The sequence below is a fragment of the Thermococcus sp. 2319x1 genome (assembly GCF_001484685.1).
GTDB lineage: Archaea > Methanobacteriota_B > Thermococci > Thermococcales > Thermococcaceae > Thermococcus_A.
Genome location: NZ_CP012200.1, coordinates 169,317 through 389,922 on the forward strand (window position 1 = coordinate 169,317; position 220,606 = coordinate 389,922).

General features: G+C 43.6%; 241 protein-coding genes, 14 tRNA genes, 6 pseudogenes and 1 CRISPR repeat array (2 of these 262 only partly in view). Of the genes and pseudogenes, 178 read left to right on the forward strand and 83 right to left on the reverse strand.

The genetic code is table 11. The features are described 5' to 3' along the window. On the forward strand, positions 1–440 hold the 3' portion of the coding sequence (gene speB / locus ADU37_RS00905; RefSeq protein ID WP_058945864.1) for an agmatinase. 418 nt of this gene lie to the left of the window's left edge; 440 of the gene's 858 nt are visible here — the last part of the coding sequence; the start codon falls outside the window, past its left edge; it ends in the stop codon at positions 438–440. Between the two features lies 1 nt (position 441). Here speB and ADU37_RS00910 read toward each other — a convergent pair whose 3' ends face one another. From ADU37_RS00910 to ADU37_RS00940, 7 genes are all read right to left on the reverse strand, one after another. Next, complete coding sequence (locus ADU37_RS00910) at positions 442–2,160, reverse strand: chloride channel protein (RefSeq protein WP_058945865.1); 1,719 nt, start codon at positions 2,158–2,160, stop codon at positions 442–444. Between the two features lie 72 nt (positions 2,161–2,232). Continuing rightward, positions 2,233–3,606, reverse strand: a complete 1,374-nt coding sequence (gene glmM, locus ADU37_RS00915) for a phosphoglucosamine mutase (protein WP_058945866.1) — start codon at positions 3,604–3,606, stop codon at positions 2,233–2,235. Between the two features lie 10 nt (positions 3,607–3,616). Continuing rightward, a complete protein-coding gene (locus ADU37_RS00920) occupies positions 3,617–4,009 on the reverse strand; it encodes a hypothetical protein (RefSeq protein WP_058945867.1) in 393 nt (130 codons plus the stop codon). 2 nt (positions 4,010–4,011) lie between these two features. Next, positions 4,012–5,394 (reverse strand): mannose-1-phosphate guanylyltransferase/mannose-6-phosphate isomerase, encoded by a 1,383-nt coding sequence (locus tag ADU37_RS00925; protein WP_058945868.1) that lies wholly within the window; start codon positions 5,392–5,394, stop codon positions 4,012–4,014. After that, positions 5,391–6,122, reverse strand: a complete 732-nt coding sequence (gene mpgP, locus ADU37_RS00930; protein WP_058945869.1) for a mannosyl-3-phosphoglycerate phosphatase — start codon at positions 6,120–6,122, stop codon at positions 5,391–5,393. The genes ADU37_RS00925 and mpgP overlap by 4 nt, the downstream gene beginning before the upstream one ends. After that, on the reverse strand, positions 6,119–7,303 hold the full coding sequence (mpgS, locus tag ADU37_RS00935) for a mannosyl-3-phosphoglycerate synthase (RefSeq protein WP_058945870.1): 1,185 nt from the start codon (positions 7,301–7,303) through the stop codon (positions 6,119–6,121). Before mpgS ends, mpgP begins: the two co-directional genes overlap by 4 nt. A 112-nt stretch (positions 7,304–7,415) precedes the next feature. Next, the gene (locus tag ADU37_RS00940; protein WP_203226272.1) at positions 7,416–8,795 is read right to left on the reverse strand and encodes an ADP-specific glucokinase; all 1,380 of its coding nucleotides are present in this window, start codon (positions 8,793–8,795) and stop codon (positions 7,416–7,418) included. Positions 8,796–8,910: 115 nt separating this feature from the next. Here ADU37_RS00940 and ADU37_RS00945 point away from each other — a divergent pair, with 115 nt between their 5' ends. Further along, positions 8,911–9,774 (forward strand): MBL fold metallo-hydrolase, encoded by an 864-nt coding sequence (locus ADU37_RS00945; protein WP_058945872.1) that lies wholly within the window; start codon positions 8,911–8,913, stop codon positions 9,772–9,774. A gap of 12 nt (positions 9,775–9,786) precedes the next feature. Here the strand turns inward: ADU37_RS00945 and gcvH are convergent, their stop codons facing one another. Next, on the reverse strand, positions 9,787–10,191 hold the full coding sequence (gene gcvH / locus ADU37_RS00950) for a glycine cleavage system protein GcvH (RefSeq protein ID WP_058945873.1): 405 nt from the start codon (positions 10,189–10,191) through the stop codon (positions 9,787–9,789). Positions 10,192–10,451: 260 nt separating this feature from the next. Here gcvH and leuS point away from each other — a divergent pair, with 260 nt between their 5' ends. Further along, complete coding sequence (gene leuS, locus ADU37_RS00955) at positions 10,452–13,328, forward strand: leucine--tRNA ligase (RefSeq protein ID WP_058945874.1); 2,877 nt, start codon at positions 10,452–10,454, stop codon at positions 13,326–13,328. Between the two features lie 71 nt (positions 13,329–13,399). Here the strand turns inward: leuS and ADU37_RS00960 are convergent, their stop codons facing one another. The 9 genes from ADU37_RS00960 to ADU37_RS00995 form a co-directional block, all read right to left on the reverse strand. After that, entirely contained in the window at positions 13,400–13,960 is a 561-nt protein-coding gene (locus tag ADU37_RS00960) for a DUF998 domain-containing protein (protein ID WP_058945875.1), read from the reverse strand. A gap of 62 nt (positions 13,961–14,022) precedes the next feature. Further along, a complete protein-coding gene (gene cdr, locus ADU37_RS00965) occupies positions 14,023–15,351 on the reverse strand; it encodes a CoA-disulfide reductase (RefSeq protein ID WP_203226273.1) in 1,329 nt (442 codons plus the stop codon). Positions 15,352–15,416: 65 nt separating this feature from the next. After that, positions 15,417–16,484 carry a DUF1464 family protein gene (locus ADU37_RS00970; RefSeq protein ID WP_058945876.1) on the reverse strand — a complete coding sequence of 356 codons (1,068 nt, stop codon included), beginning with the start codon at positions 16,482–16,484 and terminating at the stop codon, positions 15,417–15,419. A gap of 82 nt (positions 16,485–16,566) precedes the next feature. Further along, entirely contained in the window at positions 16,567–17,733 is a 1,167-nt protein-coding gene (locus tag ADU37_RS00975) for a 60S ribosomal export protein NMD3 (RefSeq protein ID WP_058945877.1), read from the reverse strand. Between the two features lie 118 nt (positions 17,734–17,851). Then, the gene (locus tag ADU37_RS00980) at positions 17,852–18,151 is read right to left on the reverse strand and encodes a DUF424 domain-containing protein (protein ID WP_058945878.1); all 300 of its coding nucleotides are present in this window, start codon (positions 18,149–18,151) and stop codon (positions 17,852–17,854) included. A gap of 272 nt (positions 18,152–18,423) precedes the next feature. Next, positions 18,424–18,549 (reverse strand): hypothetical protein, encoded by a 126-nt coding sequence (locus ADU37_RS11735; protein ID WP_255357519.1) that lies wholly within the window; start codon positions 18,547–18,549, stop codon positions 18,424–18,426. 159 nt (positions 18,550–18,708) lie between these two features. Continuing rightward, positions 18,709–22,968 carry a S8 family serine peptidase gene (locus ADU37_RS00985; RefSeq protein WP_058945879.1) on the reverse strand — a complete coding sequence of 1,420 codons (4,260 nt, stop codon included), beginning with the start codon at positions 22,966–22,968 and terminating at the stop codon, positions 18,709–18,711. A gap of 232 nt (positions 22,969–23,200) precedes the next feature. Beyond that, entirely contained in the window at positions 23,201–24,352 is a 1,152-nt protein-coding gene (locus ADU37_RS00990) for a M20 family metallopeptidase (protein ID WP_058945880.1), read from the reverse strand. Positions 24,353–24,388: 36 nt separating this feature from the next. After that, the gene (locus ADU37_RS00995) at positions 24,389–25,423 is read right to left on the reverse strand and encodes a hypothetical protein (protein WP_058945881.1); all 1,035 of its coding nucleotides are present in this window, start codon (positions 25,421–25,423) and stop codon (positions 24,389–24,391) included. 57 nt (positions 25,424–25,480) lie between these two features. Between ADU37_RS00995 and ADU37_RS01000 the strand changes: the two genes are divergently transcribed. The 7 genes from ADU37_RS01000 to ADU37_RS01030 all read left to right on the forward strand — a co-directional run bounded on the left by ADU37_RS01000 (position 25,481) and on the right by ADU37_RS01030 (position 36,048). Then, the gene (locus ADU37_RS01000) at positions 25,481–27,916 is read left to right on the forward strand and encodes a glycosyltransferase family 39 protein (protein ID WP_058945882.1); all 2,436 of its coding nucleotides are present in this window, start codon (positions 25,481–25,483) and stop codon (positions 27,914–27,916) included. Between the two features lie 124 nt (positions 27,917–28,040). After that, positions 28,041–30,416, forward strand: coding sequence for a phosphoenolpyruvate synthase (ppsA, locus tag ADU37_RS01005; protein ID WP_058945883.1), 2,376 nt, complete (start codon positions 28,041–28,043; stop codon positions 30,414–30,416). Positions 30,417–30,593: 177 nt separating this feature from the next. Continuing rightward, positions 30,594–31,967, forward strand: coding sequence for an MATE family efflux transporter (locus tag ADU37_RS01010; protein WP_058945884.1), 1,374 nt, complete (start codon positions 30,594–30,596; stop codon positions 31,965–31,967). A 51-nt stretch (positions 31,968–32,018) separates the two neighbouring features. Continuing rightward, positions 32,019–32,933, forward strand: coding sequence for a phosphate uptake regulator PhoU (locus ADU37_RS01015; protein ID WP_058945885.1), 915 nt, complete (start codon positions 32,019–32,021; stop codon positions 32,931–32,933). A 69-nt stretch (positions 32,934–33,002) separates the two neighbouring features. Continuing rightward, complete coding sequence (locus ADU37_RS01020) at positions 33,003–33,920, forward strand: isoaspartyl peptidase/L-asparaginase family protein (protein ID WP_058945886.1); 918 nt, start codon at positions 33,003–33,005, stop codon at positions 33,918–33,920. An 11-nt stretch (positions 33,921–33,931) separates the two neighbouring features. Then, complete coding sequence (locus ADU37_RS01025; RefSeq protein ID WP_058945887.1) at positions 33,932–35,101, forward strand: MFS transporter; 1,170 nt, start codon at positions 33,932–33,934, stop codon at positions 35,099–35,101. Beyond that, positions 35,098–36,048 carry a radical SAM protein gene (locus ADU37_RS01030; protein WP_058945888.1) on the forward strand — a complete coding sequence of 317 codons (951 nt, stop codon included), beginning with the start codon at positions 35,098–35,100 and terminating at the stop codon, positions 36,046–36,048. Before ADU37_RS01025 ends, ADU37_RS01030 begins: the two co-directional genes overlap by 4 nt. Here the strand turns inward: ADU37_RS01030 and ADU37_RS01035 are convergent. Further along, positions 36,034–36,522: a hypothetical protein gene (locus ADU37_RS01035; RefSeq protein WP_058945889.1), complete on the reverse strand. Its 489-nt coding sequence runs from the start codon at positions 36,520–36,522 to the stop codon at positions 36,034–36,036. The genes ADU37_RS01030 and ADU37_RS01035 overlap by 15 nt on opposite strands. A 3-nt stretch (positions 36,523–36,525) precedes the next feature. Further along, positions 36,526–37,449, reverse strand: a complete 924-nt coding sequence (locus ADU37_RS01040) for a serine/threonine-protein kinase RIO2 (protein ID WP_058945890.1) — start codon at positions 37,447–37,449, stop codon at positions 36,526–36,528. A gap of 84 nt (positions 37,450–37,533) precedes the next feature. On the opposite strand from ADU37_RS01040, the gene ADU37_RS01045 reads away from it, so the two are divergent. The 45 genes from ADU37_RS01045 to ADU37_RS01265 all read left to right on the forward strand — a co-directional run bounded on the left by ADU37_RS01045 (position 37,534) and on the right by ADU37_RS01265 (position 68,410). Continuing rightward, positions 37,534–38,640: an MFS transporter gene (locus ADU37_RS01045; RefSeq protein ID WP_058945891.1), complete on the forward strand. Its 1,107-nt coding sequence runs from the start codon at positions 37,534–37,536 to the stop codon at positions 38,638–38,640. A 268-nt stretch (positions 38,641–38,908) separates the two neighbouring features. Beyond that, entirely contained in the window at positions 38,909–40,012 is a 1,104-nt protein-coding gene (gene hydB / locus ADU37_RS01050; RefSeq protein ID WP_058945892.1) for an NADPH-dependent hydrogenase/sulfhydrogenase 1 subunit beta, read from the forward strand. After that, positions 40,009–40,899 carry an NADPH-dependent hydrogenase/sulfhydrogenase 1 subunit gamma gene (gene hydG, locus ADU37_RS01055; protein ID WP_058945893.1) on the forward strand — a complete coding sequence of 297 codons (891 nt, stop codon included), beginning with the start codon at positions 40,009–40,011 and terminating at the stop codon, positions 40,897–40,899. Before hydB ends, hydG begins: the two co-directional genes overlap by 4 nt. Positions 40,900–40,909: 10 nt before the next feature. Then, positions 40,910–41,698: an NADPH-dependent hydrogenase/sulfhydrogenase 1 subunit delta gene (gene hydD, locus ADU37_RS01060; protein ID WP_058945894.1), complete on the forward strand. Its 789-nt coding sequence runs from the start codon at positions 40,910–40,912 to the stop codon at positions 41,696–41,698. After that, positions 41,698–42,978: an NADPH-dependent hydrogenase/sulfhydrogenase 1 subunit alpha gene (gene hydA / locus ADU37_RS01065; RefSeq protein ID WP_082663068.1), complete on the forward strand. Its 1,281-nt coding sequence runs from the start codon at positions 41,698–41,700 to the stop codon at positions 42,976–42,978. The genes hydD and hydA overlap by 1 nt, the downstream gene beginning before the upstream one ends. 38 nt (positions 42,979–43,016) lie before the next feature. Then, the gene (locus tag ADU37_RS01070; RefSeq protein ID WP_058945896.1) at positions 43,017–43,463 is read left to right on the forward strand and encodes a hydrogenase maturation protease; all 447 of its coding nucleotides are present in this window, start codon (positions 43,017–43,019) and stop codon (positions 43,461–43,463) included. Between the two features lie 123 nt (positions 43,464–43,586). Next, positions 43,587–44,363 (forward strand): putative RNA uridine N3 methyltransferase, encoded by a 777-nt coding sequence (locus tag ADU37_RS01075; RefSeq protein WP_058945897.1) that lies wholly within the window; start codon positions 43,587–43,589, stop codon positions 44,361–44,363. A gap of 1 nt (position 44,364) precedes the next feature. Beyond that, a complete protein-coding gene (locus ADU37_RS01080) occupies positions 44,365–45,450 on the forward strand; it encodes a 50S ribosomal protein L3 (protein ID WP_058945898.1) in 1,086 nt (361 codons plus the stop codon). An 11-nt stretch (positions 45,451–45,461) separates the two neighbouring features. Beyond that, complete coding sequence (gene rpl4p / locus ADU37_RS01085) at positions 45,462–46,229, forward strand: 50S ribosomal protein L4 (RefSeq protein ID WP_058945899.1); 768 nt, start codon at positions 45,462–45,464, stop codon at positions 46,227–46,229. Positions 46,230–46,235: 6 nt separating this feature from the next. Beyond that, on the forward strand, positions 46,236–46,496 hold the full coding sequence (locus ADU37_RS01090) for a 50S ribosomal protein L23 (protein WP_058945900.1): 261 nt from the start codon (positions 46,236–46,238) through the stop codon (positions 46,494–46,496). A gap of 11 nt (positions 46,497–46,507) precedes the next feature. Continuing rightward, the gene (locus ADU37_RS01095; protein ID WP_058945901.1) at positions 46,508–47,227 is read left to right on the forward strand and encodes a 50S ribosomal protein L2; all 720 of its coding nucleotides are present in this window, start codon (positions 46,508–46,510) and stop codon (positions 47,225–47,227) included. 10 nt (positions 47,228–47,237) lie between these two features. Continuing rightward, the gene (gene rpsS / locus ADU37_RS01100; RefSeq protein WP_058945902.1) at positions 47,238–47,636 is read left to right on the forward strand and encodes a 30S ribosomal protein S19; all 399 of its coding nucleotides are present in this window, start codon (positions 47,238–47,240) and stop codon (positions 47,634–47,636) included. A gap of 8 nt (positions 47,637–47,644) precedes the next feature. Continuing rightward, positions 47,645–48,112, forward strand: coding sequence for a 50S ribosomal protein L22 (gene rplV, locus ADU37_RS01105; RefSeq protein WP_082663000.1), 468 nt, complete (start codon positions 47,645–47,647; stop codon positions 48,110–48,112). 4 nt (positions 48,113–48,116) lie between these two features. Beyond that, positions 48,117–48,740, forward strand: coding sequence for a 30S ribosomal protein S3 (locus ADU37_RS01110; RefSeq protein ID WP_058945904.1), 624 nt, complete (start codon positions 48,117–48,119; stop codon positions 48,738–48,740). Beyond that, entirely contained in the window at positions 48,737–48,937 is a 201-nt protein-coding gene (rpmC, locus tag ADU37_RS01115) for a 50S ribosomal protein L29 (protein ID WP_058945905.1), read from the forward strand. The genes ADU37_RS01110 and rpmC overlap by 4 nt, the downstream gene beginning before the upstream one ends. Before the next feature lie 36 nt (positions 48,938–48,973). Beyond that, entirely contained in the window at positions 48,974–49,240 is a 267-nt protein-coding gene (yciH, locus tag ADU37_RS01120; protein WP_232054821.1) for a stress response translation initiation inhibitor YciH, read from the forward strand. Continuing rightward, positions 49,126–49,494, forward strand: a complete 369-nt coding sequence (locus ADU37_RS01125; protein ID WP_144433161.1) for a ribonuclease P protein component 1 — start codon at positions 49,126–49,128, stop codon at positions 49,492–49,494. Before yciH ends, ADU37_RS01125 begins: the two co-directional genes overlap by 115 nt. A 5-nt stretch (positions 49,495–49,499) precedes the next feature. After that, a complete protein-coding gene (locus ADU37_RS01130) occupies positions 49,500–49,835 on the forward strand; it encodes a 30S ribosomal protein S17 (protein ID WP_058945908.1) in 336 nt (111 codons plus the stop codon). A 5-nt stretch (positions 49,836–49,840) separates the two neighbouring features. Then, positions 49,841–50,266, forward strand: a complete 426-nt coding sequence (locus ADU37_RS01135) for a 50S ribosomal protein L14 (protein ID WP_058945909.1) — start codon at positions 49,841–49,843, stop codon at positions 50,264–50,266. Positions 50,267–50,277: 11 nt separating this feature from the next. After that, positions 50,278–50,640, forward strand: a complete 363-nt coding sequence (gene rplX, locus ADU37_RS01140; protein ID WP_058945910.1) for a 50S ribosomal protein L24 — start codon at positions 50,278–50,280, stop codon at positions 50,638–50,640. A 2-nt stretch (positions 50,641–50,642) separates the two neighbouring features. After that, positions 50,643–51,389, forward strand: a complete 747-nt coding sequence (locus ADU37_RS01145) for a 30S ribosomal protein S4e (RefSeq protein ID WP_058945911.1) — start codon at positions 50,643–50,645, stop codon at positions 51,387–51,389. A gap of 11 nt (positions 51,390–51,400) precedes the next feature. Continuing rightward, positions 51,401–51,952: a 50S ribosomal protein L5 gene (locus tag ADU37_RS01150; RefSeq protein WP_004068320.1), complete on the forward strand. Its 552-nt coding sequence runs from the start codon at positions 51,401–51,403 to the stop codon at positions 51,950–51,952. Positions 51,953–51,954: 2 nt separating this feature from the next. Then, complete coding sequence (locus ADU37_RS01155; protein WP_004068318.1) at positions 51,955–52,125, forward strand: 30S ribosomal protein S14; 171 nt, start codon at positions 51,955–51,957, stop codon at positions 52,123–52,125. Positions 52,126–52,136: 11 nt separating this feature from the next. Then, positions 52,137–52,529 (forward strand): 30S ribosomal protein S8, encoded by a 393-nt coding sequence (locus ADU37_RS01160; protein ID WP_058945912.1) that lies wholly within the window; start codon positions 52,137–52,139, stop codon positions 52,527–52,529. Positions 52,530–52,539: 10 nt separating this feature from the next. Further along, complete coding sequence (locus ADU37_RS01165; protein WP_058945913.1) at positions 52,540–53,094, forward strand: 50S ribosomal protein L6; 555 nt, start codon at positions 52,540–52,542, stop codon at positions 53,092–53,094. Between the two features lie 10 nt (positions 53,095–53,104). After that, the gene (locus tag ADU37_RS01170; RefSeq protein WP_175058919.1) at positions 53,105–53,485 is read left to right on the forward strand and encodes a 50S ribosomal protein L32e; all 381 of its coding nucleotides are present in this window, start codon (positions 53,105–53,107) and stop codon (positions 53,483–53,485) included. A 5-nt stretch (positions 53,486–53,490) separates the two neighbouring features. Continuing rightward, positions 53,491–53,937: a 50S ribosomal protein L19e gene (locus tag ADU37_RS01175; RefSeq protein ID WP_058945914.1), complete on the forward strand. Its 447-nt coding sequence runs from the start codon at positions 53,491–53,493 to the stop codon at positions 53,935–53,937. Between the two features lie 5 nt (positions 53,938–53,942). Then, positions 53,943–54,548, forward strand: a complete 606-nt coding sequence (locus ADU37_RS01180) for a 50S ribosomal protein L18 (protein ID WP_058945915.1) — start codon at positions 53,943–53,945, stop codon at positions 54,546–54,548. Next, positions 54,545–55,252, forward strand: coding sequence for a 30S ribosomal protein S5 (rpsE, locus tag ADU37_RS01185; RefSeq protein WP_058945916.1), 708 nt, complete (start codon positions 54,545–54,547; stop codon positions 55,250–55,252). The genes ADU37_RS01180 and rpsE overlap by 4 nt, the downstream gene beginning before the upstream one ends. 11 nt (positions 55,253–55,263) lie before the next feature. Continuing rightward, positions 55,264–55,728 carry a 50S ribosomal protein L30 gene (locus ADU37_RS01190; RefSeq protein ID WP_058945917.1) on the forward strand — a complete coding sequence of 155 codons (465 nt, stop codon included), beginning with the start codon at positions 55,264–55,266 and terminating at the stop codon, positions 55,726–55,728. Positions 55,729–55,738: 10 nt separating this feature from the next. Next, complete coding sequence (locus tag ADU37_RS01195) at positions 55,739–56,182, forward strand: uL15m family ribosomal protein (protein ID WP_058945918.1); 444 nt, start codon at positions 55,739–55,741, stop codon at positions 56,180–56,182. A gap of 36 nt (positions 56,183–56,218) precedes the next feature. Next, entirely contained in the window at positions 56,219–57,604 is a 1,386-nt protein-coding gene (gene secY / locus ADU37_RS01200; RefSeq protein WP_058945919.1) for a preprotein translocase subunit SecY, read from the forward strand. A gap of 91 nt (positions 57,605–57,695) precedes the next feature. After that, the gene (locus tag ADU37_RS01205; protein ID WP_058945920.1) at positions 57,696–58,286 is read left to right on the forward strand and encodes an adenylate kinase; all 591 of its coding nucleotides are present in this window, start codon (positions 57,696–57,698) and stop codon (positions 58,284–58,286) included. After that, on the forward strand, positions 58,279–58,806 hold the full coding sequence (locus tag ADU37_RS01210; protein WP_058945921.1) for a DUF106 domain-containing protein: 528 nt from the start codon (positions 58,279–58,281) through the stop codon (positions 58,804–58,806). The genes ADU37_RS01205 and ADU37_RS01210 overlap by 8 nt, the downstream gene beginning before the upstream one ends. 46 nt (positions 58,807–58,852) lie before the next feature. After that, positions 58,853–59,119 carry a 50S ribosomal protein L34e gene (locus ADU37_RS01215; RefSeq protein WP_058945922.1) on the forward strand — a complete coding sequence of 89 codons (267 nt, stop codon included), beginning with the start codon at positions 58,853–58,855 and terminating at the stop codon, positions 59,117–59,119. Between the two features lie 21 nt (positions 59,120–59,140). Further along, positions 59,141–59,698 (forward strand): (d)CMP kinase, encoded by a 558-nt coding sequence (cmk, locus tag ADU37_RS01220; protein WP_058945923.1) that lies wholly within the window; start codon positions 59,141–59,143, stop codon positions 59,696–59,698. Positions 59,699–59,718: 20 nt separating this feature from the next. Beyond that, positions 59,719–59,970 (forward strand): 50S ribosomal protein L14e, encoded by a 252-nt coding sequence (locus tag ADU37_RS01225; protein WP_042700002.1) that lies wholly within the window; start codon positions 59,719–59,721, stop codon positions 59,968–59,970. A 397-nt stretch (positions 59,971–60,367) separates the two neighbouring features. Then, entirely contained in the window at positions 60,368–61,141 is a 774-nt protein-coding gene (locus ADU37_RS01230; RefSeq protein WP_042699994.1) for a lipopolysaccharide assembly protein LapB, read from the forward strand. 3 nt (positions 61,142–61,144) lie between these two features. Then, positions 61,145–62,488 carry a B12-binding domain-containing radical SAM protein gene (locus ADU37_RS01235; RefSeq protein ID WP_042699991.1) on the forward strand — a complete coding sequence of 448 codons (1,344 nt, stop codon included), beginning with the start codon at positions 61,145–61,147 and terminating at the stop codon, positions 62,486–62,488. A gap of 5 nt (positions 62,489–62,493) precedes the next feature. Next, entirely contained in the window at positions 62,494–63,852 is a 1,359-nt protein-coding gene (locus tag ADU37_RS01240; RefSeq protein WP_058945924.1) for a radical SAM/SPASM domain-containing protein, read from the forward strand. Next, positions 63,849–64,775, forward strand: a complete 927-nt coding sequence (locus ADU37_RS01245) for an ABC transporter ATP-binding protein (RefSeq protein ID WP_042699985.1) — start codon at positions 63,849–63,851, stop codon at positions 64,773–64,775. Before ADU37_RS01240 ends, ADU37_RS01245 begins: the two co-directional genes overlap by 4 nt. Beyond that, on the forward strand, positions 64,775–65,524 hold the full coding sequence (locus ADU37_RS01250; RefSeq protein WP_042699982.1) for an ABC transporter permease: 750 nt from the start codon (positions 64,775–64,777) through the stop codon (positions 65,522–65,524). The genes ADU37_RS01245 and ADU37_RS01250 overlap by 1 nt, the downstream gene beginning before the upstream one ends. A 265-nt stretch (positions 65,525–65,789) precedes the next feature. After that, positions 65,790–66,803, forward strand: a complete 1,014-nt coding sequence (locus tag ADU37_RS01255) for an RNA-guided pseudouridylation complex pseudouridine synthase subunit Cbf5 (RefSeq protein ID WP_058945925.1) — start codon at positions 65,790–65,792, stop codon at positions 66,801–66,803. Positions 66,804–67,280: 477 nt separating this feature from the next. Then, entirely contained in the window at positions 67,281–67,724 is a 444-nt protein-coding gene (locus tag ADU37_RS01260) for a hypothetical protein (RefSeq protein ID WP_058945926.1), read from the forward strand. A gap of 17 nt (positions 67,725–67,741) precedes the next feature. Further along, entirely contained in the window at positions 67,742–68,410 is a 669-nt protein-coding gene (locus tag ADU37_RS01265; RefSeq protein ID WP_058945927.1) for a hypothetical protein, read from the forward strand. Positions 68,411–68,421: 11 nt separating this feature from the next. Here ADU37_RS01265 and ADU37_RS11195 read toward each other — a convergent pair. Beyond that, positions 68,422–68,517 (reverse strand): annotated as a pseudogene (locus ADU37_RS11195) (IS982 family transposase); the annotation flags it as partial. A gap of 137 nt (positions 68,518–68,654) precedes the next feature. On the opposite strand from ADU37_RS11195, the gene ADU37_RS01270 reads away from it, so the two are divergent. The 24 genes from ADU37_RS01270 (at position 68,655) to ADU37_RS01380 (ending at position 81,630) form a co-directional block, all read left to right on the forward strand. Next, positions 68,655–69,629: a hypothetical protein gene (locus ADU37_RS01270; protein ID WP_058945928.1), complete on the forward strand. Its 975-nt coding sequence runs from the start codon at positions 68,655–68,657 to the stop codon at positions 69,627–69,629. Between the two features lie 543 nt (positions 69,630–70,172). Next, entirely contained in the window at positions 70,173–70,475 is a 303-nt protein-coding gene (locus ADU37_RS01275) for a hypothetical protein (RefSeq protein ID WP_058945929.1), read from the forward strand. Between the two features lie 97 nt (positions 70,476–70,572). Next, positions 70,573–70,851 (forward strand): hypothetical protein, encoded by a 279-nt coding sequence (locus tag ADU37_RS01280; RefSeq protein WP_058945930.1) that lies wholly within the window; start codon positions 70,573–70,575, stop codon positions 70,849–70,851. A gap of 59 nt (positions 70,852–70,910) precedes the next feature. Beyond that, on the forward strand, positions 70,911–71,498 hold the full coding sequence (locus tag ADU37_RS10880; protein ID WP_082663069.1) for a class I SAM-dependent methyltransferase: 588 nt from the start codon (positions 70,911–70,913) through the stop codon (positions 71,496–71,498). Next, a tRNA-Ser gene (locus tag ADU37_RS01285) sits at positions 71,484–71,570 on the forward strand. The genes ADU37_RS10880 and ADU37_RS01285 overlap by 15 nt, the downstream gene beginning before the upstream one ends. Before the next feature lie 41 nt (positions 71,571–71,611). After that, positions 71,612–72,058, forward strand: coding sequence for a 30S ribosomal protein S13 (locus ADU37_RS01290; RefSeq protein ID WP_058945931.1), 447 nt, complete (start codon positions 71,612–71,614; stop codon positions 72,056–72,058). Between the two features lie 10 nt (positions 72,059–72,068). Then, positions 72,069–72,611, forward strand: a complete 543-nt coding sequence (locus ADU37_RS01295; protein ID WP_058945932.1) for a 30S ribosomal protein S4 — start codon at positions 72,069–72,071, stop codon at positions 72,609–72,611. After that, on the forward strand, positions 72,608–73,018 hold the full coding sequence (locus tag ADU37_RS01300) for a 30S ribosomal protein S11 (RefSeq protein ID WP_058945933.1): 411 nt from the start codon (positions 72,608–72,610) through the stop codon (positions 73,016–73,018). The genes ADU37_RS01295 and ADU37_RS01300 overlap by 4 nt, the downstream gene beginning before the upstream one ends. A 24-nt stretch (positions 73,019–73,042) precedes the next feature. Then, entirely contained in the window at positions 73,043–73,828 is a 786-nt protein-coding gene (locus tag ADU37_RS01305; protein ID WP_203226256.1) for a DNA-directed RNA polymerase subunit D, read from the forward strand. Between the two features lies 1 nt (position 73,829). Next, positions 73,830–73,917, forward strand: a tRNA-Leu gene (locus ADU37_RS01310). A 48-nt stretch (positions 73,918–73,965) separates the two neighbouring features. Beyond that, entirely contained in the window at positions 73,966–74,328 is a 363-nt protein-coding gene (locus ADU37_RS01315; RefSeq protein WP_058945935.1) for a 50S ribosomal protein L18e, read from the forward strand. A gap of 6 nt (positions 74,329–74,334) precedes the next feature. Then, positions 74,335–74,763, forward strand: a complete 429-nt coding sequence (gene rplM / locus ADU37_RS01320) for a 50S ribosomal protein L13 (protein ID WP_058945936.1) — start codon at positions 74,335–74,337, stop codon at positions 74,761–74,763. Positions 74,764–74,773: 10 nt separating this feature from the next. Beyond that, positions 74,774–75,181 (forward strand): 30S ribosomal protein S9, encoded by a 408-nt coding sequence (locus ADU37_RS01325; protein ID WP_058945937.1) that lies wholly within the window; start codon positions 74,774–74,776, stop codon positions 75,179–75,181. Between the two features lie 47 nt (positions 75,182–75,228). Next, positions 75,229–75,426 carry a DNA-directed RNA polymerase subunit N gene (locus ADU37_RS01330; RefSeq protein WP_004068745.1) on the forward strand — a complete coding sequence of 66 codons (198 nt, stop codon included), beginning with the start codon at positions 75,229–75,231 and terminating at the stop codon, positions 75,424–75,426. 20 nt (positions 75,427–75,446) lie between these two features. Continuing rightward, positions 75,447–75,524 (forward strand) — tRNA-Pro (locus ADU37_RS01335). A 21-nt stretch (positions 75,525–75,545) separates the two neighbouring features. Then, complete coding sequence (locus ADU37_RS01340; RefSeq protein WP_004068743.1) at positions 75,546–75,719, forward strand: DNA-directed RNA polymerase subunit K; 174 nt, start codon at positions 75,546–75,548, stop codon at positions 75,717–75,719. A 6-nt stretch (positions 75,720–75,725) separates the two neighbouring features. Continuing rightward, on the forward strand, positions 75,726–76,751 hold the full coding sequence (locus tag ADU37_RS01345) for a hypothetical protein (protein ID WP_058945938.1): 1,026 nt from the start codon (positions 75,726–75,728) through the stop codon (positions 76,749–76,751). 5 nt (positions 76,752–76,756) lie between these two features. Then, positions 76,757–77,362, forward strand: coding sequence for a 30S ribosomal protein S2 (rpsB, locus tag ADU37_RS01350; protein ID WP_058945939.1), 606 nt, complete (start codon positions 76,757–76,759; stop codon positions 77,360–77,362). A 77-nt stretch (positions 77,363–77,439) separates the two neighbouring features. After that, positions 77,440–78,048: a nitroreductase family protein gene (locus ADU37_RS01355; protein WP_058945940.1), complete on the forward strand. Its 609-nt coding sequence runs from the start codon at positions 77,440–77,442 to the stop codon at positions 78,046–78,048. A gap of 15 nt (positions 78,049–78,063) precedes the next feature. Next, positions 78,064–79,212, forward strand: a complete 1,149-nt coding sequence (thiI, locus tag ADU37_RS01360; protein ID WP_058945941.1) for a tRNA uracil 4-sulfurtransferase ThiI — start codon at positions 78,064–78,066, stop codon at positions 79,210–79,212. Beyond that, on the forward strand, positions 79,209–79,739 hold the full coding sequence (locus ADU37_RS01365) for a DUF998 domain-containing protein (protein ID WP_058945942.1): 531 nt from the start codon (positions 79,209–79,211) through the stop codon (positions 79,737–79,739). The genes thiI and ADU37_RS01365 overlap by 4 nt, the downstream gene beginning before the upstream one ends. Beyond that, on the forward strand, positions 79,736–80,329 hold the full coding sequence (locus ADU37_RS01370; RefSeq protein WP_058945943.1) for a 7-cyano-7-deazaguanine synthase: 594 nt from the start codon (positions 79,736–79,738) through the stop codon (positions 80,327–80,329). The genes ADU37_RS01365 and ADU37_RS01370 overlap by 4 nt, the downstream gene beginning before the upstream one ends. Positions 80,330–80,494: 165 nt before the next feature. Next, on the forward strand, positions 80,495–81,316 hold the full coding sequence (locus ADU37_RS01375) for a cysteine synthase family protein (protein ID WP_058947597.1): 822 nt from the start codon (positions 80,495–80,497) through the stop codon (positions 81,314–81,316). Beyond that, positions 81,313–81,630, forward strand: coding sequence for a hypothetical protein (locus tag ADU37_RS01380; protein ID WP_058945944.1), 318 nt, complete (start codon positions 81,313–81,315; stop codon positions 81,628–81,630). The genes ADU37_RS01375 and ADU37_RS01380 overlap by 4 nt, the downstream gene beginning before the upstream one ends. On the opposite strand, the gene ADU37_RS01385 is transcribed toward ADU37_RS01380, so the two are convergent. Next, complete coding sequence (locus tag ADU37_RS01385; protein WP_058945945.1) at positions 81,614–82,552, reverse strand: carbohydrate kinase; 939 nt, start codon at positions 82,550–82,552, stop codon at positions 81,614–81,616. The two genes, ADU37_RS01380 and ADU37_RS01385, sit on opposite strands and share 17 nt — an antisense overlap. Before the next feature lie 302 nt (positions 82,553–82,854). Between ADU37_RS01385 and ADU37_RS11740 the strand changes: the two genes are divergently transcribed. The 9 genes and pseudogenes from ADU37_RS11740 (at position 82,855) to ADU37_RS01420 (ending at position 92,164) form a co-directional block, all read left to right on the forward strand. Beyond that, a complete protein-coding gene (locus ADU37_RS11740) occupies positions 82,855–83,175 on the forward strand; it encodes an extracellular solute-binding protein (RefSeq protein ID WP_255357520.1) in 321 nt (106 codons plus the stop codon). Beyond that, complete coding sequence (locus ADU37_RS01390; RefSeq protein WP_255357521.1) at positions 83,130–84,050, forward strand: ABC transporter substrate-binding protein; 921 nt, start codon at positions 83,130–83,132, stop codon at positions 84,048–84,050. Before ADU37_RS11740 ends, ADU37_RS01390 begins: the two co-directional genes overlap by 46 nt. Before the next feature lie 12 nt (positions 84,051–84,062). Further along, positions 84,063–84,437: a carbohydrate ABC transporter permease gene (locus tag ADU37_RS11200; protein WP_238981980.1), complete on the forward strand. Its 375-nt coding sequence runs from the start codon at positions 84,063–84,065 to the stop codon at positions 84,435–84,437. After that, positions 84,438–85,079 (forward strand): annotated as a pseudogene (locus ADU37_RS11205) (ABC transporter ATP-binding protein); the annotation flags it as partial. A 59-nt stretch (positions 85,080–85,138) separates the two neighbouring features. Next, a complete protein-coding gene (locus ADU37_RS01400) occupies positions 85,139–86,623 on the forward strand; it encodes an L-fucose/L-arabinose isomerase family protein (RefSeq protein WP_058945946.1) in 1,485 nt (494 codons plus the stop codon). Positions 86,624–86,648: 25 nt separating this feature from the next. Further along, a complete protein-coding gene (locus ADU37_RS01405; RefSeq protein ID WP_058945947.1) occupies positions 86,649–88,562 on the forward strand; it encodes an amylo-alpha-1,6-glucosidase in 1,914 nt (637 codons plus the stop codon). Continuing rightward, positions 88,543–89,502, forward strand: coding sequence for a glycoside hydrolase family 130 protein (locus ADU37_RS01410; RefSeq protein WP_058945948.1), 960 nt, complete (start codon positions 88,543–88,545; stop codon positions 89,500–89,502). The genes ADU37_RS01405 and ADU37_RS01410 overlap by 20 nt, the downstream gene beginning before the upstream one ends. Before the next feature lie 29 nt (positions 89,503–89,531). Beyond that, complete coding sequence (locus tag ADU37_RS01415) at positions 89,532–91,157, forward strand: iron ABC transporter permease (protein ID WP_058945949.1); 1,626 nt, start codon at positions 89,532–89,534, stop codon at positions 91,155–91,157. After that, positions 91,151–92,164 (forward strand): ABC transporter ATP-binding protein, encoded by a 1,014-nt coding sequence (locus ADU37_RS01420; protein ID WP_058945950.1) that lies wholly within the window; start codon positions 91,151–91,153, stop codon positions 92,162–92,164. Before ADU37_RS01415 ends, ADU37_RS01420 begins: the two co-directional genes overlap by 7 nt. Here the strand turns inward: ADU37_RS01420 and ADU37_RS01425 are convergent. Then, positions 92,153–93,226, reverse strand: a complete 1,074-nt coding sequence (locus ADU37_RS01425; RefSeq protein ID WP_058945951.1) for a thiamine ABC transporter substrate binding subunit — start codon at positions 93,224–93,226, stop codon at positions 92,153–92,155. The genes ADU37_RS01420 and ADU37_RS01425 overlap by 12 nt on opposite strands. Before the next feature lie 157 nt (positions 93,227–93,383). Here ADU37_RS01425 and ADU37_RS01430 point away from each other — a divergent pair, with 157 nt between their 5' ends. Genes ADU37_RS01430 through ADU37_RS01440 form a run of 3 tightly spaced genes read left to right on the forward strand, consistent with a single transcriptional unit; the run spans position 93,384 to position 96,961 of the window. Next, a complete protein-coding gene (locus tag ADU37_RS01430; protein ID WP_144433163.1) occupies positions 93,384–93,791 on the forward strand; it encodes a hypothetical protein in 408 nt (135 codons plus the stop codon). Next, entirely contained in the window at positions 93,788–94,924 is a 1,137-nt protein-coding gene (locus ADU37_RS01435) for a hypothetical protein (protein WP_058945953.1), read from the forward strand. Before ADU37_RS01430 ends, ADU37_RS01435 begins: the two co-directional genes overlap by 4 nt. Positions 94,925–94,927: 3 nt before the next feature. Further along, positions 94,928–96,961, forward strand: coding sequence for a DNA methyltransferase (locus tag ADU37_RS01440; protein WP_058945954.1), 2,034 nt, complete (start codon positions 94,928–94,930; stop codon positions 96,959–96,961). Here the strand turns inward: ADU37_RS01440 and ADU37_RS11395 are convergent. Then, positions 96,958–97,128 (reverse strand): hypothetical protein, encoded by a 171-nt coding sequence (locus ADU37_RS11395; RefSeq protein ID WP_158508479.1) that lies wholly within the window; start codon positions 97,126–97,128, stop codon positions 96,958–96,960. The genes ADU37_RS01440 and ADU37_RS11395 overlap by 4 nt on opposite strands. A gap of 6 nt (positions 97,129–97,134) precedes the next feature. Continuing rightward, the gene (locus tag ADU37_RS11210) at positions 97,135–97,287 is read right to left on the reverse strand and encodes a CopG family transcriptional regulator (RefSeq protein ID WP_144433165.1); all 153 of its coding nucleotides are present in this window, start codon (positions 97,285–97,287) and stop codon (positions 97,135–97,137) included. Positions 97,288–97,430: 143 nt separating this feature from the next. Between ADU37_RS11210 and ADU37_RS01445 the strand changes: the two genes are divergently transcribed. Together ADU37_RS01445 and ADU37_RS01450 are read left to right on the forward strand one after the other, a co-directional pair. Next, positions 97,431–98,315: an IS6 family transposase gene (locus ADU37_RS01445; protein WP_058945955.1), complete on the forward strand. Its 885-nt coding sequence runs from the start codon at positions 97,431–97,433 to the stop codon at positions 98,313–98,315. Positions 98,316–98,419: 104 nt separating this feature from the next. Continuing rightward, positions 98,420–98,497 (forward strand) — tRNA-Gly (locus ADU37_RS01450). A 410-nt stretch (positions 98,498–98,907) separates the two neighbouring features. On the opposite strand, the gene ADU37_RS11215 is transcribed toward ADU37_RS01450, so the two are convergent. From ADU37_RS11215 to ADU37_RS01460, 3 genes are all read right to left on the reverse strand, one after another. Continuing rightward, positions 98,908–99,105 carry a hypothetical protein gene (locus ADU37_RS11215; protein WP_144433167.1) on the reverse strand — a complete coding sequence of 66 codons (198 nt, stop codon included), beginning with the start codon at positions 99,103–99,105 and terminating at the stop codon, positions 98,908–98,910. A 91-nt stretch (positions 99,106–99,196) separates the two neighbouring features. Beyond that, the gene (locus ADU37_RS01455; RefSeq protein ID WP_058945956.1) at positions 99,197–99,985 is read right to left on the reverse strand and encodes a BtpA/SgcQ family protein; all 789 of its coding nucleotides are present in this window, start codon (positions 99,983–99,985) and stop codon (positions 99,197–99,199) included. A 259-nt stretch (positions 99,986–100,244) separates the two neighbouring features. After that, complete coding sequence (locus ADU37_RS01460) at positions 100,245–100,832, reverse strand: RNA ligase partner protein (protein WP_082663001.1); 588 nt, start codon at positions 100,830–100,832, stop codon at positions 100,245–100,247. Positions 100,833–100,918: 86 nt separating this feature from the next. Here ADU37_RS01460 and ADU37_RS01465 point away from each other — a divergent pair, with 86 nt between their 5' ends. Beyond that, entirely contained in the window at positions 100,919–102,115 is a 1,197-nt protein-coding gene (locus ADU37_RS01465; RefSeq protein ID WP_058945957.1) for a hypothetical protein, read from the forward strand. A 196-nt stretch (positions 102,116–102,311) separates the two neighbouring features. Here ADU37_RS01465 and ADU37_RS01470 read toward each other — a convergent pair whose 3' ends face one another. From ADU37_RS01470 to ADU37_RS01480, 3 genes are read right to left on the reverse strand one after another with little or no spacing between them, the layout of a single operon-like run. Next, complete coding sequence (locus ADU37_RS01470) at positions 102,312–104,612, reverse strand: TRAP transporter fused permease subunit (protein WP_058945958.1); 2,301 nt, start codon at positions 104,610–104,612, stop codon at positions 102,312–102,314. Between the two features lies 1 nt (position 104,613). Next, complete coding sequence (locus ADU37_RS01475; protein ID WP_238981981.1) at positions 104,614–105,063, reverse strand: DUF1850 domain-containing protein; 450 nt, start codon at positions 105,061–105,063, stop codon at positions 104,614–104,616. Continuing rightward, positions 105,060–106,052, reverse strand: a complete 993-nt coding sequence (locus ADU37_RS01480) for a TAXI family TRAP transporter solute-binding subunit (RefSeq protein WP_058945960.1) — start codon at positions 106,050–106,052, stop codon at positions 105,060–105,062. The genes ADU37_RS01475 and ADU37_RS01480 overlap by 4 nt, the downstream gene beginning before the upstream one ends. Before the next feature lie 288 nt (positions 106,053–106,340). Here ADU37_RS01480 and ADU37_RS01485 point away from each other — a divergent pair, with 288 nt between their 5' ends. From ADU37_RS01485 to rpl12p, 8 genes are all read left to right on the forward strand, one after another. Further along, positions 106,341–107,159: a D-aminoacyl-tRNA deacylase gene (locus tag ADU37_RS01485; protein WP_058945961.1), complete on the forward strand. Its 819-nt coding sequence runs from the start codon at positions 106,341–106,343 to the stop codon at positions 107,157–107,159. A gap of 133 nt (positions 107,160–107,292) precedes the next feature. Further along, complete coding sequence (gene ftsZ / locus ADU37_RS01490; protein ID WP_058945962.1) at positions 107,293–108,414, forward strand: cell division protein FtsZ; 1,122 nt, start codon at positions 107,293–107,295, stop codon at positions 108,412–108,414. Positions 108,415–108,539: 125 nt separating this feature from the next. Then, on the forward strand, positions 108,540–108,731 hold the full coding sequence (locus ADU37_RS01495; RefSeq protein ID WP_058945963.1) for a protein translocase SEC61 complex subunit gamma: 192 nt from the start codon (positions 108,540–108,542) through the stop codon (positions 108,729–108,731). A 17-nt stretch (positions 108,732–108,748) separates the two neighbouring features. Beyond that, positions 108,749–109,204 (forward strand): transcription elongation factor Spt5, encoded by a 456-nt coding sequence (locus ADU37_RS01500; protein WP_058945964.1) that lies wholly within the window; start codon positions 108,749–108,751, stop codon positions 109,202–109,204. 13 nt (positions 109,205–109,217) lie between these two features. Next, entirely contained in the window at positions 109,218–109,709 is a 492-nt protein-coding gene (locus ADU37_RS01505) for a 50S ribosomal protein L11 (RefSeq protein WP_058945965.1), read from the forward strand. Between the two features lie 81 nt (positions 109,710–109,790). After that, the gene (locus tag ADU37_RS01510) at positions 109,791–110,441 is read left to right on the forward strand and encodes a 50S ribosomal protein L1 (RefSeq protein WP_058945966.1); all 651 of its coding nucleotides are present in this window, start codon (positions 109,791–109,793) and stop codon (positions 110,439–110,441) included. A gap of 5 nt (positions 110,442–110,446) precedes the next feature. Further along, positions 110,447–111,463: a 50S ribosomal protein L10 gene (locus ADU37_RS01515; RefSeq protein WP_058945967.1), complete on the forward strand. Its 1,017-nt coding sequence runs from the start codon at positions 110,447–110,449 to the stop codon at positions 111,461–111,463. A gap of 47 nt (positions 111,464–111,510) precedes the next feature. Next, positions 111,511–111,825, forward strand: coding sequence for a 50S ribosomal protein P1 (gene rpl12p, locus ADU37_RS01520; RefSeq protein ID WP_058945968.1), 315 nt, complete (start codon positions 111,511–111,513; stop codon positions 111,823–111,825). Positions 111,826–111,840: 15 nt separating this feature from the next. Here rpl12p and dcd read toward each other — a convergent pair whose 3' ends face one another. Beyond that, positions 111,841–112,347, reverse strand: coding sequence for a dCTP deaminase (gene dcd / locus ADU37_RS01525; RefSeq protein WP_058945969.1), 507 nt, complete (start codon positions 112,345–112,347; stop codon positions 111,841–111,843). 46 nt (positions 112,348–112,393) lie between these two features. Here dcd and ADU37_RS01530 point away from each other — a divergent pair. Continuing rightward, positions 112,394–112,469: transfer RNA gene (locus ADU37_RS01530), tRNA-Arg, on the forward strand. Between the two features lie 185 nt (positions 112,470–112,654). Here the strand turns inward: ADU37_RS01530 and ADU37_RS01535 are convergent. Then, a tRNA-Ile gene (locus ADU37_RS01535) sits at positions 112,655–112,732 on the reverse strand. A gap of 8 nt (positions 112,733–112,740) precedes the next feature. After that, positions 112,741–112,816, reverse strand: a tRNA-Asn gene (locus ADU37_RS01540). 97 nt (positions 112,817–112,913) lie between these two features. On the opposite strand from ADU37_RS01540, the gene ADU37_RS01545 reads away from it, so the two are divergent. The 10 genes from ADU37_RS01545 to rpsG all read left to right on the forward strand — a co-directional run bounded on the left by ADU37_RS01545 (position 112,914) and on the right by rpsG (position 122,655). Next, positions 112,914–112,990 (forward strand) — tRNA-Thr (locus ADU37_RS01545). Between the two features lie 7 nt (positions 112,991–112,997). Next, positions 112,998–113,075 (forward strand) — tRNA-Pro (locus tag ADU37_RS01550). A gap of 182 nt (positions 113,076–113,257) precedes the next feature. Continuing rightward, a complete protein-coding gene (locus tag ADU37_RS01555; RefSeq protein ID WP_058945970.1) occupies positions 113,258–113,506 on the forward strand; it encodes a DNA-directed RNA polymerase subunit H in 249 nt (82 codons plus the stop codon). An 18-nt stretch (positions 113,507–113,524) separates the two neighbouring features. Beyond that, complete coding sequence (locus ADU37_RS01560; RefSeq protein WP_058945971.1) at positions 113,525–116,881, forward strand: DNA-directed RNA polymerase subunit B; 3,357 nt, start codon at positions 113,525–113,527, stop codon at positions 116,879–116,881. Between the two features lie 4 nt (positions 116,882–116,885). Next, positions 116,886–119,603: a DNA-directed RNA polymerase subunit A' gene (locus tag ADU37_RS01565; RefSeq protein WP_058945972.1), complete on the forward strand. Its 2,718-nt coding sequence runs from the start codon at positions 116,886–116,888 to the stop codon at positions 119,601–119,603. Positions 119,604–119,608: 5 nt separating this feature from the next. Continuing rightward, positions 119,609–120,784: a DNA-directed RNA polymerase subunit A'' gene (gene rpoA2 / locus ADU37_RS01570; RefSeq protein WP_058945973.1), complete on the forward strand. Its 1,176-nt coding sequence runs from the start codon at positions 119,609–119,611 to the stop codon at positions 120,782–120,784. Positions 120,785–120,805: 21 nt separating this feature from the next. Beyond that, entirely contained in the window at positions 120,806–121,108 is a 303-nt protein-coding gene (locus ADU37_RS01575; protein WP_004068065.1) for a 50S ribosomal protein L30e, read from the forward strand. 2 nt (positions 121,109–121,110) lie between these two features. Then, positions 121,111–121,548, forward strand: coding sequence for a NusA-like transcription termination signal-binding factor (locus ADU37_RS01580; RefSeq protein ID WP_058945974.1), 438 nt, complete (start codon positions 121,111–121,113; stop codon positions 121,546–121,548). A 10-nt stretch (positions 121,549–121,558) separates the two neighbouring features. Further along, on the forward strand, positions 121,559–122,002 hold the full coding sequence (locus ADU37_RS01585) for a 30S ribosomal protein S12 (protein ID WP_058945975.1): 444 nt from the start codon (positions 121,559–121,561) through the stop codon (positions 122,000–122,002). Positions 122,003–122,007: 5 nt separating this feature from the next. Beyond that, positions 122,008–122,655: a 30S ribosomal protein S7 gene (gene rpsG / locus ADU37_RS01590; protein WP_058945976.1), complete on the forward strand. Its 648-nt coding sequence runs from the start codon at positions 122,008–122,010 to the stop codon at positions 122,653–122,655. A gap of 83 nt (positions 122,656–122,738) precedes the next feature. On the opposite strand, the gene ADU37_RS01595 is transcribed toward rpsG, so the two are convergent. Both ADU37_RS01595 and ADU37_RS01600 read right to left on the reverse strand, forming a co-directional pair. Then, a complete protein-coding gene (locus ADU37_RS01595; protein ID WP_058945977.1) occupies positions 122,739–123,860 on the reverse strand; it encodes an alkaline phosphatase family protein in 1,122 nt (373 codons plus the stop codon). 62 nt (positions 123,861–123,922) lie between these two features. After that, on the reverse strand, positions 123,923–125,173 hold the full coding sequence (locus ADU37_RS01600; protein ID WP_058947599.1) for an Nre family DNA repair protein: 1,251 nt from the start codon (positions 125,171–125,173) through the stop codon (positions 123,923–123,925). A 97-nt stretch (positions 125,174–125,270) separates the two neighbouring features. Here ADU37_RS01600 and ADU37_RS01605 point away from each other — a divergent pair. Both ADU37_RS01605 and ADU37_RS01610 read left to right on the forward strand, forming a co-directional pair. Next, a tRNA-Ser gene (locus tag ADU37_RS01605) sits at positions 125,271–125,357 on the forward strand. A gap of 22 nt (positions 125,358–125,379) precedes the next feature. Then, positions 125,380–125,454, forward strand: a tRNA-Cys gene (locus ADU37_RS01610). On the opposite strand, the gene ADU37_RS01615 is transcribed toward ADU37_RS01610, so the two are convergent. Beyond that, positions 125,455–126,501 carry a pyridoxal-phosphate dependent enzyme gene (locus ADU37_RS01615; protein ID WP_058945978.1) on the reverse strand — a complete coding sequence of 349 codons (1,047 nt, stop codon included), beginning with the start codon at positions 126,499–126,501 and terminating at the stop codon, positions 125,455–125,457. It lies immediately after the preceding tRNA gene. A 70-nt stretch (positions 126,502–126,571) separates the two neighbouring features. Between ADU37_RS01615 and udp the strand changes: the two genes are divergently transcribed. Then, positions 126,572–127,405, forward strand: a complete 834-nt coding sequence (udp, locus tag ADU37_RS01620; RefSeq protein ID WP_058945979.1) for a uridine phosphorylase — start codon at positions 126,572–126,574, stop codon at positions 127,403–127,405. Here udp and ADU37_RS01625 read toward each other — a convergent pair. Further along, a complete protein-coding gene (locus ADU37_RS01625; RefSeq protein WP_058945980.1) occupies positions 127,402–128,103 on the reverse strand; it encodes a DUF257 family protein in 702 nt (233 codons plus the stop codon). The two genes, udp and ADU37_RS01625, sit on opposite strands and share 4 nt — an antisense overlap. 289 nt (positions 128,104–128,392) lie before the next feature. Next, a tRNA-Leu gene (locus ADU37_RS01630) sits at positions 128,393–128,480 on the reverse strand. Between the two features lie 112 nt (positions 128,481–128,592). On the opposite strand from ADU37_RS01630, the gene ADU37_RS01635 reads away from it, so the two are divergent. Then, positions 128,593–128,751: a 50S ribosomal protein L40e gene (locus ADU37_RS01635; RefSeq protein ID WP_058945981.1), complete on the forward strand. Its 159-nt coding sequence runs from the start codon at positions 128,593–128,595 to the stop codon at positions 128,749–128,751. Here ADU37_RS01635 and ADU37_RS01640 read toward each other — a convergent pair. Beyond that, positions 128,748–129,077 (reverse strand): PadR family transcriptional regulator, encoded by a 330-nt coding sequence (locus ADU37_RS01640; protein ID WP_058945982.1) that lies wholly within the window; start codon positions 129,075–129,077, stop codon positions 128,748–128,750. The genes ADU37_RS01635 and ADU37_RS01640 overlap by 4 nt on opposite strands. Before the next feature lie 152 nt (positions 129,078–129,229). Between ADU37_RS01640 and ADU37_RS01645 the strand changes: the two genes are divergently transcribed. Further along, positions 129,230–129,529: an FUN14 domain-containing protein gene (locus ADU37_RS01645; RefSeq protein WP_058945983.1), complete on the forward strand. Its 300-nt coding sequence runs from the start codon at positions 129,230–129,232 to the stop codon at positions 129,527–129,529. Between the two features lie 25 nt (positions 129,530–129,554). Beyond that, positions 129,555–130,877, forward strand: a complete 1,323-nt coding sequence (locus ADU37_RS01650; protein ID WP_058945984.1) for a hypothetical protein — start codon at positions 129,555–129,557, stop codon at positions 130,875–130,877. Here the strand turns inward: ADU37_RS01650 and ADU37_RS01655 are convergent. Next, positions 130,849–131,604, reverse strand: coding sequence for a metallophosphoesterase (locus tag ADU37_RS01655; RefSeq protein WP_058945985.1), 756 nt, complete (start codon positions 131,602–131,604; stop codon positions 130,849–130,851). The two genes, ADU37_RS01650 and ADU37_RS01655, sit on opposite strands and share 29 nt — an antisense overlap. 290 nt (positions 131,605–131,894) lie before the next feature. Next, positions 131,895–131,972, reverse strand: a tRNA-Arg gene (locus tag ADU37_RS01660). A gap of 53 nt (positions 131,973–132,025) precedes the next feature. Between ADU37_RS01660 and ADU37_RS01665 the strand changes: the two genes are divergently transcribed. Then, a complete protein-coding gene (locus tag ADU37_RS01665; protein ID WP_058945986.1) occupies positions 132,026–133,111 on the forward strand; it encodes an aminopeptidase P family protein in 1,086 nt (361 codons plus the stop codon). Here ADU37_RS01665 and ADU37_RS01670 read toward each other — a convergent pair. Then, complete coding sequence (locus tag ADU37_RS01670; protein ID WP_058945987.1) at positions 133,097–134,614, reverse strand: amidohydrolase; 1,518 nt, start codon at positions 134,612–134,614, stop codon at positions 133,097–133,099. The genes ADU37_RS01665 and ADU37_RS01670 overlap by 15 nt on opposite strands. A 197-nt stretch (positions 134,615–134,811) precedes the next feature. Between ADU37_RS01670 and ftsY the strand changes: the two genes are divergently transcribed. From ftsY to rnhB, 5 genes are read left to right on the forward strand one after another with little or no spacing between them, the layout of a single operon-like run. Then, positions 134,812–135,714 carry a signal recognition particle-docking protein FtsY gene (gene ftsY, locus ADU37_RS01675; protein WP_058945988.1) on the forward strand — a complete coding sequence of 301 codons (903 nt, stop codon included), beginning with the start codon at positions 134,812–134,814 and terminating at the stop codon, positions 135,712–135,714. A 2-nt stretch (positions 135,715–135,716) separates the two neighbouring features. Then, entirely contained in the window at positions 135,717–136,343 is a 627-nt protein-coding gene (snatA, locus tag ADU37_RS01680) for a neutral amino acid NAAT transporter SnatA (RefSeq protein WP_058945989.1), read from the forward strand. 47 nt (positions 136,344–136,390) lie between these two features. Then, on the forward strand, positions 136,391–137,173 hold the full coding sequence (locus tag ADU37_RS01685) for a metal ABC transporter ATP-binding protein (RefSeq protein WP_058945990.1): 783 nt from the start codon (positions 136,391–136,393) through the stop codon (positions 137,171–137,173). After that, positions 137,170–137,991 carry a metal ABC transporter permease gene (locus ADU37_RS01690; RefSeq protein WP_058945991.1) on the forward strand — a complete coding sequence of 274 codons (822 nt, stop codon included), beginning with the start codon at positions 137,170–137,172 and terminating at the stop codon, positions 137,989–137,991. The genes ADU37_RS01685 and ADU37_RS01690 overlap by 4 nt, the downstream gene beginning before the upstream one ends. 4 nt (positions 137,992–137,995) lie before the next feature. Next, entirely contained in the window at positions 137,996–138,670 is a 675-nt protein-coding gene (gene rnhB, locus ADU37_RS01695) for a ribonuclease HII (protein ID WP_058945992.1), read from the forward strand. On the opposite strand, the gene ADU37_RS01700 is transcribed toward rnhB, so the two are convergent. Beyond that, positions 138,642–140,189, reverse strand: coding sequence for a phospholipid carrier-dependent glycosyltransferase (locus ADU37_RS01700; RefSeq protein ID WP_058945993.1), 1,548 nt, complete (start codon positions 140,187–140,189; stop codon positions 138,642–138,644). The genes rnhB and ADU37_RS01700 overlap by 29 nt on opposite strands. An 88-nt stretch (positions 140,190–140,277) precedes the next feature. Here ADU37_RS01700 and ADU37_RS01705 point away from each other — a divergent pair, with 88 nt between their 5' ends. Further along, on the forward strand, positions 140,278–141,423 hold the full coding sequence (locus ADU37_RS01705; RefSeq protein WP_058945994.1) for a 50S ribosomal protein L11 methyltransferase: 1,146 nt from the start codon (positions 140,278–140,280) through the stop codon (positions 141,421–141,423). On the opposite strand, the gene ADU37_RS01710 is transcribed toward ADU37_RS01705, so the two are convergent. Then, positions 141,420–141,623, reverse strand: a complete 204-nt coding sequence (locus ADU37_RS01710) for a PCNA-inhibitor (RefSeq protein WP_058945995.1) — start codon at positions 141,621–141,623, stop codon at positions 141,420–141,422. The two genes, ADU37_RS01705 and ADU37_RS01710, sit on opposite strands and share 4 nt — an antisense overlap. 254 nt (positions 141,624–141,877) lie before the next feature. Here ADU37_RS01710 and glmS point away from each other — a divergent pair, with 254 nt between their 5' ends. From glmS to ADU37_RS01735, 5 genes are all read left to right on the forward strand, one after another. After that, positions 141,878–143,683, forward strand: coding sequence for a glutamine--fructose-6-phosphate transaminase (isomerizing) (glmS, locus tag ADU37_RS01715; RefSeq protein WP_058945996.1), 1,806 nt, complete (start codon positions 141,878–141,880; stop codon positions 143,681–143,683). A gap of 10 nt (positions 143,684–143,693) precedes the next feature. Beyond that, complete coding sequence (locus ADU37_RS01720) at positions 143,694–146,552, forward strand: glycosyltransferase family 39 protein (protein ID WP_058945997.1); 2,859 nt, start codon at positions 143,694–143,696, stop codon at positions 146,550–146,552. A 109-nt stretch (positions 146,553–146,661) separates the two neighbouring features. Then, positions 146,662–147,033: a 50S ribosomal protein L7Ae gene (gene rpl7ae / locus ADU37_RS01725; RefSeq protein WP_004067237.1), complete on the forward strand. Its 372-nt coding sequence runs from the start codon at positions 146,662–146,664 to the stop codon at positions 147,031–147,033. Positions 147,034–147,101: 68 nt separating this feature from the next. Then, a complete protein-coding gene (locus ADU37_RS01730) occupies positions 147,102–147,314 on the forward strand; it encodes a 30S ribosomal protein S28e (protein ID WP_058945998.1) in 213 nt (70 codons plus the stop codon). Positions 147,315–147,319: 5 nt separating this feature from the next. Then, a complete protein-coding gene (locus ADU37_RS01735; protein WP_004067239.1) occupies positions 147,320–147,520 on the forward strand; it encodes a 50S ribosomal protein L24e in 201 nt (66 codons plus the stop codon). 66 nt (positions 147,521–147,586) lie between these two features. Here ADU37_RS01735 and dnaG read toward each other — a convergent pair whose 3' ends face one another. Continuing rightward, positions 147,587–148,981, reverse strand: coding sequence for a DNA primase DnaG (gene dnaG / locus ADU37_RS01740; protein ID WP_058945999.1), 1,395 nt, complete (start codon positions 148,979–148,981; stop codon positions 147,587–147,589). Positions 148,982–148,987: 6 nt separating this feature from the next. Then, a pseudogene (locus ADU37_RS01745) lies at positions 148,988–149,384 on the reverse strand (toprim domain-containing protein); the annotation flags it as partial. Positions 149,385–149,668: 284 nt separating this feature from the next. Between ADU37_RS01745 and trmBL2 the strand changes: the two are divergent. Continuing rightward, on the forward strand, positions 149,669–150,463 hold the full coding sequence (gene trmBL2 / locus ADU37_RS01750) for an HTH-type transcriptional regulator TrmBL2 (protein ID WP_058946000.1): 795 nt from the start codon (positions 149,669–149,671) through the stop codon (positions 150,461–150,463). Here the strand turns inward: trmBL2 and ADU37_RS01755 are convergent. Genes ADU37_RS01755 through ADU37_RS01765 form a run of 3 tightly spaced genes read right to left on the reverse strand, consistent with a single transcriptional unit; the run spans position 150,460 to position 151,716 of the window. Then, the gene (locus tag ADU37_RS01755; protein WP_058946001.1) at positions 150,460–150,669 is read right to left on the reverse strand and encodes a helix-turn-helix domain-containing protein; all 210 of its coding nucleotides are present in this window, start codon (positions 150,667–150,669) and stop codon (positions 150,460–150,462) included. The genes trmBL2 and ADU37_RS01755 overlap by 4 nt on opposite strands. After that, positions 150,666–150,986: an Sjogren's syndrome/scleroderma autoantigen 1 family protein gene (locus tag ADU37_RS01760; RefSeq protein ID WP_058946002.1), complete on the reverse strand. Its 321-nt coding sequence runs from the start codon at positions 150,984–150,986 to the stop codon at positions 150,666–150,668. The genes ADU37_RS01755 and ADU37_RS01760 overlap by 4 nt, the downstream gene beginning before the upstream one ends. 1 nt (position 150,987) lies before the next feature. Then, positions 150,988–151,716, reverse strand: a complete 729-nt coding sequence (locus tag ADU37_RS01765) for an arginase family protein (protein ID WP_058946003.1) — start codon at positions 151,714–151,716, stop codon at positions 150,988–150,990. A gap of 128 nt (positions 151,717–151,844) precedes the next feature. Here ADU37_RS01765 and hxlAB point away from each other — a divergent pair, with 128 nt between their 5' ends. From hxlAB to ADU37_RS01825, 12 genes are all read left to right on the forward strand, one after another. Continuing rightward, positions 151,845–153,065, forward strand: a complete 1,221-nt coding sequence (hxlAB, locus tag ADU37_RS01770; protein WP_058946004.1) for a bifunctional 3-hexulose-6-phosphate synthase/6-phospho-3-hexuloisomerase — start codon at positions 151,845–151,847, stop codon at positions 153,063–153,065. 5 nt (positions 153,066–153,070) lie between these two features. Next, the gene (locus ADU37_RS01775; RefSeq protein ID WP_058946005.1) at positions 153,071–153,826 is read left to right on the forward strand and encodes a hypothetical protein; all 756 of its coding nucleotides are present in this window, start codon (positions 153,071–153,073) and stop codon (positions 153,824–153,826) included. Position 153,827: 1 nt separating this feature from the next. Further along, complete coding sequence (locus ADU37_RS01780) at positions 153,828–154,472, forward strand: TIGR02253 family HAD-type hydrolase (RefSeq protein WP_058946006.1); 645 nt, start codon at positions 153,828–153,830, stop codon at positions 154,470–154,472. Beyond that, entirely contained in the window at positions 154,469–154,648 is a 180-nt protein-coding gene (locus ADU37_RS01785; protein WP_058946007.1) for a hypothetical protein, read from the forward strand. The genes ADU37_RS01780 and ADU37_RS01785 overlap by 4 nt, the downstream gene beginning before the upstream one ends. 3 nt (positions 154,649–154,651) lie before the next feature. Continuing rightward, on the forward strand, positions 154,652–155,467 hold the full coding sequence (locus ADU37_RS01790; protein WP_058946008.1) for a DUF4392 domain-containing protein: 816 nt from the start codon (positions 154,652–154,654) through the stop codon (positions 155,465–155,467). 5 nt (positions 155,468–155,472) lie between these two features. Further along, positions 155,473–156,087, forward strand: coding sequence for an HD domain-containing protein (locus ADU37_RS01795; RefSeq protein WP_058946009.1), 615 nt, complete (start codon positions 155,473–155,475; stop codon positions 156,085–156,087). 125 nt (positions 156,088–156,212) lie between these two features. Further along, complete coding sequence (locus tag ADU37_RS01800; RefSeq protein WP_058946010.1) at positions 156,213–156,722, forward strand: KH domain-containing protein; 510 nt, start codon at positions 156,213–156,215, stop codon at positions 156,720–156,722. A 24-nt stretch (positions 156,723–156,746) separates the two neighbouring features. Continuing rightward, the gene (gene aspS, locus ADU37_RS01805) at positions 156,747–158,063 is read left to right on the forward strand and encodes an aspartate--tRNA(Asn) ligase (protein WP_058946011.1); all 1,317 of its coding nucleotides are present in this window, start codon (positions 156,747–156,749) and stop codon (positions 158,061–158,063) included. Positions 158,064–158,124: 61 nt separating this feature from the next. Beyond that, positions 158,125–160,194, forward strand: coding sequence for a hypothetical protein (locus tag ADU37_RS01810; RefSeq protein WP_058947601.1), 2,070 nt, complete (start codon positions 158,125–158,127; stop codon positions 160,192–160,194). Between the two features lie 57 nt (positions 160,195–160,251). Beyond that, positions 160,252–160,608, forward strand: coding sequence for a peptidyl-tRNA hydrolase Pth2 (gene pth2, locus ADU37_RS01815; RefSeq protein WP_058946012.1), 357 nt, complete (start codon positions 160,252–160,254; stop codon positions 160,606–160,608). A gap of 9 nt (positions 160,609–160,617) precedes the next feature. After that, positions 160,618–161,883: a tRNA pseudouridine(13) synthase TruD gene (gene truD / locus ADU37_RS01820; RefSeq protein ID WP_058946013.1), complete on the forward strand. Its 1,266-nt coding sequence runs from the start codon at positions 160,618–160,620 to the stop codon at positions 161,881–161,883. 10 nt (positions 161,884–161,893) lie between these two features. Beyond that, positions 161,894–162,595 carry a phosphoglycolate phosphatase gene (locus ADU37_RS01825; RefSeq protein ID WP_058946014.1) on the forward strand — a complete coding sequence of 234 codons (702 nt, stop codon included), beginning with the start codon at positions 161,894–161,896 and terminating at the stop codon, positions 162,593–162,595. Here the strand turns inward: ADU37_RS01825 and pyrF are convergent. The 6 genes from pyrF to pyrB are packed head-to-tail and all read right to left on the reverse strand — an operon-like array spanning position 162,592 to position 167,584. Next, the gene (pyrF, locus tag ADU37_RS01830) at positions 162,592–163,341 is read right to left on the reverse strand and encodes an orotidine-5'-phosphate decarboxylase (protein ID WP_058946015.1); all 750 of its coding nucleotides are present in this window, start codon (positions 163,339–163,341) and stop codon (positions 162,592–162,594) included. The two genes, ADU37_RS01825 and pyrF, sit on opposite strands and share 4 nt — an antisense overlap. Continuing rightward, positions 163,341–164,261 (reverse strand): dihydroorotate dehydrogenase, encoded by a 921-nt coding sequence (locus ADU37_RS01835; protein WP_058946016.1) that lies wholly within the window; start codon positions 164,259–164,261, stop codon positions 163,341–163,343. The genes pyrF and ADU37_RS01835 overlap by 1 nt, the downstream gene beginning before the upstream one ends. Further along, positions 164,246–164,950: a dihydroorotate dehydrogenase gene (locus tag ADU37_RS01840; RefSeq protein ID WP_058946017.1), complete on the reverse strand. Its 705-nt coding sequence runs from the start codon at positions 164,948–164,950 to the stop codon at positions 164,246–164,248. Before ADU37_RS01840 ends, ADU37_RS01835 begins: the two co-directional genes overlap by 16 nt. Beyond that, a complete protein-coding gene (locus tag ADU37_RS01845) occupies positions 164,947–166,206 on the reverse strand; it encodes a dihydroorotase (RefSeq protein WP_058946018.1) in 1,260 nt (419 codons plus the stop codon). The genes ADU37_RS01840 and ADU37_RS01845 overlap by 4 nt, the downstream gene beginning before the upstream one ends. An 8-nt stretch (positions 166,207–166,214) precedes the next feature. Further along, positions 166,215–166,667, reverse strand: coding sequence for an aspartate carbamoyltransferase regulatory subunit (gene pyrI, locus ADU37_RS01850; protein WP_058946019.1), 453 nt, complete (start codon positions 166,665–166,667; stop codon positions 166,215–166,217). Then, positions 166,664–167,584: an aspartate carbamoyltransferase gene (pyrB, locus tag ADU37_RS01855; RefSeq protein ID WP_058946020.1), complete on the reverse strand. Its 921-nt coding sequence runs from the start codon at positions 167,582–167,584 to the stop codon at positions 166,664–166,666. The genes pyrI and pyrB overlap by 4 nt, the downstream gene beginning before the upstream one ends. A gap of 78 nt (positions 167,585–167,662) precedes the next feature. On the opposite strand from pyrB, the gene pyrE reads away from it, so the two are divergent. Next, positions 167,663–168,235, forward strand: coding sequence for an orotate phosphoribosyltransferase (pyrE, locus tag ADU37_RS01860; RefSeq protein ID WP_082663002.1), 573 nt, complete (start codon positions 167,663–167,665; stop codon positions 168,233–168,235). Here pyrE and ADU37_RS01865 read toward each other — a convergent pair. Beyond that, positions 168,226–168,438, reverse strand: coding sequence for a hypothetical protein (locus tag ADU37_RS01865; protein ID WP_058946021.1), 213 nt, complete (start codon positions 168,436–168,438; stop codon positions 168,226–168,228). The two genes, pyrE and ADU37_RS01865, sit on opposite strands and share 10 nt — an antisense overlap. A gap of 139 nt (positions 168,439–168,577) precedes the next feature. Here ADU37_RS01865 and rlmD point away from each other — a divergent pair, with 139 nt between their 5' ends. The 3 genes from rlmD (at position 168,578) to ADU37_RS01880 (ending at position 170,430) form a co-directional block, all read left to right on the forward strand. Continuing rightward, positions 168,578–169,837: a 23S rRNA (uracil(1939)-C(5))-methyltransferase RlmD gene (gene rlmD / locus ADU37_RS01870; RefSeq protein WP_058946022.1), complete on the forward strand. Its 1,260-nt coding sequence runs from the start codon at positions 168,578–168,580 to the stop codon at positions 169,835–169,837. Positions 169,838–169,892: 55 nt separating this feature from the next. Next, positions 169,893–170,318, forward strand: coding sequence for an HTH-type transcriptional regulator LrpA (gene lrpA, locus ADU37_RS01875; RefSeq protein ID WP_058946023.1), 426 nt, complete (start codon positions 169,893–169,895; stop codon positions 170,316–170,318). Between the two features lie 34 nt (positions 170,319–170,352). Beyond that, a tRNA-Gly gene (locus ADU37_RS01880) sits at positions 170,353–170,430 on the forward strand. 4 nt (positions 170,431–170,434) lie between these two features. On the opposite strand, the gene ADU37_RS01885 is transcribed toward ADU37_RS01880, so the two are convergent. From ADU37_RS01885 to ADU37_RS01900, 4 genes are all read right to left on the reverse strand, one after another. Continuing rightward, positions 170,435–170,704 (reverse strand): hypothetical protein, encoded by a 270-nt coding sequence (locus ADU37_RS01885; RefSeq protein WP_058946024.1) that lies wholly within the window; start codon positions 170,702–170,704, stop codon positions 170,435–170,437. Between the two features lie 101 nt (positions 170,705–170,805). Further along, positions 170,806–171,207 carry a cation:proton antiporter gene (locus ADU37_RS01890; protein ID WP_394325714.1) on the reverse strand — a complete coding sequence of 134 codons (402 nt, stop codon included), beginning with the start codon at positions 171,205–171,207 and terminating at the stop codon, positions 170,806–170,808. Positions 171,208–171,290: 83 nt separating this feature from the next. After that, entirely contained in the window at positions 171,291–172,433 is a 1,143-nt protein-coding gene (locus ADU37_RS01895) for a cation:proton antiporter (RefSeq protein WP_058946026.1), read from the reverse strand. A 17-nt stretch (positions 172,434–172,450) separates the two neighbouring features. Further along, entirely contained in the window at positions 172,451–173,005 is a 555-nt protein-coding gene (locus ADU37_RS01900) for an HPP family protein (protein WP_203226257.1), read from the reverse strand. 185 nt (positions 173,006–173,190) lie between these two features. Between ADU37_RS01900 and ADU37_RS01905 the strand changes: the two genes are divergently transcribed. Both ADU37_RS01905 and ADU37_RS01910 read left to right on the forward strand, forming a co-directional pair. Further along, positions 173,191–174,645 carry an NAD(P)/FAD-dependent oxidoreductase gene (locus ADU37_RS01905; RefSeq protein ID WP_058946027.1) on the forward strand — a complete coding sequence of 485 codons (1,455 nt, stop codon included), beginning with the start codon at positions 173,191–173,193 and terminating at the stop codon, positions 174,643–174,645. A 46-nt stretch (positions 174,646–174,691) separates the two neighbouring features. Beyond that, on the forward strand, positions 174,692–175,624 hold the full coding sequence (locus tag ADU37_RS01910; RefSeq protein WP_058946028.1) for a TIGR00269 family protein: 933 nt from the start codon (positions 174,692–174,694) through the stop codon (positions 175,622–175,624). 51 nt (positions 175,625–175,675) lie between these two features. Here the strand turns inward: ADU37_RS01910 and jtg are convergent, their stop codons facing one another. Continuing rightward, the gene (gene jtg, locus ADU37_RS01915) at positions 175,676–177,655 is read right to left on the reverse strand and encodes a 4-alpha-glucanotransferase (protein WP_058946029.1); all 1,980 of its coding nucleotides are present in this window, start codon (positions 177,653–177,655) and stop codon (positions 175,676–175,678) included. A 113-nt stretch (positions 177,656–177,768) separates the two neighbouring features. On the opposite strand from jtg, the gene ADU37_RS01920 reads away from it, so the two are divergent. After that, positions 177,769–180,366: a CARDB domain-containing protein gene (locus tag ADU37_RS01920; protein ID WP_058946030.1), complete on the forward strand. Its 2,598-nt coding sequence runs from the start codon at positions 177,769–177,771 to the stop codon at positions 180,364–180,366. Between the two features lie 23 nt (positions 180,367–180,389). Here ADU37_RS01920 and ADU37_RS01925 read toward each other — a convergent pair whose 3' ends face one another. After that, the gene (locus tag ADU37_RS01925; RefSeq protein WP_058946031.1) at positions 180,390–181,010 is read right to left on the reverse strand and encodes a diacylglycerol/polyprenol kinase family protein; all 621 of its coding nucleotides are present in this window, start codon (positions 181,008–181,010) and stop codon (positions 180,390–180,392) included. Next, positions 180,988–181,680 carry an HAD family hydrolase gene (locus ADU37_RS01930; RefSeq protein ID WP_058946032.1) on the reverse strand — a complete coding sequence of 231 codons (693 nt, stop codon included), beginning with the start codon at positions 181,678–181,680 and terminating at the stop codon, positions 180,988–180,990. Before ADU37_RS01930 ends, ADU37_RS01925 begins: the two co-directional genes overlap by 23 nt. Before the next feature lie 72 nt (positions 181,681–181,752). Here ADU37_RS01930 and ADU37_RS01935 point away from each other — a divergent pair, with 72 nt between their 5' ends. Genes ADU37_RS01935 through mfnA form a run of 3 tightly spaced genes read left to right on the forward strand, consistent with a single transcriptional unit; the run spans position 181,753 to position 184,380 of the window. Beyond that, on the forward strand, positions 181,753–181,998 hold the full coding sequence (locus ADU37_RS01935) for a DUF131 domain-containing protein (RefSeq protein ID WP_058946033.1): 246 nt from the start codon (positions 181,753–181,755) through the stop codon (positions 181,996–181,998). A gap of 1 nt (position 181,999) precedes the next feature. Further along, positions 182,000–183,178 (forward strand): cation:proton antiporter, encoded by a 1,179-nt coding sequence (locus ADU37_RS01940; protein ID WP_058946034.1) that lies wholly within the window; start codon positions 182,000–182,002, stop codon positions 183,176–183,178. A 44-nt stretch (positions 183,179–183,222) separates the two neighbouring features. Beyond that, a complete protein-coding gene (mfnA, locus tag ADU37_RS01945) occupies positions 183,223–184,380 on the forward strand; it encodes a tyrosine decarboxylase MfnA (protein ID WP_058946035.1) in 1,158 nt (385 codons plus the stop codon). A gap of 31 nt (positions 184,381–184,411) precedes the next feature. Here mfnA and ADU37_RS11475 read toward each other — a convergent pair whose 3' ends face one another. The 9 genes from ADU37_RS11475 to ADU37_RS01985 all read right to left on the reverse strand — a co-directional run bounded on the left by ADU37_RS11475 (position 184,412) and on the right by ADU37_RS01985 (position 193,558). Next, positions 184,412–184,576 carry a hypothetical protein gene (locus tag ADU37_RS11475; RefSeq protein WP_175059003.1) on the reverse strand — a complete coding sequence of 55 codons (165 nt, stop codon included), beginning with the start codon at positions 184,574–184,576 and terminating at the stop codon, positions 184,412–184,414. Between the two features lie 137 nt (positions 184,577–184,713). Then, positions 184,714–185,437: direct repeats of the CRISPR family, unit length 30 nt; unit sequence CTTTCAATTCTTTTGAAGTCTTATTGGAAC. Between the two features lie 473 nt (positions 185,438–185,910). Continuing rightward, the gene (locus tag ADU37_RS01950; RefSeq protein ID WP_058946036.1) at positions 185,911–187,251 is read right to left on the reverse strand and encodes a bifunctional hydroxymethylpyrimidine kinase/phosphomethylpyrimidine kinase; all 1,341 of its coding nucleotides are present in this window, start codon (positions 187,249–187,251) and stop codon (positions 185,911–185,913) included. Then, positions 187,248–187,733 carry an energy coupling factor transporter S component ThiW gene (gene thiW / locus ADU37_RS01955; protein WP_058946037.1) on the reverse strand — a complete coding sequence of 162 codons (486 nt, stop codon included), beginning with the start codon at positions 187,731–187,733 and terminating at the stop codon, positions 187,248–187,250. Before thiW ends, ADU37_RS01950 begins: the two co-directional genes overlap by 4 nt. After that, on the reverse strand, positions 187,730–188,353 hold the full coding sequence (gene thiE / locus ADU37_RS01960; protein WP_058946038.1) for a thiamine phosphate synthase: 624 nt from the start codon (positions 188,351–188,353) through the stop codon (positions 187,730–187,732). The genes thiW and thiE overlap by 4 nt, the downstream gene beginning before the upstream one ends. After that, positions 188,343–189,143: a hydroxyethylthiazole kinase gene (gene thiM, locus ADU37_RS01965; RefSeq protein ID WP_058946039.1), complete on the reverse strand. Its 801-nt coding sequence runs from the start codon at positions 189,141–189,143 to the stop codon at positions 188,343–188,345. The genes thiE and thiM overlap by 11 nt, the downstream gene beginning before the upstream one ends. 5 nt (positions 189,144–189,148) lie before the next feature. Beyond that, positions 189,149–190,426 (reverse strand): putative hydroxymethylpyrimidine transporter CytX, encoded by a 1,278-nt coding sequence (gene cytX, locus ADU37_RS01970; RefSeq protein WP_058946040.1) that lies wholly within the window; start codon positions 190,424–190,426, stop codon positions 189,149–189,151. Positions 190,427–190,537: 111 nt separating this feature from the next. Further along, the gene (locus tag ADU37_RS01975) at positions 190,538–191,539 is read right to left on the reverse strand and encodes a TIGR01177 family methyltransferase (RefSeq protein WP_058946041.1); all 1,002 of its coding nucleotides are present in this window, start codon (positions 191,537–191,539) and stop codon (positions 190,538–190,540) included. Positions 191,540–191,563: 24 nt separating this feature from the next. After that, complete coding sequence (locus ADU37_RS01980; protein ID WP_058946042.1) at positions 191,564–192,805, reverse strand: MFS transporter; 1,242 nt, start codon at positions 192,803–192,805, stop codon at positions 191,564–191,566. Positions 192,806–192,817: 12 nt separating this feature from the next. Beyond that, positions 192,818–193,558 (reverse strand): ATPase, encoded by a 741-nt coding sequence (locus tag ADU37_RS01985; RefSeq protein WP_203226275.1) that lies wholly within the window; start codon positions 193,556–193,558, stop codon positions 192,818–192,820. Between the two features lie 159 nt (positions 193,559–193,717). Between ADU37_RS01985 and ADU37_RS01990 the strand changes: the two genes are divergently transcribed. Then, positions 193,718–194,473, forward strand: a complete 756-nt coding sequence (locus ADU37_RS01990; protein ID WP_058946044.1) for a molybdopterin-binding protein — start codon at positions 193,718–193,720, stop codon at positions 194,471–194,473. Here ADU37_RS01990 and pyk read toward each other — a convergent pair. Continuing rightward, on the reverse strand, positions 194,470–195,897 hold the full coding sequence (gene pyk / locus ADU37_RS01995) for a pyruvate kinase (protein ID WP_058946045.1): 1,428 nt from the start codon (positions 195,895–195,897) through the stop codon (positions 194,470–194,472). The two genes, ADU37_RS01990 and pyk, sit on opposite strands and share 4 nt — an antisense overlap. Before the next feature lie 91 nt (positions 195,898–195,988). Here pyk and ADU37_RS02000 point away from each other — a divergent pair, with 91 nt between their 5' ends. After that, the gene (locus ADU37_RS02000) at positions 195,989–196,189 is read left to right on the forward strand and encodes a TIGR04140 family protein (RefSeq protein ID WP_058946046.1); all 201 of its coding nucleotides are present in this window, start codon (positions 195,989–195,991) and stop codon (positions 196,187–196,189) included. 253 nt (positions 196,190–196,442) lie between these two features. Here ADU37_RS02000 and ADU37_RS02005 read toward each other — a convergent pair whose 3' ends face one another. Then, entirely contained in the window at positions 196,443–197,495 is a 1,053-nt protein-coding gene (locus tag ADU37_RS02005) for a radical SAM protein (RefSeq protein WP_144433169.1), read from the reverse strand. Positions 197,496–197,756: 261 nt separating this feature from the next. Between ADU37_RS02005 and for the strand changes: the two genes are divergently transcribed. The 5 genes from for to ADU37_RS02035 all read left to right on the forward strand — a co-directional run bounded on the left by for (position 197,757) and on the right by ADU37_RS02035 (position 202,758). After that, positions 197,757–199,622, forward strand: coding sequence for a tungsten-containing formaldehyde ferredoxin oxidoreductase (for, locus tag ADU37_RS02010; protein ID WP_058946048.1), 1,866 nt, complete (start codon positions 197,757–197,759; stop codon positions 199,620–199,622). A 502-nt stretch (positions 199,623–200,124) separates the two neighbouring features. Continuing rightward, positions 200,125–200,775 (forward strand): peptidase M54, encoded by a 651-nt coding sequence (locus ADU37_RS02020; protein WP_058946050.1) that lies wholly within the window; start codon positions 200,125–200,127, stop codon positions 200,773–200,775. Continuing rightward, on the forward strand, positions 200,753–201,403 hold the full coding sequence (locus ADU37_RS02025) for a glycosyltransferase family 2 protein (protein ID WP_058946051.1): 651 nt from the start codon (positions 200,753–200,755) through the stop codon (positions 201,401–201,403). Before ADU37_RS02020 ends, ADU37_RS02025 begins: the two co-directional genes overlap by 23 nt. Before the next feature lie 9 nt (positions 201,404–201,412). Further along, the gene (locus ADU37_RS02030; protein WP_058946052.1) at positions 201,413–202,249 is read left to right on the forward strand and encodes a fumarate hydratase; all 837 of its coding nucleotides are present in this window, start codon (positions 201,413–201,415) and stop codon (positions 202,247–202,249) included. Beyond that, positions 202,240–202,758 carry a FumA C-terminus/TtdB family hydratase beta subunit gene (locus tag ADU37_RS02035; RefSeq protein ID WP_058946053.1) on the forward strand — a complete coding sequence of 173 codons (519 nt, stop codon included), beginning with the start codon at positions 202,240–202,242 and terminating at the stop codon, positions 202,756–202,758. The genes ADU37_RS02030 and ADU37_RS02035 overlap by 10 nt, the downstream gene beginning before the upstream one ends. On the opposite strand, the gene ADU37_RS02040 is transcribed toward ADU37_RS02035, so the two are convergent. Next, on the reverse strand, positions 202,745–202,975 hold the full coding sequence (locus tag ADU37_RS02040; protein WP_058946054.1) for a MoaD/ThiS family protein: 231 nt from the start codon (positions 202,973–202,975) through the stop codon (positions 202,745–202,747). The genes ADU37_RS02035 and ADU37_RS02040 overlap by 14 nt on opposite strands. A 232-nt stretch (positions 202,976–203,207) precedes the next feature. Here ADU37_RS02040 and ADU37_RS02045 point away from each other — a divergent pair. The 5 genes and pseudogenes from ADU37_RS02045 to coaBC all read left to right on the forward strand — a co-directional run. Next, positions 203,208–203,769, forward strand: a pseudogene (locus ADU37_RS02045) (hypothetical protein); the annotation flags it as partial. Positions 203,770–203,790: 21 nt separating this feature from the next. Next, entirely contained in the window at positions 203,791–204,162 is a 372-nt protein-coding gene (crcB, locus tag ADU37_RS02050; RefSeq protein ID WP_058946056.1) for a fluoride efflux transporter CrcB, read from the forward strand. Positions 204,163–204,166: 4 nt separating this feature from the next. Further along, positions 204,167–204,546 (forward strand): annotated as a pseudogene (locus ADU37_RS02055) (DUF190 domain-containing protein). A 98-nt stretch (positions 204,547–204,644) separates the two neighbouring features. Further along, on the forward strand, positions 204,645–205,214 hold the full coding sequence (locus tag ADU37_RS02060; RefSeq protein ID WP_238981982.1) for a DUF835 domain-containing protein: 570 nt from the start codon (positions 204,645–204,647) through the stop codon (positions 205,212–205,214). Between the two features lie 48 nt (positions 205,215–205,262). After that, positions 205,263–206,480 (forward strand): bifunctional phosphopantothenoylcysteine decarboxylase/phosphopantothenate--cysteine ligase CoaBC, encoded by a 1,218-nt coding sequence (gene coaBC / locus ADU37_RS02065; protein WP_058946058.1) that lies wholly within the window; start codon positions 205,263–205,265, stop codon positions 206,478–206,480. A gap of 2 nt (positions 206,481–206,482) precedes the next feature. Here the strand turns inward: coaBC and ADU37_RS02070 are convergent, their stop codons facing one another. The 3 genes from ADU37_RS02070 to ADU37_RS02080 are packed head-to-tail and all read right to left on the reverse strand — an operon-like array spanning position 206,483 to position 207,987. After that, positions 206,483–207,163, reverse strand: coding sequence for a hypothetical protein (locus ADU37_RS02070; RefSeq protein ID WP_058946059.1), 681 nt, complete (start codon positions 207,161–207,163; stop codon positions 206,483–206,485). Between the two features lies 1 nt (position 207,164). Beyond that, on the reverse strand, positions 207,165–207,464 hold the full coding sequence (locus ADU37_RS02075; RefSeq protein WP_058946060.1) for a NitrOD5 domain-containing protein: 300 nt from the start codon (positions 207,462–207,464) through the stop codon (positions 207,165–207,167). Next, positions 207,457–207,987 (reverse strand): ATPase domain-containing protein, encoded by a 531-nt coding sequence (locus tag ADU37_RS02080; RefSeq protein ID WP_343203975.1) that lies wholly within the window; start codon positions 207,985–207,987, stop codon positions 207,457–207,459. Before ADU37_RS02080 ends, ADU37_RS02075 begins: the two co-directional genes overlap by 8 nt. A gap of 58 nt (positions 207,988–208,045) precedes the next feature. On the opposite strand from ADU37_RS02080, the pseudogene ADU37_RS02085 reads away from it, so the two are divergent. Then, a pseudogene (locus tag ADU37_RS02085) lies at positions 208,046–208,674 on the forward strand (DDE-type integrase/transposase/recombinase). Here ADU37_RS02085 and ADU37_RS02090 read toward each other — a convergent pair. Beyond that, positions 208,634–209,512 carry an ATPase domain-containing protein gene (locus ADU37_RS02090; protein ID WP_238981983.1) on the reverse strand — a complete coding sequence of 293 codons (879 nt, stop codon included), beginning with the start codon at positions 209,510–209,512 and terminating at the stop codon, positions 208,634–208,636. The pseudogene ADU37_RS02085 and the gene ADU37_RS02090 overlap by 41 nt on opposite strands. Before the next feature lie 113 nt (positions 209,513–209,625). Between ADU37_RS02090 and ADU37_RS02095 the strand changes: the two genes are divergently transcribed. Both ADU37_RS02095 and ADU37_RS02100 read left to right on the forward strand, forming a co-directional pair. Beyond that, a complete protein-coding gene (locus tag ADU37_RS02095; protein WP_058946061.1) occupies positions 209,626–210,381 on the forward strand; it encodes a hypothetical protein in 756 nt (251 codons plus the stop codon). A 65-nt stretch (positions 210,382–210,446) separates the two neighbouring features. Next, entirely contained in the window at positions 210,447–211,124 is a 678-nt protein-coding gene (locus ADU37_RS02100) for an aspartate/glutamate racemase family protein (protein WP_058946062.1), read from the forward strand. A 1-nt stretch (position 211,125) separates the two neighbouring features. Here the strand turns inward: ADU37_RS02100 and ADU37_RS02105 are convergent, their stop codons facing one another. Beyond that, entirely contained in the window at positions 211,126–211,953 is an 828-nt protein-coding gene (locus tag ADU37_RS02105) for a translation initiation factor IF-2B subunit alpha (RefSeq protein ID WP_058946063.1), read from the reverse strand. Between the two features lie 122 nt (positions 211,954–212,075). Here ADU37_RS02105 and ADU37_RS02110 point away from each other — a divergent pair, with 122 nt between their 5' ends. Further along, positions 212,076–212,759, forward strand: a complete 684-nt coding sequence (locus ADU37_RS02110) for a TBP-interacting protein (protein WP_058946064.1) — start codon at positions 212,076–212,078, stop codon at positions 212,757–212,759. 51 nt (positions 212,760–212,810) lie between these two features. Here the strand turns inward: ADU37_RS02110 and ADU37_RS02115 are convergent, their stop codons facing one another. Then, positions 212,811–214,685: a threonine--tRNA ligase gene (locus ADU37_RS02115; protein ID WP_058946065.1), complete on the reverse strand. Its 1,875-nt coding sequence runs from the start codon at positions 214,683–214,685 to the stop codon at positions 212,811–212,813. 122 nt (positions 214,686–214,807) lie between these two features. Here ADU37_RS02115 and ADU37_RS02120 point away from each other — a divergent pair, with 122 nt between their 5' ends. Genes ADU37_RS02120 through ADU37_RS02135 form a run of 4 tightly spaced genes read left to right on the forward strand, consistent with a single transcriptional unit; the run spans position 214,808 to position 216,740 of the window. Further along, positions 214,808–215,407, forward strand: a complete 600-nt coding sequence (locus tag ADU37_RS02120; protein ID WP_058946066.1) for an exosome complex RNA-binding protein Csl4 — start codon at positions 214,808–214,810, stop codon at positions 215,405–215,407. A gap of 10 nt (positions 215,408–215,417) precedes the next feature. Next, positions 215,418–216,047 carry a DUF2067 family protein gene (locus ADU37_RS02125; protein WP_058946067.1) on the forward strand — a complete coding sequence of 210 codons (630 nt, stop codon included), beginning with the start codon at positions 215,418–215,420 and terminating at the stop codon, positions 216,045–216,047. Then, positions 216,037–216,324 carry a DNA-directed RNA polymerase subunit L gene (locus tag ADU37_RS02130; protein ID WP_058946068.1) on the forward strand — a complete coding sequence of 96 codons (288 nt, stop codon included), beginning with the start codon at positions 216,037–216,039 and terminating at the stop codon, positions 216,322–216,324. Before ADU37_RS02125 ends, ADU37_RS02130 begins: the two co-directional genes overlap by 11 nt. Before the next feature lie 29 nt (positions 216,325–216,353). Then, on the forward strand, positions 216,354–216,740 hold the full coding sequence (locus ADU37_RS02135; RefSeq protein ID WP_058946069.1) for a ribonuclease III family protein: 387 nt from the start codon (positions 216,354–216,356) through the stop codon (positions 216,738–216,740). Here ADU37_RS02135 and ADU37_RS02140 read toward each other — a convergent pair. Next, positions 216,737–217,543 carry a sugar phosphate isomerase/epimerase gene (locus ADU37_RS02140; protein ID WP_058947604.1) on the reverse strand — a complete coding sequence of 269 codons (807 nt, stop codon included), beginning with the start codon at positions 217,541–217,543 and terminating at the stop codon, positions 216,737–216,739. The genes ADU37_RS02135 and ADU37_RS02140 overlap by 4 nt on opposite strands. An 85-nt stretch (positions 217,544–217,628) precedes the next feature. On the opposite strand from ADU37_RS02140, the gene sppA reads away from it, so the two are divergent. From sppA to ADU37_RS02155, 3 genes are read left to right on the forward strand one after another with little or no spacing between them, the layout of a single operon-like run. Next, positions 217,629–218,633 carry a signal peptide peptidase SppA gene (sppA, locus tag ADU37_RS02145; protein ID WP_058946070.1) on the forward strand — a complete coding sequence of 335 codons (1,005 nt, stop codon included), beginning with the start codon at positions 217,629–217,631 and terminating at the stop codon, positions 218,631–218,633. 5 nt (positions 218,634–218,638) lie between these two features. Then, on the forward strand, positions 218,639–219,109 hold the full coding sequence (locus ADU37_RS02150) for a PH1570 family protein (protein WP_058946071.1): 471 nt from the start codon (positions 218,639–218,641) through the stop codon (positions 219,107–219,109). 4 nt (positions 219,110–219,113) lie between these two features. Next, positions 219,114–220,103 carry an AI-2E family transporter gene (locus ADU37_RS02155; protein WP_058946072.1) on the forward strand — a complete coding sequence of 330 codons (990 nt, stop codon included), beginning with the start codon at positions 219,114–219,116 and terminating at the stop codon, positions 220,101–220,103. On the opposite strand, the gene ADU37_RS02160 is transcribed toward ADU37_RS02155, so the two are convergent. Next, the gene (locus ADU37_RS02160; protein ID WP_238981984.1) at positions 220,100–220,279 is read right to left on the reverse strand and encodes a DUF4870 domain-containing protein; all 180 of its coding nucleotides are present in this window, start codon (positions 220,277–220,279) and stop codon (positions 220,100–220,102) included. The two genes, ADU37_RS02155 and ADU37_RS02160, sit on opposite strands and share 4 nt — an antisense overlap. 147 nt (positions 220,280–220,426) lie before the next feature. On the opposite strand from ADU37_RS02160, the gene ADU37_RS02165 reads away from it, so the two are divergent. Beyond that, positions 220,427–220,606: the 5' portion of a FeoA domain-containing protein gene (locus tag ADU37_RS02165; RefSeq protein WP_238981985.1), read on the forward strand. The gene runs 63 nt beyond the window's last position; only the first 180 of its 243 coding nucleotides appear in the window; the start codon lies at positions 220,427–220,429; the stop codon falls past the right edge of the window.

Consider the following 220,606-nt stretch of genomic DNA (forward strand, 5'->3'; position numbering starts at 1 on the left):
AGAGTTATGAAGACAACCCCTGGAATCACGCATGTGTTGCCAGAAGGATTTCAGAACTTGGAATAAAAGTTGCCGAGTTTGGAATAAGAAGTGGTACAAAAGAGGAAGTGGAATATGCCAAAAAGGCTGACGTACCTTGGGTTCATGCAAGGGAGTACACCCTTGAAAGGTTCATAGAGGTCGTAAAAGACCTCCCAGAGCCGGTATATGTGTCTGTGGACATAGATGTCTTTGATCTTTCGATGGTTCCTTCAACTGGGACTCCAGAAGCCGGCGGATTGAGGTTTTGGGAGGTTGTGGAGGCACTGGAATGGCTGGTGGAGAATAAAAAAATCGTTGGTTTTGATATTATGGAAGTGGCGGGAATGGAGCTTGGAGATATTACAGCCTTAACTGCCGCAAAACTCCTCTTTTACATGATTGGAATGCTTTCAAAATGATTCACTCTTCTATGTACATTTCTCTTAATGCCCTATAATATGCCTTGTAGATGTCCCTCTTTGTTACAACACCGATAAGCCTTCTGTTTTCTGGACTTTCAACAATGGGAAGAAGGTTTTGGTCGTATTTCATCAGTTTTTCAAAGGCATCCTGAGCTGTTTCATTTAAATATCCAACACCGTATTCCTTGCGCAAAAACCTCTCTATTGGTAACGTTTTTATTCTCTGGAAGAGGTTTAGGAAGTCTTTTATGCTCACTGTTCCCAATACGTTCATTTTTTCATCAACAACCGGGAAACAATCATGGCCGGTCTTTGCAACGAGCTCCTCAACATCCCTTAGGGTATTCCATTTGTAAACAAACACGGGCTTTGCAGTCATTATCTCTCTAACTGGGATAGTCTCCAAAACAACGGGGCGGCCCGTTTTTATGCGAATTCCCCTCCGCTCAAGCTTTAGGGTATATACCGAAGAGCCCTTGAGAATAAACCTGGCTGTTAAAAAGCTTGTCGTTGCGGAAGTTATAACTCCGGGAAGGAGGGCATAACCTCTGGTGAGCTCTGCCACCATAAGTATCTGGTTTATTGGTGCTTGAGTTAGTCCACTGAAGAACGCTGCCATACCCGCTATGGCATAAACGGCTGGATTGATACCTATGGTGGGGAAAAGCGGTTTTAAAATTGTTCCATATGCGGCCCCAAGTAGAGCACCGATGTAAAGACTTGGAGCAAAGATGCCGCCGCTGTGGCCGGAGGATATCATTACAGACGTTGCCACCATCTTTCCAATTCCTAAAAGGATAAGGACTGCAAGGGGGAGCAATCCTGCAATGGCAAGCTCCATCCCCTCATAGCCGACCCCAAGTATTCCGTATTGGGGGAAGAACATCCCGATAAAACCCACACCTAGCCCTCCGATAAAAAGCTTTGTCCACAGTGGAGTTTTAATGCCCTCAAATTTATTTGTAAGCCAAAACAGAAACTTTGCCCAATATGCGGCTAAAACCCCAAACAGCAAGCCCATAAGGAACAGAAAGAAAAGTTCAATGTGTTCATGGGCAATCTGAAGGGGAATATTGACTTCAAAAGCCTCCCCCAGGAGCAGCAACGTCACGGTATTGCCGACCACGGCAGATAGGAATATCGGGACGAGGTTTATTGAAAATATCCCCATGTAAACGACTTCAAGGGCGAACATCGCTCCGGCAAATGGAGTATTAAAAGTCCCCGCTATTCCTGCGGCTAAACCGCATGTGGTTAGGAGCTTTTTCATTTCTGGAGAGAGTTTAAAAGTCTGCGTTAATGCCGATGCCAGTGAAGCTCCGATGAAACCTATAGGGCCTTCTCTACCAACGCTTCCCCCGCTTCCGATGGTAATTGAAGTTACCAGTGCCTTTAAGATTGCCAGTATCCCCTTTATTTCTCCCTTTTTGAATATAACCGCTTCTATAACTTCAGGTATGCCGTTTCCCTTTAATTCGGGATAATTTTTGATTACTGGCGCAATTATGAGGCTCCCTATTGCTGGAAGCAGGATATATCCGAAGTTGTAACCTCGGTAATAGAAGGAGATGTGGGGGAGTAGAATTTCAAAAAACAGCAATCTCGTGAGAAGTGTTAGCTTTCTGAAGATAACTGCCCCCAGTCCACCGACTACCCCCGTGAGTATAGAGAGGAAAAGAATAGTTGCCCACTTCTTTACATACTCTTCTCTTCTCATCGCCTTAGGAATAATCTTGGGAGTATTTAAAGATTGAAGAAACCAAAGGTGGGCACATTAAAGTTTAAAAAGTCAAGCCTTTAAGGCTTCCTCCAGCAGCTTTAGTCCTACGTTGAGGTATTCCTGCGCCTTTTCTTCGCTTCTTGCCTCTGCAAAGATTCTTATTATTGGCTCTGTTCCGCTTGCCCTTACGAGCACCCACCCCTCTTCGAAAAGAACCTTTGTCCCATCGGTTGTGTCGATTTTTAGCCCTTCTTTCTCTGCAATCTCCGCAACCTTTGCCACTATTGCCTTTCTATCCCCCTCAACGTGTCTTTTGGTTTTTACCTGGTAGAACTTTGGAAGCTCGTCTATCAGTTCGCTAAACTTTTTACCGCTTTTTGCAAAAATTTCAACTATCTTTGCGGCTGTCATGGCCCCATCTCTGCCCAAAACGTGGTCTGGAAAGATAACTCCCCCGTTTTCCTCTCCCCCAACTAAACCGTTGTGCTCAAGCAGTGCCCTCGAAACTATTAGGTCCCCAACTTTTGTCTTCAGAACTTTTCCTCCGTAGATTTTGGCAAGCTCGTCTATTATGTGAGAGGTTGCTACGGTTGTTACAACCAAACCTCCCTTGTTCTCTTCGAGCATTGCTTTCACAACTAAGGCGAAGGTTTTGTCTCCTTGTATGAAGTTTCCGTTCTCGTCTATGAAGACTGATCGGTCCGCATCGCCGTCTTGGGCGATTCCAAAGTCCGCTCCAAGTGCTTTCACGATCCTCATAAACCCTTGGAGATTCTCTTCATTGGGTTCTGGGTTTCTTGCGGGGAAGTGTCCGTCTGGATGGGCATTTACGCTAACGACTTTACAGCCGAGCTCTCTCAAGAGATAGGGGAGCACTAAGGATCCTGCGCCATTTGAAGTATCCACCACTACAAAGGGTCTTCTCTTTCTTATTGCCTCCACATCCACCCTCGCCTTTATTGCGTCTATGTAGGGTCTTATTATATCCCTCTCAACGAGCCGACCTATTTCGTCCCACTTAGCTCTGTAAAAGTCTTCTTTGAAGAATAACTCCTCCACAACTGCTTCCCTTTCTTTTTTGAGGCCTAAACCATTTGGCTCGAGGAGTTTTATCCCATTATATTCAGGTGGGTTGTGGCTTGCGGTTATCACAGCCCCTCCATCGACTTTGAAGTACTTGCATGCGAACTGAATCGCTGGAGTTGGTGCTATGCCCACATCTATGACGTTAACTCCAACGCTTAGAAGGCCGCTTATCAGGGCATTTTTGAGCATCTCTCCGCTAACTCTTGTGTCCCTTCCCACGACAACCCAGAGCTCCTTGTCAGGCTGTTCCCTTTTTAGGAGCGTTCCAAATGCCATTCCCATTTTGAGTGCAAATTCTGGAGTTATCTTTTCATTTGCGATTCCCCTAACTCCAAACGTTCCGAATATCTTGCCCATTTTCATCACCTCACGCAAGTGCTTCTATAAGCTCAAGGATGATTGCTATGAAGGAATAGAATGCATAGGTAAAGACTGCAACCTGAATTAGTGCAACTCCCCCCTTTAGTGCCTTCATGTTTTCAGGCAGGAGGGGTGTAGGGATTCCAATTAACACCGTACCAGAGAGGAGTATTATAACCCTATACAATGCGTCGAAGTCCATCGGAAGCTCCATCTCCGGGTAGGTTATTTCCACATTAACCCCTTGAATGGGGACGGTGATCTTAGCGTTCCCAAGTCCCTTTAGAGTAAAGTAGCTTATCACAAGTACGAAGAGTATAGTGCCGAGTAGGCTAATTGAAAGGGAAGAGAGCGTTTCGCTGAGTCTTTCCCATCTGTCTTTGCAGCTTTCTTTTCCCATTTTCACTCTCTCCCGAAGTCATCCTGGAACCTTTCAATGTCATCTTCCCCCAGATATTCCCCGATCTGAGTCTCTATGACCTCAAGGATCACTTTTCCCGGATTTTCGAGCCTGTGGACAACCCCTGCTGGAATGAATGTGCTCTCACCTGGCCTTAGCAGTAGTTCCTTCTCTCCGATTTTTACCTTTGCGGTGCCTCTGACAACAACCCAATGCTCCGAACGATGATAATGCCTTTGGAGGGATAGTCTTTTGCCAGGTAAGACCGTTAGGCGCTTTATTTTATACCTCTCTCCCTCTTCAAGAACTGTATAGGCTCCCCAGGGTCTGTAGGCAGTTCTGTGTACTAAGGCTCTCTCATCTCCTTTTTCTATTAGCTTTTTATAGACCTCTTTGACCTTTTGGGTTTCGCCCTTCTTAGCTACGAGCAGGGCATCTCCGGTGTCTATTATCACTAGGTCTTCTACTCCCACCGTTGCGGTTAGCCTCTCCGTTATTATTAAGTTGTCCTTTGAATCCACGTTTATATAGCCTCCCTTAAATCCGCTTATTCTGATGGCATTTCCGTTTTCATCTTTTTCAAAGGCCTCGTATATTGCATCAAAGCTTCCCAAGTCATTCCAGTAAGTGTTTAGCGGCACTACAGCTGCTTTGTCAGTCTTTTCCATGATGCCGTAGTCTACGGAAATTTCCGGAACCTTTTCATATGCTTCTTCTATGCTTTTCGCCTCTTTAAAGGCGTTGTAGACCTCTGGAGCGAGAGTCTTTACCTCTTCAATGAACAGTGAGCTATCGAAAAGGAACATACCGCTGTTCCAGTAGTAGCCCTCCTCAACATAGCGCTTTGCGGTTTCGTAGTCCGGCTTTTCTTTGAACTCCTCAACTTTGTACCCCCCTTCAAGTTTCTCTCCCGGTTTTATGTAGCCATAGCCGGTGTGGGGTTTTGTTGGCTTAATGCCGAATGTTATGAAATAACTATCCGCAAGTTTTTCGGCATTTTCAAACGCCCTTACATAGTCTTCGTTAACCCTTATTAGATGATCTGATGGCAGAACAGCAACTTTTGACTTCCCGTAGTTCTCTTCTATAACCCTCATTCCCCAGAAAATTGCGGGCAGAGTATTTTTTCCAACAGGTTCAAGAAGAATATTCTCCTCCGGAACTTCTATACCAAGCTCCTTTAAATCATCTAGAACCCTAAACTTGTACTCCCTGTTTGTAACGATGAATATCTCCTTGGGCTTTGAGAATTTTAACGCTCTTTCAACGGTCTTTTGGAAGAGGGATGCACTGTTGAAAATTCTTATAAACTGCTTTGGCATTAACTCTCTACTCAATGGCCACAATCTTGTCCCTTTTCCTCCAGCAAGGATAAGTGTTTTCACCCTATCACCTCCATAAGTTCTTTTATTGTCCTTATGTTCTTAGCTCTTTTGTGTGAAAGGTTTATAGCAAATGGGTGGCCAACAACTTCAAGCATTGGAATATCGTTTTCTCCATCCCCCACGGCGTAGCTTTCTACTTTTCCAGTCTTTGAGTATAAACCTATAAGCATTTTTGCGGCTTTCCCCTTATCAGTGTCTCCGGTAACAGTGTAAAATCTGCTGCCTTTTGTGATCCTAAGCTTTCTCTGCTCTATCTCTTTTTGGAATCCCTCTTTTGCCCATTTGAAAATTGTCTCTGAATATTCTCTCTTCACAGCGAGTTCTGCAAGTTCCTTTGGGAGACCAGTAAATTCGATAATCTCTTCAATTGTTGAATTCCCATAGTATTTTAGCCCAAAGCGGCTGCTTATTTCATCTAAAGCTTTTTTTATGATATCATACTTTGTGCCGAGTTCGATGACATAGTAACCCTCATCTTCCCGGCTGTATGGGAATTCAAAGTTGAAGTACCCTTCTGGAATGTAAATTGCACTCCCATTCTCAACTATGAAGGGATCCGAGACTTTGAGTGCTTTTCTGTAATACTCCTGCTCTGCCTTTGTTTTTGAAGAGTTAAAGACTATTTTGAACCCTTTTTCCTTCAGGAAACTCACTATCTCCTTTGCTGGTTCTGGAGAGTAGTCATTTCCAATTAGGGTTTTATCTAAATCCAGAAAGATTACCTTCATAAATCAAACCTCAAGAGAGTCTCTTGGTTCGATTCGAGAGTTTTCATCCACTTTTTGGTGTCTATGTCCTTTATTGGTCTCATAACCCTTGGTTTTGGCAATTCTTCGTCCTCTTTTATTATCCCATGCATTCTGAGGTCTTCCAAAATCTGCCTCTTCAACTGTTCTGATGCGAGTTTTGAGTGGTATATTGTGGTTAAAGACAGCAGCACCATCTCCTTTACATGTTCCTGCCCCTTATCCTCGTGGAAGTGGGGGTTTAACGTTTCTATCTGGAATATTTCTATTCCTTGGTCAAAAACATCTTGGAACTCTTCTACATTTTCCCAACTACCAAAGCGCTCAAGGAGATACACTATCTCATAGGGCTCTATGGAGTAACCTGTTGAAAATGGCATGATTTCTGCAAGCTTCATTGTCATTGCATGCTCTCCAGCATTGCCGGTTACCATTATCGTGGTTTCAAATGCAGTCTTCTCACTTATCAGCTGATTCAGATAGCGATTGGTTATCTCACTCACCCTTCCCCACTTCTTGAAATAAAGCGTTCCTCTGCTAACTTTGGGCTTGTGCCTCCAGTGGAGCCTTACCATCGTGTATTCGCTTTCACTCATCAAGAATCCAGCGGCATAGTCCTTGACATATTCATTAACCGCTCCGGGTATGTAGTTGTCCGCATCAACGAATCCCACGTATTTGGCTCCTATTGCTCTGGCAAGCATTATTCCTATGAGCATGCCCTCCCCTTTTCCACTTCTCACAAGTCCCTTTTCGTCTAAGATGTCCTCGTACCCTGTCTCTCTAAATGCCTCCGCTAACCCGGGGTCTCTCTGGTGAATCATGATAACTTTCGAGTGTGTCAAATTGTAGAAGTGTTTTACCAAGTCTACCTCCTGCTTGAATCTGTTGGGTCCCTTTCTTTTGCTGTTGGAGACTATTATGATTGGTGATTTGTGGGGTATTGCTTTGAGGACTCCATCAACTAAGTGTAGCTTTTCGTTTTTCATCGGCACGACTATTGCCATTTCCCCGATGGTTTTGTAGATATTCTCCCTGGGAATATTTTGAACAGTGAACATAGGAACGTCTTCAGTTTCCGTGTCCATCTTGATAACTTTTTGTAGTTCGTAAATCTTCACAGCTCCAAAGATTTCTTTATAAACCGGAGCTTCTAGAAGCATATTATCACCTCCCAAGTGATTAGAGCAAGCAGAATAATGAAAACACTCTGCCGGATACTTTTTATTTTTTCCCATATATAAATTTTACCCTAGGTTAAAAAAATAAAGAAGGTTACCTTTTCCTCATGCCAAATTCACTGACAAAAGCGGAGCTTGAAATGGTATCTCCAATTCCAACGGTGCTCTTGGGGGATGCTACAATCTTTGTTGGCACAAAAGCAAGTTGTCTGTCTACCATATCAATAAGACCGTTCTCAAATTCTGTAAACTCCTTTTCAAGTTCTTCTTCAAGCACTATCGCCCTTTCATTTGTTGGGACACTCAGGGCATCTCTAATCTGCTCTATTCTTTCAAGGTTCCCTTTCATGGCCTTAGCGGCTGCAGCTAGGGATGCAAAGAGCAGAGCATCTCTCACCTCCTCTCCTCTGTATTGAGTTAGGGCTAGGTAGTAGCCGTAGGTGTGGAAGTGAATTCTCTCAATTCCTGTCTCGTCCATTAAGACATTCATTGCATCTATGACCGAGAAGATATGTCCCTCCAGAACTTCTTTTGCCAGTTCTTCGTCTCCTATTATCTCCATTATTGAGGCAAGTTCTACCTCATTAAGGCCAACGCTTGTGAACTTAGGTAAAAGTTCTATAAGTGCCTCTCTAACCCTTCTGTTTGCAGTATATGCAAATTCAAAGTGGCTCTTCACGTTGTAGCGGTTGAGGATGTTTAGATGGCTTTCAACTTTATCCAGAACATCTCTGTATGTTGTCCCATCCGGATAGTATTCCTTTAGGACTTGTAATCCGCTTATTATTGCCAGCTCAACATTTTTGGTAATTATCTCCAAGCCTTCTCTGAATTCCCTTCTCATATAGACCCTCGCATTGTAATCATCGGCATTGGCTATGAATCTGTTTTCTCTTGGTGCTTGAACATCGAAAACCTGAAAACCTCTGGGAAATTCGTATATGTAGTGGATTAGCTCTTCTTCCTCTGCAACGGCCTCTTTTGGATGAACAAGCTTTAACTCATTTCCTTCAAAGACGGGGACATAAATAGGGCCATCTACAAACAACTCCGCCTGAAGCTTTGGATTCTGAGGAACGTGAACAATCGTCGGAATCCTATACACTCCCCCAAGAAGGTTCGCCATTATCCCTGCTTGCCCCCCTATTCTCAGCTCATCCCATCCCCATTCCCTCAAATACTTCCTTACTTCTTCGCTCTCTACAAACCACTCCATGGCCTTGCCAAGTTTTATACTCCTCAATATTCCACCAAGAAGCTCTTCAATGGAGGAGATCTTTTCAGGTGGATTTTCAATAATTTCAAAAACCTTGTCTTTTCCTATTTCGGTTATCCTCTTTTCCAAATCGTCCTTGTCTAAGTATTTTATGGCATCAATGTTGGTGTTATATGCCAGAAGAACACCCTTAACGTTTGGGATAGCGTTTAGAGCATTCTCAAAGGCCTCAACATATAGCCTTTTCCATAATCTTATCCTATCTTTGAGGCTCTCCTTCATAGCTTATCACCTCCAGTGTTGGTATGCATTCAAAATTAATAAAGGTTAGCCAAAGATAAACTTCAAAAACTTCCGGCATAAACTACGGATGATGATAATCAAAGGTATTGGGTTGGATTCTTCATCAAAAATTGCCTTTCAAAGTCATGCTCACACCGATCATTTTGTTAGTGGGGAGTTTATAGTATCCACAAAACCCACGAAGTTCCTCAGCCATCTCAAAAAAGGTGGATTCTACAAGACCTACCGGTTTGGAGAGAGTTTTTACATAGGTGATTATAAAGCAAAGCTCTATCCAGCAGGCCACATGCTGGGCTCTGCTCAAATCTACATCAAGTTCGATGAGTTTTCGCTCCTCTACACAGGGGATGTAAAGTGGTTCAAGCTTAGGACAGCAGAAAAGAGCAAATTCAGAAAGGCTGATGTCTTGGTTATTGAGGCCACTTATGGCATCCCAATGTATAATTTTCCAACTCCAAGAGAGGCAGAGAAAAAGCTCATTGCCTTTGTAGAGGAAGCATTGGACAGAAAAAAGGTTCCGACGCTCTACGCAAATCAAATGGGGAAGGCTCAGGAACTGCTTAAAATTCTGGACGTTCATGGCTATTCTGCGAGGGTCTCGAGTGATGTGAGAAAGGTTGCCAGAGTTTATGAAAAATTTGGAATTAGGTTTAGGAATATTTCAAATGACGGGGAGGTTGTTGTCAGGGGTTTTGGGAGTCAAAAGCCCATTAACGGCATCCATCCTTCTGAACTGTTTGTTTCTGGGTTTGGGAATCTAAAGCTCAGCAGTCATGCGGATTTCTGGGAGCTTATAAGGATAGTGGAGAGGGTTAAGCCCGAAAAAATTTACACACGATACGGCTATAATAGGGAATTTGCAAGGATTTTGAGAGGATTGGGATATGAAGCAAGGCCTGTAGAAGATGTTTTGCTTTCAGGAGAATTAATTTGAAAGAAGAAGAAATCAGAGTGATTCCAAGTATTCGGCATAAGCGTTAGCATCCATAAGCTCTTCCAATTCCTCTTCAAGATTGCTTGGCTTTATCTTAACAATCCAAGCTCCATACGGGTCTTCGTTGATTTTTTCTGGAGCGTCTTTAAGCTCTTCGTTAACTTCAATTACCTCGCCGCTAACTGGTGCGTAGACTTCGCTTACGGCTTTTACGCTTTCCACTTCGCAGAGTACATCCCCTTTTGCCACCTCCTTCCCAACCTCTGGAAGCTCTACATAAGCGAGGTCACCAAGTTCCTTTTGTGCATAGTCTGTTATTCCCACCAAAACCGTGCCATCTTCAAGCACTTGGACCCATTCGTGGTCCTTGGTGTAGTATAATCCCTCTTTAATCTTGTATTCTCCAACCTCAATCATAGCGATCACCATAGCCTTTTATGGCTAAAAAACATTTAAAGCTTTTCCTAATTGTAGCAGTTTCAGATTCCCATCCAAAAGATTTAAATACTCCAATGTCAAGATAAAGGGCGATGCTTATGAGGGGGGATCGAGTTCTCCATAACTTGGTATCCCTTTGCTAATCAACTCATTTATCCCCTTAGACGTAAATCCGAGTCTTTTTCCTCGGTGCAAACTCTTTTAAAAGACGTTTTTAACAACATCAGGGAGGTTGGAATATGGTAGATTTCAAGGCTATTGAAGAAAAATGGCAGCAGAAGTGGCTGGAAGAGAAGGTATTCGAGCCTCAGATAGACAAAGAGAAACCAAAGTTCTACATAACGGTTGCGTTCCCCTATTTGTCAGGCCACCTTCACGTGGGGCATGCAAGAACCTATACAATACCTGACGTTATTGCAAGGTTCAAGAGAATGCAGGGATACAACGTCTTGTTCCCAATGGCGTGGCATATAACCGGCTCTCCAATAGTCGGGATAGCGGAAAGGATAAAGCATAGAGACCCCCAGACAATCTACGTTTATAGGGACGTCTACAAAGTTCCAGAGGATATTCTATGGACATTTGAAGATCCAGTGAACATAGTTAAGTATTTCATGAAGGCTGCAAAGGAGACCTTCATAAGGGCTGGTTTCAGTGTTGATTGGAGCAGAGAGTTCCACACGACATCGCTCTTCCCACCTTTCAGCAAGTTCATTGAGTGGCAGTTCTTGAGATTAAAAGAAAAGGGGCTGATCGTCAAGGGAACCCATTATGTTAGGTGGGATCCTGTTGTTGGAACCCCCTTGGGAGACCATGACCTGATTGAGGGTGAAGACGTTCAAATACTGGACTACGTTTTGATAAAGTTCGTTCTTGAAGAGGAGGGTGAAGTTTACTACCTACCAGCGGCGACCCTAAGGCCCGAAACCGTTTATGGAGTAACCAACATGTGGTTAAATCCAGAGGCAACTTATGTGAAGGCTAAAGTAAAAAGCGGTGAAAAAGAGGAGAAGTGGATAATTAGCAAGGAAGCCGCTTACAAATTGAGCTTCCAAGATAAAGAGATTGAAGTTCTGGAAGAGTTTAAAGGAGAGAAACTAATTGGAAAGTGGGTCAGGAATCCAGTGACTGGAGATGAGATAATTATTCTGCCCGCTGACTTCGTTGATCCGGATAACGCTACCGGAGTAGTCATGAGCGTTCCGGCACATGCACCCTTTGACCATGCCGCCTTGGAAGATATAAAGAAGAATACCGAGATTCTGCTTAAGTATGATATCGACCCGAGGATTGTTGAGGGAATAAGCTATATCTCTCTGATTGAGCTCGAAGGTTACGGTGAGTTCCCAGCCGTCGAAGAAAGTAAAAAATTGGGTGTAAAGGACCAAAAAGATGTGGAGAAGCTTGAACAGGCCACGAAAAACATCTACAAGGCTGAATACCACAAGGGCATTTTCAAAATTGAGCCCTATAAAGGAAAACCCGTTAGTGAGGTAAAGGAACTGGTAGCTAGGGAGATGTTCGAGAAAGGAATAGCCGATAGGATGTATGAATTCTCGGACAAGAACGTCATCTCGAGGTTTGGAAACAGGGCGGTTATAAAAATTATCCACGATCAGTGGTTTATCGACTATGGAAACCCAGAATGGAAGGCAAAAGCAAGAGAGGCTTTGGCACAAATGAAAATCCTACCGGAATCAAGGAGGGCGCAGTTTGAGGCCATAATAGAGTGGTTGGATAAGAAGGCATGTGCAAGGAAGGTTGGCTTTGGAACTCCTTTGCCATGGGATCCGGAGTGGGTGATCGAGAGCCTGAGCGACTCAACAATCTACATGGCCTACTACACCATAAGCAGGGCCATAAATAAGTATGGCATTAAAGGCGAGCAATTGATCCCGGAGGTTTTCGACTACGTATTCCTTGAGAACTTCAGCGAGGAGAAAGAAAAGCAGCTAAGCGAAAAAACGGGCATTCCAAAGGAAGTTATAAGGGAAATGAAGGAGGAATTTGAGTACTGGTATCCGCTCGACTGGCGCTGTTCAGCCAAAGACCTCATCCCGAACCACCTGACGTTCTTTATCTTCAACCACGTTGCCATATTCAGAAAAGAGCACTGGCCGAAAGGAATAGCGGTCAACGGCTTTGGAACTCTCGAAGGACAGAAAATGAGCAAGAGCAAGGGGAACGTGCTCAACTTCATCGATGCCATTGAAGAGAACGGTGCAGATGTGGTTAGACTTTACATAATGAGCTTAGCGGAGCACGACAGCGACTTTGACTGGAGAAGAGCGGAAGTTGGAAAGCTAAGAAAGCAGGTGGAGAGATTCTATGAGCTTATAACTGAATTTGCAACTTATGAGGACAAAGACGTTGAGCTAATGGGCATTGATAAGTGGCTCCTTCACCGCTTAAACAAAGCCATAAAAGGTGCCACTGAGGCTTTGGAGGAATTCAGAACAAGAACCGCTGTCCAGTGGGCGTTTTACAGCATACTGAACGACCTAAGGTGGTACATGAGGAGAACCGAGGGAAGGGATGACGAGGCAAAGAGGGCAACCTTAAGGAGACTTGCGGATGTATGGGTTAGGCTAATGGCTCCGTTTACCCCCCATATAGCGGAAGAACTCTGGAAAAAGCTCGGCGGAGAGGGCTTTGTAAGCCTTGCCAAGTGGCCAGAGCCGGTTGAAGAATGGTGGAACGAAACAATAGAACTTGAAGAAGAGTACATCAAAGGACTAATCGATGATATAAAGGAAATTATCACCGTTGCAAAGCTTGAGGATGCAAAGAGAGCCTATATCTACACGGCTGAAGAGTGGAAATGGAAAGTGGCAGAAGTAGTTGCGGAGGAGAGGGATTTCAAGGCGGCGATGAGTGAAGTAATGAAAGACCCGGAGATGAGAAAGCGTGGCAAGGAAGTTTCGAAGCTTATTCAGAAGCTTGTCAGTGAGAGGGCTTTTGAACTCAAGCGCATCGATGAGGAGAAGGCTTTAAGGCAGGCGAAGGACTTCATAGAACGAGAAACGGGGCTGGAAATTATCATAAACCCAGCGGAAGACAAGGGCGGAAAGAAGAAGCAGGCAATGCCGATGAAGCCTGCAATATTTGTGGAGTGAGTTCTAGCTTTTTCTACCTCTTCTTCTCTTAGAATATCTTAAAAAGGAGAAAGGCACCTTAAAGACCGGGCTCAAAATTCGAAATCGGTTGCTTGGAGCCTTTTTATTGTATCTATGTAAAACGGAGCTGTTGCAAATACCGAGACGAGCTCTGGGATTGCTACCCCCTCTGGAATATTGTACGCAAAATGAATGAGCCACGCTAGTATCGTAACTGTTAGAGCTGGAATAGGCAAATAACTTCTAAAGTAGACCCCATAGGCAACAAGGAATACTGCAAGGGAGAGAAAGAACGCCACCGAGACTTTGAAGTGCAGCCCTCTGTAGATTTCATCAAAAACGGCCACCAGAATTAGGGTAAACCCTACTAGGAACCCTACAGCAGAGAAAGCTTTGCTGGTTTTGTATATGCACAGTGCTGAAACGTATATGATAAGAGCCCCTCCGAGACTCAAGCCAAAGTTAAATATCGGCGCAACTGAACTTCTCGTGGCATGTCCAAGATCGCTTAGGGCGTTGTTTGTGATGCTGAACCAATCCGAGAGAAGTATTGCTATTGCAATTGATATTAAGGGTATTGCTGTTGAGAGATACGCCAGATATAGGCAGGTAGCTTTGTTTATTGCTTTCATGGTTTTGAATATGCAATTACCCTAAAAAAGTTTTTTGGAGGAACTTAAAATTAAAGAGGGGATCAGAACTTCAAGACCCTTGCTAAAACAATCAGTGGATCCCAAACCGGGGCAAATGGCGGAGCGTAGGCTAAATCGGCAAAGAAGAGGTCTTTTGTTGTAAATCCTGCTTGTAAAGCTACTGCAAAAGCATCCACTCTTGGAAGTATCTCTGCTCCAACTGCCTGTAAGCCTAAGAGCCTTCCGTTCTCTTTGTCTGCTACAGCCTTGAGCCATATTTTCTTTCCGCCCGGATAATAGTGGGGTTTTGTTCCTGCCTCTATGAATGCCGTCTTAACATCATATCCTTCTTTTAGGGCTTCTGCTTCTGTTAACCCGGTTTTTCCGATTTCCAAATCCATGAATTTGGTTATGGCCGTTCCAAGAACTCCTAGAAAGGTTACGTCAACACCCGCTATGTTGCTTCCCGCTACGTAGCCCATTTTATTTCCCGGTGGAGCCAATGGCACCCATACTCTTCTGCCAGTGATCAAATGCTTTGTCTCGGCGACGTCTCCAGCAGCATAGACGTTTTCAATGCTCGTTTGCATTCTCTCGTTTGTCCATATGGCTCCAGTTTCTCCGATTCTAACCCCCAATTGGCGTGCAAGCTCTGTGTTTGGCTTGATTCCGGTGGCTATGATGACCAGATCGGCTTTGTATTCTCCTGCATCGGTGACTACCTTCTCTACCCTCTCATCCCCTTCAATCCTAAGGGTTACTTCCTCCAGACGGAGGTTTAGGTGTTCCCTGAGTTTTGCCTCTACTATGTCGGTGATCTCCTTGTCAAAGGTTTTTCTTAAGACCCTCTCACTTCTGCCGATTAGTGTTACATTCTTCCCCTGAACCACAAACGCTTCGGCCATCTCAAGTGCTATATAGCCGGTTCCAATCACCACAACGTTCCTTACATCGTTCTTTTCCATGTATTCTTTTATTGCAACCGCATCTGGAGGCAAATCTGCTGTAAAAACTCCCTTCAAATCTACGCCCTCTATTGGCGGTACTTGGGGGGAAGCGCCGTTTGCAAAAACCAGGTAATCCCACTCGTAGGCCCTCTCTCCATCTTCCTCCCTCACCCTAACTCTACCCTGCTCGACCTCTATTACCTCTGCATTCAAGTGCAGGTCTATGCCCCTCTTTTTGATGAAAAACTCGGGTGGATAGTGCATGAGCTTCTCCTTGGGTGAAATCCCTTCAACAACATAAGGCACTCCACAGGGAGCGTGGCTGACCCATTCAGTCGCTTCAAACACCTTGACGTCCCATTCGGGCTTCAGCTTCTTAACGCGTGAAGCGGTGCTCATTCCAGCGGCGCCACCACCTATGATAACGACCGTTTTTCTCTCCACAACCATCACCAAAAGTAGTTCAAAACCTTTGGTTAAAAATGTTGAGGATGAGGAAAGGGGAAGCCTCAGAGGGCCAGGGGAAGTTTCACCCACTCAAGAACGCTTCCGTAACTCTTCCTTATCTCAACGTGCTCAACAAGCTCTTTGAATTCTCCCCCAGCAAGTCCATCGCCGATTATTGCGCTTCCCTGAGCTGCTTCCTTGGCTTTTCCTTCCAGCCCTCTCTGCTTGACCACCGGAAGGTCAAAGCGCTCCTCAAAGAGGTCTTTAACGTCCTTTCTAAGCTCGTCTATGCGCATCAGCCTGCCGGAAAGGATTATCTCCTCAGCATCTCCTACAACTGCCAACTCGCTTGCAATCGCTTTTACAAAGCCGTCCTTCATGGCCTCCCAGGCCTTCTTGAAGGGCTCCTCGTCGAGCCTTCTGGCAAACTCCTCGGGCGGTAGTATTTTCTCGGCCGCTATTATGCTTGCTCCTCCCCAGAAGAGGTGCCACTTCTTGACCTCTTTCATAAGATAAGCAACCTCGCCGTCGAGGGCGCCGCTGTTCACATAAGCCGGCCCCGGGAAGATGGTCCCCCCAATTCCGTCCACTATTTTTCCGCCCTTCACGGCTCCGGCGTAGTTGTAGCCGAAGCCTACCTCAAGGAGAACGAATGAAACGTCAGAGTAATCAATGCCGAGCCTCTTTGCCTGATCGTAGATGCCGAGAACCGTTATAGCCATCTTATCCGCGGTTCCCATGTCGATCTTGTTGTACTTCCTCCACTCTGGAACCGTCGGGAGGTGTATAACGCCGGGAATGAACCAGACGTTCATGTTCTTTTCTGCCATCTCGCTTACCATCTTTTGCAATCCAATGAGAACCGGTATTTCCCTCATCTCCTCCTCTCTAACGAGCGTCATCTCGAAGCGATCTTTTTCAGTTAATTCGCTTATGTGCTTGAGCGGAACCCCGTAGCCGCTCGGTCCTATGATTATGTCCGCGTTGAACTCTTCTATCGCTTTGACGATTTTGCTTGGCTCTTCCGCAACTACTTCACTTGGAAAGCTGAGATCAAGTTTTATTTTTCCGTCTTCAAGGCCAATAATATCAAAACTCTTCGTGCCTGGATCGACACCTACAACCCTCATTTTATCACCGGAACAGAGAAAGGGGAATGAATTAAAAAATTATTCTTGCTAAGTGGGTTCAGGAGATGACACCAAAGTTGTCCTAACAGTGCGGCTTTTTCCCTTCAATGTAATATTTTCCTTTAACCCTAATAAGCCTGTAAATTTCCCCTTCCTTTACTTCAAATTCTGGTTTTTCGAGCTCAAAGGTCTCATAGCTGTTCATATCCATAAACTGGACTTCTCTTGGGGTTAAGCTAGTAGCCATTGCCTCTACTCTCTCGTGCTCTACCGTGTCTATTTCATCTCGCTTTACACTTTTCCAGTCTTTGTGTTCATTTTTGTGAGTGGAGAGGTTCCTTAAGAGCAGCCCTTTTCCATTCACATCCTCAACCCTGTATATGTTGCCTTTTTTGTCTTTAACTATGTCTCCTTTTCTAAACTTCGGGATTCTAACGCTAACACTCGTCCTGTAAACTTCCTTGCTCGTCATTCTGTCCTGCCCAATCAGCTGATAAGCCTCACTTATACTCCCTCCATATTTATCCCTTATCGCTTGGGCAAGCTTTCTTGCGGCACTTGTTGATCCCATGTAAAAGTCTATTCCTTCTTCTTTTTCTACGGTATCTTGGATGAAGCCCATTCTGTCGCGCTTCATTATTTCGTCAACTTTTTCCTCAACTAGTTTCGAGATTTCATCTTTCTCTTCTTTTGTTAAGACTCTATCTTCGGCTCTAACCTGCAAAATTGCCTCGAAATAACCTCCTAGGAATTTTTGACACCTTGGACACACTGTTTGCCTTACATAAACTGTTACCTCCTTCTTCTCATGGTGAGGCTCCCTTTGCATTTTGTGAACTCTCGCTTTAACTTCCACTTCATAGTTGATTATTGCCGGAAAGTACTCCGTGTGCCACTTAACTGGCTCAAAGCTCACATATGCAGTTCCCACGGGCACTTCTTCAATTTCCTCCAACTCCTCCTTTGGAATGATTTTTACCTCTTTAACTCTCTCATCAAGGATGAGGTTTTCAATGAGAGCATTATCGGCAACTTCAAAGATAAGCCCTTCAAGGTTGTAAGTTTTTGGATCAACCCATGTCCCTTTAACCTTATAGCTCCCACAGTTCTGGCAGAGTTCGGTATTTATTTCATCTTCTATGAGGAGCACGGGGTTTTCCTTTCTAAAGCATACCTGACAGAGGCCTCCTATTAGTGGTCCCCCTTCGTTCTCGCTAATCCCACACCTGTAGCAAAATCTCTCGCTCATTTTCTCACCACTACAAGCTGAGGTTTCATGATTAAAAACTTAACTTCCATTAGGAATTAAGCGGGAGAGGGAAGGCACTCTCAAGGCCAGCAGATTTCTTCTTGGGAGAAGAACGAAATTATAACAGCTTTGCCATCTGCGCATGAGGGACTCCTTGGATGTAAAGCACTCTCTTTTCATCTACATAGCCAAGCTCAATAGCCTTTTTTACACACCTCTCTCCGGTGAGGTTTGCTATTGTGGCCTCTTCCAGCAGGGACTCAAGCTCTTCAACCTCTCTGAGTTCACCTTTGTAGAATCTCTCTTTTACCTCTAATTTGAGCTCACCTTCCCTGAACGTTTTACCTAAAAGCTCCTCATCACATGCGGCAACAAGAACTTCCCCTTGAACACGATAGACCTTAACGTAGACTTTCATGTTATCACAAGATAGAGAGAGAAGAGAGAGTTTAAAAAGTTAATTCAAAAAGTATCAAACCACGAAAATTGAAAATCTCAGGAAGATTCAAGTTCTGCAATAGTTTTTTCTGGAAGTTCTAATGCTTCCATGAGGTACGAATAAGCCCGTCTCATATGAACGAAAGTCTGTATGTGTTCCTTTAATGGGTATCCAAGCTAGTTTAGGTGTTTTCCTTACTTACCCCAAGCTCTATGCTTTTGTTGTAGAGTTCACTAAATTTCTCCATTCCTTCATTGTATCTTAGGTAGTATGAAGTACTGGAGGGACCCTATGGATTTTTCCTCATTGGTTGAGGTCAATGGAACTGCCATAGAGACCAAAAATATAACCATGACTACTGCAACGTGCTTCCTCATTCTCTTACCCCTTAAGCTTTCTATTTGGTACTCCGGATGTTGGAAGTGACGCCACAGTTATCCTAACAGTATCTGTAGTGATGTCGTAAAATAGCTCATATTTAATCCATTATCTACCAAATACATTAGAAAAATTAAAAATGGCAAAAAAGAAGAATTCTAAGAGGATTCTAGTTTATTGATGGCCTCTTGTAGCAGTAATACTGCATCTCTTAGAGTAAGATATGCCTTTCTTAGAGGTGTTAGAAGTCTTGGGTCTCCAGTGTGTATTCCCGAGAGTATGTTTCCTCCAACTACTTCTTGAGCCTTTTTATAGTACTCCCCGGCAGTCTGGTTAAGGATAAGAGCCATTTGGAGACTCTTATTGTCAACTCCCAGCTCTAAGGCTTTGCTGTAGAGTTTTTCAAAGTTGGCCAACTCTTTTAGATAGTATCTGTAATACAAGTAATTCAGCATGGCTATTGACGCTCCAGTCTTACTCGTTATAGTGTAGGTAATGGACACATCTACTGGGGATGCAAATTTAACTGTTACAAACACGTATTTTGCCTTTTCTCCTTCTTCTACATAATATGACACTACATGGTCTCCGGTGACCACTACGTTTTCAGCCTCTTTTGGAATGACTACCATTACCATCGCGGTCTCATTTGTAGTACCATTTACCGTAATCGTTATTGTAGTCGTTGTGGTCTTTTGAGCCCCACTTGTGCTCGTACTTGTTGAAACCTTTCTTGAGACTAGGGTGGCATTTGCTTCTGGAGAGGATGCTACAATAGTTGCTTTGTGTTCTTTAATAAGCTCTTCAACTTTTGGAGGCTCTGAGACTGTTATTTGGAATGTTTTCGTCAGGGTGTTAAAGTTTTCTTTTATGATCATGATTGAGATTTCATCGACATTTAGTTTAGTTGGTTTAAATAAGAATGTTACAGTACCATTTTTGTCTGTTTTGTAACTTATATTTTCCATAAGTTCTATAATTACTGTAGCATTAGTTATTGGTTCTAAAGTTAGGGCGTGCTTCACTATGACTGTGTAGTTTTGGGCTTCTCCAAGCACGCCTGTTGTTGGGGTAAATCCAACTACCATCTCGGCCTTGTCAACTATGAGCGTTATTGGAACAACTGCCACAGGCACACCAGTGTTCTCGTAAACTTCGTTGTCCCTTATCTCTATTAAACCGGAGTATATACCCGCCGGGAGGTCGCTGTTGATTGATATATTAGCAGTTATGAGGGCGCTCTCGTTGCTTCCGAGGACAACAGCGTCCCTGTCGAGCTTTATGTTACCGTTGTCCACAACTATCTCAACCGATAGGTCAAAGGTTGTGGTTGTTGGATTTCCGTTTTCATCTTTAACATCATAGCCGTAAACGACTATTGAATAAGTTCCAGCTTCCGGATAGTTCACGACAATCTCTTCATACGCTGTGGGGCCCATATAGAGACCCGGATCAACGACCAAACTGCCGGTGCTGTCGTACAGGTATAGGTCAAGGTCGGCATCTGAAACACTCGGATTTCCAATCCTGATTTTTAACTGCCTGACTCCCTCTGGAACCTCAAGGGCCTTTATGAAGTACTCACCATCGGCAACGTTCTCAATGCTTGTACTGTAGGTTCCAAACCCAAAGGGCACGAGAGTGGCGTTGATTGGGGCGTAGATGTTGGTTATGTTAAAACTGACCGTGAAGTGGGTGTTGTTATCCAGGTAAGTCCTGTTTACATACCAGGTCGCTGGTGAAATATCAACACCATAGATCTTGGCAGTGTAGCTTGACTCGTACAGCGGTGCAAAGTTCCACCCGTTCCAAACGAGCTCCCAATTTCCGGGCATCGGATTGGCCACTGCCGCAGGGGAATCTGAGACTTGGAACACGTACATTCCATCTGGCCTATAGAGGCCGTAGTCCCATCTACTCGTTGTAGTGTAGAGAACATCGACGTTCTCGGGTATTATGAAGAAGTGGTGCCTTATCATTTTCGGACCGTTATAGTCTTCCCACCTAAGAGTATAGTTGTTTTCCAAAGCAAATTTTTCAGGGATAATAACAGTGTTCAAGATCTCATCGTCAATCACCGGCGTTGTAGGATCGTCGATGATTATCCTCCCAACGTGAAGGCCTGGCTCGAGACTATCGGTGTGGTATCCAACCTTAAGGACAAACTCAGTGTTGTTCTCAAGTGTTATGCTACCCTCCACGAAGGGCTTTATCCATTGATCCGTGGCGTAGATTTCAAACGTCCTATACTTGGTGTCTCCAACGTACTTGATATGCCACTCAACGGTCTCGGGTACTGAATTCCTCGCATAGAGACCCCTTATAACGTCGACACTGAGGTACTCAGCAAAGTCACTGTAAGACTTCTCAGCCCAGTGATCAACAATTGGGAGGGAAGTGCCGTTCATCTCCTTGAGAAGTTTCCAGGATTTGGTGACGTTAACGAGACCGTGTCCCTGATCAAGCTCCGTGTACTCCTGACCGGTGTAGGGATCACCCTCAAGCCAGGTGGCACCGCTTTCCAATGCCTTCTTTATTTTGTCAAAGTTGTAGTCAATGCCCTCCTTTTTTGCACCGCTGATGAGAAGTGCAACGACACCGCTAACATGGGGAGTTGCCATTGAAGTTCCCGACATGAAGTCCGCGGCCCCTGCCCACATTGGGATTGAGGAATATATTCCGTATCCCGGAGCCACTACGTTGGGCTTCATTTCTCCGTCAACCCTTGGTCCCCTGCTTGAGAAATATGCCATCCTTACGTTGGTGTACGCTGGGAAGTAATAATATCCATTACTCAAAATACTGAGTATTTGCGATACAAAAACTCCGACGTTGGTAGGTACTGCAGCAGCACCGACCGTTATTGCCTTGGTCGCAACTCCAGGGCTACCTATGATGTTAATACCTGGCCCCTCGTTTCCGGCGGCGATGACGAATATTACGCCATATTTCTCGGTGAGTTCATTAACGGCCACGCTCTCAGGATCTGAGCCGTCCAAGAAAGGATAGTTTCCACCGAGGCTCATACTAATAACATCCGCACCGTGGGTAGCGGCGTAGGTCATGCCGTTTATGATGTCCCACATCGAGCCACTACCAACACTTTTTAGAACTCTAACTGCCATTATCTGTGCACCGGGAGCCACGCCCTGGACAGTATCAGTTGTCAAGTTCCTACGATCCCAACCATACAGCCGCGAAAAGATATTCCATTCACCAGCATACATGCTGAGCCAGTCCCAAGCATCGTTATTGCTGTCATAGCCAGCAATCGTCCCAGCAACGTGAGTTCCGTGGCCGTGACCATCCCAGCCGAACGATGCGTATGTTCCATTGGGATCGATCTCAGCCAGCACGTAGTTGAGTGGACCATGGGCAGAATAACTGAAAACTGCGACATCGTAGGTCATGTTGTACTGCCTAAGTGGAACCTCATCTGTAAAGTCGTGGTCAAGATCAGTGTCGACGTAAGCTACATCGTAACCGTTTCCGCTGGAGTTTACCAGTAGAACGAGATAGAAGTCCTCCTGATCACCGTCAAAGTTGAGGTCAAAGTACCTCTCAGGAAGAAGACCAAAGTGGTAGATGCCGTTGGCAGACGTTATGTTTCCGATGGTGACGTTGTTAATGTAAATGGTTTCGGTAACGTATTCCATGAGCCCCGTTGACTCGTTGAGTTTAAGGCCCGAATAAATGGTGAACGTCTGGTTTATAATCAGAACATCACTTACCACGTTGCTAAACTGGTAGGAGGTATCCACGAACCCCTCGTCTGTAAAATCCTTCCACTCTATAATTTTCCTCTTTCCATCCGGGGTTATGTTCAAGAACGGGTGGTTGGGATCGACTCCAGTATCGAGAACAGCTACCAAAGTACCGTTTCCATCATACCCAATGTCCTGGATAAACTGAATTGCATTAATGACCCAAGTACTGTTATACATTTTGGGTTCATCCAAGACTCCTGGCGAAGAAGCAAGATCCTTCTCTATCACTGGAGGAAGGAGTTTCACCTCCTTGTTGAGCCAAGCTCTCTCAAGTGATGAGATGTGGTTGAGTTCCGTGACTTTTTCTGGCTTTATTCTGACAAGGAGCATGTTCAAAACCTTGTTCTCATCAAGAATCTTCGCCCCAAGCTTTTCAAGCTCTGCTTTTGCCTCTTCGAGTTTGCCATCTTCAACCTTGATTATGAGAACTATGGTGGGTTGTCCTTTCATAATGGCATTCAATGCAGCTTGTGAGACTTCTTTTGTGATTACTGCTTTAACTACCATGTTTCTTGTTTCAGTAGTATTCTTTGTTGCATTCTCTGAACTATACAACTTGGTATCTTCCGCTTCAGCTGATACAGACGCCGCTGGAACCACTGCAAGTAGCATCAAGAGTGTTACAAAAACACTCAGCGCCTTTTTATTCATTGTATACACCTCCGTACTAGGTTGGTCATCTAACTACTACTTTCTTCGTGAATATAAGCGTTTCGCTGGTAATGTTAAGGAAACAGCACAGGAGTAGCTCGCCGCACATACAACGGTGTTGTTAAGCCCTTAGCTAGTAACCAACAGGACTCACAAATTATGGCTTATCCACCAATAAAGTCCCAAAACGCTCCAAAAGAGTAACGAAAAATTCGGAAGAATCGTGAAAAAATCATGTTGACCTCAAAAACTCCCTAGCCAGGGCCACTTCGAGAGCCGTTCCGAGATAAAGCACTTCCTCGTCCACGTCAAACTTTGGGTGGTGGTGTGGATAAATTATTCCCTTTTCCTCGTTTCTTGTACCCAGGGCTATAAATACTCCCGGTACCTTTTGGAGGTAGAATGCAAAGTCTTCAGCTCCCATGGTCTTTGGAACTTCTTCTACTTTCAGCCCGAGATTTTGAGCAACCTTTCTGGCAAGAGATGCCATCTTTGGATCATTTATTGTTGGGGGGCCTACTTCTTCTATCTTGAGCTTATACGAGGCATTGTTAGCTAATGTTATGCCCTTTAAAATCTCTTCAATTCTTTTTTCAATAAGGCTTTTTGTTTCTGGCGTGAAGAATCTGTAAGTACCGCTCATGTACACCCTTTCGGGAATCACGTTAAATGCTTCTCCGGCTTTTATTGAACCAACGGTAACAACTCCGCTTTCCAGAGGATTGAGATTTCTGCTTATGATTGTCTGAAATGCCAAGATGGCTTGAGCCGCTATTGGAATTGGGTCGATGGTTTCGTGTGGCGAAGCCCCGTGGCCTCCTTTTCCCAATATTTCAACATCAAACCTCCCAACTCCTGCCATGAAGGGGCCTTCTCTTATACCAACAACACCGCTCGGCAGTTCCATCCATACGTGGAGGCCGAAAATAGCATCTACGCCCTCTAAGGCTCCACCTTCTATCATCTTCAATGCTCCGTTTCCTCCCTCCTCCGCTGGCTGGAAGAGTAGTCTTACCTTGTTGGGGAGCTCGTTTTCATGCTCTGCTATTATCTTCGCCGCCCCGAGGAGCATTGCAGTGTGAGCGTCATGGCCACAGGCATGCATTTTTCCCGGGATTCTGGACTTATAGGGGACATCGTTCTCTTCCTGAACCGGCAAAGCATCCATATCAGCCCTCAGGGCGATAGTTTTCTCTCCTTTACCAATATCAGCTATTATTCCCGTTCCAACGCGCTTAATCCTATACCCCCACTCTCTCAAGCGATTCTCAACAATTTTTGAGGTTCTTTCTTCCTCGTAGCCAAGTTCAGGATGCATGTGAAAATCCCTGCGCCAGGCAATTATCTGGTCTTTAATTTTGATGGCTTCTTCGAGAGGATTCATTGGAGTTCACCGATTTGAGTAGTTCAAATTCATATTTTAGCCTTTCGATGCATACTTTGAATAGACTCCACCAAAAATCAACAACACGGAAAGAATAAAGGCATCCACCCCGCTCTCAAGGGCATAAATTAGCGTCGCCAAAACAATACTTGCGGTTTTTTTGTTTTTTTCTGATAATCTAAGCAAACTTCCAAATAGATACGCCTCAACTACCCCAAGGATTCCAAAATCCGCTATTGGCTGGCCGAAGAGGAAGTAAGTGTACCTACCATTAAGGGTAAACATAAATGCTATCCTCCACCTGGGGTCACTGTGGAGTAACAATTTGCCATGGAAAAAGCCAAATGGAAGGGAGACTGAAACTATGTTATGGAAAATCAAAAATGTAAATCCTATTCTGACCAAAAGGGCTTCAAGATTCCCACTTAAGAAGACAACAAATAAGAAAACTGGTAGTCCGATTAAGGCTTGTCTGAAAGTCAATTTGTTTTTGTGATAATATGGAAGCGAGTAAAACAGAAATATCAAAAGCATCAGAGATCTAAAAGTGCCTAAAAAGAAAAGAACCTCCAATGCTAAGAAAAGGGCAGTTTTGATTTTCCAGTTTAGTTCGCAATACGTAAGAGAGATTCCAGACAAAAACGCAAAAAACACTAAGGGTTTAACAAGCCTAAACCTGAGCTCCCACTGGAAAAGGGGGACACCTTCAAATAGATAGAGAGCAAGTATGGAAAAGATAGAGCCCGCAAGGACAAATTTTGCGTATCTTTCAAAAACATTGTACTCTCGTGAGAGGAGGAACAGAACTAAAACAGCCAACTGGCCATAAATTGGGAGTGCAAAGGAGAGAATGAATACGATAAACCAGTAAACCCATTCCGGGAATCTTATCGGCTTTAAATAGCCGAGAACCAAACCCCCCCAAAATAGCATGGCAATAGCGAGAGCAATTGTGATTCTACCGGAGGGAAGAACCGTAGCATACAGTTTATCCCTGAGAAAGATATTTGCACAAACCATTAAAAATAGGTATGTAAAAAATGCAAGGGTGAAGAGCTTTAGGCCTTTCATTGAACCACCAACTTTAATAAAGTCAAAAGAATATTAAAAGGCTTAGGGGTGTAAAAGATGAAGAGAACTAAGTTTGCACTGTTTATTGTTGTCTCATTCCTTGTAAGGCTAATACCTCACAGAACTCTGCTGCTTGCGGTCTATGACGAATATCTCCATAGGGATTTGACGTTGAGAATCGCTAACAGTGGGATAGGAGTTCTTTCTAGAGATTTAGGGTCGTTATTGGGTCTTAAAGCCTACAGCTATCCTCCTCTCTTTCATGTAATAGGGGCCCTCTTTTATGGGATTTTCAAGAGTGATTTTGTGTTCTTTGTACTGCCAGCCGTTTATGGCGTGCTCTCCCTGATAGCCTTCTACTATCTCTCAAAGGAAATTCTAGGAGAGGAAAATAAAGCATTCTTGGCAACCCTTTTGGTGGGCTTTGCTCCGAATTTTCTTTATAGAACTAGCCTTTACATCCCCGAAAATCTCGGCGTTTTTCTGTTTATTTCTGGGCTATGGTTAATAGTGAGATTCCTCAAAACTGGAAAAACGAAGTATTTAATTTACTCGATGGTCTTGCTCCCAGTTTATATGGTCACACACAGAGGATGGGTGTTTTTTGTTGGAGTTGGACTATTAATGTTCTTTGTGCATTTCATTCCATGGGTGAAGAGGCATCTCCACTATCTGGCAGTTTTAGCCCTTGCAGCTCTTGCCCTTTACTATGCCCCCGTAACCGGGGAGTTCATAAGGGGCCTCATATCCAGAATGCCAAGGGAAGAGGTTACAGCTTTGGGATATTTGAAGTGGATTGGAGTTGTTCAACTGATTTTTGGAGTTTTGGCGACTAAGAAGTATTTAGAAGGAGACCCAGTTAGGCAGGGTTTGGCCTTGTGGGCTTGGGCGTTCATGATCTTAGGCAGCATAGCGTTTAGGTTTAGGGATCCTTATGCATCCCTACCCCTTTCAATAATGGCGGCAGAGTACTTGGTGGATGAGGTATTTCCAAAGCTTCGCCTAATTCTTGAAAAAATCACTGCAGATATGAGTGGAATAGGTGCGAACGTATTTAGGAAGGCTTTGCTGAATAAAAAAGCCGTTTCCATTTTGATAGCATTGTTTATTGTTACTCCCATTGTGCAGGGGGCTTACTCTTCGTATGCCTACATAACTCCCCCGACGGTAAAGGACAAAGAGGCGTTTGAATGGATAAAAGAGAACACTCCAGAAGATGCCGTATTTTTGGTGTGGTGGGATTTGGGATATCTGTTAATAGGCAACACCCATAGAAAAGACGTCGTGATGTGGAAGAAAGTCTACCAAGGATTTTTTGAGGAGGCTCCTGATTCTCAGGAGGCGATTAAGGCGTATTCAGATCACGTGGTCATGTTCAGTTCAACCCAAAAGGAGAGGGTTTATCATTTGATGGAGCTCTACAATGTCAGCTACATCTATGTAGATAATTACCGCAGGGCCTATGGTCTCATAAAGTACGGCCTTATGGAGTATGCCCCTTATGATACTCATTTCAAAACGCTCTTCGTAAATGGAAACTCTGAGCTCTATCAATTCATACCAAACCCCTCCCTCCTTCCACCGGATCGGGATAGGATAGAGTATTCCGGAAGCTATGAAGTGTTGGTGAACTTTTTGGAAAACTTCTGGACTGGCTACAACTATGCGGACTTTGATGACGGATATAAGGGGGATTACTTTTTGAATTCCAGGATTGCGGAAATATACTCTTACCTCTATCAAAAGACAGGGAACGAAAAATTCAAAGAGCGCTATGAATGGTTATTAAGGTGGCTTGCATATAAACAACTCGATAATGGGGGCTTTCCGGAAGGAATTCCTCCGAATGACTTTACTCTGTATACCGCCTTTACATTGGAGCCCCTAATGAAAATGCCTTTTGAGGGAAGTGCTAAGGGGAGGAAGTACCTCCAAGAGAGGATCAAAGAAAATTACATTATGACAACTCCAAAAGACAAAAAGGGAGACCTCTTTGCTGAGGCCCAAATGCTCCCAATACTCTATGAATACAGCCTGCTTAATGGGACGGTGCTAAATAATTTAATAACCAAAATCCTTGAGGAACAGAGGAAGGATGGGAGCTGGAGGGAGAGCTTAGGAGGAACCATTGTTACGGCCTTTGGTCTGGCCAGATACTACCAGATAAGTGGGGATGAAAGGGTCTTACCTGCAATCAAAAAGGCAGCAGAATGGATCAAGGAGCAGCAAGAAGAAAACGGACATTTCAAAGGGGAAAAGGGGTACGGTTATTCCAGGGCAACCTATGCCAATGTTTTGTTCGTGTACCATATTGTCGGAATGACGAAAGAGGAGGAACAGATGCTGAACATTATAAAGAACACCTATGACCTCAACAAGGAACCACGGCCTCTTCAAGCTACATTGGATATCTTCAGGGCTTTGAAGTATGCTTATGGTATGGAAAATGCCATAGAAATTCTCAGTGAAATTCTGGCGTTGCAAAACTTTTAATTTTTAATCCTATTGTGGATGTGGGCGAGATTATTTTACAGGCTCAAAAGCCACTTTTGAACAGTTAATTTTAAATAGGCTCTCTCTATATCACCCACGGTTATTCTAAAAAGGAGGGGTCGAGATGGCGTACAGATTCATAAGATGGTTTGAGGAATTGAGAAAAGAAGACGTCCCCCTTGTGGGTGGAAAGGGTGCAAACCTTGGAGAAATGACAAACGCCGGGATTCCAGTTCCACCGGGGTTCTGTGTTACAGCTGAAGCGTACAAATACTTTGTTGAAAACGTTAGGGTTGAAGACGGAAGAACTCTCCAAGAGTGGATTATGGACATTATAAGCAGAACCAATGTTGATGACAGCAAGCAGCTCCAGGAGAACACCGCCAAGATTAGGGAAAAGATAATCTCACTTGAAATGCCTGAAGAGATTGCCAAGGAGATTGAGCAGGCTTATAAGGAGCTCAGCCAGAGATTTGGCAAAGATGAGGTTTATGTTGCCGTTAGGAGCTCTGCTACAGCAGAAGATCTCCCGGAGGCCTCATTCGCCGGGCAGCAGGAGACTTTCTTGGATGTTCTTGGTGCGGATGACGTTAAGGATAAGGTAAAGAGATGCTGGGCTTCACTTTGGACCGCAAGAGCTACATTCTACAGGGCAAAGCAAGGATTTGATCACTCAAAGGTTTACCTGAGTGCCGTTGTTCAAAAGATGGTTAACAGCAAGACAAGCGGTGTTATGTTTACCGCAAATCCCGTCACAAACGATAGAAATGAGATAATGATCAACGCAAGCTGGGGACTTGGTGAGGCTGTTGTCAGCGGTACCGTAACTCCAGATGAGTACATCGTTGAGAAAGGCACATGGAAGATTAAGGAGAAGTTCATTGCCAAGAAAGAGGTAATGATTGTTAGAAACCCTGAGACAGGTAAGGGAACCGTTAAGGTTCCAGTTGCCGAGTATCTCGGCCCAGAATACGTTGAAAAGCAGGTTCTCACAGATGAGCAGATAATTGAAGTTGCAAAGATGGGTGCCAAGATTGAGGAGCACTACGGATGGCCACAAGACATTGAGTGGGCTTACGATAAGGACGACGGCAAGCTCTACATCGTCCAGAGCAGGCCTATTACCACACTCAAAGAGGCCGAGAGTGCCGTTACCGAAGCCGCTGAGAGTGAGGAAGCTGAGATTGTTCTCAAGGGTCTTGGTGCTTCACCGGGTATCGGTGCCGGTAGAGTGGTTGTTATCTTTGATGCTAGCGAGATCGACAAGGTTAAGGAAGGAGACGTCCTTGTAACAACAATGACAAACCCAGATATGGTTCCTGCAATGAAGAGAGCTTCCGCTATTGTTACCGACGAAGGTGGAAGAACCAGCCACGCTGCTATCGTTTCAAGAGAACTTGGTATCCCGGCTGTTGTTGGTACCAAAGAGGCCACCAAGAAGCTTAAGACCGGCGACTACGTCACGGTTGATGGTACTAGAGGTGTCGTCTACAAGGGAATCGTAAAGAGTCTCGTCGAGAAGAAGGAGGAAGCAGCTGCAGCAGCCGGTGGTCAAGTAGTAGTTGCAGGCGCTCCACTTATCACCGCAACCAAGGTCAAGGTCAACGTTTCAATGCCAGAGGTAGCCGAGAGAGCCGCAGCGACTGGAGCTGATGGTGTTGGTTTGCTTAGAGCGGAGCACATGATCCTTAGCATTGGACAGCACCCAGTTAAGTTCATCAAAGAAGGAAAGGAAGAAGAACTCGTTGAAAAGCTTGCCGAAGGTATTAGAACTGTCGCAGCTGCCTTCTATCCAAGGCCAGTGTGGTACAGAACACTTGACGCTCCAACCAACGAGTTCAGGGAGATGCCAGGTGGAGAAGACGAGCCAGAGGAGAGAAACCCAATGCTTGGATGGAGAGGAATTAGGAGAAGCCTTGACCAGCCAGAACTGCTCAAGGCCGAGTTCAAGGCTATCAAGAAGGTCGTCGAGGAAGGTTACAACAACATCGGCGTAATGCTCCCACTTGTGGGCCACCCGGAGCAGATCAGGAAGGCTAAGGAAATTGCCCTTGAGGTTGGTCTCGTTCCACACAAGGACGTCGAATGGGGTGTTATGATAGAGGTTCCAGCAGCGGCTCTCATCATAGAAGATCTCATTAAGGAGGGCATCGACTTCATAAGCTTCGGTACAAACGACCTTACCCAGTACACCCTTGCCATCGATAGGGACAACGACAGAATAGCTTACCTCTACGATGAGACCCACCCGGCGGTGCTCAAACTCATCGAGCATGTCATTAAGGTCTGTAAGAAGCACGGAGTTGAGACCAGCATCTGTGGACAGGCCGGAAGCGATCCAAAGATGGCTAAGATACTCGTAAGGCTTGGCATCGACAGCATATCAGCCAACCCAGATGCAGTAGAGCTCATCAGAAAGGTCGTTGCTCAAGAAGAGCAGAAGATTATCTTCGAGGCAGCCAGAAAAAAGCTCTTTGAAGAGGACGAGCTCGAGTTCTGAGCTCTTTAACTTCTTTTCTTTTGTTAGGTTTTTGTTTCTAAGTTTTTGCATAGGGATAATTTATCCATAATAAGCTTTTTATAATAACGTTTCGATTTCCATTTGACCATAAAGCGATCGCCTTTGAGCAGAATTAAGATATGCGATGATCAGTGATATCTCACTAAGGTGGCCTGTATGGACGGAGAGAAGATTCAGGCGATGAGGCAGGAGATAGTAGAGGGCAACATAGAGAAAACAATGCTGAAGCTGGCCTATCCTTTAATAATCAACAACATGGTTCAAGTTCTTTATAACCTCACAGATACTTTCTGGCTTGGAAGATTGGGTACGGAAGAGCTCTCCGCCCCAGGGACGGCTTGGCCTCTCGTATGGTTTTTTATGAGCATTGGAATGGGCTTTGCGACTGCGGGCTTTGCCTTTGTGAGCCAGTATATTGGGGCTAAGGATTATGAGAAGGCTGGTAGAGCCGCTGGAGCGCTGTATTCCTTGATGATGTTCTTTGCCATATTTGTAGCCATTTTTGGACTTCTAATAGCACCTTTAGCCCTTAAGTTCATGAAGGTCACGCCTGAGGTTTATCCTTTTGCTTTAAGTTATATTAGGATAATTTTCATAGGCATACCCTTCTCCTTCACTTTGTTTGCATTTAACTTCCTCCTCAGGGCAGTTGGGGATACAAAAACTCCTGTGAAAATCAACATGTTCACTGTTTTCCTTAACGTTATTTTAGACCCCCTCTTGATTTTTGGCTGGTTGGGGTTTCCGAGGCTTGGAGTTATAGGGGCTGCAGTGGCAACAATGTTTTCGAACAGTGTTGGTTCTTTGATTGGAGGGTATCTGCTGTTCAAAGGTAGGGTAGGAATTCATCTTACCTTGGAGAACCTCAAGCCAGAGTGGGATTTCTATGCCAGGATTTTCAGAGTGGGACTGCCCTCGAGTGTGGGCTTTTCTACGGATGCCTTTGGCTTTGTTGTGCTTACGAGAATAATCTACATCTATGGAACCGTCGCCTTCGCTACCTATACCATAGGAAACCGTCTTACAAATTTTATGTTCGCTATAGCTGACGGAATAAGCCAAGCAATGGGGACCATGGTGGGCCAGAACGTTGGTGCCGAGAAATACGAGAGGGCAAAGAAAATAGCGGAGAGGGCCATGCTGACCAATTTAATTGTGCTAACTGTTGGAACTGCTATAGTGGTAGCTTTCAGAGCCCAGATATTCGGATTTTTCGTGAAGGATGAAAGGGTTTTAGCGGAAAGTGCTAAGTTCGTTAGGTATTTTGCCTTTTCCTTGCCGTTTTTTGGCATTTTTTCCGCTGTAAGCAACGTATTTCAGAGCTCTGGACATACCAAAAAGAGCATGATACTTGGGATGGTAAGGTTGTGGGTGCTTAGAATCCCCCTTGCATACAGCCTTGGAAAGTTTATGGCAGATACAACTGGAGTATGGCTTGGAATGGGTTTAAGTAACTTTCTGGCGGCATTAATTGGCTTTGCTTGGTTCCTTAAAGGTAGCTGGATGAAAAGGATTATAGATGAGGGTTGAGGCGCCAAAATATTTATATGGTGAGAATTCTATATAGATTGGGTGTTTGGTATGGAGTTCAGGAAGATACAGTTTACTGGGAGGAGCTCATACATAATTTCACTTCCAAAAAAGTGGGTTAAGGAAAATAACCTGAGGCAGGGAGACGTCGTCCCGATAGTTGTCAATCCCGATGGATCCTTGCTGATACTTCCTAAAGAACCCAAAGAAGTTAGTGAGAGTAAAGAACTCATAATCTCTAAAGATATTTCGCCGGATATGGCGGTTAGACTGCTGATTTCTGCCTACATACAGGGGTATGACGTTATTGATGTAAAATTCACAGAGGACATGCCACTCTACAAGGTAAAAATACGGAACACAATTCAAAATCTCCCTGGGTTGGAGATAATTTTGGAGGAACCCCTTAGGATTATGAGCAAAAGCCTATTGGCTGATGAGGATGTAAACCTGAGGGAAATAATAGAAAGGCTGACTTCTATCTTACTTTCGATGATAGAGGATTTAATGCTTATAAGCGAATTTGAAAAGAAAGAAGTTCTCAGAGATATCAACGGACTGGAAAAAGAACTGGATCGCTTTTATTTCCTAACGCTAAGAGCGGTAAACAAAATACTCTCTGGAGGTAACATAATAAAGGATGGAGGCCTAATCAAGAGGAATTTTGATCTTTTGGGGGTCCTCTTCATAGTACGCAATATTGAGAGAATAGGCGATCACGTGGTTAGAATAGCTGAAAACTTCGATCCGAATTTGAATATTGCATACTTAAAGGAGACACTCCAAAAAATCATGGCCCAGATAGTCCAAAAAGATCTAAAAAAGATCGATGAGATAATGATTGAGCTAAAGGCCCATATAAAGTCAATAGACTACAGAAAGTCTGTTGCTATGGACAGCTACCGTAGAATACTGGAATACCTTGAGAACATAGGGGAGACCATAATAAACATGAGCCTGAGTTAATGAAACTTCTCTCTTTTCGTTTCCATAATGCTTTTAACCTTTCGAAGACATTGTGTAATGGTGATTCTGATGGTTGCGATTATTGTTCATGGTGGTGCCGGCACAATAAGTAACGAGGACAGGATTCCCAAAGTCCTTGAAGGGGTTAGGGAGGCTGTTTTAGCAGGTTGGAAAGAATTAAAACGAGGTTCTGCTCTGGATGCCGTTGAAGAAGCTATTAAGGTATTAGAGGACAACCCAGTATTCAACGCTGGGACGGGGAGTGTTTTAACCTTAGATGGGAAAGTGGAGATGGATGCCGCTATTATGCGTTCCAATCTTGAAGCTGGTGCAGTTGCGGGCATATGGGGAGTTAAAAACCCCATAAGCGTGGCAAGAAAGGTTATGGAAAAGACTGATCACGTTCTCCTTGCTGGAGAAGGGGCGGTTAAGTTTGCCCGTTTGATGGGATTTGAGGAGTATAACCCCATAACCGAGGAGAGAATTGAACAGTGGAAGAAGCTTAGACAAAAGCTCCTGGAAGAGGGGAACATCCCACACTGGAGAAAGATCAGCGAACTGATACGGGAATATCCCGAAGTTTTAAGGAGTACTGTTGGAGCGGTTGCCTTTGATGGGCAAGAGATAGTGGCCGGCACCTCTACAGGGGGAGTTTTCTTGAAAATGTTTGGAAGGGTCGGGGACACTCCAATAATAGGAGCCGGAACCTATGCTAATGAATTTGCCGGAGCTTCATGCACTGGGCTTGGGGAAGTAGCAATAAAGCTTTCTCTCGCAAAAACCGCTACAGACTTTGTTAGGTTTGGTTTAAATGCTCAAAAAGCCAGTGAAGCTGCAATAGAACTTGCAACGAAGTATTTTGGGAAGGACAACATGGGAATAATCATGGTTGATAGATGGGGGAACATAGGCTTTGCTAAGAATACCAAGCACATGAGTGTTGCATATGTGAAAGAGGGCATGGAAAGTCCAAGAGTGGAGATTTAGAGGGGTAAAGAATGAAAAGAAAAGACTTATGGCTTCTTCATTTTTCTACACTTTTCTTCTTCTTAGGCTATATCCTTGTAGCACCCCTAATTTCCCCTCTTGCTATAACATTTGACGCCAGCCCATTCTTGGTTGGCTTCGTAGCTTCAGTGTCTTCAATATTCGCCTTTGTACTGAAGCCCGTGGGGGGTATCCTGGGGGACAAGGGGAAAAGTTTCGAGGTAATGATGATAGGGACGGTTCTTGGTGCTGTTGCAGGAGGATTCTACCTCCTCTCATTCTTCATGCGAAGTTTGACCATCTTTGCCATAGGGAGGGCGGTTCATGGTGCTGCATCGGCGTTTTTCTTTCCATCCTCTCTCTCAACCGCCATAAACCTGGCCCCTAAAGGAAGAGTCGGAGAGACTTTGGGGTGGAGAGGCACCATGTTTTCTCTAAGCCAGCTCATTGGTCCGGCTGTAGGAGGGCTAGTGGCAGATTACTTCGGATTTCATTCCGCCTTTATTCTTGCAATTTTGTTTTCTCTGGTGGGCTTTCTATTTGTTTTAAATGCATATAGGGAAGTTAAGGCCAAGATACAGATTAAAGAAAGCGAAGAAAGGAAGGGTTCTTACAAGGGTCTGATCAATCTATCTTTTGTTGGTGCCTCTATTTCGTTGTTCTTTATGGTCTTCGCCTATAGTGGCATGTACACATTTCTTCCAGCATACTATAAGATCCTTGGATTGGGCACTGGTATCTTTGGAATATACGCGAGTATCATGGGTGGGTTTAGCCTTCTCACGAGGGTTTTTGGTGGGAGGGAAGCGGATAAACGGGGACCGATTCCAGTGGCTTCCTCTGGATTGCTTCTAATAACATCCGCTTATGTTATCTTGTTCTTCCACCTCTTGCCTCCCGAAGCGTATCTAAGCGCTGTTATTCTGGGAATGGGATTCGGGTTGACTGTTCCCTCTCTTCAAATGCTGGCTTTGGCTAATCTTCCAAAGAATATAAGGGGGATGGGTTCGAGTGTCTATACAATGTTTTTTGATTTGGGATACCTTTCTGGACCGTTGGCCCTCGGCTATCTGGCGGAAATTGAGGGCTATGGGAGGGTATTCCTTTTCCTTCCCGTGCTAACATTTTTATCTCTACTTAACCTCATATTGATTAGAGCGTTTGGGAGGAAAAGACCATGAAAATAAGGGTTTCATACGGAACTGCAGTTGTCTTGGGACTTAAGAAGGGAAAAATGTTTGCAAAGCCCACGACGGCGTATTTTATGACCTATTACGAGGGGAGATGCCTGAACAGTTGTGCCTTTTGTGTTCAGGCTAGAGGGAGCAGGGCAGATGTAGAAAAGCTTTCGAGAATAACTTGGCCTGCATTTGAGTTGGATGAAGTTGTGGAAAAATTAAAAAGTTCAAAATTTGCGAGAATATGTCTGCAGACTATAGATTATCCGAATTTAAGGGAAGACGTCTTGAAGATTCTAAAAGCTTTTTACCCATTGGGTCTTCCAGTTTCTCTCTCGATAACTCCCGTAAATGAAGAATTTCTCAGAGAATTTCAAAGGTTAGGGGTGGACTACGTTGGTGTTGGAATCGATGCAGCAAGCGAAAGGGTGTATAACCAAGTAAAGGATTCTGTGTATTCTTGGGAGGAAATGTGGAGGTTTGTTGATGCAGTTATTGATGTTTTTGGGGAAGGAAGAGCATTTGTCCACCTAATCTTTGGATTGGGCGAGAGCGAAGAGGAGTTTTTACGAGCAGTTCAAAGGGCATATGACTCAAAAGCTAAGGTTTCAATTTTTGCATTTACTCCAGTTAAAGGGACTATATTAGAAAACAAGACCCCTCCAGACCCAAATAGGTACAGATTGATGCAGATTGGGGTTTATTTAATTGAAAACAACATCGCAAGGGTTGAACAGTTTAGGTTTGAGAGCGGAAGACTTGTGGATTTCGGTCTTTCCAAAGAGGAGATTTTGAAGGTTCTTGACGAGAGCGCATTCATGACTCATGGCTGTCCCGGATGTAATAGGCCCTATTACAACGAGAAGCCCAGCAAAGAGCCCTATAACTTTCCGGTAAGGCCTGAAAAGAACCAGTTTGAAAGATTGTTGAATAGGTTATTCCATGAGTGATTCTACAATCTTCTTGAGTCTTTCTGAGCCTATATCGTTGGCCAAAAGCAGTGCTTCTTTGATATTTCCCTTAGTGAGGGCGTCTAATGCCAGTACAAAGGTGTGGAGGTCTCTGTTAGTGGATGTTTGAGGGAGTAAAACATCCAGTCTACCCTTGAGTAGATCGAATTTGTTATTCCTCTTTATTATTGCAAGGACGTTTTTTAGTCTCTCAACTCCAAGTGAAAGCATCTCTTCATCCGAAGCATTCAGAAGTGCTCTAATTGAGCATTTTACAGCACCGCTGTAGTTGCCCTCTTCAATAAAAGCCTCGACCAATCCAAAACAGGCTTCAAAATAAGTCCATGGATAAGAGCCCTTTGAGAGGTGCATGACCTCGTCGAATTTCCTTTTTGCAGTGTCAATTTTTCGTTCGTTTAATGCTCTTTGAGCTTCCCTCAGGATGGATACAATGACTTCTTCTTTCTTTTTCATTGTTCACGCCTCTTTCAAGCTCTTTTTAAAGGCATCCTCAAATTCCTTCCAGACTTCATTCCAGTCTTTTTCTACCCCCCACTTTCGTTTAAAGGAGTTTAGGAGTACCCTCAAATCCCTTTCCAGATAATACTTGGCATCCGGGAAAGCCGTTGTCAAGTATTGGGGCCAGTCTATTATCAATATATCCCCATCCTTTTTAAGAACTATGTTGTAAAGACTCATGTCGGAGTGGATTATTCCAAACTCGACTATCTTTTTGTACTCTTCCAGAACTTTGTCTAATATTTCTAATGCCTCATCTTTTGTCAAATCAGTATCTGTGAGCTCTATCAGCTCAACCCCCTCTATAAACTCCATGACAACCGCGTGCCTGTTCCATGCAAGGGGTTTTGGAACTTTGGCTATTGGGCTCAAAAGTTGAAGAGCCTCATACTCTCTTTGGGCAACGAGCCTTGAAACATAGAGCCAAGATATATGTCTTTTTTCGACAAAATCAGGCCTGTAGAGCTTTATTCTGGTGAAGCTTGTTCTTCCTATCCGATTAAATTTAACGGCCACTTTCTCTTCATTTGGAGTTATCCCTACATAAACATCTGCCTCTTTCCCTACCCCAATTTGTGTTTGGCTAATTGCCTTGATTATCCCCTTTTGAGCAAATGCCCTTATTGCCAGGGTATCGTATCCATGTATTGTGAGCTGGTAACCTATGTAGCCCATATCACTTCTCCTCCTCACGAGTCCCCAATTGTCGAGTTTCCCTAGGCGATAGGAGGCAGTTTCAATGTCTACTCGGGAAAATTTGGCTATTACCTCGAGGGGCACCCACTCATAATGACGCATATTGAGCTCTACACCCCTGAGTACCCTAAAATCGAGATCCTTAAGATTTGGATATGCTTCGAGTGCAAGAAGTTTACTTACCATGGCCCCCACTCAGCCCTACACCATCCCCTTTTTATATTTAACTCTTCGATAATTTTTTAAACGTTCAGTTTCTCACCTCAAAATATGCGAAAAAAACTTCTCCTGCTGCTCTCCCTTGGGTGGATATTAAACTATGCCCATAGAATGGCTATTCCTCCCCTTATCCCACTGATCAAAGAAGAGTTAGCCATAACAAACGCCCAAGCTGGGCTTTTAATGACATCCCTTCTCTTTCCCTATGCCTTGATTCAAGTTCCAGCTGGTTATTTCGGGGACAAACTCGGAAGAAGAAAGCTTGTAGTTATCAGCATTGTTGGTTATTCATTAACGAGCTCCTTGATTATTTTTGCCCGGCAATACTGGCATCTTATTGCCATTAGGGCTCTCTATGGGATTTTTGCTGGTCTCTACTACGCTCCGGCAACTGCCCTTATAAGTGAGATTTACAGGGAGAAAAAAGGTTCAGCATTGGGTGTTTTTATGGTTGGGCCTCCGATAGGAAGTGCCATTGCTCCAGCAATTGTTATTCCAGTAGCCTTGGCCTTAGAGTGGAGGTATTCGTTTTTAGTTCTCTCGCTTATGAGCTTGATAGTTGGACTGGCGCTTATGCTAATAATCAAGGGGGAAGTAAAGCAAGTTGAACGGCCAAAGTTCACGGTGCCGAGGGAGGTGTTCAGCTTAAGTTTTATGAACTTCATGGTAATGGCGGCCTTCTTTGGAATGCTAACCTTCCTTCCAGATTTCTTTGTAAGCAAAGGCAGGAGTGTAGAGGAAGCTTCCCTCTACTTCTCCCTCCTCTCGATAGTGGGGGTCTTTGGCTCTGTTGCTGGGGGAGGCGTGTATGATAGGATTAGAGAAATTAGTCTCCTCTCTGTTCTCGCTCTAAATGCTTTTCTGTCTTTTCTGTTGGTAAAAACGGCGTATCTCCTGCTGGTTTTGTTGTTGGGATTGTTTTTCTACTCCGTTGGTCCGATAGTAACTGCTTATACAAGTGAACATGCAAGTGGGGAAAACCTTGGCACAGTGATGGGTTTTGTGAACATGATGGGGTTTTTTGGAGCAACCGTTGGCCCGTATTTTATAGGCCTTTTGATCGATACTGCAGGTTATGAAACAGCGTTTTATTCAATTTCGGGGATGTACTTGCTGAGTTTCCTAATTTTGATGCTTTCAAGGAGAGATATTCGTTAGTACCTGTGACTTGTTTCTTTTGGTTACACTTTTCTGTACATCTAAGCTTAAAACCAGTCGCTAATGCGACTTATCTGAACCGTGATGTTGGTTTCCGTTGTTTAAAGAATAAATGAACGAAGTATTTTTGAGCAAATTTACTGTGTTAAACCTTTGGTTAAAAATCTAAGGGTTTAGAAAGGCTTTTTTATACACAAAACAAGTCTTCAATGAGGATGAATAAAAATGTTCACCGGGACTATTTGTGTACATCAGTGGGGTGGTGGAGATGAGGTATGTTAAGCTGCCGAAGGAGAATACTTACGAATTCCTAGAGCGATTAAAAGATTGGGGAACACTTTATGCTCCAGTAAAAATCTCGGAAAAGTTCTACGACTTCAGAGAAGTTGAAGACGTAAGGCAAATAGAATTCAAATATAACAGGACAATAATGCCTCCAAAGAAGTTCTTCTTCCTTCCGAGGGAAAAAATGTTCGAATTCAGCATTTCGAAGGCGGAATATGAGGAGGTTATTGAAAACGTTGAACCCTTTGTAGTTTTCGGGGTTCACGCGTGTGACATATTTGGCCTTAAGATAATGGACACAATCTACTTGGATGAGCTCCCCGATAAATACTACAAAGTCAGAAGGGAAAAGGGCATAATAATAGGAATTAGCTGTGTCCCAGATGAGTACTGTTTCTGTAATTTGAGGGAGACAGATTTTGCAGACGATGGTTTCGACTTATTCCTCCATGAGCTTCCCGACGGATGGCTCGTAAGGGTTGGCACTCCAACCGGACACAGGATAGTGGATAAAAACATAAAGCTCTTTGAAGAGGTAACGAGCCAGGATGTATGCAACTTCAGAGAGTTTGAAAACAAAAAGCACCAGATGTTCAAATACCATGAGGATTGGGGAAACCTCAGATATTTGCTTGAGATGGAAACGGAGCATCCAATGTGGGATGAGCAAAGTGATCTCTGTTTAGCATGTGGGAACTGTAACCTAACGTGTCCAACGTGTAGATGTTATGAAGTCCAAGATATACCGAACCTTGATGGAGATACGGGGGTTAGGATTAGAAGATGGGATTCGTGCCAGCTGAGGAGTCATGGCCTTGTGGCCGGAAACCACAACTTTAGACCAACCAAGAAAAGCCGTTTCATGAACCGCTATCTCTGCAAGAACGCCTATAACGAGAAGCTTGGCATAAGCTACTGTGTTGGATGTGGAAGGTGTACCTACTTCTGTCCAGCAGAAATAAGCTTCGTGAGGAATTTGAGAACTATTATGGGGCTTGAGGATAAGTCATGTCCTCCTGAAGTTGCTGAGGAGATTCCAAAGAGAGGATTTGCCTATGCTTCAACCATTAGGGGTGATGGGCTATGAGCGCTCCCGAGACTGTGCCCAAGGGTATTATGATGCCAGATGGGAACCCATACGCCCTCCATAAAGCAAAGGTACTCAAAGTTTACAAGCTTACGGACACAGAAAAGCTCTTCCTATTCCGTTTTGAAGATCCGGAGTTAGCTGAAAAGTGGACCTTCAAGCCGGGACAGTTTGTCCAGCTTACTATCCCCGGTGTCGGTGAGGTACCAATAAGCATATGTTCCTCCGCTATGAGAAGGGGTTTCTTCGAGCTTTGTATAAGAAAAGCTGGTAGAGTAACAACTGTAGTTCACAAGCTTAAGCCGGGAGACACGGTTTTAGTCAGGGGCCCCTATGGAAACGGCTTCCCTGTCGATGAATGGGAGGGGATGGATTTACTCCTTATAGCAGCAGGTCTTGGAACTGCCCCCCTTAGGAGCGTCTTCCTTTATGCAATGGACAACAGGTGGAAGTATGGAAGCATCACGTTCATAAACACAGCCAAATACGGAAGGGACTTACTCTTTTACAAAGAACTTGAGGCAATGAAAGACCTGGCAGAGGCTGAAAACGTCAAGATAATCCAAAGCGTTACAAGAGATCCTGATTGGCCCGGATTGAAAGGCAGACCTCAGCAATTCATAGTTGAGGCGAACACAAATCCTAAGAATACAGCGGTTGCGGTTTGTGGTCCTCCAAGGATGTATAGGGCTGTCTTTGAGTCTCTCCTAAACTATGGATACAGGCCGGAGAACATCTACGTAACGCTTGAAAGAAAAATGAAGTGCGGAATTGGAAAATGTGGCCACTGCAACGTGGGAACAAGCACCTCATGGAAGTACATATGTAAAGACGGACCTGTGTTTGGCTACTTTGACATAATATCAACCCCCGGACTGCTGGACTGAGGTGGGAGAAATGAGCGAGAAGGTTAGAATTGGATTTTACGCATTAACCTCATGCTATGGCTGTCAGCTTCAAATGGCCATGATGGACGAGATACTCCATCTCTTAGACAAAGCGGAGATAGAATGCTGGTTCATGGTTGAGAGGGACAGCGATGAGGACAGGGAAGTCGATATAGCCTTCATAGAGGGAAGTGTCTCTACTCAGGAGGAGGTAGAGCTCGTAAAGAAGATTAGGGAAAAGGCTAGGATAGTCGTTGCAGTTGGAGCTTGTGCAACACAAGGCGGGGTGCAGAGCTGGGGGAAGGATAAAGAACTTAGTGAACTCTGGAAGATCGTTTACGGAGATGCCCATGTTAAATTTGAGCCCAAGATGGCAGAACCTGTTGAAAAATACATCAAGGTTGACTACAAGCTTTACGGTTGCCCGCCAGAGAAGAAGGACTTTCTCTATGCACTGGGTACATTCTTAGTGGGCTCATGGCCTGAGGACATAGACTACCCGGTATGTGTTGAGTGCAGGCTTAGAGGAAACCCCTGTATTCTTATAGAAAAGGGAGAGCCGTGCTTAGGGCCGGTGACGGTTGCCGGGTGTGATGCAAGGTGCCCCGGCTTTAACGTTGCCTGCATTGGGTGCAGAGGAGCTGTAGGCTATGACGTTGCGTGGTTTGACTCTCTAGCCTTAGAGTTCAAGAAGAAAGGCTTTACAAAAGAGGAGATCCTTGAGAGAATGAAGATATTCAACGCCCACAATCCGAAGCTTGAGGAAATGGTTAACAAGATATTTGAGGAGGGAGAATGATGTATATCCCGATTACGGTTGATCATATAGCCCGTGTTGAGGGTAAGGGAGGAATAGAGATAGTTACAAGTGATGAGGGTGTTAAAGAAGTTAAGCTTAACATAATAGAGGGGCCGAGGTTCTTTGAGGCCATTACAATTGGCAAGAAGCTTGAAGAGGCATTAGCGATCTATCCGAGGGTTTGTTCTTTCTGTGCAGCATCTCATAAGCTCACGGCTTTAGAGGCTGCAGAAAAGGCCATAGGTTTTACCCCAAGACCTGAGATTCAAGACTTGAGAGAACTGCTCTACATGGGAGATACCATAGAAAGCCATGCTCTACACCTCTACCTACTAGTTCTCCCAGATTATCTCGGCTATTCCAGTCCGCTGGCAATGGTGGATAAATATAAGAAGGAAATCGAATATGCAATGGCACTAAAAAACATTGGCTCAAAGATAATGGACTATCTCGGCTCGAGGGCAATTCATCAAGAAAATGCTGTGCTTGGGGGTTTTGGGAAGCTTCCAACAAAGGCCCAGTTTGAAGAGCTCAAGAGAGAACTGAAGGAAGCATTGCCTTTGGCCGAGTATACAGTGGAGCTCTTCTCAAAGCTTGAGCAGTACGAAGAGGTAACCGATGATGAGATGGTTCACATGGCAGTGAAGCCGAGAAACGACGTCTATGGTATCTACGGAGACTACATTAAAGTCAGCGACGGTTTTGAGTTCCCTGTTGAGGATTACAAAAAACACATAGTTGAAAAGGTAGTTGAGCACAGCTTTGCAAAGCACAGCTTTTACAGGGGGAAGCCCTTTATGGTAGGTGCAATCTCGAGAATAGTTAACAACGCCGACCTTCTATACGGTAAGGCAAAGGAGCTCTACACCCAATACAAAGACCTTCTTAGATACAACAACTGTTTTGCAAACAATTTCGCCCAGGCGATTGAGGTGGTATACTTTATAGAGAGGGCAATAGACATAATTGATGATACCCTTGCAAAGTGGCCGGTAAAAGAGAGGGACGAGGTAGAGATAAAAGACGGCTTTGGAGTGAGCATAACCGAGGCTCCAAGAGGTTTACTCGTCTATGCTCTTGAAGTCAGAGGTGGAAGAGTTAACTATGCGGATATCATAACACCAACCGCAATGAACCTTGCAATTATGGAACGCCATGTTAGAATGATGGCTGAGAATCACTGGCAAGATGACCCAGAGAGGCTCAAGCTTCTTGCAGAGATGACAGTTAGGGCATATGATCCATGTATCTCGTGTTCTGTTCACGTGGTTAGGCTTTAGTTTTTAACTTCCTTTTCTTAATTCCCGTTGGTGAGAGCATGAGCACTTTGATTCTGGCCCTTGGTAATGAATTGATGAGAGATGACGGGGTGGGGCTTAAAATTGGCAGAATACTGGCGAAGAAAGGTTATAACGTGCTTGAAATTGGTACGGATATATTCAAGCTTCACCGCTATTACAATGGCGAGAACAGGATAATAATAATCGATGCAATATTGACGGATAAGTACAAACCTGGGGAGATGATCCATCTAAAGGGGGAAGAGATTTTTGAAAAGCTTAAGGCCGAAATAAGGAGTGCCCACTTTATGGGAGCTATTGATGGGCTCAAGCTTTTAATGGCTCTTGATGAACGGCTAGCTAAAGCAGAGATTCATTTTGTTGGGGTTGTGGCTAAAGAGATTGATCTCGGAACTGAGCTCAGTGAAGAGGTTAAAAATAATATTCATAACATTGTAGATGCTGTAGAGAAGATTGTGAAATAATCTTTGCAAAAATTTTTTACACTTTTGAAGGCTCAGAAGGGTGGAATGGTTCGAAAGCCTTTTAAATACTTTCTTTTTACCCCACTACAGCTTTAGGGTATAGAAATGTAAAGGCTGACTGAAATGGCATGGCATATCTTCATTCCAGATTCACTCCTCGAAGAGACTTCCGACCCAAAGATAAGGACTTATAAAGTTGGACAGATCGGCAGGGCGGCAGCGATCTTTGGCGTTGAGCACATATGGATTTACAAAGCAGGGGGAAAAGACGGGAAATTCATTAAGCTAATCCTCGAATACATGGAAACACCGCAGTATCTGCGAAAGAGCCTAATACCACTTACAAAGGAGCTCAAATATGTTGGGGTTTTGCCACCTCTGAGAACCCCCCACCACAAGCTCAAAGGGAAGCCTAAACTCGGCGAAATCAGGGAGGGCATTGTAATCAGAAAGGGCAAGAGGCTTTACGCGGATATCGGTCTTGACGAGCTTGCCCTCGTTGAGGGAAGTGGAGAAGGAAGAATGACGTTCAAAATCGTGTCTCTGAAGCCGCTCAAGGTGGTGCCATCAACACCCGAGGAGTACTGGGGATATCGAGTGCATCTCACCAGAAAGTCTTTGGCAAAAACACTTAAAAAGGCAAAACTCAACCTTGCAATCGCGACCTCACGAAAGGGTGAGGATGTGAGAAAAGTGAACCTTCCCCCGCTGGAAGGGGAAGTGGGATTCGTGTTTGGATCTCCCCGGAAGGGGATAATGGAAATCCTGAGAGACTTCAATGAGGATTATCCCTTTGATCTAATCCTCAATACGATTCCAAATCAAAAGACAAAAACCGTTAGAACGGAGGAAGCCGTGTTGGCGACGTTGGCGATATTTAATTTCATAAGGAGGGATTGAAATGGGAAAAATTAGCAGACCAAGAAGAGGTTCATTGGCATACTCCCCAAGAAAAAGAGCCAAGAGCATAGTCCCGAGAATTAGGAAGTGGCCGCAAGAGCAGGAGGTTAGAATGCTCGGGTTTGCAGGATACAAAGCTGGAATGACCCATGTGCTTATGATAGACGATGCTCCAGGGCTTACGAAGGGTAAGGAGATTTTCGTGCCAGTAACAATAGTTGAGGCTCCGCCCTTAATAGTCTATGGAGTTAGAGCTTACAAGCAGGGTTACCTTGGACTTGAAACTGCAACTGAGGTCATAGTGCCCGATTTCAAGCTCGAGAATTACCCATCAAAGAAAGCAAAGAACGTAACATTCTACAAGCTTCTTGAGAGAAGGATTAAGACTCTTCCAAAGAACTACAACGAAGAGACCTTCCAGCAAAAACTTGGAGAGCTTGAGGATCTCGTTAACTCCGGAGAAATAGTTGAAGTTAGGGCTCTTGTGGCAACTCAGCCATGGCTTGCAAGAATAAAGAAAAAGCCCGAAGTTATGGAGTACGCTGTTGGTGGAACAAGCGTTGAAGAGAAGTTCGCCTACATCAAAGAGAAGCTTGGAAAAGAAATCAGGGCAAGTGAAGTTCTCAAAGAGGGAGAGCTTCTTGACATAATAGCCATCACAAAGGGCAAAGGCACCCAAGGACCGGTTAAGAGATGGGGCATTAAGATACAGTTCCACAAGGCTCAAAGAGCCGGAAAGGGGAGACACGTTGGTAACCTCGGTCCATGGCACCCAGCGAGGGTTATGTGGACGGTTCCACAGGCCGGACAGGTGGGCTTCCACCACAGAACTGAGTTCAACAAGAGGCTCTTGAGAATAGGGGAAAACGGAAAGCTCAAGCTCAATGGAGAGGAAATCGAGATCACTCCAAAGGGAGGATTCCCCCACTATGGAATAGTGAGAAACGACTTCCTTATGATAGCTGGAACCATACCTGGGGCAATTAAAAGAATAATCAGAGTAAGACCGGCAATAAGGCCTCCAGAAAAGAAGCCACCAGTTGAGGCTCCACAGATAACATACGTTAGTAGGGAATCAAAGCAATGAGGTGAGGGTTTATGAAAGTTAAGGTATTTTCACTCGATGGCGAGCCAATTGAAGAGATTGAACTTCCAAAAGTATTCCAAACACCTTTCAGACCGGATCTCATTAGGAGAGCTGTCATCGCTTCATGGACCCACCGCATACAACCACAAGGGAGAGACCCCCTTGCGGGTAAGAGGAGGGTTACCGAGAACATCGGAAAAGGTCACGGTATGGCAAGGGTTGAGAGGATAAAGACCCCCCCAAGGTTTGCGGCTTTTGTTCCATTTGCCAGAGGTGGTAGAAGAACTCACCCACCAAAGGTGGAGAAGATAATATGGGAAGGCATCAACAAGAAGGAAAGAAGACTCGCCTTGATGAGTGCCATAGCTGCCACCGCAAACTACGATTTAGTTAAAGCGAGAGGCCATATAATTGATAATCTGCCTCAAATTCCCCTTGTGGTGGAAGATGAGCTCGAAAAGGTCTACAAAACAGCAAAAACTAGGGAGATCTTCAAGAAGCTCGGTGTCTGGGATGATATTGAGAGGGCAAAGAAAAACACCAAAGTGAGGGCTGGAAAGGGTAAGATGAGGGGCAGAAGATACAAGAAGGCAAAAGGTCCACTCATTGTGGTTGCCAAAAACGAGGGAATAATACAGGGAGCAAGAAACCACCCAGGTGTTGATGTAGTTTTAGTGGACAATCTGGGTGTGGAGTTGTTGGCCCCAGGTGCACATCCCGGAAGGCTCACAATATGGACGAAGGGAGCAATAGAGAGGTTGAGGGAAATTTACGGGTGATGAGTGATGGATCCATATAAGGTTATTATAAGACCCGTGGTTACAGAAAAGGCAATCTCCATGGTTGAGAGGGAAAACAAGCTCACCTTTATAGTCGATAGAAGGGCTACAAAGGAAGATGTAAAGAGGGCTGTTGAGGAGATATACAACGTCAAAGTTGAGAAGGTCAACACACTCATAACAATGAAAGGTGAAAAGAAGGCTTACGTGAAATTGAAGCCTGAATATAGAGCAAGTGAGGTTGCTGCTAGAATAGGATTGTTCTGAGGTGAGTGAGAATGGGTAAGAGTTTGATTCAACAGAGGAGAGGAAAAGGATCAACAACCTTTAGAGCACCGTCTCACAGATATAGGGGTGCTGTTAAGTACATCCCCCTGAATTTCACCCAAGAAAAGACCCTCGCTGGTAGGGTAGTTGAGATACTCCACGACCCCGGAAGAACCGCACCGGTTGCCAAGGTTAAGTTTGAGAACGGTCTTGAGAAGCTCATCCTTGCCCCAGAGGGACTTTTGGTGGATCAAGAGGTTTACATAGGACCTGAAGCTCCGATAGCAATTGGGAACACACTCCCACTTGCAAATATTCCAGAGGGTACATACGTTTACAACATTGAAGGTTCCCCGGGCGATGGTGGGAAGTACGTGAGAGCCGGGGGAAGTTATGCTCTAGTTGTTTCAAAAGAGAGGAACAGAGTAATTGTCCAGTTGCCAAGCGGTGAGCTTAAGGCATTCAATCCAATGTGCAGGGCCACAATTGGCGTAGTTGCCGGTGGGGGTAGACTTGAAAAGCCAATAGTCAAGGCAGGTAAGGCATACTACATAATGAAGGCAAGAAACAGGTTCTGGCCCAAGCCGAGAGGTGTAAAGATGAACGCAGTCAATCACCCGCACGGTGGTAAAGAGCACCACATCGGTAAGCCGAGTACAGTCTCAAGGAGAGCTCCACCCGGAAGAAAAGTTGGTCACATAGCTGCGAGAAGAACCGGAAGGAGAAAGTGAGGTGGTATAAATGACAAGGAAAGAATTTAGGTATCGCGGTTATACTCTTGAAGAACTAATGAACATGTCTCTTGAAGATTTGGCTAGACTTTTCCCCTCAAGACAGAGGAGAAGCCTTAAGAGAGGATTAACACCTGAACAGAAGAAGGTTCTCAGAAAGATCAGGTTGGCAAAGAAGGGCAAATACAAGAAGCCAATAAGAACCCACAGCAGGGACATGGTTATCCTTCCAGAGATGGTAGGAATCACAATTTACGTCCACAACGGTAAGGAGTTTGTCCCAGTAGAGATTAAGGAAGAGATGATTGGACATTACCTTGGAGAATTTGCCCTAACAAGAAAGAGGGTCCAACACGGTTCACCTGGTGTTGGTGCCACAAGATCATCAATGTTCGTTGCAATCAAGTGAGGTGATTAATGATGGCAAAGTTTTCCTACTCTTTCCAAAATTTTGACCCAGAGAGAATGGCAAGGGCAAGCGGGAGAGATTTGAGAATATCGCCGAAACTCTCAATAGAAGTCTGCAGAGAAATCAAAGGAATGATGCTCAACGACGCCATAAAGCTCCTTGATGATGTGATAGCCAAGAGAAGACCAATCCCTCTCAGAAGGTTCAACGACTCCCAGGGTCACAAGAAAGGGAAGGGATTTGGCCCCGGAAGATATCCGGTGAAAGTTGCTAAAGAAATCAAGAAGATCCTCCTGAATGTTAGAAACAACGCAGAGCAGAGGGGTCTTGATCCAGACAGGCTAAAAATCATCCACGCTGCAGCTCACAGAGGACCAGTGCTTAGGGGATACATACCAAGGGCTTTTGGAAGAGCCACACCATTCAACGAGCAGACGACGCACATTGAGATAGTTGTTGAGGAAATTAGGGGGTGAGCTCATGGCAATCGAGAGATATTTCATAAAGGAAAGCGTTAAAGAAATGCTCATCGATGAATATCTTGAGAAGGAGCTTAGAAGAGCTGGTTATGGAGGACTTGACATCAAAAAGACTCCCCTCGGAACAAAGGTTGTTATATTTGCCGAGAGACCGGGTTTCGTTATAGGAAGGGGCGGAAGAAAAATAAGGGATCTTACAAGGGTACTGGAGAGACAGTTTGGTTTGGAAAACCCCCAGATAGAGGTTGAGGAAATCAAGAACCCCTACTTTAACGCTAAGGTTCAAGCAATAAGGCTTGCCCAGGCATTGGAAAGGGGAGTCCACTTTAGAAGAGCTGCATACGCTGCAATAAGGGCAATTATGAGCAACGGTGCAAGAGGTGTGGAGATCAGAATAAGCGGCAAGCTTACAGGAGAAAGAGCTAAAAGTGTGAGATTCTATCAGGGATATATTGCAAAAGTTGGAAATCCCGCTGAAACTTTGGTTTCAAGGGGCTATGCACAGGCATTGCTGAAGCTTGGCGTCCTTGGAGTGAAAGTTTCAATTATGCCACCAGATGCAAGACTTCCGGATGAAATCGAGATCATAGAAAAACCAATTGAAGAAGAGGTGAGCGAACAATGAAGCCAAGTGAGATTAGGGAGATGAGCGTGGAAGAAATAGAGGCCAAGATTAAAGAGCTAAGACTTGAGCTTGCAAAGGAAAGGGGAATGCTTACAATGGGAACATCCCTGGAAAACCCGATGGTTATTAGGAACCTTAGAAGGGATATTGCTCGCCTTTTAACGATAAAGAAGGAAAAGTTAAGGAGCAAAGGGTGATGGTTAGTGCCTAGGATTGTGAACCCCCTGGATGAGATGTTATTTAAAGAAGTTTTAAAGGAACAGCAGAGGATTAGGGTTTACGTTGAGAAAGCCCGGTATGGAAAGCTCAAGACCATAATAGAGGGAATTGATGAGAAGGAGTTTAACCTTGAAGAGATTGCAAAAAAGCTTAAGGCGAAGCTGGCATGCGGAGGAACAGCCAAAAACGGGAGAATAGAGCTTCAAGGAGACCACAGAGAAAAGGCGAAACAATTATTGGCAGAACTTGGATTTTCAGAGGAATTGATAGAGGTCGAGTGACCAGAAAGACAATAACAATGCACGAGCTCATAGGTCTGAAGGTCAAAGTCATTAAAAGCTCTCATCCGGGGTTAATAGGTATTGAGGGATACGTGATTGACGAGACGAGAAACACCCTCACAATCCTTGGAGAAAAGGTGTGGATAGTTCCCAAAAATGTTGCCGAATTTGAGTTTGAAATTGATGATAAAAAAATACGAATAAAGGGAGAAGAACTGATTGGAAGACCTGAGATGAGATTGAAAAAGAGGTGAAAAAGATGAGAGACATCGGATTGAAGATACAACCCCCCGCAGAGAAGTGTGATGACCCAAAGTGCCCGTGGCACGGACACATTAAGGTACATGGTAGGGTGTTTGAGGGAGTTGTCATTAGTGACAAGCCAAGGCACACAGTTACCGTTGAAAGACAGCACTATCACTACTTGAAGAAATACGAACGTTACGAGCTTAGAAGAAGCAAAATACACGCCCACAACCCACCATGCATCAACGCAAAGCTGGGGGACAAAGTTATCATAGCCGAAACCAGACCCCTCAGCAAGACAAAGAGCTTTGTAGTGATTGCGGTTACTCAAAAAGCTGAGGAGAGGTGAAGGGAATGGCGAAGAAAGGTGCTGGTGCTACGAGAGGTATTTCCCCAGTTAGACCTACAAGGGCGTTGCCAATTGGTGCCTACCTTAATGTGGCAGACAACTCAGGTGCAAAAGTAATCCAGATAATCGGAGTAGTGGGCTACAAAGGTGTTAGAAGAAGGCTTGCTTCGGCAGGCGTTGGCGACATGGTAGTTGCAACGGTAAAGAAGGGAAAGCCTGATATGAGGCACCAAGTTGTTAGGGCAGTTATCATAAGGCAGAAAAAAGAGTACAAGAGGCTTGATGGGATGAGGGTAAAATTTGAAGACAATGCAGCCGTTATTACAACACCCGAAGGTGTTCCAAGAGGAACTGAGGTTAGAGGGCCTGTTGCGAGAGAAGCCGCTGAGAAGTGGGTTAGAGTAGGAGGTATTGCGAGTATAGTATTGTGAGGTGAGAGATAATGAGATTAAAGAGCAAACAACCGAGAAAGCAAAGGAAGTTTTTGTACAATGCTCCCCTTCATCTCAGACACAAGATAGTCAGTGCCACCCTTTCAAAAGAGCTTAGACAGAAGTACGGCGTTAGAGCCCTTCCAATTAGGACTGGAGACAAAGTAAAAATAATGAGAGGGGACTTTAAAGGGCACGAAGGAAAAGTTGTGGAAGTTGATCTTAAGAGGTACAGAATTCATGTGGAGGGAGCAACCCTTAAGAAGGTTAACGGTACCGAGGTGTTCTATCCTATACACCCATCAAATGTTATGATTGTTGAACTGAACCTTGAAGATGAGAGAAGAAAGAAGATAATTGAGAGGAGGGCTTGAAAATGGCGAGGAAAGGTGCTAAGAGACACTTAAAGAGGCTTGCTGCTCCAACCCAGTGGTACATTGAGAGAAAGGCATACACGTGGGCTGTAAGACCTTCCCCCGGTCCGCACAACATGAAAACATCAATTCCCCTCATTTACATAATCAGAGACTACCTTGGATACGCAAAGACCGGCAGGGAAGCAAGAAAAATCCTCAACGAAGGGAAAGTGCTTGTGGATGGGAAGGTTAGGAAGGACTACAAATTCCCAGTTGGTATCATGGACGTTGTCTCAATACCGGAAACCGGGGAACACTACAGAGTTTTTCCAAACAGGATTGGAAAGCTTATCCTCCATCCAATAAGCGAAGAAGAGGCAAAGATAAAACCACTTAGGATAAGCAACAAGAGAATGGTAAAGGGAGGAAACCTGCAACTCAACTTCCACGATGGAACAAACCATCTAATTAAGTTAAGCTCACTCACAGATGAAACCAAGGATCAGTTCAAGACCTCGGACACCGTCTTAATGAAAATCCCGGAGAGGGAAATAATCAAAGTGCTCCCATTTGAGATCGGTGCTTATGTGTTCGTTGTTCAAGGTAAGAACGTTGCAAGGGTAGGAAAAATCGTTGAGGTCAGGCACTTCCCAGGCGGATGGCCAGACGTGGTTACAATTGAAGACAAGGAAGGAGAGCTCTTTGATACCTTAAAGGATTACGCATTTGTTGTGGGTAAAGAGGAACCAAAGATCTCATTACCGTGAGGTGAAAAGGAATGATAGCTAACAGAGAGGCAATCTTAGCTGATTGGGAAGCTCACCCTATGAGAAGGCCTAGGATAGCTAAGGTCACTATAAACATCGGCGTTGGTGAAAGCGGTGAGAGACTTACAAAGGCTGAGACAATGTTGGAATCGCTTGTTGGTCAAAAGCCAATAAGGAGGAAGGCAAAGAAAACAAACAGGGACTTTGGAATTAGAAGAGGCGAGCCGATAGCAGTTAAGGTGACCTTAAGGGGGCAAAAGGCCTACGACATGCTCAAAAGGCTATTGGCCGCCGTTGACAACAGACTTAAAGAGTCCAGCTTTGATGAGCACGGAAACGTTTGCTTTGGTATTGATGAGCACATCAACATTCCGGGAGTGGAATACGACCCAGAAATCGGTATATTCGGTATGGACGTCTGTGTAACTCTTGAAAGACCCGGATACAGAATTGCAAGAAGAAAGAGGAGAAGGCACCACATCCCCACAAGACACAAGCTTACAAAGGAAGAGGGTATGGTTTTCATGCAGGAAGAGTTTGGAGTCCAGATTGTGGAGGGATGAGTATGGCGAAGGCTGATTATAACAAGAGAAAGCCGAGGAAGTTTGGTAAGGGCGCGAGAAGATGCATTCGCTGTGGACAATTTGGACCGATAGTTAGAATACACGGACTAATGCTCTGCAGGCACTGCTTTAGAGAGGTAGCTCCAAAATTAGGATTTAAGAAATACGACTGAGGTGAGATGAGATGACTCTGTTGGATCCTTTGGCAAATGCTTTATCTCATATTACAAACAGCGAGAGAGTTGGAAAGAGGGAGGTCTACATAAAGCCAGCCTCGAAGCTTATTGGAGAGGTACTTAGGGTTATGCAAGAGAACGGATACGTAGGCGAGTTTGAATTTATCGATGATGGAAGGGCAGGCATATACAGAGTCCAGCTCCTAGGAAAGATAAACAAGGCCGGAGCAATAAAGCCAAGGTTCTCAGTGAAAGCTAAAGAGTACGAAAAGTGGGAAAAGAGATTCCTTCCAGCGTTTGAGTTTGGTATCCTAATAGTTTCCACATCCCAAGGTGTTATGACACACAAGGAAGCCCTTGAAAAGGGCATTGGTGGAAGGTTAATAGCCTACGTCTACTGAGGTGAGAGAAATGCCAATCGATGCGTGGGTGAGGGAGGAAGTTAAGATTCCAGAGGGAGTCACCGTCGAGATAAACGGTAACCTTGTCAAGGTTAGGGGACCTAAAGGAGAAGTTGAAAGAGAACTCAGCTACCCGGGGGTCAAGATATTCACTGAAGATGGCAAAGTTGTTGTTTACAAGGACTTTCCAAGGAGGAAGGACATAGCCATTACAAGAACCTTTGCGGCCCATATAACAAACATGATCAAGGGCGTCACGGAAGGGTTCACCTACAAGCTCAAGGTTGTTTACAGCCACTTCCCAATAACAGTCAAAGTGAAAGGCGACAAAGTTTACATAGAGAACTTCCTTGGTGAGAAGGCACCAAGAGTTGCCGAAATACTCCCTGGAGTTACAGTAAAGGTCATGGGTGGTGAAATAATAGTGGAGGGAATCGACAAAGAGAAAGTCGGACAAACTGCGGCAAACATCGAGCAGGCGACAAGGATTACCGGTAGGGATAGGAGGATCTTCCAAGATGGTATCTACATCGTTGAAAAGGCTGGTAAACCTATAAAGTTCTGAGGTGAGACTGATGGAAAAAGCGAGACTCTTAAGGATAAGGGCCAAACTCAAAAGGAAGAAGCCCAGGTTTCTTAGGCAAGAATGGTGGAGGTTCCCCAAGTTTAAGAATGATCCCAAGTGGAGGAGACCTAAAGGAATAGACAGCAAGATGAGGCTGAAGCTTAAAGGAAAGGCAAGATCACCCAGCATTGGATGGAGCTCACCGAAGGCAGTTAGGGGACTTCACCCAAGCGGTTACGAGGAAGTACTGGTACACAATGTTAAGGAACTTGAGACGATAGACCCAACCAGACAGGCGGCCAGAATAGCCAGAACAGTCGGAAAGAAGAAGAGACTCATGATAATTGAGAGAGCCAAGGAATTGGGTATTAAGGTGCTCAACGCGAGGTGAAGGTTATGCTCAAGATGCAGAGAAGAATTGCCGCTGAGCTTTTGAAGTGTGGCGAGAATAGGGTTTGGATAGACCCCGAAAGGATTGATGATGTTAAATCTGCCATTACAAGGGAGGATATCAAAAGATTAATCAATGAAGGCGTCATAAAGAAGAAGCCAATTAAGGGACAGAGCAGGTACAGGGCAAAGCTTAGGCAAGAAGCGAAAAAGAAGGGAAGACACAGGGGACACGGAAGCAGAAAAGGCAAAAAGACGGCAAGGATGGGCAAGAAAGAGAGATGGATAATGACAATCAGAGCCCTTAGAAAGGAACTTAGAAAGCTCAAGGCAGAGAAAAAGATTGATGAACACACCTACCGCAACCTTTACATAAAGGCCAAGGGTGGACAGTTCAAGAGCAAACACCAGCTTTACCTGTTCCTGGAAGAGAAGGAGATATTGAAGAGGTGATATAGATGGCACACGGACCGAGATATAGGGTTCCATTCAGAAGGAGAAGGGAAGGTAAGACTAACTATCACAAGAGGCTTGCACTCCTTAAATCAGGCAAGCCAAGGTTGGTTGTGAGAAAAACTCTCAACCACCACATAGCTCAGATAGTACTATATGATCCAAAGGGCGACAAAACAGTTGTTTCAGCTCACACAAGAGAGCTCATGAGGGACTTTGGATGGAAGGGACACGGCGGAAACACTCCAAGTGCTTATCTCCTCGGGTTGCTCATAGGTTACAAGGCACTTGAGAAGGGCATAAATGAGGCTATCCTCGATATTGGTCTACACCCACCTACAAGGGGATCAAGCATCTTTGCGGTCCTCAAGGGAGCAGTTGATGCGGGTTTGGACGTTCCACACAGTGAGGAAATCTATCCTGGAGAAGACAGAATTAAAGGGGAGCACATTGCGGAATATGCGAAGATGCTTAAGGAAGAGGACGAAGAGAAATACAGAAAACAGTTCGGAGGATATCTCGTTAAGGGACTTGAACCTGAAAGGCTTCCCGAGCACTTTGAAGAGGTTAAGGCGAGAATCATTGAGAAATTTGAGAAGGTGAGAGCATGAGCCACGAGTGGAAAGAATACGCTCAAAGGGTTTTAGAAGAGTGGCAACCCAAGACAAAGCTTGGTATGCTCGTTAAAGAAGGTCAGATCACTGACATTCATGAGATCTTTAGAAAGGGTTACCAGATAAAAGAGCCCGAGATAGTTGATGTACTCCTCCCTGAGGTTAACGCCAGAGAAAATCAAGAGGTTCTTGACATAGCTCTAACGGTAAGAATGACTGACAGCGGTAGGAGAGTTAGGTTTAGGGTACTGGCGGCTGTAGGAAACAGAGACGGTTATGTGGGACTTGGAATCGGCCATGGGAAGGAAGTTGGGATAGCCATAAGGAAAGCACTAAACTACGCTAAGATGAACATAATTGAAGTCAAAAGGGGCTGCGGTTCATGGGAGTGCAGGTGTAGGAGACCACACTCAATACCGTTTGCAGTTGAGGGCAAGAGCGGTAGTGTAAAGGTCAAGCTCATGCCAGGACCAAGGGGACTTGGTCTCGTTATTGGTGACGTCGGTAAGAAGGTACTAAGCCTAGCTGGGGTTAGGGACGTGTGGTCACAAACCTTGGGTGAGACGAGAACCACAGTTAACTTCGCAAAGGCAGTGTTTGAAGCACTATACAACACCAACAGTGTTGCTGTGAAGCCTGAGATGATCGAGCGCTATGGTATAGTGGTTGGTAGAGAAATGCCGCAGAACTTTGAGCTGTGAGGTGAGCGAGAATGACAAAACTTGCTTTGATCAGGATAAGGGGCAGGGTGAATGTTAAGAGACCCGTAAAGGACACCCTCGCAATGCTGAGACTCCACAAGGTAAATCACCTTGTGATCGTTGACGACACCCCAACTTACAAGGGAATGATACAAAAGGTAAAAGATTACATCACTTGGGGAGAAATAAACGCCGAAACCTTGGCAAAGCTCATAGAAAAGAGAGGGAGATTGCCCGGAAACAAGAAGGTTACGGAGGAGTACGTCCAAGAAAAGCTCGGGATGAGCATCAAAGAATTTGCTGAAAAAGTGATCAATGGGGAAATGAAGCTCAGCGATCTACCGGGACTAAAGCCGGTATTTAGACTCCATCCAGCAAGAGGGGGCATTAGGAGCAAGAAGAGAACCTTCAAAGAGGGTGGAGCTTTAGGCTATAGGGGAGAGGCTATTAACGAGCTTATAGAGAGAATGCTGTGAGGTGCGCGAGATGATTAGGAAAAAGAAAAAAGTGAGAAAGCTTCGCGGTTCCCACACTCATGGATGGGGATGCAAAAAGAAGCACCGCGGTGGAGGCCACAAGGGCGGTAGAGGTATGGCTGGAACAGGAAAGAGGAAGAAGACAAAATGGACATGGGTCATCAAATATGCCCCTGACCATTTGGGCAAAAGAGGCTTCAAGAGGCCTGCGGAAGTTCAAAGAGAGATAACTGCAGTGAACCTCAAATTCATTGACGAGCACCTTGACGAGCTCATGCAGCTTGGCATTGCCTATGAAGAGGAAGGAAGAATCGTTGTCGATACCACCCAGTTTGCCGATAAGGTACTTGGAACCGGGAAACTCACAAAACCACTTGTAATTAGAGCCAGAGCATTCTCCCCCAAGGCTGAGGAGAAAATAATCCAAGCCGGGGGAGAAGCTCTGCTTGCTTGATTTTTTCTTTTTGAATAAACCTTTGAGGTGTAATCCATGGGGGCAAGGGAGATAATCTACAAAATAGAGCATGCATTTCCAGAGATTGAGAGGCCAAAACGACATGTACCTTTAAAGGAAAAATTCGCCTGGACAGGTGTCGCATTGCTATTGTATTTTATCATGGCACAGATACCTCTTTTTGGAATTCCCGGCCAGATACAGGATTATTTCCAAACTCTGAGGGTGGTTCTTGCCGGTAGAAACGGTAGTCTATTAACATTGGGAATAGGACCCATAGTTACCGCTGGAATTATAATGCAGCTTTTAGTTGGTTCAGAAATAATAAAGTTGGACCTTTCGAACCCCGAAGACAGAAGATTCTATCAGGCTCTGCAGAAGGTATTTGCGGTGTTCATGTGCTTCTTTGAGGCAGCTGTTTACGTATTTGCGGGAGCGTTTGGAAATCCCACGTTAACAATCAAGATACTCCTTACGCTCCAGCTTGCCTTTGGTGGAATAATGGTAATGATTATGGATGAGCTCGTGAGCAAATGGGGAATTGGCAGTGGTATAAGTCTCTTTATTGCTGCTGGAGTTTCACAGACAATTGTTACAAGAGCGCTTAACCCATTAACTACCAGTCAAGCCATAGACCCCCTAACAGGTGGCCCTGCTATAATAGGTGCTATTCCAGCGTTTATCCAGCATATAATGAAGGGCGATGTTACTGGGGCGCTATACAGAAGGGGACTTCCAGACATGATAAGTGTTTTGGCAACAATAGTCATCTTTCTGATAGTTGTTTACTTGGAAAGCATGCGCGTGGAGATTCCCCTCAGCTATGGAAGGGTAACAGTTAGAGGAAGGTACCCAATAAGGTTTATGTATGTCAGCAACATTCCGATCATACTCACGTTTGCCCTTTATGCGAACATCCAGCTCTGGGCTAGGCTTTTACAAAGACTCGGCCATCCAATTCTTGGAACTTTTGACGAAACTGGAGCGGCAGTTTCTGGGTTTGTAAGGTACGTCCTACCACCCGCAGACATATTCAGCGTTACAGCCGATCCGTTAAGGGCTTTGGTTTATGCCATACTCACCATAATGTTCTCTCTACTCTTTGGATTCCTGTGGGTTGAGCTCACTGGACTTGATGCGAAGAGCATTGCAAGGCAGCTGCAGAGGGCTGGGTTGCAGATACCCGGATTTAGAAGGGACCCAAGGATTCTGGAAAGGGTCTTACAGAGGTACATTCCCTACGTTACATTCTGGGGAGCATTCACTTTGGCTGTTGTTGCGGTATTGGCAGACTTCCTTGGGGCACTGGGAACTGGAACCGGAATACTGCTTACAGTGGGTATACTCTACAGATTTTATGAAGAAATAGCAAGGGAGCAAGCCACCGAGATGTTCCCAGCACTGCGCAGGTTCTTCAGTTAGTTTCTTTTTTGTCATTCATTTTCTAAAAAACCTTATAAACCAATTTTTCTTTGTAGTCTCTGGAGTGCGAGTTTTGATCAGGTGATAGAATATGTCATTTGTAGTGGTCATTACTGGAATTCCGGGAGTGGGGAAGAGCACAATCACGAAACTGGCATTGAAAAGAACTCGGGCAAAATTCAGGGTAGTTAACTTTGGTGATATAATGTTTGAGGAAGCTCTCAAGGCCAAGCTGGTTACTCATAGAGACGAAATGAGAAAATTGAGTTTAAGGGTGCAGAGAGAGCTACAGCTCAAAGCTGCTCAACGGATTCTGGAGATATCCAGAGAAGAACCCGTACTACTCGATACCCATGCCACAATAAAAACACCCTTAGGGTACATGCTTGGCTTTCCCAAGGAGGTAATTGAGATCATAAACCCGAGATTTGTTGTTATAATCGAAGCAACTCCCAGCGAAATACTGGGAAGAAGGCTGAGGGATTTAAAGAGGGATAGAGATGTTGAAACTGAGGAACAAATTCAGAGACATCAGGATTTAAATAGGGCTGCCGCAATAAGTTATGCAATGCATTCCAATGCACTTATAAAGATAATTGAAAATCATGAGGATAAAGGTCTGGAAGAGGCCGTTAATGAGTTGGTAAAAATACTTGATCTGGCGGTGGAGGAAGATGCTTGAGGGAATATACCTTGCACTTGACAAGGTGTTTGGTCCTTTAGTTACCAATGCTCACCCAATGTGGGTAGTAACAATTTCGGGAATTATACTCGGCGCCTTCTTCACATTAGTTAATCACATGCTGATAGACCAAGAAAAAATGAAAAGACTGCAAAAAATGAGCAGGGAATTTCAGAAGGAGTGGAAAGAGGCTCAAAAAGCTAAGGACGAGAAAAAGTTAAGAAAGCTTCAACAAAAGCAGTTGGAACTTTTAAAGCTTCAAAATGAAGTTATAAAAGATTCAATGTTTAAACCAATGCTCCTCACAATGCCGATATTCTTCGTATTCTTCGGGTGGATGAGGAGGTGGTACGTTGAGACGGCAATTGTAAAGTCACCCTTCAACTTTTTCCTCTTTGACTGGTTCCATAGATTCTATCACTCTTCCCTTCAAGCCAACGAATTGGGCTATATCGGATGGTACATCCTAACATCAATGATTGTCGGACAGGTTTTAAGAAAGCTCTTGGACTCATATTAGTTAAATTTAAAAATGCTGCACAAAAAAGCTAAGCGGGGTGAGAAATATGAAACCAATGTACAGGTCAAGATCATGGAGAAGAAAGTACGTTAGAACTCCGGGTGGAAGGACTGTAATACACTTTGAGAAAAAGAAGCCAAAGATAGCACACTGTGCAATGTGCGGAAGGCCATTGAACGGAATTCCAAGGGGCAGGGCAAGTGAGTTAAGAAAGCTCCCCAAGACCAAGAAGAGACCTGAGAGACCTATGCCACACCTCTGCCCAAGCTGCATGCGCAGGGTTATGAAGACTCAGGTGAGGGCTGCTCTCTAAGCTTGAACGAAAGGGATGCACATGCCCAAGGGATGTCTAGTGATTACAGTGGGCGGATTGGCAGGAAGTGGTACTACAACCCTTTGCAGAAATCTGGCAAAGCATTATGGATTTAAGCATGTCTACGCTGGCCTAATATTTCGGCAGATGGCAAAAGAGATGGGTATGTCCCTTCAGGAATTCCAGAAGTATGCTGAAATGCACCCAGAAATAGATAGAGAAGTTGACAGGAGACAAGTAGAGGCGGCAAAAGAATGCAACGTGGTTATTGAGGGTCGTTTGGCTGGATGGATGGTAAAAAATGCTGATTTAAAGATATGGCTTGATGCACCGATCCAAGTAAGGGCTCAGCGTGTGGCAAAGAGAGAGGGCATAAGTGTTGAGGAAGCCTTTATGCAGATTGCCGAGAGGGAAATGCAGAATAGGAAAAGATATTTAAACCTATACGGGATTGACATTAACGATCTCTCAGTTTATGATTTGGTTATTAACACTGCCAATTGGGGTCCCGATGGGGTCTTCGCCATTGTGAAGGCCGCCATCGACCACCTGTACCCCGATGGCGACACGGGGAAATAAAAAAGATGGAGGTGGGATGAATGCCAGCAATCGATGTTGGAAGGTTGGCCGTAGTTATTGCCGGAAGAAGGGCTGGACAAAAGGTAGTTGTTGTTGACATAATCGACAAGAACTTCGTCCTCGTTACCGGCGCTGGATTAAACAAGGTGAAGAGAAGAAGAATGAACATCAAGCACCTTGAGCCTCTCCCAGAGAAGGTTAACATTGAGAGAGGCGCCGACGACGAGGCTGTTAAGCAAGCTTTGGAAAAAGCGGGAATAAGTTTAGAGTGAAATTTTTGTTTTTCTTTTTATTATATATTGCTCTGAATATTTTTTTGTTTATGTGTTGAGTTCTTAGGAATTACTACTAACACTCTAAAAGTTTTCATACTTTCTTGATTTTGAAAAAAGAAGTCTTTAGAGAATTACTTTATTTTGAGAGAAAAAAAACCATTAGATGTGAACTAAAAGTTTAAGAAAATTTTAAATATAAAAACAACTTATTGAGTATGTAAAATTTTCGGAGGTGATAAGAGTTGGAAGAGTTTGATGTCAAATCTGCCATTACAGAAACTTTAAACGACGCCACATTATTGACGTGTTGTCTCCAAGTTTGGGCATTTATAAGTACAGATTCTGACTGAATTTTATTATTTTATTTTTTAACTTCACTTGGAGGGGGCAAAAAGTGATTAAAGGGTACCTAGATAAGTTGGGAGATGATATACCAAAAAAAGACGTTGATGGGGATATATATTGCAAAGGATATTTATTATTATGTCTGGGTGATGTAGAGAAAGGAGAAAGATACCTTAAAATGTTGTTTGAAAAAGATCCAAAAAATTTAAAAGTAATTAATAAATTACTTAATGTCTATATTCTACAAAAAGATTTTGAGAAATGTAATCTACTTCTAAACAGAGTTTTTAAGGAATATATAAAACATGATATTCCACCATTTCTCTTTGCTAAATATCTCAGAATCCTAATATTGCACAACAAAATAAGTGAAGCTATAGCTTTTAAGAAGCAACTCCAAGAAGTTTTTCAATCTTCTATGTATTTAGCTAAATATAAGGATAGTGTATGGAAACTTTATTTTGAACTAGGTAATTTAGAATCTTACATAGGACAATATGAAAAGGCTATTGCGTCTTATCTCAAGGCTTTGTCCTCGTTACCTCCTACTTCAGATTTTATTCGGGCTAAATTATTATACTTAATTGCATTATCCTATTATTCCCTTGAGGACTACAATAGCGCTATAACATATTTGAAAAAGTCAATAGCTCTAAGTCCAAACTACTCAAAATCTTATGTTCTCTTAGGAATAATATACCTAAAGGATAATAAATTAGATACAGCTCACAAATACCTCCATTATGCTTTGAAACTCAATCCTGCTGATAAACAAGCTTTGAAATATCTCAACTTTTTAAAGAATAATAAGCAGGAGGTTTAGCAAATGCCCGATATTACTTTAATAAATGTAGTTTCATCATCGTCTAAACCTCAAACTCCGCTTGGAATTTTATATCTGGCTGGTACTCTTGAGAAATATAATTTTGATGTTGATGTTATTGATTACCAATATATTTTTTATAAACACAAATGGGGGTATAAACATCTTGGTGAGACTATAGCTAACATTGACTCGAAGATAGTTGGTATTGGATGTATGACGGACTCACTGCCATGGGTCATGCTAGCTACCAAATATGCAAAATCTATTACTCCAGAAAAGATTATAATACTTGGGGGGCCTGGTCCATCAGAGGTGTGTTACAATCTGCTTAGCACATACGACAGTGTAGATATCGTCTGTATTGGAGAAGGGGAATACACTCTACTTGAGTTAATGAGGACTATAGGAAATGGTATTTCATATACTCCTAGGGATTTGCTTAATATAAAAGGGATTGCATTTAAGCATGGAGATAGGGTTATAGTAACCCCAAAAAGAGAAAGGATTCAGGACTTAGATGCTTTGCCATTTCCAGCTTATCATCTTATAAACCTTAAAAAATATTATCAAGTCACTGTAGACACATCTCGTGGATGTCCATTTAGATGCACTTTTTGTGATGTGGCTCCCTTATGGGGTCGGAAAGTTATCTATAAAGGAGTTTCAAGGGTTATTGAGGAGTTAAAACTATTGAATGAAAATTATGGGGTAAAGAACATTCATTTTACGGATGATACATTTACATTGAATAAACAAAGAGTTCTTTCAATTACTGAGCAAATACAGAAATCAGACTTGGACATACAATATGCCTGCTTCGGTAGAGTAAACTTAGTAGATAATAATGTTCTTACTTCATTGATGGATTCTGGATGTAAGGGGATATTTTATGGTATTGAATCAGGGAGTAATAGGATATTACGTTTAATAAATAAAGGTTTTACAATAGGCAAAGCTATAGAGGTAGTAATAAACTCGTTAGATTATATTAAAAATGTTACTGCTTCATTCATTTGGGGATATCCATTTGAAGACTTCGAGGATTTCCTGAAAACTTTTTATGCAATAACATATTTGGATTATTTTGGGGTACAAACTAGATTTTCACGATTAGCACCTTTACCAATGTCAGAACTGCGGAAAAAATATGAGAACGACATAATAAAACCATTATACTTTAACATATATTCGCACACTATATTATCAACTCAAGACTTACCTCAAGAAATTGTTGAGGAAATTTTAAAACATCCTCCAATATACGTCTCGTTTTATTGGTTCAATACTCCCAATTTGCAAGAAAAACTGAATTTCATAGATAACTATTACAAGCTTATGGGGTAATGGCTATGAAGACTAATAAGTACTTGGTTCAGATTCCCGTAGAGGAAGGGAATTACATTATATTGGATACGTTACATGGCAAGATATACAAGCTAAAGAGAAATGAATACTATTATCTACTCAATCCTGAAAACTCAAGTTGTAGTGATACTATACATGATTTGTTAAAAAATAAGTTGTTATACCGTTCGGAAGATGAGTTTAATAAAGACGTTGAGAGAGCATATTTAGATTTCATAAGAAAGGAGAAATCATTACCACTTCATTATATGGTAATCCCAACATATTATTGTAATTTAACGTGTACATATTGCTATGAAAAGGGCATCAAAAAAGATCCTGAATTTATTTCTGAAAAAGCTTTATCGAAATTATTTCATGCAATAAACCTAATAGAAGCTGCAAAGAAATCAAATGTAAAGTCTATATTAACAATATTCGGGGGTGAACCACTACTTCCAATTAAAAGAGAATTTGATATTATTGCTCAAATAGTAAAAGAAAGCAGAGAACAAAATTTAGCTCTTAATGTTGTAAGTAATGGTGTTGGAATACCACATTATCTTTCATTACTTAAAGAATTTAATTCAATTCAGATTACATTTGATGGAGATAAGAGCACTCATGATAAATATAGAATATTCCCAAATGGAAAGGGGACTTTTGATATTATAATAAATAATCTATGCTCTCTACTTGATGAGATAAGCACTAAGACACATATAGCGTTAAGAATTCATGTTCATCGAGGAAAAGAGAACTCAGTGTATAATTTATACTGTTATTTAAAAGAGATTGGTATTCTCAAGAGAAAAAACGTTCACTTGTATGTTATGTCAGTGTATAACTACCTTGATCAATCTTTATTAACCGAAGGTATAAAAAATGAATTGGAATCTCTATTGTACCTTGTTAGGAACTTCCCCTCGATGATTAAAGAGGTAATAATTACTGGCCATTCATTTGCAATGTCATTAAATTACTTAATCAATAAAAATAACGTATACTTCCCCAAATTTAGACATTGTGAAGCTAATATAAACCAATATGTTTTCGATCTATATGGCGATATATATCCTTGTGATGTGGTAGTAGGCATAAAGGAATTTTCTGTTGGGAAATTTATTCCAAATTTGCAATTTTATGATTCATTTAAAAAATGGAGAGAAACCTGTATATTAACTCTGCCTTGTAAAGAATGTTCATATGCACTACTTTGTGGAGGGGGGTGTACTGCATTGAGATTATTAAGAGATGAGAAATTGCGCAACAGAACGTGCTCTTATATTACTAAAGAAATTTTAGAATTATATAAAGATCTTACACTGGAATTTTTAAAGATCCGGATAGGTGATAATTTATGAACGCTGCTGTAGAAGTCTCTAATTTAGTAGTAGGGTACAAAAAGACAGAGATTCTAAAGGGGATAAGTTTCAATATAGACGAGGGTACAATAGTTGGGTATTTGGGTCCCAATGGTGCAGGTAAAACTACAACAATATTGACATTATTAGGAATTCTAAAACCCTGGAGCGGATACGTTAAAATATTTGGAATGAATGTATTGAAAAAGAGTACTGAAGCTAAGCAACTTATTGCTGTTGCTCATCAAGAAGCTACGGGAGATCCCTTTTTAACTGTTGAAGAAAATATTTATCTATACCAACGTCTTAGGGGGATACCTAAAAAAAGAGCAAAGATAAAAACTGAAGAATATATTAAGTCATTCAATCTTGAGGAACATAGAAGAAAATTGTTCTTGGAGCTAAGCCCAGGTCTAGCAAAGAAAGTTCAAGTGGCAAGATGTCTTGCTAGTGTAACAGAAAGTACGAGGCTTATCATCTTAGACGAGCCTACTGCTGGAAGTGATCCAAGTTTTAAACTAAAACTTTGGAATATAATAAAGACGCTAAAAGAGGATGGGAAGACGATTATACTCACTACTCATAATATGGAAGATGTTGAAAATTTATGTGATAAAATAATTTTTATAAAAAATGGAAAAATTATTTTTGATGGGGCGTTATCTGATCTAAAGAGTAACTTCAGAATAGATCGGCTGTATAGAATTAAGTGTGGTTTTCCTAAACAATTCCTTCAAAAGGTCAAAGTTCTTGGATTTAACGTGACAAGAGTGGAGAATAATGAAATTTATTTTGAGACGCCCACACAATATAAAATCTCTGAACTAGCATCTCTATTTGAAGAATGTATAGTAGAGGAAATAGGATATGCTGGAAAGGATTTGAATGAAATATTTGTAGAATTGGTGGAGGGAGAAAAGTGATGTTGGGGCAAACATTAATATTAATTGAAAGAGAACTTCTAAGCTACAAAAGAAGTGTAGGTTTTATGATAGCGTCCTTTTTGTCCCCTCTTATGTACCTTTTTGTTTTTGGATATACTCTGAATAAGGGCATGCCATCCATAAATGGGGTATCTTATTTAAATTATATATTGCCCGGAATAATAATGTTAGTTGTAATATACTCATCACTGAACTCTGCTACTAGAGTATTTATAGAACGAAAATCTCACGCTTTACTTGACCTTCTTTCACTTCCTATGAATAAATCGCTTGTACCTTTTGTAAAAATACTGATTCATTCATTACTTTCAGCTTTTAACGCATTAATGTTCCTATTACTTGCAAAATTAACAATATGTTCTGAGTTATATCTATCAATTGATAATATTCCAGTTTTATTTTTAGCAATTTTTTCTAGCAGTTTTGCGGTAGGAATATTTATGATGGGGATTGCAGCAAGTTTGAGGGAAGAACAAAGCTTTAACTCATTAACTTCATTATTCCTTTTGCCGATGATATTTATAAGTACCGCATATTATCCGGTAAGCTTAATGCCAGCTGTTCTCAAAACATTAGCAAGAATTAATCCAATTTCATTTGGTGCGGATTTAATTAGGAATATATTATTTGGGATAGAAATTCCTATTTCTGAAATGATATCTTTTGTTGTGTTTTCGATAGTAGGGATTAGCCTATTACACCGTAGTTTTGGCAAATATTTCAAATAAGCAATTTTCACTTATTTATTTTCTCACTTATTTATGTGAAAACCGTCAGGGGTTTTAGTGTTGTCTTTTGGAACTATTCGGTTGAATTGCCGAGTCGAGTATTAAAGTAAAGATAGGTGAGCAAAATAAATCTTACTCCCGAAATCAGAGACTTTTTGAGTTATCATGTTGTTGAGGTTTTTCAAGTATAACTTTACTGCTCCGCCTAAGCCTTTATAAAGGGAAGAGGGGTATTAACTTCGATAACGCTCATTGGGTGATACCGATGGCGAAAGAAAAGAGAAGAGAGAGAAAGCTAATGCTCCCGGCTGATATTAAGAGAGAGGTTGTTGTTAGGGACGAAAACGCCGAGACCAATTCAAAATGGGGCCTTCCTCCAGAAAAAAGACCGATTGAGATGCACATGCAATTCGGGGTCATAAACCTTGACAAACCTCCCGGACCTACAAGCCATGAAGTGGTTGCATGGATTAAAAAACTTCTGAACCTTAAAAAAGCTGGTCACGGTGGAACTCTTGATCCAAAAGTTACTGGAGTTTTGCCCGTAGCTCTGGAAAGGGCCACAAGAGTTGTTCAGGCACTTTTACCGGCAGGTAAAGAGTATGTTGCTCTTATGCATCTCCACGGGGAGGTTCCAGAGGAGAAAATAAGGGCGGTTATGAAGGAGTTTGAAGGTGAGATAATTCAAAGGCCTCCTCTAAGGAGTGCCGTTAAGAGAAGACTCAGGACAAGAAAAGTTTACTACATTGAGATAATTGAAATAGATGGCAAAGATATTCTGTTTAGAGTCGGCGTTGAGGCTGGCACTTACATAAGGTCTCTCATTCATCACATTGGTCTGGCCTTGGGAGTTGGTGCTCACATGGCTGAGCTCAGAAGAACAAGAAGCGGACCGTTCAAGGAAGATGAAACCCTTGTTACCCTGCATGACCTCATAGATGCTTATTACTTCTGGAAAGAGGACGGTATTGAAGAGTACTTCAGAAAGGCAATTCAGCCGATGGAGAAAGCAGTTGAACATTTACCCAAAGTGTGGATTAGGGACTCTGCAGTTGCAGCTGTAACCCATGGAGCAGACCTTGCCGTTCCCGGAATTGTTAAGCTTCACAAGGGCATAAAGCATGGGGATCTCGTTGCGATAATGACCCTCAAGGACGAGCTTGTTGCCCTTGGAAAGGCCATGATGACAAGCGGTGAGATGCTCCAGAAGAGTAAGGGAATAGCGGTCGATGTCGACAAGGTCTTCATGCCGAGGGACTGGTACCCGAAGATGTGGTAGAACCTTTGCTAAGCAAAGTTTCATCAAAGTTGGCACGTGTTCTTTCTCTTGGCGATTATTTTGTTGCTTTCCCTTAAAATTCCCTTCCTCACAAGGGGGTTTCTTTATAAGCACCCGAAGGGCGCAGGAGATAGTAAACCCATTAAAAAGGAAAGCCCTAAAAACTTGCCCCGTAAACAGCACGTACAAACTCTCTTCAGCCCTTCTTAACAGTAATTGTTTGGTCAAGCTTTGCGTAAGCAAAGGTTGCTAGGAGGGCTTCACCCCTTACGCTTCGACTTTGGATCCCATAAAATGATTGTTTGTGCTCTTTTGTTCACTCTTTTACTCTGGCTTCTTTCGTTTGAATCAGCTCGGATTTTAATGGTTGTAAGTTGAAAACCTTACGAAAAAAACTTTAGTTAATTCAACTAATAAAAGAAAAGCTTTTAAGGATTTTAACGTTACATGTAGTAATAATCTCCAAAGGTGTCCTCTGTGGAGGATTGGGCCAAAAAGGTTTGCGGGGTAGTGTTGCTAGCTATACCCCTAAGCCCGGGCTTCAACGTTGCCTACGGGGCAAGAAATACGACTGAATTGAAGCCCGAAGAGGCATACTGGGCTCTAGAACTCCAGAAAGACCTCCCTCCGATAGAGCTTAATGAAACCACAATGGCAATGATTGAAGGTTACTCGAGCGAGATAGTTGAGGAGTTCAACAGTGAACTTTGTACCATGAGTGACGAAGAAATGCTCCGTGAGGGCCTCACAAAGGAAGATATCAAAAAAGCCAGGGCGTTCTGCAGACTGCCTGATGAGGCAAAGTTGAAAATCATCAGAAATAGACTCCTGCTCAGCGTGTACCTAACTAACGCTCGTTGCTCGGCCCTTAAACAAACAGAAATAACGCCAATAATAACTTGTGGAGCGCTGGCACGATAAATGCTGAGGTGATCCGCGTGAAGCGTTCTAAGACTCTGTACTTCGCCCTTCTTATCTGTTTTCTGTTGATAGCTGGTGGGACGTATTACCTCCACGGCCGGAGTTCTGGCAATATGGTGGAACCCGAGATAAAGTTCAACGCCACTAACCTTAAGCCTCTCAATTCAAACCTGACACTTGTGTACAGGTCGCGCGAATATTCCAATGGGGAATTGGTTCAAAACTCGACGAGAATCTTTACGATATCCAGGAAGGGAAACGATATTATCATGGTTGAGAGGTTCAGGACGGAGTGGTGGCAACCGAGCTACTCACTTTATGAAGGAACTACTCATGCTGAAATAGCTAATTCAACTCCAATAATATATCAGCCGGACGGTTCCATCTTTGTTAAGGGAAAGCGGGCCGAGGTTGACCTTTTCAGGATTGGGTATCCCTATTCTCCCGTATTCGAGCAGCTGAAGGCTGAAAAGGGCTATACACTCAGGTTATGCTGCGCCAATCTCACTGTGGAGAATGTGAGGACTATAAATGGGAGGGAGTGTATTATAGTGAAAGCAGAAACTGAAGATGTCACCCTCAAACTTGTCATCGACGCCAAGACGCGCCTGCTCCTATGGAGATGTGGGTTGTCAGGAGACCAAAGGAGTTGCCAGTGGGAAGAGTGGCTAATCTCTTCCAAATAAATCCCTTCACCCTAGTTCCCACCACCTGTGAAGTTGTACAGTTCATCAAGATTAACTGCCAGAATTGCTCCTAAAATCCTGACAGTCAAACCCCTCAAACTAACACTCGTTCGCTGATTATTGGGTAAATCTCGGATTTTATAAGCAAGATTTCCTCCTGAAAATTCACAACAACCACCAATCACTCAAAAAATTTAAGTACCTAACGACCCGATGGGAACTAGGGTTGTGAGGTGGTATGTGGATGAGAGGGAAGAAACATTTTCTCCTTCTAAACTTTTTTATTGGGGCAGTTTTTCTGGCAATCCTGTTCCACTACGCCCTTTCGCTTTCATTGGGGGAAAGCTTCTTATTTGCAGTCATCTTGTCACTTCTCTACACCTCTGCGCATATTTTCTGGAAAAGATCAGATAAACAGCAGAGAGAGTCTCAATTTTTAAAATCTCCAAGTATCGGGTTTATACTCTTTGTTCTGATTTCGTTTGGGTTCGGAGTGCTTTTATTTGAGCTTATCCACGCGGCGTTTGCAAAACCGGGCACCTCTTTCATCCCTCTCGCCAAAGTGCTCGGCGTTTTGTTCATAATCGGCGCGTCTGTGCTGTTCCTCGTGGCAATGCTACATGAGAGGGGTAAGAAAACACCCGAAAAAGTCGTCTATTCCTGGCGAAACTTCCTCAAGGAACTTTCAACGTCCCTCCTTCTCTTTACAGTTGCATACTCCTCCGAGGTGAGTTTGGAAAAGAGCGTCTCGATGGCGCTTTACGTTTTTGTTTTGGCCAGCTGGTACTATTCCATGATGGCTCACAAGTATGTGATATCCGGGCGGATACTTAAAATCAGGGCCGTTGTAATTTTTGTGGCGGTCACTTCCGGGCTGTACCTGTTCGTAATTGACAACATAGTGCTAAGTGGGCTGATTGGAGCACTTTTCGCGGTTGTGTCTGAAAAAGACTACAAGATAACCAGGAAACTTGTGGCAGAGGGGTTGCTGGAGAAGAAATACGCCGAAAGCGGAGCCTGGCGCCTGTTTTACGCTATCTTTTATGGATTTGGGGCGATGGTAGCTTTGATGATAATCACTGGGGATTACAGTGCCTCGTTTATCAGGGAATCTTTGTTAACGGTGTTCAGGCTCCTGTACATATTTACGACGATTTTCCTCCCCTTCGGGACGCTTGGCGGGTGGTTAAGGTTGAAGATTCATGGTGGAAAAACTTAATGAACCAATAAAGTTGGGAAAAACTCTCTATTTGTCGCGTTCACTTGTCCACTAGGTTACTTTGATTTTGGCTTGTTCTCGTCGTTTTGATTTGTTTGGAATTGATAAATACTACAAAAAGCGTTGCCAAATACGACTCGTAAAAGAAAAATCTTAATTTTTATTAGCCAAGGTGAGGTAATCCCGTGAGTGTTTGGGGGTTAATTGTTTTGGTGGCATTTGATAATCATGGCAGTCGAGGTCATCCTTGGGGTATCAGGAAAAGTTGCAATAGAACGGCACAAACATGTTATTCGGCCGGTTATCTGAGTTTGATGGCCTACTATAGAGGGGTATCTCTTGGGAGCGATGCTCGGGGTTTCCCTCCGGTTGCTTTCCGTGGTTGGGATCATAATCGTTATGTCGGCGTTGCTCCTAATAGGGTGAAAAGACCTGGGGGTGGTTACATAGACAAAATACTCGAGGAGGAGCTTTTGAGGACGTTCCTAATATTCGTCTACCACCAAGGCTGTGGATTGGGAGGAAACTTGGGGATGAGCTTTCATGAAAGCGGTGTGGATGGTTCCCGTACCCTTCATGGTTGTTGTAGTGGTCTATGGTCTGTATGGGGGCAAAGCATTGCCGCTGGTCATTGGATTAGTGTCATTATTTCTCTACGTGCTCAGCCTTAGGGGAGAAGGGGAATCAATAAAGCTGACGGGCCTCGTTGCGATGTTCTCATCGATATTCGCACTGTGGGGGAACGTGCTTAAGTATCTGGCAATAATCGGCGTTGCCCTGCTGATTCTCCTTGAACTCTTTGTAGAGATGAGGAAAAAAGAAAACAGAGCTCGTTTGAGAAGGTGATCTTGTGCTATGGATACTGTCCATCAATGCAAGTATGTGTTTATGCACTTGGGTTTATTAAGGTTAAATGTGGAACATTGTGGTAGGGTGGTAAAGCATGTCTTGGATGGAGTATGGTGCATACGCGGTGATAATTGGTGGGCTTATCTACCTCTTTCTACTTTTTGCCTTCAGGGATTCTTTCGCAGGCCGTAGCAGGATCTCGTGGGCAATTCAACTGGAGATGGCGGTTTTCATGGTGCTTACGGGCTTCATAGTCTGGGGAATCTGCAGTGGGAACATTCCGTTTTACGTGATGGGTGCGGTCGGATGGATATGGCTTGCGGTGGTTATAGTGACGGTTTTGCTGTGGTTGGGGAGCGGTTCAAAGGTATAACTGGCTGAAACCTCTTGGACATGACTTACCTTTATAAACCCCTTCCCCTATTTTCAACCATGAGCCACTACTACTCCGAAGAGCCCAACGTCCCGCTGAAGACGAAGACCATTGAGGTAGTGCTTAGGGGAGAGCGCTTTAAATTTATCACAGCGAGCGGGGTTTTCTCCTTTGGAAAGCTCGATTTAGGAACTAAGCTCTTAATTGAGAGTGCCATATTAGACAAGGATTGGGAAGTTTTGGATTTGGGATGTGGCTATGGGGTGATTGGAATAGTTGCCTCACGCTTCGTTAAGCGCGTTGTTATGGTAGACATCAATAAGAGAGCCGTGAGCATAGCAAAGAAAAACTTAAAAATCAACAACGTTAAGAATGCCGAGGTAAGATGGGGCCATCTTTATGAGCCTGTAAAGGGAGAAAGGTTCCACAGCATAATAACGAATCCTCCGGTGCATGCTGGGAAGGATGTGCTGAGGGAAATAGTTATAAATGCACCCCATCATCTCTACGATGGAGGATTGCTTCAAATTGTCATTCGCACTAATCAAGGCGCAAAGTATATTAAGGGACTCATGGAGGAGAACTTCAAGGAAGTAAAAGAAATTGCGAAGGGATCGGGCTTTAGGGTGTATGCCGGGATCGCCTAGCCTGGGATGGCGCGGGCCTTGAGAGCCCGTGGGCGTTTGCCCGCCGGGGTTCAAATCCCCGTCCCGGCGCCAAAATCCTCGTTGAAGGATTAACTCGTGGAGGTGTGCTTATAATGGCTGACTTTAGACATATCGTGCGTGTGGCGAATGTTGATATAGACGGGCACAAACAGCTTAGATGGGCCCTCACCGGAATTAAGGGTATAGGAATAAACTTTGCAACAATGGTATGCAGAGTTGCAGGGTTGGACCCAAAAATGAAGGCAGGTTACCTTACCGATGAGCAGGTAAAGACCATTGAGGCCGTACTTGAAAATCCAGTAAAACACGGCATCCCCGCATGGGCAGTAAACAGACCAAAGGACTACGAGACTGGAAAAGATTTACACCTTACTGGAGCAAAGCTCGTCATGGCATGGCGTGAGGACGTTAACAGGCTCAGGAGAATCAGGGCTTATAGGGGTATTAGGCATGAACTTGGTCTTCCAGTGAGAGGACAGAGGACTAGATCAAACTTCAGAAGAGGAGCTACAGTTGGTGTTAGCAGAAAGAAGAAGTGAGGTGGTGTAGATGGGAGATCCAAAAAGGCAAAGGAAGAGATACGAAACTCCCTCTCATCCTTGGATTAAGGAGAGACTCGACAGAGAGAGAGTTTTAATGCAGAAGTATGCCCTCAAGAACAAGAAGGAGCTTTGGAAGCATGAAACTCAACTTAAGAACTTTAGAAGAAGGGCAAGAAGATTACTGGCTGCTAGAGGTAAGCAGGCAGAAATTGAAAGAGCTCAGCTCCTCCAGAGATTGGCCAGACTTGGTTTGCTCCAGGAGGGAGCTCACCTTGATGATGTTCTCTCCCTTACAATAGAGGACATTCTTGAGAGAAGACTACAAACGATGGTATTTAAGAAGGGATTGGCGAGAACAATAAAACAGGCCAGACAGCTAATCGTTCACGGACACATCGAAGTAAATGGGCAGATAATAAGGTCTCCGAGCTATCTCGTGCTCAAGGAAGAGGAAGATGGCATAACCTATGCAAAGACTTCACCTTTTGCAAACTCCCAGCACCCCGAGAGAATGGTTATTGAGGAGGCCCAAAAGGGTGAGGCACAATGAGTGAGGAAGTTAACATCAAAAAGAAGGAAAAATGGGGAGTTGCCCACATATATGCATCTTACAACAACACAATCATTCACATAACCGACTTAACCGGAGCTGAGACAATATCAAGATGGAGCGGTGGAATGGTTGTTAAGGCAGATAGAGACGAGTCATCCCCATATGCTGCAATGATTGCCGCTAAAAGGGCAGCTGAGGAAGCCCTCGAAAAGGGCATTGTTGGCGTTCACATAAAAGTTAGAGCACCAGGTGGAAGCAAAAGCAAGAATCCTGGACCGGGAGCACAGGCAGCTATTAGGGCTCTTGCAAGAGCAGGGCTCAAAATAGGCAGAGTTGAAGATGTTACACCAATACCGCACGATGGTACAAGACCAAAGGGCGGCAGAAGGGGAAGGAGAGTTTGACTTCCCTTTATAACCTCTTTTTTGGTGAGAAAAATGCAAATAAAAATTCTTGAAAAAAGGGACAATGCAATACGGTTCATTTTAGAGGGCGTTGATGTTGCATTTGCAAACGCGCTTAGAAGAACAATAATCGGGGAAGTCCCAACTTTTGCCGTTGATGAGGTGGAATTCTACGAGAACGATTCTGCCCTTTTTGATGAGATAATTGCTCACAGGTTGGCGCTAATTCCCTTGACAACTCCTTCAGATAGATTTGAGCTTGATGCCTTGGAGTTAGATGACTATACCGTTACATTAAGTCTGGAAGCGGAAGGTCCTGCAATAATTTACTCCGGGGATTTAAAGAGTGACGATCCGGATGTAAAACCCGTGACTCCAGATATCCCAATAGTCAAACTAGCTGAAGGCCAGAGACTTGTTTTTAACGCATACGCAAAGCTTGGCAGGGGAAAAGACCATGCGAAATGGCAGCCCGGCTTTGCATACTACAAGTATCTCACAAAGGTGCACGTAAGCAAGGGGATTCCTAACTGGGAAAAAATCAAAGAGCTGGCAACTAAAAAGAAGTTTCCCATCGAAGAAAACGAGAGCGAGCTTATCATATCTACTCTAACAAGCCTTTATCTGCCAAGGGAATTTGATCAGTATTTGGGAGATAAAATTAAAGAAGAAGTAGTGCCAAATACATTCGTCTTTACGGTAGAAAGCAATGGAGAACTCCCCGTTGAGGAAATGGTAGCTTTAGCGCTCAAAATTTTAATGAGAAAGAGCGATAAATTTATAAACGAGCTTCATAAATTAGCCGAATAGCGCGGGGGTTGCCGAGCCTGGCCAAAGGCGCGGGATTTAGGGTCCCGTCCCGCAGGGGTTCCGGGGTTCAAATCCCCGCCCCCGCACCATAATGATCACCCCGTCCCTCGGTGCGAGAAATAAAAGGAGGAATGCTTATGAAGAGGACTGGTCCAACTGATATTAACTTGAGAAGGCTCATTCGCTATCTGAGAAAGAAGTCCAACGAGGAGAATGTTAAGATATGGAAGGACATAGCTTGGCGCTTGGAAAGGCCGAGAAGGCAGAGGGCTGAGGTAAATATTAGCAAGATAAACAGATATACCAAAGAAGGAGACATGGTTGTGGTTCCAGGGAGCGTTCTTGGAGCTGGAAACTTGGATCATAAGGTCATAGTTGCGGCATGGAAGTTCAGTGAAAAGGCAAAAGAAAAGATCATTCAAGCGGGTGGGGAGGCAATAACAATCGAAGAGCTTGTAGAGAGAAATCCAAAGGGTAGTGGAGTAATCATAATGGAGTGATGGGCCATGAGGATTATTAATGCTGATGGTTTAATACTCGGAAGGCTTGCTTCAAAAGTTGCCAAGATGCTCCTTGAGGGAGAAGAAGTGGTTATCGTTAACGCTGAAAAGGCAATCATCACCGGAAACAGGGAGTTCATCTTTGAGAAGTACAAGCAGAGAACGGAACTAAGAACAAGAACAAACCCAAGAAGGGGACCATTTTATCCGAAAAGAAGCGACGAAATAGTTAGAAGGACCATTAGGGGCATGCTTCCATGGAAGACTGACAGAGGAAGGAAAGCCTTTAAGAGACTAAAGGTCTACGCTGGAATCCCAAAAGAGTTTGAAGATAAAGAGCTGGAGACAATTGCTGAAGCTCATATGTCAAGACTTAAAACCCCCAAATATGTAACTGTTGGAGAGGTTGCCAAATTCCTTGGTGGAAAGTTCTGAGGTGATGATAATGAGGATAATTCAAACTGCAGGAAAGAGAAAAACTGCCATTGCGAGAGCTACCATAAAGGAAGGTAAAGGGAGAGTTAGGATAAACAACAAGCCCGTTGAGATTATTGAGCCAGAAATAGCCCGTTTCACAATAATGGAGCCACTTGTTTTGGCTGGAGAGGAGATAGTTAGTAAAGTAGACATTGACGTCAAAGTCGAAGGCGGAGGTTTCATGGGGCAGGCCGAGGCTGCAAGGGTTGCGATAGCGAGGGCATTGGTAGAATGGACCGGTGACATGAACCTCAAAGAAAAGTTTATGAAGTATGACAGGACTATGCTCGTTGGCGACTCAAGAAGAACAGAACCACACAAGCCAAACCGCTCTACAAAGGGTCCAAGGGCAAAGAGGCAAAAGAGTTACCGTTGATTTCCCTCAACTTTCCTTAAAATTTAAAAACCAAAAAGGTGATTCGCTTGATAGTTCCCGTGAGATGTTTCACATGCGGAAAGGTGATTGGGGATAAGTATTACATCTTTAAAGAGCGTGTTGAAAAAGGGGAAGATCCCGAAAAAGTACTCGATGAGCTTGGCCTCGAGAGGTACTGCTGCAGGAGAATGCTCCTCAGCCACGTTGAATTGATAGATGAGATAATGCACTACAGAGTATATTGAAAAACCACATTTCTTTAGGAGGGGCCGTGGGGTAGCTTGGCCTATCCTCCCGGCTTGGGGTGCCGGAGACCCGGGTTCAAATCCCGGCGGCCCCACCAAAATTTGCACGGGTGAGAAAAATGTTTAGATACACGAGATTTGAAAAGGCGCGTATAATAGGGGCAAGGGCACTGCAGATCGCTATGGGGGCTCCCGTGTTAATTGACGTACCTGAAGGGGCCACACCGTTAGAAGCTGCGATAATGGAGTTTGAGAAGGGTATAATCCCAATAACAGTTATAAGGCCGAGTTGATGTGGGATGACAATAATTGAGAACATAGTCGGCAGGATTTCAATCCTCAAGGGTGGAAAGTATTCAATTGAAGTTGACGTTATAACAACTTCCGGATTTGGCAGGTTTGCTGCCCCCATAGATGAGAATCCCTCCCTCTATATAGTGGAAGCCCACAGAGCGGTTAGTGAAGTCGATGAAATAATAGGACCGGAGCTTATCGGATTTGACTCCCAGGAGCAAGAGCTCATAGACAGTTACCTTTGGGAAATAGATGGGACTGAAAATCTAAGCCACATAGGGGCGAATACTGCTCTGGCCGTTTCGGTTGCTGTGGCAAAAGCAGCTTCAAACGCCAAAAATATTCCCCTTTACAGTTACATAGGGGGAACGTTCACTACAGAGCTTCCAGTTCCGATACTACGGTTTGCAGAGGATGAAACCTTTGAGTACCTTGTCTTGGTTAAGGATTTAATGGAGATTTCAGATGTAGTGGATGCAATGGCAAAAATAAAGGAGCGTGTAAAGAGCATTAACCTTCAAGAGCTCTCAAGAGCTTCAGAGATAGTTGGAGATGAACTTGGTCTTGAGGTCTCTCTTGGGATAGTACAAAAGAAAGAAATGGACATCGAAGAAGTCCTCCAGAAAGTTGAGGATTACAACATCTCCTACATCAAGCCCTTGGGCGAAGAAGAGCTCTTCCTTGAACTTATAGCAGGAACACATGGGGTGTTTGTTGACGGAGAATATCTTTTCAGAACAAAAGACATCTTGGATAGGAGGTATTACAACGCACTTTCAATTAAGCCGATTAACTTAGGCACTCTCACGGATCTTTATAATCTGGTTAACGATGTCAAATCCGAAAGGATAACCCCAATTTTGGCAGAGGCGAAGTATGAATCGGCTGATGATGCCCTCTCTCACTTAGCAGTGGGACTTAAGTGTCCCGCCATAATGCTCCATGAGAACTCCATTGTTAAAATAAACGAACTTATTAGGATAGCGGAAGATTTGGGCGAAAGAGGAAGAATAATAACGTTTGAGGGGTGAAGAAAATGGAAGAGTATTTGGTTCCACTCGACCAATATTTGGCTGCGGGTGTTCACATTGGAACACAGCAGAAAACAAAGGATATGAAGCGCTTCATATACAGGGTTAGGCAGGATGGTCTATACGTGCTCGATGTAAGGAAAACAGACGAGAGACTCAGGGCTGCAGGAAAGTTCTTGGCAAAGTTCGATCCAGAGAGTATACTAGCAGTAAGTGTAAGGCTCTACGGCCAAAAGCCAGTTAAGAAGTTTGGAGAAGTTACTGGAGCAAGGGCAATACCGGGAAGATTTTTACCCGGAACAATGACAAACCCGCAGGTTAAGAACTTCTTTGAACCCGATGTTCTCATAGTGACTGACCCAAGAGCCGACCATCAAGCGATGAAAGAAGCAATAGAGATTGGAATTCCAGTAGTGGCCCTTGTCGATACGGAGAACCTTTTAAGCTATGTGGACTTGGCAATTCCAACGAACAATAAAGGAAGAAAGGCTCTGGCTTTAATTTACTGGATACTTGCAAGGGAAGTTCTCTTTAACAGAGGGGACATCAACAGCAGGGAAGACTTCAAAATCCCTGTGGAAGAGTTTGAGATGAAAATAATCAGAGAATGAAATCTGTTCTCTCAGATTTCTTCTTTTTCCCTTAAGTATATTAACCCGAATAAACATAAGTGTTTTTGGTGAGTTAGATGAATCTCGATGGGGCGATACTCAACAGGATGTCCGTGAGATATTACGAAGAGAGAAGCGTAGAGGAAGAAAAGCTAGAAGACCTAATAAAATCTGCAATAAGGGCTCCTACTGCAAGTGGTCTTGAAAACTGGTTGTTTGTAGTTTATAAAGACGAGAGCATCAGAAAGCGAATCCACGAAATAATGTACGAAGCTCATGCAGAGTACTATCGTGCATACGGTTTACCTGAGGAAAAAATAGAAAAGCTAAAAACAAAGATATTTGAAAAAGGGATGTACAGAGCTCCAGTTTATGTGGGAGTTTTTGTCGATAGAGAAACGCGCTTCTTAAAAGGAAAAGAATACGAGGAAATTGAATTCCTCTGGAGTGTTGAAAGTGCTGCAATGGCTATAGAGAACCTTATGCTCAAGGCGGTGGAACTTGGCCTGGGAACATGTTACATAGGAGTCACCAGCTTGGAGAAATACCAGAGAGAGCTTAGAGAAATGGCGGAACTTGGCGAGAATTGGTACCTCGTGGGGTTAGTTCCCGTAGGGTATCCTGCTGAAAAAATAGCCCCCAGACCGAGGAGAAAATCTCTGGAAAAAATCCTCAAAATAATTTAAATCCGGTGGATGAAGATGTTAAATGCCATAATAGTCAGATACGGTGAGATAGGCACAAAATCTCCAAAAACGAGGAGATGGTTCGAGAACATTTTAATCAACAACATAAAAGAAGCCTTAGTGAGTGAGGGCATAGAGTACAAGAACGTCTTTGCAAAGCACGGCAGAATTATAGTAAAGACAAACAAGGCTGGAGAGGGTGTGAGGGTTCTTAAAAGGGTTTTTGGTATAGTCTCGCTTTCACCTTCTGCCGAGATAGATGCAGAGCTTGAGAAGATATATGAAACTTCTCTAAAACTTTTTAGGAGAAAGCTGAGGGCACTTGGAGTGGAAGAGCCGAAGTTCAGGGTAACCGCAAGGAGGATAACCAAGGAGTTCCCCCTTAAAAGCCAGGAGCTGGCTGCTAAAGTTGGTGAGTACATACTGAAAAACGAAGAGTGCAAAGTAGATTTAAAGAACTATGATATCGAGGTTGGTATAGAGCTAATGGAAGGAAAAGCCTATGTTTATGTTGATAAAGTCCAAGGGTTTGGTGGTCTTCCAGTAGGAACCCAAGGAAAGGTCGTGGCTCTTTTGAGTGGGGGTATAGATTCACCGGTCGCTGCTTTTCTGATGATGAAGCGAGGATGTGAAGTAATCCCTGTCCACATCTACATGGGGGAGAGAACCCTTGAGAAGGTCAGGAAAATCTGGAACCAGCTCAAAAAATACCACTATGGGGGTAAAAGTGACCTAATAGTTATTAAACCGCAGGAAAGGGAGAAGGTTATTCAAACGCTAAAGCAGCTTAAAAAAGAAAACTACACATGTGTTTTCTGCAAGTACATGATGGTCAAAAAAGCCGACAAGATTGCGAGAGAATTTGGAGCAAAGGGTATCGTCATGGGGGACTCCTTAGGTCAGGTGGCCTCTCAAACACTGGAGAATATGTACATAGTAAGTCAAGCAAGCGATCTGCCAATCTACAGGCCATTGATAGGGCTGGATAAAGAGGAAATTGTGGAGATTGCCAAAAGCATTGGAACCTTTGAGCTCTCTACACTGCCGGAAGATGAGATACCGTTTATTCCAAAACATCCGGTGATAAGGGGTTCTTGGGAGGAGTTCAAAAAGCTGTACAAAGCAGTCTTCGGTGAAGAACCGAAGAAAAGGGGATGTCCATGAAAAGGTGGGTTAGAATTTTGGGGCTCTCCTTTCCGTTTCTTACTTTTGGTGGAATCCTTATTGCAATTTACTTAAATCCTTGGTTTTCTTTAACTGAAAATGCCCTCAGCGATATGGGTTCCATTAAAAACCCTATAGGGTATGTTTTTAATTCTCTCCTCGTTCTTCTCGGCTTTCTTGGCTTTGTATTTGGGGTTGAAATGCTGAAGGAGAAGAGAATCACAGTCCTTTTTCCCCTCGGGATGGTGTCATTGTTGCTTGTGGGAATTTTTCCCGAAGAATATGAACCCCATTCGTTTTTTGCACTGGCCTTTTATGTCCTGCTCTTTGCGGACATCTTTATCTGTGGTTTAAAGAGAGTGAGAAAAAAGAAATCTGCTCTAATATGGCTTCTTGGTAGTCCGACGGTTTTTATGGTGATGGTTTATCTCACTAGGGTATTCGAGGGACTCGCTATTCCGGAGCTTGTAGGGGCACTTTTCATAAACGCCCGGATAGTCTACCTGACCCTGGAGGTGGAACAATGAAGGCTGTTGCACTCTTAAGCTCGGGGATAGATTCACCTGTGGCTATCTATCTAATGCTCAAAAAAGGTTTTACAATATACCCGATACACTTCAAGCAGAGTGAACTCAATTATCAAAAGGTTAGAAGAATCTGGCAGAGGCTTAAGGAACTTTTTCCAGAGAGCTTGGAGGAGCTAATCGTCGTTGATGTTTTTGAATACCAGAAACCTGTCTTTGATAAATTGGTGGAGCTGAAAAAGGAGAAGTGGATATGTGTTTTTTGTAAATTCACCATGTTCATGAAGGCCACTGAGATAGCAAAAGAAAAAGGGGCAATGGCTATAATCACGGGAGATTCCCTCGGCCAAGTTGCTTCTCAAACACTGGACAATCTTCTCATAATAAGCCTTGCAACAGATTTGCCAATATTCAGACCCCTTATAGGGCTGGACAAAGTAGAGATAGAAAGAATCGCAAAGGAAATAGGGACGTTTGAGATAAGCGTAGAGCCTGAAGAAGGCTGTAATTTTGTACCGAAGCACCCGATAATAAGGGGAACCCTTGGTGAGTTTAAGAAGATTTACAAGGAAGTGTTTGGCAGGAAATGTTGATTACACATTTTTGTATAAGATTGCCGCAAACGAAACATTTATAACGTGCGATTGGAATACCACAATGGTGATCAAAAGTGAACGTGTTTAACAGTGCGGTTGAGCTTTTCGAAAAGTTCAAACCTACCCCTCTGCTTAAGCTTTCCCTTTCAGATGAGAGAGGGGATGTATTTTGCCAAACTGGAGTTCTTTAATCCTTTCAGCAGGAGCATAAAAGACAGGGCTGTTTTTAATCTTATTATGAAGGCTATGGAGCGAGGAGACATTAACGGCACGAGGAGGCTTTTTGAGGCAACCTCAGGAAATGTTGGCATAGCTATGGCAGCCATGTCAAACCTCTTTGGCATTGAATTCAGGGCTTATCTTCCAAAACCTATCCCCAACACAACCCTGACTCTGCTGAGAGTTCTTGGTGCCGAGGTAGTAAAAACCGAATTTGAAACTATTGATCCAAAGATGATAGAGTTCGTCAAAAAAGAAGCAGAGAAGGCAAATGCAGTAAATCTAAATCAGTTTGAGAATGATGACAACTTTGAAGCCCATTACAAATACACTGCAAGGGAGATTGATGAGCAGCTTAGAAGCATAGGGCAGAAACCGGATGTAATCGTTGCTGGAATCGGGACTTCGGGACATATAGCAGGGATAGCAAAATACTTCAAGGAGCGCTATGATACGAAGATTGTTGGAGTTGTTCCAGCCGAGGGTGAGAAGATTCCCGGGATAAAGGGGCTTGAGACAAAGCCGAAGTGGTTTTTTAAAGTGGAAGTTGATGAAGTGGTCGAGGTAACTCAGAGGGAAGCAATCGAAGGCTCTATACAAGTGGCCAGAAGGGATGGTCTTTTAATAGGGCTGAGTTCAGGTGCGGTAGTTAAGGCCTTTGAGAGAATTCGCGACGGATATCCGGGAACGGCAGTCTTAGTTTTTCCGGACGATGGGTTTAAATATGTTGAGGCATTTGAAAGATACTTGAGTGAAAGCCGATGAAAGTTGCTGTGTATCTACTATTCCTTCAATCATTTTTCCTTTTGTATTACTCAGCCAGCGCCTTTGGAAGCGAAAGGTATATGTTGCTTATTTTTGGCCTTCTGAACTTTCTCCTTGCCTGGGGAGTAGTTAGGGGTGAAAGAAGGGCTATAAAGGTAACAATCGCATACAAGGGTGTGGATTTTTTCTTTGCACTCTTAATGCTGATGGGAGGAGCGATTTTTCAATCATTAAACGCCGCAATAGATTTGGCAATACTTCATGATTTGATCGGGCTTTTTGGTAAAAAAGAAGAGCCTACGGAAGAAAGCTGAATTTTCTATGCTTCAAAACCTCTTCTAAACTCGGCACGCTCCAGGCTCCGCGTTTTGTAGTTGAGAGCGCAGCCACCAGGTTTGCAAAGCTTCCCAACTCTTTTAGCTCTTCTTTGGAGAACTCCAGTATGTCAAGCTTGCCCATGTAGAAAAGAGATGCCAATAGGGCTGCCATGAAGGCATCTCCTGCTCCAGTGGTATCTACAGGCTCAACTTTAAACGAAGGCACGTCAACCCTTATGTCTTTGTGGATAATTGTACTTCCTTTAGCCCCTCTTGTTATCGCAACAAGGGCAAAGTTGAAGTCCTCAAGTGCTATTCCAATTTTGTTGAGGTACTCCAGCTCCCCATCTCCAATTTTTACTATATCTGCGAGCTTAAGGGCTTCTTCTATGTCTTTGAGCATTTCTTTCTCTCTTCCTCTCCACAAATCGAGTCTGATATTAACGTCATAGCTGATGGGTATTCTTCCTTTAACCGCTCTAAGAACCTCGAACACCGTTGATCTGCTCGGCTCTCTCGCAAAGAGGACACTTCCAAAATGCAAAAGCTCAGCGTCTCTCATAAAGTCCCATTGTATCTCTTCCTTTCTTAAGTTAAAGTAAGCCACACCATCGTACAGTATAAACTCGGGCTTTGCCCCTATGAGCTGAACAAAGACTATTCCTGTGTGTTTGTTACTGTCCTTTATTATGTATTTTGTTTTAACCCTCTCTTTTTTGAGTTCCTCTATAAGAAATTCACCAAAAGGGTCGGCACCGACTTTGCTTATCAGTGCGCTTTTTACTCCAAGCCTTCTCAGACCAACTACAACATTCGCTGGAGCTCCCCCGGGATGTTTTTCAAATTCTCTAACGTCTCTCAGTTTTCCCTCTTCTTTTGCAATAAAATCTATTAGAATTTCTCCTATTGCGTATATCATTCCAATCCCCAGGGAGTGTTGTTTAGGAGACTTAAAGTTTTGCTCTGGCATCACTTATACTTAAAGTAAACAACTCATATAATCGTAATTGCACCATGAGTATGAATTAGAAAGCGGAATTTAACATTCTGCTCGAGCCCAATAATGTGTTATGATTGTTGAAATATTTGAGCTTTCTATCCGCAAAATGTATACTACTTTTAGTATATACAAGGAATTGGGTGTCTCTATATGGATGTCAAGAAGGTACTGCTTGGTTTGTTTTTAGCTGGAGTTTTAGGTGTTGCAGTAGTGGCAAGCGGATGCATTGGTGGCCAACAGACTTCTACTCCAACTACGGTTACACAGAAAGAGACCGTTACAGAGACAAAGCCCGTAGAGCAGATTACTCTAAAAGTAATAGGTCCATGGTCTGGGCAGAGCTTGATGCCTTTATGGAGGTTATTAAGGCTTTTGAAGCTCAACATCCAAACATAAAGGTGGAATACAAAACATACAGAGCTGAAGACCTCTCTACGATTCTACCTCTCCAGTTTGAGTCGGGAGATACTCCGGCTGATGTAATAGCAATGTGGGGATGGTTCATTGCAGAGATGGACAAAAAAGGCCACTTAATGGAGTAATCAACCCAGACGAGTACGTTCCAGGAATTCTGGATACAGTTACTGTTGACGGAAAGATTTACGGTGTTCCATTTACAGCGGCAGCTAAGCCTGGTTTCTGGTATAGGAAGTCATTCTTCGAGAAATATAACCTAAAGCCCCCAGAAACATGGGATGAATTTGTGGCATTGCTCGAGAAGATTAAGCAAATACCTGGAGTCAAGGCACCAATCGTTAGTGGAGACAGCGTTGGATGGCCCCTCTCTGATGTAACAGAGCACTTTATCCTAACCTTTGGAGGAAAGGACCTCCAGCTTAAGCTTATAAAGGGAGAAGTTAAGTGGGAAGACCCACAAGTTAGAGGCATATTTGAGCAGAGACTTGTGCCTCTCCTAAAGGCTGGATACTTTAGCGATCCAATAGAGTGGACATCCGCAGTGGATCTATGGTGGAAGGGAGACTATGCATTGTACTTTATGGGAACCTGGATAACCGGAATGGTTGATGACCCAACTGATCTTGGCTTAATTTCACTACCGGGTGTCAAAGCAATGGTTCTTGCGCCGGACTACTTCATGGTGCCTAAGTACACAAGCCATCCAAAAGAAGCTATGGAGCTTGCTAAGTTCTTAGCAACAGAGGGGCAAAGAATTCACGTGGGTACCAAGTCAGGAAAGCTGGCAACATGGAAGAAAGTATCCATCGATGACTACTGGGAGCCCATGAGGGATGTTGCTAAGGTAGTGGCTAACGTTGAATCAGCGCCTGACCTCGATGACAGTGTTGGAGGAGAATGGCAAAAGGTATTCTGGGATCAATTAAAACTCTTGTGGGTACAGCCAGATAGATTGGATGACGTTCTAAGTACTTTGGATGCTAAGTTTCCAAAGAAGTGAAGGAGGGTCTTAATGAGGAGGCCTAAATCTTTAACCCCCCTTTTCCTTTTACCAGCACTTGCTTTAATGGTTCCCTTTGTAATATACCCGGTGTTGAAGACGATATACTTAAGCTTCTTCCTTGACGGAAAGTTTGTTGGTCTGGAAAATTATAAGAATGTCCTGCTGAGTCCCGATATAATAAACCTAGATAGGTTCCCGGCCAAATCTCCTCCATGGGGAGCTCTGATCCACAACATAGTGTGGATAGCCATTCATCTTCCAGCTACTGTCTTTCTAGGGTTGGGAATTGCCCTTCTCTTAAGACGAAAGGAGGTTAAGGGGAGTTCTATAGTCAAGTCTATAATCTTCTTAGGTATGGTCATACCAATGATCGTTGGTGGTTAGGTGTTTTTGATGGATGAGCCGTTGAGTAATTTGGATGCTAAGTTGAGGGTTAAGATGAGGGCTGAGTTGAAGAAGTTGCAGAGGCAGCTTGGTGTGACGACTATTTATGTGACGCATGATCAGGTTGAGGCTATGACGATGGGTGATAGGATTGCTGTGATGAATCAGGGTGTTTTGCAGCAGGTTGGTTCGCCGGATGAGGTTTATGATAAGCCTGCGAATACTTTTGTGGCTGGTTTTATTGGAAGCCCGCCGATGAATTTTTTGGATGCTAGTGTTACCGAGGATGGGTTTGTGGATTTTGGGGAGTTCAGGTTGAAGCTTCTTCCGGATCAGTTTGAGGTGTTGGGGGAAAAGAACCTCGTCGGCAGGGAGGTGATTTTCGGCATTCGTCCGGAGGATTTGTATGATGCAATGTTTGCCCAGGTGAAGATTCCTGGGGAGAATATGGTTCGTGCAATGGTCGAGATTGTGGAGAATCTTGGAAGCGAAAAAATCGTGCATTTGCGCGTTGGAGATGTGACTTTCGTCGGCTCCTTTAAGTCGGAGTCTAGGGTTAGGGAAGGTGTGGAGGTCGATGTGGTGTTTGATATGAAGAAGATTCACATCTTCGACAAGACCACAGGAAAAGCAATATTTTAGCCCCTCCCCCCTTAAATTTTAAATCAATTCATGCATAACAAATGCCAAGGTGGTGTTGTGTGCTAGCCGTTATAACTTTCACAGATCCAAGGAAAACTGCCCTTTCGGTAGAGAGGGAAAAAGCCCTGCTGGAAAAACATAAAAATCTTGTAAAGGAACTGAAGTCCTCTAACTTTGAAGTTTTTGACGTTAATGGGGCTCTTGGGAAATATGAAGCCCTCGAAAGGGAAGAAAACTTTGGAGTTGATGATAAAGAGGAAGTCCTCAAAGCTTCCAGATTGATCGGATCAGGGGATATAAGTGGGATTATTCTTGGCCTGTGGCACTGGACGGAAAGTAACCTTGTAACTTTGCTGGCAAAAGAAACCAACAAACCCATGCTTCTCTACGCCGACGATGATCCAGCTTGGGCTGGGAGTACATGTATAACCTCTGTTGGAGCTTCCCTTTGGGAAAGTGCCGTAAACTATCATGCCCTGCACCATGTAAGGCTTAAGGGAGATGTGGAGAAAGTAAAAGCGTGGGCAAGGGCTGCAGAGGCTGTATCAAAGCTATCCAAAAAATCCTTACTTCTCTGGGGAGTTCCCTATACACTTGGAATGGAGCATTTAATGGACGACCTTCCAAGATTAAAAAGGTTTATAGGGGATTTTTTGATCCTCGATCAGTACACAATAATCAAGAGAGCGGATTCAATGATCAGTGATGAAAAAGAGCGTATTCGTGTTGAGGAGTTCTTTGACTGGCTGAATGAGAAGGTAAAGGTTAATTACGATAACAACATGCTAACTTCGGAGGTTTTAAGGAGACAGATAGCCATATACCTCGCCGCAAAGGATATCTGGAAGGAATATAAACAAGAAACGGCAGCTGTTTCGATTAAATGCCAGCCGGAGCTTAGTGAGATGTACGGAGTGACAGCATGTCTAATTCCAGCCCTCTTCCCGTTCAATGCCGATGCAAAAGGAGAAAAACCTGTTGTGCCAGCCACATGTGAGGGAGACGTGAAGGGAACTATAAGCTCTGCTTTACTCTTTTATTTGAGCGGAAAACCCCCGCTTTTTGGTGACATTAAATACGTTGACGATGAGATTATACTGATAGCAAACTGCGGTGCTTCATCTCTTTACTATGCAAAGCTCAGCGAAAACCCCGAAGAAAACCTCAAGGAAACAACCATACAAGGCCAATGCCAGGGAAAAAGCGGGGGAGCATTAACATATAGAACCCCACCAACTAAGCTCACCGTTGCAAGGCTTATAAGAAGAGGGGGAGAATACTATCTTTTATACTTCCTCGCAGAGGGAGTTGAGATCACTGAAGAAATCGAATCCAAGTTAAAATGGGGCAAACAATGGCCCCACACAGCGATAAGGAATCCCCTCGACAAGGAGAAGTTCCTAAATATAATGGGGGCAAATCACCTCTCAGCAGTTCCGGGAGATTTCACGGAGGAACTTGAGTTCGTATCAAGAATGTGGGGTATCAAAGCGGTAAATCTGAGAAAGAGGGAAGAAGTTGAGAGTTTTTTGAGCTCTCTTTAATCTCAATTCTCTGGAGGTTGAAGGGGTGTCAGTTATTCTCTCTTATAACGGGGCTTTTGCCGTTACGAGACAAAATGGAGATATGAAAGATAACTACGACGGTTTTTACATCTTCGATACCCGCTTTCTGAAGGGGATGAAGCTCAAGTTAGATAAGAACAGCGTGCTCATAGGAAGCTCCCAGGATGGCACAAGAAAGGCATATTCTCATTTTTCCATAGAAGGGGAAGTAGTTCTGTTGAGAAAGCGAGAAATAAAGGACAACTGGGCATATAGAGAGGAACTTCAGTTCTACAATACCTCAAAGAGGAAGGTGCACCTTAGGGTGGAGTACTCCTTTAAAGTTCCAATAGAAGATATTTTTGAAGTTAGAAAATTTGGAGGGCAGAAAATTAGACGCAGGATAAAGAGCCCTCTTGGAGACGAAAATGAGTATTCCTATACTGGAAAAGATAAAATCAAAAGAAATCTGAAGATCAAAACAAACATGAAAACTGAAAAAGGACTTGCATTTGCAGAGATTACTTTAGAACCCCTTGAGAAAAAGGCCCTCTACCTTGAGTTCGTTCCCGAGATTTCGAAGGAAGGACTTGAAATATTTTTGACAGAAAAGTCTCTTTTGCTTCCAAATGTTGTTTCGACAAACTTAACATGGCTTGATAGAGTTTTTGAACGGGCTATTGAAGATTTAACTGCCTTGACAGCGTACACCAACCATGGGGTTGTTCCATTTGCTGGGATTCCATATTATGCATGTCCTTTTGGAAGAGACAGCATTATCACATCGTGGTTTCTGCTTCCATATTATCCCCAGTATGCCGAGGGCACTTTAAAGTTCTTTGCCAAGATTCAGGGAAAGAAGTTTGATCCCCTTAACGAAGAAGATCCCGGCAAGATTCCCCACGAGTTTAGGTTTGGCGAGTTGTCCCGTTCGAGAAAAATGCCTTTTGCCCCTTATTACGGAACCGTAGATGCAACCCCGCTCTACGTTATTTTAGCCGCTGAATACCTTCGGTGGACTGGTGATAGGGAGCTAATAGAAAGACTCAAACCAAATCTGACTGCTGCGGTGGAATGGATTTTGAGGAGACTTGATGAAGGAGGGGGATACATAAGGTATACGGGAGGGCTCTTGGCTAATCAAGGATGGAAGGACTCGAAGGAAGGCATTCCAACTGAGGAGGGCACTCCTACTAAACCACCTGTTGCCTTGGTGGAAGTTCAGGGGTATGCTTATAAAGCCCTCGTGGATGCCGCTTCACTTGGATTAACTTCACTGGATCCCAAAATGCTTGAGAGGGAAGCGGAGGAATTAAAGAAACGCTTTAACAGGGATTTCTGGTGCGATGGCTTCTATGCTCTTGCCCTAGATGGAGACAACGTTCCATCTAAGGTGGTCTCTTCCAACATGGGGCATCTCCTATTTACCGGAATAGCTGAGCATCAAGGAGAAATAGCTGAAAGGTTATTCGAGGAGGATATGTTCTCCGGATGGGGAATTAGAACGCTCAGCTCAAAGGAAAAGGCCTATAATCCATTTAGCTATCACAATGGTAGCATATGGCCTCATGACAATGCGGTAATTGCCATTGGGCTTGCATCAATTGGAGAAAAGGAAAAGGTAAAAATGCTTGCAGAAGCGATATTTAAAGCTGCGAAGTTCCTTCCCAATTCTCAGCTTCCAGAACTCTTCAGCGGTCTTGAGAGTGAATATCCACTATTATGCCCTAGGGCAAATGCCCCACAGGCCTGGAGTGCTGCGAGTGTATTTGCACTTCTTACAGCTTTGTTAGGTCTTAAAGCTGAAAAAGAACTAACTGTTTCCCCCCTATTGCCCAAAAACTTTAAGGTTTCAGCGTTGATTAGGTTTAGAAGGAAGGCATACTTGATTGAATCTCAAGAGAAGGGGGTCGTTAGATTTGAAGAGCGAGATATTTGAAAAGATCATCAAAATAGAGGGGAACAAAATTGATATAAAGCCTCCAAAAAAGATTCCTCAGCCTATTTTGTCTCCCTCTAAAGAAGGTTTTGATTCAAGAAACACTTACAATCCTGCGGTTATTAAAGAGAAGGACAGAGTAGTAATGTTTTACAGGGCAGAATCCAAAGAAGATAAGCTGACGGGCAGGATTGGACTTGCAATAAGTTACGATGGCATTAACTTTTTTAGGCATCCAGAACCAGTAATTGAGCCCGAATACAAGTGGGAAAGTGTTGGGGTTGAAGATCCAAGGGTAGTGAAGGTTGGTAAGACGTACTATATGACTTACACCGGTTACGACGGTAAAACAGCGAGGTTGTGTCTGGCGACCTCAAAGAATATGCTAACATGGAAGAAACACGGGCCAATTTTTGAAGGTTTTGAGTACAAAAAGAACAACATCAAAGGCTGGACAAAAAGCGGCGCAATTTTGCCAAAAAGGCTTGAAAAAGGCATTTTTAAGGGGAACTATTTGATGTACTTTGGCGATTCAAATATCTGGATGGCAGTTTCAAAGGACTTGGTCAACTGGGAGTACATAAAAGAACCCGTGCTATCTCCAAGAGAAGGATACTTCGATAACGTTCTGGTTGAACCTGGCCCACCTTTGTTTGAGACTGGCTATGGGATAGCTTTGATTTACAATAGCGCTGGCAGATACGGGGATAAGTTAGAGTACAAAGTGGGAGTTGTGATTTTCGATAAAGAATACCCGGATAAGGTTGTTGCAAGGACTGAAACTCCACTAATGGTTCCGGAGTATGAATGGGAACTTTATGGCCATGTTAACAACGTTGTCTTTGTTGAAGGCATGGTAGAGCACGAGAACAAGGTTTTGCTGTATTACGGTGGAGCTGATAGGCATATTGGTTTAGCCTACTGGACAACAGACTTATAAAACCTTATAACTCATTAAATTCGATGAAAATGAAGTGGAGAAACTTCATAGTTTTCCTACCTCTTGTTTTCCTCTTCATGTTCTTTTATTTCCCTCTGATGAGCATATTGAAAGAGGGTCTGTGGGACAACGGGATTACGCTGAAGTATCTTCTCCGGGTAATCTCAAACAGCTATCACAGAAGGGTCATATTTTTCACTTTTTGGCAGGCACTTGTCTCTACACTCTTAACACTGTTGTTGGGTTTGCCTGGAGCGTATATCTTTGCAAAATATGACTTTCCGGGCAAGGGAATTTTAAAAGCCCTTCTAACGGTTCCCTTTGTAATGCCCAGCATCATGGTTGCCTTGGGCTTTATACTCTTATTTGGACGATCCGGAGTAATTGCACAGCTGATTGGAAGAGATCCGGGCATTCTCTATTCTTGGAAGGCAATAATTCTGGCTCACGCCTTTTACAACTTTCCCGTGGTTGTGAGAATGGTATCTTCATTATGGCAGCGCATAAACCCCCACTACGAAGAAGCCGCCATAAGCTTGGGGGCAAGGGGATTCACCCTCTTTAGGAAAATAACCCTTCCAATGCTCATGCCGGCTATATTTGCCTCCTCAATGCTGACATTTGTCTTCTGCTTTTTGAGCTTTTCAATCCCGTTAATCCTTGGCGGATACCAGTATGCTACAATAGAAGTTGACATCTTCACATCAATAATGACCCTCTTGGACTTCAAAACAGGAGCGGCTCTGGCTATAATTCAAATCATTTTGAGCTTTATTTTTATGTACCTCTACTTAAAAAGCCTTGACCTTTATGCAAAGGCCGAGGAACAGAGGATATTTAGAAAGCCAGTCCCTCTAACCTTGAAAGAACTTTTGAGTGTTAATGGAGCTTTTATAGTCCTTTATTCTGCTTTGATATTCATCTTTATCCTGTCTCCTTTGATAGCTGTTGTTTACCACTCCTTCACCTATGGAGGCAGGTTTACCCTCGAATGGTACAGGAGGGTTTTCTCCCCGGAGTATAACCCCATATTCGGTGCAAACAGCATAACAGCAATCGGGAATTCCCTTCTCTTTGGATTTTCTACAGTTCTTATTTCCACTCTTTTGGCCTTGAGCATAGCTTACATAATGTACAGATGGGAATTTAAAGGCAAAACCCTTTTTGATGCACTTGTGATGTTGCCCTTGGCATCTTCCGCAATAACCCTTGGCTTGGGATACATAAGGGCTTTTCATAAGCCTCCTTTGAATCTCTTGGGCACCTGGTATCTGATAGTCTTCGCGCACACGATTATTGCCTACCCCTTTGTTCTAAGGGCAATCTCCACGGTGCTGAAGAAGATAAAGCCCAGCCTAAAGGAAGCCGCCATGAGCTTGGGAGCCAACGAACTCAAAGCATTCTTGAAAGTTGAGCTTCCTCTCGCTTTTGGAGGAGTTATCGTGGGAGCGATATTTGCCTTTGCGATGAGCATAGCCGAGCTTGGAGCCACCTACATGATATACAAGCCAGAATATACCACAATAACCATCGCAATATATCGCTTTTTAGGCTCACGGCAACTCGGTCCAGCATCAGCAATGTCCGTTATTTTAATGGTGGTCAGTACAATAGCCTTTATTCTAATTGAGAGAACGGGGGAGGAGATATGGTGAGGTTAAGACTTGAGGACATAGAGTTTAAGCAGGCGAATTTCAGGCTCGATATTCCTTCCCTAGAGGCAAAACCGGGAGAGTTTTTAACCTTGCTCGGCCCGAGTGGCTGTGGAAAGACAACAACACTTAGGATAATAGCCGGCTTTGAGAAGCCGGACAGGGGGAAGATATACTTTGATGATACCGTTATGAACGATGTTCCTCCATATGAAAGGAACATAGGCATTGTCTTTCAGGATTATGCTCTCTTTCCGCATATGACGGTTTATGACAACATTTCCTTCGGTTTAAAGCTCAGAAAGCTCCCCAAGGAAGAGATTAAAAGACGGGTCTCATGGGCTCTTGAGCTTGTGGGTTTGAAGGGATTCGAAGACCGTTATCCTGAGCAGCTGAGCGGTGGTCAACAGCAGAGGGTTGCACTGGCAAGGGCTTTGGTGATAGAACCCCGGCTTTTGCTTTTAGATGAACCCCTTTCCAATCTCGATGCAAAAATAAGGGAAAGGCTTAGGGGAGAAATAAAAAGAATTCAAAAAGAGCTTGGAATAACCACAATTTATGTTACCCACGATCAGGAGGAAGCTATGGCAATAAGCGATAGGATAGCAGTTATGAGCGTTGGAAAGATAGAGCAGGTTGGGAATCCGCTGGATCTCTATTACAACCCAAAAAATGAGTTTGTAGCCCAGTTTTTGGGTCTTTCCAACATTCTGGAAGTTATTGCAGAAGGGGGCAAGGCATGTGTGGGGAGCCTCTGCTTTGAAGTTAAGACAGAAGGGAGAGTAAAGATATTCTTTAGGCCGGAGAGCGTTTATATCGAAGAGGGAGACATGGGAGAAATAGTGGACTACGAACTGCTCCCGGGTAGAATACGGCTCAAGGTTGATGTGGAGGGCAAGGTTATAATCGCAGAAAGGTTCTTGGATGAGGTTCCATTTTTAATTGAAAAGATGCCAAAAAAAGTTGGAATAAAGGTGAAGAGTTTTTCGATACTTAGTTCATCCCCTTGAAGCTATTATCTCTTCTGGGCTCTTTCCTTCCACCATTAGAGCCGTCCATTCCTTAATCCAGCGTTCGAAGTTCTCCTTTACGTATTCTGGGTCAAGGGTTACGGGTTTTATCTCTTCTGGTTGAAGGGCATATTTAAACACTTCTGGCAGTTCAACGTTCGGGTTTACGGGATACATCCACTGGTTGGTGGGAATAGCACTTTGGAAGTCTTCTGTGAGCATGAACTCTATGAACTTCTTTGCCAGTTCTTTGTTCTTTGCACCTTTTACTATTCCCGCTCCCTCTATCTGCATGTAGTTGCCCTCTTCGAAGGCTATAGCCTTAACGTAGGTTATGTTGTCGTAATACACCGTTGCAGCTGGTGATGTAGCGTAGCTAAGAACAAGGGGGAATTCACCGTTCATAAAAGCTGTCCATGCCTCTGTCCATCCTTTAACTATGTGGACGTCATTTTCCTTAAGCTTCTTCCAGTAGTAAAGATAGCCATCGTCTCCATATACCGCTATCGTCCACAATAGAAATGCTGCCCCGGGGGAAGATGTCCTGGGATCTTCAATAACGAGCTTTCCTTTCCACTCCGGTTTTGTAAGGTCTTCAAGACTCTTTGGTGGATTTTGGATCATATCTTCCCTGTAGTTTATTGCAATATACCCATAATCATAGGGGGTCAGGTGGAACGTTGGGTCAAAGATGAGGTTTTCTGGGACAAGGTTTATGTTCTCTGGTTTGTAGGGTTCTACTACTCCAGCTTCGATTGCCTTTGCTAAAAGACTGTTGTCTACTCCTATGACCAAATCGGCTCTTGGGTTATCTTTTTCCAAGATTAACCTGTTTAGAACCTCTCCAGCATCTCCAATGAGCTGGAGTTCAACTTTAACTCCGTATTTCTCTTCAAACTTTGGAATTACTTCACTCGCAATATATTCAAAGCTATCGTAGGAGTAAATAACGAGCTTTTGTTCTTCTTCCACGGTGCTCTCTGTTGATGTTTGGCTCTGCGTAATGCATCCAAGGGTTGTTGCTATCAAGAGAAGTCCCAAAATGACCGCAAACCTTTTCATGCTCATCACCTAAAACCCGTTTCTATTCTTTCAAAACTGTGTTCTAAGGAGGGTTTAAAAACCTTCCCTCATCGGGTTCTGTTAACTTATTGTTGGTATGGTAGGGTGGGGTAGTAGGGAGCAGTAAGCTTTAAAAACTTTAAACATATACTCTATTATGGTGTTTAAGATGCTAAAACTGGAGTTTTATGTTCCTCGTGCTTTGGAGGAAACTCCAGATGTTAAAGAGATAGAGGAATTATTGAATGAAGTGAAATCTTCACTTAACATAAATGTACAGAAATTTGTTATTGATGAAAGTGGAGAAGAAGACCTAAAGTCTAAAATTCTTTGGGGATTATCTGTTGCCAAAAGAATAAGGATAAAACAAACAAGGAAATCAAAATCTCTATACCCACAATTAGTTGTTTTTGGAAATAATAAACCGATAACATTTTATCCACAGGCAAGAGCTGGAGAAGAAATAACAATTAAGGAGTTTTTGGAAGGTTTGTTGAAAGGAGAGATTAGATGTTTGCATGAAAAGTTTGAAATTGAGGATGAGTTAAGAGGTGAAAGAAAATGACTTCGCAAGACATTTTAGATGTATTTGAAATTGAAAAAATCGAAAAGGATATTTTACTTAAATTCGGTTGGTTATTTAAAAACTCACTAGATGAATTTAGCACTTCTGTTGATCGAAGCTTGGGCTATTTGGATAAGATCATTCTTCCGACAATAATGGCAAGTAAACAGGATAAATCGTATAACCCGTTCTCAGAAATAATTGAGAAATATGCCATTCATATCTTAACTCACAAATTAGAAAAAGAAGGTTATAAACTCTTACCTTTGGGGTATTCTGCAGACTTAACTCTTGAAAACAAAGACCACATTCTGAGTATCGACATAAAGACAGCCAATCTTGACAACCCATCCGATTTTAGGAAAACTATAAACGTGGGTATCAATCAAATGACACATATAGCTAAGTTACGCATCAATAGAGAATTTTTACCCGGCCCGTTTTTCGTGTATCCTACAATTCCACCCTATTATAAGTTCCCAGATGGAAGAATAAAATTAATCCTTACCTATGGACTCCTATTTATCTATCCGTCTTATAGCGATTTGGTGAGAGAAATAAGACAAGACTACACAGAACTGTTCGAGTTTTTCGGAGATAAAGTAAGGAAAGCTCTGATACCCATACTGGTAAAACTATTAAGGGTAAATGAAAAGAAAGCAGAGCAAATTCTAAAGAGTAAACCCAAAAAATCAAGATATACACGCGAAGAGTTGATCGCAGAAAGTGTTATTCGTGGTATCTTCATTCATGAACAAGAGAGAGATGAATTACTAAAAAGCCTAGACATCAATTCAGAAGATAAGAAGATTATAGAAACCTTTTCTGAAAAACTAAAAGAATTCACAAATAAATTGCGTGAAAGAGATGTTAAACCAATAGCTATAATCGCTATAGCAATACCTAATGGATTGCTAAAAGAAAAATACCTCGATAAATTTGTAAGCGGTAAAAATTACTCCAAATCCGCAAGATATCATTATGAGGATGGCATTTTTGAGATTATCAAAGAAAAAACAGGTGATAAGTTCCCTAGGGTTCTCTTCCTTGACGTTAACGAGGAATACCTTAGTGAGCTAAAGAGGTATTTTGACGAAATTGTAATTCTTGACTATCAACTAAAGAGGGTGTGAAAAATGAGAGATATTATTCTACATGGAGATGTATATGCTTGCTTAGATCAACTTGAGGACAACTCAATAGCGGTAGCTATTACCTCGCCACCTTATTGGAAACAAAGAGACTATGGATTTGATGGACAAATTGGACAGGAAAATACTCCAGAGGAATACATCGGAAGATTGGTTGTTGTGTTTAGCAAGTTAAGACAAAAAATGCGTGAGGATGGAGTATTTTTCTTAAATGTTGGAGATAAGTATCTACATAGAAGATATGGAAAATCCCATCTTTTGCAAATTCCGTACAGGTTAGCGTATCATATGATAAAAGATGGTTGGTATCTGGAAGATGTTATAATTTGGTATAAGCCAAACCACATGCCATCTTCTGTAAAAGACAGATTTACTAATACTTACGAACCTGTGTTTGTGTTTGCCAAAAGTAAAAATAACATATACAAAAAAGACTCGAATAACGTGGTTAAAATCCCATTACAGCAAACACCCTGGAGACATACCGCAGTGTTCCCAGAAAAATTGGTTGAAGAAATGTTAAATAGAATCAATCTAAATGATGGAGACTTAATACTTGACCCTTTTGCTGGAACGGGAACTGTTGCTGTTGTTGTAAAAAAGATTAGGAGCGGTTTAGTTCCTAAAAGAATTTTCTCTATCATGATAGAGAAGGGAGACCACTTCATTGACATAATTAAGAAAAGAGTAGGTATAACGGACATAAAAAAAGTTGGTGATGTACCTTATGAATGGAAACCCGTACAAGAGAAAAAATTGCCTAAGGATATAGAACCCAAAGAAATACTTACAGATAAACATGGAGAAGTTTTTATCGCTGATACGAGTGATGAGTTTCTTTCTGCTTTGAAAGGAATTACAACAGAAAAATTCAAAGATTTTCATAGAGAGGATGCCCTCTACTTCTTTGGAGTCAAAAACTGGACTATACTCGACTTGTACTATATTCACTCAATTTACTATGAGGGATATGTTTTAAGAAACATGTTAGTGGTTTCAAATGGAAAAAAATGGTATCCTATTTTTATGTTTGCAAAAGATAGTACAAGAACAGAATATAAGTTCTACCTTGATCGTGTTAGGATAAGATCAAAAACTAAAGAGAATAGAAATTGGTGGAATGAAGATTTCATAGGTGCAAAGGTAAGAGATATTTCTGGTAAAAAGACGAAAGAAGGAAGAATAGTTAAAATTATTGAAAGATACAAGGATGGTTTCCCAAAAATAGTTGTCGTTAAATGGGATGGATATGCGTCTATAGAATTTGTTCTTCATCCTGAGGAAGATGAATTTATAATGGAAGGTTTAATATTCAAATGCCCTATATGTGGGCACAAATTAGAAGAACCTTATGATCCTGCTGGTAAAAACATATGTCCATCTTGTGGAAATGCATTATGGACAAATATCAAAACTGTACCTACGATAGAAGAACCGAAAGAAATTACTGAAGTAATTGTAAAGTTAGAAAATATAAATTACAACGTAGGTGAAGTAATTAAAATAGAGGAATTTGAAGAAATAAGAAAGAAAACAAAAAGCAAGTTTATAGAGTTGGAGAGAATAAATTGGGGAGCATCTCCTGGGGCAAGAAAACTCATGCTTGGTGAGTACTTCACAAAAATGAGGCTCTATAGAGTAGATCAACCAACAATAGCACAGTATCTTACAATTTTAAGGAAACATAAGGGTCTAAGTATTCAAGATATAATTAACAAACTTCCAAAGTCATACAAACATACTGTTGGGCATTGGTTTAGAAAAGACTTTGGTGGGTCAGTACCAATTCCAGAAGATATACCCTTGCTTAAGGAAATTTTTGGAGTAGAGAATAATTTACTAAATGTGTTGGAGAGAACAGCACTAAAATTCCAAACAGTAAAAACATCAATAAAAGGCAAAAATCCAGGAGATTTTATCGAAGAACTAACTGATATAGATCTTATTCACTATCTAAAAAAATTGTACATTCCTCCACAAAAATATACCAAACTTATAATGTTAAAAGAAAGAGGTTAGATTCCATTTAATTTTTCACTTTCCTTTATCCTTTCCTTAATCTTCTCCTCCCATTCTTCATACTTTAAAACTCCTTTCTCTTCAAGTAATTCAACTAATGCAGATAGCATATCATCTAATAACTCAATTTCTTCTTTTAGCTCTTTAACCTCTTCTTCTTTTGCCATTTTCATTCACCCTTTCTTTTTCAAATAACCCTTTTCAGATAAATAAGCTAAAACGATATTCCTTACTATTTCTGAATCTCTTTCTCCAATTTTTCCTTTAAGCTCTTTCTCTATTATTTCCCAAGCTCCATCTGGTATGCTGACCAATACTCTTTTCATTTCCCATCACCTATAAGATATATTAGTATGTCATCTTTATAAAGTTTACGATACTTGTGTAATTCTCCAAAGCAATAAAACCGAAAACTTTAAATAACTTTTATATCATAAATATATCATATAAGATATACAGGTGATATAAAATGAAGTGCAAGTACTGTGGCTCGGAAAATGTAATCAAATACGGAAAAAGCAAAGGAAAGCAATGCTACTTCTGCAAGGATTGCAGGCACAAGTTTGTTGAAAATGGTACTTTTGTTAAGATGAGAACAAAGGATAAAGTCATAGTCACTGCCTTGGATTTGTATTTTGAAGGATTATCAGTTAGAAAAGTTCAAAGACAAATAGCAAAGATATTCGGAGTGAAAGTAAGCCAAGTAGCAATCTGGAAATGGATAATGAAGTATTCTAAGCTTGTTAAAGAATTTGTTGATAATCTGAAGGTTGAATTAAGCGGGAATTTCCATGTTGATGAAACTATGATAAAGTGCGATGGAGAATATAAATGGTTCTGGGAAATAATTGATAATGAAACTAAATTCTTAGTTGCCACTCACTTATCTGGAGAAAGAACGATAGAGGAAGTTATTAAGCTGTTTAAACAAGCAAAGAAAAGATCTGCTGAGAGACCAAAAAGAATAGTTGTAGATGGTTTATGGGCTTATGAGAAAGGTTTCAAGAAAGTTTTCTACAGCAGGTATAAGGAGCATAGAGTTGAATTTGCGAGAAAAGCTGGAATAAGAGCAAGAGAAACAAATAATGTTGTTGAGAGATTGCATGGAACTTTAAAAGATAGGCTAAAACCGTTAAGAGGATTAAAAAGTGAAGAAACGGCTAAGATTTGGTTGGATGGTTGGTTTGTTTACTACAATTTCATAAGACCTCATTTAAGCTTAAAGGGTAAGACACTCGCTGAAGCTTGTGGAATTGATTTGGAAATGGAGAATGGTTGGGAAGACTTGATAAAAGAGGCTACCTCTTATCAAACCAAGTTGACAAGGTTTGTTTCTAACGAATCGGAGATTTAAACTCAATAAATTTTTTATTTTTCATCTCACCAACAATAAGTTAACAGAACCCCTCATCGCAAACTTTATAAATCCAACTCCACTCATGTTAAAACAGCTGGCATGCGGTGGTAGTCTAGCCTGGTCTAGGACACCGGCCTTCCAAGCCGGTGACCCGGGTTCAAATCCCGGCCACCGCACCAAATTGATTTTGGAGTTTTGTGGCCATTGTTAACTCTTAAATATTTTGGGGCCTAAATTCTATGTGGTTGAATACTACCCCCCATAACCTCCACAAATCTGTAGAATGACGATCTTCACCGTGAGGATTCTGAGGTTCCTCTCAAACCCGATGCCACTGCACCTTATGTTGCCTCCCTTAAGGTAGTGGAGTTCAGTATCCGCAGGGTTCTCGGAGGCTATAATGCTTCTTACTGCCCCTTAGTTTGTCCATACCTTAAACGTAGGCTCTGCAAGTGTTTCCTTTGAGAATACTTCCGTTCTCGAGCGCTATCTCAAGGTCTCAGTTGAGGAAATAGCAATAAAAATCAGCGGGACCTTTAGTAGCTCGAACAGCGTTTTCTCCTCTTCCGGCTCTTCGATTTCCTCAAACTCAGCCTCCAGCTCGTTTATGCCACCGGTGCTGATGATGAGCCCTATAATCCGGTGCTTGCTCGTCCTTGTTCATCTTCTTGCTAACGTTAACCATGGCCTCATAGAGGGCCTTCTTGGTTCCCGGACCGTGGGGCCAAGGAAGTTTTGGGTTGTAACTATCTCCAATGCCATGATGGCTTGTTATGTTTTGAGGCACTCATAAAAGTTGCGCCCCTGAGGTTCCTTATCAGCCAAATAAAATTTCATCCTGACTGTATTGAAGAAATAAGAATTGAGGGAATGAATATTTAACCTTTTTGTCCTTTTCGGAGTTTTTCCACCAGTTCCACTAACTTTCTTGCCCTTTCTAGGTCGATGTCCTTCTTTGTGTCTCCATTTTCTTTAATCCATGTCCCGACAATAAACCCATCTGCGTAGCTCCACAGTTTTGGTAAATTCTCATAAGTTGTCCCAGAGCCAATCAAGACGGGAACACTTGAAAGTTCTTTGGCAAGTTTTAGCTTATCTATCCCCACTTCGCTACCCGTTCTTTTTCCGCTAATTATGACGGCATCTGCCAACCCTCTTTCAATAGTATCCCTCAGAGTTTCCTCAAAATCTCCGAAGTGGTATGCATGCTTAACGTGAACGTCTGCAAACACCTTAATTTTTGAAGGGAGGAGCTTTCTGAGCCTTGCAAGTTTATGAGCTTCCCCCTCAATTATTCCCTGATCCGTGTATGCAACTCCACTTAAGACGTTCACTCTAATAAAATCCGCCTTTACAGAATATGCTATGGAATAAGCGGCTATGGCATCATTTCTCAGGACGTTTATGCCAAGTGGGAGTGAAATCTCGTCTTTTATTGTTTTAGCAATGATGCTCATAGAGGCAACGGTTATAGGCTCAACAGTTTTCGGAAAGGGTACATCGTTAAAGTTCTCTATCATCACGGCATCAAATCCCGCTTTTTCCAATTTTTTTGCTTCCTTTAGGGCATGTTCGATAACATTATCGAGGTTATTTTGATAGAAGTATGAACCCGGCAAAGGCTTAAGGTGAACCATTCCGATGAGAGGCTTTTCCTCGAAGTTCATGAGACCACCGGAGGAAAATGGTGGCGTGAATAGTTAAAGTTTTGGGTGCTCTAAGTCTTAGGAATTCCAATCTCGATAGAGCACATGATTGTGATCTCTGAAGTTATGGGGGATTCTTCTGGCTTTCGTGTTTGTCCCCCTCTTTTTGAGAGAGAAAGTGATTTTTTCATAATTCTGCCTGGTATATTGTTAAAGAAAACGATGGATGACGGGCAAATATCGCCAATGCATGGGATAGACCCAAGCCTATCTTTTTCCTTTATCCTATTTTTTCCACGAGTTCATCGAGAACCTCCTTAAACCTTGCAGCATCTATCCACTTGATCCCCATCTTTTGGGCCCATGTTAAAATCCCAATATCTGCAGAAACAATTGTTGCATCGAGTTCTTTGGCCAGAAGAATGAGCTCAAAATCTTCCTTACTGTCCACAATTCCCTCTCGTAGAGCCTTTCTGTAGTTTCTCCTAAGTCTCTGGATTATTGCGTCCACATTTTGCGTGTCTATTACACTCTCTCTCACTGCCTTTTCAGCTACTCTAAGGCCTTTGTCTATCCTCCTCCTAATATCGTCAATGAGTTCATAAACGACAAAAGCAGGTATTTTGATGTCATGCACGTTGGGAGGTTTTTTGATTATATAAAGCTCAACATCGGGAGAAACTTCTTCGAGTTCAACAAAATGAGTTACCTCCTTGTAGATACCCGGAGGCATGTAGAATTCAACCCTGCCAAAAAGCCTCTCCGCGTACTCTAAAAATTTTTTCATGGCTTCTGTAGGGTTTTCTCCAAACTTGTTCCTAATATCTGGATTAACAAAGATGCTCGTGTCAAGCACAAAGCGGATCATTTTCACCACAATCTATTATTGTTCATTAGGCTTTAAAACGGTAACCTTAAATTTCAGTGCTCTCAACCTTTATTGGAGGTTGTAAAATGAAAGTGGGGGTAGCCTTTGGAATTAGCGAACTGGCAAATCCAAAAGCCTTTGAAAAGAAAGCTTCCGAATTTCTAATGAGGCTTGCCAATGAGTTTGAAATTGAGGGAGGAGTGTTTGTATCCTCAAAGTCAGAGACTAGGGAAGTAGACTTCAAGGACGTTGATGTTATAGTTCTGTATCCCCTAACTGGAGGTACTGAAAATGCTCTCAAAGAGTTCGCATACTATAGAAAACCGGTAATCCTCTTTGGGGACCCCTTTAATAACTCAATTGCTGCGGCAATAGAGCTTAGGGAGTATTTTAGGGACAGGCTAATTCCAGCAACGTTAGTGAAAAGCTTTGATGAGCTTAAAGCCGCTATTCTGGGTTATGATGATATGGGAGAAATCCTGAGCAAGTTTCTAAACCTCAGACTGGGATTGATTGGAAGAACTTCCATATGGCTCATAAACGAGAAGTTTGAGCTCCCCTATGTGCATATAAGCCTGAAGAAGTTCTACGAATACTACGAATCGACAACAGAGGCTGAAGGATGGAAAGCTATTGAGGAAATAATTGCAAAAGCCAAGGAGATCAAGGAGCCTCAGAGAGAAGACCTCGTGAGAGCAGGTAGGATATATGTGGCCCTTAAGAAAATAATTGAAGACTACAAGTTGGATGGGTTTGCAATAGGATGCTTTGAGATGCTGAACAGGCTTAAGGCTACTCCATGTTTGGCTTTAGCAATGCTTAACGCCGAGGGAATCCCTGCGGCGTGTGAAGGGGAGCTAAACTCCCTACTGGGAATGATTATAGTGAGAAAGTTCTTTGACAAACCGGCTTTTATGGGGAACATAGCAGACTATGGGGAAAATCATATAATATTGGCTCACTGCACAGCACCTTTAATAAGCGACTACATTCTCAGATCTCACTTTGAGAGCGGAAAGGGGGTTGGAGTGGCTGTAAGCCTTCCAAAAGGAAAGGCATCTCTCTTAAAGATTAGGGGTAAAAGAGCTGTAGTGGCAAGTGTTGAAGTTCTCGAGCAAGAAAAGAGTGAACACCGCTGCAGAACCCAGATGAAGCTCAAAATCGAAGAGGCAAAAGATTTCATCGACGGAACTCTTGGAAATCACCATCTTCTCGTCTATGTAGACAGTGAGGAGCTTGCTGATTTGCTAAGTGAGCTCGGCTTCGAAGTCATACTTTATTAACCACTTCTTTCTTTTAGCTAAAGGTTTATTAGTCCTTTATGCATTATTTTAAAAGCGGTGATTGTATGGAGCTAAGTGACAGGGAAAAAAGGATACTCGTTTACATTCTGGATAAGAACCATCTTAGATGCTGCTCAAAATATACAAAACCTCACTCAATCAATAATTGAGGAACTGCAAAAAACAAAAGAAGAAGTCAGTCCATGAGCTTTCTATCAAAAATTCTAAGCCCTACGAGAGTTGCTACTCCAATTGCAACCGGGACTATGTGGAGACTCGCCGCGGCAATGCCTATTGCTCCAATAACTGCTCTTATCTCCTTTCTGAGGTTTTTCTGGAACCAGCCAGTGAGTGCTATCGCCAAGAGATACATGACTAAAAGCGTAGCCCCAAAATCGTAAAGCACCTGGAGAGCCGTTGTTGCTGTCCAATTCTCCACGGTTATTAAGAACATCTCTGGATGGTTGAAATAAATGTATGGTCCAATGTACCCAGCCAAGGCATATTTCACGGCATTCATGGCTGTCTTCCAGAAATCTCCTCCCGCTAAAGCTGAACCCGCATAAGAAGCCAAAGCTACCGGTGGGGTAACATCGGCGAGTATTCCAAAGTAGAATACAAAGAAGTGAGCTGCCAAAAGGGCTATCGGAGTCGTAAATCCAGGGACGGGAGAGCTATAGGGCTGTAAACCTAAGACTGCATTATATATTGCTGGAGCAGCCACAAGAGATGTTATTATATAGTTTGCTGTAGTTGGTACTCCCATTCCTAAGATTAGGCTGAAGACCATGGTCAACAGAAGCAGTAACCACAAATTGCCTGCGGTTAGGTCGATTAACCTGTAACCCAAACTTGTAACCAATCCCGTCATTGTAAGTACACCTTGGATAAGTCCAGCGCTTGCTGCTGCCAACATTACACTTGTGCTTGTTTTCCCAGCATCGATCATGGATTCGTAGGTGGCTGAGTACATTTTCTTGCCATCCTCGCTTTTTGAGATATACCCAACTATTAGCGAGAAAGCTATCCCCATTACGCCGCTCATCAGTAGTATTTGCTCTTTTCTCATTCCCAGGTACTTGGTTAGGGCTATGAAGAGAATGAAGAGCAAGCTTATGTACAGCTTTTCGTTAAATTCCAGCAGTTTGGTTGAAAAAGACAATACTATTAAGGACAATGCAAGCAAAATAAGGACTATTGTCACTGTTAATGCCATTTCTCTGCCGGTAAACATAAGGATCGTGGTTGTTATTACTGAAGCTACGTAAATTCCTTCATGCCCCCTAATGTTGTCCTTTGATATCCAGGCTATCCAGATTGCTATCCCTAAAGAAGAAATTGCAGATATGTGTGGGAGTATCCCCCAAACTAACGCCACCGTAATAACGGCTATTGGGAGTAGTATGTAGAGCTTTCTAATGAAATAGTTAAGAGGCGCGAATTTCTCCTTCGGCATTCCTTTTAGCCCGAGCCTTTTCGTTTCTAGGTCTATGAACAGATAAACACCCGAGTAGTAAACTAAAGCGGGTAGCACAGCGGCTATGATTAACTTGTTATAAGGAATCCCGAGAAATTCAGCCATAATAAACGCGGCCGCACCCATTATAGGGGGCATTAACTGTCCACCAGTGGAGGCAACAGGCTCGACGGCTCCGGCAACTTCGAGGGGATAGCCGGCTTTTTTCATCAAGGGTATGGTAAAAGTCCCCGTGGTTAGAACGTTGGCAACGCTTGAGCCGCTTACAGTCCCCATTAGCCCACTTGAGACAACTGCTGATTTAGCAGGCCCTCCTGGACGGGAGCCAAAGAGAGATATCATGAACTCCGTTATGTAATCACTTATCCCAATTTTTAGCAAAAATACCCCAAAAAACACAAAAGCGAATACATAAATTGTCATAACGAAAAATGGGATTCCGAAGATTCCCTCATCGAAATACAGCTGCTGGGTAAACCTGATCCAGTTAAACCCTATATTGTTTATTCCATAAAGCAAAAACACAACCACAACAAGCGGAAGAACCCACCCGAGTACTCTTCTTGTTGCCTCCAGCACCAATATTATTGCCATTACGCCAAAAATAACATCGGTCATGTATACCTCCGCATATGTGGCGTACCTTTGATATACAAGGAATAGGTACATTGATGAGATAACCCCGAGTGCTGCCAGGATATAGTCATACCACGGAACTTTTTTGAGATATTCTTTCTTTTTCTTTATGGGGTAGAGAAGGTATGTTATTAGGAGGATCATTGCAAGAACGAAGGCTTCTCCTTGCTTAGTTTGAAAAGTTGTCTTTAGCGGGCTGATGGTAATACCCATTCTTGAGAAGAGATCATACAATGTGTAATTGAAGTTGAATATGAAAAGGATCTCGTAGATACCTATTAAGATTGCGGCTATTTTTATCACGTTCTCAAGCTTTGGAGGAAGTGTTCTCGTTTTTTCCAGCACGATCTCCTCTACTTTTTCAGATTTTTCTTCGATTTCCATATCAGCACCTCCCGATTATTACAAGTATAAGCGGACATTTCCTCACATTAAAATTCACAGGGGTTTCTTTGGTTGGAGACAATATAACTTCTCCGTTCACACTAATTTTTGCGTGATTCAAGGGAATAAACCAAAAGCTGAGACTCTTTCCGAGGGGAATATTGACTTTTTTGACATAATAGCCGTTTTCCAAGTATTGGAGGTCCTCTGGAAGGCCCGCTCCAAAGTCCTTCCACCACATTCCAGTGACGTACAAGCCTGTTTTGTTGACTTTAAGCTCTTCTACGACTTCACTTCTCTGAACACTGTGTATGTAGGCGATCTTTACGTCCTTCTCACCAAGAAGGCTCACATACGAGTGAGTCCCATCGCTTATTACAAGAACATTCGCGGGAAAAAGAAGTATTATAAGAGAAGGAAACAAAAAAAGAAACCTCTTCAAAAGGTTCACCCTTTAAGCTCTTCTGGAATGCTCAGACCTTTCTCTTCATAGTACTTTATTGCTCCGGGGTGCAGTGGTATGCTCATACCGTCAAGGGCTGTTTCTAGGCTTATAAGTTGGGCTTTCTGGTGAACTGCCCTAAGTTGGTCGACGTTTTCGAACAATATCTTAGTCATCTTGTAAACTGTGTCTTCTGAAAGATCAGCACTCACGGCAAGCATTGCTTTAACGGCTAGGGTTGGGGTGTCCTCTTCAACACCATTGTAGGTTCCCTTTGGAACTACTTGCCTGACGTAGAATATGTACCCCTGTTGTTTGAGCTTGTTAAGAATGTCATCTGGAATTGGAAGGACTCTAACCGGTGTCTGGACGGCTATTTGGTTAACTGACGGGGTTGGAATTCCAGAAACAATAACGGCCGCATCAACTTGGCCGAGCTTAAGGCTTTGTGAAGCCTCGCTGAACTGTTGGTTCACCTTTTCAATGCTGTCCCAAACGCCAGCCGCTCTAAGTACTTGCTCCGCAGCAACGGCGGTTCCGCTTCCTGGGGCACCTATGGCCACTTTCTTTCCAGCCAGATCTTGAAGTGTTTTAATATCGCTATCTGCCCTAACGATGAATTGCACCGTTTCTGGATAAAGGGCGGCAACTCCTCTAATGTTTTTTATTGCTTGCCCTTCGAACATGTAGAGACCGTTGTAGGCATAGTAAGCCACATCGTTCTGGAGGACTGCAGCCTGAGCGGTTCCATCTCCAATTGCCTTTGCGTTTGCCACGCTTGCACCGCTTGTAACGGCCTTAGCTGGGACACCATTTTTAGTTAAGATCTCCGCATACTTAGAGCCGAGAGGGAAGTAAACTCCTCCGGTTCCACCGGTATAGATGGTTATTTCTTGGGCTTGGGTTGTTGTCTGAGTTTGTGTCGCTTTTTGAGTACAGCCCGAAACAATCAAACCAAGGGCCAAAACCAATATCAAACCAATTGCTTTCCACTTCATTTTTTACATCCCCTTTTTTATACATTCAAAATATATTACAGCATTTGCCTCATTATATACTTTACGGTTGTAAACTTTTACCTATCTGTAAATCATTAGTTTTTGAGTATTCCGGTCTGTTATTGAAAATTTTCTGGAAATTTATTCACTTAAATCAAGATAACACATTTAAGAGAGTGCCTTTAAAAGAACTTACCTCTTTTCCATGTCATATGTAGGGCTGAATGATTTTGATGGCAGAACGTTAAGGTTTTTATGCTAAAACTCAATGCTCCATAGGGGATAAGGATGAAGGTTATAATGACGACCAGCGTTGATTTAGCATCCATGAACATTAGGCATAAGCTGATTGAGCATTTTGGATTTCGAGAGACAGAGCAGAAATTCGATGGAACTCAAGTTTATCATTGGAAAGACACTGTGTTATTAACAACTGACAGGGAAATGATATACTATGATCATCTCGACAGGGAGATAACAAACCAGCTAAACATAACCCCAGAGATAATAATTTTCGCATCTAGGCATTCAAGTCAGCAAAAGCTTCCGGCTTTAACGACCCATGTAACTGGAAACTGGGGAAAGGCCATTTATGGGGGAAAAGATGAAAGCTTGGCTATTGCAGAACCCAGGGCAATGAAGCTTGCACTTCTAAAGTTGCGTGAATTAAACACCCTGGGGTGGACTGTATGCTACGAGGCAACACACCATGGGCCAAGTGAGCTTGGAGTGCCTTCCCTTTTTATAGAGATTGGCTCCAGCAAAGAGGAATGGAAAAACGAGGAAGCCGGAGAGATAATTGCAGAGACGATTTTATACGTGCTGGAAAATTATCAAAAAAGCAAATTCAAAACTGCAATTGGGATTGGTGGGGGGCATTACGCTCCCAAACAAACAAAAAAAGCGCTGACCTCTGATATTGCTTTTTCCCACATAGCCGCAAAATATGCGCATCCGCTGTCTAAGGAAATGCTCCTCAAGGCCATAAAAAGAACTTCGGGAGAAGTTAATGCCATCTACGTCGACTGGAAAGGGAGCAAAGGAGAAACAAGGCAGATTGCAAGGGATTTAGCTGAAGAACTGGGCTTAGAATTTATCAAAGACTAACAAAAGAAGCGAAATGCTTAAAGCTTTAAAAGTACACATTTAAATATCGGCTGAACTAATTTGGCTAAGGTTTATATATGTAGAGAATGTGAAAAAACATTTAGAACTGTTACCGATATGGGAGGGTGAAAAGATGTTGAAACTAATTGAAAACGCGATAGAAAGGACCTCCGTCGGGGCAAATGCTCCACTTGAAGTACAAGCTCCATCTTCTGACATTGATGAGGAGCTTAAGAGAATATTAGAGCAAGTGCAGGCAAAGATATATGTCATCGGTGTCGGTGGTGCGGGCTGTAACACCGTTAATAGAATGATGGATGTTGGAATTCAAGGTGCCAAGATAATTGCTGTTAATACCGATGCTCAGGATCTTTTAAAGATAAAAGCTCACAAAAAGATACTCATTGGTAAAGAGCTTACGAGAGGACTTGGTGCTGGGAACAACCCAAAAGTTGGCGAAGAGGCTGCAAAAGAAAGCGAGAGGGATATTAGAGATGCTCTTGAAGGAGCCGACATGGTCTTCATAACCTGCGGTCTTGGAGGGGGAACCGGAACCGGTGCCGCCCCAATAGTTGCAGAGCTGGCAAAAAAGATGGGTGCTCTAACGGTTTCTGTAGTAACGCTTCCATTTACCGTTGAAGGCATAAGGAGAATTAAAAACGCTGAATATGGTCTTGAGAGACTTAGAAAGAACAGCGATACTGTCATAGTCATTCCGAACGACAAGCTTATGGAAGTTGCGCCCAATTTGCCAATTCATATGGCATTCAAAGTTGCCGATGAAATTCTTGTTCAGGCTGTTAAGGGCATTACAGAACTAATTACAAAGCCGGGTCTAATTAACCTTGACTTTGCGGATGTGAAGGCGGTCATGAAAGACGGCGGCGTTGCAATGATTGGTATTGGTGAGAGCGATAGTGAAAAGAGGGCTTTGGAAGCAGCAACACAAGCATTGAACAGCCCATTGCTTGACGTCGACATAAGCGGTGCTAAAGGGGCATTAATAAGCATTGCGGGAAGCGACGTTAAACTCGAGGAAGCCCAGCAGATAATCGAACTAGTCACCAGCAAGCTTGATCCAGAGGCTCAGGTAATATGGGGAATACAGCTTGATCCAGAACTCGAAAAGAGCATAAGGGTGATGGTAGTTGTGACCGGAGTCAGCTCTCCATATGCAGTAGTTGAGGAATCTGAAATCTCATATTCCCCAGAGGAAGAAAAGAAAGTTATTAAGCTCGACTTAACCGAGCTTTAAATTTTGTTTTAATTTCTCTGGCTTTTTGTTCTCCCTTAAATTTATAAATAAACTGAGGGGATATAAGCACAACTTTTAAATAGTCGAGGAATAGTCAAGTCTGAAAGTCGTGAGGGGTGTTAAAAATGGCAGAGAGCTACACAGAAAAGTTTAAAAACTTCATATCTGAGTCAAAGAGAGTTTTACTTGTGACCAAAAAGCCAAGTTGGAAGGAGTATAAGCTTGCTGCCAAGATAACGGGCATTGGAATTATTTTAATAGGCTTTATCGGCATGCTTATCCACATTATTGGTACATTGATAGAAGGTGGAGCATAACTCCCTTGGTGGTAGAAATGGACTCGAAGATATTTGCAGTAAGGGTAACAGTTGGACAGGAAGAGAACACTGCCAAGCTTATTTACAGTAAGGCAAAGACCTACAACCTGCCTATTAGGGCAATTTTAGCTCCTTCCAAGGTTAAAGGGTATATCTTTGTTGAGGCTGCGGAGAAAGCAGCGGTGGATGAGGCAATCAGGGGCATCAGACATGCAAAAGGAACCCTACCTAGAGAGATAGCCTTTAGCGAGATAGAGCACTTCCTTGAAGAGAAACCCGCAGTTAGCGGATTTGAACCTGGAGATATTGTCGAGCTTATTGCCGGTCCGTTTAAGGGAGAAAAGGCTAAGGTTGTCAGAGTTGATGAAGCAAAAGATGAGGTTGTTGTCGAACTCATCGGAGCTATAGTACCGATCCCCGTTACGGTTAGAGGGGAATACGTTAGGCTTATAAGCAAACGCTCAGAGGAGTAGAGGGGTGAAGAGAATGGCAAAAAAACAAATTGTTGAAGTGTTGGTTGAGGGTGGTAAAGCTACTCCCGGTCCTCCACTGGGTCCAGCAATTGGTCCCCTAGGGCTGAACGTTAAGCAAGTAGTTGATAAGATAAACGAGGCGACAAAGGATTTTGCGGGAATGCAGGTTCCAGTTAAGATTATTGTAGACCCAGTGACGAGACAATTTGAGATTGAGGTTGGTACCCCTCCAGTAAGCCAGCTTATAAAGAAGGAGCTTGGCCTTGAGAAAGGTTCAAGTGAGCCAACAAGAAACATTGTGGGAGATTTAACAATGGAACAGGTTATCAGGATAGCAAAGGCAAAGAAGCAGCAAATGCTTGCAGCTGATCTAAAAGCTGCTGTCAAAGAAGTCATAGGAACGGCACTGAGCATGGGAGTTACCGTGGAAGGTAAAGATCCAAGAGAAGTGCAGAAGGAAATAGACGAAGGAGTTTATGACGAAGTATTTGCAAAGGTGGAGTGAGGGAAAAGTTTAAAAATCTCTCCTTTTACGAACTTTTGATTTTCCTTCCAGCTTAAATAAAAAAAGAAGGAGGTCAGAAAAATGGCCTTTGACAGGCAAAAAATCGTGGAAGCGGTGAAGGAGGCTAAAGCCCGGGCTAAGCCGCGTAACTTCACACAGACCGTCGAAGTGGCAGTAAACCTCAAGGATATTGACCTTAAAAAACCTGAAAACAGGTTTAAGCTTGAGGTTGTTTTGCCACACGGTCGTGGGAAGGAGCCAAAAATTGCGGTCATCGCTGATGGTGCCGTTGCCGAGGCGGCTAAAAAGCTCGGGCTTGATGTGATTAGTGGTGAGGAATTGGAGGAATTGGGGAGCAACCCAAGAGGCGCGAGAAAGATAGCCAAGAAGTATGACTTTTTCATAGCAGCTGCTCCTCTAATGCCAAAGATTGGTAGACACCTTGGTAGATACTTAGGTCCAAGAAATAAGATGCCCACGGTAGTTCCACCCACAGTAACCGACCTTACACCATTTGTTGAAAGGCTTAAAAAGACTGTAGGGATACAGCTCAAAAACAACCCGGTAGTACATGCTCCAGTTGGCACAGAGAACATGGACGATGAAAAGCTTGCAGAGAACATTGAAGCAGTGCTTAATGCAATAATAGGAAAGCTCGAAAGAGGAGAGAGCCAAATTAAGTCAGTATACGTCAAAACAACAATGGGTCCAGCTGTAAAAATAGAGGGGTGATATAGATGGCTCATGTCGCTGAGTGGAAGAAGAAGGAAGTTGAAGAACTTGCCAAGCTTATCAAGAGCTATCCAGTGGTTGCCCTTGTAGACGTGGCAGAGGTTCCAGCTTATCCCTTATCAAAGATGAGAGAAAGCCTTAGAGGCAAAGCCGTGCTTAGGGTTTCGAGAAACACCCTAATCGAGCTTGCAATTAAAAAAGCCGCTCAGGAGCTCAATAATCCAGATCTTGAAAAGCTTGTTGGTTACATCCAGGGTGGAGCGGGTATCCTTGTTACAGAAATGAACCCATTTAAGCTTTACAAATTCTTAGAAGAGAGTAAAAAGCCAGCTCCAGCTAAGCCCGGAGTTCCAGCTCCAAGAGACATTGTAGTTCCTGCAGGACCAACACCTCTCCCACCAGGACCTCTTGTAGGTGAGATGCAGGCTTTAGGAATTCCCGCAAAGATTGAGAGGGGTAAGATTTCGATTCAACAAGACACCGTAGTGCTTAAAGCTGGCGAGATTATAACTCCTCAGCTTGCTAACATTCTTAACCAGTTGGGAATTGAACCCCTTGAAGTGGGACTTAAGTTGCTCGCCGCTTACGAGGACGGCATTGTTTACACACCGGAAGTCCTTGCAATTGACGAGGAGCAGTACATCAGCATGATTCAACAGGCTTATATTTATGCCTTCAACTTGTCCGTAAACGTAGCATACCCAACAAAACAAACAATCGAGGCAATCATCCAGAAGGCATTCCTTGGTGCAAAGAACGTTGCTGTGGAAGCGGGGTACATTACCAAAGAGACCGCTGGGGACATACTTGGCAGGGCATTCAGAGTTGCATTGCTCATAGCTCAAGAGTTGCCAGAGGAGTTGCTTGATGAGAAGACCAAAGAACTTTTAAACCAACAAGCACAAGTTATAGCGGCTCAGCCTCAGCCAGCTGAAAAGGCTGAGGAGAAAGTTGAGGAAGAGGAGGAAGAAGAGGAGAAGGAAGAAGAGGCTCTCGCTGGATTGGGAGCTTTGTTTGGTTGATGCGCATCAAATAACAAAGAATAAAGATAACTCGGAGGTGTAAGGAGATGGAGTATGTATACGCTGCTTTATTGTTACACGCCGCTGGTAAGGAAATAACCGAAGAGAACATAAAGGCCGTACTCCAAGCTGCTGGAGTAGAGGTTGATGAGGCAAGAGTAAAGGCTCTCGTTGCAGCCCTTGAGGGAGTCAACATCGATGAGGTTATAGAAAGGGCTGCAATGCCAGTTGCAGTTGCAGCTGCTCCAGCTGCAGCCCCAGCTGCTGAGGCTCCTGCAGAGAAAGCTCCGGCAAAAGAGGAAGAGAAAGAAGAGGAGAAGGAAGAAGAGGTTCTTGCTGGACTTGGAGCCCTCTTCGGCTGAACTCCCTTCATTTCTTTATATTTCAGTTTTTCCTGAGCCGATATTACAACCGGCTTTGGACTTTCTTTTGGATAAAACTAAGTGCTGGCTTCCCTGATAGCTACCCCTATAGGGGTTGCTTGACGGCTCTTCAAGCCTTATGAATGCTATCTGCACGAACCTCTCTCCGTAGTGGAGGACCACTTCTTCTTCGGAGCTGTTGAATAATGCTAACGTAAGGTTCCCATCCCACCCCGGGTCAACCCATGCAAAACTTCCCAAGAGCCCTTCTCTTGCAAAAGTGCTCCTCAATCTCATGTCTCCCATAACATCATCTGGAAGCTTTACCCTCTCCAAGGTCAGAATTAGAGCATGTCCTTTGGGGGGAATGACTACTTTTCCCTCTCTTTCCACATCTACAAATTCCCCATTGACCATGGCCTCTTTTCCCACTCTTAGGTCATAGCCTGCCGGCTGAAGGGATTTTTCGTCAAACGGTTCTATTAGTATCTCCTTTCTAATTTTATGGTCTGGCAGCATCATTTTATCACCGCAACTTTTATGTAGGCATGCATTATAACTCTTTTGAGGGCCCGTGGCCTAGGGGATTGGGCGTCGGCCTTCGGAGCCGAAGGTCCCGGGTTCGAATCCCGGCGGGCCCGCCATATTCAGGAAACATCGCTTGATAGGAATCTATGCCGAGAATACCTTATAGAACCAAATATCCTCTCCGAGTGGGTTCATAAAAAGCCGTTAATCAAGCCTAAAATGGAACTTGGATGAGATTTCCTTCGTGGATTTCTGCCGGATTTGGAGTCCAAAGAAGAATGACTTATTGTTGAGAGAGAAGTGGTGGGCCCGGGGGGCTTTGAACCCCCGACCACGCGGTTATGAGCCGCGCGCTCTGACCAGGCTGAGCTACGGGCCCACAAAGACTGGCGCCGCCGGCCCGACTTGAACGGGCGACCACCGGATTAACAGTCCGGCGCTCTACCGACTAAGCTACGGCGGCACGAACCCAATCATAGGGAGTATAAGTGAATTTATAAAGCTTACGGTGGCTCTGGGCGAAAAGTTTATATACTAACTTAAGCCTTTCTTCATTCGGTGCCCCGGTAGCCTAGCCTGGTGGGGCGGCGGACTTGTAATCCGCAGGCCGCGGGTTCAAATCCCGCCCGGGGCTCCATTGCAATGGGGCCGTGGGGTAGCTTGGCCTATCCTGCGGGCTTTGGGAGCCCGTGACCCGAGTTCAAATCTCGGCGGCCCCACCATAATAATGATCACCTAAATACATCGATAAGATGTTAAGGCGTCCAGAAGAGTTCTTAAACTTTACGCAAACAATATAAACCCTCTTTCAGACTAAACTCACGAAAAGCTTATATACTCAAATTGAAAGCTGGAGGTAGTGAGAGGGTGTACCTTCTAAAAATTTTAAAGGGGGCAATTCTCTGTGACGGCGAAAAAAACCTTTACAATATTTGATCACGTGTTAGTTCCTGAGCACAGAATCCTCAGCGAAGAAGAAAAAGAAGAGCTGCTTAAGAAGTACAAAGTTAAGCTTTCTCAGTTACCCCAAATCAAAGCAAGCGATCCAGCGGTTCAGGCCCTTGGTGCCAAGCCCGGGGATGTTATAGAAATAAAGAGGAAAAGCCCTACTGCGGGGGTTTATTACTATTATAGAATTGTTGTGGAAGACTGAAGTTTTTGAGGTGAGAAAATGAGAGGCCCTACTGTTGTTGAGGTTACTCCGGATGATCTTTGGGAAGTTATGAAAAGCTACTGGGAAGAAAAGGGACTTGTAAGACAGCATCTCGATTCTTACAACGCTTTCATTGATCATGGAATGCAGGAAGTAGTTAACGAGTTCGGTGGAGTCAAGCCAGACATTCCAGACTTCGAGGTCAAATTCGGAAGGATAAGGCTTGGTGAGCCAGAGTTCCAAGAGGCCCACGGGCAGAGGAAGCCACTTTATCCAATGGATGCAAGAATTAGAAACCTTACCTACTCGGCGCCGATTTTCTTGGAAATGATACCCGTTGTCAAGGGGATCGAGCAAGAGCCCGTTGAGGTCAGAATTGGAGAAATGCCGGTAATGCTTAAGTCAAAAATATGCAGACTTTATGGGTTAAGTGATGAAGAGTTAATTGCCCATGGAGAAGATCCAAAAGATCCAGGAGGATATTTCATAATCAATGGTTCTGAAAGGGTTATTGTCTCTATCGAAGATTTAGCACCGAACAGAACACTTGTAGAAATTGATGAAAGACAGAGCAGATATATAGCGAAGTGTTTCTCCTACAGACATGGCTACAGAGCTTTGATAACAGTGGAAAGAAGAAAAGATGGTTTGCTTTACGTTTCTATTCCAAACGTGCCCGGTGTCATAAAGTTCGTTTACGTCATGAGGGCCCTTGGTCTTAAGAGTGATAAAGAGATCGTCGATGCTGTGAGCAACAACCCTGAGATTCAGCAGGTTCTCTTTGACAATCTGGAAGACGCAAGCGATATACAGACTCAAGAAGAAGCTTTGGATTACATAGGAAAGAAGGCTATGCCGGGACAGCCAAGGGAGTATAGGTTGAGAAGGGCTCAATCAATAATTGACAACAACCTTCTCCCCCACATGGGAGTCTCCCCAGAAGACAGAATAAGAAAGGCCTATTACCTTGGAATGATGGCTCTTAAGGTTATCGAACTCTCCCTCGGACTTAGAGGAGAGGATGACAAAGACCACTATGCGAACAAGAGGCTCAAACTTGCCGGCGACCTCTTGAAGGATCTCTTTAGAGTTGCCTTCGGTCAGCTCGTTAAGGACATGCAGTATCAGCTCACCAAAACCTACCAGAGAAAGGGTGAAAAATACACCTTCCAAGATATTCAGAAGTTTGTGAGAAATTCTGTGAGACCGGATGTACTAACGGAGAGAATTGAACACGCTCTGGCAACTGGAGCTTGGCCCGGGGGAAGAACCGGTGTCAGTCAGCTCTTGGATAGGACTAACTTTATGTCAACTCTCTCTCACTTGAGAAGAGTTACTTCTCCACTAAGCAGAGAGCAGCCCCACTTTGAAGCGAGAGACCTTCACGGTACCCACTGGGGAAGAATCTGTCCAACGGAAACCCCTGAAGGTCCCAACTGTGGTCTGGTTAAGAATCTTGCTTTAATGTCCCAAATAACAACCGCGATTCCAGAGGAGGAAGTTTTGGAGTATCTGGAAAGCCTTGGCATAGTGCACATCGAGGAGAAGAGACCGGAGCCAGAGGACTGGAGAATATATCTAAATGGAGTTCTCATTGGGACCTATAAAGACGGTATTTCTTTGGTAAACAAGATAAAAAGCGACAGAAGGGCTGGAAGAATCAGCGATGTGATAAACGTTGCTTATTATGAAGACGTTAGGGAAGTATACATTAACAGCGACGATGGTAGGGTTAGGAGACCCCTCATCATTGTTGAAAACGGCATTCCAAAGCTTACAAGAGAGCATGTTGAGGCCATAAAGAAGGGAACTCTCAAATGGAGCGATCTTGTGAGAACTGGGGTTATTGAGTATCTCGATGCTGAGGAAGAGGAAAATGCCTACGTGGCAACTTGGCCATGGGAGGTTACTGAAGAGCACACCCACCTTGAGATAATGCCAGCTGCAATACTTGGATTGCCGGCATCACTTGTTCCATATCCAGAGCACAACGCCGCTCCAAGAAACACCTATGGGGCAGGTATGGCCAAGCAGAGCCTTGGTTTGGGCTGGGCGAACTTTAGAATAAGGGTGGACACGAGGGGTCATTTAATGCACTATCCTCAAATTCCTCTCGTTAATTCGAGGATTATGGAGGCAGTAGGTTTTGAGCAGAGGCCGGCAGGCCAAAACTTTGTAGTTGCAGTTCTCAGTTATGGTGGATATAACATGGAAGACGCAGTTATCATGAACAAGGCCTCCATTGAGAGGGGATTGGCGAGATCAACGTTCTTTAGAACATATGAGGCTGAAGAAAAGAAATACATGGGTGGGCAGACAGATAAGTTCGAAATTCCAGATCCAACTGTTAGAGGATTCCTTGGTGAAAAATACTACAGGCATCTTGACGAAGATGGTATAATATTCCCAGAATCAAAGGTGGAAGGGAAGGACGTTCTGGTTGCGAGAACTTCTCCACCGAGGTTCCTTGAAGAGCAAGCTAGCTTAGGCGCTGGTATACTCCAGGGAAGGAGGGAGACGAGCATAACTATGAGACCCGGGGAGGAAGGGATAGTTGATAAGGTCATATTGACCGAAACGGGAGATGGAACAAAACTTGTTAAAGTGACGGTTAGAGACCTTAGAATTCCAGAAGTTGGTGACAAATTTGCTTCAAGGCACGGACAGAAGGGTGTTATCGGGCTTATAGTGCCTCAAGAGGACATGCCGTGGACAGAGAGCGGAATAGTTCCGGATTTAATAGTTAACCCACACGGTATCCCAAGCCGTATGACTGTTGGACAGCTTATCGAAGCAATAGGTGGAAAAGTTGCTTCACTTAAAGGAAGAAGGATAGACGGAACCGCTTTCATTGGAGAACCTGAGGAAAAACTCAGGAAGGAGCTCGAAGAGCTTGGCTTCAAACACAACGGAAGAGAAGTTATGTACGATGGAATCACCGGAAGAAGGTTTGAGGCGGATATATTTGTTGGTGTTATATACTACCAGAGACTCCACCACATGGTAGCAGATAAGCTGCACGCACGTTCAAGGGGTCCGGTGCAGGTTCTCACAAAACAACCAACTGAGGGTAGGGCAAGAGAGGGAGGTCTCAGGTTCGGTGAAATGGAGCGTGACGTTCTCATTGGACACGGTGCATCGATGCTCTTGGTGGAGAGGCTGCTGGAGGAAAGCGACAAAACAGAGGTCTGGGTATGTGAGAGCTGTGGACATTTGGCAATCGAGGACAAGCGTAGGGATAAGGTCTACTGCCCAGTTTGTGGAGAGGAGGAGAAGATAAGCAAGGTAGAGATGAGCTATGCCTTCAAGCTGTTGTTGGATGAGATAAAGGCCATGGTTATTAGACCATCGTTAAAACTCAAGGAGAGGGTGTAGGGCTATGCACTCAATGAAAAAGGTTCTCGGAAGTATTGAATTTGGTATATTGTCCCCCCAAGAGATTAGAAAGATGAGCGCCGCCGAGATAACTGTGCCGGACACCTATTCAGAGGACGGTTATCCAATTGACGGTGGATTAATGGATAGAAGACTTGGTGTTATAGACCCAAACCTTAGATGTGAGACCTGTGGAGCAAACTACAAAGAATGTCCTGGACATTTTGGACATATAGAACTCGCGAGGCCCGTTATTCACGTAGGGTTTGCAAAGACGATATACAGAATCCTTGAAAGTACTTGCAGGGAATGCGGAAGAATTAGGCTAACCGATGAGGAAATAGAGGAATACATGACAAAGTTCAGTGTGAATGAAGCCAGGAAGAGTGAAATAGATGTTCTAGTGACAGAAATACACAAAAAGGCAAGGGAAAGAATGGTCTGCCCCCACTGTGGTGCTCCCCAATACCAGATAAAGTTCGAGAGGCCCACAATATACTGGGAGATAAGAAGAGACGAGGAAGGAAATGAGTATAAACATAGAATGATGCCAAGTGAAATTAGAGACAGACTGGAAAAGATTCCGAATAAGGATTTACCTCTTCTTGGCCTTGATCCCGAGAAGTCAAGACCGGAATGGATGGTTTTGACAGTTTTGCCAGTTCCCCCAGTTACGGTAAGACCCTCGATTACACTTGAAAGCGGTATAAGGGCTGAAGACGATTTAACTCACAAGCTTGTTGACATAATAAGAATCAATGCCCGTTTGAAACAGAACATTGAAGCCGGAGCCCCGCAGCTCATTATCGAAGACCTATGGGATCTCCTTCAATATCACGTGACCACATACTTTGACAATGAAACTTCCGGAATTCCACCTGCAAAGCACAAGAGTGGAAGACCACTCAAGACGCTCGCTCAAAGACTCAAGGGTAAAGAGGGAAGATTCAGGAAGAACCTCAGCGGTAAGCGTGTTAACTTCTCTGCAAGAACTGTTATCAGTCCAGACCCAATGATAAGTATAAACGAAGTTGGCGTTCCCTTAGTGGTTGCAATGGAGCTAACGGTTCCAGAGAAAGTGACCGAGTTCAACATTGAAAAGCTTAGAAAGATGATCCTCAACGGCCCTGAGAAGTATCCCGGGGCTAACTATGTAATAGACCCACAGGGAAGAAGAATACGCCTTATGGAAAGCAACAGAGAGACAATAGCCAACATGCTTGATATTGGCTGGACGGTTGAGAGGCATCTTCTCGATGGGGACATAGTTCTCTTCAACAGACAGCCATCCCTTCACAGAATGAGCATTATGGCCCACAGGGTTAGGGTTATGCCCTACAAGACATTTAGGCTTAACTTGGCAGTCTGTCCTCCATATAACGCTGATTTCGATGGAGACGAGATGAACCTCCACGTTCCACAAACGGAAGAGGCACAGGCTGAGGCCAAGATATTAATGGAAGTTCAAAACCACATACTCTCCCCAAGATACGGGGGACCGATAATAGGTGGAATTCAAGATCACATATCCGGAGGCTATCTGCTGACCAGGGAAGGGGTGTATTTCACAAAATACGAAGTTGAGCAGATGTTGATGTTTGCGGGTGTTGATGTGAAGGAGCTTCCAAAACCGGATAAGGTAGAAAACGGCGTTGAGTACTGGAGTGGAAAGACTATATTCTCCCTCTTATTGCCGGATGACCTGACGATCTGGTACCGCAACAAGCTTTGTGATGACCCGTCTCAATGTGAACCAATTGAAAGGCTCATTGAAGAGAAGCTGGTGCCCAGTGAAGAGGAAATTAGAAAAGTCGCCACAGATGGCTTTGTCTACATCCGCAACGGAAAACTGTTGAGCGGTGCAATAGACAAAAAGGCCTACGGTAGAGAGGATGGAAAGATTCTCGACATCATAGTTAGAGAGTACGGTGTTGAGAGGGCTAGGCAGTTCTTGGATCAGGTTACAAAGCTTGCGATATGGGTAATCACCCATAAGGGATTCACGACTGGAATAGACGACGAAGACCTTCCCGATGAGGCGAAGGCGAGAATTAGAGAGATAATAATGGAGGCAGAGGACAAGGTTCAAAGGCTAATAGAAGCATACAAGAACGGTGAACTTGAGCCATTGCCCGGTAAAACCCTCGAAGAGACCCTTGAGAGCAAGATAATGGCAGTGCTCTCTGAGGCGAGAGATAACGCGGGTAAGGTGGCCGAAAAGTATCTGGGTATGAACAATCACACTGTTATAATGGCCAAAACTGGGGCAAGAGGTAAGATTCTCAACATCACTCAGATGGCCGCTATGCTTGGACAGCAGTCGATTAGAGGTAAGAGACTTTACAGAGGATACAGAAACAGAGTGCTGAGCCACTTTAAACCCGGAGATCTTGGGGCGAGGGCAAAGGGCTTCATCGTGAACTCCTACAAGAGTGGATTGACTCCACAAGAGTACTTCTTCCACGCAATGGGTGGTAGGGAAGGTCTCGTTGACACAGCCGTTAGAACGGCACAAAGCGGTTACATGCAAAGAAGGCTCATAAACGCACTCCAAGACCTCAAGGTAGACTACGATGGAACTGTGAGAGACCCGACTGGAATTATAGTGCAGTTCCGCTATGGCGAAGACGGAGTAGACCCAATGAAGAGCTGGGGCGGAAAAACAGTGGACGTTGATAGAGTGATAATGAGGACTTTAATAAAGCTCAGGGAGAAGGGGTGAGAGTTATGACATCAAGTTCAACTATTAAAAAGCTTTTAGAGAGCAAAGCCTCCAATCTGCCGGAGAGACTTAAGGAAGAGCTCTTGGAGAAGCTCCTCATTTATAACGAGAAGTACAAGCTGAAAAAGGCAGAAATTGAGGCAATAATTGATGAGGTTGTGGCCGAATACGAAAAAGCTCTAATAGAACCCGGAGAGGCTGTGGGGACTGTTACCGCCCAGTCGATTGGAGAGCCCTCTACACAGATGACACTCAACACCTTCCACTATGCGGGTGTTGCTGAGATTAACGTTACCCTTGGTCTCCCAAGAATCATTGAAATCGTTGATGCAAGAAAGAACCCATCAACTCCAATTATGACCGTTTATCTCGATGAGGAGCATAGATACGACTCAGAAAAGGCCCGTGAAGTTGCAAGGAGAATTGAGGGAACAACCCTCGAAAGCCTTGCCAGAAGCATGACTCTTGATATACTCAACATGGAATTCGTGGTTGATGTTGACCCGGAGCGCCTTGAGAAAAGCGGTTTAACGATGGAGAAGATTCAGGCAAAGCTTGAACGTTCATTCAAGTCGGCAGAAATAGAGGTTGATGGAAACACATTGATAATCAGAATGAAAAAGATTAAGGGTGTTTCAACGTTGAGAAGACTCGCCGATAAAGTTAAAAAGCATCGTCTAAAAGGACTGTCAGGCGTAGGAAAAACAATTATCAGGAAAGAGGGGGATGAGTACGTCATATACACAGAGGGATCAAACTTTAGACAGGTGCTCAAGGTTCCGGGCGTTGATCCAACAAGAACAAGGACGAACAATATCCACGAAATAGCCGAAGTGCTTGGCATTGAAGCTGCAAGAAATGCTATTATCGAAGAAATAACAAGGACGATGCAGGAGCAGGGTCTTGAAGTAGACGTCAGGCATATCATGCTCGTCGCTGATATGATGACCCTTGATGGCGTTGTGAGACCCATTGGAAGGCATGGTGTGGTTGGTACAAAGGCGAGTGTGCTCGCTAGAGCTGCATTCGAGATTACCGTTCAACACTTACTCCAAGCTGCTGAAAGGGGAGAAGTCGATCCCCTCAACGGTGTGGTCGAAAACGTATTAATCGGTCAGCCCGTTCCGGTTGGAACGGGTATCGTTAGACTGACAATGAAGTTACCGATTAAAAATCCATAGAAGAGTAGGGAGGTGTAGGTAATGGATCTGGCATTTGAGCTTAGAAAAGCCCTTGAAACAGGAAAGGTTATCATTGGTTCAAACGAAACAGTTAGGCTTGCCAAGGTCGGGGGTGCAAAGCTCATCATCATAGCCAAAAACGCACCAAAAGAGCTTAAGGATGACATCAACTACTATGCAAAGCTCAGCAATATTCCAGTTTATGAGTTCGAGGGGACAAGCGTTGAGTTAGGCACAATGCTCGGTAAGCCCTTTGTAATTGCATCACTGGCAATAGTAGAACCTGGAGAGAGCAAAATACTGGCACTGGCTGGAGGTAAGTGAGCATGCCACTCAAGCTAAACACCGAGCAGATAAAGTATATAGCACTCTTTGAGAGCTTTACAGGAGCAACAGTGCTCGATTGCTTGATCGACTCATCGAGGAATCGCTTAATATTCGTCATCAAGAAGGGAGAGATGGGCTTGGCATTAGGCAAAGGAGGCAGCAACGTTAAAAGGATACAGGGGATGTTGGGAAAGGACATTGAGCTCATAGAACATTCGGAGAATCCGGAAGAATTCCTCAAGAACATTTATAAAACAATGGGCGTAAAGATTAAAAAAGTCCACATAACTGAAAAGAAAGATGGAAAAAAAGTTGTCCTCCTTGACGTGAATCAAAGGGATAAGCCCCGGGCGATAGGTAGAGGGGGGCAAAACATAAACCTCGTCAAAGAATTAATGGAGAGGCATCACGGGATTGAGGAAGTTGTGGTAATTTGAGGTGATGATCATGGCTGGAAAAAAGGCTCCTCACGGTGAATTTGCTGGAAGAAAGCTCAAACTCAAGAGAAAGAAGTTTAGGTGGAGCGACATAACCTACAAGAGAAGGGTACTTAGGCTCAAGGAGAAGAGCGATCCACTTGAAGGTGCACCACAGGCGAGGGGAATTGTCCTTGAAAAGATTGCGGTTGAAGCTAAGCAGCCAAACTCAGGTATGAGAAAAGCGGTTAGGGTTCAGCTCATCAAGAACGGTAAAGTGGTTACCGCTTTCACCCCCGGTGACGGTGCTATCAAGCACATTGACGAACACGATGAGGTCATCATAGAGGGGATTGGCGGTCCAAAGGGTGGATCCATGGGTGACATTCCAGGAATTAGGTACAAGGTTGTCATCGTTAACAAGACTTCCCTTAAAGAGATAGTTAAGGGTAGAAAAGAAAAGCCAAGAAGGTGATGCTCATGGCCAAACCATTAGAAGAGAGATTTTTTATCCCAAAGGATTTCAAGGTTTTCGGGAGATGGAGTGTTGAGGAGGTAGTCGTTGAGGACCCATCGCTCAGACCTTACATTAATCTCGAACCAAGGATTCTTCCCCACAGCCACGGAAGGTATGCTAAGAAGCAGTTTGGTAAGGCAAATGTGCATATTGTTGAGAGGCTAATAAACAAGGTAATGAGAAGCGGTGCTTCAAGCTACAAAATCGGCGGGCACTTCATGAGAAGAGAACACCGCTCATTGATGAGCAAGAAGACGAAGGCTTATGAGGTCGTAAAAGAGGCTTTCAAGATCATTGAACAGAGAACAAAGCAGAACCCAATTCAAGTTCTTGTTAAGGCAATCGAAAACTCCGCCCCAAGGGAAGACACCACAAACGTCATGTTCGGTGGAGTTAGATACCACATTGCAGTTGATATCTCTCCACTGAGAAGGCTTGATGTTGCCTTGAGAAACATCGCCCTCGGTGCCTCAGCAAAGTGTTACCGCAACAAGATTAGCTATGCCCAGGCTTTGGCAGAGGAAATAATAGCCGCGGCAAACAAGGATACAAAGAGCTTCGCATACAGCAAGAAGGAAGAAATCGAGAGGATTGCACAGTCCTCAAGGTGAGCTCTTTTATTTCTTTTTCAATTGTATGTTAAGCACGGTCTCTCCTTTGTATCTTTTAATTCCTTCAGAGCAGAGCCCCCACGCTATTTAATTAAACTTTTCCCTACCATATCTTCAGGCTTCTCAACTCCAAAGAACTTCAAGATTGTGGGTGCAATATCGTAGAGGCTGGCATTTTCAGTGTCCACATCCTCAAACCCCCAGAGGATAAGAGGTACTCTCATCACTGGCTCGTTCATTGATCCATGCATCCCCTTTACCCAGTAACTTTTGCCTTTAATTCCATTACAAAACCTATGAGAGCAGAACCAGTAGCCTTCCTTGGCCGAGACTATAATTTCTCCGCTGTTTGGGGTATTTAGGTGTGGCAAATCCTCTCTAAAAAAGACGTACTTTACACCGGAGGCTCTCTTTAATAGTGAATACGCCTCCTCTGCTTCTTTTGGGTCTTTTAGATAAACGTGCACTCCCCCTCCAGATGAGACCCTCAGTGTTTCAATACCGTGTTTTTTGAGATAAGCCCTGAGGTTTATCCACGTGTGGACTTTTTCCTGTCCATGGTCTGCAAAGATTATAAATGCGTATTCGTCATTAAGCCTTTCCCACAAAACGTTTAATGCTATATCCACCGTTTCAACGGCTTTCATGGCTTCATGGCTTAAGGGAGCATAATCGTGTTGCATACCATCAATCGAGCAGAAGTGAACTAAAAGCAAATCCGGTTTGCACTCTTCATAGAGGTAAAGGGCGGAATTTAAAACCCATTTATCTTTCCTCCAATCTCTTCCGTGTTGCCTATAGAGGTCATCGTCGCTGAAAAACGGGGGGAAGATCCTAACGTGGGTACCACTGAAGGGAGGCATTGTATAACCGCTAACTGAAGCACTCCTTATTCCCTTTTCCCTGAGAATATCAATCACAGTTCTTGCCTTTATAACTTTGTGCGGATTAAAAGCTACCTCATAGTCGTAAAAATTCACCTTTCTGTCGGCTATCCTGTCATAATAACCATTTTCAACAACGCCGTGAATCCATGGAGGAACTCCGGTAACTACACTCGTATGAACTAAATCCGTAAGCGTTGGGAATATCGACTCCACAACTTCAAAGAACCCCTCCTCCGCCAGCTCACTTAAAAATGGCATGTGTTTTAAATTGTAAACCCCATTGCCGTCGATGCTTATGAGCGCGAGTTTTTTTCTCATAGACTAAGCTACGGGAGATTGGTTAAAAAGTTTAAGTTTAGAATGCTAGATTGAAAGAATTGTTATTGATGTTGCCGCTCCTTTTGGGTTATATGGAAAAGGTAATAGTCGAGTGTCCTCTGCTTTCTCGTTCGCAAAATCCAGCTTTTTTCTATATATTTCTCAAGCTTTAGCTCAAGGAACTTTCTTAGTTCATTGAAGGCTTCCTGAAGCGTGTTAAATCTCCCTACTGGGCTCTCCATGGCTTTCTTTACCCCCACCCTTATTTGCCACACGCCCACAGGAGCGTAGTACTTTGGGGTTACTTCCCTGAACACTATTATTCTCGCCTGCCTTCTTCTTCTCCTGAGACTTTCAAGAACGCTCAAACGGGCGGCATAATACGCCCCAGTGGTCTCTTCAGCGTAGCCCTTGATACCGCAAAAGTCCTCATAGTCATGGATAACTTCCGGTTCGTCGCTTCCAAACAGAGAGCCCTTAAGCCAGACCTCTAAAAGTTCAAAGGCGTAAGTTTCGGGCATTAGAAGCACAGCATACCTGTTCCCCAAGAATTCGTAAAAGTAGAGCTCAAAATCGTTTATAGGTTCATAATGGAGGATTTCTTTCCTTAGTTTTTTACCTATAGTATCCTGCACAGCTGTGATGCTCCACCTTGTCGGAACGAGCTTTCTGTTAATGCCCAAAAGTCCTGCAGAGAGGAGTCTTATTATGTAGTACTCATCAAAGCCCCAGCTGTAGAGTCTCATTATTGCCTGTTCGGCTTTTAGTTCATCACTAACTATGTAGTCCGTTTTCCTCGGTATTTTTGGGTTTTCCGTGAGCTCAAAGTCGAGAAGTTCTGCCTTTGGCCCTATTGGGGGAGCAAATTCACTTGGGAGAACTTTTAGAACTGGTCTCTTCTTGAGGAGAATCTCACTGTCCACGGGTCTTATGCTCATTGCCAGCTCCTGAACCTCTTCAAGGATTCTTTCGCTTTTTCTCACGTTGACATCAGCCTTCATCTCCCCCATGACAAGAAGGGAGCGATAGTAGAGGATATCCCTTATTGTTTTGTTCTCCCATTTTAGAGGACTGTCGAGGTGGGAAGTGTTTCCCTCTATTGGAGGAACAAGGGGTCCGATACGGACTTTGGGGTAGCCGTATTCGCCAACAAATATGCTGGGAGGAGAGGAGCCGAAGATCTCTCTGCGGTTTATCTTCTGCTCCACATTCTTGGCTACCCTAAATCGTTCGAGAATCGGGCATGTGGGCCTTCCACAAAGCAACTTTCTTCCTTTGCATAGGGCACAGAGTTTTGAGTTAAAGAACTCCATCGGTTTTAAATAGAGGGCGGAGGTATTTATACCTATCCTCGGCGTTTCCCTTTGCGAAAGATTTAAATACCCTCCCAAACTCCTTAATGTTGGACGTGCCGCGGTAGCCTAGCCTGGTAGGGCGCCGGCCTGCTAAGCCGGTGGGCATAGTCCCTCCGGGGTTCAAATCCCCGCCGCGGCGCCAAAATATCTTCTTCGGGTAAAATGCCGGGATAGCCTAGAGGTGAGGCGGCGGACTGCAGATCCGCTTTACGGGGGTTCAAATCCCCCTCCCGGCTCCATTAAACGCTTTTCAGCCCAGAACCGGTAAGGGGAATGAGGACTTTTGTGCCTTTTTCAAAATAACCATCCCCTAAGAGCAACTTAAATGCAGCGTAGGCTGTTGCTGACGTTGGTTCGACTAAAAAGCCCATAGAAATAAGTTCTTTTATAGCCTCCACTATCTCTTCATCTCCCACAGAAACACATGCTCCATCGCTCTCTTTTAGGACTTTGAGCATCTGCCTTCTTCTGGGAGGTTCTGGAATGGCTATCCCTTCTGCAAGTCTGCTTTTTTCTTTACTTCTCTTGCACAGGCTTTCATATCCTCTCCCTTGGACGGCAATCATTCTTGGAATTTTTGTTCTTCCAAGCTTTTCTAAATCTTTAAACCCCTTATAGAGTCCCAAAAATAGAGTCCCACTTCCAGTAGCTGCTAACGTGTAGTCCACACTTCCTATCTGCTCATAAACCTCATAAGCTATTGTTTTTGTGCCTTCGATGAAGTAGGGGTTGTACCAGTGAGATATATACATCCCTTTCCGAAAACCCTTTGCCCTTTCGTGCACTTCCATTCGTGATCCCTCAACCTCATGAACCTCCGCCTCTAATAGTTTTAGAAGCCTCTTTTTTCCTTCGCTTGTGTGTTTTGGAATGAAGATATGGGCTTTTAGCCCTTCACTTTTTGCGAAGAGCGCCAAGCTTAACGCTGCATTTCCGGAAGAGTCAAGTGTTACCTCCCTTATGCCTTCTTCCTTCAGTTTTGCAACGGTCACATAAGTACCCCTGTCCTTGAAGGAGCCGCTGGGCATCAGGTATTCAAGCTTGAAGAAAACGTTGATCCCTTCGATTTTTCTCCCAACTATTGGAGTTATTGGAAGAGTCAACTTTGGCAAAAACTCCTCTTTTAGGGGTAAAAAACTGAGGTACCTCCTTACGTCCAGGAATTCTCCTCTCAGCAACCCTCTAAAACTACCTTCTTTTTCCCCGATGTATTCAAGAACTCCTCCGCATTCGCACATAATTTTAAAGCCTTCATAAGTCCTTCCGCATCTCAGACACTTTAACATCTCCTCACCCTTTGCAGTAGGGATTTCGTTTATATATCACTTTCCCAAAATCCATGTAGAGGTGGGAGAAATGAAAAAGTTTATGCCCGCTGATAGGCCTCAAACGGAAGAGGGGTACCAATACCACATAGCCTGTAAGCCCGGTGATGTTGCCCGCTACGTTCTCCTCCCGGGCGATCCTGAGAGGGTTCCCAAGATAAGTTCCCTCTGGGATGAAGCAAAGGAAATAGCATTCCACAGGGAGTACAGAACCCACACGGGTAAGTATAAAGGCGTTCCTATAAGCGTAACCTCAACGGGAATAGGAGGGCCTTCAACGGCAATAGCAATAGAGGAATTAGCAGCAATAGGTGCCGACACTTTCATTAGGGTAGGCTCGACGGGAGCAATCCAGCCCGGGATAGAGATTGGTGATTTGATAATAGCGAAAGCAGCTGTTAGACTTGAAGGGACGTCGAAGCAGTATGTTAGAGTTGAATATCCAGCAAGTGCCGATATTGAGGTTACCTTGGCCTTAATCGAAGCTGCGGAAACATTGGGGGTTAGCTACCACGTTGGAATCACGGCCTCTACTGACAGCTTTTATGTGGGCCAAGCAAGGCCCGGATTGAACGGCTATTTCCCGAGCTTTGCAAAGCACCTCATAGAGGATTTGAGGCAGGCTAAAGTTACGAACTTTGAGATGGAAGCTGCTACACTTTACACCCTCGCGAACATCTATGGTCTTAGAGCAGGCTGTGTCTGTGCGGTCTTTGCAAATAGAATAACCAATGAGTTTGGAAAAGCCGGAGAAAGGGAGGCGGCATTGGTTGCAAGTGAAGCTGTCAAAATTCTACACGAATGGGATGAAGAGAAAGAGAAAAAAGGTAAAAAATACTGGTTCCCAAGTTTGAGGAAGCTTTAATCCCTTTTTAATTTAATTAGAGAATCTTGGAGCTCTTGGGCTTCGATGCTGGAGGTTTTTCCATAGTCCTCGAAATCAACTGACCTTACTACTTGGAAGTTTATCCTCTTTTCTGATAGCTGAACGAGGAAGCTTCTGCTTGAGTGCTCTCTAAACTCTTGGAGAATTTTTTCGTTTAGGAGGGATGTGTTAACCAACGTTACCAGCACTCTCTTCTCATCCCCAAGGAAAGGTCGTATTATTGTTCCGAAAAACGTTTCCAGTGCTCTGGGGTCATCTTCATAGAGCTTTATAAGCTTCTCTATCCCCACAACAATTCTTATAGCGAATTCACTCTCTTCTTCTCTTTGGAACTCCTTGAGAGCTTCCAGATACTGCTCTCTCCACACGGGGATCTCACTTTTTAGCTCTATCCTCTTGAGGATTTTGCCCGTTTTCATAATTCCGCCAAACTTAATTACTGGCAGGTTTTCTATAAAAGACGGGTCAATACCTGCAAGTTCAAGGTGGGCCTTTAAGATGTGGAGCTGGTCAAGTACATCTATAAGGAGCACCTTAGTGTTGCTCTGCTTTGCATAGTTAATGACGATGCGGAATATTAGATGGATTGGTTCCGAAGAGGTGTATTCCACCAGAATGTCCTCCCCTCTTCTTATTTTTCTAAGCTGATTGAAAACGTCTCTCTCAAAAATCTCCATGTTTCCCACTCCCCTGTGAATTTCGTCGTATGAACATTCCTAAAATTAAAAATTGGAATAATTCACCATATGTGCGGATAGTTATGGGACTATAAAAAGCTTTTTGCGAATATTTTTAGTTTATACCTTGAACTTATTAAACTTCATCCTCCTTACATCCGGAAGCGCCAAAATCCCTAAGGGAGAATTTGTTAGAATAGTTCTTGGAACTGAACTTATAAAACTCCTATCTGAAGGCCCGGCAGTTTTGAATCTAAAGCTTTTTAGAAGAAAGCGGATTTTACAAAGGTGGTGCGGGGGACGGGATTCGAACCCGCGTAGCCCTACGGCACCGGATCTTAAGTCCGGCCCCTTTGGCCAGGCTCGGGCACCCCCGCTCATAAGTGAAAGAGCAAAGTTCGAATAAAAAGCTTTCGGTAATTCAAAAAAGGTAAAGCTTAAAAAGAAATGCTTGTAAGTGAACACAGTCAAGATCATGGAGGGATTAAAATGGCAAGGTTTCCTGAAGCTGAGGCAAGAATATTTAGGAAGTACATCTGCATGAGGTGCGGTGCCACTAACCCATGGAGAGCAGAGAAGTGCAGGAAGTGCGGATACAAGGGACTAAGGCCAAAAGCTAAAGAACCAAGAGGAGGAGCAGGACGTTAGAGGTACTTAAGCTTGTTTAATATTTCTTCTATAAATTTTATTCCCTCTTCGAGGAGTTTTTCCCCTTTTTCTGTAAGCTTGTAGTATTTCCTCGAGGGTTTTCCGGTTTCGCTTTCGTGCCATTCTGAAGTTACGTATCCATCGTGTTCAAGCTTGTAAAGCACCACATAGCTGCTTACCGTGGCAGGTTCAAATCCGAATCTCTCTCTTATCTCATTTTTGAGTTCATATGCATACATAGGCCTGTCTTTTAGCAATCTCAGTATGTAAACCCACAGAACTTCCTTTGTTATCTTCTCCTTGAGTCTCTCCATGGGGGTTGTCATATATATCACCCTCGATGATACATATTGTCATCCTTAAAACTTTTATGCTTATAAATATTGGGTTTTCATATAATTTAAACATTTTGCCGCTATAAAATCCAAAAGCAAAAGGGTTTTAACTGCAAAAACTCAAAGACAAATGGTGAGCTACCATGAACCTTGACTTCGGTGGAATAATGGGAGATATGGGAATTGGAGCCGTTGTTGGCTTTATAACGGGCTATGCGCTTAAAAAGTTCATAAAAATAGTGCTTACCTTGATAGGCGTATATCTGCTGAGTCTCTTCTGGCTTCAGCAAAAGGGGGTTATAACAGTAAACACCGATGCTCTCTTCAACCTTGCAGAAAGCGCAACTGCATCAACTTTAACTTTGGCCGATAAAGTAGTGGGGATTTTACCGGGGACTGGGGCATTTGTTGCAGGCTTCTATTTAGGGTTCCGCAAAGGTTAAATTCCGCTTTATTTATTTTTCTTTCATGAGTTACGAGAAGAAGGTCATGTTACGGCATTCAATAGCGAGTATAGTGGCTCTTGTCCTCTTCGGTCTCAGCAGGCTTGTCTACAGCATAGTTATCTCAAGAAGATTTGGCATTGAAGTTCTGGGAAAGGTGAATTCGCTGATATCACAGGCATTTTTACTGGCCATTCCGTTAAGCTTTTTTGCCGTTGCTTTGGGGAAATATGCCTCCGAGTTTCTGGGAAAAGGGGAAATAGAAAAAATAAAATCCATGGCAACGTTGGGATTTTCTTTTCCTTTTATTGGCTTGATTTTGATTCCCTTTAACTTTTATTTGGCTTTTCTGGCGGTTTTAAGGGCGCTTCAGTTAACGTTTCGTAGCTTTATTTATGGTCTCCATCGGGGTGAGATTTATGCCTATGCAATGCTGGGAGCGTTTGTGCTATTTATTGGAGGATTTCTGTCGGAAAACTACTATCTGCCCTATATCGGCCTTCTTTCTGGTGTAACCCTCTTCGGGTTTTTGTATCTCCTTAAAGAAAAGCTCTTTGGAAAACCTACCTCTGAGACCTTTAAAATCCTCCTAGGATATTCCAGCTTTGCATTCCTTGGGACAATTTCGGGAGTTTTTCTTGTTCAGGCTCCGTATTTTCTAAGCGAGAGGCTTGCTTCTCCCAGAGTCGCCGGTGTTGTTTCTGCCTCACTCTCTGCGGCATTTTTGTTGACGTACATGCCCCAGGTGTTTCAATCAGCCATAATGCCTCTGTATTCCTATAAATATGGGAAAGATGAGATGGAATATGTAAAGTGGCTTGCCGAGGAATCCACAAAGTTGCTATCCCTTTTGGTGGCTTTGATGGTCTTTCTTCTTCTACTTGTTGGTAGGGAGATTTTGTCGTTCTTTTTTGGGTTTAGTCTGGGCAGTGAGTTCTACCTAACTCTTGTAGCTGTGGAAACGTATATTGCCTATAATCCCAGCATAGTGGCACTGAATTCAACAAGGTATGTGAAAGAAGGGACTATCATTGCACTCTTGGGCGCTATGTTTTCTCTCGTTGCTTGGTTGCTTTTGATAACTTCCTTTGAAGAATATGGAACTGTTTTCGGGCTCTTTTTGGGATACCTCTCGATATTAATTGGCACATCAATCGTGGCAAACAAGAAGCTGGGGGTTTCGTTCGCCTCTTATGCCCAATTTGTTGTGGCTGTTTTACTGCAGTTCACGGTATTCCTATCAAAAGCCCTCTTGCTGTTGGCTTTTGTAGTATACGTTGGAATATTCAGAAAAGAAATAAAAAGGGTGTTCAAGCTCTTTAAACTTTTCCGTGATAGAGGATTTTAATGAGCTCCTCTGGCAATCCTTCTGCTTTGATTTTGTCCTCTATGATTTTCTTGTCATATTCAACTTCTACGAATTTCGTGTGCAGATTGTCAACATTTATGAGGGCAAAAGTTGCCTTGTGCTCTTTTCCTGCTGGGAATCCAATGCTGCCGGGGCATACTACCCTTCCGTACCTCGTCATGGCATTAAGGGGAAGTTTTGGTGATGCTACTAATAGAAGTTCGTAGTCTTTTACCGGTCTCATGACGGCTTCGTAATATGAGGTGGGCTGTTCTGGAAGAACCTTGCCCTCGAAGGGGTTTAATGGGCTTCCATAGACCCCGAAAATGTCGTTCTTGCCGATTTTGTCAACAAGATATATAGGCAAATCTCTTATGAACTCCCTTCCTTCATGGCCAAGCTTCTCCCAGGTGTATTTTAATGCCTCTTTTACGTATGGCTCGAGTGCAAGTTCATTAATATACTCTGGCCCTTCAGCGTGTGGGTCACTCATAGCTATTATCTGGTCGAATTCTCCGCGGATTACCTTTACATGGTTGTTTTTCACCAGATCATCGAGAACATCGAGAACTTCCTCTGGATAGGGGAACAATCCAACTATGTTTCCGAGGATGTAGTATTTTTCAATCTCATAACCTTCTTCCTTAAGCTCCTCAATTCTTCCGAGGGCTCTTACGAGGGCGGGGAGGTTTCCATTGATGTTCGCCAACACTGCCACGTATGTCATTCCACCACCCCCCTTAATTTTTCTAACTTTAATTTACTAAAAGAGGTATTTAAGCTTTTCGAAATTTGGGGGTCAAAAAGAGAGGAATCTCCTTTTCTTTCTCCCATCTTGTTTAGTTTTTGCATTGGTGAGCAGGTAGAGTATAAGTGCATCCTCTATCACCGCTATCACCTCCGTCAAAACAGTGCTGTGTTCTGATGGGTGAGAAACGTTCTGTATTTTAATTACAAGGAGTTATTTAAAAATTTTTGGTTTACTTTTTAAGTGCGGGTTGTTCGAGAACAAATATATGGCGCCCCGGCGGGGATTTGAACCCCGGACCTCGAGGTCCGCAGCCTCGCGCCCTATCCAGACTAGGCCACCGGGGCATCCAAGGAACTTTTTGGGAGAGACCTTATAAATTTTGCTCGCAAGCTTCTTTATGGTGGTATACGTGAATAGAATGGAGAAATTCCTAAGATTCCTTATGGAGTATAATTACGAGGGTGCATTAATAACTCCCGGCAGCAACCTCTATTATCTGACCGGAATGAGCCCTCAAGCAACTGAAGAAAGGCTTTTTCTCCTTGTAGTCAATAAAGAAGGAGAAAGCGTTCTAATAGCACCCAAGCTTTATGAAAATGAAGTTGAGTGGGAAAATTCAGTATTCTGGAGTGACGAGGAGAACCCCTATGAAATCCTTGAAAGAGTATTGGCTTCTCTGAATTTGAAGGGCGGTAAGATTCTGGTGGAAGATACGATGAGAGCAAGCTTTCTAATCCACATTGAGCGGCTTTTGAAAGATTACACTTTCTATCCGCTGAGCGTTGTTGCAAGAGAACTAAGAATGCGTAAAGACGAAAAGGAACTAAGCCTGATGAAGAAAGCCGCTGAAATTGCAGATAAAGTTTTCTACGAAATAATAAGCAGGGAATTGATTGGGAAGAGTGAAAAGCAGGTTGCTCTGGAAATTGAGTTTCTCATTAGGGAACTGGCAGACGGTGTCTCTTTCTCTCCTATAGTAGCTTCCGGAAAAAACGCTGCAAATCCTCATCATACGCCGGGTAATAGGAAAATAAGGTCCGGAGACTTCGTGATACTTGACTTCGGGGCAAGGTACAAAGGTTACTGTTCCGATATTACGAGAACCATAGCTGTAGGCCACCCGAATGAAAAGCTCAAAGAAATCTATGAAATTGTCAAAGAAGCTCAAGAAAGAGCTTTTCAGAGCGTCCGCGAAGGAATAAAGGCAAAGGAAGTTGACAAAGCAGCGAGAGAGCATATATTCGAGAAAGGTTATGGTAACTACTTCGTTCACAGAACGGGACACGGAATTGGTCTTGAAGTGCATGAAGAGCCCTATATAAGCCAAACAAATGAGCGGATTCTTGAGCGCGGCATGACGTTTACCATTGAGCCGGGCATTTACATCCCCAATCTCGGAGGCGTGAGAATAGAAGACGATGTGGTGGTGGAGAAAAAAGGAAAAAGGCTTACAAAAGCTGAAAGGGAGTTAATAACACTTTGAGCCTCCTACGTAGACTTCCAGAACTTTTATGTTCTTCAGTTCTTTCTCTTCAACTTCAAACGGGTCTCTGTCCACTACAATGAAGTCCCCGAATTTGCCCTCTTCAAGGCTTCCAAGTTCATTTTCGGCATGCATTATGTAAGCTGAGCCATATGTGTAGCCGTGGAGGCTTTCCTCTATGGATAGGCGTTCGTCTTTTGTATAGTGATAGGTCTCAACATTCTCAAATTTTCCCCTAGTAACTGCAGCGTAGATTGTTTCCCATGGATTTACGGGCTCTATTGGGGCATCAGTTCCAAAGCCTATCACAATTTGCTCAAGCATGCTCTTGAAGGGGTAAATCCATTTTGCCCTCTCTTTTCCGACCCTCTTCACTGCCCACCAGTCGCTTATTACGAACCTCGGCTGAACCGAGGCAACAACCCCGAGTTCTTTCATCCTTTTTATCTGATCTTCCCTCAAAATTGATGCGTGTTCTATACGGTTCCTCTCTCCTCTGAACTTTTCATAAACGTCTAAGACCATATCGGTGGTTTTATCGCCTATTGCATGGACTGCCATCTGGAGATTCAGCTTATGGGCTTCTCTTACTATCTCTTCAAGCTCTTCCTTGCTTATGTTGGGATGCCCAGTCATAGGGGCGTCTGCATAGGGCTTGGAAAGCCATGCTGTCCGAGCGCCGAGGCTTCCATCCGCAAGAACTTTTATTCCCATGATCTTTACCCTCTCGCTCCCGACCCCTCTGGTAAGGCCAAGGTTCTTCAACTCCTTTAGGAGGGAGGGATTTAGGTATACAAACACTCTAATGGGAAGCCTCCCTTCGCTGTCAAGCTCCAAAAGTGCTCTGAGGCTTTTATTATTCACACTCACGAAGCCAACAGCCGTTACGCCCTGAGAAAGAACGAACTTGGCCCCCTCTTCGATAAAGTGTTTGTAGTCGTCGAACGTTAAAGTTTTGCTGATAACATCTCTCACCTTTTCTAGGGCGTTTTCTCTTATTATCCCGGTTTCAAGGTCTACGTCTTCATCCTTTTCCAAACCTACAATTTCTATAGCCTTCGTGTTCAGCACAGCAGCATGGAAGCATGTTCTATACAAAAGAACCGGTTTGTCATCGACAGCTTCATCCAAATCTGCTCTTGTGGGGTATCTTCCGAGTTCTTCCTGATCCCATCCAAAGCCAAGAATCCAGCTTGTGCTTGTTTTGGCGGCGTAATCTTTAAGTTTTTCTTTCAACTCCTCTATACTTCTTGTTCCCTTTAAATTGAGCATTTTCAAGGATTGTCCAAGGGAGTTTAGATGAATGTGGGAATCTATGAATCCCGGCAGAACAGTTTTTCCGCCCAAATCTACTACTTCTCCTCCAAGCTCTTTGGCAATTTTTTGGACTTTTTCGCTCTTTCCTGCGTAAATAACCTTCTCGTTGGCTACCACAATGGCTTCTGCAACCTTGAGCGGTTTAAAAGAGATGTAAATTTTCCCATTCACAAAAGCCCTGATCAATTTGTTCCCCCTCTTCTGGTTTGTTGTTCGTCTTTTATATTTTCTTTGGTCGACATATCAAAAAGCCCTTAAACTGTGGAGCATAAGAGGTAGTAGCCGATGAAGAACGGTTTCGGAACTGAAGGGTGATGTAACCAGCTATCGCTGAGGCTCATATTTATAAATTCGTTTGGTGATCATAACCCCGGTGAGGGCAAATGTTTGGGAAACTCAAGGAAAAATTAAGCTCATTTGTTGATAAGGTTGCTCAGACTGAAATAAGTGAAAAAGACGTTGAGAATGCACTCTGGGATCTTGAGCTGGAGCTCTTAGAGGCGGATGTGGCTTTAGAAGTTGTAGATGAGCTTAAGGAAAAAATAAAACAGAAGCTTGTTGGACAAAAGGTTAAAATAGGCACAAACAAGAGGGAGATTGTAGAAAAAGCTGTTAAAGAGGCTGTTCTTGAAGTTCTAACACCCGAAAGACACATAGACCTCTTAGGGATGGTCAAATCAAAAAAAGAAAAGCCGTTCGTGATAGTTTTTGTTGGCTTTAACGGAAGTGGAAAAACCACTACAATAGCTAAGCTTGCCAGCTGGCTTAAGAAAAATGGTTTAAGCGTTGTTATAGCCGCTAGCGATACCTTTAGGGCGGGAGCAATAGAGCAGGTGGAGGAACATGCGAAGAGAATTGGTGTTAAGCTCATCAAACACGGTTACAAATCTGATCCAGCTGCTGTGGCTTACGATGCCATAGAGCATGCAAAAGCGAGAGGAATCGACGTGGTTTTAGTTGATACAGCCGGAAGAAACGAGCTTAACAGAAATCTCATGGATGAAATGAAAAAAATAGTCAGGGTTACAAAGCCGGATCTGGTTATATTCGTAGGAGATGCTCTTGCCGGAAATGCAATAATAGAGCAGGCAAGGCAGTTTAATGAGGCGGTTAGGATTGACGGAGTTGTTCTAACAAAGCTTGACGCGGATGCAAGGGGAGGTGCCGCATTAAGCATAGCCCACGCCATTGGTGCGCCAATACTTTTTGTTGGGGTTGGTCAAGGATATGACGATTTAATGCCCTTTGATGAAAAATGGATGCTGGAGAAAATTTTTGGTGGGTGAAAATGTTTTTTAAGACATTCCTTTATGTGTTTGGCACCCTCTTTGCAGTGATGAACCCCATTGGAGCTGTTCCGGTATTTCTTTCTATTACCCAGCACTGTAAATCTCGCGAGGCAAGGATCAGTCTGGCAAAGAGAACATCAGCGGCCGTTTTTGTTACCTTGGTAACCTTTGCACTCTTGGGGGAGTGGATATTCAAGTTCTTTGGCTCCACAATAGATGCCTTTGCAATTGCAGGAGGAATTTTGCTCTTCAGAATGGCATTGGAAATGCTAAGTGGTAGTCTCTCTACTATAAAAATAACCCATGAAGAGGAGGAAGAGGCCGTAAGTTTAAGCGAGATTGCCATAATCCCCTTGGCAATTCCCTTGATTTCTGGTCCGGGTTCAATAACAACTGTGATGATACACATGGCAAAGAGCAGCGACTATCTGGGAAAAATGGCCGTTATTCTTGCGATTTTTGTGGCAAGTCTTTCAGTTTACTTGGTGCTTAGGTCTGCAGAAAAGGTGCAGCGGAAGCTTGGTAGAGTGGGAATAAGAGTTACCACAAGAATGATGGGTCTTATACTGGCTTCAATGGCCGTTCAGCTTGTAATCAACGGAATTAAAGGAGCATTTGGACTTTAATCGCAATCTTTTTAAATTTTTTAGGAAACCCTAATTGTGGTGAGAAATTGATACTGGCTGAAAACCTAACGATTTACTACGACAACTATAAAGCAGTTGAGGATATAACCTTCAAGCTGGATAGTGGGGAGACTCTTCTTTTGCTGGGTCCAAATGGTGCTGGAAAAACAAGCCTTCTTAGAACAATTGCAGGGCTTCATAAATCCTATGAAGGCAAGCTTCTTGTTTTTGGAAAACCTCCTACTGAAGTGAAGGATTCAATCTCATATGTTCCCCAGAGTCATTCTTTAAACGAACGTGTGCCTTTGAAGGCTATTGAAGTAGTTGCAATGGGGGCCCTTTACAAAAAGGGTCTCATTCACTTCAATATTCCAAAATCAATCCTAAAAGAAGCTGAAGAAGCTTTGGACTTTGTGGGGCTTGGAGAGATAAAAAACAAAAGGTTTGCAGAGCTTAGCGGTGGACAAAAGCAGAGGGTTCTATTGGCCAGAGCACTCGTTTCAAAACCCCAACTTCTCCTTTTGGATGAGCCGTTATCGGCTCTTGACCCAAGTGCGAGAGTGGAGGTGGTTTCAGTCCTTGCAAAAATAAAGCGGGAAATGGGATTGACAATGATAATAACCACCCATGACCCAAATCCCCTAACGGAAATAGGTGACAAGGTAATGCTCATCAATAAAAGGCTTATAGCCTTTGGAACTCCGGAAGAAGTGCTGAGGGATGAAATTATCACCAAAGTCTACGGGCCCCTGTCCAAAGCGGTTAAAGTAGGGGAGAGAATGTACTGCTTTATAGGAGACGTTCACCTTCACGGGAGGGGAAAAGTTTGATCCCCGAGTACTTGCTCAGGGCCCTCTTAGGTGGGGTAATGGTCAGCGTTTTACTGGGTATGCTGAGTCCCCTGATAAACATGAAGGGGTTAGCTTTTCTTACCCACGCAACCTTCCACTCCCTGCTCTTTGGGGCTGTTTTAGGGATGATACTCGGGCTGATATTTTCAAACTTTTCTCTGGTTCTGTGGGTGGCTCTAATAATCACTATTTTTGTTGTTATCTTAATAGCTCTCCTCGAAGATAGGGGGTTCAGCAGTGACACTGCAATAGGAGTAATAGCGAGCTTTATAGCTGGCTCTACTGTACTGGCTTTTGGAGTTCTGTATAGGGTTATGGCGAATAGACCCTACTTTGCCCTCTCCCAAAGCATAGTATCCTATTTAACGGGGGAGCTTTTTCTGATAACGCTTAACGACTTGACGTTTTTGGTCTTGGGGGGTGCCTTGATATTCTTTGTGATGCTTGCATTTTACCGTGATTTCCTATACGTCAGCTTCGATGCTGAGGGACTTGAGACCTACTCCGGAAATGCAAAGTTTTATCTCACTTTGCTCTACGCTCTCGTGGGCGCTACTGGTGCGTTAATAGTTAGAACCGTTGGCTTGATAACCCTTCAGGTTGTGGCGGTTTTGCCGGGTACAATAGCCATGATGCTCAGCAATGACTTGAGAAAGATTCTTGGAATAAGCTTGGGTTTAACTCTCTTAGTGCAGGTACTCTCGATAGTGCTGGCTTACTTAACAGACATCCCTCCAAGCGGAATAGCTACTATAATGCTGGGGATTGTCTATGGGTTCTTAGTCTTGAGGAGGTAGAAATATGAAGCTGGGGGGAATAGATGAAGCTGGAAGAGGACCTGTTATAGGACCTCTTGTAATTGCGGCGGTTGTTGTCGATGAATCCCGTATGCAGGAGCTTGAAGCTTTGGGGGTTAAAGATTCAAAAAAGCTAACGCCAAGAAGAAGAGAAGAACTCTTTGAGGAGATTTTAGGGATGGTTGACGATTATGTCATCCTCCAGATTTCCCCGGAGGAGATAGACAGCAGAGATGGGACGATGAACGAGCTTGAAATTGAAAACTTTGTCAGAGCGTTGAACTCCCTTAAAGTTAAGCCTGACGTGCTCTACATAGATGCGGCTGACGTCAAGGAGAAGCGCTTTGGCGACATTATAGGTGAAAGACTTTCCTTCTCTCCGAAGATAATCGCCGAACATAAGGCAGATTCAAAGTATATTCCAGTGGCTGCTGCATCAATACTGGCTAAAGTTACCCGTGACAGGGCAATAGAGAAGCTCAAGGAGGTTTATGGGGAGATAGGCTCAGGATATCCAAGTGATCCAATTACAAGGAGGTTTCTGGAGGAGTATTACAAGGCTCATGGGGAATTCCCCCCAATAGTGAGGAAAAGCTGGGAGACCCTTAGAAAGATAGAAGAAAAACTAAAAGCTAAAAAGACTCAGTCCACTATCTTGGACTTCTTAAAAAAGCCTTAACCCTTTCGAAGGTTTCCCTTACCCACGTTGAGATGCCCCTCATCCACTCCCAGTACATTCTGATAGACCTCTCGAAGTACTCCCACTTTATTATGTCGTATGCCATTACTCCAAGTGTCACCGCTCCCGGAGGAACTAACGGAGTGGCATAAAAGCTGAACTGGGTTTTTCCACCTAAAATCCACTGGAGGGCATAAAACGCTATTGTGCTCCAGAATATCCCAAAAGGCACCAAAAGCTTTCTTCTTCTTGTCGCAGCATAGGGAATTGCGAATATAAACACTACCATGGAGAGCATCAAAATTGGGTCCGTTGCCGCGAAGATATCTGGGGTGTAGTGAAAGGGAAATGGCTTAAGGCTTAGGAACCACTCCCAGAAAGGTGAATTCGCTGGATGATCTCCCTTGTAACTGAGATGCCATCCAAAGCTTCCAATGAACTCAGAAAGCCATGGGAAAAAGCCTATTGCCTTTATTATCGTAATCTGAGGTAGCAAAAATCCGAAGGCGGGTAAAATAAGTGCCGAGAGCGGAATCTCCCTAATCCTAATTTTATCCCTTAAGAGTTTTATTAGCAAAACTGGGTAGGGAAAGGCACCGTTTAATTTTGTGGCTGCAGCGAGGCCTATGGAAATACCGCTCGAATTGTATTTCTCAGAAATCAAGAAGTACATGAAAACCGCAGTGAAGAACGCCACGTGTATATCAAGCATTGCAGCAAGGGACGTTGCGTGAAGAAGGGGATCAAAGGCAGAAAATATTAACGCTATGAAAGCTGCGAGATAACTCCTTGAGATTTTATACGCAGCTAAGAAGACGAGGATGTTTATTATAGCGTGTTCTATCAGCCCCGGCAAACGCCAGAAGATAGGCTTATCCTCTATCAGCATTCCAAGCATTATTATATCCTTCCCCAAAAATGGATGCTCCGTGTTCAGGTAGTTTTGGATGTTCTCCTTATCAGGATAGCGGAAACCCTTTACGATTTCAACCCCTTCTATGCTTTTGACTTCTTCTATGAAGGCTTTGAGGTTTTCGCGGGGGATTTCATAGTAAACGCCGTCAAAATTGGAATAGGGTCTGTAATAAGTATAGTTGTATTTTCTCGCTATCGTTTCAATTTTAAACTTGGTCTCATCAAAATCAGAGGCTTGGGTTTTGTTTAAGGGTATGAATTCTACTCTTATTCCCAACTTTGAGAGAATTGCTGGCGTTTGAAGGTTTACGTTTCTCGTATAAGGTCTTGTGAATTCAAATCCAAAAGCAGAGACTTTCACGTGTCCCTTAATAATTTCTCCGCTTGCAATTATGTTTACCCCTTCTGAATTCGTTGTATCGTTTACATAGTGGAGTTCAACCCCAAGCTTGTGGAGAACGTTCCTGGCTGCTGGGATGTACCATACCTCATCCCCAATGTAATCATGGAGTTCTAGGCTTGAGGCTTTTTCATATGAGTACCAGAAGGTTCCGATTATTATCGCGACCACTGCCACAAAGTAAAGTTTTTTTCGAAGGCTCATACTACTCCCACCAAATTTTGTTTAACATCTTTAAATTCTTTCCCGTAAACCTTTAAAAATTGAACGAAAATGGAACAACGGTGAGAGAATGGAAGAGATGGAAGCGCTTATTGAGCAGACTGTTGAGATGATAAAGCGAGGTCTGGACGAGAGAAAAATACGGGCGAGACTCCCGAAAGAGAATGCTGACGAGATAATCGAGATAGCGAGGGCAAGGATAAGGGCAAAGGATAAGTTCTCAAGAACCGATCTGTGGATGGACTTGGAAGGTCTTAGGTACGCCACTCACGAAGTTGTGGCTGAATATAGGGCAAAGAGAGTCAAACCAAAAAGCATAGCAGATGTGAGCTGTGGAGTTGGAATCCAGCTGATATTCTTCGCGAAATATGCAGAAAAAGCCTATGCTATAGACATCGATGAGAAAAAGCTCTTCTACGCAATGAAAAATGCCGAGAAGTATGGTGTTAAAGATAAGATAACCTTCATTCATGGGAACAGCTTAAGTAAGGAAGTTGTTGATCAGATAGATGCTGATGTAGTATTCTCCGATCCCGCAAGACCTCCGGAGATGCCTGAAAGAAGGCTTGAGGATCTTCTCCCGAGTCCTCTTGAAGTTTATGAAGCTTATAAGCACAAAACCGATGCTTTTATCTTTGATCTCCCACCTCAGATAAGGAGAGAAAAAGTCCCGTGGAGAGGTGAATTTGAGTACATTGATTTATATGGAACACTCAACAGGCTGACTTTCTATTTTGAGCCCTTGGCTAAGGCAGAGCGCTCTGCAGTTATGCTGCCTAAAGGGGTTAGACTTGAAAGCAACCCCAATCTTGAAAACATCGTCGAGTGGAGTGGAGAAGTTAAAGATTATTTGTATGAAATTCCGCAGAGCATTGACTATGCTGAGTTAATAAACGAGCTCTTCCATGCCGTAAAGGGCAACTTATGGATGCTCATTCGGGAAAAACGCAGAGCAGTTGCAACGAGTGATGAAGAACTTAACAGCGAATACTTCAAGAGACGCTACATCGTAAGAAGTGTTCTCGACTTCCATCCAGTGAGGATAAACGAGTTTTTAAAGAGGGAAGGATATGGCAGGGTTACCCTAAAGATTTCAATTCCTGAGAAGGAATACTGGCAGTTCAGGAGAAGAGTCGAGCAGGACTTAAGGGGAGAGAAGAGGGTTTACCTATTCAAATTCAAAGACAAAGCGATAATAGCTGAGCCCCTCGATTAATCCTCCTGAATCTCGACTATTTTTGCTCTCTGTATCCTTTTTGAGCCGATGCGAAGGGCTTTAAAATAGTTTATGTGCTCATCGGGTAAAAAATTGTCCAGTTTGGTTGATTTGAGTCTCCTTTTCTTGGAGGTTTTGGCTTTATTTTCGCCCCTTATTTTAATGGAACCGTTTATGAATTCATCCAGCGTTTTATCCATTAGCCCACCCAAGATATTAGGGTCGCTTTAAATATATAGATTTTTTGGAAGCCTCTCTTGTTTTACCTCCTTTTTTCTGGAGTTTAGTTATTTTCAGAATCCTCAAAAACCAAAAGAAAGTGTTTTGAACAATATCTCAAAAGAAACACCAAAAGAGAGTGGAAAACACAACGGTTGCATTAAGGGTTTTATGGAAATCCTTTTAATTGGTTTGAACCATTACGATTTACAGTACAAAGAGCGGAGGCAGCGCAATGTGCGGTATAATCGGGTATATTGGAGACAGGGAAGCCGCTGAAATTTTAGTGGAAGGTCTTAAAAGATTGGAATACAGAGGATATGATTCGGTTGGGATTGTAACGGAAAAAGGAGAGCTTTTTATAAAAAAGGGAGCCGGGAAAATAGATGAGCTTAAAGAAAAGCTTAAACTTCACGAAATGCCCGGCAACAGGGGAATTGGGCACACGAGATGGGCAACGCATGGGATTCCTAACGATATCAACGCCCATCCCCATACCGATTGTACTGGAAAAATAGCGGTTGTTCACAATGGAATAATTGAAAACTACCTTGAGCTTAGAAGCGAGCTTGAGAAAAAAGGCCACACGTTCAAGAGCGACACTGATACAGAGGTGATAGCGCATCTAATTGAAGAAGCTTTAAAGGATTCATCTACCTTCGAAGGTGCCCTCCGCAAGGCGTTGTTGAAGCTTAGAGGCTCGTTTGCCCTTGGCATAATGTATGCTGAGGATAAGGAACGTCTATATTTTGTGAGAAATGAAAGCCCGCTCGTCCTTGGAATCGGAAACGGGGAGATGTTTGCTGCCTCCGATATTCCTGCATTTTTACCTTACACGAATAAAGTTGTGTTTCTTGATGATGGAGAGTATGCAGTGGTTAGCAAAGATGCATTTACGGTGAAAGACCTTGGGACAGGAAAAGAAAAGAAAAAAGAAATCCACGAGATTAATTGGACTCTTGAAATGGCTGAAAAGCAGGGTTACCCGCACTTCATGCTTAAGGAAATCCATGAACAGCCAAAGGCTGTAAAGGAAGCAATTTACGGCAACTTGGAAACAATAGATAAAGTTGCTGAGGAGATAGCCAAATACGAGAAGATATTTGTCGTGGCTATGGGGACTTCTTATCATGCAGGAATTGCCGCGAAATACCTCTTCCAAAGACTGGCGAACAAGCCCGTCCTTGTTGAAGAAGCGAGTGAGTTTAGGTATGAGTTTGAGAACATAGTTGACGAGAATTCCCTCGTAATCGCCATTACTCAGAGCGGGGAAACTGCCGACACTCTGGCGGCAATAAGATTGGCTAAAAAGAAGGGTGCAAAAGTTCTAAGCATTGTTAACGTTGTTGGGAGCATGGCTACCAGGCTGAGCGACCTTGTAGTATACACCCATGCAGGTCCGGAAATAGGGGTAGCGGCAACAAAAACCTATACAACCCAGCTTACCGTTTTGACAATGCTTGCAATAGCACTAGCCAAGGTACTCAATACAGTTGATGAAGATTACCTTAAGAAACTCAAAGCTGAGCTTTTGGAGCTTCCGAGGTACATTGAGGCTGTGCTTGGATATGAGAACAAGATAAAATCCCTTGCTGAGGAGCTAATAGACAGGAGAGATTTCTTCTACATAGGACGGGGGATAAGCGTTGCAACAGCTCTTGAGGGTGCTCTAAAGCTTAAGGAAATCAGCTATATCCATGCGGAGGGTCTTTCTGCCGGAGAACTTAAGCACGGCCCCCTAGCTCTGATTGAAGAAGGTGTTCCAGTCGTTGCCATTTCCCCAAGCGGAAAGACGTTTGATAAGATGGTCTCCAATATACAGGAAGTCAACGCAAGAAAGGGATTTGTAATCAGCTTGGGAGACAATGAAGAGCTGGAAAAAGTTAGCAAAGTCTTTTTGAAGATGCCAAAAATAGATGAGCTTTTAAGTCCTATAGTGTATATAGTACCACTCCAACTGCTTGCCTATCACTTGGCTGTGTTGAGGGGTAACGATCCCGACAAGCCGAGAAATCTGGCGAAATCTGTAACCGTAGAGTGAGGTGGTATAAATGGTTAAAACAAAAGTTAAGGAAAAACCAAAAACCGAGAGTGAAAAGCCTTCCTCTTTAGATTTTTCAAAAATCAGGCTTTACCTTTTCCCCATAGTGGTTGTGATCGTTGCTTTTATTGGCTACAAGATTAGAGCAGCAACTGGGCAAACAAAATACTTCATAGACCCAGATACCTTCTATCATTTTGAAATATACAAGCTCGCGATAAAGGAGTGGGTTCCCAAGTATTACCCCTTGGCAGATGCTCCATTTGGTTCTCTCATTGGGGAACCCCTTGGTTTGTACATAATTCCGGCTTTACTCTATAAGCTCCTCTCTGCATTTGGGTTTGAAGTGATAAAGGTCTTCAAGATGTGGCCCCCCCTTGTTGGATTTTTCAGCATAATTGGAGTGTACTTCCTAGGGAGAAAGCTCCATTCAGAATGGGCAGGACTTTGGGCGGCTTTGGTGATGATGTTCTCAGTTGCCCACTGGACAAGAACCTTCTCGGGAAACGCCAGAGGAGATGGACCGTTTTTGATGTTCTTCATCTACGCAGTTCTGTTCATGTTCTACTACCTCGAAGCCACAGAGGTCAGGAGAAAATCACTTTTTGGCGCTTTATTTGTGCTCTTTGGAGTTTTGATGCTCTCGGTATGGAACGGCTCCCCATTTGGTCTTATGGTTCTCTTGGGCTTTGCAAGCCTGTACGTGATTGTATCATTTATTTTCGGAAAAGTTGAGGGGGTAAAGAGGTTTGCCATGGAATTTTATCCAGCCTACCTGGGGATATTGCTCGTTGGCTACGCATTGACTCCAAGTGGAATTGTAAGGGTTGGAGGGCACATAAAGTTCGCCTTTGAAGTTTTCCTTGGACTGGCACTACTCACGACGATAATGCTCTACGGTGGGGGATACCTAAATTACTCCGACAGAAAACATAGGTTTGGAGTTGTTGCAGTGATAGTACTCTTGGGCTTTGCTGGAGCTTATCTTTACGTTGGCCCCAAGCTCTTTTCCCTTATGAGTGGAGCATACCAATCCACTCAAGTTTATGAAACTGTTCAAGAGCTTGCAAAGACGGAATGGAACGATATACAGAGGTATTACTCGGTCAAGGGAACCGATGGGATAATCTTTCTCCTCTCACTTGTCGGAATTGCAATAGTTGCGTTTAGATTTTTGAAAACCTTAAACCAAGACAAAGTCGATGCAAAGAATTTGTTCCTTCTGATCTTTTACGGGCTTTCAGTATATCTCATGTGGACAGCGGTGAGGTTTTTGTTCCTTGCTTCAGGCGCAGTTTTGCTAACCTTTGGAATTCTCGTGGGGGAGCTCTTTAAAATAGTGGAGAATATGCAGGAAAAGGTTTCAACAAAAGCTCTCTATGCTTTCTTGCTGGTCCTCCTCTTCATTCCGATTCCAATAGTGGGAGCAAACACTACCTACAACTCTGCAAAGGTTAGCGGTGAAGCTGTAAGCCCGAGCTGGGAAGAAACCCTTAAGTGGCTTAGAGAAAACACAAACGAATACGATACGGCAACTTCCTGGTGGGACTACGGTTACTGGATTGAAAGCTCTCTCCTTGGAAACAGGAGGGCAAGTGCGGACGGTGGTCATGCCAGAGATAGGGATTACATAATAGCACGCTTTTTGGCAAACGATGGCAGCAAAAGTGAGGTTGACTTCGAGAGCTGGCAGCTTAACTATTTTATTGCTTGGATTCAAGACTGGGCCAAGTTCAATGCTATAAGCTACCTTGGAGGAGCTATAACAAGAACTGAAAGAGACAGATCTGGGATGATTATTCCTTTTACTCAAAAAATAGATGATAACGCTTTTTACAGTCCATATGGCATTCAGCTTCAGATAGTGGAACAAGGAGGACAGAAAAAGGCGATAATCGTAGCGGGTAACCAACAGGGAGAGCCAGTGCAGGCAATAATCATGCAAACCGGGGAAGTCATAAACGGAAAGGGAGACTTTCCATATGCAGCTTATGTCTTCCCCAACTATGCAGTGGCAGTTTACTACAAAGTTGCAGCAAGCAACTTCCTAAAGCTTGCGTTTGGTATACCCATCAGCTCTGAAGCGGATTTTGCACAAAAGTTGCTCTCAAACTTTAGGCTTGTAAAAAATACCGGAGATCTGGCAACCTATGAATTTGTTCCATTTGGGGTGTATAGAATTGAAGTTTACAAGAATGATACATGGACATCAGTGTCAAAGCTTATTCCCGGGGAATACAAGGCTAAGCTCTACATATCAGCATTTGGAAGAGACGTTAAAGATGCCACCATAAAGCTCAGGGCTTACAATGGAGATAAGCTCATAAGTGAGCAGATTATAGCGCAAAACGTTAACATCGATCATTTAAACGAGACGCCGGTAGAAGTTAGTCTCAAAGTCCCAAACGCTACAAAGTATCAGCTTGTCCTTGTGCAGAAAGGTCCCGTTGGAGCTCTTACAGAAGCTCCAAAATTAAATGGCAGGCTTGTCAGTCCAATAAAAGTTTTAAACGATGGCCAAAGTGGAGAGCTTGAGTTAAGGGCCGGGTTCAGAAAAGACTACTCCAACTTGGAGCTTTACCTTAGGGCTACAGTTATATATCTTATCAGAACCGAGGGAGAGAACAGAGACGATCCAAAAGCCGCATTTGAGCCTCACATGGATATAATCCATTATGAAAAAATTGCCGGTGGCTTGAGTACATCAAACAGAGAGCTTCATTTCAAAGGTCAAGCAAGCTTTCCAGAAGTTATTCAGCCTTATATAGAGAAGCTCAAGAACGAATACGGAGATAAGGTAGAAATAATGGGGGTAAGGGTCGAACCGGTGTTTATAGCAGACAAAGAATACATAATATACGAGGGGTGATTCTTGCTACTCTTCTCATTTTTGCTATTTTGGAAGGAAAGATTTAAAAAGCAAGCATCCTTCCCTAACTTGATGACTCGATGAACGATGAAGTTTGGAGGGATGTGAAATGGCAAAGCCAAGTTACGTGAAGTTTGAGGTTCCAAAGGAGCTTGCCGAGAAAGCCCTTGAGGCTGTTGAGATTGCAAGAGATACTGGAAGAATTAGAAAGGGTACAAACGAGACAACAAAAGCCGTTGAGAGGGGCCAGGCAAAGCTTGTAATAATCGCTGAAGATGTTGACCCGGAAGAAATCGTTGCTCACCTGCCACCCCTCTGTGAGGAGAAGGAGATTCCCTATATCTATGTTCCAAGCAAAAAAGAACTTGGTGCTGCCGCTGGCATTGAAGTTCCAGCTGCAAGTGTTGCTATAATCGAGCCGGGTAAGGCTCGTGAACTCGTTGAGGAAATTGCTATGAAGGTAAGGGAGCTCGCCAAGTGAGCTCCCTTTTCCTCACTCTCATAACTAGGCGAGCTTTCATGATTATAATTGAATTAGAGGTGTGAGAGATGTCAGATGAGGCATACCCTGCAGAGGTCATCGAAATTGTAGGAAGGACTGGAGTTACCGGCGAGGTTACTCAAGTAAAGGTTCGCGTTCTTGAAGGAATGGACAAGGGTAGGGTAATTAGAAGAAACGTTAAGGGGCCAGTCAGGATTGGCGACATAGTCATCCTCAGAGAGACAGAAAGGGAAGCAAGAGAGATCAAAGCAAAAAGGTGATGTAAATGGCAAGATGGAACGTCTGCTCATATTGCGGAAAAGAGTTCGAGCCAGGAACGGGAAAGATGTACGTTAGAAACGATGGGAGAGTCTATTTCTTCTGCTCAAGAAAATGCGAAAGGTACTTCTTTATGGGTAGGAATCCAAGAAAGCTCAAATGGACAAAAGCCTTTGAAGAAGCGAGGCTCCAGAGAGCCAAAAAGTGACTCTTTTTATTTTTTAACCTTCGTCGGAAGTTTTGAGCAAGATTATTAAAAAAGATAAAGAAACTTTCACTCTGCAAAGGTTATTATTTTAAGATCAACAGGCCTTCTAACCACATTGCTCTTTCTTGCTCCGATTAGGTACTTGATTCCCTTCTCACTCACCATATCTATTAACCTCTGAGTTATGATTCCGTTAAATATTATTGTGTGTACATTTTCTTTGTCGTTTAGAGAGGTGAGTAGATCCCTTACCGGTATCTCCGCGATTACGTTCTTGTTTTCATCTAAGAGAATTGCTGTGAGGTCTTTTTTCACTTTTTCAATCCACTCTTTAAATTCATCAAGCTCAAGAACTTTAGGCGGCTGTATTGGCTTTACGAACTTTTCTTCTCTTGCTGGGGATATCACTTCAACTTTTGTCTCTCTTGTGGTTTCTATTTGGGGTTCAACGGCTTTTTCCATCTTTGGCTCTACATGTTGGGGCTGATTAGCCGTTTGGTGTTCTTTCTCCTTGACAAGTTCGTAGAAACTCTTTCCTTTAGCAAAGAGCTCGTTTATAACCTGCTCTGCTGGAACTTTGCTCCTTAATGCCTTTATTATCTCTTTCTTTGTCAGCTCCTCGACCTCTTTTCCTTCTGGAGCTCTGGCCACATAGTCAATGTCCGCAACTTGAAGGAGTTCCTTAAGTATGAGCTCTCCTCCCCTATCACCATCGGTAAATGCGGTTACAATTCTCTCCTTGCTGAGTTTTATTATCGTCTCTGGCACTGAAGTTCCTTCAACGGCTATGGCGTTTTTGATTCCATGTTTTAGAAGGTTAAGCACATCCGCCCTTCCTTCAACGACGATTATTGAATCTGAAAACGGCACATGTGGGCCAGCCGGGAGTTTTTCTGGACCATACTCAATAAGCTCCTTAGCCCTAACCTCCTTTTTAACTTCTTCAGTAATCTCTTGTGTTTCTGGAATTTCTTCCTCCATAAGGGTCTCAAGTATCTCTTTAGCTCTCTCTATGATGTATTTTCTCTTCGTTGCCCTGACGTCCTCGATCCTTATTACTCTAATCTTGGCCTCGGAAGGCCCTATTCTGTCTATTGTTTCTAGGGCGGCTGCCAGTATTGCCGTTTCTACCCTATCCAAGCTGGAGGGTATTGTTATTGTTCCATAACTTTTTCCAGCTCTTGTGTTAACGTCAACCTTTATCCTTCCTATCCTTCCAGTTTTTTGAAGCTCCCTTAAGTCCAGGTCATCTCCAAGTAAACCTTCAGTCTGCCCAAAAATAGCACCTACAACATCTGGCCTCTCAACAATTCCATTTGCTTCAAATTCTGCGTGGATTACATATTTGGTGGTTCCAAAATCATCCTTTGCAGCCATGTTATCACCTTCTATTCCTTTCTTTTTTAACATTCTTTGCTTTTCAAGCAAAATCTGCTGGATTGTAGTCTTTTTTCTCTTCAATCCGTACCCCTCCTTTTGGGGGTCAGAAACGGAGATTCCTAACACGGGTATAGAGGGAATACAAGTCTTCAATGCCCTTAATGTCTTTTTTTGCTATTTTCTTGAGCTCTTTTCGTGTTTCTGTGTCTACCTTACATTTGTACCCTTCCAAATATCGGGTTAGTTTTTTTGCAAGTTCTTCACCCTTTCTGTCGAAATCTGTCAATATCATGACATTATGATAGTGAGAGGCTATTAGAGCAATCTCCGCCAGTGGTAAGCGGGAAAGTCTGATTATCTCCGTTTCGACCCCCAATTTTCGTAGGGCCACCTCGTCTCGCATTCCCTCTACGAGGATAACACCCTCAAACTCTCGCAGTTTGTCTATAAGTTGTTCGAATCTTTTATAATTTTCGGCGTACATATTGCCGTCATGATGATGAGGGTTCGATAGTGTTATAAAGTTTTGGGAAAATAAAAACTCCATAAAGTGTCCACTTTGTTTGAAAATCACTGCCCATAACAAGAGTATGTGTAAATGTATGTTACATGTTCTGTTGTGTATTTTTAACCATTTTAATAGTAACAAAACTGCATATTTATGCATTCAAAATAAAATTACACTTAGAAAAAGTGCAACTAAAATTAATAAGAAAAAATTTATATAGGTCTTTGGCTATTGTTATAAAGTAGAAGAGGTGATGGAAGATGGTGAAAGAAAGAATGGTAGAACTTTTGCAAGAACACTTTGAGCTGAATTTATACGAAGCCAGAGCATATGTTGCACTAGTTGGCTTCGGAGTTCTTACACCAGCAGAGCTTGCAAGTGTTTCCGAAGTACCAGCTCCAAGAACTTACGACGTTTTAAGGAGTTTGGAAAAGAAGGGGTTTGCATTAAGCCAGCCCGGAAAAGCCAACAAGTACAGACCAGTGCACCCAAAAAACGTTCTTGAAAAGTTTATTGAGGACTGGCAGGTCAGAGTAAAAGAAGAGCTTGAGGCCAAGAAGAAGGCCAAGGAAGAGCTGTTAGAACTCATGACACCGCTAATAGAAACAGAGGTTCCTAAATACGGAGTAGAGAGAGTCTGGGTGGTCAGAGGTATTAAGAACTCCACTCTCAAGACTCAGGAAATGCTTGAAGAAGTTGAAAAGGAAATACTGCTGGCAGACAATGGTTACGTTGCAGTGAACCTCGATGAAGAAATAGCAAAAGCCGCCGATAGGGGAGTTAATGTAAAAATAATAGTATCCAAACAAGTTCTCCCAAGAATTGAGACATCAAAGATAATGGACTACTACAAAGAAGGAAAGCTTGAGCTTAAAGTACTTGACAAAATAGAGCTCCCCATGCTAATCTGTGACGAGGAAGTGTTCTTTGCTTTGGAGGACTTGGCTGCTAGATACTTCAACTACGAAACCCAAGTGTGGATAAAGGACTTTAGAGTGGTTGAACTCTTTAAAGGAAAGTTCAATGAATATTGGGAAAAAGCAGAGAAAGCTTAAATGTATTTAAATTCTTCCTCTTCCTTGCTTTTTTCTTTCAACTTCCAAAAGACTTTTCCATCTCTTTCAATGCTTTCTACCTTCCCCTGCTCCAGAAGTCTAAGCAAGAATCTCCTGGTCTCAGCTAGGCTTAAACCACTCTCTTTTGCAATTTCTTCTGTTGTCATTTCCCTTGTTAAGGTATTCAAAATCCTCAGATGTTTCATTTTATCTCCTCCATTTTCCTATATTTTTCCAGCAGCTCCAATATCATTTTCATAACTTCCAGGTGCTTTTTTAACTCCTCTATATCATCCGGGAGTTGGTTTGCCAGTAGTCTTAGCTTTTCTATAAGACTCTCTTCGATACCCTTTAGTTCGACTCTTTCCTCCCTTTTTCTGTGCTCACAAATTGGACAAAAAACCTTTCCGTTCAGTTCAAAAAGAGGAGAACCGCATCTTGGACAATGCTTGTCAAGCATCTTTGCTCCAGATAAGAGGAGTGGAGTTATTATCTCTCTAATCTCCTTATCACTTAGTGCCATTTCACTCACCCACAAGAGCCGTGTAAACTTCTATCAAAGCCTTCTTTCCGAGTTTTGATCTCTTTATCCTATCTGAGATTTCCGCTATGTCACATGCTATTATTTTGAAGTTTTTCTTAATTTCATCTATAAGTTCCAACAGCTCCTCCAAGGTAAGCTCCCCATGTTGAAATCTGGCAATTTTGTATTCGGGCTTTAAAACGTCCATATCAACTGTCAGGTAGACCTCTTCCCCAAGGTATTTCCGCGTATCGGCAATTATCTCATCTATTGAAGACGTTTTTAGACTCCTGTATGCCTTCCATTCCCCCCTTATTTTTCTGGTTCTTGGGAGTGCTGGGAAGATTTTAGCTCTTCTCGTCCATAAACTCGTTCCCCCAGTGGTGGGTATCATCAATACAGATCCAATAACCGCCGCTCTGTTCACCACTTTTTCTTCCAGGGCATAAGCGAGCCATGAACCATGGTCAAGGTAATCATGCATTAAGTCGGTATGAGCGTCAATACTTATTATAGAAGGCGGCTTTATCCTTTTGATTACCCCATACGTTGCTAAATGCTCCCCAATAATGTAGCATTTATCCAGGGGTACTCTGTCTGCGAGGAGCTCTACATTGTTCGATTCAACAATCATAAACTCCCCTATTAATTTGTTCTTTTTTAGCAAGTCTATGGTGTACATAACCCCCTCTTTATTGGGCTTCTCTCCGAAAGGGATAAATGTAACCATTTCTTTCCCCGGAGCTATTTCAGACTCATCCCTTTTAAATTTATAGCTTAGTCTTTGATTGCAGGTGAGTTAAAGTTAAAAGCACCCAATTTGATGTTAATTTGAAGATCATTGGGGGGTAAGTCAAGATGATCCTGCAGGTAGCTCTTGATTTAACTGATATCGAGCAGGCGATTTCTATAGCAGAGAAAGCCGCTCGTGGTGGAGCTCACTGGCTTGAAGTGGGGACTCCTTTGATAAAGAAGGAAGGCATGAGAGCAGTAGAGCTGATGAAAAGAAGATTCCCTGATAGAAAAATCGTGGCGGATTTAAAAACAATGGATACTGGGGCACTTGAAGTTGAAATGGCAGCAAGACACGGTGCCGATGTTGTTTCAATACTTGGAGTTGCGGATGACAAGACGATAAAAGATGCAGTGATGGTTGCAAGAAAGTATGGAATAAAGGTGATGGCTGATTTAATCGGGGTTAAGGATAAGGTAGAAAGGGCTAAAGAACTTGAAAAAATGGGTGTGCACTACATTTTAGTTCACACGGGAATAGACGAGCAAGCTCAAGGGAAAAACCCTCTGGAAGATTTAGAAAAAGTTGTAAAGGCCGTAAAAGTTCCAGTTGCTGTTGCTGGAGGCTTAAATCTAGAGACAATTCCAAAGGTTATTGAGGCGGGAGCCACTATTATTATCGTTGGTGGGGCAATAACAAAGGCAAAGGACCCCGAAGAAGTCACTCGGAAAATACTTGATCTGTTCTGGGGAGAGTATATGGCTACCATAAAAAAAGCAATTAAAGACATTCTCGAACACATAAACATGGTTGCCGATTCCTTAAAGCTCGAGCAAGTTAGGGGAATGATAGATGCCATGATAGGTGCCAATAAAATCTTCATCTACGGTGCCGGAAGGAGCGGTTTGGTTGGAAAGGCCTTTGCAATGCGCTTGATGCATCTTGACTTTGACGTCTACGTGGTTGGTGAAACGATCACCCCCGCTTTTGAGAGGGGAGATCTGCTAATCGCCATTAGCGGAAGTGGTGAAACAAGAACTATAGTGGATGCAGCTGAAATCGCAAAGAAGCAGGGAGGAAAAGTTGTTGCTATAACATCTTATAAAGACTCAACCCTTGGAAGACTTGCGGATGTCGTAGTAGAAATCCCGGGGAGGACAAAAACGGACATTCCAACGGATTATATTGCAAGGCAAATGCTCACCGAATACAAGTGGATTGCCCCAATGGGAACGCTGTTTGAAGACTCAACGATGCTGTTTTTGGACGGTATTATAGCACTACTAATGGCGACATTCCAAAAAACCGAAAAAGACATGAAGAGAAAACATGCAACCTTAGAGTGATACACATGGCTTCTTTTCCCCATATTTTTGTTGGGATTGGAAATAATGGAGGCAAAGTTGTTCAAAACATCGATATAGAAGGGGCTCCAAAGATCGTGATAAATCCGACATATTATCTACTTGGAAAAGCATCTTTTCGTCAAAAAATTAGGAATTTGTTCTGGAATGTCCCGGATGATGCAATTTTGTGGTTTATACTTGAAAATAAACCAACAAACATCGAAATCATGCAGGTTATTCTTGAATATGTACCAAGAAAACCCCTCAAGTTGGCTTATATCCTCACCCCTCAGAAGGAGCTTGTTAATGAAGAAAAGCCCCAATGGGCAGAGGACTTTGATACAGTATTTTATGACTCATTGTGGGAATTCTTAGATGAATACACATCCTCTTCACTCGAGTCTGCATTTCAAATGGCTACAAAAAATATTGGGTTGATGTTCACTAGGCTCCACTATTACTTGGAAAATCAAATGCTTGTGAATGTTGACTACGCCGATTTCTTTAATATGGTAGAAGGAAACAACATAGGCATACTCCGCCTTTTAAAGAAGGTTGATTTCGACTGGCACTGGGGGATATGGGATAGAGGCCTGGTAAACATTTTAGTGGGTGAGAAAGTCCCGCTGAGTTATGCCCATAAAATACTCCATACGTTTCAAGGTCTCTTAAAAGAGAAAGACATAATATGGGGGATAAAAATGGAGGAGGGTTTGGAGGAGCAGGTGGAAATCCTCTCACTTCTAGTTAAGAGGTGGTAAAATGGATGCAATATTCTTTGACATCGATGAAACCCTCTTAAGTGAAAGAGCACTTGTGATGCTCTTTCTTCCCCAAGTTTATGAGAGGCTCTCAAAGAAGCTGGGAATCTCAAGAGGGGATGCAAGATTAAAATTCCTTAGAGAGCTCTCTGAGAAAAGGGATAAATATGAATGGCACGACTGGAACTTCTTTTTCGAGAGCTTCGGGTTGGATTTTAAATACGAGGACCTCTTGAAGGCATATCCCCACAAGATCCGCGTTTTTCCTGATGTGAAGCCGACTCTGGAATGGCTAAAAGAGGAGGGATATAGGCTCGGTGTAATAACAAGTGGTCCAGAATATCAGAAGCTAAAACTAAGGATAGCAAGGCTTGATAAGTACTTTGATGTGATTGTTACTAGGGAAGATGTAAAAACTGTAAAGCCTGACCCTAAAATATTTTTATATGCCTGCGAAAAATTAAATGTAGAGCCTGAAAATGCCATGATGATTGGGGACAATCTGCACCAAGATGTCTATGGAGCAAAAAATGTTGGAATGCTTGCAGTATGGATCAATAGGGAGGGGTTGGAGGATTATAACTTTGCAGACTTTGAAATTAGGAGCCTTCACCAGTTGAGAAAAATCTTGGGGGGTTTAGGATGAGGGAGATATTCAATAGGGAGGGAATTTTTGTAGAATATAAAGAAAAAATTGTGGAACTTGAGAATGGTGATAAATTAACACACAGGCAAGAATCTCCAACTGAACTGTGGTGGCTCCTCAAAGAGGCAATAAAGGGCAAAAAAGTCAAAATCATAGTGTATGAAATCGAGGAATGAAAGATGATAGGGCATCTAATAAACACCGACATCTATGGGAGGAATGTTTTAAAGCTTTATCTTGAATATCGCAGGGAGAACTTTGATTTTTTGAGAGAAGCTACTTCCTTATTTTTAGATAATCTCGACAGAGTTTTGATTGTTTCATGTTTTCCAATTCCACCAATGCAGATAGCTGAAACGGATGGTCCACCGGGGGCTTTGGCAATTTACAGAACTGTTGAAAAGTTGGGAGGGAAAGCCGAGATATTGACATGTAAAAAGATTCAAGGGGCTCTGAGAGGTTTTAAAGTTAATTTTGCAAAGAATCCTGCCATTGAAGATTATTCCCTTTTGATAAGTGTTGAAACCCCGGGAAGAGCCAAGGATGGAAAGTATTACTCAATGAGTGCTTTGGAAATAGATGTGCCCCCTTTTGATGAGCTGTTCTTAAAATCTAAAGAGCTTGGCATTCCCACAATTGGAATTGGGGATGGGGGAAATGAAATAGGGATGGGGAATATAAGGGATTTAGTCTGCAAACACATAAAATTTGGAGAGAAGATAGGTAGCGTTGTTGAAGTTGATTCTTTAGTTCTTTCTGCGGTGTCTAACTGGGGGGCTTATGGGTTAATCGCTCAGGCATCTATTGATCTTGGGAAAAACATGATAGCTGGTTGGGAGAAGGAGGAGGAAAAGATTTTGAGGGCTTTGGTTTCTTCGGGGATTATAGATGGAGTTACCAAGAAACCCGAGCTCAGTGTTGACGGCATCCCCCTTAAAGTTCACAAAAGCTTTTTAACTCTACTTAATTCAATTGTTGAGAATAAAATCGGGTGAAGGATATGAAGCTTGAGGAATACATAGAAGACAAGGAGAGTATAGAACTTATCAAAAAGGCCGAAGAATTAGCTAGGAATTTCTTTGAGCGAGAGGGAACACATGGATTTTCTCACGTGAAAAGGGTCTTCAACCTCTGCCTGCATATTGGCAAAGCAGAGGGAGCAGATCTGGAAGTTTTGGCTTTAGCTGCTCTGCTTCACGATGTTGCCAGGCCTCTGGAGGATAAAGGAATTGTTGAAGACCACGCTAAGGAAAGTGCAAAGATTGCCCGTAGGTTTTTAACGTCCCTTAAGTATCAGAAAGTTGATGAAGTTGTTCACGCAATTGAGGCACATAGGTTCTCAAGGCCTCCGGAGCCTAAAACGCTTGAAGCAAAAATCCTCAGTGATGCGGATAAGCTTGACGCAATAGGAGCTATAGGGGTTGCGAGGGTTTTCATGTATTCGGGAGAGCACGGGAGGGATATAGAAACTTCCATAAAGCACTTTGAAGAGAAAATACTAAAGCTTAAGGATTTAATGCATACAAAGACCGCAAAGAAATTAGCTGAAGAGCGGCACAAGTTTGTGGAAGAGTTTATTGAAAGGCTCCTTAAGGAGATCGAAGGGGAGCTTTAGGGGCTAATATCGGCTTAGGTTTTCTTAATTTTGACTCTTTTGTTAGCGGGATAAGGTTTTTAAATAACATCTGCAAAAGAGTGTTAGCTTATGTTCATTTTTGCAAATAACTGGGAGGTGAGCTGATGAAAGCGCCAATCTGTGAGGTGTGTTTAAAAACGGAGGACATTTTGTGCCCGGCAGATGAAAAGAAACTTCAAGAGGGGTTGATTTCTGAACTTGATGTTAAGATTTCAAGGATGCTCTTTAAACTTTTGGGCGACGCTGACGTTGAGTTTAAAAAAGCTGTTGAGGCCGGGGATTTGGTAGTAATAATGGTCGGAGAAGGAAACGTCCCCCTTGTTATCGGAAAGGGCGGCAAAAATATTAAGCTTCTTATGAGAGAGCTTGGAAAGAGGGTTAGAGTTATCGAGGGCAGGGAAATTAAAGGCACCGATGACCTCAAGAAACTTGCCACAGACCTTTTATATCCTGCGGGAGTCTTTGGAGTTAACGTTGTCTATGCCCCACATGGACAGTACTACAAAGTGCTTGTGATAAGGAAGGACAAGCAGAAGCTTCCCGAGAGGCAGGAGATTTTGGAGGATATCCTTTCAAAGATAGCCGGTACCGATGTTAAGATATCTTTCATCTGATTTCTAATTTTTGGAGGTTTAAGCATGTACCGAACCCATTATTCGAGCCAAATAACCGAGGAGCTACACGGGAAGAAAGTGAAAGTTGCGGGATGGGTTTATGAGGTCAAGGATCTCGGTGGAATAAAGTTTCTTTGGCTGAGGGACAGGGAGGGCATAGTTCAAGTTACGGCTCCAAAAAAGAAGGTCAGTGAAGAAATTTTCACCCTCATCCCAAAGCTTAACGGTGAGGATGTAGTTGCCGTTGAGGGCGTTGTCAACTTTACCCCTAAGGCCAAGCTTGGGTTTGAGATTATCCCAGAAAAAATCGAAGTCCTAGCAAAAGCCGAGTCTCCCCTTCCTTTAGACCCTACGGGCAAGGTTAAGGCCGAGCTTGACACGAGGCTTGACAACAGGTTTATCGATCTGAGGAAGCCCGAGGTCATGGCAATATTCAAAATACGCTCAAGTGTTTTTAGGGCGGTTAGAGAGTTCTTTTATCAAGAGGGATTCATTGAGATTCACACACCCAAAATAATAGCCACCGCCACAGAAGGTGGCACAGAGCTCTTTCCCATGAAGTATTTTGAAAGAGATGCATTTTTAGCCCAGTCCCCACAGCTTTACAAGCAGATCATGATGGCCTCCGGACTGGACAGAGTGTTTGAGATAGCCCCCATCTTCAGAGCTGAGGAACATAACACAACCAGGCACTTAAACGAAGCTTGGAGCATTGATGCTGAAATGGCCTTCATAGAAAACGAGGACGAGGTCATGCAACTCCTTGAAAGGCTTGTTGCCTATGCAATTAATTACGTTAGAGAGCACAACGAGAAAGAGCTCAAGATTCTAAACTTTGAGCTTGAAGAACCAAAGCTTCCCTTTAGAAGGGTTACATATACGCAAGCCCTCGAAATACTTAAAGACCTTGGAAAAGAAATCCCCTGGGGAGAGGACATCGATACAGAAGGGGAAAAGCTGCTGGGACAATATATCAAAGAGACCTATGATGAGGATCTCTACTTTATCTACCAATACCCGAGTGAAGCAAAGCCCTTCTACATAATGAAATACGATGATAAGCCAGAAATCTCAAGGGCATTTGACCTGGAGTATAGGGGTGTGGAGATAACCTCTGGAGGTCAGAGAGAACACCGCTATGAAAAACTAAAGGCCCAAATTGCAGAGAAAGGCTTGAATGTGGAAAGCTTTGAGTTCTATCTTAAAGCATTCCGCTACGGTATGCCGCCTCACGGGGGATTTGGTCTCGGGGCAGAGAGGTTGCTCAAGCAGATGCTTAACTTGAGCAATATCCGAGAAGTTATACTATTCCCAAGGGACAGAAGAAGGTTGGAACCATAAGAGCTTTATATCATTTTGTCTTTTTATGATTTTAGGAAACAATTTGCTGGAGGAGAAAATGATGAGAAAAGTCGCCATACTCATTGTTGGAGTATTGATTTTGTCCGTTGTACCCCTTGTAAAATCAGCGGTGCCCTCAACTGCCCAAGTAACCCTAATAGAGCTTGGCCTTGGAGATTCAGTAATTTTTGGCAACTATGAAATCAAGTTTGCGGATGTTAATCCTTCCTGGACTAAGGTGAACATACACATCTATGAAAAAGGCAAAACTACACCCAGTGTCACCCCTGTACTCGGGGTTGGGGAGAGTTATCCATTCCCTACTGAGAACAATCCGCTATTTTATGTCAAAATTGCCTGGATAAAGTCGGATGCAAAGACAATATATCTTAGAATTGAGTCTCCCCTAAAAAAACTGGAAAGCAAGACCCTAAGTGAAGGAGAAACCTATCAATTGCCCCCTTGGCTGCCGGAGATCAAGATAAAAGTGGTGGAAGCAGATGATACCAGTGCTAAGTTCGAGATAATCCTCCCCTATGAGACCATCACCCAGCCTATCGAAGAGGGCAATGGATATGGTGTTCCCTATAAACTCACCGAGATTTCAGGGAAAACGATATCTTACCACCCATACCTCTATATATATCTCAAGAGTTCCACAAACAACGGGGATGTCAATTTTGATATATACATTCCGGAGTATGCAACAACTTCACTTCAGGTAAAGAGAGCACAGGTTAGCGAAGAGACACCCCAACAAGTAGTTGCCGAGCCTACGGAACTTATCTACAACGACATCCTTTATGTTGGGGAAATATTGACCTTTAGTATTAACCAAACTACTTACAAACTGAGACTCAACTCTGTCGGATATTATTATTCAAGCTTTAGCGTCTTTGATGAGAACAACACACCAATAAAGACGTTTACCGTGAAAGAAGACTCAGGATATCAGTTATCCCAGGTGCCCATCAGAGTAGAGATTCTTCCGACCATTGAAGATTTGGACTATAATCGCACAAAAGTTAGATTGTATGCTCCTGAAGGTTCTGAAGTTCAGCCAATTGTTAGAGAAGCAAACATAAAAGTTGAATTAAGCGTCAGCACGACCAGTATTCTACTCGATGGAGATGAACTTATAGTATTTGTCAACGTTGAAAATCAAGGAAGAGGCAAGGCGTTTGATGTTAACGTTGTTGCCCCGATACCAAGCGGCTTTGAGCTCAGAAGCGGAATTGGAACCTGGAGCCTAAAAATGCTCGATGCCTTCACAAAAATGCCGGTTTTGGTTTACACCCTAAAACCCACTCAGGTGGGGAGTTATAAGCTTGATACAGTAAACGTTCAGTATTACAATGAAGCAGGAGAAAGGAAGGTCGTAAAATCAAATACAATCAATCAGATCATCGTTTATGGCTTGCCAAAACTCTCTTTGAGTGGAGAAGCCTTCAACGGAACTTGGAGCTCTTATGTCCACACACAAGAAAAGACCGTCAAGCTTAAGTTTACAGTCTCTGCCGAAGGTAAAGATGCAAAATACGAGTTCATAAGGAATGCCACGATTAAATTACTTCTCCCGGACAGCCTCGATGGGGAGACGGAGCTTTTTATTGGGGATCTTAAAGCCAGAGAAACCAAAACTTTAGAAAGTGAGTATGCAATCTTAAAGCCGGATAATGCCATAATAAGTGCAATGCTAGTTTACCAAGATCCCTTGGGCAAGTGGCATGAAGAGAACTTTGGAAACCTTGTGATAGTGAATTCCCTCCCACCTGCAGTGGAGATTAAGGAAGTCAAGGTTTACCCATCTCCAGAGGAGCTTCCGCAATACGTGAACTCGACATTGGCAAAGTTGGACAACAAAACAAGGGAAGCGCTTGCGGAGAAGCTCAATAACATAACCATTTCCTATCTACCGCCATCAGAAAAAGGCATCAACTGGTGGCCGATCTTGACCGTCCTCTTCCTTGTAGCTTCGGCGCTCTTGGCTTACGGCTACATAGATCTCAAATCCAAATACGAGAAAGCCCTTAAAGAGCTTGGAAGGAGGAAGAGAAGACCCGGAGGGCTTCCAAAGAAAGAGGAGACATTAAAAGTCGAAGAAAAGGCTGTTGAAGAGACACAAACTTGAACTTCTTCTTCTTAAACCTTTATATATCCTTTTTGTTTGTTATTCTTGGGATGGGAGATGTTCAAGTACAAGCAAGTTATGGTAGTTAGAGCAGATTTAAAGCTCAGTAAGGGCAAATTAGCAGTTCAAGTGGCTCATGGGGCAGTTACAGCAGCTTTTAAAGCTTACAAAGAAAAGCCAGAATGGTTTAAAGCCTGGTTCAACGAGGGGCAGAAGAAAGTTGTCGTAAAGGCGGAGAACGAAAGAGAGCTTTTTGAGCTAAAGGCTCAAGCAGAGAATCTAGGGATTCCAACGGCATTAATAAGGGATGCGGGCTTAACGGAGGTTCCGCCGGGGACGATAACGTGTTTGGCAATTGGTCCAGCACCGGAGGAGATAGTTGATAAGGTTACTGGAAACCTAAAACTTGTGTGAGTGATGAAAATGGACTATAAGGAATTTTTTAGTCATTTCAAATATTTAAGCTCGTCTCCGGGAATAGGGGGAAGAATTAAAACCTGCCCGGAAGATTTTATAGTGAAGGAAAAAATTCCAAAGAGCATTTTTAAAGGGGATAATTGCTTGATATACCTCCTCAAAAAACGAAACTGGGAAACAATGGCTGCTATAAAGGAAATAGCCAAGAGAATTGGTATAGATTACAAGCAGATTGGATTTGCTGGCACCAAGGATAGGCATGCGGTAACTTATCAGTACATCAGCATCTGCACTGAAAACTCGGAAGAAATAAAAAAGCGTCTTGACTCTTTAGAGATTTCGGACATTTCATTGGAGTTTGCGGGATATGGGAAAAGGCTAAAACTTGGCATGCTTCTCGGGAATTATTTCCAGATAACCGTGAGAGACATCAATCCTGACACCGCTCTGGAACGTACTAAGGACATTTTGGCAGAGTTAAAAGTCAAAGGGGGCTTTCCAAATTATTTTGGCTATCAGCGTTTTGGTGAGAAAAGGGTCATCAATCATGAGGTGGGAAAGCTTCTGCTGAAGGGAAATTTTGAAGAAGCAGCGTTTAAGTTTTTGGGGGAATATACAGGTGATATGATGGGCGATGAAGCAAGAAAGAACTTTTTGGAAAGTGGCGATGTTGAAAAAGCTCTGGAAGAGTTTCCCAACTTTTTAAGGTATGAACGGGCCATGCTCTATAAGTATAAAGAGACAAAAAGCTGGAAAAAAGCCTTTGCAGTTCTTCCAAGGCCAATAGTGAGGATATTCATCCACTCCTATCAGTCTTATCTCTTTAACAAAGTGCTCTCGAGGAGAATCGAGGAAGGATTACCTCTTAATGAAGCACTACCTGGGGATGTTGTCTGTCAGGTAAAAAGGGGGCTCCCTATAAGGAGCAAAACGTTCAGAGTTACTGAAAGAACCCTTCGCTTCGTAAATGAAAAAATCAAAAAAGGAGAGGCAATGGTTACGGGACCTATTTTTGGATTCGCCTCGCGACTTGCCGGTGGGGAAATGGGCAGGATTGAGAGAGAAGTGCTGGAAGAGGAAGGTATAACGCTTGAGGAATTTAAAATGAAGCATCTAAAAATTTTGGCAGAGCCTGGCGGGAGAAGAGAGCTGTTAATAAAGCCCAAGAAATTCAGATATAAGGCCTTTGAAGAGGGACTTGTTTTCAGGTTTTTCTTGCCCAAAGGCGTTTATGCCACAAGTGTTTTGAGGGAAATTATGAAAGATCATTAAGGTGGGGGAAATGAAAATTAGGGCGATATCCATAGACATTGACGGCACAATAACGTATCCCGATAGAAGACTTCATGAGAAGGCACTTGAAGCAATTAGAAAAGCGGAAAGCCTTGGAGTCCCTGCGATGCTTGTTACGGGAAACAGTGCATGCTTTGCTTATGCAGCGAGCATTTTAATAGGGACAAGCGGCCCGTTTATTGCCGAGGACGGAGGCGTTATAGGGGATAAGCGTAACAACAGGATTTTTCTTGGAGATATGGGGGATTCCATGATCTTATGGAGCGAGCTCAAAAGACGCTATCCCCAGGCAGAGATGAGCGACACAATGAAATTTGGCGAAAGAAGGGCGGGACTTGTGATAAAAAGAACGGTTCCAGTTGAGGCGGTTAGGGAGATTATAAGGGAACTTGGCCTGAATCTTGTGGCAGTAGACAGCGGATATGCAATACATGTAAAGCAGCCCCACGTGAACAAAGGGGAAGGGATAAGAAAAGCATGCGAGCTCTTGGGCATAAGGCCAGAGGAAGTTGCTCATATTGGAGACGGCGAAAACGATCTTGATGCCTTTAGAGTAGTTGGCTACAGAGTTGCAGTGGCTCAAGCTCCAGAGAGTGTTAAAAAGGAAGCGGATTACGTAACAAGTAAGCCATATGGCGAGGGCGCTGCTGAAGGAATTTTGCACATCTTAAAAAAGTTTGGATATATCTAATCAAAATACTGTCTTGCCAGCAGCTCTCTGAACTCTTCCGCTTTTCTTCTCACATTGTCTGCAAATATGATGGCTCTCGAGACGTTAACAACAACGTCCCTTCCCTTCAATTCCCTAATAATCTCTGGACTTCCCCCTTGTGCTCCGATGCCCGGGATAAGCCATGAAAGGGTTCCACTTTTTTCTGCTATTTCAGCTATGTGCTCTCCCCTTGTTGCACCCACCACTATGCCGATTCTTTCCGGATAGCTTTTTTCAAGTTCCTTTGCAAGCTCGAGGACTTTGTGATACACATGAAGCTCAACATCTCCAATTGACTCGTTGCTCGTCAAGAGCAGAACAAATGCATGTCCCTTCTCCAAAAACGGTATTATGGCATCTCTCCCCATATAAGGGTTAACTGTTACCGAGTCCACTCCAAGTTTGTCAAAATATGCCTTGGCATAGGCTCTCGCAGTGTTCCCGATATCTCCCCTCTTGGCGTCGAGTATTATTGGCAAGCCTGTTTCGTTTTTTATGAGCTCTATTGTTTCTTCAAGCTCTTTATATCCTCTCCAGCCAAGCTTCTCGTAAAACGCGATGTTTATTTTATACCCACACACCAGATCGGCCGTTTCTTTCACGATATGCTCGTTGAACTCCACCATGCTTTTAAATCCCTTTATCCTTTCGACGTCGCTGTCAAGACCAACCACTAAAATTGACGTGTTCTTGTCTCTCGCCTTCCTATATTTCTTAATAAACATCAGAACCCACCTCTATGGGCTATTCCGATTATGTCCTTAAATCTCTCGATCCCTTTTTGCCTTAGAAAGCTCTCAATACCATGCAAAATTTCAAGCGGTGCTTGAGGATCTACCATAATGGCTGTCCCTATTCCGATAAGAGATGCTCCGGCCATTGCATATTCCAAAGCATCCTGCCAGTTCATAACTCCTCCAATACCTATAATGGGGACTTTTAAAGCTTCCGCCACTCTAAAAACTCTTGCAAGAGTAATCGGCTTTATTGCAGGACCGCTCAAGCCACCGGTTTTGAGTTTAAGGAAAGGCAATCCGGTTTCTATGTTTATTCTCATCGCCTCTATTGTGTTCCCAATGCTCAGGGCATCGGCACCTGCATTTATTGCTTTCTTTGCTACCTTCACTATATCCGTAACGTCGGGGGCAAGTTTGGCTATTATTGGCTTATCCGTCGATTCTCTTACTGCCTTTATTGCCTCTTGAGTGAGTTCCTCGTCTTTAGCCCACATCCCCTTTCCTTCCACGTTGGGACACGAGAGGTCGAGCTCAATTGCCCTTATCTCTTTGATTTTATCCATTTCTTCCCCCAAAATTTTCCATTCCTCTATGGTGAATCCCGCAATGCTTCCAATTTTGATCGTCTTAAGGTCTTTGAGCCTTGGAGCAATGGTTCTCACGAACTCTTTGATGCCCGGATTTTGGAGCCCTATGGAGTTTATTATTCCCCCATGGGTATCAACAAGCCTTGGAGGGGCATTTCCCTCTCTCGGCATTATGGTAATGGTTTTTAGGGTTATTGCGCCTATCCTTGAGATGTCTAAATATTGCTGGAGCTCAAAACCAAATCCCGCCGGTCCAGAAGCAAGCACAAGCGGATTTTTAAATGTTAGCCCAAATATTTCGACGCTTAAATCCACTCCCATTGTATCTCCCCCTTTCTAAAGAGCGGCCCGTCCTTGCATACCATTTTAATGCCCTCTTTTGTCTTTATGGCACAGCTTTTGCATGTTCCTATTCCACATCCCATTACAGCCTCAAGGGAAACGTATGAATCATGAGGAAGGTTTTTCAGCATTGGGATTGGGCCACATGCTAAAATCCCTACTTCCTCTGAATAAACATCCACAAGTACGTCTACAACTGTTTTCCCACTTTCTTCTTCTATTACAAGGGTTGACTGCTCCTCCTCAAAGAGCTCTCTTATGTACCCTCCCTTGAACCCATAGAGTTTTTTATAAACAAGCTCGGGATAAAGCTCTGAAAAGAAATTTAAAGGTGCTATCCCGCTTCCTCCTCCAATGAGTATGTACTTTTTTTCTCTGCTAATAGTTTCAATGTACGGTGTTCCATAGGGCCCTCTTATGTAGAACACTTCCCCTATGGGGCTTGAGAATATCTTTCCTGTCAACCTTCCAACACGCTTTATAAATAGGGTGAGGTTTTTGTTTTTGTAGGAATAAATGGAGAACGGCTTTGCAAGAATCGGCTCATCAAGAGCTTTTAGCATCACAAACTGTCCGGCATCCGGGTTTTCCAACTTTTCACTTAGTTTAAATTTAAAGAATCCGTAATCTTTTGCTGTTTTCTTTTCTATAAGTTCTGCCTCAATCAAAGGTCATCCCTCCAGTATACAATCCTGCCCCCTTTAATGGTCATCTCAACTACCCCGGGAAGTTTTCTCCCAAGGAAGGGGGTGTTCTTGCCTTTTGAGAACAAACTCCTTTCTGTGACTCTCCACTCTTTATCTGGATCTAAGATGACCAAATCTGCTCTGTATCCTTCACTTATGTCCCCTCTCAGGGGAAGATTGAAGAGATTTGCCGGGTTGCAGGTGACCTTTTCTAAAAGGATCTCAAAATTGATCTCGTGTTTTTCTGCTATTAAAAACAGAGATGAGAGCAGGGTTTCAATACCGCTTATTCCGAAGGGTGCTTCTTCAATGTCTACGTTCTTTTCCTCAAGAGAATACGGGGCATGGTCAGTGACTATTATGTCTATTGTGCCGTCAAGGAGCCCTCTTATAAGTTCCTCTTGATCTTCTTCTCTTGGTAGGGGTGGATTAACTTTTTTAAACGGAGAACGATCCTTCAGGTCTTCATCCTTAAAAAGGAGGTGATGATGAGTAACTTCGGCAGATACTGGAGCTCCTTTTTTCTTTCCTTCTCTCACTATATCCACGGAGGATTTTGTTGAGAGGTGCTGTATGTGAATATGCGCTCCGGTATACCTTGCCACTTCCACATCCCTTGCAACGGCTATTGATTCAGCTATGTCGGGAATTCCGCTTATGCCATAAAGCCTTGAGAACTTTCCTTCCCTCATGCTACCCCCAGATAATTCCCCTATCTCTGCGTGGTCTAAGATTGGCTTGTTTACTTTTTTTGCGTATCTTGCAGCTTCTAAAAATACCCCGAAGCTTTGAGGGGTTGTCCCATCATCACTGAAGCCTACAACGTGTTCTGCTAATTTCCCAAAATCCGTGATTTCTTTCCCTTCTCTGCCTTTTGTAATTGCTCCGATTGGGAGAACGTCGACGAGTCCTATTTCTCTTGCTTTCTCTTTTACGTATCCTATTACCTCGATATTGTCCATGGCGGGATTAGTGTTTGGCATGAGGGCAACGGTTGTAACGCCTCCATGAACAGCCGCTCTTGACCCGCTTTCTATCGTTTCTCTGTGTTCATACCCGGGCTCTCGAAAATGGGCATGCATATCTATTAGTCCGGGGATGACGAGTTTGTCCTCTGCATCGATGTCTACGGCCCCTCCTGGCTTTTTTCGCTGAACTCTCTTGATTAATCCATCTTTGATTATTATGTACCCCCTCCCCTTGAAACTCTTTGAGAGTATCTCTCCTTTGATTATCATTTTGACCCTCACAACAGATGTTTTAGCACAGTGTCTTCTTCCATTGTCCTTTCACAGTAGTGACACTTTAACTTAAGCGGTTTCCTTGAGACAACCTTAAACTTTGGCGTTACTTCTTCGTAGTGTGTTATACAATTGGGATTTGCGCATTTTATGATCCCGATTATCTCATTTGGTATTTCGACCTTTCTCTTTTCCACGACTTCCCAGTTCTCTATTATGTTCACTGTGGCACTTGGAGCTATGAGGGCTATTTTGTTGACTTCTTCTTCGTTCAGTATTTTCCCTTCAACTTTTATGATGTCTTTTCTTCCAAGTTTTCCGCTTCTTACGTTTACAGCAACAAGTATCGTGCTGTCCTTGGGCAGGTTTAGTATTTCAAGAACTTTCAACCCTCTGCCGGCAGGGATATGGTCTATTACAGTCCCCTTGTTAATTGCTGAGACCTTTAGCTCCTTCATTCTATCACCCCCAGTACAATGCCGAGAAGAGCCATCCTGACTGGAATCCCGCTCCAAACCTGTCTGAAATATGCGGAATACTTGGTATTATCCACCTCATATGCTATTTCATCAACCCTTGGCAGAGGATGCATAACCTTTAGCGTATCTTTGGCCTTCTCAAGAACCTTTAAATCCACTCTATATGACCCCTTGATTTTATTGTACTCTGCAGGATCAGGGAACCTCTCTTTCTGAATTCTTGTTACATAAAGAACATCCACTTTTGGGATCACAGCCTCCAGTTCACTGGTTTCTACGATTTCGACTTTGTTTGATATCTCTTCAACTATGTGCCTTGGCATCTCTAAGCCTTTGGGAGCCACAAAATAAAGCCTGACGTTGTAGTAAGAGAGAGCTTTTGCTAAGCTATGCACGGTTCTTCCATACTTAAGATCTCCAAGAAGGGCGATGTCAAGGCCATCTATTTTTCCAAATTCCTTTTTAATTGTATAAAGATCAAGCAAGGTCTGTGTGGGATGCTGGTTTGCTCCATCCCCTGCGTTTATTACCGGGACTCTTGCAACCTCGGCAGCCAATCTTGCAGCTCCCTCTCGTGGATGCCTTATAACTATTACATCAGCATAATTTTCTACGGTTCTTATCGTATCCATTAGGCTTTCTCCTTTTTTGACACTTGTGCTCGACGCTTCAGCAAACCCTATAACTGCTCCACCGAGTCTGTGCATTGCACTTTCAAAGCTCAATCTTGTTCTTGTCGACGGTTCGAAGAAAAGAGTCGCCAGAACTTTCCCTTTTGCGTATTTGAGTGTCCCTTCTTTTTTAAGTTCTTCTTCGAGCCTTTCTGCAACCCTCAAAACATAGTCTATGTCTTCTTTTCTAAAATCGTCTATACTAATAACGTCTTGGAACCTCATTAAAGCCCGACCGAATTAACTCTGCAAAGATTTATAAATTTTTTGTTAATATACCCAAGTAAAAAAGAGGTGATTTACATGGAAATGCCAATGAAGAAAGACCGGCTTATCGAAATGATCTTCAAAGAAGAAGCAGTCGAGTTCGGTCACTTCATTTTAAGCTCCGGAAAAGAAAGTGACTATTACATAAACATCAAAAAACTGATAACCAATCCAAAAGCCCTAAGGCTTATTGCCTTCCTTATGAAGGCCAAGACAGAGGAGCTGGGCCTTGAATACGACAAAATAGCTGGGCCAGAGTTGGGGGCGGTTCCTATAGCTGTCTCTTTGGCCTTGGAGACAGAAAAGCCCATTTTAATAGTGCGTAAAAAGAAAAAAAGCTATGGAACAGGGAGGCAGATTGAAGGGGTGGTAAAAGCGGGAGACAGGGTTCTTTTAGTTGAGGATGTCACAACGACAGGGAATAGCGTCTTAAGGGCTGCAAAAGTCTTAGAGGGAGAAGGTGCAAAGGTGGTTGCTATTATGGTGGTGGTCGATAGAGAAGAAGGTGCGAAAGAATTACTCTCGAAAGAAGGCTACACGTTAATTCCTCTCGTGACCGTTGGGGAGTTGTTTGAATACAAAGAAAAGCAAGAGAAGGATCAGAAGTAATCTTCGATAGTCTTTGCCTTTACCATTATTGCAGCTTTTTCCTCTCCGAAAGATATTTCAACAAGCCCTTCGGATTCTAAATGCTTTAAAGCATTCAAAAGGTGGGGCATGGGAGTTTCGAGTTCTTCACTCAACTTCTGAAGAGAAGTAGCTTTTTTCTTGGTTGCTAAGAGTTTGTATATGATTTCCCTTCTAGCAACCATCCAAAAACACCATTGGTATTTACTCCTTTATCATTAATAAGGGTTGTCCCGCAGTAAGTTGGCATTGTGACAATATAATGCCAAAGCTTTTCTAAACTTGGGCGGCAGCTTTTTATATGCATCTCAAAAACATTGAAACATGAGGGCAAGGGTAGAAAGATTAAGTGAGGAAGGATTCGGAGAAGCAAAGGTTGGGAAAAAGATCATATTGCTTCCTTTTACTTCCCCGGGTGACGTTGTTGAAATCAAGAGATGGCACAGAGAGAAGAAAAGGTTCGTGGCTCATGATTACGAAATAGTTGAGTTTTCTCCCGACAGAGTAGAGCCAGCTTGCCAGTATTTTGGACGATGTGGGGGATGCTTGCTTCAGCATATCCCTTACAAAGAGCAGGTAAAGTTTAAAGAAGAGAAAATTGCCCGTCTTCTCAATGTTGAAGTGGAAGTACTCCCATCCCCAAAAATCTACGGGCATAGAAACAGAATTGACGTTGCGACAACGACGAGTGGGATAGGATTTAGGAGAAGGGGAACTTGGTGGGATGTTGTTGAGATCGAGGAATGTAAAGTGTTCGGAGAAAATAGCAAAAAAGCATTGGGTGCATTGAGGGAATTTATAGAGGATTTTAAAATTCAGCTTTGGGATTTAAAAAAGAGTGATGGATTTTTAAGATACATTGTGCTCAGAGAGGGAAAATTCACGGATGAGCTGATGGTAAATTTGGTAACCTCTGCTGGCGAACTCCCCGAAGAAGTCAGCCGGTATTTTGACTTTGCGGATTCTCTTTATTGGAGTATCAACGAGACCAAAAGCGATGTATCCTACGGTGAGCCGAGAAAGGCTTGGGGAATGGAATTCATCAGAGAAAAGCTTGATGGCGTAACCTACTTGATTCACCCAAACTCATTCTTCCAAACAAACTCCTATCAGGCGGTTAACTTGCTAAAAAAGGTTGCAGAATTTGTGGAAGGGGAGAAAGTACTTGACCTTTATTCGGGAGTGGGGACCTTTGGGATATATCTTGCTAAGAGGGGATTTAAGGTAGAGGGTGTTGAGATAAACCCCTTTGCGGTTGAGATGGCCAAGAGAAATGCGGAAATAAACAACGTTGAGGCTGAATTTAGAGTTGGCGCTGATAAAGATGTTGAAAGCCTAAACCTTTATGATACGGTTATAGTAGACCCCCCAAGAGCTGGTTTACATCCAAGGCTCATAGGAAAGATTTTAAATGATTTACCAGCTAATCTGGTCTATGTCTCCTGCAATCCAAAAACATTTGCTGAAAATATCGAAAAGCTTAAGGGGAGATACTCCTTAGAAAGCATAATTGGACTTGATATGTTTCCCCATACCCCTCATGTTGAAATCATCGCAAAATTAAGTTTGAAGAATGAACTCTAAAGTTCAAAAAAAGTTAATATACATGTTTTGACAAAATAACCACGGGGTGAGATTTATGTTAGACGAAAGGGATAAGGTCATAATTGATATGCTGACGAAGGATGCGAGGACACCTTTCACGGAAATAGCTAAGGTCTTGGGTGTAAGCGAGACGGCCGTAAGAAAAAGGGTTAAGGCTTTAGAAGAGAAGGGCATAATACAGCAGTATACGATCAAGGTAAACCCCCAAAAACTTGGGTACAACTTAATAAGCATAACCGGAGTTGACACAAAGCCAGAAAAGCTGTTTGAAGTTGCAAATAAACTGAAGGAGTTTGAGTTTGTTAGGGAGCTCTACCTTTCAAGTGGCGATCACATGATAATGGCAGAAATCTGGGCAAAAGATGGCGAGGATTTAGCGGATATTATGTCAAACAAAATAGGAAAAATTGACGGTGTTACAAAGGTTTGCCCCGCTATAATTCTAGAGCGCTTAAAGTAAAGCTTTTAAACCCTTTCCTTATTATTTCTGTTGAGCGGTGGTAGTCTAGCCTGGTCCAGGACACCGGCCTCCCAAGCCGGTGACCCGGGTTCAAATCCCGGCCACCGCACCAAATTCTATTCAACTATCTTAACGGAGTCTATCTCTTCGTCTCCAAACACATAGAAGCGTAGCTCAAGGATTTCTCCATCAGGTTTATGCAGCTCCCATGCCTCATAAAGCCTCTCTTCTGTTTCCTTTCGCTTTAGAAAACTCCCGCCATCTTTATAAAATTTATTAAGGCTTTCATAAATGAAGTTGTTTATCCTCTCCTTATCCCCTATAAGCACCACCAGATCTATCAGCTTACCTTTTGATATTGTCTCTTCAACGAGCACATACACCATAAAATTCACCCAATAACTTTTTGGTCTTACTCTGTTATGTAGTTTCTTCAAATATAAATAATTTTCTCTTCGAATTTTTAAGGGAATTGGTTTATTGGCTTTCACAACTTATATGCCCATTTTAGCAAAGGAGGTGTTGATATAGTTGTTACAAATACCATGAATATTGCTATGGTCAATGCCTCCGGCCCAATAACTCCACTTGAAAGTGCTATAGTCAGCATAGCGAGCTCAACTCCAAGCCTTGGGATCATTCCAATGCCAATTCTCAAAGATGCTTTAAGATCAAAGCCCGCCAAATATGCCCCCAGGATAGAGGCTACTCCAACTCCAGCAACAAAGATGCTTGGCTTTCCCACTCGTTTAAATTCTTGCAGATCACTTTCTATACCCGCAAGGAATAGAAGTATGAGGACTCCAAGGTTTGAAAACTCTCTAATTATCTCGTTGCTCTCTGTAAAAACCCCTATAATCAGTCCCCCAAAGAATCTGACCGAGAACAATTGGTTGCCCAAGTTTTTCAAATATCCATCCGAGGAGCTTTGCGGTAGCCAGCATCAGTGCCAACAGTAGGAGCGTTTCCGTGCTACTCCCTCGAGAAAACCCACTTCAAGAGTGGGGGAGTTATAAATGTCGTTAGGATTACCATCGTAACTGGAATCGAAAATACTCCTTTGTCAAAAACTCCTTCCGTAAGGGCGACGTTAGCCATAATCAGTGCAACCTCCATCCTGGGAATCATCCCAATCCCAACTCTGAGGGCTTCTTTAGGTTTGAATCTGGCTATCAATGCACCCGCTCCACAGCCTACGATCTTTCCTATTATGGCAATTATTGAATACAGAATCGCAAACATTCCCGCATGGAGGAGAACCCCTATGTCAGTTTTTATCCCGATTCCCACAAGGAAAACAGGAACGAAGAGAGAGTAAGAGAGGGTTATCATTCTGTCGCTTATTCTCTTTGCCTCATCTGTTTGTGCTATCAGCACTCCCGCCAAATACGCCCCGGTTATCCCCGCTATTCTGAACTGCTCGGCTATATATGCAAAAATAAGGGTTATGGCAAGGGCAAATGCCGTTAAGGTTTCCGGTAAATCAATTCTTTCTGAAAGTAGCAGAACTTTCTTAACAACTGGCTTTCCAACAAGCCAGCTCATTATAAAGAACACCGCTATTTCCCCAACTAAAATTCCCAAGTCTTCTATGTAAACATGTCCCTTCCTGTGCATGGCAATTAGGGTTGTGAGTACTATAATCCCAAGGACGTCATCAACGACAGCACTGGCTAAAATAGCCGTTCCTTCCTTTGTGCGGAGCCTTTTCATTTCCATCAATATGCTTGCGGTTAACCCAACACTTGTAGCCGTTAAAATCCCACCTAGGAACAGGGCTTCAGTTCTTTCGTAACCAAACCATTCTGATAGGTAGTAACCCATCGCAAAAGGAACAATAACACCGCCGAGGGCGATAAGAAAAGTTGGCACTCCAACGCTCCTGAATTCCTCGACATCGGTTTCAAGGCCGGCAAGGAAGAGGAGCAAAACTACTCCCATCTCGCTTATTAAATGAACCCCTTCAGAATAGCTCACTACGTTTAGAAGAGAGGGACCAATAAGCATTCCCCCAATAAGCTGACCCAAAGCCCCGGGCATTTTGATTTTTGTGGCTAGATATCCGAACAGTTTGGCAACTATCAGGATCACTGCGAGTTCAAGGAACACGTCCATGCTTTCATCCCCTCTGATTAAAGCGCAACAATTCTAATAAGTCGGATTATGTCCTTAACTTCCAGCAAGCCATGAACTTTTTTCTTATCGTCTATGACCGGCAGATGGTGCTTCCCAGTTTCTGTCATAAGCTTAATGGCGTGCCCGAGGTTGTCGTCAACATGAATGGTTACGGGCTTCGTCACCATTATGTCCTCTACCTTGGAGGCTCGAGTTAAAGTGTATTTTTTCAGCAGGCCTAAGCCGACAACTGAATATCTTCTTGGCATTGTAAAAAAGTGCAGAAGGTCTTTCATCGTTATAAATCCAAGGAGTTTTCCTTCTTCGTCAACAACTACTGCAGAAGTTTCTTCACTTGTAAACTTACCAATTAGAACCGTTAGAGGATCCTCAGGATGAACCGTTAGGAATTCTCTGTCCATAACAAGCTTGACCGGAACCTTAGAGATGTACCTTATGTTGTGGCTCAGCTCCTCTTTTCTTTGAAGCATAATATGGCGTTTTTTGCCGATGATTATTGATACCTTTTTATTCTTTGCCTCTCTCGGTTTGCTTGGGAAAGGGTAGTCCACATTTACCCCCCATAATTTTTGTTTGCTCTCCACTTAAAATTTTCTCCTGGCTGTAAAGCAGAATATCCCCCACGTGGTTGCTATATACATATACAACGCAAAAATCCAGATGAAAAAGCTCTTCTTAACCTTGTATCAGGCAAAAGTTTATAAAGTGGTCATACCCAAATATCGGTAAGGGAAATATGAATTCTGATGAAAGGTTTGATGTAGTTATAATAGGCGCAGGCCCAGCAGGCCTTTTTGCGGCTTACGAGCTTGCAGAAAAAAGCGATTTGAAAATTGCAATTTTTGATGAAGGTGGAGACATAGAGCAGAGAACATGCCCAATGGACGAACTTGGCTACTGCATTGAGTGTAAGCCTTGCCATATAATGAGCGGCGTTGGGGGGGCCGGTGGTCTAAGCGATGGGACAATAAATCTAAGACCCGACATTGGAGGAAACTTGACTGACCTTACAAAAGATGAAAACTATTCCTGGCAGCTTGTATGGGAAGTCGACCGGATATTCCTAAGGCATGGTGCCCCTGCGGGAGTTTACAAGGGGAATGAAGACGAAATCAGGGAATGGGAGAGAAGAGCGGCTCAGGCAGGGGTGAAGTTCATACCAATAATTCAACGTCATATAGGTTCAGACCACACAAAAGAAGTCATAAAGAGCATTAAAGACTATCTGGAAGCCAAAGGAGTGAAGTTCATCTTGTGGACAAAAGTCGAGGGATTTAGAAAAGGAGAGGTGGTGGCGAAGAGAGGAAAGGACAAATTCACGGTAAAGTCCAGATACATAATAGTCGCCCCCGGTAGGGGAGGGGCGGAGTGGTTCCATGATGTTGCCCAAAAAATTGGACTAAAAGCCAGACACGGCCCAATAGATGTTGGTGTTAGAGTTGAAGTCCCGGCAATAATAATGGAGCCCATAACAAGGATAAACCACGACCCGAAGTTCCACATATACACAGACACATACGATGATTTTGTGAGGACTTTTTGCACCAATCCAAACGGCTTTGTTGTCGAAGAAAAATATGACGGCTACGTTGGTGTAAACGGCCACTCCATGAGGGACAGAAAGAGCAACAATACAAACTTTGCGTTTCTCACAAGGATAGAACTAACCGAGCCGGTTGAGGATACAACGGCATACGGCAAAAGCATAGCACAGCTTGCCACTACCATCGGGGGAGGAAGGCCCATACTCCAAAGACTCGGGGACTTGAGAAGGGGGAGAAGGAGCACATGGGGCAGAATCAGGAAGAGTGACGTTGAGCCGACGCTGAAACACGTAACCCCCGGAGACATAGCAATGGCGTTGCCCCACAGGGTTGTGACGAACATAATTGAGGGACTTGAGAAGCTCGACAAGGTAATCCCCGGTGTTGCGAGCGACCACACCTTACTCTACGCTCCGGAGATAAAGTACTATGCAATGCAGGTTGAGGTTAATGAGCTCCTTGAAACCAGCATAGAGAACATATTCGCCGCGGGTGATGGGGCCGGGTTGAGCAGGGATATAGTCAACGCCGCTGCCACGGGTCTCCTAGCTGCGAGGGGAATATTGATCAAGGAGGGATTGTACACAGAGAAGGACTTCAAAAAACCGGGCAACTGGAAGAGAGTTGTTGAGAGTTTGGAAGCTTAGAGGCAAAGATTTAAATTTATTCCTCTTTTCTCATTTTGGTGAGAGGATGAGGTGCAGGGTTTGTGGGGGGAGAGCGTTTATAAAACTCCATTATCCAAAAATGTATCTTTGCGCTGATCACTTTGTGGAATATTTTGAAAGGAAAGTTAAGAGGACGATTGAGAAATACAAACTTCTCAAGCCAGATGAGAAAGTTCTCGTGGTCATTAGTGGCGGGAAAGATTCTGCCGTTACGGCCTACGTTCTAAAGAAGCTCGGCTACAATGTGGAATGCCTCCACATAAACCTTGGCATAGGGGAATACTCGGAAAAAAGCGAAAAATATGCAAGGGAGCAGTGTAAGCTTATAGGGGTTCCCCTTCACATAGTTAGGGTAAAGGAACTGCTAGGAGCAGGGATTGGGGAAGTGAGAACTAGAAGGCCAGCCTGCTCTTATTGTGGCCTCACAAAGCGATACATCTTCAACAAGTTTGCCTATGACAACGGCTTTGATGCAATTGCAACCGGCCACAACTTGGACGATGAGGCGAGCTTTATCTTCTCCAACCTCATGAACTGGAACACCGAGTATCTGGCAAAGCAGGGACCTCTTTTGCCGGGGGAGGGGAAGTTTGTAAGAAAGGTTAAGCCCCTCTATGAGCTTACCGAGAGGGAAGTGGTGGCTTATGCCCTTGCAGTCGGATTGGAGTATATAATCGACGAATGTCCCCACGCAAGGGGAGCTACAACACTGGAGTACAAGCAAATTTTAAATGAGCTTGAAGAAAAAAGGCCTGGGACTAAAATAAACTTCGTCAAAGGCTACTTAAGAAAAAAGCATCTATTTGAGGCTGAACTTGGGGAGATAGAGCTCAAGGAATGCAAGATCTGTGGTATGCCTGCTCAAGGAGAAAAATGCTCATTCTGCAGATTCTGGGGCTTGGAAGAACCTGTCAATCTTAGGATGGTTGATACCGATGAAGAGACTTTCGGGCCCTGAGGGGTGATGAGGGCCTTCCTATCTGAGGGGTAGAGTTAAAAAAAGAAAGATTTAGAGCTCCTTAAACCTTACTGTTAACTCTAATTCTTTTTCTACTGGGAAGAGCATGGTATAGCTGACCCCCTGCTGTATGAAGTCCCACCCAGCCTCACTCTGGCTGAGCGTTTTTATCGGGAACTTCCAGATTTTTGCTTTTCTATCGAGTTCTATCCTAACTTTTCCTATGCCGTATGGGTCATTCACTTCAAGTTCTTTTGTCTCAAATTCTTCTGGCTTCTCCATGACGCTGTGTACTGCCAGGTTAATCTCAACTCCGAAGAGGGCTCTATATGGTTTTTCAAGCGAGACTCTGTATTTTGCAATGAAGCCGTCTTCCGTTAGCTCTATTGTCTTCTCCACCCTTGCAGGAGTCTTCTCTTCTGCATAAATCCCTCCTTCACGCCACAGCTTTACTCCGTTTTCTATCATTTCATACCCGTAGGGCTGATTCACAAAGTCGCCGAGCTCGCGGTACTTTACAAGGCGGTAGTTGTCGAGGGTTTCCTCTGGTTTGATGAAGTGGTCTTGTAGAATAGCCCTCAGCTGCCAGTCATAGGCAAGCTCTCGCTTTATCTCCTCTGGAATCTTTTTTCCAAGCTCGTGTATGCTTGCAACACCTTCTTCGCTTTCCTCCTCAGGCGTGGCTGCTTCCGGCACTTCGTGATAGTGTTCCCATCTTCTCGAGAGAACATCGTTGTAGTTCACGGCCTTTCTCTTGGAGCTCAGTTCAAAAATGCTGCCACCATAGTGGGGCTTTATCGTGGCAATAAAGCTATCGTTTTCCAGCATAACCTCTTCCCTTCCGTCAAAATCAACGTCAAGGATTTTGTTTTCTGGCTTCAGGTATCTTTGGGCTTTTATTATGTTCTCCCACACCGTTCTCCTCAAGTGAGGCAGATAAATTCCCCCAAAGACGCCGTGCCAGTATGCGTCATTGCACTGTGCCTTGAGAACGTATTTTCTAGCTTCGGGGTTATCTCTCACGGCTTTGCTTACCATGAGCATTCTTTTGTGCATAAAGTTGCTCTCCGGATACTTAAAGAAGAAGTTCTTCCATATGCCCCCTCTGACAAAGACGCGGTACTTTTCAAACTTCCCCTCTTTTTTCAGTCCTTCTACAAACTCCACGAAAAGTTTTGCCTGCTTTGCTGGCAGAGACCATTCGCTCATCTCAAAGTATGATGCTATTGGAAGGTACACCAGTCCCCTCGGGGTGAATTTGCTTAGGTATTCTGTGTAAGTCATGAGGTTAATCTTTTCGTTGCTTGTAATTGTGTCAAAGAACTCCCTAAGCCAGCCTTTCTCATAGACCCATTCATAAGTGCCCGGCCATACCCCGAACTTTTCGCCGTCGTCGTGGAACACGGCTACCTTTGAGGGGTCATCACTTGCAAGACTCTCTAAATATTCGATGGTCTTCTTGACCGGACGGAAGGGTATCAAATAGCGCAATTTTTCATCTATGGGGAATACCGCTATGACCTCTCCTCCATCTTCCGTATAATACGGCCAGAAGAGTTCTTCTTTGCTCAATCCGGCACTCATGAAGTGATAATCATCGACGACCACGTACTCGATTCCAGCCTCCCTAAGCGACTTTACGAGTTCTGGCTGCCATACCCTCTCCGTAAGCCACACGCCCTTTGCCTCATAGCCGAGCTTTCTTGCGTAATCTTTTAGCATTTCTATCTGAACCAGTCTGTCTTCTTTTGGAATGGCCGCTAACACCGGCTCATAAAATCCCGCCACAACGATCTCGAGCTGACCCTTTTTTATGAGGGATTTAAGAAGATCAAGATAATCTGGTCTGTTTTGCTCGATCCACTCTAAAAGCGGCCCGCTGAAGTGAACGTTTACCTTCATATCTGGAAACTCTTCCAGAATCTCCATAAAGGGCCTGTAAGAGCGGTTATACGCTTCCTCAAACACCCAGCCAAAGTTGCCCAGCGGCTGATGATTGTGAATGCCAAATATGAAGTTTATCCTTTCCATTCCTGCACCCCCGCAAACTTATTATCACTAAGAGTGATAGTGGAAAAGGTATATAAATATTTTATGCTCATATATCAACTAGGGTGAACAAATATCACTTGGGGTGAATAAAGATGAAGAGGAGTGTGTCTCTGTGGATTGTTTTTTTGATGGTTCTCAGCTTAGTGCCAGCAGCAGAATTTGCCAGTGCCCTCTACGGGACAAAAGTTATCGATGGAAATCTAGGTGATTGGGGAACCTTGGACCTTATTGGGCAAGCAAAGGATAACGGTCTGGCAGGAGCAAATCTAGATAAATTGTATGTTGCGTGGGATGACCAATACCTCTATATTGCCGTAAAAACCAATAACACCCAAAGCTGGAGCATAGCTTATGGAATTGGGATAGACGTTGATCCGGGAAGCGGGAATGGGTATACTGGGGACTCTTCCCCCAATGACGCTTGGGGAAGGCGCATAGGATTCGGAAACGGCTATGCGATTGATTACGAGATATACTTCTGGTGGGACTGGGGCAACGGCATGAGTGCTAACAACTTTATCACATGGACTGGCGGTGGATGGGACTACAAGAGTCTTGCGGACGTCGGCGCGAACTTTGCTTACACGGGCGATACCTCAACTGGCCTTCAAGTTCTCGAAATCAAGATTCCCTGGAGTGCACTCGGCGGAAAGCCAAACAAGCTCGCTCTTATAACTTGGGCTGCAGGCGGGGGTGAAAGCTCTGCCGTAAGCTCCGTTCCGTGGGATGCAACATTGGAAAGCCTGGATTCTCCGTTTGCTTCTTGGTATAGTGGGGATGAATGGGGGGATAGTGATTACTTCACAGAGTTGGCGGAAGTACAAATAGCTCCAAAAACTATTGATGGGGACTTGGGTGATTGGGCAAGCTATGAATTAGTAGGTGTTAGCACATTAAAGGGCCCGGATGGTGCAGATCTTGACAAACTTTACGTCTCATACGATGACCAATATTTATACCTCGCTTTGACAACAAACAACACAGCGAACTGGGGAATAGTGTATGGCTTTGGAATAGACGTTAAGGACGGCGGATACAGTGGAGACACCGATGCCTGGGGAAGGAAGATAGGTTTCATAGGTAGAGGTGTTGATTATGAGATTTACTTCTGGATGGACACAGGAAATGCTAAGATCGGTGGAGGAAACTTTATTACATGGAATGGACAGGGATGGGACTTTCAGGATGTTGGAACAGTTGTAACATATGATGCCCAAGTTGATCCAAATTTGGGTCTTCAAGTTCTTGAAATGGCGATCCCATGGGAGGCCATAGGGGGAAGAGTCTCACAGGTCGCAATAATAGCATGGGTTGCGGGTGGTTTTGGAGGAGATTCGGCGGTTGATACAGTTCCTTTGGATCCCGAAGTTGATGGAAGTGACTGGACAGACCAGGATTACCTCTCAAGCTTTGCCATCATTGATATTCCAATTCCAAAACCGGAGCTCACAGTTAGCCTCTCCTCCAACGTGCTTGATGTTGAGCAGTGGCAACCTGCCAACATAACGATCAAAGTCAAGAACATAGGGGAAGTTGATGCCCAGAATGTGACTGTCCACCTTTACGATGGAAATGACCTATTAAAGAGCTGGGTAGTTAACCTGTCAGCTCATGCCGAGGTTAATCTCACCTACCTCTACTCTTACTCGGAAGCCTGGGGAGTTCACACCTTAAGGGCCGTTGTTGATCCAAATAACGAGATAGATGAGGCCAACGAGGACAACAACGTTGCAACCCTTGATATCATTGTTGGACAGATTGCAGAAAGGCAGAACAGATTGGTAAGATTCGGCATGTACGTATGGCCGAGGCTTTATCCTGCAAAATACGAAGAGACGAAAGAAATGGTGGAGAATCTCCTCTCCATGGGCTTACCTTCAAAATACGAGGACATCATAAAGGGATTTGAGCTGAGGCTTAATGAAAGCTTAGAACTCTTCAATGAAGGTAAATCCCTCATTTATGAGCCCCACTACGAGTTGAGAGGGGCAATGAAAATGTTCTCAGCGTACTCACGCCTTCTAAGATTGCAGAGGGAGATAAAAGACTTTTTGGAAAGCTTGGGGTTCAAGAAGAAGATTGACGGGTCATTGAGCGATTGGGATGAAACTTCGCTGGTTGCTCAAAATAAAGCGGGGGCCGGAGCTGGGGCTTACTTAGATGCCCTCTATGTGGATTACGATGACGAATACATCTATATAGCCCTAAGCACCAAGAATACGGAATCATGGAGAATTGCCTATGGATTTGCATTTGACTACAAAGATGGTGGATACACCGGAGATACCGATGCCTGGGGAAGGAAAATCGGATTTGCCAGAGGCGTTGATGCGGAAATTTACCTCTACTGGAATGGACCGTTCTTTGGCGAACCTGGAACAAACACAATAACAAGTGCGGAATTTGCAATATGGAGTGGAACTGGGTGGAACTATCTGCCTCTCTTCAAGAACGCATCGGTTAAATACACTGGTGGCGAAAAAGGATTGCAAACCCTTGAGATAGCTATTCCATGGGAGCTCTTTGGAGAAAAACCCGAAAAGATTTATATTGTTGCCTGGATTACTGGAGCCAACGCAGGGGATTCAGCAGTTACGACAATCCCAGACGATCCAAGTGTACACGACAGTGACAACGAGTGGGGCGATGCAGACGTTATAAGCACCTTTGCGGAAGTTTACATTGAGTGATGCCTCTTTTTACTCTTTTTTATCTACAAGACGGCCTTTCTGAACAAGTATATTGCAAACGCCACGGCAAGCTGGTTTGAAAAGTTGTCATCTGGGGGCAACTCATAAAATTCTGCCAGCATTCCCGCTAATGCTCCCACAAAAGCATGGGGAAGGTCTACTAAAAGAAAGAGTATTAAAAAAGCACTTAAAAAATACGCTAAGCTCCCTTCTACGCTTTTTCCGTTTTTAAACCTGTGCTTTCCGAAGGGTTTGCCCACTATCGCTGCAATGGCATCTCCAAGGGTTGCAACAGTTATGGCGCCTATGGCTATCTCCTTGGGGAAAAAGCAGACTATTATTAACGCTGCAGCTGTGAAGTATATGTGTGCTCCAATTGAGTGTCTCTCATGTTCTCTGGAAATTGCGTCCAGTTCTCGCTCTACGAGAGCTATCACTTCATTCCCCACATAAATCCCGAGCTTCTTTTTTACTTTGTCCCTCAGTTCCTCGACTATCCTAAAAGGCTCCAAAATTAGAAAGATTATTAATGCAAATGCAACAAATCCTGTTGCTGCTTTTTGCCCAAATATCAAATATATCAAGGGGACGGTAAGCCCAGTGAGATGCAGTGCTTTTCTCTTAAGTTCGCTTTTTATGCTCATTCCTTATCACCTCCAGTGCCTCTCTGAGGTCCTTGACTATATAGTCGGCATGCTTTGGCAAGAGAGACTTGAAGTACCCTCTTCTCACGAGGATTGTCGTTGCGCCTATCTCTTTTCCTCCCCTCATGTCCGTATCGTCCCTGTCCCCCACCACATAAATCTCGTTTTCCTTTGGGAACAGTCTCTTTGCGAGTATAAAATTGTACGGCTCAAGCTTGCTATGTCCGGTTTCTCCGCTTATTATAAGATGATCAAAGTAGTGCTTCAGGTTGAGGTATTCGAGTTTTTTCCTTTGCCACTCAGAGGAGGAATCCGTCACAAGTATAACCTTTGCCCCCATGTCCTTTAACCCCTTTAAGAACTCAACGGCATCTGGATAAAGCTTTAAATTTGAGAAAAATGTTCTATCGACCAGTTCAAACATCTCTTTCAAGTCCTCTTCCGGTATTTTCTGGTAGATTCTCTCCATAAAGTTCTCAACGAGTTCATCTAAATCAAGTAGATGCAGCTCTCTTGACTGCTCCAGCTCTTTGTATCTCTGGGTAAGGATGTAGAGGAGCGCCTTAAACTTTCTCTTTCTGATTAAATGGGGTAAAAGCCGAAGAACGCTCCATCTTGCTGCTTCCCATGTGTTGCAGAGGGTATCATCTAGGTCAACAATCACAAGCATGGAACACCTCTCCTTATATAGCTTTAGCGTTAAAGCTTAAAAACTCTAAGCGTAGTTTTTCCATGAGGGGCCATGAAGGGAGAGTTACTTGTGCTAACGGGGATGGGGTTGATATTCATAGGCTTCATGCTGATTTTCATAGGAACTTTAATGGCGGCATCTGCCGAAGAGGCCGACGTTGAGGGCGGGGGAGTGATAATGATTGGCCCCATCCCGATAGTCTTTGGAACGAGCAGAGGAGCCACTCTGGCAATGGTACTCGCAATCTTTCTAATGCTCCTGTGGATAATAGGGGCTTTGCTGAGCAGGAGGGTATGAAGTGGAGTACATCCTTGACCTTTCCATTCTTCTGGTCTTTGCAAAAACCTTAGAGTGGCTTTTCGAAAAGAAGGAAATTCACCCTATAATTGCCCACATACTTACCGGGATGGTACTTGGGCCGTTTCTTCTCAACGTTGTCTCTCCTTCCGAGCCTTTAAAAGTTCTATCCGAGTTTGGCCTTCTGATGATGATGCTCTACATGGGTCTCACGAGCAACTTTTCGTCAATTGCCTCCAACAAAGCAAAAGCAATTTCGGTAGCTGGTTTAGGTGTTGCGTTTTCATCCCTTTTTGGCTTTTTAACTGTTTACTTCTTTGGAAAGGGCTTAGCCGCTGCTATCTTTGTGGGAGTGGCCTTGGGGAATACCGCAATTGAGGTGACAAGCGGGGTATTGCTGAAATCGAGGGTTAGGAAGGAAATCTCATCAATATTGATGGGAGCTGCCTTTGCCGATGATATAATGGCAGTTTATTTAATCGGGATAATCACAGCAATGACAAAAGGCGAGCTTGCACTCTTTCCCCTTGTTATCTTGACGATTAAAATAGCCATATTCATAACGGCGGTTCTCTTGCTTTCAGAATATATTTTTAAGCGTTCTACAAGGTTTTACAGCATACTGAGAAACCTGAACATCTTCTTCACCTTCACAATAATTCTTACGTTTCTCTTGGCAATAGTGGCGGAAAGAGTTGGCTTGCACCAGATAATCGGAGCTTATCTTGCAGGTTTAACAATAAGCAGACTCAGGGAAAGAAGGGATCCGCTTGTACTAAGCAAGATAAAGCTTAACGAACTCATTGGAGACCTTCAGGTGGTTCTTACAGAGTTCTTCATACCCCTGTTCTTCATTTACGTGGGGTTAATGTTTAATCCATCCCTCAGTGAGCTCAGCATTGCTCTGATAGTTCTTCTTTACCTGGCTGCGGTTTTGGGGAAGCTCCTTGGCTGTGGATTAGGAACGAAGGCGTTTGGATTTGACTGGCGGTCAGCGATTCTTGTGGGCATAGGAATGGGTGGAAGAGGCAGCTTGGAGCTTGCCATATTGAAGTTCGGGATTGAAGAAGGACTAATAGACCAGAACCTCTTTGCCACTGTTGTCATAGTCTCGATGCTAACAGCCATAACCACTCCCCAGTTCTTCAGGCTTTATTTGTCCCGCATAAGAGGAGAGTGACAAAAGCTTAAATGCCATGCCGATAAGTCTAGGCTGGTGAGAGCATGATTCCAAAGGAAGGAATTAGCGAGGAAGAAGTGTTCGCTGAACTTGAAAAAAGGCTTAAAGTAGACTTGACTTTTAATTCAGGTAAGATTTTGGGATCAATGTGCACTTACCCTCATCCACTTGCCCAAAAGATAATTCAAAAATACATAGACAGAAACTTAGGAGATCCTGGACTGCACAAAGGGAGCAAGGAAATTGAGGAAGAAGCCGTTCAGATGCTTGGAGAACTTTTGCACCTGAAGAGAGCCTATGGTAACATAGTAAGCGGCGGCACCGAGGCGAATATCCTGGCGGTTAGGGCCTTTCGCAATATATCAGATGTCGAGAACCCCGAATTAATTCTCCCAAAAAGCGCCCACTTCTCTTTTCTAAAGGCAAGCGATCTGCTGGGGGTAAAACTGGTCTGGGCTGAACTCAATGAGGACTATTCTGTTAATGTGAAAGACGTTGAGAGCAAGATAACCGACAATACCATTGGGATAGTTGGAATTGCCGGTACAACCGGGTTAGGTGTTGTGGATGACATTCCCGCTCTTTCAGATATTGCCGTAGATTACGGGATTCCCCTTCATGTTGACGCAGCCTTTGGTGGGTTTGTGATACCCTTTGCAAAAGCTCTGGGTTATGAGTTACCAGATTTCGATTTCAAGCTCAAAGGTGTGCAGAGCGTTACCATAGATCCACATAAAATGGGAATGGCTCCAATTCCAGCCGGTGGGATAGTTTTTAGGAGGAAAAAGTACATGGATGCCATAAACGTTCTGGCGCCATACTTGGCTGGTGGGAAGGTATTCCAGGCCACGATAACGGGCACCAGACCGGGTGCGAATGCAATAGCCGTTTGGGCTCTCTTAAAGCATCTGGGCTTTGAAGGGTATAAGAGAGTCGTCAAGGAAGCCATGGAAAATGCACGCTGGTTTGCAGAGCAGATAAAAAGCCTAAGGGGGGTGTACCTGATAAGGGAGCCAATGCTGAACATAGTCTCCTTCGGCTCCAAGAAGCTTGGGAAAATTGAAGCGGAGCTTAAGGCGAGGGGCTGGGGAATAAGTGCCCATAGAGGATACATAAGAATCGTTATGATGCCCCATGTAAAGAGAGAGCACCTTGAGGAGTTTCTAAAGGATCTGAGGGAAATTCTGAGAAGGGTTCTTTAGTTTTTGTTATTTTTCAAAAAATTAAAAAGTCTCAAATCCAGCACTGGTGCTCGGGTTTAGTTGTGCTATAAAACCTCACAAACTCTCCATGTTCTTTTATCTCGTAAAAGCCTTCTGGCAAGTCTTGAAGCAGCTCCTCCAAATTTTCACCCGTCCTAATAATTTCGCCAGTAGACAAGTTTATAAGCTCGTACATTTTGACTACCTCAATTACGAAAATTCATCGATAGAATATAAATTTTACGGAATATTTTCCGTCTATATTGGGCATTAACAAGAAATTTTTTCCAATCTATGTGACAAACATTTAAGACACAGAGCAGGAGATTGCAGCAGAAGAGCTTTTTGAAGTCTTATTGGAACTAAACCATTTGGCAAATTCTTTAGAGTTATATCAGTAGACTTTCAATTCTTTTGAAGTCTTATTGGAACTTTTTCTATGTTGATGTTTTCTAACTGTATTATGCCCCCAAGTACCTTTCAATTCTTTTGAAGTCTTATTGGAACCGAGAAGACGGAAGTCAAGGTCATCAAGAGAGAGACACTTTCAATTCTTTTGAAGTCTTATTGGAACAGGGAATCCGGTGGCTTCTCGAAGGAAATCCTGCTCGACTTTCAATTCTTTTGAAGTCTTATTGGAACTCTGGACACGCTGAAATCAAAGTCCTCTACAACAAGAGCTTTCAATTCTTTTGAAGTCTTATTGGAACTACAAGGAGGTCGATGGAGTGCGGTATTACTATGCAGACATCTTTCAATTCTTTTGAAGTCTTATTGGAACGGACAATATAGAAGAGCTCCTCAGTAGACTCGAAGAGGAAGCTTTCAATTCTTTTGAAGTCTTATTGGAACCTTGCTTTAATCTTGTCTCTGTCGAAAATCCCCCACTTTCAATTCTTTTGAAGTCTTATTGGAACAATTATTGCCAGAACACCTTCCTTCTTCCGACCGACCTTTCAATTCTTTTGAAGTCTTATTGGAACGACCTACGATGACGTCATAAGGCGATTGATATACGCATACAAAACTTTCAATTCTTTTGAAGTCTTATTGGAACAGGGGTGAATTTTCCTTGAAATCCTTTACAAAGTAATTAGATGGCTTGAATCTTATAAGCTTTTCGTCAAAGGGTCAATAAAACTCCCTTCAAAAAGCTCGAATTCGGGCCCTCAGAAAAGACTCCAAAACACTCACTCGCCTGAACTTACTCTTTTTCTCCCATGTTCAATCTTGTTCACGAGACTTCCAGAGACAGAACGAAGGCTAAAATTAAAAATAGGCTAATAAAAACACTTTAAACTAAAAATGGTCGAATTTCCGCGAGGAGAGAACGTTAAAGAATTCCTGAGAAGCCTTCGCTCAAAAACCCGAAAAAATTTCGTTACAAAAACCCAAAAACTTGTGACTCTTTGTCCGATAATAACCTTCAGTTACTAAAAACATCCAGAGCAACCTTGGAGGCTAAAAATCAAAAACAGCCCAACAGAAGAAAGAAAACCCGAAAAAGAAAAAGCTAAACGTGATACGGAACTATTCGATAAGTATTCTGAGTTTTCTCAATACAACCTGAGGGGTTTCTCCGAATATCAGGATCATCGCTTCTTTGCCCCAGTCTCCAAGATGATAAATTATGTCGGGTTTGCCGTTTATCCTCTCAATAGCTGTTCTTATTCCCCAGGGAATGGTGCCCCCTTCCCGGGCTTTTATCTCCTCCGGCTCTTCCCTTCTATCGTAGAAAGATATTCTAAGCCCCAAGTTAGAGGCTTTTTTAATCAGCTCCTCGCTGTATTTTAGGTTTAGCGCACTTCTGGTTTCTGGGAAGAACTCCATGAAGGTTAGGATTGCCCTTGCCAGATGATCTGATGCCCCAAACTCCACTCCTCCTACCGGCTTTACAGCACTTCCGAACTTTACTATCCTTCCCTTAACTCCGGCAACGTCGTCTTTGCTTTTTGCGTAAAGCTTGGGCAGTGCGTAGACAAAGTTCATGCCCACCTCTGGAACGTGTTGGGGAAGATTTTCAATCGCTACAAGTTCCTTAATGGCATTTCTCAGGGACTCATGGACTCTCCATTTTTCAGCTGGAATCTCTATCCAGGCGTTTTGATTAACGGGGCAATGACCGTGGCCGATTCTCGCTCCATAGTAAATTCCCATTGTGATGAATTCCTTCGCTATTTTTACAGCTTCTTCGAGCTCCTTTCCTTTGGCTAAATTTGCCGCTATTGCCGCAGAGAAAGAACATCCGGTGCCGTGGGTGCAGCCATCAACAAACGGTGCCCTGTATTCCTTGAACTCGCCGTTAAAATAAAGCACATCAACGGCTTCACTCAATCCCAGGTGTCCCCCCTTAACTATTGCGCCCTCCGCCCCTAGCTCCTCCACGATGATTTTTGCGGCTTTTTTTGCATCTTCAAGGTTTTCAATTCTTATTCCGCTCAGCTTTTCAGCTTCTGGCTTGTTTGGAGTTACGACCTTTGCGAGGGGGATAATCTTCTCAACCAAAGCGTCCATTGCGTCTTCCCTCAGCAACGGTGCCCCGCTTTTGGCTATCATTACCGGATCCACCACGAGGGGAAAGCTGTATTTTTTCACCGTTTTTGCAACGGCTTTAATAATCTCGGCGTTGCTCAGCATTCCGGTCTTTGCGGCATCCACTCCGATATCCTCAGCAACGGCCTCTATTTGCTTTGAAACGACCTCTGCCTCAATATCGTGGATTGCCCTTACTTCTTTGGTGTTTTGAGCTGTTACTGAGGTAATTGCAACCAAGCCGTGAACACCAAAAGCTGAGAAGGTCTTCAAATCTGCCTCTATTCCGGCTCCACCCCCACTATCACTGCCGGCAATTGTTAGGGCTTTTCTAATCATTCTATCACCCCCATCTTTCTTAGGGCTTTGAGGGTTAGAAAACCAAGAGTCGTTCCAACAAGGGTGCTGGGGGCAAAAGCTATCCAAAACCACACAACCCCTTTGTGGACGTTTATGAGGGGCCCAAAGAGGAGGGAGCTCAGAGTGCCTCCTATAAATACAGTTGCAAGGGGCTCGCTAAATGCTGCCCAGTCCTTTTTTACCGCCCCATATACTAAACCGACTGTAAATGCTCCTGGAATTCCACCGGGAATTGAGAATATCGTGCCCACCCCTAAGGACATCCTCAAGATTCCTATAAAGAGGGCCGTTAGAGAGGCCCACCACGGGCCGAGCAGAACCCCCGTTATTACGTTTATGAAATGCTGAAAGGGAGCGACTTTCGCTGGACCAACTGGAAAAGAAATCGTGCCGAGGATAACTCCCAATGCAGTGAAAATGCCTACATAAGCGAGCTTTTGTGTCTTTGTTTCAGCCTTCATCCGATAACCTCCTCTATAATCTCTCTCATTTTTTCAGTGGCTTCCCTCACGTTTTCTGCCCCCATTATTGCAGATATCACAGCGATCCCATCCACTCCGGCTTTGAGAACCTCTCTAACGTTTTCGTGATTTATGCCGCCTATTGCCACCACGGGGATTTTTACCGACTCCACTATTCCCCTAAGCCCTTCTATGCCAATAACCTTAACATCCCTCTTTGTGGGCGTTGGAAAGACAGAACCCGCTCCCAGATAATCTGCCCCCTCGTTTTCCGCTTGCAGGGCCTCCTCCAAACTGTAAACGGAGGCACCTATGATTAGATTGGGTGCTATCTCTCTGGCAATTGAGATGGGCATGTCCTCGGGCCCTAACTGAACCCCATCTGCATTTGTTGCTAAGGCCACATCCAACCTATCGTCCACAAAGTAGAGAGCATCGTATTCCTCTGTGAGCTTCCTTATTTTCTTACCTATATCTATCATCTCCCTTGTCGGGGCGTTTTTTATTCTCAGTTGAATAGAGGTTGCACCACCCTCCAATGCCTCTCCGACGCTTTCCACCTCTCCCCTTAGCCTTCTATCAGTGATTACATAAAGCCTCAGTTTTTTTCTAAGGTTCAACTTCCCTCACCTTGGCTCTCTCTTTTATGAGTTCTCCATCAATCCTGTAGAGCCAGTCGTAGAGCTTCATATGAAAACTCCCCGGATACGGGGATTCTTCAAAGGCCCTCTCTGCGGCGATCTCAAATGTTACCAATCCGGCTATAGATGCTTTCAAAGGTTCTTCAACCGCTAAAAATGCTCCTATTATTGCAGTAGCCATGCATCCAGTTCCCGTTACCTTTCCGAGCATGGGGGTTCCGTTTTCTATAGCGTAAGTTCTCTTGCCATCGCTTACGTAATCCACAGAGCCGGTGACTGCTGTCACTGTGTTGAATTCTTCAGCCGCTTTCTCCGCTAAGTCCTTTGCAGCTTCTTTATCATAAACTGTTGAATCTACACCTCTGGTTTTGCCGTGTTCACCCAAAAGAGCTGCTATCTCCCCAAAATTGCCCCTTACTACGCTTATATCTCCTACCTCCAACAGTTTTAGAGAGGTCTTTGTTCTCAGCTTTGTTGCCCCGGCTCCAACGGGATCAAGGATTACAGGTTTTTTGAGCTCCTTGGCTATCTCAACGGCTTTAAGCATGGAGTATATCTTATGCTCGTCAAGGGTTCCAATGTTTATTACCAGCGCGTCTGCCAGGGCTATCATCTCTTCAAGTTCCTCTATTGCGTGGGCCATCACTGGAGATGCCCCTACGGCTAAGAGAGCGTTCGCGGTGGTGTTCATAACGACGTAGTTGGTTATATTGTGCACTAAAGGTTTCTTTTCTCTAAGCTTTTCCAAATCCTTACCAATCCATTCCATTTCTTTCACCTCCCAAGCAAATAATATAAAGCACTTACAAGGAGGAATGTCGGAATGCTTGAGCCAAGTCTGAAGCCAAGCTCGCTCAAAACTGGAATGTGAAGTCCAAAGAGACCCTCTATTGCTAATCCCATGTAGAACACAAACCCTATCGCCCAGATTATTATCGCCTTTAAGTTGTATCCAGCAAATGAACCGTTTTCATCAAGAAGTTCTTCCGGAATGTAAGTTTTCCTTACAAGGAAGTAGTCGGTTACCATTATTGCCGCTAAAGACACAAATGCCCCGCCTATAAGTAGTAGAAAACTTTCATACTGTTCCATTGGGAAAACAAGGGCTAAAAGAGTTCCAAGGAAACCAACCAAGAGCACCTGTTTCTTTGCATCCGCTTTCGGTGAGATGTTCTTGTAGGTTATTGCCGCCGAGTAAACATCGAGGAACGTTGTGGTGACCGTGGAGAATATGACTATCAGCATAGCTGGAATTCCAATTCCGTAAGCTGCTATGATTCCGATTGGATCTCCTTTACCAGTTGCCATATTGGTCAGTGCTCCAACGAAGTAGAAGAGGCTTGAGGAGATGAAGTAACCCAAGTAGGTTCCCCAGAAGGCCGGACTTTTATCCTTGGCAAACCTTGAGTAATCAGCTATTAACGGTGCCCATGAAAGGGGCATCGCTATTACCAGATCCAAGGCAAGCATAATGCCTATTTCTCCAGTTCCGGGTTTGGAAAGGAGTTCATCCAGAGGGAACCTCTCGAGCGTAACGTAGGTTAGCCACAGGCTTAATGCAAGTAAAAGCAAGGCCGCTATTTTTTCGAGCTTTTCCCAGTTCTTTGGCCCTATATACGTCCATCCAGTAACGAGGATGCCTAAGAAGATTACCCAGAGGGCATAGCTTTCAAAACCGAAGACTTTTGATACCGCGTTCATTGCGTTTGCTCCAACTATGAGCATTATTGCCGTCCATCCTATGAGCTGGAGGTAGTTCAAGACCGATGGTAAAATCGAACCTTTAATTCCCAGGGGGGCCCTTGAGAGCACCATAGTTGGCAGCCCTGTTTCCTCACCTTCAAGGGCTATTAGGCCCATTACCGTATTTCCAAGAACGTGTCCGGTGATTATTACCAGTATCGCCATGCCAAGCGAAAGTGCTGGAGTTAGCAACGCCCCTGCCCAGAATTCCGCGATGCTTATTCCTGCTCCAAACCATATTGCAAAGATCGTCAAGAGGGTAAACGTCCTTTTACTCTTCTCTACAGGTCTTATATCGTACCCCTCCATGTTTTCACCTATACCTTTTAAATCCTCCAAGCCTTTATAACCATTTTGTTGAAATTTAAAACCAAGTTGTAAAAGCAAAAAGAACATGCGACGGATTTCAAGAGAGACGCTTCAGGTGCGCATAACGTAAAAAAATCTATCCAGGGAAGAGTGAACCCTCTGGTAGTATTTTTCCAGAACTTCAAACCCAATTTTCTCAGCTACTCTATCTGCATCAAACTGAGCGGGAAACGCTATGCTTAAGTACCCGTCAAGAACATCATATATGCTTGATAAGGCTTTTTCATACAGTTCCTCTCTTTTTCTCCCGCCGAGAGTTGCAGAGCTTCCGTAGGGCGGATCTGTCGCAACGGCCTCAAAAGTTTTATCAGGAAAGAGCTCTCTAAGTTTTGTCGCATCTCCCTGCTTTAAAACGTAGTTTTTGACCCCATAATGTTCCAGATTCCTTTTAGCGCCTTCAACCATATCTTTTCTTAGATCCACCCCGTAGACCTTCAACCCCATAAGACCAGCTTCGATAAGGATTCCACCAGTACCCATAAAAGGATCAAGAACTTCTTTTTTTGCCCTTGCCAGATTAACCATTGCCCTCGCCACTCTTGGAGGCAAGGCTATAGGTTTGTAAAACGGCCTTTGGTCAGCTTTTCGTTCATTAAACGGCTTTGCTTTAAAAAATCTCTCTCTAATCCCAACCCAGAGCTTTTTCCCGCAGTAAACTCTGATTAATGTTTCGGGAGAGCTTAGGTTAACTTTGAACCCTCTTTTTGATATTATCCCCCCCAGTTTTCTCTCAACGTTCTCTACTAAATGGGAACAGTTCGCCATTGTCTCTCTATCTACCTTAAAGGTTCCCCTGATGCAGTTTTCCCATTTGACGTTTTCTGCTTTTGAATACAGCTCCTCCAAGCTTTTAGCAGAAAACAAAAGCTCACCAAATTCATGTGCTAAGCCAAGTCTGTTGAGGGAGGAAAAGGCCCTTTTGTCGCCTTTAACCGCAAGAAAAAGGTAATCCCTCTCTAAGATCCTAAACTCCGGGCCGGCCATCTCCAGCAGTGCCTTAACTTCCCCTTGAGCCATCTCTGGAAGATTCCCAAGTATCTCGACGTAGAGCATGTAGACACCTTCTTTTAGGGGCTTTTAAGATTTTGGAATGAGAATTAGAATGAGTGCCAGGGTGAGTGGTATTAACGAAGAGAGGAAGTTGAGTTTAAAGCTTATTCCGCTTAGATAGCCCCCTATTAAAGGCCCGACAACCCATCCAATGCTCATCATCGTATTTAGCATCCCCATAGCCTGTGCCCTTATCTTGTCCTCTGTATTCAGTGCCACATAAGAGGATGAGGCACTGATAAAGGCCGACCATTTTATTCCTGAAAGGATGGATAGGATTATCATTGGATAAATGGCTGTAATTGTGCCATATCCATAGAACACTATCATGTAGCCCACTAGTGATAAAATGAAGATCTTTTTCGCACCCTTTTTATCAATGACTTTTCCTATGAACGGGGAACCCAATGCTGCTGCCAGAGAATCAACACCAAAGAGGATTCCAACCCACTGACTCCCAAATCTTTCTTCAAAGTACACGGATAATACGGAGTAAACCTGGCCAGATGCCACCATTGCAAACAAAACAGAGAAGTAAAAGATGCCCAGCTTTCCCTTTAAAAGATTCTTAAAGGCGTTGCCCTCAAAAATTACCCTTTCGCTCTCTCTGCTTTCTTGCGGAATTATTAGTTGCTTGGAACTTAAAGGTTGATGGGGAGTTTCCTCTATGAGCATCACAATCCCGGCTGAAACAATTGATATTACAGCAGATATTACAAAAGCGCTTTTGATGCCGAGGAGTTTGACTATCCCACTCCCTAAAAAGTTTCCCAGCATGTATCCTATGTTTTCAATGAAGTTAAAGAAACCAAAGGTTGAGCCCACCTTTTCCAGAACCGAAAGCTCGGAAATAAAGGCCGTGTGAGCAGGGAAAATTGAGGAACTCAAAACTCCCTGAAGAATCCTCATTCCGAGGAGCATAGAAGGGGTTGTGGCAAATATTATAAAAAGGTACGTAACACCTGAAGAGAATATTCCAAACGCTATGAAGGGCTTCCTTCTCCCGCTTCTATCAGAAAGATACCCAAAGGGATACTGGGCAATGCTTGATGTGAAATTAAAAGCAACGCTAAGAAGACCTACAAGAAAAAGAGACCCTCCCAGAATCTTCATGTACACCCCGAGGTATGGGAAGGCTATTCCCCAGCTTATATTTGCCAAAAACATTGAAATTGCCAGGAGAAGAATGTTTCTTTTTCTCTTTTTTCTTATTGAGGTTTTTACAGTGCGCTCTCTAATGATTTGAAGCAGAGAGCGTTCCCGCTTCATGTTCTTACCCCCTCAATTTTTGAGGATGTCTCTGATGAGGGCATTTGCTATCTCCTTGTCTATTGCTCCCGCCCTGAGCTCCCTCAATACCCTCTGAATGCCAAAGCGCTTTAAAATCGGCGCACTTTTGGTAGCACTTTTCCACAGGGGACACCCAAAGCCCAGTGCGTATTTTCTGCCAAGTATTTTTATTGCCTCCCTTTTATCGAGGGCTAAAAAGGCCGGAAGGTTCAGCTTTATCAGGTCTCCCTCTTTATAAATTGAAATACTTCCAAAGCTGAGCAGGTCTCCGGAGGCTACTATCTTTATCCCTTCTCTTCTTGCGTACTCTTTTACAGCTTCCATTATCATTGAATGACATTTTCCACAGATTGGAGCCCTTTTCTGTATTTGGGAGTTTATCACCTCCATGTAATTTGGAACCTCCACAAAAACAGCCCCGTAACCTTGGGCCCTCATTAGGATAACATCCCTCATCTGCGGGAGCCTTACCATGACCGGAACAACATCAAAACCCGCCCATTTAAGGATTAAGAGCGATGCCGTGCTGTCGCTTCCCATAGAAAATGCCAGGGCAATCTTTTCTTCGAGTTTACTTCGGTCAAACTCTTTTCCGTAGAGCCTGTAATGGAGTAGGGCTTTTAATCTCTCGTAAGCTTCTCCACCAATCTCTCCCCTAACCCGCTCGAGGGCTTCAAGACTTTGATGCAGGCGATAGGACTTAACGAAGTCGTCTTTTACTGCCTTTATCATCATGAATGGGTTTGAGGATAGGCTTTTAAAGGGTTTCTGTGGTGTTGAAAAGTTTCTGCTGAGATGCTCTATTTTCGGGATTATCAGAAATTAGAATAACGCGGGAGTTCAAAGGGAAAGATTAAATTCCGAAGAGTCTATTGAACTATGGTGGTGAAGATGTTTGCAGAGATAATCACCATAGGGGATGAGCTCTTAACCGGCAACACCATCGACAGCAACTCCGCATTTATAGCTCAAAAGCTCACGGAAAGGGGCTACTGGGTGAAGAGAATAACAACCGTTGGGGATGACGTTGGGGACATAAAAACTGTAATCAGAGAGGTTCTCTCCCGAAAGCCAGAGGTCTTGATAATAGCCGGGGGTCTTGGGCCAACCCATGATGACGTTACAATGCTTGCGGTTGCCAAAGCCCTCAACCTTGAGCTGGAATTGAGAGAAGACGCCCTCAGGAGAATCGAAGAGTTTTATCTGGAGCTCTATGAGAAGGGCTTCATAGATGACCCAAAGATTAATGAAGCGCGGAAGAAAATGGCGTACCTTCCAAGGGGCGCTGAGATTCTCAACAATCCTGTTGGCGCAGCCCCGGGAGCGTTTTTGATTCATGGGGGTACAAAAATCTTTGTCCTCCCCGGAATGCCAAGAGAGATGAAGGCAATGCTTGAAAACGAAGTGCTTCCCAGACTTGGAAGGAGAGTTTTCGTTCAGAAGAAGCTCCTTGCCGAGATAACGGATGAATCTAAGCTTGCTCCAATATTAAATGAAACGTTGAGCAAGTTCAGGGTAAAGATACACTCATCCCCAAAGGGCTTTGGAAAATACATTGGCATAATCCTCTTCGGAGAGTCAGAGGAGGAAATTGAAAGAGCAAAGGAATTCATGGAGGAAAGGGGAATAAGGTTTGAAGAGGTTTAGGGGATCTGGAAGATACGCATTGTATTTGTCCCCGCAGTCTTTCCTATGGGCCTCCCCTCGGTTAAAAGCACTGTATCGTCTTCTTTGGCTATTCCCAATCCCTTTACCAGCATTATTATGTCCTTTTCGTTGAATTCACTTTCCATGCAGAATGGATAAACGCCATAGGAAAAGGCTAAGTTGTTGCAGACCCTCTCACTGCTTGAAAAAGCTAAGATCCATTGTTTTGGCTTGAAGCGGGAAATGAGCCTTGGGGTTAGCCCAGTCCTTGTGGGGGTTAGGATGTATTTTATGTCTATGGTACAGAGAGCGTCTATGACACTTCTCGTGATGGCTTCTTTTATTGTGCTCCTCTTTGGCAGTGAATCTATCCAGGCCCGAAGCCGTGCGTAACCGAGAGATTCCCTATATTCCTCAGTTGTCTTGGCTATCTTTGCCATCATTTCCACCGATTCAACGGGGTACTTTCCTATGGCGGTTTCTTCGGAGAGCATCACCGCATCAGTTCCGTCGAGTATTGCGTTTGCCACGTCAGTAACCTCTGCTCTTTTTGGTATTCTTTCGGTGGTCATTGAGACGAGCATTTGGGTGGCAGTTATTACAGGCTTCGCAGCCAAGTTGGCCTTTTTTATAAGCTGCTTCTGCATTATGGGTAATTTTTCAATCGGCATCTCAACACCAAGATCTCCTCTTGCTATCATTATTCCGTCAGCAGCGTTCAGGATTTCATCGAAGTTTCTCACCGCGTCTGGTCTCTCTATCTTTGCAATCACGAAGAGATTTGCATTTTTCTTTTCAAGAAAGCTTTTTACCTTCAGCACGTCATATACCGAACCTACAAAAGATAGCCCTATGGCATCCACTCCGTGTTCAATTGCGAACTCTATTATCTCAAAGTCCCTTGGAGTTATTGCCTCTACCGGAAGGTTAGCCTTCGGAATGTTTATCCCCTTGTGGGAGAACAGTATCCCTCCGTTCACTACGAGGCATTCGACCTCGTTTTCCCTGACTTCTTCAACCCTCAGCATTATATAGCCATCGCCCAGGTATATGGTATCACCTTTTGAGACCAGCTTTGGGAGTTCTTTAAACTCAACTGGAATGGTTGTTTCGTCACCTTCGACGTCTCTCGTCGTGAGCACAACTTTGTCTCCCTTTTTTAATGTCACCGAGTCCCCTTTTATCTTTCCAACTCGCATTTTTAATCCCGGCAAATCGCCTAGAATTGCAACCCTTTTTTCCAATTTCTCGGCGACATCTCTCACTGTCTCAATGGTCTTTGCATGCTCTTCAAGAGTTCCATGGGAGAAGTTTATTCTCGCAACGCTCATTCCGGCTTTTATCATCTTCTCTATAGTTCCCTTCTGCTTGGAGGCAGGCCCGATTGTGGCGATTATTTTGGTCTTATGAGGGGGAAGTTCCATTTTTCTCACCCTTCTATTCTTTTTCTTTCATAGCTAATTAATTTTTCTGGAATTCGAAAGGTATTTTAAAGCCATCCTCTTAACTTTCTTCATGAGAAGAAAATTGATAACGGCTATTCCTCCAGATGAGATTCTTAAAATCAGGGAGATTTCCAGAGCTAAGGTTGAGATAAAAATACGAGAAGCCGAGGCTTATTTTGGAATGCCCAGATGGGAGATAATCATTGATGGAAGCAACGAGGAAATCGAGAAGTTCATGAACGTCTTGATGAAGTCCAGGGCGGGAGGCTAGTAAAGCTCTCCAGTTTTCGTTTTCCTATAGAGTACCAACCGGTATAGATGCGAGGGGTGGGATAAACCGCTATCAAGCTTAGTATTTCTTCTATAAGCTGTCTATCAGCAACTTCTCTAATCGGAATGGGCATCTATCTTCCTCTTTTTTGTTCCAAATATTCTTCTAAGAGTGTTTTCAAGCCGAAGAGAATGAAAAACAGCAGAAAAAGAATTAAAACCCATTTTGCGGAAACTCCAGAGGTGACCTGCATTTACCCCACCAGCGCATTCTTTAATCCAAATTCCTTTACAAGTTCAGCCGCTTTAAACATCTCATCGTTTGTGAGCCTTCTATTAATCTCTGGGTACTCGTGGGCCCTGTATTCTGGACGGTACTGGAACATTACGTTGACCCTGACGTTCTTGCCGAGATTTTCGCTTATCCATTCTAAAATTGGCCTTGTGCAGCACTCTAAATGACCCGGCATTACAAGATGTCTTATCAAAAATTCTGCTCTGTAGTGTTTTTTAGCTAATAAGAAGTTCCTTGTAACTGTTTCCCAGTATCTGGGGGCTTTTGAGTATTTAAGCGCATCTTCATCGTTGCCCCACTTGAAGTCCCCAAGGTAAACATCAACAACCCCGTCCAAGAGCTTCATGTTTTTTTCGCTCATGTACATGTTGGAGTTCCATACCACCGGAATAGGAACTTTGACATACTTCAGAGTCTCAAGAATGAACGGAAGATTTGGAGTTGGCTCGCCGCCAACGAAGTTAACGTTTTTTGCCCCCTCTGCATAGGCTACCGCTATCTTAACGGCCATCTCCTTGGGAGAGTACCTCAAGCCTACGCGGTATTGGCTTATGTCCCAGTTCTGGCAAAAAACGCACCTAAAGTTGCATCCGGAGAAGAAGACTGTATAAGACGGTACAAGCTCCGGCTCCTCCCCTATGTGGAGAAAATCACTCGCCACTAAACTTTCTTTTACTCTGCAGTAGCCGATCTCTTCAAATCTATTTGCGTGGCATTTAAACTCGCACAGCTCACAGCTTTCGAGCATCCTATGGGCTATTAGGGACTTTAAATCGAGCAGGCTTTTTTCAGGATTTTCTTTTAGATCGTTCTCTCTCAGCTTTTCCATCCCTTCTTCGTGTGTTTTCCACAGACTCTCAAGATTCTCATCTTCTCCGAAATTAACCTCTACCTGCTTTGAATAGAAGAAATTTGGCTTTTCTTCTCCGCTTAAGATTGAAAAATAATGCGGTAATGCATCTTTTGCCCTTTTAATTTCATCGAGTTCTACCCGCCTAAACCACATGATCATCGATTGATAATAGCACATGAACTATTAAAAGTTTAAACCTCTCCGAATGTAGCCCTGAAATACTTCCTTTGTTGAATGATTAACCTTCGATAGCATCTCCCTTTTCTCAAAGATTCTTCGAAAGATTATACTAAACAAAAAAGCTTATTTAAGCAATAGTTGTTAAATAAGAGCGTTTTCTTGGTTTATGTCAATTAAACTATTTTATGAACCCAAAACCTTTATTAAAATTCAAGCATTAATGAACTTTGGTGGTCTTCTATGAAAGGTTGGTGGGGAAGAATCCTAAGGGTTGATCTAACCAACAACAAAGTCTGGGTGCAGGAATATTCTCCGGAAGTTGCAAAGAATTTTATTGGTGGTAGAGGCTTAGCAGCCTGGATTCTTTGGAATGAAGCAAAGAACGTTGATCCTCTTGGACCGGAAAACAAGTTGGTTTTTGCGAGTGGTCCGTTTAACGGTCTCCCAACACCAAGCGGTGGAAAGATGGTTATAGCTGCCAAGAGCCCCCTAACAGGTGGTTACGGCGATGGTAACCTTGGAACAATGGCCACCGTGCATTTAAGAAAAGCCGGTTATGATGCCCTTGTCGTTGAAGGAAAGGCCAAAAAGCCCGTCTATCTCTACATCGAGGACGACAACGTGAGCATTCTCAGTGCCGAAGGTCTCTGGGGCAAAACTACCTTTGAAACGGAAAAAGAGCTCAAGGAGATACACGGTAAGAACGTGGGTGTTCTGAGCATAGGGCCCGGTGGAGAGAACCTCGTTAAATATGCCGTTGTTGTCTCTCAAGAAGGAAGGGCAGCCGGAAGGCCCGGTATGGGTGCGGTAATGGGTAGTAAGAAGCTCAAGGCGGTTGTCATTAAGGGTACCAAAGAAATCCCGGTTGCTGACAAGGAGAAGCTTAGGGAGCTTTCACAAGAGGCTTACAATGCAATTCTCAACTCCCCCGGTTATCCGTTCTGGCACAGACAGGGAACTATGGCGGCTGTGGAATGGACGAATGAGAACTCTGCATTACCAACAAGGAACTTCAGCGACGGAAGCTTTGAGTTCGCCCGCTCGATAGACGGTTACACAATGGAGGGAATGAAGGTCAAGCAGAGAGGCTGTCCATACTGTAACATGCCTTGTGGAAACGTGGTTCTTGATGCGGAAGGCAGAGAAAGCGAGCTTGACTATGAAAACGTTGCTTTGCTGGGTTCAAATCTCGGCATAGGAAAGCTTAACGAAGTTTCGGTTCTCAACAGAATTGCAGATGAGATGGGTCTCGATACAATATCGCTTGGAGTTTCAATATCCTACGTGATGGAGGCCAAGGAGAAGGGCATAATAAAAGACGACAATGCCCCAGAATTTGGAGACTTCAAGAAGGCCAAGCAATTAGCTTTGGACATAGCCTATAGAAGAGGAGAGCTCGGAAACCTTGCAGCCGAGGGCGTCAAAGCGATGAGCGAAAAGCTCGGTGCAAAGGACTTTGCAATGCACGTAAAAGGTCTTGAGGTCAGCGGTTACAACTGTTACATCTATCCGGCAATGGCTTTGGCGTACGGAACTAGCGCAATCGGTGCCCACCACAAGGAAGCGTGGGTTATTGCGTGGGAAATTGGAACAGCACCGATTGAAGGTGAAAAGGCCAAGAAGGTTGAGTACAAGATAACCTACGACCCAGAAAAAGCTGCAAAGGTTATTGAGCTCCAGAGACTTAGAGGTGGTCTCTTCGAGATGCTCACTGCCTGTAGATTGCCATGGGTTGAGGTTGGCCTAAGCTTGGACTACTATCCAAAGCTTCTCGAAGCGATCACCGGTGTCAAGTACACCTGGGACGACCTCTACAAGGCAGCCGATAGGGTTTACGCCCTCATGAGGGCCTACTGGGTTAGGGAGTTCAACGGCAACTGGGGCAGAGAAATGGACTATCCACCAGAGAGATGGTTCAAGGAAGGCCTTAAGAGCGGCCCATATAAGGGTCAGCACTTGGAGAAGGACAAGTACGATGCTCTACTTTCAGAATACTACAAGCTCAGAGGCTGGGACGAGAGAGGTATTCCAAAGAAAGAGACTCTCAAGGAACTTGGCCTTGAGTTCGTTGTCCCGGAGCTTGAAAAGGTTACGAAGCTCGAGTGAGCCTTTTTCTTTTTTATATCATGATTTCTTTAGTAGGATGTCAACACCGGTGAAATAGCAATATGGTTAATAAAGAACCTTTAATCAACCCCCTATCTCCCTCTGTATACCATGACCAGCTGAATAAGAACGTAAAAAATAAGAAGGAGGTGAATATTCTGTTTCCCATTTTAAACCACCTCTCTTTGAGCCATGATAGTTGCATACAGTGCCCCAAACGGATTAACACAGCCCTTAACTTCTGGGGGGCTTTGGCTGGCTTACTGCGTAAGCTGCGTACGCTCCAACCAACAACAAAACCACAGGCAAGCTTAACTTCTTCCTCATTCGCCCCCCAGGTATATATAAAACTTCCCTCCAAAAAACCATAACTGTTAGAATAAAGGTGGTTTTATTGGAAGTGGGTCAGAAACCCTATCCTGACAGTATCGGCAGATTCTTAGGTAATTTTATAAGCTTTTCTTTTGGAAAGATAGGATAGTAAACAACTGAGTGGTGAGACATGGAGCTTGTTGGATTCGTCCACGTTGGCAACACATTCAACGAAAAAGCAATCACCGGAGCTTACAGGAGAGTTAACAACTATTTTAGATCAAAAAATCTTCCAATAAGGCTTGTTTATCTTGGGAAGCTTGAATTGGGCCCCGGATATCTCGTTAACATCCACACGGACGGCGGGAGCATTAAAGGGTACCCCCTGGAGGGAATTACCGAACTTTTGCATGCGAAACTTATACATGCCCAAGAAGAGCTTTTTGAGAAGAAGAAGGCAAGGGCAGAAAAGAACAATGGTTCCGAAGAGGAGGTTACCATGAACAAGATATTCGGAATAGTGAATTTCCCCATAGTCTCGAGAAATCCCTACTTGGATTTTTATGAGAAATTTTTGGGGATTCAGCAGGATTTCCACGAACTGAAAGTCATGGTTCTTTCGATAAAACCTTTTGAGTCTGAAAACAAGAAACTTTTTGAGGATAGACTCTTCAAAGGGATTTTACATGAAATTGGCCATGCCTTTGGGTTGAATCACTGTCAGGAGGACTGCGTCATGAACCCCCCAAAGGTCATTGCCGAATGGGACTTAAGAAGAGAAGACTTCTGTGAAAAGTGCTTTTTGGAGTTGAAAGGAAATGTTAAAGGAGAAAAGGATTAGCGTTGTTATTCCCGCTTACAACGAGGCAAAGAGAATTGGAAAGGTTCTCTCAAGGATTCCAGAGTTTGTTGACGAGGTTATCGTTGTGGACGATGGGAGCAGAGACAACACTTCTGAAGTTGCAAAAAGCTATGGGGCAAAGGTAATCCGGCTTGATGAAAACCAGGGCAAAGGAGCTGCAATGAAAGAAGGGGTCGAGCATGTAAGTGGTGATATTGTGGTTTTTATGGATGCAGATGGCCAGCACAACCCAGAGGAAATTGAGAAGCTCCTCGATCCAATTTTGAAAGGCGAGGCGGACTTTGTTATAGGCTCCCGGCTGATAAAGGCACAAGGAAAAAGACCGCTTATAAGAAAGATAAGCAACTTTCTGAGCACTGGCTTAATAAAGCTCAAGCTGGGTATTGACGTTAAGGACACCCAGAGCGGATTTAGAGCCATAAAGAGGGAATTCCTGCCGGAAATAGAGAGCAAAAGGTATGAAGTCGAAACTGAGATTTTAATAAAAGCCGTGAAAAAGGGAGCGAGAGTTAAGGAGGTTCCGGTGGAGAGAATCTATGGGGTTGAAACGGGCCATTTCAGGTTTGAAGACGTTTTGAGGTTTATTCGCTCCCTTATCAGGTACTGAGGTGAGTGTATGGAAGAAGCAATATTTGAAGCGATAAAGCTTGCCGTCACGAAAATTCCCAGTGATGTCGTTAAATCCTTGCAGGAGGCCTACGAAAAGGAGAACAATCCAATTGCAAAGTTCAACCTTGAAAACATTTTAAAAGCCGTTGAAATTGGAAAGCGAGAGGGAATTCCAGTGTGCCAAGACACCGGGACGGTGACTTTCTTTGTAGAAGCTGGAGTTGAAAGCCCGTACCTAAGGGAAATAGAGGGGGATATAGCTTCAGCTCTGAAAAGAGCAACGGAGGAGATCCCTTTAAGGCCAAACACCATTGATGTCCTCACGAACAAAAACCTTGGAAACCTTCCGGTTATTCACTGGGAGCTCACAAAAGGGGATAAAATAAAGATAGCTATTCTGCCAAAAGGAGGGGGAAGCGAGAACTGTTCTGCTTTAGCAATGCTCACCCCCGCGGAGAGCTTTGAAGGTGTAAAGAGAGCTGTTGTTGAGAGAGTCAAAGAATGTAGAGGAAAGCCCTGTCCTCCAGTAATAATAGGAATCGGCATTGGGGGGAGTGCAGACTTTGCATTAAAGCTTGCCAAAAAAGCCCTGTTAAGACCCGTAGGAGAGAGGCACAAAGACAAAAGGATAGCAAAATTCGAGGGGGAGCTGCTTGAAGAGATAAACTCCTTAGGAATAGGCCCCATGGGGATGGGAGGAAAAACAACTGCCATAGACGTCAAGGTTGAGATGGCTTACAGACATCCGGCTTCGTTCCCTGTTGGAATTGTTTTCCAGTGCTGGGCGCATAGGAAGGCTTTCTTAGAAATAAGCGCAAACGGAGAAGTGAGGGTATGGCAGTAAAGCTAAAAACACCGCTAACCGAGGAGGACGTGCTAAAACTCAAAGCCGGGGACTTGGTTTACCTCTCGGGGGTGATATACACGGCAAGGGATCTCGCCCATAGAAAACTACTGGAAAAAGCCCCCTTTGATTTAAGAGGAGCCGTTATCTATCACTGCGGCCCAATAGTGCGAAAAAAGGAAAGCGGATATGAGATAGTCTCCGCAGGCCCAACAACAAGCGCGAGGATGAGCAGATACCTCGAAAAAATCCTAAGCATGGGCGTTAAAGGCATCATAGGAAAAGGAGGGATGGAAGTAGGGCCTTTCAGAGAGCACAAAGCGGTTTACTTTGCATTTACAGGAGGCGCTGGATCTCTGGCTGCAAGGAGCATAAAGAGGGTTTTAGACGTTTACTGGCTTGAAGAGCTTGGAATTCCCGAGGCGGTTTGGGTTCTGGAGGTTAAGGACTTTCCGCTTATAGTGGGAATAGACGCCTTCGGCAACTCCTTATACTCTAACCCCCGCTGAGAACGGGCATGACCTTTATTTCGTCCCCTTCCTCAACCACTGCATCCCCCTTTGCGGGCTTGCCGTTAATGAAGATTATCTTGTCATGGAATTCGTCATACCTCGGGATTAGCTCTCTAAGTATCTCATCTACCGTCTTTGGTGACTCAAGCTTTATCTCAAGCTCTCTAGCTTTGGCAAGGTGAGCAAAAGCACCCATAAGCCTGATTTTCACCATGTGCATCACCACAGATACTATTCTTTGTCAGCTGATAAATTTTGTTGTCCTTTTTACTTTGTTTTGTTGTTTGCTGTTTTTTCTTTTGTCTTTTGATTTTTTCCAAGGTTATGGACTCAGCATCCTCTCAGCAACAGTCTTTGGTGCACTGTTCTTTACATTCCCCGAGAAGTTTACAAGATACGCTCCCCAGATTATGTACTTTTGGATCGGGGGAATGACGGGCTTCATAATTGCAGTGATAGCTTTCAGAAACGTAAATGACACCTACTATGCGGTTAAAATCTATGGGCTTCCGGAGAAAGAAAAAACCGTAGAGTTCCTTTATAATTCACTAAAACCCCAACAGGCTGTTGTCGCAATAGCTATGGCAATTGAAGGGCTCGCAATTCTAGGGGCAAAAGACCTCACAAAAGAGGGACTTTCACTGGTCTTTGAGAAATATAAACCCCTCGAAGGCAAGTTTGCCGTAGGCCTTGGTGGCAGTGAAGAGTTTGGAACTGCAACTCCTCTTGAGGCGACCTACTGGGTGCTCAGGGCTTTTAAAGCAACAGATTACAAAGTCCCCTCTGAGGAGAGAAGAAGGATAAAGGACTTCATTGAAAGCTTTAGAAAAGGAGATGGGTATGGAGTAACGCAGGCAGGGGCCACGGTATGTGAGGGACCACATCCAGTTTATAAGAGCACCCCAGAACCCCAATGGTGGCTTCAGAAGGAGTCTTGAAATGGGGATTTCAAACTTCCAAAATACTTATAGAGCTTTGAGGGCACTTGATGACCTTCTGAGCTTTTGAATACTGTTTGGGGGTATAGAAATGAACACTAAAATCTTCTTGGCAGTTGGCGTTGGTGGAATGCTGGGGGCAATAATGCGCTATAGCATTGCAGGTTTACTCCCGGTTTACAAGGATTTTCCCGTGGGAACTCTATTGGTGAACAGCATAGCCAGCTTCCTGCTTGGTTATTTATATGGACTAATCTTCTTTGGTTATGAAGTTTCTCCCAACTGGAGGGCTTTTTTTGGAACCGGATTCTGCGGTGGCTTGAGCACGTTCTCGAATTTTTCATACGAGACTTTCAGCCTTTTAAGGGAGAGGGAGCATTTTCTTGCCCTCCTAAACATCTCGGCAAACGTTATAATGACCATAAGCTTAGTGTTTTTGGGATTCCTTCCTGCAAGGAGGTGAAAGGATGGTAGAGATTGAACACTGGAATACCCTGAGAATGAAAATTTACATAGGGGAAAGCGATACCTGGCATGGAAGACCACTCTATAAGGCAATAGTAGAAAAACTGAGGGAGATGGGGCTTGCTGGGGCAACCGTTTATAGGGGTATCACGGTTTTGGAAAGAAGAGCAAGGTTCACTCGAGTGATGTTTTAAGGCTTTCTACGGATCTGCCGATAATAATCGAGGCTGTTGACAGGGGGCACATGATAGAGAGGGCTATAAACGAGATAAAGCCGATGATAAAGGACGGCATGATAACGGTTGAGCCGGTTATAGTTGTATGGGTGGGGACGAAGGAGGAGATAAGAAAGTTCGAAGAAGATGCTGTAAGGGAAGAGTAGGTTTGTATATCGTTTTAATTCTTGTTACTAATTCAGTTCATTAAAATTTTATCAACAACAATTTTATAAAGCTCTTTACCGTAACTAAAGCCGCCATGATGAGCATTAATTTTGCAATGTTCTCTCTCGCAAAAGATGTCATTGAAGAAGGGGCCTACCTTGCTCTTTTTTATAGTCCTTTTGCTTTTGGGATACTGAAAAACTTTCTTGGGATTTTCACTTCAAGTGGTAAGCAAAAGGGGAGTGAAGGATTGCTTCCATCTGGTGCGTATATCTACCCTTCACTGGACGTTGATTATCTCATCACCGAAGTTCTTGGAAACAGGGAGATAATTGCAGTCGCCAGAAATCCCCATCTTTTTGAAAAGTATGAAATCCCCCTTCTGTGGCTGAGCAAAGTGGAAAAGGAGAATGCTGTCAGCCCAACTCACCTTGAAAAGATTCTTCACTGGGCTGTGACAACGATTACCAATGAGCATGCTTTGATTTTTGATGGTGTTGAATACCTTATTTTGGAAAACGGGTTTGAGCCTGTTTTTAGATTCCTCGTTAATTTAAAGGACCAAATTCTCCTTAAAAACTCGGTTCTCGTCCTTGTAGTTGATGAAAGAGCCTTAGAAGAAAAGCATGCCTTTCTCCTGCAGAGGGAGTTCAAAAAGATTCTCTAAAACGGCAACCTTAAATATTCTCCCTTCCAAACTTTCTCGGTGAGTGGAATGCTCCATCACGTCAAGCTTATATACGCAACGAAAAGCAGGAAGCTTGTTGGAAAGAAGATAGTACTTGCCATACCGGGGAGCATAGCGGCTGTGGAGTGTGTCAAGCTTGCGAGAGAGCTCATAAGACACGGTGCCGAGGTTCATGCGGTTATGAGTGAAAATGCCCAGAAGATAATTCACCCCTATGCCATGGAGTTCGCCACCGGTAACAGGGTTATCACGGAGATCACGGGTTTTGTCGAGCATGTTGAGCTTGCCGGAGAGCATGAAAACAAGGCAGATTTGATTCTTGTTTGTCCGGCAACGGCCAACACCATATCAAAAATAGCCTGCGGGATTGACGATACTCCAGTCACCACCGTGGTAACAACCGCTTTTGCCCATACACCAATAATGATTGCCCCGGCAATGCATTCAACAATGTACGATCATCCGATAGTTAGGGAGAACATAGAGAAGCTCAAAAAGCTTGGAGTTGAATTTATCGGGCCGAGGTTTGAAGAAGGGAAAGCTAAAGTGGCGAGCATCGATGAGATTGTTTACCGTGTGATTAAAAAGCTCCACAAGAAGGATCTTGCCGGAAAGAGAGTTTTAGTGACTGCCGGGGCAACGAGAGAATACATTGATCCAATAAGGTTCATCACAAACAGGAGCAGTGGAAAGATGGGGGTAGCTATTGCTGAAGAGGCCGATTTTAGAGGAGCTGAGGTCACTTTGATAAAAACCGAGGGAAGTGCGCCGAGCTTTGTGGAGAACCAGATTGAAGTTGAAACGGTTGGAGAGATGCTCGAGGCAATAGAGCGGGAGCTTTCGAGCAAGAAGTACGATGTCGTGGTTTTGGCAGCGGCTGTAAGTGATTTTACCCCCAAAGAGAAAGCGGGAAAAAAGATAAAGAGCGGCCAACCTTTGATCCTTGAGCTCGTCCCAACGCCGAAGATAATCCAGAGGGTCAAGGAAATCCAACCTGATGTCTTTCTTGTGGGCTTCAAGGCGGAGTATGGAGTTAGTGAGGAAGAACTAATCGAGCAGGCGAGAAAGCAAATAGAAAAGGCGAAGAGCGACGTGGTGATAGCTAACAGGGGAGAGGTTGCATTTGGAAGTGAAGTGAACGAAGTCTACTGGGTTACCAAAAAAGGTTATGAGAAATTCCCACTAATGAGCAAGAGGGAGCTGGCGGAGAAGATATGGGACAAGATTGTGGAAATTTTAAAGTAAAATCAAACCTCCGTGGTGGCAGGCAAGAGAACAATCCTGTTGGGAGTGATTGTGTAATACCATGACCTTAGGGTGTACTCGACGAAGGCACTTTTAATTACTGTGAGCTTTCTTTTAATTTCGTTTTCTTTAACCTCTATTCCAAACTTGAAGAGGTTGAGGGAGAAACTGTTTACTATTTCCACAACGTTTTCAGGGAATATCTTGACGTTGAAGGTTACGAGAACGTTGTTACTTTCACCTTTCGAGAGAACCCTAATGAGCGCTGGAATGACTATGATAAGCTCCTCTGGATATTTGACTCCGTAGAGATCGAGGCCCAAAACAAGGAATAAGGTATTACTTTTTGTGCCCAAAGCTGCCTTGATCCTGCCTATAATAATCTCAGCATCTTTTGTTTTGATAAGAAGATTTGGATTTAGTTCCTCTTCAAGAAATGGATTCACGGATATCAGGTATGCATCTCCAAAGACCTCACTGGCATCTTTGTACACCGACTTCAGATACTTTAAGACAGAAGCATATGCGTCTTGAAAGGAGATTATTACAAGCTCCTTGTAATCTCTTCTCAGCCTCTTTATTAAGTGGTAAAGCACGCTCTCGATGTCGCTACCTATCTCATGGTTCAGGAGCGTTGGGGCTACCCTTTTTGATGCTTCGGTTATTAGTTCCAGAGGATCCATTCTATTCACCGTAAATCTTGCGTATCTGCTCCACCAATTCTTCCAAGGAGTTGATTTCTCCTTCCTTTCCAAGACGACCTTTGAGCTTATTTATGATTACCATCTCCAGTAACCTAGCGCTGTACTCACCAAAAAGCTTTGAAACGGCATTTTTGAATTCCTTTGGATTTTCGTATGCCACCTCGAGGCCTTTATTCAAAGTCGCTCTAAGGTGGGCCTCCAGAACCGACTCCAGCCCCGGAGCTACCTCTCTAAGGGCTGCAGAAATTGCTTTGGCCAAAATTTCTTCACCTTTATTCATAAATCTCAACCCCTTTATCGGTGATCTCATACCTGTATATTTTTCTTGAATGATTCGATCCCCTCGCTTTTACAATTGCCATCTTCCTCTCTATGTTCCCGTTTTTTACTTGGTATTTAAGCCCTATTATAACATCAACCATGGTGCTCGCTCCCGTAAACGGCACAACCTCAAAGTTGGTTTCCTCATTTAACGTGAAGTAAGTGGTCACCCTGTTTGCTTTTGTCAGTAAATTAAGATACCTAATCATTTTTGCAAGGTCTCTCTCTTCCATATGCTGTCTCAATGCGGTTAAGCTGTCTATCACCAATACTTCCGGTTTGAGCTTTTCTATTATCTCCTTAATTTTTAGGAAGGTGTAAACTGGGGTTTTGCTTTCTGGGATCCAAGTGATTATCTTAAGGTTCTCTCTTAGGGCTTCCTCTATTGGCATACCGTAGTTTTTGGCGCTTCTTATTATCTGGTCTATCGGTTCCTCAAAGGCGAGATAGATTGCCCTTCTTCCCTTTAATGCGTTGGCTATGGCAAAGTGATACTGTCAGGATAAGCATTGGAGTGTCGGGTTTAAAAAGAAGGGGGACATGAAGGCTGAAACCATTATTCACCATTTACTCCCTTAAAACCCTTCACCTCAACAAAATCCCACCAGAAAAGAAAGTCAGAGCAGTAGAATTATTGCAAGGCCTCAGCTACCGACAAGTCTCCAGAATCCTCGAAATAAGTCACACAAGAGCCGAAGCAGTTCAAAAAATAGCGGAAGCAATCTACCAGCCAAAAATTCTCGCAGTCAAAAAACAGAGAAACTTCATTGCAGTTGAGGAAACAATAACAAAAATCAACGGGGGAAAAGATTCCTTTGGGCTGCAATTGACGTTGAGAGCAAGGAGGTTTTGGCAATCTGGATTACAACCCTTAGAAACTGATAGGTCGCCAGGGATTTCATTCTGGTTGTTTTAAAGTCATGTGAGGGACAGCCTGTCTTTCTTGTTAATGCTGTGGTATAAGTCTGCTTTCTGGGGTTGGGCTATCCGCATGTGACTTTCGGGCCAAAGAATTGTGTTGAGCGCTGGTTTGGGACGGACTGGAAAGCTCAGAGGTTTGTTTTTCTGTTTGCCTTCTGGTATAATTTTGTTGGGTTTCATTCTGGTTTTAAAGGTTACCCGGTGATTTTACTGAGTGGCTTCGGGAGGTGATGCCACAGCTATCCTGACAGTATCGGCAAAGTGCAGGGAGAATGTGGTTTTTCCGGTTCCCGTCATGCCAACTATTAAGACGTTTGCCCCCTTGTATACTCCCCCATCGAGCATTTCATCGAGTTTTTCTATCCCGGTTGTGATCTTTTCCAATGTATACTCCATCTCTTCTCTCTTGAGCTCGGGAACTGCTAAGAATTCAATTCCATTCTGGGTTATCACGTACTCATACTGTGGCTTTTCGACGCTTCTTCTTCTCATTTTTGGGATTTCCATTATCCTTCTTGTAACCTCCCCGAGGGACTCATAGCGGAGTATAACAACTCCATCAACGACGAATTCCTCAACGCCATATCCTATTTTTTCGGTTCCTATTGGTTTTTCAGCAATTAAAAGGCAAGTTGAGTTGTAAGCCTTTATGAATCTCCCGAGCATCGTGTGAAGGAATACCCTTGTCCTCTCAACACCTAATATCTGAGCAAAGACGCTTATAGGGTCAATAACAATCCTTTTTGGCTGAAACTTCACTATCTCATTCATTAAAAGCTCTATTTCGTTCTCTATGGTTTCCTCGCTTACAGTAACAAGGTCTACGAATTTGAACAGCCCCTTATTTTCGAATTCTTCGAAATCCATCCCAAATTGTCTCATTGATTCATAGAACTCGCTCTTGGTTTCTGCAAGTGAGATATAGATTCCTTTCTCTCCAAATTTCTTGGCACCGTTGTATATGAAAGTTGCTGAGAATATAGTCTTCCCAGCCCCCGGCTCTCCGGCAACCAAGACTAAAGAGCCATCCGGAAAGCCATCTTTGAGGATATGCTCATCAAAATAATCAATTCCCGTTCTGCTCATTATTACCCCCTCAATAAACTTTTAAGCGTTTCTTTAGAGGTGCATATTGTGCGAAAATTTTTTAAAGATTAAGTAATAGTAACATAATGTTACTATAAGTATGGGTGAGAGATATGGCTCCAAAGAGCGAACGTGGGGTTTTGGAGAGCATTTTTCGCGAGTTATATGGAGGATCCATCTTAACCATAGTGTACGATGCTTACTCATCTGCATGGATGCTGGGCTTTGCAATACTTAAAAAAGAACTCTGGAGGAGCTTTGGAATAATATCCAACTACAATTTCCCATTTCAGGGTCTGTGCAGGGCTGCAAAGCAAGTTGGCTTGGATATTGAGAAGGAGCTCTTAAACGACAACCTTGCCGTTATCGATGTTTTTGGCTCGAAGTACAGCGTTAGGTATGAAAAGAAAAACGTGTTCTATCTCGATTCCGTCTCGCCTGAGCTCATAAATCCAAAGATAGATTTGATATACGCAGAGAACATCAAGCCCATGATAGGAGGCAGGAGGGTTATAAGGCTTATCAACACCCTTGATGGCGCTGCTTTAATGCTTGGGGAAATGGAAACACTTAAGCTGTTAAACCAAACGATTGCCCAAAGATCTAAGGACATGCCGGATTCAATCCTCATATTGCCGATAAATAAGGATGTCGTCTCACAAAAGTTCATAGGATGGGTTGCGGGAGTTAGCGACTACGTTATAGTGGCCTCCACAAAGCTCGATGAAGGCTTTGAGGAGAAGATGTACCTTGTGAAATCTCCGGAAGAGGGCTTCACTCCCACGGTTTATCGCATGTGGATTACCGAGGAGAAAAGCCCCGAAAGGTTGAAAGTGAAAAAGATAGGAGATGGAAAACCTCAGGAGTAGATAGTAGAATTCTTTTTCACAAAAACTTTCATAAGCTCTCCTTTTATTTTTTGCTTGGTGGTGCTATGAAGAAGATTGGAATAATAGGTGGCACAAGTCCGGAATCTACCCTCTACTACTACAGAAAATACATCGAGATTTCAAGGGAGAAGTTCGAGCCCTATTTCTTTCCGGAGCTGATAATCTACTCCATAAACTTCAAGGACTTCAAAGACAACCCCGATGGATGGGAGGGTAGAAAGAGAATTCTGATAAATGCTGCAAAAGCCCTCGAAAAAGCCGGTGCAGAGGTTATTGGAATCTCTGCAAACACTCCACACATTGTTTTTCCAGAAGTTAAGAAAGAGATAAACGCTGAAATGGTAAGCATAATCGATGCAGTCGCTGAAGAAGCAAAAAGGAGAAACCTCAAGCGACTCCTTCTCTTGGGAACAAAAACCACGATGACAATGCCCTTTTACAAAAACGCTTTGGAGGAGAAGGGATTTGAGGTAATCGTCCCTAATGAAGAGGAGATCGAGGAAATCAACAGGATAATCTTTGAGGAACTTATGTTTGAAAACCTCAGAAGCAAAAAATGGCTCCTTGAGCTCATTGAGAAATATGCAAAAAGCGAAAATGTTGAGGGCGTTATACTCGGCTGTACAGAGCTTCCCCTTGCAATAAAGCCGGGGGATGTGAGCGTTGAAGTCTTAGACAGTGCTGAAGTTCATATGAGGGCTTTAATAGACGCTGCCCTTTAATTTAAATTTCTTTTGGAGGCACTAAGATTCCCAGCTCTGTGATTATTCCCCTTATGTATTTCCAGGGTGTTGCATCAAAGAGGTAGTTCCTTATTATCGTGTGGTCTCTCTTGAATCTCCTCTCTGTGACCTTAATCTCTTCAGCTTTTGCCTCTGGATGTATTTTAAAGCTCTCCGCTGCAACGTAAAAGGGAACGCTGTTGTCATGGCAGGCAAGTGCAAGCAGGTAAGTTCCGGCTTTATTGAAAACGTAGCCGTCTTTGGTTATGTTGTCAGCTCCAACCAAGGCCAGAGTTGCCCTCTTTGCAAAAAACCCAAGCTGAGCGTCTGTTATGACCTCAAATGGTATTTCAAGTTCTTCAAGCTTTTTGGCAAGGAATAATCCTTCATAATCTGGTTCACTCTCGGTTAGGATTACTTTGAAGTTCTTCCCCTTCTCCTTGGCTTTTTTTAATATCTCAAAGACTGTGGAAGAATAAGAGTGAGTGATTATTATTTCATTCTGGTCTATCAGCTCACTCCCAATGTTTCCGATTTCCCGCTTTGCCTCTTCACTCAGCTTTATGAACTCCTCTGCCTTCGCCTTGACGAACTCTGGATCTGCGGTTATCGGCATGAACCTCACCAGATTGTACAGGGATGCCATGGTGGGGTTCACGTTGAGGATTTCAACTCCGAGTTCCTTGAGTTTTTCAACCAGCTCTTCCCCTTCAAACCTCTCCGCGAGCAGTATGTAAGCTTTTGCTCCCATTTTCGCCAGATATGATGCTCCATGGATTTTTTCTTCACTCATTTCTTTTAGGAGCTCTTCTATTTCTTCGGGAAGCATCGTATCACTCCACTTTCCTTTTTTCTTTAAGCCTTAAAAGATTTTTTCGCCTCTGCAACCCTTTTTAAATTTTTCCGGGAAGACTTATTAATCCTAAGGTTGAGGTTCTAGCGGTGGTGTGAATGAGATATAGCGAGCTAAGTGACAGGGTAAAGGGAGTCTATTCAAGAATAAGGACGCTTGATGATTACCACTGGGACATCTATGAAGACAAAATAGTGGGCTACCACAGAAAGAGCAGACTTCCGGTTAGGATAAAACTTGCAGAGAGCAAGGAAGAGGCCGAGAAGTTAAGCGAAGAAAAAAACGAATATGGAATAGACATTGTGGTTCTTCCCGATAACGGAACCTTTTACATAAAGAACGGCGCTTTCATACTTTCGGATAGATTTTTAAAAGCTACTTTAATGGATATCCACGACCATGTCGTCTGGAGAGGATTCAAAGTCGTCGAGAGGGATGGAAAGCTCGTTCAAGAAGATTTTTACGAATATCTGGGCGGACTTTTAGTTAGGCATTTGAAGAACAACATGATCAACGGCCAGGATTACGTTTTCTGGCAGTTCTACAAGTGTGAGAAATGTGGAAAGTATGTGGACATAGAGAGCGTCCCCGAACATCTGGCCAAACACGGGATTAATGTTGCGGAAAAAGACAGCGAAGAGTACGAGATATTCGAGCTGAACTTCCTTGAAGGGAAGGTATTCGACAAATTTGGAGAGGAAGTTCCCCAAAAGCAGTTTGCTCCAGAATCGCAGGCTTTCCTGAAGGAAATGCTTGGTGAACCAAAAGCTCAAGAGGAGTGAACCTTTTCTTTTCTCTCCTTAACTTGAAAAATAAAGTTAATAGAAGAGGAATCATCCTCTGAACCTCGGCCTCATGCTTACAAGCAAAGGCAATGGCCTTGGTTTGTAGGGGAACCCTTCCGTCTTCTGTTTTATCTCTTTTATTAAGTCTTCAATGTGCATCTCTTGTTGTTCGCCTTCTCTTCTTCTAACTGTTATTACCCCCATTCTCTTTTCGTTTTCACCGACGACGACTATGTAGGGTATCCATTCTTTCTCTGCTTCCCTTATCTTCTTGTTAAGTCTTTCGTTTCTATCGTCGACATCGGCTCTTATCTTTGCCCCTTCGAGCTTTCCAGCAACGTAGAGGGCATAATCGAGGTACTTGTCGCTAACGGGGATAACCCTAACCTGAATTGGACTTAGCCAGAGCGGATACATGGGCTTTTTGCCCTCCTTCATGAGCCTTGCTTGCTTTTCGAGTATAGCGTACATCACCCTCTCTATTGCACCGCTCGGTGAGCAGTGGAGTATTAGTGGGTACTTTTCTTCCCCGTTCTCGTCGTAGTAGGTTATACCAAATCTCTGGGCGTTTTCCACATCTATCTGCACTGTACTTAGCGCTGCAGCCTTGTCGAGGTTATCGACGAAGTTGAACTCGAACTTGAGGATGAAGTAAAAGAACCTCTGCTTCCACATCTCGATTAAGACAGGCTTTCCGATTATCCTTGCGAGCTCTACTATGAAGTCCTTATTCTCATTCCAGAAGTCTTCTGTGAATCTTATTGCTACCTCATAGTCTTCCGGAGTTAATCCAACTCCCTTGAGGACTTCCATACTGAGCTTATACTGCTTCTTGAACTCTTCCATTGCTTGCTGTAGGTCTTTGGCTACCGTGTGCATATCGGGCATTGTAAATGCCCTAAGCCTTCTCAAGCCGGATAGCTCACCGCGTTTTTCCCTTCTAAATGAATATCTCGTAAGTTCATACATTCTAAGCGGTAAATGACGGTAGCTGATTGTGGCGTCCTTCTTTATGAGGAACTGCCCAAAGCAGGCTGCAAACCTAAGGAAGAACTTCTTATCGCCGCTTTTTACTATGTACTGCCTTGCTGGAAATCTGTTGAGGTACTTCTCAAGTGCCGGGTGCTCAAAGTCATACATAATTGGTGTTTCAACTTCCATTGCTCCATATTCAATAACTTTCTCCGTTACATAGTTCTCAAGAAGGGACTTTATGAGCCTTCCTTTTGGATAGTAGCGGAGGTTTCCGGGGTCGCTGCCCTCTTCATAGTCCACAAGCTCCTGTTCGAGCATTATTTTCACATGGGGAGGCTCTTCCGTTGCAACCCTGCTCTTGCTTATCTCATAGTTTGCAAACTTTTTGAGGTTCTCATAGCCAGAGAAGTCAAACTTGTCCACCTCAACGAGCTCTCCCTCGGGTGTGAGGATGTACCAGTAGCTGACGAGCTCCTCTTCCTTCTTGAGGGCCTCTGGCACCTCTTCCTCCTTCTTTGCTTCACCCGGTATAATTGTCCTTGAAAGCTCTGCCAGGGGATGGCCTTTACAACTGAGCTTAAATGCCTTATAATAGCCAAATGGTGCCCTCTTAACGTTGTAATCCTTCTCTTTAAGCTTTTCTTCGATCTCCTTGAGTATTTTTAATGCGATGTCTGGAGAAGCGAGCTCACTGCTTAGATGGGCGAAGGGATAAACGAAAATATTCTTTGTTTTCACCTGAGAAGCAACGTCCTCTATCTCTTTAACAGCCTTTTCAACAACTTCCTCCGGATTTTGCTCATCTACCTTCTCCACGCTTATAAAGACAGCAAGAACTTCATCAAGCCTGCCTTTCTTCTGTTCTTCACTTATCTCCTCGGGTTTTTTCAAGGCTTTATCCTTTACCTCATACTCAAGGTAGTCACTGTGTATCAGGAGCATTCTCATTTATACCACCACCTCATTCTACTCGGCAAAACTACATAAAAGTTGCCATCAACCTTTTTATAGCCTTTCCCAATCCATAAACTTAAAAGTTCAGAATAGCTAAGTTCAGTGGTGGTGGGTGGATGGATAAAAAAGAAAAGAAAAGGGTAAAAGATGGAGATATAGTTCTTCCGGGGGATTATCTTGGTGTTATTGAGGAGTTTCTTCCCGGTGAGGGTATAATAGAGGAGAATGGGGAGCTCTATGCCGCAAGGGCTGGAAGAGTAAGGATAAACCCCGAGAAGATTGAAATATCCGTGGAGCCATTAACCGATACCCCACCCCTCCCACAGGTGGGGGATGTTGTAATAGCGAGGGTTATAGAGGTAAAGCCCCAGGCAGCTATAGTCCAGTTGCTTAAAATTGAGGGTAGAAAGGGGTACAGGGAGATAGCAACGTCAAAACTTGCTGGAATACATATCTCTCAAGTTAGGGATGGATACGTGGAGTCAATGAGCAACGAGTTCAAAATTGGGGACATTGTTAGGGCGAGGGTATTAACGAATGGGAAGAGCCCTATACAGCTCACCACAAAAGCCGCTGATCTGGGAGTCGTTTATGCTCTCTGTTCTTCATGCAGGACTCCTTTAGTGAGGAGGGGAAACGTGCTCATATGTCCAAAATGCGGGAGAACAGAGACAAGAAAGCTTTCAACCTACTATAGGAAGCTGAAGCTGGAGTAAGGTGTAGAAAATGAAAGCCAAGAAGGTTATGGTTATTCATGTTAGAGATGAGGTTGAAAAGGAGGAACTCATGAAAGAGCTGCAGAAACTCGAACTTCCCGCCTTTGTTTACGTCCATGGTAGGTTGAATTCCCTCAAAATAAACATCCAGGGAACCAAGGACGAGATAAGGGAAGCCATGCAGAAGATTAGAGAGATTCACCAGAGGGTGCGCTCCCGTCTGTACCCCGATAGAAGAGGGTTTTATCAGTACAACATCGATGATATTTTCAGGGAAGCCGGGACAAGCGTTTCGGTTCCCGTTCTCCTAAAGACCCTTGAGCTTCTTGGGGAAAAAGCTGAGCTTAGGGACAATAGAGTTATAAGCTCCCTTCCGTGGAATGAGATTGTAGAACTAACTAAAAAACTCGGGGAAGCATTAAGCGAGATAGCTTTACAGACTACGAGGCAGATAAGGGAAGTTGTGTTGCCTATAGCTGTAGCTTTTGAACTTGAGCCGGAGGAGGTTTTGGATATAGCCCTTGAACTGGGGGTTGCGGAGTACAGGGAGGATAAATTTAAATATGAACTCATCAAGAATAAGGAGCAGGCTCTTGAGATAATGTTGAAAAAACTGACAGGTGGGGAAAATGAAGATTGAAGTCATAAAGCGTGAAGAGAACCTGCTTGAATTTTACCTTGTGGGGGAAGATCACACGTTTGCAAACTTACTCACTGAAGTGCTTCATGAAAACAAACACGTCATATTTGCCGCATACACCATAGAGCATCCAGTTCTCATGGCAAAAAAGCCGAGGTTCAGAGTTACCACCGATGGAAAAATAACCCCCGAAAAGGCTTTAGAAGAAGCTGCCCAGAAAATCTTTGATAGGGCAAAGGAAGTTCTTGAGGCTTGGGAAAAGGCAATAAAGAAGTAACCTCCTTTTTAATTTTGTGAGGGTAAGGAATGGAGAATTCAATGAACTTTAACGACAAGAACCTTTCAAAGTTTGGGGATTCGCTTGTCAATTTTATATTCTCCCTCGCGTTAAGCGAGTACCTCGGCTATCCCAGTGCTGGGAGAGTGCCAAACGCATCGTTGAGCATCGCTCTTGAGAAGGCCAAGCTCTTAAGCTATGTGCCGCCAAGAACAGACAAACATGGAAGGGGCGATATCGCCGAGGCAATTTTAGCCTACGCTTGGCTTAAGGGGAAAATAACCATAGAAGAAGCTGTATCAATTCTCAAGAAGAATTTTACTCCAGATGTTCTCCACCCTTCCAGAAAGAAAGAAATAATCGGCAATGCTTTTGGAGAGCTTTTAAAGATAATAAAAGAAAGACTGGAGCTTTAAATTCTGGTAAGGAGTTCTATCAATCCTCTCTTTGAGGGAAGCTTTGCGAAGGTGTCGGGATCTTTGACTTTGAGCAATAACGGCACATCACCGAAAAGCTTTAGCACCTTTCCGAAGGGGATTTTTCCTTCTCCAGGCATCAGGTGAAGATCCCCAACGCCATACGCCAGGGCATCCTCTGACTCTACCTGTGGGAAGAGCTTTCCGAAGTTATCGTGAATCATTAGAATTACCGTCTTCTCAGTTCCAAGCTTTACGTCTTCTAAAAATCTGTTCTCATCCCCCTGGGCACTTAGAAAAGCATGCCCTAAATCGAGGGCGAAGCCCACGTTTTCCCTGTTAACGCTTTCAACAACGTAAAGTGTGTCTTTAACGCTGTAGGTGTTTTCGAGGGCAATCTTAATTCCAAAGTTTTTCGCCATCTCAGCCAGCTGTTGAAGGGCCTCTATCTCTAAGTCGAGCCTCCCTGTGCGGCCGCTTTGCATGACCACTATCTTTGAGCCGAGCTTTATTGCCACATCGATTATGGCTTTGGCTACTTTAAAGTGTCTGCCGTAGTATACGCTGTCCCTCAAATTCACTGAGGTGGGCATTCTAATTGTGTAGTTTATTCCAACCCCCCTTAGAGCATTTTCTATTGAGCGCAGGTTTTTCTCTATTACCTGTCCGTTTTTTATTAGGCCAAGTGTATGGGGGAATATCTGGACGAAATCATACTCCTTAATCTTCAGCTCTGCCAAAACGGAAGGTAAGCCCTTCCCTTTGTTCACAAAGTGGGGATAAATACTTACACCTATCTCCATGTCGTACACCTTTTTGCTTTTGCTAGAGATTATGGGAACACCAAATTTAAAAGTTTCCAAAGCCATTTCACTTTAGGTGATTCTGATGGAGAGAGAAATATGGAAGTATCTCAGCTTCATCCTCACGCTCCTTCTAGCTTTAGCAACGGTTGCGGGGGTTTTACTCTACACCCAAAACACTGAATTACAGAAAGTCCTTCAAGAGAAGAATTTTACAGTGGTTTACAACGAGACTGTAAAGGAGGTAGAGAGCAACGCCACTTTAGCACTTCAAGCAAAAATAGAAGAGCTTCGGAGGGAGATTGAATACCTAAAGAGTCAGATGAGAGGAAATGTGAGCGAAGAAACTAACGTAACCGTGGCGATACTGCCCATTGTGGGTCCAATTGATGAAACCACTGCTCTGGATGTGATTTCTAAAATCAGGGAGATAAGGAAGGATGAGAACATTAGGGGAGTTGTCCTGTGGATTGAAAGTCCCGGAGGCTATGTAGGGCCGGTCATAACCATTTACAAAGAGCTGAAAAAATTATCGTATGAAAAGCCGATAGTTGCTTATACCGGGGGCATGGCTGCTTCAGGAGGTTATTTCCTTGCGTGTGCCGCTGATAAGATAATAGCCGACCCCCTTGCGGAGGTTGGGAGCATCGGCGTTCTTTACGTCCACTATAACCTGGAGCAAAACTACGTTCAAAACGGCATCAAGGTGAACGTGTTCAAGACGGGTAAATACAAAGACACGGGTGCGGAGTGGAGAGACCTCACGGATGAGGAAAGAGAAATGATAAAGAGGACAATATATACATACTTTGAGTACTTCCTTCAGGTTGTTAGCGAGGGGAGAAAGCTTGACATGAACATGACGAGGGAATACGGCGACGGAAGGGTTTGGTTTGCAAGCGATGTTAAGGGAATCCTAATCGACGACACCGGTGACCTGGACTATGCGATAAAAATCCTTGAAGGCATTATCGGCGTGAAGAGTGCAAACGTTGTGCTTTATGATGCCCAAAAGACAGACTTTGGTATTTATGAGAGCTCTTCACTTTACATGCCCCCCAATTACATCGCCTCCTATATAAGGAGGTGATGCGGATGCAGTGTGAAGAGCACCTCGAGGTATTTGAGAACGGCTTTGAAGACGGAAAATTTAACCTGAGAATTGAATACTATGGGGGAGATGCGAGAAAAGTTCTGCTGTCCATTATCTATGAGCTCTATCAGCCCATATACGGCAGCGAATACGTGTATCCCTTTGAATGTGCCAAGGAGTTCTGGGGAATCTTTATGGATTACAGCGAGGTTGTTCCAGAAGAGCTTAGATTGAGCAGGCCCAAGTTCGTTAACCAGGCTTTGATTGATAGGGCAGAGAGTCTACTAAAGGAGATAGAGGCTCCAGAGGATGTGAAGGGCCTTGTTGACATCAAGAGTGCGGAGATATACAAGCTAAAGGATGGGCTTTTGATCGTTGGGAAAAATTTCTTGCTTGATGAAGCTAGAAAAACCCTGTTTGTATTTAACAAGCCCCAGGCTAAGGATTTGATTCTCAAATACCTTAGGGGATGATTGCATGAAGACTGAGCACATAGTCTGGATTGCCGTCTCTCTTTTGATTCTTTTCATTGTATGGAGAACCGTGGAACCTCTTATCACCCCGATAATCTATGCCTTAACGGTAGCATACATTCTTCATCCCCTCCATGAAAGGCTTGCAAAGAAGCTTGATACCAGAAAGTCTGCCATATTGCTATCGGCTCTGATGACCTTGCTGGTGATTGGATTTATATTTGGTATAGTGCTGTGGTTTAGGGATGTGACCAGATCGTTGGTGATATACATAAACGAGGCACTCAGCTGGTTTTTGTCCTTAAACCTTCCTCCGGATATAGAACAATCGGCTGCGATTTTGATTGAAAGGGTTTCGGAGAAGATGAGCGAATACCTTCTCAACTACACCTTATCCATACCCAAGTTACTTCTTCAAGCTGTTGTGTTCATAGCGGTCTTTTATGGAATACTCGTCCACTCCAGGGCTTTGTCTGAAGAGCTTTACGCATTACTGCCCGAGGAGAGGAGAGATTTGGGTGTGGAGCTAATAGAAAAGGGAAAAGAGACGTTAAATGCTATTTTGAGGACTTGGCTTATGCTGAGCATCTTTAAAGGCTTTCTGCTAACCTTGGGCTTTTATGTCTTTGGAGTAACGAACCTTAGTGGGGCAATTGCGGCTGGAATATTCTGTGTTATCCTTGAGCTCCTACCCGTTATCGGAGGATGGATAGTGTGGATAGCCGGGGCCATATATCTATTTACTCAGGGAAATATCTTTGCGGGGGTTATGCTCTCAGTATATGGTGTAATTTTGATTTCCCCCGGCCCGGATATTACGATTAGGCCAAAACTTGTTGCAGAAGGGGCAAAAATCAATCCTGCTCTTGCTCTGGTGGGGATATTTGGTGGAATAATGGGCTTTGGGATAAAAGGCTTAATAATTGGCCCCGTAGCTCTGGGCTTGCTTTCAACACTGCTGGAAGAGTGGAAAGAACAAAAGAGAAAGGGCTAAATGTTAAAGCTCTTTACCTGCTTTTCCGCTATTTCTCCCACTATTGGGAATTTGTAGTATTCACCTTGGTAAGCCTTTACCATGCCGAGTATCCATAGGATGAGTCCCACCAGTGTTACCAATGACCCGAGTATCCAGCCAAAAAACGGAATGGCTCCAAATATTATGTCAATCACCGTTCTTTTTTATATGTAATAATAGCACCCTTAAGAGGGCATACTAGAACCATTTCTCTTTGATGTTCAAACTTTTTTGGAGTTTTAGACTCACCAAATCTTTTTAAGGCAGTCTATACATCTCATAAACGAAATTAGGTTTGCCTAATGGTGATGCTCATGTATGTGCAGTTAACTCAGATGCGCGATAGGGAGAGAGGCGTTGTGGTTGACATCCAAGGGGGGCATAGGGTTAGGCAGAGGCTCTTGGGGATGGGAATAGCCCCCGGAACGAAGATTTTTGTGGTCAAATCAGGCAATCCGGGGCCTTATATAATCGCAATTGGA

What these genes read in the sequence shown, in the direction of transcription:
- ADU37_RS01785 (WP_058946007.1), top strand. Translation starts at nt 154,469, where the DNA reads ATGAGGGAGATATTCAATAGGGAGGGAATTTTTGTAGAATATAAAGAA.
- ADU37_RS01095 (WP_058945901.1), top strand. Translation starts at nt 46,508, where the DNA reads ATGGGTAAGAGTTTGATTCAACAGAGGAGAGGAAAAGGATCAACAACC.
- crcB (WP_058946056.1), top strand. Translation starts at nt 203,791, where the DNA reads ATGAACACTAAAATCTTCTTGGCAGTTGGCGTTGGTGGAATGCTGGGG.
- lrpA (WP_058946023.1), top strand. Translation starts at nt 169,893, where the DNA reads ATGTTAGACGAAAGGGATAAGGTCATAATTGATATGCTGACGAAGGAT.
- ADU37_RS00960 (WP_058945875.1), bottom strand. Translation starts at nt 13,960, where the DNA reads ATGAAAGCAATAAACAAAGCTACCTGCCTATATCTGGCGTATCTCTCA.
- ADU37_RS01015 (WP_058945885.1), top strand. Translation starts at nt 32,019, where the DNA reads ATGGAGTTCAGGAAGATACAGTTTACTGGGAGGAGCTCATACATAATT.
- ADU37_RS10880 (WP_082663069.1), top strand. Translation starts at nt 70,911, where the DNA reads ATGAGCCACTACTACTCCGAAGAGCCCAACGTCCCGCTGAAGACGAAG.
- ADU37_RS01455 (WP_058945956.1), bottom strand. Translation starts at nt 99,985, where the DNA reads ATGAACTTCGAGGAAAAGCCTCTCATCGGAATGGTTCACCTTAAGCCT.
- mpgP (WP_058945869.1), bottom strand. Translation starts at nt 6,122, where the DNA reads ATGAAGGTAATCTTTCTGGATTTAGATAAAACCCTAATTGGAAATGAC.
- aspS (WP_058946011.1), top strand. Translation starts at nt 156,747, where the DNA reads ATGTACCGAACCCATTATTCGAGCCAAATAACCGAGGAGCTACACGGG.
- ADU37_RS02075 (WP_058946060.1), bottom strand. Translation starts at nt 207,464, where the DNA reads ATGAATAAAGGTGAAGAAATTTTGGCCAAAGCAATTTCTGCAGCCCTT.
- ADU37_RS01425 (WP_058945951.1), bottom strand. Translation starts at nt 93,226, where the DNA reads ATGAAAAGGTTTGCGGTCATTTTGGGACTTCTCTTGATAGCAACAACC.
- leuS (WP_058945874.1), top strand. Translation starts at nt 10,452, where the DNA reads ATGGTAGATTTCAAGGCTATTGAAGAAAAATGGCAGCAGAAGTGGCTG.
- ADU37_RS01635 (WP_058945981.1), top strand. Translation starts at nt 128,593, where the DNA reads ATGGCAAGGTTTCCTGAAGCTGAGGCAAGAATATTTAGGAAGTACATC.
- ADU37_RS01155 (WP_004068318.1), top strand. Translation starts at nt 51,955, where the DNA reads ATGGCGAAGGCTGATTATAACAAGAGAAAGCCGAGGAAGTTTGGTAAG.
- ADU37_RS01345 (WP_058945938.1), top strand. Translation starts at nt 75,726, where the DNA reads ATGACAATAATTGAGAACATAGTCGGCAGGATTTCAATCCTCAAGGGT.
- mpgS (WP_058945870.1), bottom strand. Translation starts at nt 7,303, where the DNA reads ATGCTTCTAGAAGCTCCGGTTTATAAAGAAATCTTTGGAGCTGTGAAG.
- ADU37_RS01090 (WP_058945900.1), top strand. Translation starts at nt 46,236, where the DNA reads ATGGATCCATATAAGGTTATTATAAGACCCGTGGTTACAGAAAAGGCA.
- ADU37_RS01600 (WP_058947599.1), bottom strand. Translation starts at nt 125,173, where the DNA reads ATGGAGTTCTTTAACTCAAAACTCTGTGCCCTATGCAAAGGAAGAAAG.
- ADU37_RS01470 (WP_058945958.1), bottom strand. Translation starts at nt 104,612, where the DNA reads ATGGAAATCGAAGAAAAATCTGAAAAAGTAGAGGAGATCGTGCTGGAA.
- ADU37_RS02020 (WP_058946050.1), top strand. Translation starts at nt 200,125, where the DNA reads ATGGAGCTTGTTGGATTCGTCCACGTTGGCAACACATTCAACGAAAAA.
- ADU37_RS01505 (WP_058945965.1), top strand. Translation starts at nt 109,218, where the DNA reads ATGGCAAAAAAACAAATTGTTGAAGTGTTGGTTGAGGGTGGTAAAGCT.
- mfnA (WP_058946035.1), top strand. Translation starts at nt 183,223, where the DNA reads ATGATTCCAAAGGAAGGAATTAGCGAGGAAGAAGTGTTCGCTGAACTT.
- sppA (WP_058946070.1), top strand. Translation starts at nt 217,629, where the DNA reads ATGGAGAGAGAAATATGGAAGTATCTCAGCTTCATCCTCACGCTCCTT.
- ADU37_RS01280 (WP_058945930.1), top strand. Translation starts at nt 70,573, where the DNA reads ATGTCTTGGATGGAGTATGGTGCATACGCGGTGATAATTGGTGGGCTT.
- ADU37_RS01075 (WP_058945897.1), top strand. Translation starts at nt 43,587, where the DNA reads ATGGCATGGCATATCTTCATTCCAGATTCACTCCTCGAAGAGACTTCC.
- yciH (WP_232054821.1), top strand. Translation starts at nt 48,974, where the DNA reads ATGTTATTTAAAGAAGTTTTAAAGGAACAGCAGAGGATTAGGGTTTAC.
- ADU37_RS01390 (WP_255357521.1), top strand. Translation starts at nt 83,130, where the DNA reads ATGGTTCATTGCAGAGATGGACAAAAAAGGCCACTTAATGGAGTAATC.
- glmM (WP_058945866.1), bottom strand. Translation starts at nt 3,606, where the DNA reads ATGGGCAAGATATTCGGAACGTTTGGAGTTAGGGGAATCGCAAATGAA.
- cytX (WP_058946040.1), bottom strand. Translation starts at nt 190,426, where the DNA reads ATGGAGGGGTACGATATAAGACCTGTAGAGAAGAGTAAAAGGACGTTT.
- ADU37_RS01440 (WP_058945954.1), top strand. Translation starts at nt 94,928, where the DNA reads ATGAGAGATATTATTCTACATGGAGATGTATATGCTTGCTTAGATCAA.
- ADU37_RS01595 (WP_058945977.1), bottom strand. Translation starts at nt 123,860, where the DNA reads ATGAGAAAAAAACTCGCGCTCATAAGCATCGACGGCAATGGGGTTTAC.
- ADU37_RS01495 (WP_058945963.1), top strand. Translation starts at nt 108,540, where the DNA reads ATGGCAGAGAGCTACACAGAAAAGTTTAAAAACTTCATATCTGAGTCA.
- pyrF (WP_058946015.1), bottom strand. Translation starts at nt 163,341, where the DNA reads ATGTTTATTAAGAAATATAGGAAGGCGAGAGACAAGAACACGTCAATT.
- ADU37_RS01370 (WP_058945943.1), top strand. Translation starts at nt 79,736, where the DNA reads ATGAAGGCTGTTGCACTCTTAAGCTCGGGGATAGATTCACCTGTGGCT.
- ADU37_RS01255 (WP_058945925.1), top strand. Translation starts at nt 65,790, where the DNA reads ATGGCGAAAGAAAAGAGAAGAGAGAGAAAGCTAATGCTCCCGGCTGAT.
- ADU37_RS01000 (WP_058945882.1), top strand. Translation starts at nt 25,481, where the DNA reads ATGAAGAGAACTAAGTTTGCACTGTTTATTGTTGTCTCATTCCTTGTA.
- ADU37_RS01930 (WP_058946032.1), bottom strand. Translation starts at nt 181,680, where the DNA reads ATGCTTGTGATTGTTGACCTAGATGATACCCTCTGCAACACATGGGAA.
- ADU37_RS01710 (WP_058945995.1), bottom strand. Translation starts at nt 141,623, where the DNA reads ATGGATAAAACGCTGGATGAATTCATAAACGGTTCCATTAAAATAAGG.
- ADU37_RS01290 (WP_058945931.1), top strand. Translation starts at nt 71,612, where the DNA reads ATGGCTGACTTTAGACATATCGTGCGTGTGGCGAATGTTGATATAGAC.
- ADU37_RS01705 (WP_058945994.1), top strand. Translation starts at nt 140,278, where the DNA reads ATGGAAGAGATGGAAGCGCTTATTGAGCAGACTGTTGAGATGATAAAG.
- ADU37_RS01300 (WP_058945933.1), top strand. Translation starts at nt 72,608, where the DNA reads ATGAGTGAGGAAGTTAACATCAAAAAGAAGGAAAAATGGGGAGTTGCC.
- ADU37_RS02150 (WP_058946071.1), top strand. Translation starts at nt 218,639, where the DNA reads ATGCAGTGTGAAGAGCACCTCGAGGTATTTGAGAACGGCTTTGAAGAC.
- ADU37_RS01865 (WP_058946021.1), bottom strand. Translation starts at nt 168,438, where the DNA reads ATGGTTGCTAGAAGGGAAATCATATACAAACTCTTAGCAACCAAGAAA.
- ADU37_RS01030 (WP_058945888.1), top strand. Translation starts at nt 35,098, where the DNA reads ATGAAAATAAGGGTTTCATACGGAACTGCAGTTGTCTTGGGACTTAAG.
- ADU37_RS01755 (WP_058946001.1), bottom strand. Translation starts at nt 150,669, where the DNA reads ATGAAACATCTGAGGATTTTGAATACCTTAACAAGGGAAATGACAACA.
- coaBC (WP_058946058.1), top strand. Translation starts at nt 205,263, where the DNA reads ATGCTCCATCACGTCAAGCTTATATACGCAACGAAAAGCAGGAAGCTT.
- ADU37_RS01950 (WP_058946036.1), bottom strand. Translation starts at nt 187,251, where the DNA reads ATGATTAGAAAAGCCCTAACAATTGCCGGCAGTGATAGTGGGGGTGGA.
- ADU37_RS02040 (WP_058946054.1), bottom strand. Translation starts at nt 202,975, where the DNA reads ATGGTGAAAATCAGGCTTATGGGTGCTTTTGCTCACCTTGCCAAAGCT.
- ADU37_RS11735 (WP_255357519.1), bottom strand. Translation starts at nt 18,549, where the DNA reads ATGAGGAAGCACGTTGCAGTAGTCATGGTTATATTTTTGGTCTCTATG.
- ADU37_RS02100 (WP_058946062.1), top strand. Translation starts at nt 210,447, where the DNA reads ATGAAGAAGATTGGAATAATAGGTGGCACAAGTCCGGAATCTACCCTC.
- ADU37_RS01275 (WP_058945929.1), top strand. Translation starts at nt 70,173, where the DNA reads ATGAAAGCGGTGTGGATGGTTCCCGTACCCTTCATGGTTGTTGTAGTG.
- rpsG (WP_058945976.1), top strand. Translation starts at nt 122,008, where the DNA reads ATGGCCAAACCATTAGAAGAGAGATTTTTTATCCCAAAGGATTTCAAG.
- rplM (WP_058945936.1), top strand. Translation starts at nt 74,335, where the DNA reads ATGAGGATTATTAATGCTGATGGTTTAATACTCGGAAGGCTTGCTTCA.
- ADU37_RS01500 (WP_058945964.1), top strand. Translation starts at nt 108,749, where the DNA reads ATGGACTCGAAGATATTTGCAGTAAGGGTAACAGTTGGACAGGAAGAG.
- ADU37_RS01180 (WP_058945915.1), top strand. Translation starts at nt 53,943, where the DNA reads ATGGCACACGGACCGAGATATAGGGTTCCATTCAGAAGGAGAAGGGAA.
- ADU37_RS01365 (WP_058945942.1), top strand. Translation starts at nt 79,209, where the DNA reads ATGAAAAGGTGGGTTAGAATTTTGGGGCTCTCCTTTCCGTTTCTTACT.
- dcd (WP_058945969.1), bottom strand. Translation starts at nt 112,347, where the DNA reads ATGATGCTGCCAGACCATAAAATTAGAAAGGAGATACTAATAGAACCG.
- ADU37_RS01910 (WP_058946028.1), top strand. Translation starts at nt 174,692, where the DNA reads ATGAGGTGCAGGGTTTGTGGGGGGAGAGCGTTTATAAAACTCCATTAT.
- ADU37_RS02110 (WP_058946064.1), top strand. Translation starts at nt 212,076, where the DNA reads ATGAGATATAGCGAGCTAAGTGACAGGGTAAAGGGAGTCTATTCAAGA.
- ADU37_RS11395 (WP_158508479.1), bottom strand. Translation starts at nt 97,128, where the DNA reads ATGGCAAAAGAAGAAGAGGTTAAAGAGCTAAAAGAAGAAATTGAGTTA.
- udp (WP_058945979.1), top strand. Translation starts at nt 126,572, where the DNA reads ATGAAAAAGTTTATGCCCGCTGATAGGCCTCAAACGGAAGAGGGGTAC.
- pyrE (WP_082663002.1), top strand. Translation starts at nt 167,663, where the DNA reads ATGGAAATGCCAATGAAGAAAGACCGGCTTATCGAAATGATCTTCAAA.
- ADU37_RS11200 (WP_238981980.1), top strand. Translation starts at nt 84,063, where the DNA reads ATGAGGAGGCCTAAATCTTTAACCCCCCTTTTCCTTTTACCAGCACTT.
- ADU37_RS01765 (WP_058946003.1), bottom strand. Translation starts at nt 151,716, where the DNA reads ATGGTTACATTTATCCCTTTCGGAGAGAAGCCCAATAAAGAGGGGGTT.
- cmk (WP_058945923.1), top strand. Translation starts at nt 59,141, where the DNA reads ATGCCCAAGGGATGTCTAGTGATTACAGTGGGCGGATTGGCAGGAAGT.
- rpoA2 (WP_058945973.1), top strand. Translation starts at nt 119,609, where the DNA reads ATGACATCAAGTTCAACTATTAAAAAGCTTTTAGAGAGCAAAGCCTCC.
- ADU37_RS02025 (WP_058946051.1), top strand. Translation starts at nt 200,753, where the DNA reads ATGTTAAAGGAGAAAAGGATTAGCGTTGTTATTCCCGCTTACAACGAG.
- ADU37_RS02105 (WP_058946063.1), bottom strand. Translation starts at nt 211,953, where the DNA reads ATGCTTCCCGAAGAAATAGAAGAGCTCCTAAAAGAAATGAGTGAAGAA.
- trmBL2 (WP_058946000.1), top strand. Translation starts at nt 149,669, where the DNA reads ATGGTGAAAGAAAGAATGGTAGAACTTTTGCAAGAACACTTTGAGCTG.
- ADU37_RS01885 (WP_058946024.1), bottom strand. Translation starts at nt 170,704, where the DNA reads ATGGTGTATGTGCTCGTTGAAGAGACAATATCAAAAGGTAAGCTGATA.
- hydG (WP_058945893.1), top strand. Translation starts at nt 40,009, where the DNA reads ATGAGCGCTCCCGAGACTGTGCCCAAGGGTATTATGATGCCAGATGGG.
- ADU37_RS02095 (WP_058946061.1), top strand. Translation starts at nt 209,626, where the DNA reads ATGGCTCCAAAGAGCGAACGTGGGGTTTTGGAGAGCATTTTTCGCGAG.
- ADU37_RS01615 (WP_058945978.1), bottom strand. Translation starts at nt 126,501, where the DNA reads ATGTTAAAGTGTCTGAGATGCGGAAGGACTTATGAAGGCTTTAAAATT.
- ADU37_RS01210 (WP_058945921.1), top strand. Translation starts at nt 58,279, where the DNA reads ATGCTTGAGGGAATATACCTTGCACTTGACAAGGTGTTTGGTCCTTTA.
- ADU37_RS01195 (WP_058945918.1), top strand. Translation starts at nt 55,739, where the DNA reads ATGATTAGGAAAAAGAAAAAAGTGAGAAAGCTTCGCGGTTCCCACACT.
- ADU37_RS01980 (WP_058946042.1), bottom strand. Translation starts at nt 192,805, where the DNA reads ATGAAGCGGGAACGCTCTCTGCTTCAAATCATTAGAGAGCGCACTGTA.
- rpsE (WP_058945916.1), top strand. Translation starts at nt 54,545, where the DNA reads ATGAGCCACGAGTGGAAAGAATACGCTCAAAGGGTTTTAGAAGAGTGG.
- pyk (WP_058946045.1), bottom strand. Translation starts at nt 195,897, where the DNA reads ATGGAACTTCCCCCTCATAAGACCAAAATAATCGCCACAATCGGGCCT.
- ADU37_RS01990 (WP_058946044.1), top strand. Translation starts at nt 193,718, where the DNA reads ATGTTTGCAGAGATAATCACCATAGGGGATGAGCTCTTAACCGGCAAC.
- ADU37_RS01565 (WP_058945972.1), top strand. Translation starts at nt 116,886, where the DNA reads ATGCACTCAATGAAAAAGGTTCTCGGAAGTATTGAATTTGGTATATTG.
- ADU37_RS02035 (WP_058946053.1), top strand. Translation starts at nt 202,240, where the DNA reads ATGGCAGTAAAGCTAAAAACACCGCTAACCGAGGAGGACGTGCTAAAA.
- ADU37_RS01245 (WP_042699985.1), top strand. Translation starts at nt 63,849, where the DNA reads ATGAACGCTGCTGTAGAAGTCTCTAATTTAGTAGTAGGGTACAAAAAG.
- ADU37_RS02135 (WP_058946069.1), top strand. Translation starts at nt 216,354, where the DNA reads ATGGAGAATTCAATGAACTTTAACGACAAGAACCTTTCAAAGTTTGGG.
- ADU37_RS01625 (WP_058945980.1), bottom strand. Translation starts at nt 128,103, where the DNA reads ATGGAGATTTTTGAGAGAGACGTTTTCAATCAGCTTAGAAAAATAAGA.
- ADU37_RS01845 (WP_058946018.1), bottom strand. Translation starts at nt 166,206, where the DNA reads ATGATAATCAAAGGAGAGATACTCTCAAAGAGTTTCAAGGGGAGGGGG.
- ADU37_RS01700 (WP_058945993.1), bottom strand. Translation starts at nt 140,189, where the DNA reads ATGAGCCTTCGAAAAAAACTTTACTTTGTGGCAGTGGTCGCGATAATA.
- ADU37_RS00980 (WP_058945878.1), bottom strand. Translation starts at nt 18,151, where the DNA reads ATGAAAGTCTACGTTAAGGTCTATCGTGTTCAAGGGGAAGTTCTTGTT.
- ADU37_RS02090 (WP_238981983.1), bottom strand. Translation starts at nt 209,512, where the DNA reads ATGAGCAGAACGGGAATTGATTATTTTGATGAGCATATCCTCAAAGAT.
- for (WP_058946048.1), top strand. Translation starts at nt 197,757, where the DNA reads ATGAAAGGTTGGTGGGGAAGAATCCTAAGGGTTGATCTAACCAACAAC.
- ADU37_RS01905 (WP_058946027.1), top strand. Translation starts at nt 173,191, where the DNA reads ATGAATTCTGATGAAAGGTTTGATGTAGTTATAATAGGCGCAGGCCCA.
- ADU37_RS02115 (WP_058946065.1), bottom strand. Translation starts at nt 214,685, where the DNA reads ATGAGAATGCTCCTGATACACAGTGACTACCTTGAGTATGAGGTAAAG.
- ADU37_RS01480 (WP_058945960.1), bottom strand. Translation starts at nt 106,052, where the DNA reads ATGAAGTGGAAAGCAATTGGTTTGATATTGGTTTTGGCCCTTGGTTTG.
- ADU37_RS11210 (WP_144433165.1), bottom strand. Translation starts at nt 97,287, where the DNA reads ATGAAAAGAGTATTGGTCAGCATACCAGATGGAGCTTGGGAAATAATA.
- ADU37_RS02120 (WP_058946066.1), top strand. Translation starts at nt 214,808, where the DNA reads ATGGATAAAAAAGAAAAGAAAAGGGTAAAAGATGGAGATATAGTTCTT.
- ADU37_RS01920 (WP_058946030.1), top strand. Translation starts at nt 177,769, where the DNA reads ATGAAGAGGAGTGTGTCTCTGTGGATTGTTTTTTTGATGGTTCTCAGC.
- rnhB (WP_058945992.1), top strand. Translation starts at nt 137,996, where the DNA reads ATGAAGCTGGGGGGAATAGATGAAGCTGGAAGAGGACCTGTTATAGGA.
- ADU37_RS01035 (WP_058945889.1), bottom strand. Translation starts at nt 36,522, where the DNA reads ATGAAAAAGAAAGAAGAAGTCATTGTATCCATCCTGAGGGAAGCTCAA.
- ADU37_RS01730 (WP_058945998.1), top strand. Translation starts at nt 147,102, where the DNA reads ATGTCAGATGAGGCATACCCTGCAGAGGTCATCGAAATTGTAGGAAGG.
- hydB (WP_058945892.1), top strand. Translation starts at nt 38,909, where the DNA reads ATGAGGTATGTTAAGCTGCCGAAGGAGAATACTTACGAATTCCTAGAG.
- rplX (WP_058945910.1), top strand. Translation starts at nt 50,278, where the DNA reads ATGAGATTAAAGAGCAAACAACCGAGAAAGCAAAGGAAGTTTTTGTAC.
- rpl12p (WP_058945968.1), top strand. Translation starts at nt 111,511, where the DNA reads ATGGAGTATGTATACGCTGCTTTATTGTTACACGCCGCTGGTAAGGAA.
- ADU37_RS01340 (WP_004068743.1), top strand. Translation starts at nt 75,546, where the DNA reads ATGTTTAGATACACGAGATTTGAAAAGGCGCGTATAATAGGGGCAAGG.
- ADU37_RS02060 (WP_238981982.1), top strand. Translation starts at nt 204,645, where the DNA reads ATGAGCATTAATTTTGCAATGTTCTCTCTCGCAAAAGATGTCATTGAA.
- ADU37_RS11475 (WP_175059003.1), bottom strand. Translation starts at nt 184,576, where the DNA reads ATGTACGAGCTTATAAACTTGTCTACTGGCGAAATTATTAGGACGGGT.
- ADU37_RS01160 (WP_058945912.1), top strand. Translation starts at nt 52,137, where the DNA reads ATGACTCTGTTGGATCCTTTGGCAAATGCTTTATCTCATATTACAAAC.
- ADU37_RS01295 (WP_058945932.1), top strand. Translation starts at nt 72,069, where the DNA reads ATGGGAGATCCAAAAAGGCAAAGGAAGAGATACGAAACTCCCTCTCAT.
- ADU37_RS01130 (WP_058945908.1), top strand. Translation starts at nt 49,500, where the DNA reads ATGAGAGACATCGGATTGAAGATACAACCCCCCGCAGAGAAGTGTGAT.
- rpl4p (WP_058945899.1), top strand. Translation starts at nt 45,462, where the DNA reads ATGAAAGTTAAGGTATTTTCACTCGATGGCGAGCCAATTGAAGAGATT.
- ADU37_RS01315 (WP_058945935.1), top strand. Translation starts at nt 73,966, where the DNA reads ATGAAGAGGACTGGTCCAACTGATATTAACTTGAGAAGGCTCATTCGC.
- ADU37_RS01935 (WP_058946033.1), top strand. Translation starts at nt 181,753, where the DNA reads ATGAAGGGAGAGTTACTTGTGCTAACGGGGATGGGGTTGATATTCATA.
- gcvH (WP_058945873.1), bottom strand. Translation starts at nt 10,191, where the DNA reads ATGATTGAGGTTGGAGAATACAAGATTAAAGAGGGATTATACTACACC.
- ADU37_RS01975 (WP_058946041.1), bottom strand. Translation starts at nt 191,539, where the DNA reads ATGCTCTACGTCGAGATACTTGGGAATCTTCCAGAGATGGCTCAAGGG.
- ADU37_RS00920 (WP_058945867.1), bottom strand. Translation starts at nt 4,009, where the DNA reads ATGGGAAAAGAAAGCTGCAAAGACAGATGGGAAAGACTCAGCGAAACG.
- ADU37_RS01515 (WP_058945967.1), top strand. Translation starts at nt 110,447, where the DNA reads ATGGCTCATGTCGCTGAGTGGAAGAAGAAGGAAGTTGAAGAACTTGCC.
- ADU37_RS02005 (WP_144433169.1), bottom strand. Translation starts at nt 197,495, where the DNA reads ATGATCATGTGGTTTAGGCGGGTAGAACTCGATGAAATTAAAAGGGCA.
- ADU37_RS01435 (WP_058945953.1), top strand. Translation starts at nt 93,788, where the DNA reads ATGACTTCGCAAGACATTTTAGATGTATTTGAAATTGAAAAAATCGAA.
- ADU37_RS01025 (WP_058945887.1), top strand. Translation starts at nt 33,932, where the DNA reads ATGAAAAGAAAAGACTTATGGCTTCTTCATTTTTCTACACTTTTCTTC.
- ADU37_RS01775 (WP_058946005.1), top strand. Translation starts at nt 153,071, where the DNA reads ATGGCTTCTTTTCCCCATATTTTTGTTGGGATTGGAAATAATGGAGGC.
- ADU37_RS11740 (WP_255357520.1), top strand. Translation starts at nt 82,855, where the DNA reads ATGCATTGGTGGCCAACAGACTTCTACTCCAACTACGGTTACACAGAA.
- pth2 (WP_058946012.1), top strand. Translation starts at nt 160,252, where the DNA reads ATGTTCAAGTACAAGCAAGTTATGGTAGTTAGAGCAGATTTAAAGCTC.
- glmS (WP_058945996.1), top strand. Translation starts at nt 141,878, where the DNA reads ATGTGCGGTATAATCGGGTATATTGGAGACAGGGAAGCCGCTGAAATT.
- ADU37_RS01325 (WP_058945937.1), top strand. Translation starts at nt 74,774, where the DNA reads ATGAGGATAATTCAAACTGCAGGAAAGAGAAAAACTGCCATTGCGAGA.
- ADU37_RS01835 (WP_058946016.1), bottom strand. Translation starts at nt 164,261, where the DNA reads ATGGGAGTGGATTTAAGCGTCGAAATATTTGGGCTAACATTTAAAAAT.
- ADU37_RS02070 (WP_058946059.1), bottom strand. Translation starts at nt 207,163, where the DNA reads ATGGATCCTCTGGAACTAATAACCGAAGCATCAAAAAGGGTAGCCCCA.
- ADU37_RS01650 (WP_058945984.1), top strand. Translation starts at nt 129,555, where the DNA reads ATGAGTTACGAGAAGAAGGTCATGTTACGGCATTCAATAGCGAGTATA.
- ADU37_RS01825 (WP_058946014.1), top strand. Translation starts at nt 161,894, where the DNA reads ATGAAAATTAGGGCGATATCCATAGACATTGACGGCACAATAACGTAT.
- ADU37_RS01045 (WP_058945891.1), top strand. Translation starts at nt 37,534, where the DNA reads ATGCGAAAAAAACTTCTCCTGCTGCTCTCCCTTGGGTGGATATTAAAC.
- ADU37_RS01170 (WP_175058919.1), top strand. Translation starts at nt 53,105, where the DNA reads ATGGAAAAAGCGAGACTCTTAAGGATAAGGGCCAAACTCAAAAGGAAG.
- ADU37_RS01205 (WP_058945920.1), top strand. Translation starts at nt 57,696, where the DNA reads ATGTCATTTGTAGTGGTCATTACTGGAATTCCGGGAGTGGGGAAGAGC.
- ADU37_RS01760 (WP_058946002.1), bottom strand. Translation starts at nt 150,986, where the DNA reads ATGGCACTAAGTGATAAGGAGATTAGAGAGATAATAACTCCACTCCTC.
- thiW (WP_058946037.1), bottom strand. Translation starts at nt 187,733, where the DNA reads ATGAAGGCTGAAACAAAGACACAAAAGCTCGCTTATGTAGGCATTTTC.
- ADU37_RS02030 (WP_058946052.1), top strand. Translation starts at nt 201,413, where the DNA reads ATGGAAGAAGCAATATTTGAAGCGATAAAGCTTGCCGTCACGAAAATT.
- ADU37_RS02155 (WP_058946072.1), top strand. Translation starts at nt 219,114, where the DNA reads ATGAAGACTGAGCACATAGTCTGGATTGCCGTCTCTCTTTTGATTCTT.
- ADU37_RS01270 (WP_058945928.1), top strand. Translation starts at nt 68,655, where the DNA reads ATGAGAGGGAAGAAACATTTTCTCCTTCTAAACTTTTTTATTGGGGCA.
- ADU37_RS01485 (WP_058945961.1), top strand. Translation starts at nt 106,341, where the DNA reads ATGAAGGTTATAATGACGACCAGCGTTGATTTAGCATCCATGAACATT.
- ADU37_RS01190 (WP_058945917.1), top strand. Translation starts at nt 55,264, where the DNA reads ATGACAAAACTTGCTTTGATCAGGATAAGGGGCAGGGTGAATGTTAAG.
- ADU37_RS01380 (WP_058945944.1), top strand. Translation starts at nt 81,313, where the DNA reads ATGAAAGTTGCTGTGTATCTACTATTCCTTCAATCATTTTTCCTTTTG.
- ADU37_RS01460 (WP_082663001.1), bottom strand. Translation starts at nt 100,832, where the DNA reads ATGATCCGCTTTGTGCTTGACACGAGCATCTTTGTTAATCCAGATATT.
- rpsS (WP_058945902.1), top strand. Translation starts at nt 47,238, where the DNA reads ATGACAAGGAAAGAATTTAGGTATCGCGGTTATACTCTTGAAGAACTA.
- ADU37_RS01720 (WP_058945997.1), top strand. Translation starts at nt 143,694, where the DNA reads ATGGTTAAAACAAAAGTTAAGGAAAAACCAAAAACCGAGAGTGAAAAG.
- ADU37_RS01585 (WP_058945975.1), top strand. Translation starts at nt 121,559, where the DNA reads ATGGCTGGAAAAAAGGCTCCTCACGGTGAATTTGCTGGAAGAAAGCTC.
- ADU37_RS01135 (WP_058945909.1), top strand. Translation starts at nt 49,841, where the DNA reads ATGGCGAAGAAAGGTGCTGGTGCTACGAGAGGTATTTCCCCAGTTAGA.
- hydD (WP_058945894.1), top strand. Translation starts at nt 40,910, where the DNA reads ATGAGCGAGAAGGTTAGAATTGGATTTTACGCATTAACCTCATGCTAT.
- ADU37_RS01215 (WP_058945922.1), top strand. Translation starts at nt 58,853, where the DNA reads ATGAAACCAATGTACAGGTCAAGATCATGGAGAAGAAAGTACGTTAGA.
- ADU37_RS01640 (WP_058945982.1), bottom strand. Translation starts at nt 129,077, where the DNA reads ATGACAACCCCCATGGAGAGACTCAAGGAGAAGATAACAAAGGAAGTT.
- ADU37_RS01375 (WP_058947597.1), top strand. Translation starts at nt 80,495, where the DNA reads ATGTATTTTGCCAAACTGGAGTTCTTTAATCCTTTCAGCAGGAGCATA.
- ADU37_RS00975 (WP_058945877.1), bottom strand. Translation starts at nt 17,733, where the DNA reads ATGAGCGAGAGATTTTGCTACAGGTGTGGGATTAGCGAGAACGAAGGG.
- ADU37_RS01465 (WP_058945957.1), top strand. Translation starts at nt 100,919, where the DNA reads ATGAAAGTGGGGGTAGCCTTTGGAATTAGCGAACTGGCAAATCCAAAA.
- ADU37_RS01420 (WP_058945950.1), top strand. Translation starts at nt 91,151, where the DNA reads ATGGTGAGGTTAAGACTTGAGGACATAGAGTTTAAGCAGGCGAATTTC.
- ADU37_RS01125 (WP_144433161.1), top strand. Translation starts at nt 49,126, where the DNA reads ATGCGGAGGAACAGCCAAAAACGGGAGAATAGAGCTTCAAGGAGACCA.
- ADU37_RS01165 (WP_058945913.1), top strand. Translation starts at nt 52,540, where the DNA reads ATGCCAATCGATGCGTGGGTGAGGGAGGAAGTTAAGATTCCAGAGGGA.
- ADU37_RS01580 (WP_058945974.1), top strand. Translation starts at nt 121,111, where the DNA reads ATGCCACTCAAGCTAAACACCGAGCAGATAAAGTATATAGCACTCTTT.
- ADU37_RS01250 (WP_042699982.1), top strand. Translation starts at nt 64,775, where the DNA reads ATGTTGGGGCAAACATTAATATTAATTGAAAGAGAACTTCTAAGCTAC.
- rpmC (WP_058945905.1), top strand. Translation starts at nt 48,737, where the DNA reads ATGAAGCCAAGTGAGATTAGGGAGATGAGCGTGGAAGAAATAGAGGCC.
- ADU37_RS01240 (WP_058945924.1), top strand. Translation starts at nt 62,494, where the DNA reads ATGAAGACTAATAAGTACTTGGTTCAGATTCCCGTAGAGGAAGGGAAT.
- ADU37_RS01355 (WP_058945940.1), top strand. Translation starts at nt 77,440, where the DNA reads ATGAATCTCGATGGGGCGATACTCAACAGGATGTCCGTGAGATATTAC.
- ADU37_RS00970 (WP_058945876.1), bottom strand. Translation starts at nt 16,484, where the DNA reads ATGAGGGTTGTAGGTGTCGATCCAGGCACGAAGAGTTTTGATATTATT.
- ADU37_RS01800 (WP_058946010.1), top strand. Translation starts at nt 156,213, where the DNA reads ATGAAAGCGCCAATCTGTGAGGTGTGTTTAAAAACGGAGGACATTTTG.
- truD (WP_058946013.1), top strand. Translation starts at nt 160,618, where the DNA reads ATGGACTATAAGGAATTTTTTAGTCATTTCAAATATTTAAGCTCGTCT.
- ADU37_RS01665 (WP_058945986.1), top strand. Translation starts at nt 132,026, where the DNA reads ATGGTGGTATACGTGAATAGAATGGAGAAATTCCTAAGATTCCTTATG.
- ADU37_RS01040 (WP_058945890.1), bottom strand. Translation starts at nt 37,449, where the DNA reads ATGGTAAGTAAACTTCTTGCACTCGAAGCATATCCAAATCTTAAGGAT.
- ADU37_RS02000 (WP_058946046.1), top strand. Translation starts at nt 195,989, where the DNA reads ATGAGAAGAAAATTGATAACGGCTATTCCTCCAGATGAGATTCTTAAA.
- ADU37_RS01895 (WP_058946026.1), bottom strand. Translation starts at nt 172,433, where the DNA reads ATGGACGTGTTCCTTGAACTCGCAGTGATCCTGATAGTTGCCAAACTG.
- ADU37_RS01645 (WP_058945983.1), top strand. Translation starts at nt 129,230, where the DNA reads ATGAACCTTGACTTCGGTGGAATAATGGGAGATATGGGAATTGGAGCC.
- ADU37_RS01790 (WP_058946008.1), top strand. Translation starts at nt 154,652, where the DNA reads ATGATAGGGCATCTAATAAACACCGACATCTATGGGAGGAATGTTTTA.
- thiI (WP_058945941.1), top strand. Translation starts at nt 78,064, where the DNA reads ATGTTAAATGCCATAATAGTCAGATACGGTGAGATAGGCACAAAATCT.
- ADU37_RS02140 (WP_058947604.1), bottom strand. Translation starts at nt 217,543, where the DNA reads ATGGAGATAGGTGTAAGTATTTATCCCCACTTTGTGAACAAAGGGAAG.
- jtg (WP_058946029.1), bottom strand. Translation starts at nt 177,655, where the DNA reads ATGGAAAGGATAAACTTCATATTTGGCATTCACAATCATCAGCCGCTG.
- pyrI (WP_058946019.1), bottom strand. Translation starts at nt 166,667, where the DNA reads ATGAAGGAGCTAAAGGTCTCAGCAATTAACAAGGGGACTGTAATAGAC.
- ADU37_RS00995 (WP_058945881.1), bottom strand. Translation starts at nt 25,423, where the DNA reads ATGAAAGGCCTAAAGCTCTTCACCCTTGCATTTTTTACATACCTATTT.
- ADU37_RS01985 (WP_203226275.1), bottom strand. Translation starts at nt 193,558, where the DNA reads ATGATAAAGGCAGTAAAAGACGACTTCGTTAAGTCCTATCGCCTGCAT.
- ADU37_RS01070 (WP_058945896.1), top strand. Translation starts at nt 43,017, where the DNA reads ATGAGCACTTTGATTCTGGCCCTTGGTAATGAATTGATGAGAGATGAC.
- rplV (WP_082663000.1), top strand. Translation starts at nt 47,645, where the DNA reads ATGATGGCAAAGTTTTCCTACTCTTTCCAAAATTTTGACCCAGAGAGA.
- ADU37_RS01510 (WP_058945966.1), top strand. Translation starts at nt 109,791, where the DNA reads ATGGCCTTTGACAGGCAAAAAATCGTGGAAGCGGTGAAGGAGGCTAAA.
- ADU37_RS01080 (WP_058945898.1), top strand. Translation starts at nt 44,365, where the DNA reads ATGGGAAAAATTAGCAGACCAAGAAGAGGTTCATTGGCATACTCCCCA.
- ADU37_RS02130 (WP_058946068.1), top strand. Translation starts at nt 216,037, where the DNA reads ATGAAGATTGAAGTCATAAAGCGTGAAGAGAACCTGCTTGAATTTTAC.
- ppsA (WP_058945883.1), top strand. Translation starts at nt 28,041, where the DNA reads ATGGCGTACAGATTCATAAGATGGTTTGAGGAATTGAGAAAAGAAGAC.
- ADU37_RS01795 (WP_058946009.1), top strand. Translation starts at nt 155,473, where the DNA reads ATGAAGCTTGAGGAATACATAGAAGACAAGGAGAGTATAGAACTTATC.
- ADU37_RS01175 (WP_058945914.1), top strand. Translation starts at nt 53,491, where the DNA reads ATGCTCAAGATGCAGAGAAGAATTGCCGCTGAGCTTTTGAAGTGTGGC.
- ADU37_RS01735 (WP_004067239.1), top strand. Translation starts at nt 147,320, where the DNA reads ATGGCAAGATGGAACGTCTGCTCATATTGCGGAAAAGAGTTCGAGCCA.
- ADU37_RS01780 (WP_058946006.1), top strand. Translation starts at nt 153,828, where the DNA reads ATGGATGCAATATTCTTTGACATCGATGAAACCCTCTTAAGTGAAAGA.
- ADU37_RS00910 (WP_058945865.1), bottom strand. Translation starts at nt 2,160, where the DNA reads ATGAGAAGAGAAGAGTATGTAAAGAAGTGGGCAACTATTCTTTTCCTC.
- ADU37_RS02125 (WP_058946067.1), top strand. Translation starts at nt 215,418, where the DNA reads ATGAAAGCCAAGAAGGTTATGGTTATTCATGTTAGAGATGAGGTTGAA.
- ADU37_RS01110 (WP_058945904.1), top strand. Translation starts at nt 48,117, where the DNA reads ATGGCAATCGAGAGATATTTCATAAAGGAAAGCGTTAAAGAAATGCTC.
- ADU37_RS01445 (WP_058945955.1), top strand. Translation starts at nt 97,431, where the DNA reads ATGAAGTGCAAGTACTGTGGCTCGGAAAATGTAATCAAATACGGAAAA.
- ADU37_RS01225 (WP_042700002.1), top strand. Translation starts at nt 59,719, where the DNA reads ATGCCAGCAATCGATGTTGGAAGGTTGGCCGTAGTTATTGCCGGAAGA.
- rlmD (WP_058946022.1), top strand. Translation starts at nt 168,578, where the DNA reads ATGAGGGCAAGGGTAGAAAGATTAAGTGAGGAAGGATTCGGAGAAGCA.
- ADU37_RS01145 (WP_058945911.1), top strand. Translation starts at nt 50,643, where the DNA reads ATGGCGAGGAAAGGTGCTAAGAGACACTTAAAGAGGCTTGCTGCTCCA.
- ADU37_RS01415 (WP_058945949.1), top strand. Translation starts at nt 89,532, where the DNA reads ATGAAGTGGAGAAACTTCATAGTTTTCCTACCTCTTGTTTTCCTCTTC.
- ADU37_RS01150 (WP_004068320.1), top strand. Translation starts at nt 51,401, where the DNA reads ATGATAGCTAACAGAGAGGCAATCTTAGCTGATTGGGAAGCTCACCCT.
- ftsZ (WP_058945962.1), top strand. Translation starts at nt 107,293, where the DNA reads ATGTTGAAACTAATTGAAAACGCGATAGAAAGGACCTCCGTCGGGGCA.
- ADU37_RS01925 (WP_058946031.1), bottom strand. Translation starts at nt 181,010, where the DNA reads ATGAGCATAAAAAGCGAACTTAAGAGAAAAGCACTGCATCTCACTGGG.
- rpsB (WP_058945939.1), top strand. Translation starts at nt 76,757, where the DNA reads ATGGAAGAGTATTTGGTTCCACTCGACCAATATTTGGCTGCGGGTGTT.
- hxlAB (WP_058946004.1), top strand. Translation starts at nt 151,845, where the DNA reads ATGATCCTGCAGGTAGCTCTTGATTTAACTGATATCGAGCAGGCGATT.
- ADU37_RS01655 (WP_058945985.1), bottom strand. Translation starts at nt 131,604, where the DNA reads ATGACATACGTGGCAGTGTTGGCGAACATCAATGGAAACCTCCCCGCC.
- ADU37_RS01575 (WP_004068065.1), top strand. Translation starts at nt 120,806, where the DNA reads ATGGATCTGGCATTTGAGCTTAGAAAAGCCCTTGAAACAGGAAAGGTT.
- ADU37_RS01010 (WP_058945884.1), top strand. Translation starts at nt 30,594, where the DNA reads ATGGACGGAGAGAAGATTCAGGCGATGAGGCAGGAGATAGTAGAGGGC.
- ADU37_RS01560 (WP_058945971.1), top strand. Translation starts at nt 113,525, where the DNA reads ATGAGAGGCCCTACTGTTGTTGAGGTTACTCCGGATGATCTTTGGGAA.
- thiM (WP_058946039.1), bottom strand. Translation starts at nt 189,143, where the DNA reads ATGGAATGGATTGGTAAGGATTTGGAAAAGCTTAGAGAAAAGAAACCT.
- secY (WP_058945919.1), top strand. Translation starts at nt 56,219, where the DNA reads ATGGGGGCAAGGGAGATAATCTACAAAATAGAGCATGCATTTCCAGAG.
- ADU37_RS00990 (WP_058945880.1), bottom strand. Translation starts at nt 24,352, where the DNA reads ATGAATCCTCTCGAAGAAGCCATCAAAATTAAAGACCAGATAATTGCC.
- ADU37_RS01385 (WP_058945945.1), bottom strand. Translation starts at nt 82,552, where the DNA reads ATGATATACGCAATAGGAGAAATTCTAATAGATTTTATTGCAAAAGAA.
- rpl7ae (WP_004067237.1), top strand. Translation starts at nt 146,662, where the DNA reads ATGGCAAAGCCAAGTTACGTGAAGTTTGAGGTTCCAAAGGAGCTTGCC.
- ADU37_RS01235 (WP_042699991.1), top strand. Translation starts at nt 61,145, where the DNA reads ATGCCCGATATTACTTTAATAAATGTAGTTTCATCATCGTCTAAACCT.
- ADU37_RS01810 (WP_058947601.1), top strand. Translation starts at nt 158,125, where the DNA reads ATGAGAAAAGTCGCCATACTCATTGTTGGAGTATTGATTTTGTCCGTT.
- pyrB (WP_058946020.1), bottom strand. Translation starts at nt 167,584, where the DNA reads ATGAGGTTCCAAGACGTTATTAGTATAGACGATTTTAGAAAAGAAGAC.
- ADU37_RS01020 (WP_058945886.1), top strand. Translation starts at nt 33,003, where the DNA reads ATGGTTGCGATTATTGTTCATGGTGGTGCCGGCACAATAAGTAACGAG.
- snatA (WP_058945989.1), top strand. Translation starts at nt 135,717, where the DNA reads ATGTTTTTTAAGACATTCCTTTATGTGTTTGGCACCCTCTTTGCAGTG.
- ADU37_RS00945 (WP_058945872.1), top strand. Translation starts at nt 8,911, where the DNA reads ATGATAATCAAAGGTATTGGGTTGGATTCTTCATCAAAAATTGCCTTT.
- ADU37_RS01430 (WP_144433163.1), top strand. Translation starts at nt 93,384, where the DNA reads ATGGTGTTTAAGATGCTAAAACTGGAGTTTTATGTTCCTCGTGCTTTG.
- hydA (WP_082663068.1), top strand. Translation starts at nt 41,698, where the DNA reads ATGTATATCCCGATTACGGTTGATCATATAGCCCGTGTTGAGGGTAAG.
- ftsY (WP_058945988.1), top strand. Translation starts at nt 134,812, where the DNA reads ATGTTTGGGAAACTCAAGGAAAAATTAAGCTCATTTGTTGATAAGGTT.
- ADU37_RS00985 (WP_058945879.1), bottom strand. Translation starts at nt 22,968, where the DNA reads ATGAATAAAAAGGCGCTGAGTGTTTTTGTAACACTCTTGATGCTACTT.